This window comes from Pedobacter sp. Leaf194, assembly GCF_001423945.1.
In the GTDB taxonomy this organism is placed as follows: Bacteria; Bacteroidota; Bacteroidia; order Sphingobacteriales; family Sphingobacteriaceae; genus Pedobacter.
Genome location: NZ_LMPU01000009.1, coordinates 1 through 230,686, shown reverse-complemented (window position 1 = coordinate 230,686; position 230,686 = coordinate 1). Strand labels below are relative to the sequence as shown.

The 230,686-nt window shown below is 40.0% G+C and carries 173 protein-coding genes, 1 tRNA gene and 1 riboswitch (1 of these 175 cut by a window edge); of the genes, 100 read left to right on the top strand and 74 right to left on the bottom strand.

Translation table 11 applies throughout. The annotated features are described in order from the left end of the window. From ASG14_RS11160 to ASG14_RS11150, 3 genes are all read right to left on the bottom strand, one after another. Window positions 1-626, bottom strand: the 5' end (the start) of a protein-coding gene (locus tag ASG14_RS11160; protein ID WP_056871151.1) for a PAS domain-containing sensor histidine kinase. The gene continues 826 nt to the left of window position 1, outside the view; the window shows 626 of its 1,452 coding nt (coding positions 1-626); the start codon lies at window positions 624-626; its stop codon lies off the left edge, out of view. 19 nt (window positions 627-645) lie between these two features. Next, window positions 646-1,443 carry an alpha/beta fold hydrolase gene (locus tag ASG14_RS11155; RefSeq protein WP_056871150.1) on the bottom strand — a complete coding sequence of 266 codons (798 nt, stop codon included), beginning with the start codon at window positions 1,441-1,443 and terminating at the stop codon, window positions 646-648. A gap of 86 nt (window positions 1,444-1,529) precedes the next feature. Next, on the bottom strand, window positions 1,530-3,014 hold the full coding sequence (locus ASG14_RS11150) for an alpha-amylase (RefSeq protein WP_056871149.1): 1,485 nt from the start codon (window positions 3,012-3,014) through the stop codon (window positions 1,530-1,532). Between the two features lie 264 nt (window positions 3,015-3,278). Between ASG14_RS11150 and ASG14_RS11145 the strand changes: the two genes are divergently transcribed. Together ASG14_RS11145 and ASG14_RS11140 are read left to right on the top strand one after the other, a co-directional pair. Then, window positions 3,279-3,569 (top strand): DUF3817 domain-containing protein, encoded by a 291-nt coding sequence (locus ASG14_RS11145; RefSeq protein ID WP_056871148.1) that lies wholly within the window; start codon window positions 3,279-3,281, stop codon window positions 3,567-3,569. A gap of 88 nt (window positions 3,570-3,657) precedes the next feature. Then, a tRNA-Leu gene (locus tag ASG14_RS11140) sits at window positions 3,658-3,737 on the top strand. 578 nt (window positions 3,738-4,315) lie between these two features. Here the strand turns inward: ASG14_RS11140 and ASG14_RS11135 are convergent. Next, entirely contained in the window at window positions 4,316-6,583 is a 2,268-nt protein-coding gene (locus ASG14_RS11135) for a S41 family peptidase (RefSeq protein WP_157274904.1), read from the bottom strand. A gap of 259 nt (window positions 6,584-6,842) precedes the next feature. On the opposite strand from ASG14_RS11135, the gene nhaA reads away from it, so the two are divergent. Both nhaA and ASG14_RS11125 read left to right on the top strand, forming a co-directional pair. After that, the gene (gene nhaA / locus ASG14_RS11130; protein WP_082491524.1) at window positions 6,843-8,195 is read left to right on the top strand and encodes a Na+/H+ antiporter NhaA; all 1,353 of its coding nucleotides are present in this window, start codon (window positions 6,843-6,845) and stop codon (window positions 8,193-8,195) included. Beyond that, the gene (locus ASG14_RS11125; RefSeq protein WP_056871146.1) at window positions 8,182-9,513 is read left to right on the top strand and encodes a DUF389 domain-containing protein; all 1,332 of its coding nucleotides are present in this window, start codon (window positions 8,182-8,184) and stop codon (window positions 9,511-9,513) included. The genes nhaA and ASG14_RS11125 overlap by 14 nt, the downstream gene beginning before the upstream one ends. Before the next feature lie 108 nt (window positions 9,514-9,621). Here ASG14_RS11125 and ASG14_RS11120 read toward each other — a convergent pair whose 3' ends face one another. Continuing rightward, window positions 9,622-9,987, bottom strand: coding sequence for a helix-turn-helix transcriptional regulator (locus tag ASG14_RS11120; protein ID WP_056871145.1), 366 nt, complete (start codon window positions 9,985-9,987; stop codon window positions 9,622-9,624). 225 nt (window positions 9,988-10,212) lie between these two features. After that, window positions 10,213-10,794 carry a Crp/Fnr family transcriptional regulator gene (locus tag ASG14_RS11115; protein ID WP_056871144.1) on the bottom strand — a complete coding sequence of 194 codons (582 nt, stop codon included), beginning with the start codon at window positions 10,792-10,794 and terminating at the stop codon, window positions 10,213-10,215. A 232-nt stretch (window positions 10,795-11,026) separates the two neighbouring features. Between ASG14_RS11115 and ASG14_RS11110 the strand changes: the two genes are divergently transcribed. Beyond that, window positions 11,027-11,821: an SDR family NAD(P)-dependent oxidoreductase gene (locus tag ASG14_RS11110; protein ID WP_056871143.1), complete on the top strand. Its 795-nt coding sequence runs from the start codon at window positions 11,027-11,029 to the stop codon at window positions 11,819-11,821. A gap of 99 nt (window positions 11,822-11,920) precedes the next feature. On the opposite strand, the gene ASG14_RS11105 is transcribed toward ASG14_RS11110, so the two are convergent. From ASG14_RS11105 to ASG14_RS11090, 3 genes are all read right to left on the bottom strand, one after another. Continuing rightward, window positions 11,921-12,517, bottom strand: coding sequence for a dihydrofolate reductase family protein (locus ASG14_RS11105; protein WP_056871142.1), 597 nt, complete (start codon window positions 12,515-12,517; stop codon window positions 11,921-11,923). Window positions 12,518-12,701: 184 nt separating this feature from the next. Then, on the bottom strand, window positions 12,702-13,898 hold the full coding sequence (locus ASG14_RS11095; RefSeq protein WP_056871140.1) for a pyridoxal phosphate-dependent aminotransferase: 1,197 nt from the start codon (window positions 13,896-13,898) through the stop codon (window positions 12,702-12,704). A gap of 61 nt (window positions 13,899-13,959) precedes the next feature. After that, on the bottom strand, window positions 13,960-14,358 hold the full coding sequence (locus ASG14_RS11090) for a DUF1573 domain-containing protein (protein ID WP_056871139.1): 399 nt from the start codon (window positions 14,356-14,358) through the stop codon (window positions 13,960-13,962). 171 nt (window positions 14,359-14,529) lie between these two features. On the opposite strand from ASG14_RS11090, the gene ASG14_RS11085 reads away from it, so the two are divergent. Together ASG14_RS11085 and ASG14_RS11080 are read left to right on the top strand one after the other, a co-directional pair. Then, the gene (locus ASG14_RS11085; protein ID WP_056871138.1) at window positions 14,530-16,950 is read left to right on the top strand and encodes a thiamine pyrophosphate-dependent enzyme; all 2,421 of its coding nucleotides are present in this window, start codon (window positions 14,530-14,532) and stop codon (window positions 16,948-16,950) included. Window positions 16,951-17,261: 311 nt separating this feature from the next. Then, window positions 17,262-19,523, top strand: coding sequence for a tetratricopeptide repeat protein (locus ASG14_RS11080; RefSeq protein WP_056871137.1), 2,262 nt, complete (start codon window positions 17,262-17,264; stop codon window positions 19,521-19,523). Between the two features lies 1 nt (window position 19,524). Here ASG14_RS11080 and ASG14_RS11075 read toward each other — a convergent pair whose 3' ends face one another. The 9 genes from ASG14_RS11075 to ASG14_RS11035 all read right to left on the bottom strand — a co-directional run bounded on the left by ASG14_RS11075 (window position 19,525) and on the right by ASG14_RS11035 (window position 28,425). Next, the gene (locus ASG14_RS11075; RefSeq protein ID WP_056871136.1) at window positions 19,525-20,271 is read right to left on the bottom strand and encodes a LytTR family DNA-binding domain-containing protein; all 747 of its coding nucleotides are present in this window, start codon (window positions 20,269-20,271) and stop codon (window positions 19,525-19,527) included. A gap of 90 nt (window positions 20,272-20,361) precedes the next feature. Beyond that, on the bottom strand, window positions 20,362-20,970 hold the full coding sequence (locus tag ASG14_RS11070; protein WP_056871135.1) for a DUF1684 domain-containing protein: 609 nt from the start codon (window positions 20,968-20,970) through the stop codon (window positions 20,362-20,364). Between the two features lie 97 nt (window positions 20,971-21,067). Next, window positions 21,068-22,165 (bottom strand): chorismate synthase, encoded by a 1,098-nt coding sequence (gene aroC / locus ASG14_RS11065; RefSeq protein ID WP_056871134.1) that lies wholly within the window; start codon window positions 22,163-22,165, stop codon window positions 21,068-21,070. 67 nt (window positions 22,166-22,232) lie between these two features. Next, complete coding sequence (gene aroA, locus ASG14_RS11060; protein WP_056871133.1) at window positions 22,233-23,501, bottom strand: 3-phosphoshikimate 1-carboxyvinyltransferase; 1,269 nt, start codon at window positions 23,499-23,501, stop codon at window positions 22,233-22,235. A gap of 259 nt (window positions 23,502-23,760) precedes the next feature. Then, the gene (locus ASG14_RS11055) at window positions 23,761-24,900 is read right to left on the bottom strand and encodes a chorismate mutase (protein WP_056871132.1); all 1,140 of its coding nucleotides are present in this window, start codon (window positions 24,898-24,900) and stop codon (window positions 23,761-23,763) included. A gap of 101 nt (window positions 24,901-25,001) precedes the next feature. Further along, window positions 25,002-25,835, bottom strand: coding sequence for a prephenate dehydratase (locus tag ASG14_RS11050; RefSeq protein WP_056871131.1), 834 nt, complete (start codon window positions 25,833-25,835; stop codon window positions 25,002-25,004). Window positions 25,836-26,204: 369 nt separating this feature from the next. Then, a complete protein-coding gene (locus tag ASG14_RS11045) occupies window positions 26,205-27,158 on the bottom strand; it encodes a sterol desaturase family protein (protein ID WP_056871130.1) in 954 nt (317 codons plus the stop codon). 2 nt (window positions 27,159-27,160) lie between these two features. Then, window positions 27,161-28,219, bottom strand: a complete 1,059-nt coding sequence (gene aroB, locus ASG14_RS11040; RefSeq protein ID WP_056871129.1) for a 3-dehydroquinate synthase — start codon at window positions 28,217-28,219, stop codon at window positions 27,161-27,163. Then, the gene (locus ASG14_RS11035) at window positions 28,219-28,425 is read right to left on the bottom strand and encodes an RNA-binding S4 domain-containing protein (RefSeq protein WP_056871128.1); all 207 of its coding nucleotides are present in this window, start codon (window positions 28,423-28,425) and stop codon (window positions 28,219-28,221) included. The genes aroB and ASG14_RS11035 overlap by 1 nt, the downstream gene beginning before the upstream one ends. Window positions 28,426-28,517: 92 nt before the next feature. Between ASG14_RS11035 and ASG14_RS11030 the strand changes: the two genes are divergently transcribed. Continuing rightward, complete coding sequence (locus tag ASG14_RS11030) at window positions 28,518-29,705, top strand: proline dehydrogenase family protein (protein WP_056871127.1); 1,188 nt, start codon at window positions 28,518-28,520, stop codon at window positions 29,703-29,705. 510 nt (window positions 29,706-30,215) lie between these two features. Here ASG14_RS11030 and ASG14_RS11025 read toward each other — a convergent pair. From ASG14_RS11025 to ASG14_RS10995, 7 genes are all read right to left on the bottom strand, one after another. Then, window positions 30,216-30,536 carry a DUF962 domain-containing protein gene (locus tag ASG14_RS11025; RefSeq protein ID WP_056871126.1) on the bottom strand — a complete coding sequence of 107 codons (321 nt, stop codon included), beginning with the start codon at window positions 30,534-30,536 and terminating at the stop codon, window positions 30,216-30,218. Window positions 30,537-30,543: 7 nt separating this feature from the next. Further along, window positions 30,544-31,179 (bottom strand): HAD family phosphatase, encoded by a 636-nt coding sequence (locus ASG14_RS11020; protein ID WP_056871125.1) that lies wholly within the window; start codon window positions 31,177-31,179, stop codon window positions 30,544-30,546. Between the two features lie 129 nt (window positions 31,180-31,308). Beyond that, window positions 31,309-35,331 carry a hypothetical protein gene (locus ASG14_RS11015; RefSeq protein WP_056871124.1) on the bottom strand — a complete coding sequence of 1,341 codons (4,023 nt, stop codon included), beginning with the start codon at window positions 35,329-35,331 and terminating at the stop codon, window positions 31,309-31,311. 11 nt (window positions 35,332-35,342) lie between these two features. Beyond that, entirely contained in the window at window positions 35,343-36,653 is a 1,311-nt protein-coding gene (locus tag ASG14_RS11010; RefSeq protein ID WP_056871123.1) for a patatin-like phospholipase family protein, read from the bottom strand. Window positions 36,654-36,664: 11 nt separating this feature from the next. Then, the gene (locus tag ASG14_RS11005) at window positions 36,665-37,813 is read right to left on the bottom strand and encodes a hypothetical protein (RefSeq protein WP_056871122.1); all 1,149 of its coding nucleotides are present in this window, start codon (window positions 37,811-37,813) and stop codon (window positions 36,665-36,667) included. A 9-nt stretch (window positions 37,814-37,822) separates the two neighbouring features. Next, window positions 37,823-38,113, bottom strand: coding sequence for a hypothetical protein (locus ASG14_RS11000; protein ID WP_056871121.1), 291 nt, complete (start codon window positions 38,111-38,113; stop codon window positions 37,823-37,825). 2 nt (window positions 38,114-38,115) lie between these two features. After that, window positions 38,116-39,327 carry a hypothetical protein gene (locus ASG14_RS10995; RefSeq protein ID WP_056871120.1) on the bottom strand — a complete coding sequence of 404 codons (1,212 nt, stop codon included), beginning with the start codon at window positions 39,325-39,327 and terminating at the stop codon, window positions 38,116-38,118. 131 nt (window positions 39,328-39,458) lie between these two features. Between ASG14_RS10995 and ASG14_RS10990 the strand changes: the two genes are divergently transcribed. Then, window positions 39,459-40,223, top strand: coding sequence for a LuxR C-terminal-related transcriptional regulator (locus tag ASG14_RS10990; RefSeq protein ID WP_056871119.1), 765 nt, complete (start codon window positions 39,459-39,461; stop codon window positions 40,221-40,223). A 225-nt stretch (window positions 40,224-40,448) separates the two neighbouring features. Here ASG14_RS10990 and ASG14_RS10985 read toward each other — a convergent pair whose 3' ends face one another. After that, window positions 40,449-40,631, bottom strand: coding sequence for a hypothetical protein (locus ASG14_RS10985; RefSeq protein WP_056871118.1), 183 nt, complete (start codon window positions 40,629-40,631; stop codon window positions 40,449-40,451). A 185-nt stretch (window positions 40,632-40,816) separates the two neighbouring features. Between ASG14_RS10985 and ASG14_RS10980 the strand changes: the two genes are divergently transcribed. The 8 genes from ASG14_RS10980 (at window position 40,817) to ASG14_RS10945 (ending at window position 50,632) form a co-directional block, all read left to right on the top strand. Further along, a complete protein-coding gene (locus tag ASG14_RS10980; RefSeq protein ID WP_056871117.1) occupies window positions 40,817-42,064 on the top strand; it encodes an efflux RND transporter periplasmic adaptor subunit in 1,248 nt (415 codons plus the stop codon). Between the two features lie 4 nt (window positions 42,065-42,068). Then, window positions 42,069-43,526, top strand: a complete 1,458-nt coding sequence (locus ASG14_RS10975) for a TolC family protein (RefSeq protein ID WP_056871116.1) — start codon at window positions 42,069-42,071, stop codon at window positions 43,524-43,526. Between the two features lie 26 nt (window positions 43,527-43,552). Beyond that, complete coding sequence (locus ASG14_RS10970; RefSeq protein ID WP_056871115.1) at window positions 43,553-44,218, top strand: ABC transporter ATP-binding protein; 666 nt, start codon at window positions 43,553-43,555, stop codon at window positions 44,216-44,218. Between the two features lie 9 nt (window positions 44,219-44,227). Beyond that, a complete protein-coding gene (locus tag ASG14_RS10965) occupies window positions 44,228-45,463 on the top strand; it encodes an ABC transporter permease (protein ID WP_056871114.1) in 1,236 nt (411 codons plus the stop codon). A 21-nt stretch (window positions 45,464-45,484) separates the two neighbouring features. After that, window positions 45,485-46,666 carry an ABC transporter permease gene (locus tag ASG14_RS10960; protein WP_056871113.1) on the top strand — a complete coding sequence of 394 codons (1,182 nt, stop codon included), beginning with the start codon at window positions 45,485-45,487 and terminating at the stop codon, window positions 46,664-46,666. Window positions 46,667-46,684: 18 nt separating this feature from the next. Further along, the gene (locus tag ASG14_RS10955; protein WP_056871112.1) at window positions 46,685-48,058 is read left to right on the top strand and encodes a sigma-54 dependent transcriptional regulator; all 1,374 of its coding nucleotides are present in this window, start codon (window positions 46,685-46,687) and stop codon (window positions 48,056-48,058) included. Then, window positions 48,042-49,301 carry a PAS domain-containing sensor histidine kinase gene (locus ASG14_RS10950; RefSeq protein WP_056871111.1) on the top strand — a complete coding sequence of 420 codons (1,260 nt, stop codon included), beginning with the start codon at window positions 48,042-48,044 and terminating at the stop codon, window positions 49,299-49,301. The genes ASG14_RS10955 and ASG14_RS10950 overlap by 17 nt, the downstream gene beginning before the upstream one ends. A gap of 128 nt (window positions 49,302-49,429) precedes the next feature. Next, window positions 49,430-50,632, top strand: coding sequence for a GAF domain-containing sensor histidine kinase (locus ASG14_RS10945; RefSeq protein ID WP_235528570.1), 1,203 nt, complete (start codon window positions 49,430-49,432; stop codon window positions 50,630-50,632). A 287-nt stretch (window positions 50,633-50,919) separates the two neighbouring features. Here the strand turns inward: ASG14_RS10945 and ASG14_RS10940 are convergent, their stop codons facing one another. Next, on the bottom strand, window positions 50,920-52,191 hold the full coding sequence (locus tag ASG14_RS10940) for an Hsp70 family protein (protein ID WP_056871110.1): 1,272 nt from the start codon (window positions 52,189-52,191) through the stop codon (window positions 50,920-50,922). Window positions 52,192-52,242: 51 nt separating this feature from the next. Beyond that, the gene (locus ASG14_RS10935) at window positions 52,243-52,608 is read right to left on the bottom strand and encodes a hypothetical protein (protein ID WP_056871109.1); all 366 of its coding nucleotides are present in this window, start codon (window positions 52,606-52,608) and stop codon (window positions 52,243-52,245) included. Between the two features lie 325 nt (window positions 52,609-52,933). Here ASG14_RS10935 and ASG14_RS10930 point away from each other — a divergent pair, with 325 nt between their 5' ends. Further along, window positions 52,934-53,713 (top strand): helix-turn-helix domain-containing protein, encoded by a 780-nt coding sequence (locus tag ASG14_RS10930; protein ID WP_056871108.1) that lies wholly within the window; start codon window positions 52,934-52,936, stop codon window positions 53,711-53,713. Here the strand turns inward: ASG14_RS10930 and ASG14_RS10925 are convergent. Further along, a complete protein-coding gene (locus ASG14_RS10925; protein WP_056871107.1) occupies window positions 53,710-54,408 on the bottom strand; it encodes an NUDIX domain-containing protein in 699 nt (232 codons plus the stop codon). The two genes, ASG14_RS10930 and ASG14_RS10925, sit on opposite strands and share 4 nt — an antisense overlap. A 2-nt stretch (window positions 54,409-54,410) precedes the next feature. Continuing rightward, on the bottom strand, window positions 54,411-55,082 hold the full coding sequence (locus ASG14_RS10920) for an HAD family phosphatase (RefSeq protein WP_056871106.1): 672 nt from the start codon (window positions 55,080-55,082) through the stop codon (window positions 54,411-54,413). A gap of 119 nt (window positions 55,083-55,201) precedes the next feature. Between ASG14_RS10920 and ASG14_RS10915 the strand changes: the two genes are divergently transcribed. Then, window positions 55,202-56,353, top strand: coding sequence for an aldose epimerase family protein (locus ASG14_RS10915; protein ID WP_056871105.1), 1,152 nt, complete (start codon window positions 55,202-55,204; stop codon window positions 56,351-56,353). 4 nt (window positions 56,354-56,357) lie between these two features. Here ASG14_RS10915 and ASG14_RS10910 read toward each other — a convergent pair whose 3' ends face one another. From ASG14_RS10910 to ASG14_RS10895, 4 genes are read right to left on the bottom strand one after another with little or no spacing between them, the layout of a single operon-like run. Then, window positions 56,358-57,179: an amidohydrolase gene (locus tag ASG14_RS10910; protein ID WP_056871104.1), complete on the bottom strand. Its 822-nt coding sequence runs from the start codon at window positions 57,177-57,179 to the stop codon at window positions 56,358-56,360. A 5-nt stretch (window positions 57,180-57,184) separates the two neighbouring features. Next, a complete protein-coding gene (locus ASG14_RS10905) occupies window positions 57,185-57,517 on the bottom strand; it encodes an L-rhamnose mutarotase (protein WP_056871103.1) in 333 nt (110 codons plus the stop codon). A 2-nt stretch (window positions 57,518-57,519) separates the two neighbouring features. Further along, window positions 57,520-58,374, bottom strand: coding sequence for a fumarylacetoacetate hydrolase family protein (locus ASG14_RS10900; RefSeq protein ID WP_056871102.1), 855 nt, complete (start codon window positions 58,372-58,374; stop codon window positions 57,520-57,522). Window positions 58,375-58,400: 26 nt separating this feature from the next. Further along, a complete protein-coding gene (locus ASG14_RS10895) occupies window positions 58,401-59,165 on the bottom strand; it encodes an SDR family NAD(P)-dependent oxidoreductase (protein ID WP_056871101.1) in 765 nt (254 codons plus the stop codon). 335 nt (window positions 59,166-59,500) lie between these two features. Here ASG14_RS10895 and ASG14_RS10890 point away from each other — a divergent pair, with 335 nt between their 5' ends. The 7 genes from ASG14_RS10890 (at window position 59,501) to ASG14_RS10860 (ending at window position 74,373) form a co-directional block, all read left to right on the top strand. After that, window positions 59,501-62,254 carry a hypothetical protein gene (locus ASG14_RS10890; RefSeq protein WP_056871100.1) on the top strand — a complete coding sequence of 918 codons (2,754 nt, stop codon included), beginning with the start codon at window positions 59,501-59,503 and terminating at the stop codon, window positions 62,252-62,254. After that, the gene (locus tag ASG14_RS10885) at window positions 62,251-63,804 is read left to right on the top strand and encodes a glycosyl hydrolase family 65 protein (RefSeq protein ID WP_056871099.1); all 1,554 of its coding nucleotides are present in this window, start codon (window positions 62,251-62,253) and stop codon (window positions 63,802-63,804) included. The genes ASG14_RS10890 and ASG14_RS10885 overlap by 4 nt, the downstream gene beginning before the upstream one ends. A gap of 23 nt (window positions 63,805-63,827) precedes the next feature. After that, entirely contained in the window at window positions 63,828-65,414 is a 1,587-nt protein-coding gene (locus ASG14_RS10880; RefSeq protein ID WP_056871098.1) for a glycoside hydrolase family 28 protein, read from the top strand. Between the two features lie 18 nt (window positions 65,415-65,432). Continuing rightward, on the top strand, window positions 65,433-68,264 hold the full coding sequence (locus tag ASG14_RS10875; protein WP_056871097.1) for a glycoside hydrolase N-terminal domain-containing protein: 2,832 nt from the start codon (window positions 65,433-65,435) through the stop codon (window positions 68,262-68,264). Further along, window positions 68,261-71,743 carry a malectin domain-containing carbohydrate-binding protein gene (locus ASG14_RS10870; protein WP_056871096.1) on the top strand — a complete coding sequence of 1,161 codons (3,483 nt, stop codon included), beginning with the start codon at window positions 68,261-68,263 and terminating at the stop codon, window positions 71,741-71,743. The genes ASG14_RS10875 and ASG14_RS10870 overlap by 4 nt, the downstream gene beginning before the upstream one ends. A 98-nt stretch (window positions 71,744-71,841) precedes the next feature. After that, complete coding sequence (locus ASG14_RS10865) at window positions 71,842-73,410, top strand: sodium:solute symporter (protein ID WP_056871095.1); 1,569 nt, start codon at window positions 71,842-71,844, stop codon at window positions 73,408-73,410. Between the two features lie 30 nt (window positions 73,411-73,440). After that, entirely contained in the window at window positions 73,441-74,373 is a 933-nt protein-coding gene (locus ASG14_RS10860) for a dihydrodipicolinate synthase family protein (RefSeq protein ID WP_056871094.1), read from the top strand. A gap of 50 nt (window positions 74,374-74,423) precedes the next feature. Here the strand turns inward: ASG14_RS10860 and ASG14_RS10855 are convergent, their stop codons facing one another. Further along, on the bottom strand, window positions 74,424-75,293 hold the full coding sequence (locus ASG14_RS10855; protein ID WP_056871093.1) for an AraC family transcriptional regulator: 870 nt from the start codon (window positions 75,291-75,293) through the stop codon (window positions 74,424-74,426). A 223-nt stretch (window positions 75,294-75,516) separates the two neighbouring features. On the opposite strand from ASG14_RS10855, the gene ASG14_RS10850 reads away from it, so the two are divergent. The 10 genes from ASG14_RS10850 (at window position 75,517) to ASG14_RS10805 (ending at window position 94,735) form a co-directional block, all read left to right on the top strand. Continuing rightward, a complete protein-coding gene (locus ASG14_RS10850; RefSeq protein ID WP_056871092.1) occupies window positions 75,517-77,145 on the top strand; it encodes a fucose isomerase in 1,629 nt (542 codons plus the stop codon). 15 nt (window positions 77,146-77,160) lie between these two features. Then, on the top strand, window positions 77,161-77,832 hold the full coding sequence (locus ASG14_RS10845; protein WP_056871091.1) for a DUF3826 domain-containing protein: 672 nt from the start codon (window positions 77,161-77,163) through the stop codon (window positions 77,830-77,832). Window positions 77,833-78,255: 423 nt separating this feature from the next. Beyond that, window positions 78,256-81,534 (top strand): SusC/RagA family TonB-linked outer membrane protein, encoded by a 3,279-nt coding sequence (locus tag ASG14_RS10840; RefSeq protein ID WP_056871090.1) that lies wholly within the window; start codon window positions 78,256-78,258, stop codon window positions 81,532-81,534. 11 nt (window positions 81,535-81,545) lie between these two features. Next, on the top strand, window positions 81,546-83,390 hold the full coding sequence (locus ASG14_RS10835; protein WP_056871089.1) for a RagB/SusD family nutrient uptake outer membrane protein: 1,845 nt from the start codon (window positions 81,546-81,548) through the stop codon (window positions 83,388-83,390). A gap of 386 nt (window positions 83,391-83,776) precedes the next feature. Beyond that, a complete protein-coding gene (locus tag ASG14_RS10830; RefSeq protein ID WP_056871088.1) occupies window positions 83,777-85,432 on the top strand; it encodes a polysaccharide lyase family 1 protein in 1,656 nt (551 codons plus the stop codon). Between the two features lies 1 nt (window position 85,433). Next, a complete protein-coding gene (locus tag ASG14_RS10825) occupies window positions 85,434-87,074 on the top strand; it encodes a hypothetical protein (protein ID WP_056871087.1) in 1,641 nt (546 codons plus the stop codon). Window positions 87,075-87,161: 87 nt separating this feature from the next. Further along, window positions 87,162-90,314, top strand: a complete 3,153-nt coding sequence (locus ASG14_RS10820; RefSeq protein WP_056871086.1) for a DUF6298 domain-containing protein — start codon at window positions 87,162-87,164, stop codon at window positions 90,312-90,314. 1 nt (window position 90,315) lies between these two features. Beyond that, the gene (locus ASG14_RS10815; RefSeq protein ID WP_056871085.1) at window positions 90,316-91,716 is read left to right on the top strand and encodes a glycoside hydrolase family 140 protein; all 1,401 of its coding nucleotides are present in this window, start codon (window positions 90,316-90,318) and stop codon (window positions 91,714-91,716) included. A 54-nt stretch (window positions 91,717-91,770) separates the two neighbouring features. After that, a complete protein-coding gene (locus ASG14_RS10810) occupies window positions 91,771-92,697 on the top strand; it encodes a glycoside hydrolase family 43 protein (RefSeq protein WP_082491519.1) in 927 nt (308 codons plus the stop codon). 208 nt (window positions 92,698-92,905) lie between these two features. Next, on the top strand, window positions 92,906-94,735 hold the full coding sequence (locus tag ASG14_RS10805; RefSeq protein WP_056871750.1) for a six-hairpin glycosidase: 1,830 nt from the start codon (window positions 92,906-92,908) through the stop codon (window positions 94,733-94,735). A 36-nt stretch (window positions 94,736-94,771) separates the two neighbouring features. Here ASG14_RS10805 and ASG14_RS10800 read toward each other — a convergent pair whose 3' ends face one another. Continuing rightward, window positions 94,772-94,999: a hypothetical protein gene (locus ASG14_RS10800; RefSeq protein WP_056871083.1), complete on the bottom strand. Its 228-nt coding sequence runs from the start codon at window positions 94,997-94,999 to the stop codon at window positions 94,772-94,774. On the opposite strand from ASG14_RS10800, the gene ASG14_RS10795 reads away from it, so the two are divergent. From ASG14_RS10795 to ASG14_RS10745, 11 genes are all read left to right on the top strand, one after another. After that, window positions 94,998-96,335 carry a sialate O-acetylesterase gene (locus ASG14_RS10795; RefSeq protein ID WP_056871082.1) on the top strand — a complete coding sequence of 446 codons (1,338 nt, stop codon included), beginning with the start codon at window positions 94,998-95,000 and terminating at the stop codon, window positions 96,333-96,335. The genes ASG14_RS10800 and ASG14_RS10795 overlap by 2 nt on opposite strands. Further along, a complete protein-coding gene (locus ASG14_RS10790; protein WP_056871081.1) occupies window positions 96,335-99,109 on the top strand; it encodes a glycoside hydrolase family 2 in 2,775 nt (924 codons plus the stop codon). Before ASG14_RS10795 ends, ASG14_RS10790 begins: the two co-directional genes overlap by 1 nt. Before the next feature lie 203 nt (window positions 99,110-99,312). Next, window positions 99,313-102,054, top strand: a complete 2,742-nt coding sequence (locus ASG14_RS10785; RefSeq protein ID WP_056871080.1) for an alpha-L-rhamnosidase — start codon at window positions 99,313-99,315, stop codon at window positions 102,052-102,054. Window positions 102,055-102,208: 154 nt separating this feature from the next. Then, complete coding sequence (locus ASG14_RS10780; protein WP_235528569.1) at window positions 102,209-102,877, top strand: DUF3826 domain-containing protein; 669 nt, start codon at window positions 102,209-102,211, stop codon at window positions 102,875-102,877. 79 nt (window positions 102,878-102,956) lie between these two features. Beyond that, window positions 102,957-104,093: an exo-alpha-sialidase gene (locus tag ASG14_RS10775; RefSeq protein WP_056871078.1), complete on the top strand. Its 1,137-nt coding sequence runs from the start codon at window positions 102,957-102,959 to the stop codon at window positions 104,091-104,093. Next, window positions 104,090-105,676, top strand: a complete 1,587-nt coding sequence (locus ASG14_RS10770) for an acetylxylan esterase (RefSeq protein ID WP_235528568.1) — start codon at window positions 104,090-104,092, stop codon at window positions 105,674-105,676. Before ASG14_RS10775 ends, ASG14_RS10770 begins: the two co-directional genes overlap by 4 nt. Window positions 105,677-105,679: 3 nt before the next feature. Continuing rightward, window positions 105,680-106,606: a sugar phosphate isomerase/epimerase gene (locus tag ASG14_RS10765; RefSeq protein ID WP_056871077.1), complete on the top strand. Its 927-nt coding sequence runs from the start codon at window positions 105,680-105,682 to the stop codon at window positions 106,604-106,606. A 9-nt stretch (window positions 106,607-106,615) separates the two neighbouring features. Continuing rightward, window positions 106,616-109,210, top strand: coding sequence for an L-rhamnose mutarotase (locus tag ASG14_RS10760; protein WP_082491603.1), 2,595 nt, complete (start codon window positions 106,616-106,618; stop codon window positions 109,208-109,210). A gap of 128 nt (window positions 109,211-109,338) precedes the next feature. After that, on the top strand, window positions 109,339-110,424 hold the full coding sequence (locus ASG14_RS10755; RefSeq protein WP_056871076.1) for a Gfo/Idh/MocA family protein: 1,086 nt from the start codon (window positions 109,339-109,341) through the stop codon (window positions 110,422-110,424). A gap of 162 nt (window positions 110,425-110,586) precedes the next feature. After that, window positions 110,587-112,176, top strand: coding sequence for a sodium/solute symporter (locus ASG14_RS10750; RefSeq protein WP_056871075.1), 1,590 nt, complete (start codon window positions 110,587-110,589; stop codon window positions 112,174-112,176). A 93-nt stretch (window positions 112,177-112,269) separates the two neighbouring features. Then, window positions 112,270-114,435 carry a family 78 glycoside hydrolase catalytic domain gene (locus tag ASG14_RS10745; protein ID WP_056871074.1) on the top strand — a complete coding sequence of 722 codons (2,166 nt, stop codon included), beginning with the start codon at window positions 112,270-112,272 and terminating at the stop codon, window positions 114,433-114,435. Window positions 114,436-114,549: 114 nt separating this feature from the next. Here ASG14_RS10745 and ASG14_RS10740 read toward each other — a convergent pair whose 3' ends face one another. Then, window positions 114,550-115,323, bottom strand: a complete 774-nt coding sequence (locus tag ASG14_RS10740) for an IclR family transcriptional regulator (protein WP_056871073.1) — start codon at window positions 115,321-115,323, stop codon at window positions 114,550-114,552. Window positions 115,324-115,595: 272 nt separating this feature from the next. On the opposite strand from ASG14_RS10740, the gene ASG14_RS10735 reads away from it, so the two are divergent. From ASG14_RS10735 to ASG14_RS10655, 17 genes are all read left to right on the top strand, one after another. Beyond that, entirely contained in the window at window positions 115,596-118,361 is a 2,766-nt protein-coding gene (locus ASG14_RS10735; RefSeq protein ID WP_056871072.1) for a family 78 glycoside hydrolase catalytic domain, read from the top strand. Further along, window positions 118,348-119,454: a hypothetical protein gene (locus ASG14_RS10730; protein WP_056871071.1), complete on the top strand. Its 1,107-nt coding sequence runs from the start codon at window positions 118,348-118,350 to the stop codon at window positions 119,452-119,454. The genes ASG14_RS10735 and ASG14_RS10730 overlap by 14 nt, the downstream gene beginning before the upstream one ends. A gap of 40 nt (window positions 119,455-119,494) precedes the next feature. Continuing rightward, window positions 119,495-121,954, top strand: a complete 2,460-nt coding sequence (galB, locus tag ASG14_RS10725; RefSeq protein WP_082491601.1) for a beta-galactosidase GalB — start codon at window positions 119,495-119,497, stop codon at window positions 121,952-121,954. Then, window positions 121,951-125,394 (top strand): glycoside hydrolase family 2 TIM barrel-domain containing protein, encoded by a 3,444-nt coding sequence (locus tag ASG14_RS10720; RefSeq protein ID WP_235528567.1) that lies wholly within the window; start codon window positions 121,951-121,953, stop codon window positions 125,392-125,394. The genes galB and ASG14_RS10720 overlap by 4 nt, the downstream gene beginning before the upstream one ends. Before the next feature lie 56 nt (window positions 125,395-125,450). Next, window positions 125,451-126,611, top strand: coding sequence for an ABC transporter substrate-binding protein (locus ASG14_RS10715; RefSeq protein WP_082491517.1), 1,161 nt, complete (start codon window positions 125,451-125,453; stop codon window positions 126,609-126,611). After that, window positions 126,608-127,759: a CaiB/BaiF CoA-transferase family protein gene (locus ASG14_RS10710; protein ID WP_056871069.1), complete on the top strand. Its 1,152-nt coding sequence runs from the start codon at window positions 126,608-126,610 to the stop codon at window positions 127,757-127,759. The genes ASG14_RS10715 and ASG14_RS10710 overlap by 4 nt, the downstream gene beginning before the upstream one ends. 132 nt (window positions 127,760-127,891) lie before the next feature. After that, the gene (locus tag ASG14_RS10705) at window positions 127,892-129,055 is read left to right on the top strand and encodes a CaiB/BaiF CoA-transferase family protein (protein WP_056871745.1); all 1,164 of its coding nucleotides are present in this window, start codon (window positions 127,892-127,894) and stop codon (window positions 129,053-129,055) included. Next, window positions 129,048-130,286, top strand: coding sequence for an extracellular solute-binding protein (locus ASG14_RS10700; RefSeq protein ID WP_056871068.1), 1,239 nt, complete (start codon window positions 129,048-129,050; stop codon window positions 130,284-130,286). The genes ASG14_RS10705 and ASG14_RS10700 overlap by 8 nt, the downstream gene beginning before the upstream one ends. Then, entirely contained in the window at window positions 130,283-131,350 is a 1,068-nt protein-coding gene (locus ASG14_RS10695; protein ID WP_082491515.1) for a Gfo/Idh/MocA family protein, read from the top strand. The genes ASG14_RS10700 and ASG14_RS10695 overlap by 4 nt, the downstream gene beginning before the upstream one ends. A gap of 90 nt (window positions 131,351-131,440) precedes the next feature. Next, on the top strand, window positions 131,441-131,890 hold the full coding sequence (locus ASG14_RS10690; protein WP_056871067.1) for a MaoC/PaaZ C-terminal domain-containing protein: 450 nt from the start codon (window positions 131,441-131,443) through the stop codon (window positions 131,888-131,890). Between the two features lie 163 nt (window positions 131,891-132,053). Next, window positions 132,054-133,346, top strand: a complete 1,293-nt coding sequence (gene fucP / locus ASG14_RS10685) for an L-fucose:H+ symporter permease (protein WP_056871066.1) — start codon at window positions 132,054-132,056, stop codon at window positions 133,344-133,346. Window positions 133,347-133,439: 93 nt separating this feature from the next. After that, window positions 133,440-136,865, top strand: a complete 3,426-nt coding sequence (locus ASG14_RS10680; RefSeq protein ID WP_056871065.1) for a glycosyl hydrolase — start codon at window positions 133,440-133,442, stop codon at window positions 136,863-136,865. 50 nt (window positions 136,866-136,915) lie between these two features. Next, window positions 136,916-138,937 (top strand): glycoside hydrolase family 127 protein, encoded by a 2,022-nt coding sequence (locus tag ASG14_RS10675; RefSeq protein WP_056871743.1) that lies wholly within the window; start codon window positions 136,916-136,918, stop codon window positions 138,935-138,937. An 88-nt stretch (window positions 138,938-139,025) separates the two neighbouring features. After that, a complete protein-coding gene (locus ASG14_RS10670; protein WP_056871064.1) occupies window positions 139,026-140,453 on the top strand; it encodes a sialate O-acetylesterase in 1,428 nt (475 codons plus the stop codon). Window positions 140,454-140,460: 7 nt separating this feature from the next. Further along, window positions 140,461-142,848, top strand: coding sequence for a DUF5703 domain-containing protein (locus ASG14_RS10665; RefSeq protein ID WP_235528566.1), 2,388 nt, complete (start codon window positions 140,461-140,463; stop codon window positions 142,846-142,848). A 68-nt stretch (window positions 142,849-142,916) separates the two neighbouring features. Further along, window positions 142,917-143,705, top strand: coding sequence for an SDR family oxidoreductase (locus ASG14_RS10660; protein ID WP_056871063.1), 789 nt, complete (start codon window positions 142,917-142,919; stop codon window positions 143,703-143,705). Between the two features lie 124 nt (window positions 143,706-143,829). Next, window positions 143,830-144,852, top strand: coding sequence for a zinc-binding alcohol dehydrogenase family protein (locus tag ASG14_RS10655; RefSeq protein ID WP_056871062.1), 1,023 nt, complete (start codon window positions 143,830-143,832; stop codon window positions 144,850-144,852). A gap of 104 nt (window positions 144,853-144,956) precedes the next feature. Here ASG14_RS10655 and ASG14_RS10650 read toward each other — a convergent pair whose 3' ends face one another. From ASG14_RS10650 to ASG14_RS10630, 5 genes are all read right to left on the bottom strand, one after another. Continuing rightward, window positions 144,957-146,657, bottom strand: coding sequence for a sodium/solute symporter (locus ASG14_RS10650; RefSeq protein WP_056871061.1), 1,701 nt, complete (start codon window positions 146,655-146,657; stop codon window positions 144,957-144,959). Between the two features lie 20 nt (window positions 146,658-146,677). After that, window positions 146,678-148,168: an L-arabinose isomerase gene (gene araA / locus ASG14_RS10645; RefSeq protein ID WP_056871060.1), complete on the bottom strand. Its 1,491-nt coding sequence runs from the start codon at window positions 148,166-148,168 to the stop codon at window positions 146,678-146,680. 159 nt (window positions 148,169-148,327) lie between these two features. Continuing rightward, window positions 148,328-149,029, bottom strand: a complete 702-nt coding sequence (locus tag ASG14_RS10640; RefSeq protein WP_056871059.1) for an L-ribulose-5-phosphate 4-epimerase — start codon at window positions 149,027-149,029, stop codon at window positions 148,328-148,330. Next, window positions 149,026-150,726: a ribulokinase gene (locus ASG14_RS10635; protein ID WP_056871058.1), complete on the bottom strand. Its 1,701-nt coding sequence runs from the start codon at window positions 150,724-150,726 to the stop codon at window positions 149,026-149,028. The genes ASG14_RS10640 and ASG14_RS10635 overlap by 4 nt, the downstream gene beginning before the upstream one ends. 177 nt (window positions 150,727-150,903) lie before the next feature. Further along, window positions 150,904-151,935, bottom strand: a complete 1,032-nt coding sequence (locus ASG14_RS10630; protein ID WP_056871057.1) for a GntR family transcriptional regulator — start codon at window positions 151,933-151,935, stop codon at window positions 150,904-150,906. A gap of 116 nt (window positions 151,936-152,051) precedes the next feature. On the opposite strand from ASG14_RS10630, the gene rhaT reads away from it, so the two are divergent. From rhaT to ASG14_RS10605, 5 genes are all read left to right on the top strand, one after another. Continuing rightward, window positions 152,052-153,143 carry an L-rhamnose/proton symporter RhaT gene (gene rhaT / locus ASG14_RS10625; protein ID WP_056871056.1) on the top strand — a complete coding sequence of 364 codons (1,092 nt, stop codon included), beginning with the start codon at window positions 152,052-152,054 and terminating at the stop codon, window positions 153,141-153,143. Window positions 153,144-153,161: 18 nt separating this feature from the next. Continuing rightward, window positions 153,162-155,282, top strand: coding sequence for a bifunctional rhamnulose-1-phosphate aldolase/short-chain dehydrogenase (locus ASG14_RS10620; protein WP_056871055.1), 2,121 nt, complete (start codon window positions 153,162-153,164; stop codon window positions 155,280-155,282). A 147-nt stretch (window positions 155,283-155,429) separates the two neighbouring features. Continuing rightward, on the top strand, window positions 155,430-156,713 hold the full coding sequence (locus tag ASG14_RS10615) for a TIM barrel protein (protein ID WP_056871054.1): 1,284 nt from the start codon (window positions 155,430-155,432) through the stop codon (window positions 156,711-156,713). A 13-nt stretch (window positions 156,714-156,726) separates the two neighbouring features. Beyond that, on the top strand, window positions 156,727-158,112 hold the full coding sequence (locus tag ASG14_RS10610) for an FGGY-family carbohydrate kinase (protein WP_056871053.1): 1,386 nt from the start codon (window positions 156,727-156,729) through the stop codon (window positions 158,110-158,112). A gap of 11 nt (window positions 158,113-158,123) precedes the next feature. Next, window positions 158,124-159,269, top strand: a complete 1,146-nt coding sequence (locus ASG14_RS10605; RefSeq protein WP_056871052.1) for an alpha-hydroxy acid oxidase — start codon at window positions 158,124-158,126, stop codon at window positions 159,267-159,269. A 180-nt stretch (window positions 159,270-159,449) separates the two neighbouring features. Here the strand turns inward: ASG14_RS10605 and ASG14_RS10600 are convergent, their stop codons facing one another. Further along, the gene (locus ASG14_RS10600) at window positions 159,450-160,727 is read right to left on the bottom strand and encodes a peroxiredoxin (RefSeq protein WP_056871051.1); all 1,278 of its coding nucleotides are present in this window, start codon (window positions 160,725-160,727) and stop codon (window positions 159,450-159,452) included. Window positions 160,728-160,864: 137 nt separating this feature from the next. Continuing rightward, window positions 160,865-160,972, top strand: a riboswitch (SAM riboswitch). Between the two features lie 319 nt (window positions 160,973-161,291). Between ASG14_RS10600 and ASG14_RS10595 the strand changes: the two genes are divergently transcribed. Beyond that, the gene (locus tag ASG14_RS10595) at window positions 161,292-164,459 is read left to right on the top strand and encodes a SusC/RagA family TonB-linked outer membrane protein (RefSeq protein ID WP_056871050.1); all 3,168 of its coding nucleotides are present in this window, start codon (window positions 161,292-161,294) and stop codon (window positions 164,457-164,459) included. An 11-nt stretch (window positions 164,460-164,470) separates the two neighbouring features. Further along, window positions 164,471-165,904: a SusD/RagB family nutrient-binding outer membrane lipoprotein gene (locus ASG14_RS10590; RefSeq protein ID WP_056871049.1), complete on the top strand. Its 1,434-nt coding sequence runs from the start codon at window positions 164,471-164,473 to the stop codon at window positions 165,902-165,904. Between the two features lie 60 nt (window positions 165,905-165,964). On the opposite strand, the gene ASG14_RS10585 is transcribed toward ASG14_RS10590, so the two are convergent. The 4 genes from ASG14_RS10585 to ASG14_RS10575 form a co-directional block, all read right to left on the bottom strand. Next, a complete protein-coding gene (locus ASG14_RS10585; protein WP_056871048.1) occupies window positions 165,965-168,097 on the bottom strand; it encodes an AAA family ATPase in 2,133 nt (710 codons plus the stop codon). A 46-nt stretch (window positions 168,098-168,143) separates the two neighbouring features. Next, window positions 168,144-168,917, bottom strand: a complete 774-nt coding sequence (locus tag ASG14_RS10580; RefSeq protein WP_056871047.1) for an HAD-IIA family hydrolase — start codon at window positions 168,915-168,917, stop codon at window positions 168,144-168,146. Between the two features lie 106 nt (window positions 168,918-169,023). Further along, window positions 169,024-169,191, bottom strand: a complete 168-nt coding sequence (locus ASG14_RS20265) for a hypothetical protein (protein ID WP_157274903.1) — start codon at window positions 169,189-169,191, stop codon at window positions 169,024-169,026. A gap of 196 nt (window positions 169,192-169,387) precedes the next feature. Next, a complete protein-coding gene (locus tag ASG14_RS10575; RefSeq protein ID WP_056871046.1) occupies window positions 169,388-170,464 on the bottom strand; it encodes an acyl-CoA desaturase in 1,077 nt (358 codons plus the stop codon). A gap of 313 nt (window positions 170,465-170,777) precedes the next feature. Between ASG14_RS10575 and ASG14_RS10570 the strand changes: the two genes are divergently transcribed. The 3 genes from ASG14_RS10570 to ASG14_RS10560 are packed head-to-tail and all read left to right on the top strand — an operon-like array spanning window position 170,778 to window position 174,972. Beyond that, window positions 170,778-172,283 (top strand): ankyrin repeat domain-containing protein, encoded by a 1,506-nt coding sequence (locus tag ASG14_RS10570; RefSeq protein ID WP_056871045.1) that lies wholly within the window; start codon window positions 170,778-170,780, stop codon window positions 172,281-172,283. A gap of 1 nt (window position 172,284) precedes the next feature. After that, complete coding sequence (locus ASG14_RS10565; protein ID WP_056871044.1) at window positions 172,285-172,770, top strand: DUF2271 domain-containing protein; 486 nt, start codon at window positions 172,285-172,287, stop codon at window positions 172,768-172,770. A gap of 15 nt (window positions 172,771-172,785) precedes the next feature. Next, a complete protein-coding gene (locus ASG14_RS10560; protein ID WP_056871043.1) occupies window positions 172,786-174,972 on the top strand; it encodes a PepSY domain-containing protein in 2,187 nt (728 codons plus the stop codon). On the opposite strand, the gene ASG14_RS10555 is transcribed toward ASG14_RS10560, so the two are convergent. The 5 genes from ASG14_RS10555 to ASG14_RS10535 all read right to left on the bottom strand — a co-directional run bounded on the left by ASG14_RS10555 (window position 174,973) and on the right by ASG14_RS10535 (window position 180,736). After that, window positions 174,973-175,986, bottom strand: a complete 1,014-nt coding sequence (locus ASG14_RS10555) for an FAD:protein FMN transferase (protein ID WP_056871042.1) — start codon at window positions 175,984-175,986, stop codon at window positions 174,973-174,975. 65 nt (window positions 175,987-176,051) lie between these two features. Further along, the gene (locus ASG14_RS10550) at window positions 176,052-176,876 is read right to left on the bottom strand and encodes an MOSC domain-containing protein (RefSeq protein ID WP_056871041.1); all 825 of its coding nucleotides are present in this window, start codon (window positions 176,874-176,876) and stop codon (window positions 176,052-176,054) included. 95 nt (window positions 176,877-176,971) lie between these two features. After that, entirely contained in the window at window positions 176,972-179,209 is a 2,238-nt protein-coding gene (locus tag ASG14_RS10545; protein ID WP_056871040.1) for a xanthine dehydrogenase family protein molybdopterin-binding subunit, read from the bottom strand. A gap of 17 nt (window positions 179,210-179,226) precedes the next feature. Then, the gene (locus tag ASG14_RS10540; protein ID WP_056871039.1) at window positions 179,227-180,246 is read right to left on the bottom strand and encodes a xanthine dehydrogenase family protein subunit M; all 1,020 of its coding nucleotides are present in this window, start codon (window positions 180,244-180,246) and stop codon (window positions 179,227-179,229) included. After that, entirely contained in the window at window positions 180,233-180,736 is a 504-nt protein-coding gene (locus ASG14_RS10535) for a (2Fe-2S)-binding protein (protein WP_056871038.1), read from the bottom strand. Before ASG14_RS10535 ends, ASG14_RS10540 begins: the two co-directional genes overlap by 14 nt. A gap of 256 nt (window positions 180,737-180,992) precedes the next feature. Here ASG14_RS10535 and ASG14_RS10530 point away from each other — a divergent pair, with 256 nt between their 5' ends. Continuing rightward, window positions 180,993-181,262, top strand: a complete 270-nt coding sequence (locus tag ASG14_RS10530) for a hypothetical protein (protein ID WP_056871037.1) — start codon at window positions 180,993-180,995, stop codon at window positions 181,260-181,262. Between the two features lie 67 nt (window positions 181,263-181,329). Here ASG14_RS10530 and ASG14_RS10525 read toward each other — a convergent pair whose 3' ends face one another. Beyond that, window positions 181,330-182,175, bottom strand: a complete 846-nt coding sequence (locus tag ASG14_RS10525; RefSeq protein WP_056871036.1) for a cyanophycinase — start codon at window positions 182,173-182,175, stop codon at window positions 181,330-181,332. A 222-nt stretch (window positions 182,176-182,397) separates the two neighbouring features. On the opposite strand from ASG14_RS10525, the gene ASG14_RS10520 reads away from it, so the two are divergent. Next, on the top strand, window positions 182,398-182,775 hold the full coding sequence (locus ASG14_RS10520) for a response regulator (RefSeq protein WP_056871035.1): 378 nt from the start codon (window positions 182,398-182,400) through the stop codon (window positions 182,773-182,775). 22 nt (window positions 182,776-182,797) lie between these two features. On the opposite strand, the gene ASG14_RS10515 is transcribed toward ASG14_RS10520, so the two are convergent. The 3 genes from ASG14_RS10515 to ASG14_RS10505 all read right to left on the bottom strand — a co-directional run bounded on the left by ASG14_RS10515 (window position 182,798) and on the right by ASG14_RS10505 (window position 183,983). Beyond that, window positions 182,798-183,292 (bottom strand): DUF421 domain-containing protein, encoded by a 495-nt coding sequence (locus ASG14_RS10515; RefSeq protein ID WP_056871034.1) that lies wholly within the window; start codon window positions 183,290-183,292, stop codon window positions 182,798-182,800. A 224-nt stretch (window positions 183,293-183,516) separates the two neighbouring features. Next, complete coding sequence (locus ASG14_RS10510) at window positions 183,517-183,723, bottom strand: hypothetical protein (protein ID WP_056871033.1); 207 nt, start codon at window positions 183,721-183,723, stop codon at window positions 183,517-183,519. A gap of 50 nt (window positions 183,724-183,773) precedes the next feature. Next, complete coding sequence (locus ASG14_RS10505; RefSeq protein WP_056871032.1) at window positions 183,774-183,983, bottom strand: hypothetical protein; 210 nt, start codon at window positions 183,981-183,983, stop codon at window positions 183,774-183,776. 148 nt (window positions 183,984-184,131) lie between these two features. Here ASG14_RS10505 and ASG14_RS10500 point away from each other — a divergent pair, with 148 nt between their 5' ends. Both ASG14_RS10500 and ASG14_RS10495 read left to right on the top strand, forming a co-directional pair. Further along, a complete protein-coding gene (locus ASG14_RS10500) occupies window positions 184,132-184,338 on the top strand; it encodes a hypothetical protein (protein ID WP_056871031.1) in 207 nt (68 codons plus the stop codon). A gap of 112 nt (window positions 184,339-184,450) precedes the next feature. After that, the gene (locus tag ASG14_RS10495; protein ID WP_056871030.1) at window positions 184,451-184,705 is read left to right on the top strand and encodes a hypothetical protein; all 255 of its coding nucleotides are present in this window, start codon (window positions 184,451-184,453) and stop codon (window positions 184,703-184,705) included. Window positions 184,706-184,754: 49 nt separating this feature from the next. Here the strand turns inward: ASG14_RS10495 and ASG14_RS10490 are convergent, their stop codons facing one another. Then, window positions 184,755-185,183: a response regulator gene (locus ASG14_RS10490; protein ID WP_056871029.1), complete on the bottom strand. Its 429-nt coding sequence runs from the start codon at window positions 185,181-185,183 to the stop codon at window positions 184,755-184,757. 253 nt (window positions 185,184-185,436) lie between these two features. Here ASG14_RS10490 and glgX point away from each other — a divergent pair, with 253 nt between their 5' ends. The 3 genes from glgX to ASG14_RS10475 all read left to right on the top strand — a co-directional run bounded on the left by glgX (window position 185,437) and on the right by ASG14_RS10475 (window position 189,599). Beyond that, complete coding sequence (glgX, locus tag ASG14_RS10485) at window positions 185,437-187,551, top strand: glycogen debranching protein GlgX (RefSeq protein ID WP_056871028.1); 2,115 nt, start codon at window positions 185,437-185,439, stop codon at window positions 187,549-187,551. A 78-nt stretch (window positions 187,552-187,629) separates the two neighbouring features. Further along, entirely contained in the window at window positions 187,630-187,884 is a 255-nt protein-coding gene (locus tag ASG14_RS10480) for a hypothetical protein (RefSeq protein ID WP_056871027.1), read from the top strand. An 8-nt stretch (window positions 187,885-187,892) separates the two neighbouring features. Beyond that, a complete protein-coding gene (locus ASG14_RS10475) occupies window positions 187,893-189,599 on the top strand; it encodes an alpha-amylase family protein (RefSeq protein ID WP_082491513.1) in 1,707 nt (568 codons plus the stop codon). Between the two features lie 47 nt (window positions 189,600-189,646). On the opposite strand, the gene ASG14_RS20260 is transcribed toward ASG14_RS10475, so the two are convergent. Next, a complete protein-coding gene (locus ASG14_RS20260) occupies window positions 189,647-189,790 on the bottom strand; it encodes a hypothetical protein (protein ID WP_157274902.1) in 144 nt (47 codons plus the stop codon). Window positions 189,791-190,069: 279 nt separating this feature from the next. Between ASG14_RS20260 and ASG14_RS10470 the strand changes: the two genes are divergently transcribed. Together ASG14_RS10470 and ASG14_RS10465 are read left to right on the top strand one after the other, a co-directional pair. Next, on the top strand, window positions 190,070-192,070 hold the full coding sequence (locus ASG14_RS10470) for a PAS domain S-box protein (protein ID WP_056871026.1): 2,001 nt from the start codon (window positions 190,070-190,072) through the stop codon (window positions 192,068-192,070). A gap of 180 nt (window positions 192,071-192,250) precedes the next feature. Further along, window positions 192,251-193,138, top strand: a complete 888-nt coding sequence (locus ASG14_RS10465) for a beta-1,6-N-acetylglucosaminyltransferase (RefSeq protein ID WP_056871025.1) — start codon at window positions 192,251-192,253, stop codon at window positions 193,136-193,138. Between the two features lie 243 nt (window positions 193,139-193,381). On the opposite strand, the gene ASG14_RS10460 is transcribed toward ASG14_RS10465, so the two are convergent. Further along, window positions 193,382-193,663, bottom strand: a complete 282-nt coding sequence (locus tag ASG14_RS10460; RefSeq protein WP_056871024.1) for a hypothetical protein — start codon at window positions 193,661-193,663, stop codon at window positions 193,382-193,384. Window positions 193,664-194,091: 428 nt separating this feature from the next. Here ASG14_RS10460 and ASG14_RS10455 point away from each other — a divergent pair, with 428 nt between their 5' ends. The 3 genes from ASG14_RS10455 (at window position 194,092) to ASG14_RS10440 (ending at window position 198,048) form a co-directional block, all read left to right on the top strand. Continuing rightward, on the top strand, window positions 194,092-195,498 hold the full coding sequence (locus ASG14_RS10455) for a DASH family cryptochrome (RefSeq protein WP_056871023.1): 1,407 nt from the start codon (window positions 194,092-194,094) through the stop codon (window positions 195,496-195,498). A 321-nt stretch (window positions 195,499-195,819) separates the two neighbouring features. After that, a complete protein-coding gene (locus ASG14_RS10445; protein WP_056871021.1) occupies window positions 195,820-196,719 on the top strand; it encodes a hypothetical protein in 900 nt (299 codons plus the stop codon). Between the two features lie 210 nt (window positions 196,720-196,929). Beyond that, window positions 196,930-198,048 carry a Gfo/Idh/MocA family protein gene (locus ASG14_RS10440; protein WP_056871020.1) on the top strand — a complete coding sequence of 373 codons (1,119 nt, stop codon included), beginning with the start codon at window positions 196,930-196,932 and terminating at the stop codon, window positions 198,046-198,048. A 4-nt stretch (window positions 198,049-198,052) separates the two neighbouring features. On the opposite strand, the gene ASG14_RS10435 is transcribed toward ASG14_RS10440, so the two are convergent. Further along, window positions 198,053-199,378 (bottom strand): serine hydrolase, encoded by a 1,326-nt coding sequence (locus tag ASG14_RS10435; protein ID WP_056871019.1) that lies wholly within the window; start codon window positions 199,376-199,378, stop codon window positions 198,053-198,055. 464 nt (window positions 199,379-199,842) lie between these two features. Here ASG14_RS10435 and ASG14_RS10425 point away from each other — a divergent pair, with 464 nt between their 5' ends. Next, window positions 199,843-200,778 (top strand): glycosyltransferase family 2 protein, encoded by a 936-nt coding sequence (locus tag ASG14_RS10425; protein ID WP_162238729.1) that lies wholly within the window; start codon window positions 199,843-199,845, stop codon window positions 200,776-200,778. A gap of 135 nt (window positions 200,779-200,913) precedes the next feature. Here ASG14_RS10425 and ASG14_RS10420 read toward each other — a convergent pair whose 3' ends face one another. Continuing rightward, window positions 200,914-201,426, bottom strand: coding sequence for a hypothetical protein (locus ASG14_RS10420; RefSeq protein WP_056871016.1), 513 nt, complete (start codon window positions 201,424-201,426; stop codon window positions 200,914-200,916). 228 nt (window positions 201,427-201,654) lie between these two features. Here ASG14_RS10420 and ASG14_RS10415 point away from each other — a divergent pair, with 228 nt between their 5' ends. Next, window positions 201,655-202,950 (top strand): esterase-like activity of phytase family protein, encoded by a 1,296-nt coding sequence (locus ASG14_RS10415; RefSeq protein WP_056871015.1) that lies wholly within the window; start codon window positions 201,655-201,657, stop codon window positions 202,948-202,950. Window positions 202,951-203,168: 218 nt separating this feature from the next. Beyond that, window positions 203,169-204,467, top strand: a complete 1,299-nt coding sequence (locus ASG14_RS10410) for an Ig-like domain-containing protein (RefSeq protein WP_056871014.1) — start codon at window positions 203,169-203,171, stop codon at window positions 204,465-204,467. A gap of 39 nt (window positions 204,468-204,506) precedes the next feature. On the opposite strand, the gene ASG14_RS10405 is transcribed toward ASG14_RS10410, so the two are convergent. Then, window positions 204,507-205,046 carry a hypothetical protein gene (locus tag ASG14_RS10405; protein ID WP_056871013.1) on the bottom strand — a complete coding sequence of 180 codons (540 nt, stop codon included), beginning with the start codon at window positions 205,044-205,046 and terminating at the stop codon, window positions 204,507-204,509. Between the two features lie 388 nt (window positions 205,047-205,434). Between ASG14_RS10405 and ASG14_RS10400 the strand changes: the two genes are divergently transcribed. After that, a complete protein-coding gene (locus ASG14_RS10400) occupies window positions 205,435-205,836 on the top strand; it encodes a DUF1801 domain-containing protein (RefSeq protein WP_056871012.1) in 402 nt (133 codons plus the stop codon). A gap of 317 nt (window positions 205,837-206,153) precedes the next feature. Here the strand turns inward: ASG14_RS10400 and ASG14_RS10395 are convergent, their stop codons facing one another. From ASG14_RS10395 to ASG14_RS10385, 3 genes are all read right to left on the bottom strand, one after another. After that, window positions 206,154-206,621, bottom strand: coding sequence for a hypothetical protein (locus ASG14_RS10395; RefSeq protein ID WP_157274901.1), 468 nt, complete (start codon window positions 206,619-206,621; stop codon window positions 206,154-206,156). Window positions 206,622-206,833: 212 nt separating this feature from the next. Next, the gene (locus tag ASG14_RS10390) at window positions 206,834-207,295 is read right to left on the bottom strand and encodes a hypothetical protein (protein ID WP_056871010.1); all 462 of its coding nucleotides are present in this window, start codon (window positions 207,293-207,295) and stop codon (window positions 206,834-206,836) included. A 302-nt stretch (window positions 207,296-207,597) separates the two neighbouring features. Next, on the bottom strand, window positions 207,598-208,077 hold the full coding sequence (locus ASG14_RS10385; protein ID WP_056871009.1) for a DUF3885 domain-containing protein: 480 nt from the start codon (window positions 208,075-208,077) through the stop codon (window positions 207,598-207,600). 270 nt (window positions 208,078-208,347) lie between these two features. Between ASG14_RS10385 and ASG14_RS10380 the strand changes: the two genes are divergently transcribed. From ASG14_RS10380 to ASG14_RS10365, 4 genes are all read left to right on the top strand, one after another. Beyond that, complete coding sequence (locus ASG14_RS10380) at window positions 208,348-208,785, top strand: hypothetical protein (RefSeq protein ID WP_056871008.1); 438 nt, start codon at window positions 208,348-208,350, stop codon at window positions 208,783-208,785. 216 nt (window positions 208,786-209,001) lie between these two features. Continuing rightward, complete coding sequence (locus ASG14_RS10375) at window positions 209,002-210,054, top strand: serine hydrolase (RefSeq protein ID WP_162238728.1); 1,053 nt, start codon at window positions 209,002-209,004, stop codon at window positions 210,052-210,054. A gap of 125 nt (window positions 210,055-210,179) precedes the next feature. After that, window positions 210,180-210,938, top strand: coding sequence for a helix-turn-helix domain-containing protein (locus ASG14_RS10370; protein WP_056871006.1), 759 nt, complete (start codon window positions 210,180-210,182; stop codon window positions 210,936-210,938). A gap of 27 nt (window positions 210,939-210,965) precedes the next feature. Then, window positions 210,966-212,126: an NAD(P)/FAD-dependent oxidoreductase gene (locus tag ASG14_RS10365; RefSeq protein ID WP_056871005.1), complete on the top strand. Its 1,161-nt coding sequence runs from the start codon at window positions 210,966-210,968 to the stop codon at window positions 212,124-212,126. Between the two features lie 136 nt (window positions 212,127-212,262). Here the strand turns inward: ASG14_RS10365 and ASG14_RS10360 are convergent, their stop codons facing one another. Then, a complete protein-coding gene (locus tag ASG14_RS10360) occupies window positions 212,263-214,677 on the bottom strand; it encodes a TonB-dependent receptor (protein WP_056871004.1) in 2,415 nt (804 codons plus the stop codon). A 251-nt stretch (window positions 214,678-214,928) separates the two neighbouring features. Further along, window positions 214,929-215,234, bottom strand: coding sequence for a hypothetical protein (locus ASG14_RS10355; protein WP_157274900.1), 306 nt, complete (start codon window positions 215,232-215,234; stop codon window positions 214,929-214,931). Window positions 215,235-215,909: 675 nt separating this feature from the next. Between ASG14_RS10355 and ASG14_RS10350 the strand changes: the two genes are divergently transcribed. Further along, entirely contained in the window at window positions 215,910-216,518 is a 609-nt protein-coding gene (locus ASG14_RS10350; RefSeq protein WP_056871002.1) for a PAS domain-containing protein, read from the top strand. Between the two features lie 105 nt (window positions 216,519-216,623). Then, window positions 216,624-217,028 carry a response regulator gene (locus ASG14_RS10345; RefSeq protein ID WP_056871001.1) on the top strand — a complete coding sequence of 135 codons (405 nt, stop codon included), beginning with the start codon at window positions 216,624-216,626 and terminating at the stop codon, window positions 217,026-217,028. Between the two features lie 446 nt (window positions 217,029-217,474). On the opposite strand, the gene ASG14_RS10340 is transcribed toward ASG14_RS10345, so the two are convergent. Continuing rightward, window positions 217,475-218,353 carry an SDR family oxidoreductase gene (locus ASG14_RS10340; protein WP_056871000.1) on the bottom strand — a complete coding sequence of 293 codons (879 nt, stop codon included), beginning with the start codon at window positions 218,351-218,353 and terminating at the stop codon, window positions 217,475-217,477. Between the two features lie 111 nt (window positions 218,354-218,464). Between ASG14_RS10340 and ASG14_RS10335 the strand changes: the two genes are divergently transcribed. The 4 genes from ASG14_RS10335 to ASG14_RS10320 all read left to right on the top strand — a co-directional run bounded on the left by ASG14_RS10335 (window position 218,465) and on the right by ASG14_RS10320 (window position 221,454). Next, entirely contained in the window at window positions 218,465-218,842 is a 378-nt protein-coding gene (locus ASG14_RS10335; RefSeq protein ID WP_056870999.1) for a helix-turn-helix domain-containing protein, read from the top strand. Between the two features lie 371 nt (window positions 218,843-219,213). Then, window positions 219,214-219,621 (top strand): pentapeptide repeat-containing protein, encoded by a 408-nt coding sequence (locus tag ASG14_RS10330; protein ID WP_056870998.1) that lies wholly within the window; start codon window positions 219,214-219,216, stop codon window positions 219,619-219,621. Window positions 219,622-219,754: 133 nt separating this feature from the next. Next, entirely contained in the window at window positions 219,755-220,309 is a 555-nt protein-coding gene (locus ASG14_RS10325; protein WP_157274899.1) for a GNAT family N-acetyltransferase, read from the top strand. Between the two features lie 164 nt (window positions 220,310-220,473). Then, window positions 220,474-221,454: a glycerophosphodiester phosphodiesterase family protein gene (locus tag ASG14_RS10320; protein WP_056870996.1), complete on the top strand. Its 981-nt coding sequence runs from the start codon at window positions 220,474-220,476 to the stop codon at window positions 221,452-221,454. Between the two features lie 230 nt (window positions 221,455-221,684). On the opposite strand, the gene ASG14_RS10315 is transcribed toward ASG14_RS10320, so the two are convergent. The 6 genes from ASG14_RS10315 to ASG14_RS10285 all read right to left on the bottom strand — a co-directional run bounded on the left by ASG14_RS10315 (window position 221,685) and on the right by ASG14_RS10285 (window position 230,496). Continuing rightward, window positions 221,685-222,821 (bottom strand): esterase, encoded by a 1,137-nt coding sequence (locus tag ASG14_RS10315; RefSeq protein ID WP_056870995.1) that lies wholly within the window; start codon window positions 222,819-222,821, stop codon window positions 221,685-221,687. Window positions 222,822-222,832: 11 nt separating this feature from the next. Beyond that, window positions 222,833-225,991 (bottom strand): TonB-dependent receptor, encoded by a 3,159-nt coding sequence (locus tag ASG14_RS10310; RefSeq protein WP_056870994.1) that lies wholly within the window; start codon window positions 225,989-225,991, stop codon window positions 222,833-222,835. A 393-nt stretch (window positions 225,992-226,384) separates the two neighbouring features. After that, complete coding sequence (locus tag ASG14_RS10305; protein ID WP_056870993.1) at window positions 226,385-227,500, bottom strand: acyltransferase; 1,116 nt, start codon at window positions 227,498-227,500, stop codon at window positions 226,385-226,387. Window positions 227,501-228,407: 907 nt separating this feature from the next. Next, window positions 228,408-229,019, bottom strand: a complete 612-nt coding sequence (locus ASG14_RS10295) for a hypothetical protein (protein ID WP_157274898.1) — start codon at window positions 229,017-229,019, stop codon at window positions 228,408-228,410. Window positions 229,020-229,041: 22 nt separating this feature from the next. Beyond that, entirely contained in the window at window positions 229,042-229,746 is a 705-nt protein-coding gene (locus tag ASG14_RS10290) for an SOS response-associated peptidase (protein ID WP_056870990.1), read from the bottom strand. Between the two features lie 270 nt (window positions 229,747-230,016). Beyond that, complete coding sequence (locus ASG14_RS10285) at window positions 230,017-230,496, bottom strand: hypothetical protein (protein WP_056870989.1); 480 nt, start codon at window positions 230,494-230,496, stop codon at window positions 230,017-230,019. Window positions 230,497-230,686 lie beyond the last annotated feature (190 nt).

Here is a 230,686-nt window from a genome sequence, read left to right as displayed (position 1 = left end):
CTTTTTCTCCAACCGCCAAGCAGGCCGCGAAGTTCTTCCGGATGTACCTTTGCTAAAAAGAAAGAAGTTCTGGTTTCCTGTTTGCCACAATTAAAGTATTCGCAGAACCGGGCATTGAAATAATTAATGCGTCCGGTAGAATTTGCCGTCCAAATCATTTCATGTGCCAAATCTGCCATAAATTCCAGGCGTTTTTGTTCGCGTTCGGCAAAATTCTTCGCTTTTAGTAGTTCCTTTTCGTATAGTCTACGCTCGCTGCTATCGGTAATTGCAACATTAATGGCTTTTATTTTACCATTTTCCCCAATGATGGTATTTGCAGCCAATAGAATGGGTATCGAGCTGCCGTCGTTGCAAATAAGTTCATAGCTAAGTTCCTTTACACGCCCTTCCATACTTACCATCGGCAGGAAAAACATTTCAAAATGCATTTGTCCACCTTTTGGTAGCAGCATGGTAAATTTATTGCCAACCAGTTTTTCGTCTGATTTGAGCCAGGTAAGTAAAGTCCTGTTAACCTTTAAAATTTCGCCCTTTAGCGATAGTGAGCAATAACCACATGGCGCACTATGGTATAATTCGTCGGCATCAATGAGCGCTTCCAATGTATCTTTCGTTCCGCTCATGGCTTCGCTTTATTTGATTTTAATTAACGAACGCTTTAATGGCCTGAATTGTTTCTTCCGGCTCACTAATGTGTGGACAATGGCCTGTTGCATTTAAGAAAACAATCTGATTTTTTGGTGTGTGCTCGTTAATAAACTTGCCAACTGCATCGGGGGCGATAATATCTTCGGCGCATTGTAAAGTCAAACTTTCTACCGTGAGGTTGCCAAGGTCGGCACGGTTATCGGAGAAGAAAGTAACCTTTGCAAAATCTTTTGCTACATCAGGGTCAGTTGCGCAAAAACTTGACGTTAAAAATCCACCAAGTTCCGGCCTTTCTGCATTACCCATAATATTTGGTGCCATCATGCTTGACCAGCCGAGGTAGTTGCCTTCCATAAGTTCAAATAACTTCTCAAGGTCTTCCCGCTCAAACCCACCAACATAGTCACCTTCGTTCAAATACCTGGCCGAAGGCCCAACAAATACAAGCTTAGAAAAGTATTCGGGCGCTTTAATCGCCGCTAAAAGGCCAATCATACAACTTACGGAATGGCCTACAAAAATGACGTCTTTAAGATTTAAAGCTTCACAAATATCGAGTACATCCTGTACATAGCCATCAATAACGCCGTATTTGGTGGTGCTGTATTTGCTGATGTCCGATTTACCAGATCCGGTATAATCAAACAATACAACTTTAAAATCATCAGTAAAGGCATCGATCACAAATTGCCATGCAGTTTGATCGCAACCAAATCCATGAGCAAATAGTATTACTTGCTGTCCGTTTCCAATAATGTTGACGTTGTTTCGGGCGAGCGTAGGGTGTAACATGGGCATTAACTAATATTGGGTAAAGTTAATATAAATTCATTCTTTATCAAACCTATGGTTCCCGCCGGCCCTTCAAGTTCACTGCTCTAATCAGCCGTATATGCCGATATGCCACCACCCTGGCAATGGAAAGTACCCCAGCCTTCATCATTAATTACTACTGCCTCACTAACCGTACCCAGGCGGTCTCTAAAAGTTTTGCCAGCAAAGGCATGCCCCATAAACATATCTTTAAAACCCGCTTCGCCGTTTGACATGACAACAGCAATACCCGAGCCTGGTTTTTCCTCAGCGCCACTTACCGTCCAGCCAATACAATTAGGATGGTCGAAATAATCAGTTTGCTCGCCGTAAACGTTATTTTTCCTCAAGCCAAGCATAGTCTGTATTTCGGGTACAGGCTCAAGTGTAATTTCATGTTTTTCACCATCACTACCTTCATCACAATATTTTGCACCATATAAATCTGGGTAAAAAATACATGGATAGCCCGTAGATCTAAGCAGAATTAGTGCGTAGGCGAGGTGCCGGAACCAAAAATCTACAGTTTGTTCAAGCGACTGAAGCGGCTGGGTATCATGGTTCTCCACCAGTGTTACAGCAAGCTCTGGCCTCGCCTGCACAAGTGTTTCTTCGAAAATGGTCGAAAGGTTATAATCTGCACCTTGTTTAGATGCTGTGGAGAAATTTGCCTGGAGGCAGGCATCGAATAGCGACATCCGGCCTTCTGTGGCATCGATATACTGAAGCATGTCATTTACTTTTCCTGGAGCCCAATATTCGCCAACAGTAAAAAGCTCTTTGTTGGTAACCGAACGCATATGATCTAACCATTCGTTATAGAAACCAACCGGCATATGTTTAATCGCATCTAGCCGAAGGCCATCAAAGGCAACAGTTTCATGAAACCATTCGCCCCATTTTTTAAGCTCTTCTACTACTTGCGGATTGCGAAAGTCGATATCTGAGAGCATCAAATAATCATAATTTCCATTTTCAGTATCAAGAACTTCCTGCCAGCCTTCACCGTACTGATTTTGAATGCTAAAAATGGCCGTTTCACCGGTCGAATTATCAAAATCTACCCCGGTAAAACATTGAAAATCCCATTCGAATGCAGAATATTTTTTATTTCTTCCCGGGTGAGTAAATTTTGTAAAAGCTTCTATTTCATAAGGTTCTGAAATGAATTCATTGCGGTTATCAGGATTGACTTTTCTAACCATCACCGGTTCAGCTTCATCGCCGCCGCCAAGGTGGTTAAGTACAATATCCATGTAAACCTGTAAACCCGCCGCCTGCCCGGCTTTAACTGCACGTAGCAATTCCTCTTTTGTTCCGTATTTAGTGCCAACGCTGCCTTTTTGGTCAAACTCACCCAAGTCGTAATGGTCATAGATGTCGTACCCAGGTGAATTTTTACCATCCATGCCTTTATGCGCAGGAGGGAGCCAAAGGGTATCGATGCCAAAAGCTTTCAGTTCCTCAGCTTCCTTTTCCATCTTTTTCCACAAGCTTCCGTCTGCAGGGTAGTACCATTGAAAATACTGCAACATTGTAAAATTTTCCATTCTGTAATCTCGGATTTGATTGTTCAGCCATACAACTACATAAGCTAACATATTGTTTTGCTTTCTACCGCTTAGTTACTTTTCCCTGAAACTATGCCTTTAGCTTTCGCTGACCCATTAGAAATGGTTGTTGTTTGCTGCAGTTTATTTCCTGGTAGAACTGGGTTCAATCAATGTACATTCCGACACCAGATTGTAAAATCATTATTTAGTTTTTAATTGCCAGTGCGTATCCCTTATTTTCGAAGCAAAACAATCAGATACATGAGTTCTCTTTCTATTTTTCGCAAGGTTGCCGTGGCCGAAGGCGTTTCTTACCTGCTTTTATTATTTGTAGCCATGCCATTAAAATATTTTGTCGACATGCCGCTTGCGGTAAAATATACTGGCTGGGCGCACGGCCTTTTATTTGTTTTGTACGCCGCATGCCTGGTGTTGAGCTGGATGGAACAAAAGTGGAGTTTTGGAAAGGCTGTATTGATTTTTCTGGCTTCATTATTACCGTTTATGCCTTTTGTAGTCGATCGAAAACTGAAAGATGAGCGGCCGCTATAAATTGATATCCAAAGGCTTAAAATCTAATTTAAAATATTTTTGTGATTTAGCCTTTCGTTACATACATTTGCAACCCCGTCCAACACATGCCCGGATGGCGGAATTGGTAGACGCGCTGGTCTCAAACACCTGTGGGAAACCGTGCCGGTTCGACTCCGGCTCCGGGTACAGTAAAACAACTATAAGCCCTGTAAGTTAAACACTTACAGGGCTTTGTTTTTTAGCTCGACCACCGTTTTTCATGCATATTTATTAAATTCGATAAACTCAGTCATGAGTGCTTAAGATTGCTGTCCGCCAAGCGTTGAAGCAATTAATTCAGGTTAATAAGGACATTTGTGTCGATAACGCGAAATCAAAGAATTTTTAGGTAATGATGCAAGCTGGTTGCCGTTGATAATATCTGAGTGATTAGCGGTCGATGAAATTGCATTATACCAGGCTAATGGGAAAGATGGATTCTTTTCAAGAGACCTTGGTAATATGGCTAATTCGAATAAAAATATTTATTTCGACACCAGAATTTCATGATCAACAGAGCCAAGAATTTTATGCAGATTGCGATTCCGCTCTTAAGTTTTATGATTACAATTTTCGTAGTTGTAATGTCTGAAATTAGATTGGATAGAAAGAATATACAAATTAACGAATTGCTAATGCGTATTTCAAAAATTGAAAAAGCCAAAAGATAACAAAACATCACTAATTGCTGTAAACCAGTAAAAAAATCCACCAGCATTATATCATCAATGCTGTTGTTTCAAAAACTTAAGGGCTGCATCTAAAATTTCATCTTTACTTTGAATAATTCCCCGTATAGATGGCGCTACTTTGATAGTTGGCTGAATTCCCAAACGCTGTAGCTGACGACCGTCAGCGTGGCGTACTCCATGCCCTGAGAAGGAAACTTTTATATTTCCGGGAAGAATCAGGTTGGTTACATCCCCGTTTGCACCAGCTGTTGGCATCCCAATAAATGTAATGTCAGGCCTTGCAGCTTCAAAAAACAGTGCCGTGTGTTCTGCCTGGCTTTGGGCGGTTTCATCTATCAGCATAACTACACGTCCTTTATAAACCTCACCATGTTCGCGTTTTGGAATTCGCTGTGAAAAAGTAAAATTTGTTGCTCCGGAAAACTCCCCGTCGGAAATATTTTTCCCCTCAATCAAAGGATTATCAAACAGCGCAGCGATTGGCTGTACTTTGGTGCTGAGACGTGGTGCAATTTGCCAGGCTGTTCCATTAGGATAGCCCCGCATATCAAAGATAACAGCCGGCGTTTTCATTATCATTTTAAACATAGAATCGACCTGGTTTGGCTGTAACCTGTCAAGATCTACGTAAGCAAACCCGGAAGATAAAATTGAAATTACCGGTTTGGCTGCTCTGGAGAATTTAAAGTCGTTAAACCGCGGGTCGTTCGCGGCCACGTTCCTAACCGTTTCAACCTTTCGGATTTTTCCATCCAGGCCCTTTACCACAAATACAGCCTTCGAATCCTTTTCGCCTCTAAAAATTCCATAGCCATGCACCTGCCTCATCATAGATTGCGAAGTAGAGGCAGAGATGCGAACCGAAAAGTTTTCTAATATCTTATCAATGGGTATTCCGTCCACTTCCTTAACAACATCACCTGTTCGGAAACCAGATGATTTTTCTAACACCCCACGGATGTAGGTCTGATTTTCTGCATAGGCCTCTACAGTTGGGGTAAGAAAGATCTGGGGTGGATTCTTGAGTCGTGGTGGCGAAAAGAAACCGTGCGAATCGTGGATTTCAGCAACTAATTTGCCTGCGCTAAGGCGATAATCTGCGACATTCCGGTTTGCCTCAAACTGGGGAATATACTTTGTAAGCACGGTGTCCCAGTTGGTGCCGGTAAGTTGCTTGTACGGGAAGAAATAATTTATCACATTCCAAAACCTAAACAGTGCTAACAAGCGGTATTCCGAGTTGGGAAACTCCATTTCAGCATAGGTATTATCCTTTTGGGAAATTTGAGGCGTACTAGATGCGTTTAGCTTTTTTTCCGGTTTTCTAAATTTATCATCCGACAGAATCTTCATTGCCGCAGGCATTGCATTCCCTTTTTCAGCAAGTACATCAGGCATAAAACCTATAGCGCCGTCAGCAGAAACCATTTCGGCAGTTCTTAAACTAACCATCAGTCCTTCTCCAATTTCCAGCGTGTGCCCTTCAGTACCTAAATCATTGCTTTCTGATACAATAATGGCTTTACCGGCTGACTGTAAGCCGCAATAGAGCGGCGAAAGTGCTGAATATTTATCCATCAAAATGACCATCGGCAGCATTTTTGGCGCCCCGGCAAAATCTTTTCCGATACCCACAGGTGCATCGGTGGTAAAGCCCGAATAGTAGCCGCCGGAGGTCGACCCATCCTGAGGTGGATAGCCATTGTGCAAGCGGTATCGTATAGTACCCAAGGTGATTTTCGAATCCAGTATTTCTGAAATGATATTACGAGTGTTATAATCTATATCATACAAAATATTCTGGTCTGTATTTTCCCCTGTGCGGCTATCAATAAGAACAGATTTCGCCTGCTCATAAAGACTGAAAAATTTTTGATTAAAGTTCCTCAGATTTTCTTTGCTCTGAGCGGTGTATTTAGCGGCAGCAAGTACATTTAAATGAAGAATGCCGCTTTCGAGTTTCACAGGTTCAGGTTCCGAAGCTGATTTTCCATCATTTGATATTTTGGTCTTTACAAAAGAAAAGGTTTGATTATCCTTTAATTCCCCCAACATCAGGTTTATAGCTTCTGAATACTCCTCTGCGGTTCTCGCAGCATTTACTTTTGGGATCGCATTTATCAATGCCCTATCCCAATCGATACTTCGGTATGCGATATAAGGGTGTATGAATTTAACTTCACCCCAGATTTTGGCAAGGGTTGCGAGGCGCTGGATGCGCTTATCGGCCTGTGCCAAAAGAATGCTCGTGCTGCCAAGAGAAATTATAGCAGATAGCAATAAAAGTTTTACTAATTTCACGGTTAAAGATTTAAGAGCCAATAATATACGTATGCTAAGATACAAAATTACGAACCGGATTTTTAATTTTTACAAACTAAATCCATTTCCATACAGGTAACTAAGTTTTTATGATTTGCTGCCTTTTCGCAGGTTTTAAAAACAATTCTGGCAGCAATTTCTTTTATCCTTGGTATACAACTTTAATTGAAGCTATATATTTGAATTGTTAACTTGCCAAATCTCTAGGTCCAGTTAATGAAATTCTGAAACATTCAACATGATAAAAAATTTACCGAAAACACCAATAGAAAAAATTATTGCGCCGGTTAGTCGTTTTGTTCATTTGGAATATACCAGTGGAATTGTACTGCTAATTAGCGTGCTTGTAGCCATATTGTGGGCCAATTCTAGTTTAGGGGAATCTTATCATCATTTATGGGAAACGCCTTTCAAAATAGGTCTTGGTGAGCATTTGTTGGATAAGCCACTACACATCTGGATAAATGACGGACTCATGGCGCTGTTCTTCTTTGTAATTGGCCTTGAGCTTAAACGGGAATTTATGGAAGGGGAATTATCTACCGTTTCCAAGGCTCTTCTACCGATGACCGCCGCACTTGGCGGCATGCTCGTTCCGGCAGGAATCTACTTTTTAATAAACAGAGGAACGGGGGCGGAGCATGGATGGGGCATTCCAATGGCAACCGATATTGCCTTTGCACTTGCCCTGCTTTCTATGGCGGGCAAACACATTCCGGGAAGTATAAAAGTTTTCCTTTCTGCACTCGCCGTAGCCGACGACTTGGGAGCGGTGTTGGTTATTGCTTTTTTCTATACCGGCCAGGTAAACTTCATGGCGCTTGGCATTGCCGGGATTTTTTTGCTCATACTTATTATTGGAAACGCTATAGGCATTAGAAACAGCATATTTTACCTGATATTAGGGATTGGCGTGTGGATAGGCTTTCTGTTATCAGGTGTCCACGCTACACTTGCGGGGGTGCTGGTTGCATTTACCATTCCAGCCCGAACCCGCATTGATGAGCAGGTTTATTCGAAAGTTTTACGCAAACTTACAGATGATTTTGACCGGGAGATTCCCAGTAACAGCACACTTACAACGCCTGATCAGCACCGAACAATTCAGCAGGTTAAAAATTTAAGTCTCGCCGCCGAAACGCCCTTACAGAAGATTGAACATGCATTGCACCCGTATGTCGCTTTTTTAATTATGCCGCTATTTGCACTGGCGAACTCAGGTATTCTGATTGGGGCCGATTTTTTCTCGGCGGTATTAAATCCTGTTTCGATAGGGGTGGCAGCAGGCCTGGTTTTCGGAAAGTTTATCGGCATACTCCTCTTCTGTTTTTTAATGGTGAAATTAGGGATAGCCCGATTACCAGAATATAGTAACTGGACGCACATGACAGGCGTAGCATTGCTCGCGGGTATAGGCTTCACCATGTCGCTTTTTATAAGTGGATTGGCCTTTTCAAACCCGGAGTATGGTGAACAAGCCAAATACGGAATATTAATCGCTTCTGTTTTAGCGGGCGTGTTGGGAACAGTTGTGCTCCGGAGAACTCGGCAGCGTAAAACGAAATTTAACGAAAACGATGGAGGAGCATAAATCGGGGCTGGCAGCATACATCAGGCTTTTTTTTCAACGCAGATTTAACCTGCACCTCGATAAGGCAAATGAGGAGGAAGTAGTTGCTGCTATTAAAGCCAATACCATTTTTGTTGGGCCAAGCCTGTGGAAACTCATTTTTGCGATATTCATTGCCTCTATCGGTTTGAACGTAAATTCGACTGCGGTAATTATCGGGGCAATGCTTATCTCTCCACTTATGGGTCCAATCATTGGCATCGGTTTGGGTATTGGCACAAATGATTTAAGTTTGGTAAGGCAGGGTGGAAGAAACCTGCTGATTGCAGCTTTAATTAGTATTGCGACCTCTACGCTTTATTTTTATATTACGCCATTACACGATGCACAAAGTGAGCTGTTAGCCCGCACTACACCATCAATCTGGGATGTTTTTATTGCCTTTTTGGGCGGTCTGGCCGGCGCAATTGCCGTTACCCGAAAAGAGAAAACAAACGTAATTCCTGGGGTTGCCATCGCTACAGCACTTATGCCACCGCTTTGCACTGCTGGGTTTGGATTAGCCTCAGGAAATCTTCTTTTTTTTGCGGGTGCAATTTATCTTTTCTTCATCAACAGCCTTTTCATTTGCATCTCAACCTACCTTATCGTTCGATTTTTAAAGTTCAACAAAAAACATTTTGAAGACAGAACTACCGAAAAAAAGGTGTCGAGATACATCCTCATTACCGTGTTGATAACCATTTTGCCAAGCATTTACCTCGCCTATGGCATTGTGCAGAAAAGCATTTTTGAAAATAGCGCACAGCGTTTCGTTCGTGAGGAATTCGATTTTCGAAATACACAGGTCGTAAATAAAAGTTTCAAGTACTCCCGTAAATCCAGGGAAATTGATTTGCTGTTAATTGGCGCAGTGCTGCCCAAATCTAAAATGGATAGCATTCGGACTAACCTGACGCTTTACAAGCTGCAAGGCGTAAAGCTTACCATCAGGCAGGGATTAGATGCAGGCGCTAACGTAGATTTTTCCCAAATTAAGGCAAGTATAATGGAAGATGTCTTCAACAGGGATTCAATCAAAACGAAAAACATAAATGATATTGAAGAAACGTCTTCTGTGCCGGAAATTCGTGAAGAGGTGAAAAGCCTCTTTCCAACCATTAGGAGCTACAGCCTAACAAACGCAATTTTCACCAATACTGATACGCTTAAGGCAGATACAATACTCCAGTTTACGGCGATCTTAACTGCAGAAATGTCTGTTTCGGATCGATACAAACTCGAGAAATGGCTGAAGGCGAGGCTTAACTCAAATAGGCTTACAATGGCATTCCAATAGGTATATTTTGACTTTCAAAGTCACGTCAAAAAAAGGTCTGCGCTCTGTTTCTACCAGAAACAAGCCGAATTGAAAATAACTTTTGAAATGCCTGTTTGAATTTATCGCTTAACTAAACTGTCCTCTTTCCAATAAGGATATCGTATTTAGCTGAACCTTGTTCAGTCTTTCCTGAAGTTCTAAAGCTTTGGTTTTTTCGATGAGTAAAGCCTTTAATCGGTTAACCTCCGCTGCCAGCCGCTTTTTTTCATGTAGTTCGATTTTTGAGAACGCTTTGCCGCTTTCATAATAACTGAAGAAATTATAATCTAAGAATTCACTAATGCGCACTAACGTTATTATGTCAATCGTGGCGGTATTCAATAATTCCTGAACTTTTGTTTTACTGATTTCCAGCGCTGCGGCAATCTCCGAAACAGAAATATTTTTATGTTTCATTTCCTTCCAGATCATTAAACCTATGTTTACGCTCATTTTTTTCTTAAGATGATTAGTAATCAAAATTACGCAAAGGATTATGAAGGCTAACGTTTTTGTGGTAATGATAATTAGTCTAAATATCTTCTCGCAAGGAGGCTATTCAAAACAAACCTTTTGCAGTCGTGGTAGCAAAAATGTTTAAAATTAAGCTGTCGGCGTACTTTGATATCTCCCAGTTAAAGACTTATGTGTTAGAAAGTAGACATGTTCAGATTCACATCAACGGGTTTTTGCGTAATGATTTCTTACCCGGCTCAAAGTTTCCCGCGATACGCCCAGATAGGAGGCAATCATGTGCAACGGTACGCGATTAAAAATATCGGGATAGTTTTCAATAAACATGGCATATCTTTTTTCAACTGTGTCGCTGATGTTGCTCATAATTCTGTTCTGACTGGCATCGAAACTCCTGGCTTTAAGGTTGAAAATGAAGTCTTTAAAATTGGGAATATTCTGGAGCAGTTTTTCGAATTTGTCTTTTTTAATGATTAGCACATCACTATCCTCAAGTGCATCGATGTTGTTTTTTGAAGGGGTATCATTATTATAGCTTTCCTGATCGCTGAGCCACCAGTTTGCAACTGCGAATCGTAATATGTGTTCATTTCCGTCTTCGCCAATGCGGTAATTTCGCAGGCAACCCTTTGCAACAAAGCAATTGAATCCACAAACCTCACCTTCTTGTAAGAGGTATTGCCTCTTGCGTAATTTCCGGCTAACAACTACAGAAAATATTTCTTCCAGTTCCTCTTGGTTGAGAATTGTATTTTCCTTTAAATAAGAGGCGAAGATTTCTAACATAACTTTGTATTAAACAAAACTATTAAAAAAAACCGCAAATCAGGATGGTTTAAGCAGTTCTTGCCACTTTTTTCTTGTACCAATCATAGCATGCGCCGGCTTTAAGTAGCAAAAAATCTGTGACATTTATCACATAAAAATCGCGTCAAATGTCCTCGTAGAACGATGGTGATATACAGAACTTTGTTTACGTAGAAAACGTGAAAAATTAAACAATACAAAAATATCAATTATGGATCTTAAATTAAATGATAAAATTGCCCTTGTTACAGGGTCTACAACAGGGATAGGATTTGCGACCGCGAAGTCGCTGGCAACAGAAGGTGCAACGGTTATTGTAAACGGAAGAACACCTGAACGTGTAAATTCAGCGGTAGCCCAGATCATGGCAGAAACCGGTAACTCCAAAGTTTTTGGAATAGCAGCAGACCTGGCGCAGCCTGAGCAGATTGAAAAGCTTGTTCTGCAATTTCCCGATGTAAATATTCTTGTAAATAATGCGGGCGCTGCCCAGCCCAAAGCTTTCAAAGACATCTCAGACGAGGAGTGGTTAAGCATTTATGAAATGAATGTGATGAGTGGAGTCCGCTTGTCCCGTGCATATTTGGATAATATGCTAAAAGCAGACTGGGGACGGATAATCTTCATTTCAAGTGAATCGGCCATACAAATACCAGTCGAGATGATACAATATGGTGTTTCGAAAATTGCGCAAATTGGCCTGTCTCGTGGTTTGGCCGAAATGACGGTAGGCACGGCAGTTACGGTGAACACCATTTTACCCGGACCAACATCAACTGAGGCGATATCTGGTTTTATGAAGGCAACAGCCGAGCAACAGGGTTTAAGCGATGAAGAGATGGAGAAAGTATTTTTTACCAGTATGCGTGGTACATCAATACTTAAACGTTTTATCGAGCCTGCTGAAATCGCAAACCTCGTTACTTATGTTGCAAGTCCGCTTTCTTCAGCCACGAACGGTGCCACACTTCGTGCTGATGGTGGCGTAATAAAATCAGCAATCTAAACTGACCTCAATATTTTCAGGAAAATTGCTTAAAGCCTTGCATCGAAAATGCAAGGCTTTATTTTTTAATAATAAAAAGTAATTTTAATTGCACATCTTTTATGGAGGCCCGGCATTGCCAGTTTTAACATCGCCAATTTTTTTATAGTTTACCATGATAAGGCCTTTGGAAGTGACTTTACTTTCCACTATTTCAAAAGCAGCGGGAACTGCTTGGCCATCAAACAGCTTTTTCCCTTTACCCAAAATGATGGGATGTATGTTTAACCAAAACTCATCTACCAGCCCATGATGAAGCAAGAGTTGAACAAGTTTGCTACTGCCCCAAACATTAATATCTCCGCCTTGTGATGCTTTGATTTGTTTTATGCTTTCAATATCGTTTATAAATGCAACGTTCGACCATTCCGTGCTATTAACCGTGTTGGTAAAAACGTATTTAGTTACTTCATTTATCCCAAGCCAGTATTCTGCATGACTTGGCCAGTATTTCTCCCAGATTTCAAAAGTCTTGCGGCCAAGGAGCAATTCAGCTGGCTTCAATTGTTTCTGCATAAACTGGCCCGATTCTTCATCACCATAGGGAGCTACCCAACCACCAAGGGTGAAGTCATTATCAATGTCTTCTTCAGGGCTACCCGGACTTTGCATCACGCCATCCAGTGTAATAAAGGATAGAACGGTTATCTTTCTCATTTTTAGAATTTGAATAACTTGATTAATGATTAAAGTTGCGCCATTAAATTTAAACAGGCGAGGTGCATATGCGACATTTCACAAGGCAAAAGAAGACATGCAGTCAAAAAACGCATTGTTTTATGGATCAAAAAAAAGCCCTCAAAATTTCTTTTCTGAGGGCTTTGATTCGTGTTGTAATTTCTTAAATCCTTCCAGGATATTGCTGTAAGGCAACTTCCAAACAATCCATTGCGGTATTTAAATCATCAGTATTTAAAACATAAGCCATCCGTACTTCATTTTTGCCAGAGCCTGGCGTAGAATAAAATCCTGTTGCGGGTGCCATCATAACCGTTTGGTTATTGTAATCAAACTCTTCTAAAATCCACTGGCAAAACTTATCTGCATCGTCGATAGGGAATTTTGCCACTACATAGAATGCGCCTCCAGGGTTTGGACAAAAAACACCATCTATATTGTTTAACCGGCCAACTAAAGTGTCTCTTCGCAAAGTATATTCCGTGTTTACCTTTTCAAAATAACTGTCCGGCGTGTCAACAGCTGCAGCTCCCGCAATCTGCTCAACCATACCCGGGCTTAGCCTTGCCTGCGCAAATTTCAATCCTGATGCAATAACGTCCTTATTTTTTGTAATTAAACATCCTAAACGTGCGCCACATGCGCTATAACGTTTAGAAACTGTATCCATAATTACGACATTTTCATCAAGGCCGGCCAGGTGCATTGGCGATATAAACGCCCTGCCATCATAACAAAATTCACGATATGCCTCATCCGAAAACAAGAAAAGGTCGTACTTAATACATAGCGATTTGAGCGCTTCCAACTCTTCTTTGGAGTACAGATATCCGGTAGGATTATTAGGATTGCAAATAATTATCGCCTTTGTTTTTTCGGTAATCAGCTTCTCAAATTCCGCGATGGGTGGCAGTGCAAAACCGTTTTCTATATAAGATAAAATGGGCTTTACAATTACATTGCTCATGCATGCGAAGCCATTATAATTGGCGTAAAATGGTTCTGGAATGATAATTTCATCACCTTCATTAACACAGGTTTGCATTGCTATTGTAATGGCTTCAGATCCACCAACAGTTACCAGAATGTTTTCGGGAGCAATGTTGTAACCCAATTTGTTGTAATACTCAGTCAGTTTTTCGCGATAAGCCAAAGTACCTTCTGACGGCGTATAAGCCCAAACATTAAAATCGATGTTCTTAATCGCGTTTAACATTCCTTCTGGCGTTTCAATATCCGGCTGGCCGATATTTAAATGAAAAACCTTCTTACCGTCTTTTTTCGCTTTGTCTGCAAATGGTGTTAACTTTCTGATTGGCGATGCAGGCATCTGCAAGCCTTTTTGTGAAATCTTTGGCATGGCACAAAAATAAAAAAGTCCCGGTTAAAACCGGGACTTTTTAAAATTATCGTTTAAAAAATTACTTGGACGCTGCCGCAACAGTTTCACCTTTAATATAAAGTACTTTTACTGGTGTTTTAGCATTAGACGTTACCGTAACCGTTTTGGTAAAAGGTTGTGGTGCACCAGCAGCACTAAATGTTACAGAAATTGTACCTGTTTCACCTTTCTTTAATGGAACTGTTGTGTATTTTGGTGTTGTGCAGCCACAGCTTGCTTCTGCTTTTGTAATAATTAATGGCTCTTCGCCAACATTTGTGTATTTAAACTCATAAGTTACAGGCTTATTAACCGTAATTTTTCCAAAATCGTGGGTTTCTGCCTCAAATTTAAATTCAGCTGGTTTTGCAGCCGTTTGCGCATTTGCCATCAAACCGAAGCCAGCTACAAAGGCGATTAATACTAAGATCTTTTTCATGTTTATGTGTTGAAATCGTTTTTTTGTTTTAACTAAACAAATTTAATATTTATCTAACAAAACAAAAACTATTCCAAATATATTTTGCTGATCCATATATAATTTTACAGTAGAGGTTAAAGGCAAACTTTTAATTTTGTATATATTTGCTGCAACCAATATTTGATTACGATGCAGAATGGAAAACTGATTACCAATTCTATTGATGGTTCTGAACTAAGTTTTAACGACTTTAAATCCATCGTTAAAAATGATTATAAAATTGCTTTTGAGAGCAGGCAGGCCAGCATTCTAGGACGCAGAGAGGTGCTTACAGGAAAGGCAAAATTCGGCATATTCGGCGATGGAAAGGAAGTTCCTCAAATTGCTATGGCGAAAGCCTTTAAAAACGGCGATTGGCGTTCCGGCTATTATCGTGATCAAACTTTTGCATTTGCCGCAGGCATTTCTACCATAAAGGAATTTTTTGCACAATTATACGCTAATCCGAGTGAGAGCGCCGATCCATTCTCCGGTGGCAGGCAAATGAATTGTCACTTCGCTACAAAATCCATTAACGAAGATGGAAGCTGGAATGACTTAACACAAATTAAAAACGTTTCTTCTGATATCTCACCAACTGGTGGCCAAATGGCCCGTTTGGTTGGTTTGGCTTATGCATCGAAATTATTCAGAAATAATAAAGAACTCGATTATCTAAAACATTTTTCTGTAAATGGAAATGAAGTTGCCTTTGGTACCATTGGAAATGCTTCTACATCTGAAGGTGTTTTCTTCGAAGCAATAAACGCTGCGGGCGTGCTTCAAATTCCTATGGCGGTTTCCATTTGGGATGATGCGTATGGAATCTCTGTTCCGGCAAAATACCAGACAACAAAAGAAGATATTTCGGAGGTATTAAAAGGTTTCCAAAGGGATGAAAAAAACCTTGGATACGAAATTTATAAAGTTAAAGGTTGGGATTATCCTGCATTGTGTGAGGTTTACGAAAAAGCAATTAACGTTTGCCGAGAAGAACACGTACCGGTATTAATTCATGTTACCGAACTTACTCAACCCCAAGGGCATAGTACCTCGGGTTCCCATGAAAGATACAAATCGAAAGATAGACTGGCCTGGGAAGTGGAGCATGATTGCATTGCAAAAATGCGTGAGTGGATGCTTGAATCTGCAATTGTAACGGACGACGAGCTTGCCGAGCTTGAGAAAAACGCGAAGGTTTTTGTTCGAAATGCGCAGAAGGAAGCCTGGAACGAGTTTTTGGACAGCATGAAACCTGAGCAGAAAAGCGTTGTAGATTTTATTGCTGCAATGGCTCAGCATCAGCCTGAACTGGCCAAACTTTCTTCTCAACTTGCTTCAACAGCTGATGCTCAACGCAGGGAAATTTTCGTCGCTGCGAGAAAAGCAATCCGTTTATCGGCAGGGAAATCCACAGCAGAGCGAGATGCTCTTGTTGCCTGGTATAGAAATCAGGATGAAAAGAATTACAAACGCTACAATTCAAAATTACATACCGGTGGAAATGATGGTCCGGAGAAAACTGCCGTGGTACCTGCCATTTACGATGACCTTTCAAAAATGGTTGACGGACGTGAGGTTTTGAATGCCTGTTTTGACGAAAATTTTTCGCGAGACCAACGTTTGGTTGCTTTTGGCGAAGATTTAGGAAATATTGGCGATGTTAATCAGGGGTTTGCAGGTTTGCAAACTAAATATGGTGAATTAAGGGTTACAGATACCGGCATACGGGAGATGACCATTATGGGGCAGGGTATAGGCCTGGCCATGCGTGGCTTAAAACCAATTGCTGAAATCCAATACCTTGATTATTTAATATTTGCGCTAAATGTGTTAAGCGATGACCTGGCAACACTTTCTTACCGAACAAAAGGGATTCAGAAAGCACCGGTAATCGTAAGAACGAGAGGGCATCGTTTGGAAGGAATCTGGCATTCAGGTTCTCCGATAGGCATGCTTTTAGGTTCGTTAAGAGGTTTGCATTTATGTGTTCCGCGTAACATGACGCAAGCCGCGGGTATGTACAATACGCTTTTTAGAGCCGACGAACCCGCTGTTGTTATCGAATGTTTAAATGGCTATCGTTTAAAAGAAAAACTTCCAAATAATGTTGGCGAATTCACTATACCGCTTGGCCAGGCGGAAGTGCTGGAAGAAGGAACAGATATAACGGTTGTATCTTACGGTTCATCGTTGAGAATCGTGCAGGAAGCCGCAGAAGAACTCCTTTTGCTTGGAATATCAATAGAAATTATCGATCCACAAACACTTTTGCCTTTCGATAAGCAAAACGTTTGTGCATCATCCTTAAGGAAAACCAATAAACTGCTCATTGTTGACGAAGATGTACCAGGCGGCGCATCTGCCTATATTTTGCAGCAAATTTTAGAGCAACAAGAAGGCTATTTCCACCTTGATGGCAAGCCACAAACATTAACGGCAAAGGCCCACCGGCCACCGTTTGGGTCTGATGGAGATTATTTTAGTAAGCCCTCAGTTGATGATGTCGTTGAAGCGGTTTATCAGATGATGCACGATTCAAACCCCGCAAAATTTCCTGGTATATTTTAACCGGAACGATCGTCTTTATCAGCAGGTACCTCTTTTGTAGTAAATAAAAACAAAAGAGGTATGATCTGCTTTCAGGTTATGTAAAAAACGCTTTTCATTATCATAATCAAATAAAAAAGTTATATTACGCCCTGTTTAAGAAATCAATCAGTCCCGTTAATTTATTTGCCATTCTTCTCATTACCAGTGCTTACACGCTGATTTTTTTCAGTATGAATTTTTTATTCTCAGTTGTAGTCTAGCTAATGGTTTTCATGTGCTTCAATTATATCAAAATAAGGCGTTGTAGAAATCTAATTCTGCTGACTTTGATGTTTTTTGGAAACCTTTCTTTCGGCCAGAGTTCGCAGCAAATCAACAGACTGGATAGTTTATTAAAACTAAACCAAAATTATCCAAAACAGGATTCGGTTAGAATTTCACTTTATCTCGACATCATCCGGCAATATAGTCGAATGAATAATCCTGAGAAGGTAGAGGATTTTGCACTTAAAGGTATTCAGCTATCAAATAAATTAAATTCGAAAAATTTTGCCGGTTTAATTTACAACCGGCTTGGCTTATATTATCATGGCTTATCAAACTACCAGAAAGCCGAAGAAAATTATTTAAAATCGCTTAAAGAATATTTATCTGTAAATAATCAGACAAGGGCAGCGGGCATTTACATGAGTTTAGGCGCCATGTATGTTGCCATACCAGATTATGCTAAGGCACTGGAAATGAATCAAAAAGCGGTTGCGATTTATCAAAAAACAAACAGCGAGGCTAATTTATCGAGTTGCTACATTAACATTTCATCCATTTTTCAGGATTTGGGTCAGCATAAAAAAGCTTTGGAATATGCCAAAATAGCTTTGACTTTTTTTATTAAAAATAATGATGAAAGAGGCCAGGCTGTCGCTTATGAAGCAATTGGCTTGGCTTATTTCGCAGCAAGCCAGGGAGAGCTGCTTTCAATGGATATTTTACCCGAACAAAAACTTACTGTGGCCCTCGAAAATTTTAAGAAAGCATTAAAACTTGCAGAAAAAGATGAGGAGAATGATGATATCATTAGCTCAAACAGGGTTAATTTGGGTTGGGTTTATGAAAAACTAGGTCAGAAGGATTTGGCCTTCAAATCTTACCAGGGCTCGATAGAAGTTAGTAAAAAATCGAATTCTAAAAAGGATTATGCGCACAGCCTGAAAGCTTTAGGTGATTTTTACATGCACCAACGCGATTATGTGAATGCAGTAAAGCTACTTACCCAGGCATTAAATATTGCTCAGCAAAATAAATTATTAGATCTGGAAAGAGACACGAATTTAGCGTTGAGTGAAGCCTATGATAAGTTTAAAAAATACGACGAATCGCTGGCTTTTTATAAGCAATACGTTATCGTGAAAGAAGAAATATTTAATGCGGAAAAGGAGAAAGAGATAACCCGCCGGCAAATGCAGCTCGATTTCGGTATTAAAGAAAAAGATTATCAATTAAAGCAACAGTTTACAGACGCTGTTTTGCAACAACAGGTTTTATTAGCGAAGCAGCAACATCAAAAGTTAATTCTGCGACAGCAACAGCTCGATTTGAGTGACAAGGAGAAAATGCTTCAGCGTTTAAAATTTCTTCAGGAACAAAAAGATTTAGAAAACGAAAAACGGGCACAAAGTAATAGTTTTGAAAGGTCTGAGCTCTTATCGAAAAATGAGGCATTGATAAAAAACCGACAAATATCAGAACAAAATCAGCAGATTATGTATGATGGCAAAGTTAAAATATTCTTATCAGTGGCTTTTGCACTCGTTTTATTTACAGCCGGCTTGATATATTTCAACCAAAGAAAAACAACGCGACTAAACAAAATAATAAATAAGCAGAAGCGCGAGCTTGAGCAGTTAAGTAAGGTAAAAGACCGGATCTTTAGTGTTGTTAGTCATGATATGCGTACCCCGGTTAACTCCTTACTGTCTTTTATTCAGCTACTTGAGGAGGGAAATATTGAGCAGGATAAGTTGAATCGTTATGCTGCTCTACTTAAAAATAGTCTGGCTTACACTTCATCCATGATGGAAAATTTGCTCAATTGGGCAGCTAGCCAGATGCAGGGTTTTAATCCTTACCTGGAAACATTGAATGCCCGAAATTTAAGTGAAGAAATTGTTGATTCATTTAAAAGCACTGCAGAATTGAAGCGGATAGAAATCCAAAATAACATTTGCGAAGATGCGGAGTGTAAAGCGGACGCAAATATGCTCGGCCTTGTTGTGAGGAATTTGATTAGCAACGCGATAAAATTTACGCCCGAACACGGAAAGATAATGTTGGAATCAAAAATTGTGGGCGAAGAACTGCAGATTGAAATTTGCGATACGGGCATTGGTATGAGCGAGGAACAGGTAAGCCATTTCAATAAATCAGAATACCAGGGGGCTGGAGTGAGTACGCCGGGAACAAATCGCGAAAAAGGTACCGGGCTAGGCTTACTGTTATGCAGAACCTTTATGGGATTGATGGAGAGCAAAATAGCAGTTGACTCTGTAAAAAATAGCGGCAGTAAATTTACGCTCTGCCTTAAAAAAGCCTGATTTATTTTTTAAATCTCGATAAAGTTTTTTTGTCAATCACCTTGTCTAAAAGTTCCTGCCTGTTCATTGCGCTTATTGGCACGGTAAAGTTTTGCGTTAAATGAACTTCGTGAGATGTTATTGTTGAGATGTGGTTAACATTTATAATGTATTGTTTATGCACTCTCGCAAAAAAATCAGGTAGTTGCTTTTCCAGATTTTTTAGTCCAACGAGTATAACATGTTTTTCGTCGCTGGTGTAGATTTTAGAAAAATCGCCCATGCTCTCGATGTAAATAACATCTTTGTAATTTAATTTGGTGATGCCTTTAGTTTCTCTGAAAAAGAAATAATCATCGTTATTTTCAACCGATTTGGTGAGGTCATCACTTATTTGGGAAGCATTTTTTCTAAGCTCAAGATATTCTATCGCTTTGTTTGTCGCTTTCAACAGCCGTTCAAATGTGGCGGGTTTTACTACAAAATCGATGGCATCTAAATCAAAACTCTCTGCCGCATAATGGCTATGAGAGGTAATGAATATAAATAGGGGCTTGTTTTTTAGAGATTTATAAAGCTCCGTGCCTGATAGTTCAGGCATGTCTATGTCCGAGAAAACGATATTTAGATCTTGTTTGGATAGGATAGTTGCAGCTTCAATTCCGTTCTTACAAATGGCAACAATATTCAGATTCGGTATTTTTCTTAAATGCAATTCGATAGCGTCACGCTCTATTTCATTATCGTCAATTATCAAACAACTATACATAGCAAGGGTCAATTTAGATTTCTTAAACAAGCATTTTGTAACATTTGTTTTACCTAAATATAAGATTTTAATCCGCCAATGGAACAGAAATCACTTTTTATGTTTCTTTTCGCCCGTGTAATTCATTTCGCCGGCCTTAATTTCTAATTGCAAATCATTCTCTTCAGGCGGAACAGGGCAACGGTATCCATCGCTATAAGCACAATATGGGTTATATGCTTTGTTAAAGTCGATTTCGATTTTGTTGTTTGCAATTGCTTTCGAACTCAAATCTATATACCTACCGCCACCGTAGGTCTCTTTATTGTTTGTTTCGTCGGTAAACGGCAAAAACAGTAAATCCTTATACGCCGGGTTGCCAGCTAAGGCCATGCTCTTGTATAAAGTCATCGTAACCGTTTTTCCGTTTAAGCTGAAATTAATTTTCGCATATCTATAAAATTCCTTGCTTGTTCCGTCGTAGGTGGGCATTTTAAACACCTTTTGGTTTTTTAAAATTTCGACATCTGCCAAAATTCGAAAGGTACTGTCGGCATCGTAAAAATGAAGATCTTGTAAGTCATTTTCCTTCAAGGGAGCATAATTGTCCTTAACAAAATCCTGTTTGTAGCTTTCGCGATGCTTTGCAATTTGCTCGGAAAACGATTGAGCAAAAGTGTTTACACTTAGGAATATCAGCAGGATAGAGAGGATTTTCATGATTTGCTATCTTGATAAATGAACTTCCGTAATTATGAGGTGTGAAATAATTTATGTTGTAAAAATGAATTCATCGTGTCTAAAATGAGTTATTTCTTTAAACCACACTCACTTTATTTCTTAAAAACTGGTCTGCCAATACTAATGCAGCCATGGCTTCAACAATTACAACTGCTCTCGGTACTACGCAGGGGTCATGGCGACCTTTGCCTTTTATTTCTGACGCCTCACCAGCAGCATTTATAGTTTGCTGATTGTGCATAATAGTTGCAACCGGTTTAAACGCCACTTTGAATGTAATATCCATGCCGTTGGAAATTCCGCCTAATATGCCGCCGGCGTAATTGGTAGTTGTTTTGAAAACTTTTGAATCTGCTGCTTTTGGTTGAGGAATATCATTATGTTCCGATCCTCGTAATTCGCTCCCTGCGAAGCCTGAGCCATACTCAAAACCATGTACGGCATTAATGCTAAGCATCGCTTTGCCCAAATCAGCATGTAATTTATCGAAAACAGGTTCGCCCAATCCAGCCGGGCAACCCTTAACTATGCAGCCGATTTTACCACCTACGGTGTCACCCTCTTTTCTAACCGAATCGATAAATTCAATCATTTCATGTGCTGTTGCAGGGTCGGCGCAGCGAACAATATTTTCCTCTCTAATGGTTAATAAGGCCGATAAGTCGTTGCTTTCCAGGTTCGGCGCATCAATGTTACCAACGGAGGTAACGTGAGCGAAAATCTCTATGCCTTGTTGTTTCAGAAATAACTTGGCAATTGCACCTGCGGCTACCCTTGCAGCCGTTTCTCGTGCCGATGAACGCCCGCCACCCCGATGGTCGCGGATGCCATATTTTGCATCATAAACATAATCTGCATGGCTTGGCCGGTACACATCTACATTATGGCCATAATCTTTAGAACGTTGATCTTCATTAGGAATAAGCAAAGCGATTGGTGTCCCTGTGCTTTTTCCATCGAAAACACCCGACAAAATTTGAGCAGTGTCACTTTCTTTCCTTTGCGTGGTAATTTTCGATTGCCCTGGCTTGCGTTTATCCAGTTCTGATTGAATAAAATCTAAATCTATATCCAACTGCGCCGGACACCCGTCGATAATTACGCCAATGGCCACGCCATGAGATTCGCCAAATGTGGTGATGCGGAATAGATGACCAAATGAATTGCCTGCCATATTTAATTTATAAATGGTTGATTTTTTGAAGATAGACTGTGTTAACTCACAATCTAAATATCTAATGTTAAATAGTTTCTACGGAGAATCCTGCTTTTTTCAAATCTTCCCAAAAATAGGGATAAGATTTTTCTACGACCTGCATTTCTTCAATTTCTACCTCATTAATTAGTAATGCAAGTGGCGCAAAAGCCATAGCCATGCGGTGGTCTTCATAGGTGGCAACGGTAATTTTTTCAGGAAAATGCAGTTCGTCGGTATTTAAGGTATAAACCAAATTGTTTTCAGTTAAAGTAACCCCAATCTTTGCCAGTTCATTTTGCAAAGCCGCAATGCGGTCGGTTTCTTTAATTTTTAATGTTTCCAGGCCAGTAAACGACATGTTTTTGCCTAATGCGGCGGCTACAACGATAATTGTCTGTGCCAAATCAGGGCATGTTTTCAAGTCCAAAACCTGGTTCGTTTCTAATGCTAATCCTAAATTAGTGATTAAGACACCATTATCATTTTTAGCAGTAGCAATCCCGAAAATTTTCATGATTTTCTGAATTTGACTATCACCCTGCAAACTTTTTTCCTTCAAAGCAGGCAAACTAATTTCGGCCGAATCGGCCAACGCTGCAATGCTATACCAGTAAGACGCTGCACTCCAATCAGGCTCGACTGTTAAAGTTGCCGGTTGAAAGGGCTGTGGTTCTATTGTAATCGAATTTTCGATCCACGAATGTGCAATACCAACTTCTGCCAACATATCTAAAGTCATATCTACATACGGCTTTGAAGTAAGTTCTCCTTCAATTTCTAAAGTTAAACCTTGTGGCAAAACAGGTGCAATCATCAGCAATGCAGAAATATACTGGCTACTTATATCACCTTTTATTTTTACCTGAGCTGTTTTTTGATTTAATGGGCCGATAATATTTAACGGAGGAAATCCATCCTGCTCTGCATAGGAAATATCTGCACCGATGGTTTGCAAGGCTTGAGCCAAAATACCAATCGGGCGTTTTTTCATTCGCTCGGTGCCGGTTAACAGGAAATTCCCATTCTTTGCAGAAAGGTATGCAGAAAGAAAGCGCATGGCCGTTCCTGCCGGGCCAACATCTACCGTTTTTGATTCCTGAATCTCTACTTGCAGTTCTTCTTCAAGATTATTTAAAATAGCATTTAGCGTAACGGTATCAGCAGCGTTCGACAAATTTTTAACCTGTACCACCTTACTGCTTAATGCACTAATAATTAACGCTCTGTTGCACTCGCTTTTTGAGCCTGTTAACTGGATTTCCGTTTTAATATTCTTGGTTCCTTTAAAAGAAACTAAGGCATTTTTAGACATTTTATTCTGGTTTTATTCTTAATGAGTTGTTGCGGAGTCGCTGTCATGCAAAGCCTGTCGAAGTGCTACTAATAAGTCCTCCGACAAACTTTGAATGCGCATGCTTGAATGCAACACCATTATATTTAGTTCGTCATTTATAAACAACAATTTTAAAACGATTGCTTACTGTACCTTGCAACAACGTGGTATCTCATGTTTTGGTCTTCAGGTCAGGCTTTCGATTGCGCACCATTTAACCGCTTAGCCATTAGCTTCACTAAGCTTTTACTTCTGTATGTTGTTCAGCAGCAATGCCTTTTTCAACTTTGCCAGCGTTCATAATTTCAGTTTGTTTACGAATAGATTCGCCGTGCATCAATTCCAGGAATTTTTCGGTAAAGTTTAAATCTAGCTTCAATGCCTTGGCAAAAGCGTGACCTTTTTTAATGATGGCATCCCAACGGTTTACCTGTAAAATCGTTACCTGATTGTCGCGTTTAAACTCGCCGATTTTTTCAACAATTGCCATACGCTCACCTAATTTTTGAAGCAGAATGTCGTCAATTTTATCTATTGATTTACGTAAATCAGCTAGTTTATCAGCAAAAGCTTCATTCGGTGCCTCAGGTTCGCGAACAGTTAGGCGGTCTACCAGTTCAGATAAAGCAGCAGGCGTAACCTGTTGTTTAGCATCTGTCCACGCTACTGACGGATCAACGTGCGATTCGATCATCAATCCCTGCATGTCTAAATCCAACGCTTTTTGCGAAATGTATGGAATTAATTCACGGTTACCGCAAATGTGACTTGGGTCGTTAATTATTGGCAGTTCAGGGCATAATGTTTTCAATTGAATAGCAAGTTCCCACATTGGTTCGTTGCGGAAAGAGCTTTTCTCGAATGACGAGAAACCGCGGTGGATTGCACCAATTTTGGTGATTCCTGCACCGTTTATGCGTTCAATTGCACCAATCCACAATTGTAAATCGGGATTAACCGGGTTTTTTATTAGTACTGGAACATCATGTCCTTTCAAAGCATCGGCAATTTCCTGTACCGTGAATGGATTTACCGTAGAACGGGCACCAATCCAAAGAATATCAACGCCAGCAGCTAAAGCCTCTTCAACATGTTTCGCATTTGCAACCTCAACAGCTGTAGGTAAACCAGTTTCCGCTTTAGCACGTTTTAACCACTCTAAACCAATGCTTCCAATGCCTTCAAACTCTCCCGGACGAGTGCGGGGTTTCCAGATTCCAGCTCTTAGCACTGAGACTTTACCGGTTGCAGCCAACAAATGCGCTGTGGTTAGTAATTGTTCTTCAGTTTCTGCACTGCACGGTCCTGAGATAATTAATGGTTCGTTGTTTACGTTTAACCAGGTGTTTAAAGGTTGAATGTTTAAATTAAGTTTCATGATTTATGGCTTGTAATATATTTTAATTCGATTATTTAATTTTTTTGCCTTGATTGGCGATTTGTTAACTTAATGCTGTTGTATGCTAGTCGGTAATGAGTTTAAACTTTATCGTTTTTCTGGTACTCTCCAAGAATGTTGAAATTCGACGTGTACTTAAGTGCTTTTCTAACGGCTTTATCGTACTTCTCGGTGCTTGGCCATTCTAAATCAACGTAAAAATAGTATTCGTTTCTTTTTCCCAGCACCGGCATGGATTGTATTTTTGTTAAGCTTACATCCTGTTCGGCAAAAATGTTCAACACTGTTGCCAAAGAACCCGCTTTGTGGCCAACCTGAAAACAGATTGATGCTTTATTAATCTTTTTGCCCTCGTCTGTTTTGTCCTTTTTCAGGATGAGAAAACGGGTGTAGTTTTTTTTATTTGATTCTACCCTTCGCTCCAAAATATTTAATCCGTAAAGTTCTGCAGCCAGGCTATTTGCAATCGCCATTGTGTCTGTTAGTTTCTCTTCCTGAATACGTTTTGCACAGGCAGCGGTATCATTGCTTTCCACAATTTTAATATGGGGATAATCGTAAAAGAAATCTATACACTGGCGGATGGCGATAGGATGGGAGGTCACGATTTTGATGTCATCAAATTTTACGCCCGGTAAGGCCATCAAATGCAATTGAATTGGAAGGTAAACTTCGCCAACTACCGAGAAGCCGTAATCTCGGATTAAGGTGTAGTTAGGCAACAGGCTGCCGGCAATAGAGTTTTCGATAGCCATGACAACGAAGTCGGCCTCATTTTTCTCTAGTTTATCGCAGGTTTCTTTAAATGAGTTGCACTCTACAGTTTCGATGCTTTTACCAAAGAATTTGTAGGCCGCTTCCTCATGAAAAGATGCTTTGATGCCTTGAATCGCTACTCGTTTTGTCGTTTCCATTTTTGCGTAAAACAAAAAAGTCCCGGCTGTTTGCCGGGACTTTCTTATACATTTTAATATTGTTATCTATCATTTTGCATATTAGCCCCGGCTCTTACTAAAATAGTAAAAGTAACCAAAGTAATATGTGTTGAATAATTTCATTTTTGCTTTTGAATGAGCCAAATGTAATAACAAAATTTAATTTGTCAATACTAAAATTAAATTATTTTTAATAAAATTTAATTTTGTGCCTTTTAGGCCGTTTTAATAATGGGTATGAAATAAGGATTTGCCGATTGTTAAAGGCTGTCGATAATCTTTAGATTGTTTTTCAATTCCAAAATCCCCTTAAACAAAAACGGCCCATAAATACAGACCGTTTAAATGTTATCCTGTTGAACTCAGGGTTCGTGGCTTTTCAATAAAATCTTTAGCCTTATTAAGTTTTTCCATCGCTTCAGTTTCCTGGAGCTCCTGCTGCATTATTTTTGCAATTTTAGTACTGCCATCATGGCTCCATCCGGGCGGGTTGATGATGTATTTAACCTTATCCATAAAAGTTGGAGCCTTCTTAACATCGGCACGGAGCGAAATAAATTCATGAAAAATAATATTCACCGGGCCGGTATCTTTCGGTTGGGTTGTTAAGCCATATTTAATCTTGTCTTCCGGCAATTCTGCTTGAAAAGTACCAAACCATCTATCCCAGAGAATTAAAACCATGCCCATATTTTTATCCAGATAGCGTACATTACTGGCATGATGAACACGATGGTGCGATGGCGTTACGAAAATATATTCGTACCATTTTGGAAAATTAATTTTATACTGCGTATGCACAAGGTTGCCATAAATTTGTGTAACAAGGTATGCAAAAAGGATATCCATTGCTGTAAAACCCATAAATGCCAACGGCAAATAGAAAAATACACGATATAATGGTTCGAAAACGGTAGAGCGAAAACCTGTTGTTAAATTAAAGTGTTCGGATGAGTGATGCGTTACATGCATGGCCCAAAAGAAGCGCACGTAATGCCCAACAGTATGTAAAAACCAATAGAGAAAATCCTGAGCCAGAATTAACACCAGCCAGTAAATCCAGACATTGGCAATTTGGAATAAACGGAACTGGTAACAATATTCCAGCAAGAAAAATGTAGCAGTTTTCATGCCCAGATTAATAATAACGGCTGCTATCATTAAATAAATGTTGGTCCAGGTATCGCGTTTGGTATACAATTTTTTATCATGCGCATAGCTAAAATACATTTCAACCAATGTTAAAACGATTACGAAGCCAAACAAGCCGCCTACAGAAATATCACTTCCGGTAAATTTCATTTTTATAAACTGTTATAATAATCTAAACTGCGTAATATATCAACAGAGCTAACACGGCAGTTAAACGTGCATTTTCCTATATTTTCCAGCAGAGAAAACAGAATATTTCCGTCTTCATTCTTCTTATCGCTTTTCATTAACTCCAACAGCGCATCGAAGCTTTCCCTTTTAATCTCATATTTTGGATATATCGATATCAGGTAATCGCAAATATCTTTATGCTCGTCTTTTGTTAAACCGCAATACTTAACTGATATAGTTGCTTCACAAATAAAACCAATGGCAATTGCTTCGCCATGGGTTAGCGGTTTCTCATCATTTGCCAGCGCGTAACTTTCAATAGCGTGGCCAATGGTATGGCCAAAATTTAAAATTTTACGTAGATTTTTTTCGTGTGGATCTATGGTTACAACCTCATTTTTAATCTCCACAGAACGGAAAATATCTTCTGCCGAAGGCATTAAATAATGAGTGCTTTTTAACTTTTCGTAATAATCTTTGTCGTAAATTAAGCCGTGCTTAATCATTTCGGCAAAGCCTGAAAGAAGTTCGCGTTCGGGTAGGCTTTCCAGAAATCTGGTTTCGATAAAAACCATTTGGGGCAAGGTAAAAGTGCCAACCATATTCTTAACATTGTCTATATCGATGCCAGTTTTGCCACCTACAGAAGCATCTACCTGCGAAAGGAGCGTTGTAGGTACATTGATGAAATCTATGCCGCGTTTATATGTAGAGGCAATAAAGCCGCCCATATCTGTAATTACACCACCACCTAAATTTATCATTAAACTTTTTCGGTCGGCCTCAAAATCCAAAAGCGTTTTCCAGATGCCGATACAAAAATCGATGTTTTTATTTTCCTCACCGGCCGATGTTTCTATCAAATCAAAGTCAGCATAGTCATCCAACATAGATTGAAGAACTGGTAAGCAGATTTCGCTGGTGTGCTCATCAGCAAGGATGAAAACCTTGCTGTATTTATTGCTTTCTAAAAGGGATTTTAAGGCTTCTAAGTTGCTTTCGAAATAAAGCGAATGGCCTGCACTGGTTAAAGTCTGCATTATATTACTTCGATTTTATCTTGTTCAAACGTGATGATATCGCCCACTCTAACTTTATAGCGTTTGCGGAATTCAACTTCTCCGTTGCATTTAACGAGGCCATCCATTACAACAGCCTGCGCATCTCCACCAGTACCCACCAGCCCAGTGGCTTTTAACAATTGGATCAGCGGAATAAATTCGCCTTCTAATTTGAATTGTATCATTTTGCTGCAAAAATACGATTATTTAGAGGTTTTACGTTCGTAGAATGGATGGTTTTTATAATTTTGCATCCATCTGACTTATTAAACATCAAATGATTGATTCATTACCTGCTAAACAACCCAATTTCGATAACACCGAAGTTGCTTTTCGTCAAAAAACAAATGCTGAATTAAAAAAGGCGTTTTGGCTGTTTAAAATGATCGGCAGCAACTTTTTAACAAAGGTTGGTCCGCCGATAACGAATTTTTTTCTAAACATTGGCTTGCCAGTTCAAGGCGCTATTAAAGCCACTATCTTCCAGCAGTTTTGTGGTGGTGAAACCATTGCCGAGTGCGATAAGGCAATTGCACAACTTGCAAAAGGCGGTGTTGGAACCATTTTGGATTATTCGGTTGAAGGCGAGGAAGAGGAGATTGTATTTCATAACACTTGCCAGGAAATTATCCGCACCATACTTCGTGCTGACGGAGATTTGAACATACCCATTACCGTTTTTAAAATTACAGGGATTGGCCGTTTTGGGTTACTGGAACGGTTAGATGCGAAAAAAACGTTGAGTCCGGCAGAGCAGACGGAGTTTGAAAAGGTAAGGTTGCGTTGTGAGATGATATGCCGCACGGCGTTTGATAAAGGCGTTCCGGTAATGATTGATGCCGAAGAAACCTGGATTCAGGATACGATTGACGATTTGGCTTTGGATATGATGCGGAAGTTTAACAAAGAGCGCATTATCGTTTACAACACCTATCAAATGTATCGGCATGATAAACTGGCCGATATGAAAGCAGACCATTTAATTGCTAAAGCCGCCGGCTTTATTTTGGGGGTAAAAATGGTTCGTGGTGCTTACATGGAAAAGGAACGTAAACGTGCTGCCGAAATGGGCTATCCGTCGCCAATTCAGCCAGATAAAGCATCATCGGATCGGGATTATAACGAATCGCTGCGTTACTGTGTTGACCATATTGAGGAAATCGCGATCGTTTGCGGAACCCATAATGAAGATAGCAGCCGCTTGTTAACTTATCTTTTAGACGAGAAAAAAATACCTCACAATCATCCTCACGTGTATTTTGCGCAGCTTTTAGGGATGAGCGATAATTTAAGTTTTAACCTTGCAGATGCAGGCTATAATGTGGCAAAATATGTTCCCTATGGCCCGATTAAGGCGGTTATGCCCTATTTGTTCAGGCGAGCACAAGAAAACACATCAGTTGCCGGGCAAACCGGGAGAGAGCTTGGCTTAATTGAAAGGGAACTGAAACGAAGAAAGCTTTAACTTGCTTTTCGGGGTTGCTTGTTGTTTAATTGATTGAGTTTTTTGGAAATGAGCGCTCCATAACACTTCGGATCATACAGTCCCGCTTTACGCTAAATCGCCAGTGAAAAACTGGCGGATATCGCTGCAATCGGGTTTAAACACGCTGTTCGGTGCTAAAGTTGACATTGCAAATCCCGACTAGAGAAGTCTTTTATTAGGCTATCATACTGTATTTTCCGTGCCTCCTGTGTTTCTGTGGCAAAAATATATAAAACGGGCTTTGCAAATCCCCACTAACGAAGAACCGTAACCAAAGAAGGTTTGTTCAACCTATTGTGGAAGATGTTTCCGTGCCTTCTGTGTTTCTGTGGCAAAAATTTATAAAAGAGGGGCATAGCAAATTCCCACTCACGAAGCACCGTAACCAAAGAGGATTTGCTCAAAGTATTGTGGAAAATGTTTTCCGTGCCTTCTGTGTTTCTGTGGCAAAAATATATAAAAAGCATTACCCACAACACTACGGCAACATTACTTTCTTACCACAAAGGCTTGTTTCCCGGTTAGTAAATCGTAGAATAGAAGAAAATCGCTGGCAAGGCTATAACCAGGATATTGAAAAGTGGCAGGTTTATTTTTCTCAAAAAAGAAATGGCCAACCCAGGCAAAGCCATAACCTAAAACAGGCATCGCTAAGAAAAAACGCCAATCGTGAAATAAAAAGCCGGTAACAAAAGCCAGGGCAACCAAACCAGTTCCAATAAAGTGCAAAATTCTCGAAGTAGTGTTGGTGTGTTCGCTTAAATAAAAGGGGTAAAATTCCTGCAGCGATTTAAATTTTTTTTCTGCCATAATTTAATTATAAAATTCCATTTGCTTTTAACACAGTTTCAAGGTTTGCTGGCTTTTCAGTCATTAACAGCGTGTTAAGGCCAACTTTTTCAGCACCTGCAATATGCTGCGGACTATCATCAATAAATAAAGTTTCGGCAGGATTGAGGTTATTTTCCTTCAAAACCTGTTCAAAAATATTAGTGTTGGGTTTACGTAACTTCATTTGCTGAGAAAAATAGGCTTTCTCAAAATAGTCATCGTAGTTGTTAATTTTAAATGTTGTTTTCAGGTAATTAATAATCCAATCATAGTGAATTTCGTTATTGTTACTCAAAAGAAATGTGCGGTATTTTTCTTTAACCTTCAAGAGTAAATCATGGTTTTCCTGAATTGTTCCAATTAATAAGCTGTTCCACGCTTCATCAATCTCAGCGTCTGTAAGTTCAGGTTTTTTGGCCGCATCCCTAATCCCGGCTCTAAATTCGGCAGGCGAAATGGCTCCCGTTTCAAAATCATCAAACAGCTGATTATGTGCTTTGTGTGCAAAGAAATTTTCAATATTGGTAATGCCTAATTTTTTAAATGAATCCTGAGCTATTCTAAAATCAATATCGAAAATTACGTTGCCGTAATCGAAAATGATGTTTTTAATGTTTTGCATCTGCTATATTTTGAGGCAAATATCCTCAATAAATTGGTTTTTTTATATTTCTGCACAACAATAAAAAAGCTCATAGAAGGTTTTGCAAACGCTATTAGTTTTAAAGCTGCAAAAAGCTAGAAATCTGGTTTAGCTTTTTTCGGCTTTTTCTGCAGTAAACATGGAAAAAAACTTGAGTATTGCCGGCACGCCGACCGACAAAATGGTTAAATATTTAATTACAGTCGAATATGCTTCTTGCTGAGAGGTAAATAGGAAGGCTAAAATGGCGACGATCAAAATCATAAGTGGCGTTTTCAGGTTTTTCCAGTTACCATTATCTTTTATCTGGTTTCTGATTTTTATCGCTTCAGAATTGCCAATAGCTGTAAGTATAAAATTCCGGAAGCCTTTATTGAAAAGCCGAAGAACACCATCATCTTTGGTGATGATACCTTTGCTTATCAATAAAGTAAGGTTATAATCGTCGTACGGGTTTACAAGGCCATCTTCAGCTAAATCATAGAGTAAAAATTTCTCTTCTTTGGTTAAAGATTGCCATAAATACATGTAGAAATAATGCGATGTGATTTGCATTTTAAACGCCAGAGCATCTCCATCAATCTGCAACGATTCTTCTTCAGCCAGATTTTCCATTCTACTAACAACAGGTTTCTGCATTTTTTCCAAAAAATGTCCACTCTGTGTTTCCATCATAAGTATTTTTTTCCACAGAGGCGCATCAGCATCAACTTCTATCTGGCCGGTTTCTAATTTTTCTATAACAATTCTGAAATGCCCAAGCAGCACATGCCACCGTTCTAAATCGTGTTCGGGATGGCGGTTATCCTCTTCTCTAAACAGATCCTGCTGATTTAAAGAATCTAAAAAATTAACCGGATGCACCGTTGAAACGATTACAATTTTACTTTTATTTCGCTGCAACAAGGCTTCCATAAAATTGAGTTTCGCGGCATTTGTTGCTGGGTTTTTTATGTCGTACTCAAAATGGTTAACAATAACCAGCACATAATCTTTATTCAGTGCCAAATCTTGCATCTCCAGCCAATGTGGGTCACTTTTTGCTTCATCGACATTTTCAGGTATTAAAATCAAATCCGCAATAAAAACATTACTTTTTGCTGGGTTCGCTTCATCAAGAACGAGCACCACATCATCTTTCCCGGTTATTCTTTTCGCTTCGATGAGTTTTTTAAATTTCGATAGTTTTCCGGAGCCTGGCGAGCCAATTACGAAAAGTAGTGAGTTAAGCTCATTATTGGTTAACAGGAGCTCATCAATTTCCTGCCAACCTTTGGTAAGCGGAAGATTTAATGCAAAAAGCTTCCTGAAGATGCCATGAAGAACGACCCCGAAAGCCAGTAGTGCAGAAAAAAACAGCACCCAATAAATAATACCTAAATACCATTTGTCGCTGTTGTATGTTGTTGGGGCAATATATTGTATCCTCAAAGAGCTAAGCTGGATGTATTTCCCGTTAGGCAGTTTATGATAGCTTTCTGTTTTTCCAGGTTCGAAAAGCGGTGAAAAGAACATGAAATTTTCGGAACTATCTGGGTTGTTTTGGTCGATATCGGGTAATTGCTTGGTTGTGTAATTGGTAAGGTATTTAAACAAAGTTGCCGTATGTTTCTCCTCATTCGACACCTTTATTACAGGCATGTTCTTCGTTTCCTTAAAACTTCTAATCCAAACGCTGTCTATATAAACATCGTTAAATTTCATTTTCTTGTTAAGTGCGGGGTACTTATCAAGCAATTCTTTCGCAAATTGCAAATGGCGGTAACGCGTAGTCATCTTAAGTTCGTAATTATAAGATGCGGTAAAGAACAGCATTACGGGCAAACCACTTGTTATGATGAGCCTGGTGAAAATCATTAGCGAATAACTATTGCTGAAGTTCCAGTTTTTATTAAAGAATGACGAAAGGTGATTTCCCCACTTAAATGCCTGTTCAGAAACCTTAAGGAAAACCATAACGGTGAGTAATAAAATAGCCTCAAAAGCAAAAAACTTGATTGGCTCTATGGTAACTATGGCGGCCAGGTTTATCAGTACTATTACAATAATGAGCGCTATATTGGAATTCCTTTTGAGCTTAAACTTTTCTGTTGTTGTTTTAAAATAACTTTTTGAGTAGTTATAATTTAAAAATAAGGTTACCGAGGTTGACGAAATAAAAAGGATAAACAAAAATTGAAGAAAACTGGTGAACTGGTAAAAAATTATAAGCAGAACTATATTAATTAGATTATAAACGATTGCAAGATTGTATTGATGCGCAAAGTTTTTGTTCGGGCCAATCCATGAAATATCAAAATAATGTTTTTTAAAGAATGTTGTTTTCTGAGAGAAGCCAAAAACGACAAGAATTTGTAAAATGAGTAACAAAAAGAAGCCAAACAGCATCACGAAGCTAAAGCTGAATACATTTATATCTCTAATGTTTTTGTAATCCTTATCTTCGAGAACAATGATTTGAAAAGGTAAATTATCGATTGATTTTACGGTGGCGTAATATTCTTTGCCCAAATACTGAGTATAGAAAAATCCGTTCCCGTGGGTTAAAATGGCTGTTTTCAGTCTTTCTTTCTCTGAAAACTCATTTAACAAATTCTCATTTAAGTTTTTTGATGCATTTGAATGATACAATACTTTTCCATCGCTGTTTATAATTGCGAAGAGAAACCCCGAAGGAAGTATTGATTTGTTTAAGCACTTAAAGTTGAAAGACATTGCGGCCACCGGAGTGCCTTTATTAACTGAAGGTTTTGAAATAACGGAGGTAAACTGACCGGTTGTCCACGATATTACCTGATCTAAATAGTAAGGCTGTTTGTTTGGCGGTGGCAGAAAATATGCGCTTTTATTTTGAAGATTTGTAAAGTAACTGCGGTTTGCAAAGTTTCCGGGCGGCGCAATATTGGCTGCTGCCGACCAGTTATTAGTTTCGGAGCCGTTATTTTTGAGCCAAAAAACCTGATTGATGTTGATTCCTTTTGTGATCGAATCGATCTTATTGGCAAAGATTGTTGTTGAGTTTAATTCCCCGGAATCCCGGTATTTGTAGTTTATATTTTTATCACTAAAATTTATAAAGGCCGAAGCATTTTTGTTATTGGTTCTAATTTGATCTAATCTGGTTAATAGTTTGTAAGCTGCATTCGTTTCGCTTTTAAAGCCAGTTTCCAGTTGCTTTGCCAGGTTTATGCCAATTTTTCGGGACAGATTTTCTCCCGGTCGCAATAAAACGTTGTACTTAAAAAAGGCAAAGAAAAGTATCGACATAAGCAGCATTGAAACTGCAAAGGAGAACAAACCGTCAGTAACGGTAAGTCTGTCCTTATTCCCCATTTGGTACAACTTAATCCATGGTAATGCCAGTATGGTTGCTATTGCAAGTATTAATAAAAGTAATACTACGTTTTCCTGCAGCTTGCTTTTCTCATGTTGATAATTCTGGTCTTTCAGCAATCCTGTAATGGTCAAAACAGAATCGGCATTTAAACTCAGCTGTTGCGAAAAAAGTTTGTATTGTGTACCACTTAGTTCAATGTTTTTCACTTGTCCGCCGGCAAATGCACTCTTATCAGTTTTCAAAGAATCAGTGGTAATATTAGTTATCCCACTGGGAAAAGTTTGATAAACGATTTTACTCGATTTTAGCAGAATATATTCATTATAGATATCGCGTGGCAACAGCGGATCTATAAATTGACTGATGCTATATTTAAGACCAATTTGATTTCCGTTTTTTTTCAGATAAATGATCAGTTCCTTCTTATTGAGGTCGATATTACAGGTGCTGTCTCCAAGGTCGTTCCCAGCCGTTTTTTCTACAGCTTTAATGGGCAGTAAGGTAAAATTTTGCTGCGGATAATTTTTTATGTATTGCGCTAACCGTTTTTGATTGTATTGAGAGTCGTTTTTTTGCCACGTTATGAGTAAATTATTTAGTAAGGCTACTGAATTATCAATTTTAGCGTGGATATTTACTTCAACGTTTTGTAAACACCTGAAGCGCTGCTCTTCTAGATTTCTCTGGTTGTTTGGGATGTACAAGAAAAAATAAATCCCACCAAGCAGCAGAACAAAAAGTAGGGTAACCATAACCACACCCTGATTTCGGCTAAAAGTGAAAAGTTTCGACATCTGTTTTTTCTTTAAATCGGGTTGCAGCTTAGCCACCTGGCTTTGGCCTTTTGGTAAGTATCATCGCCAAGATGGATGCCATTACCATCGCCTCTTATTAATTGATTTGGAAGGCAAACCGTGTTCTGCGTTATAAATTTGCTGCAAAGCTGAGTAATAAGCGCAACTTCCTCATTTGCAACAGCATCCATATCTAAATCCATCAATTTAATGAAAAGCTCCTGGCCGTTCGGTTCACTTTTATAAACGTCGGGAGCTTCAAATACAAGGCTTTTTGGGTTTAGAACGGGCTTTATACAGGGGTTAATCCGCACTAAACATGCTTTATTTGTGAGTGCAGGATCTAAGATTGAATAAGCGATAAAAGTTGCAGAATCAGGTGGATCTCCGAGGATACTCGTCGACATTTTTTTTATGTCTGAAACAAAAGTTAAGTCGTAGTCTGTAAATGCCAGCTTATTATCTTCATTCCTATCAAAAATTGCTTTAATTTCTGTGTTAGATGAAGTCTGGTAGTCTGCAATCATCGCCTGCCCGCCAGTTCCGGTGCCGAGAGAGAGAATTTTGTAATCGCTCATCGGGATAGAATTGTTTGTTATGGCTTCAATCAGGCCAGCTAACACAGGATTGTTGAAGCCCGAAACTGCTCCATCCCACATTTTCGTTTTACGGATATCGTTTCCGTTCAGTTGGTTTATTGTAATTTCGGCAGGGGCATCGAAATAATTAACAGGAGCATTACTAGAGGAGTGGATGGCGTGCCCCAGGCTAACCTGATAGTATTTGCCACCACTAAAGATATCGGTTTTGCTGCTGGCATTTGAACGAAAAAAGGTAGCCCTTTGCCTAAAATAATCAAAGCCGACAATTATTAACTGCAATTCTGGTTTGCCGATAATTTTCGGCAGTTCGTTTAACGCTATCTCCAGCGTAGGCTTTGTGGTTTTGCCCTGGGTCATTAAGCTGTTATACGGCTTTAAAACGTTTTGCAAGCCCGACATTTTGCGCTCCATACTGTATTTTGGGCCGAGCACGTTTGTTAAACTGGCAATATTTCTCCAACGTAACTTTTCCCAAAAGGAAAGTTTAGAGAACACCTGCTTTCGCTTCGCCTCATCTTCAAAAACGGAGATAATCTCACTCAGTTTCATGTTATTACAAAGTGTGGCTAAAACAAGGCTGCCACCCGAATTTGCGATGGCGAGGTCGAATTTTTTTAATAGTTCATGCCCGTTCAAATCGCCATAGATATCCAGTAGAACCCTGGCCTGAATAACAGCCCAGGAGCCGCCACCATCTAAAGAAAGAATTTTATATGCCATAATCTTTTTGTTTAATTACTATTAATCCCTTTCAGATTTATTGATACGTTTAAGAAACCCAACAGGTTATTGTACTGTAAATCATATTTTATCGTTAATGGAAGCCAAAGTCCTTCGGTAATCCTGAATCTTAAATCTGCGTTTGCTAAAATCCGGTACTTATCTTCGTTGGGAAGTGCATTGCTTAGAATCCGGCTGTACTCGAGGTAAGGTTTAAATTCGATAGTACTTGCTTTTTTTACAATTAACAGGGGAAAATTGAAGCCGGCAGAAATACTGCTTACAAACCTCGAAATTCTTCTTTGCACAAGCGTGTCTGCGTAATAAACGCCAGCTCTGATATCCAGTTCTGGTTTTTTGCCTTTCAGGAGAATGGTTTCAATACCCGCCCGGTTAAATCGGCCGGTTTTAGCGGTAGATGCATTTCCGCTTACAGTCCACAGCCATTTTTTATCCAGTTCCTTGTAAAGCGAATCAGAAATCAGATCAATTTTCTTTAGAGAAGCAATGAGTGCGGAAGGGTATTTAAGGCCTTTAAAAAATGCATCAGGCAAGTAACTGAGCGTATAATTTGCCAGCAAAGAATCGATTCCTTGTTGCATTTGAGACAATAGCGCTGAACGTTTCTCGCGGGGTAAATTTTGATTTACAATCATTGTCGTGTAAGCTGCCGACTGTTTTTGTATCGTATCTAGCAAAGGGTATAATACCTTCCCGAGATAGCTCCCGGTAAAATTGGCAAGTTGATGGTCGCGTTGGTTTACGATTGCATAGGTGAAGCCGCTGGTAAAGCCTTTAAACTTTAAAGCGGTATCTAAATTGAGCTTCACATTAAACTGGAAATTGCGTGCAAAATTTTGCTTCCTTAAATTGTAATCATGGTTTAAAGATGAGTCTAGCTTTAACTTTATGGCAAAAAGCGTACTGTTGAAACCGAATGCCTTGTTCTGGCCTGTTAAATCTTTAGCCGCTAATTGGAAAAAACTATAAAAAACATCTTTATAATTTCCTGATTTTAAGTTTTCTGCAGACTTGATTAAATTACTTAATTTCTCTTTTTTCAAGCTGTAAACGGCCGTTTGCAAACTGTCTTTCACCGTTTGCGCAAACAAGTTCAAATTAAATAAGATTAGTAAGCCGAAAAGCAACGCCTTTTTCATAACATCAATTTAAACTTCGATAAAAAAAAGTACTGAAAATACAGGCGTTGAGCGGTTAAAACTCGATTGAGGTTCAGGCCCATCTATAAATTCGCCCGTTAAGGAAACATCAGTATTTCCATTTTCAGGATTTTTACCGCCAACCATAATCGAATATTTTCCCGGTTGCAGGTTTAATGGCTCTTCGAAAGATTCATCTCTGGTGAAGCGAAAATCATTTGTGCTGGCGAGGTTATCTACATAAATTTTAACCGGTAAAGGTGCAATGCCGCCATTAATTGTAACTTTAAGTGTAACCATATCTATCTGCTTTCTGATGGTTTTACGGTATTGTTTGCATTGGTATTTGTGCTTTGCGTTTGTTCTTTATTTGATGTTCTCAAGCTCATCAGTTTATTTAGCAAATCGAACCAGAATGGCGCACCCAAAGAGATCGCAATAGCGGTAATGAGGAAGCCCCAGAAATGCCTGCTGAAAATTCCAAAAAAGTAGTTCCATTTATCGTTAGTGCTAAAAAACACATAGTTTTTAAGTTGCGATTGTATTTTCTGGTTAACAGACAGGAGGGAAGCATCAATTTGTGGCCTGAATTTGCTTTGATTTCCAGTTTTTAGAACCTCAACCGAATCAGGTGGCCAGCTGCCGTAACCTAAAAGTGTTTTCGTTGATTCAATATCAGCCTCAATGGTGGCCTTAACCGACATTAAAGAATCGAGGTTTTGCTGGTATTCCCGGGCCTCGTTATCGGTTAATGATTGAGAAATGTCTTCCGGCTGTGGCGGATTAGATTTTAAAAATGAAGCAGTAAGCAATACCATTTGCTCCCTTGCATTTTTATCTTTCGAAAGTTTATGGGTAATTGAAATTGTATCTGCGTTAAATAGCCAGGCCATCATAAACCCGATGATGAGCAATACAATCCGAATTTTTCTTTTATACCATTCTGTTGCCTGCTCCATACTTCTGTCAAACCAGGCCTCGAGCTGCATTTTAAATTTAACAATATTATGCTCAGAATCTTCCCAAATGTTTAAAACATATTCTGCAGTTTCCCTGCCTAAAACCTTCTGGGCTTCATTTCTGAGGGTGGCATCAATATTATTTGCAAACAATGGCGCATTACCATTTAACATATAGAGCAGGGTTTTGGAAAAACTAACTGCCTTAAATGATGAGGGATATTTAAACAGACCGGAGCTGCCGAGGTATTTAATTTCGGGATTATTGTAAAACCTAGTGATGATTGTGTTTTTCGGATTTTTCATCAGCCTTAAAGAATCGGTTAATCTGGCGAGTTTTTCCAGCAGCCATTTCCCCAGAAAGTCGTACCATTTCCCTTTTAGATAAAACGCATCTTCATCCGTAAGCATTCTATTAACCGCTTCTTTTAGGTTTCTTGCCCGTAAGCCGAGTTTTGTAGCAACAATTTCAGCAATAACTGTAGCCAACAAACTATAAAGAAGGTAAATAAATACCAGCCCGATAACCACGTCAAAAGCTACGTTGTTAATCATTTTTTCGGAGATTAATTTAATCTGCAATATCAAAAATATTACTGTTGATAATAATCCCTCAAAAGAGTGATTTTCAGGTTATTAAGTGCTGAAAAATTTTACTAGTTTTACATGCCCTATAAACTACAGTTATGAATCTATTGAATATTCTCTCAACCGGCGAATTGTACCGACTTGCCGGCTATTCAACAAAATTACAGCAGTTTACACCCGTAGTTCCAAACCCGGTTTCCGAATCTTATAAATTTGCAGAAAGTGCTACAGGTTATCAGGCTGTTTTCAATTGGACCTTTATGCAATATCAATCGATAAGTCCATCGATAAAGAAAATATTAGGTTATGATGCTGCAATGTTTCTAAACCGCGGTTTAAATTTTGCGCTAAGTGTTGTCCATCCGGCCGATTTGGAACTTTTGCGGGAAATTCATAAAGCCATTTTTAATTTCTATTACAGCACCCCAGCCGAACAGCGTGGCAAATTAAGGTTTAGCTACAACATCAGGATGAGAACATATGATAACAACTATGTTACCATGCTAAGGCAAAGCAGTTTCGTGAGTTTTACAAACGATGGCAAACCTACTTTAGAATATATAAACTGCACTGATATAACTGGTTTTAAGTTTAACAACGCCATTAATTTAACCGTTCACAAACTTTCGCCCGGAGGAACCTACGTGCTTTGCCATGAAACGGAATTTTCGGAGCTTAGCCAAACGTTATCGAAACGGGAAAAGGAAGTTTTAGAGTTGGCAAAACAGGGCTTTACGAGCAAAGAAATTGCGGGGAAACTTTATTTATGCATCGAAACGGTTAAAAGTCACAGAAAGCATATCATAGCAAAAACAGGTGGCGGAAATATGGCTGCGGCAATAAACAAAATTGCCAGGTTGTAAACAATCGCAATTAAGAATATTTCAAGACCTACGCAAAAACTGGAATAATAATTGTTTTTGCGTAATCAATGTAATTCATAAGGTGTCTGCAATTACAGAATTATCTGAAAACCAGGCGCATACTGAACTATGGTGTTACATTACTTTGATTGCAAGAAATATATCATTACCACTAATGATAGATTTCAAGGCAATTTTGAGAGAGGGGTTTTTAACCCCTCTTTTTTATTTCTTTACGGTGATGGTTCGCCCCGTTACCAGATTGAATTCGTAAATTCTGTACAAACCATCGTCTGTAACGTTTATGCTTTCTACCAACCCGGTTTTGCTAAAAGTATCGGTAACCAGGTCGCCCTTTTTCACATCCTGTAACTCGTCGTTCGGGGTTTCACTGTTCAATCTTTTCATATTGTAAAGGTACTGTTCTGTTGAAGTAATTTCTAATTGATTTTCCTTTTCGAGTTAAACGTTCGATAACAAACAAAGCGTTCGATATCGGGCATTTTTCAAATTCTACTATTTTGTAAACTATTGATTATTAGTTCATTAATATTGGCATTCGCCTTGTAAAAGCTTGTTCAAAAAAAAGGTTAATGGACAAACTTATTGAGGAAGAAGTTTTATCAAAAAAGAGGAAGAAGGCATATGTTATAATCTTCATTGTTTTAGTTGTGATTGTAGCAGCTGTTTGGTTTGTACGGTTTTATTTTAAGCCTGCTTTAACCGCATCAGACATTACAACTGCAAAAGTTGAAACTGGAATAATTGAAAATACGATTAATGCAACCGGAGAAGTGCTGCCCGAATTCGAAGAGGTTTTAACGAGTCCTATAAATGCATCTGTAAAAAAAGTTTTAATGGATGCTGGAAATCAGGTTAAGGCTGGCCAATCGATTTTGATGCTCGATAAATCGCTTAGCCAAACCGATTATGGAAAACTGCAATTTCAGATGGAATCTAAAGAAAACGAAATTCGCAAACTAAGATTGGACCTGGAGAAAAGTTTTTTTGATATTAAATCGAATAACAGCATCAAACAGCTGCGAATCAGCAATCTCAAAGATGCCGTATCTGCCGCAAAGCGCTTACTAAAAGCCGGAGGTGGCACGAAAGAAGATGTTGAACGGGCCGAACTTGATTTAAAGGTTGCTGATTTGGAAAAACTTCAACTCGAAAATGAAATAAAAAGTAAACAACAAACCATGAAAATCGAAATCAGGGAAGCGCAAATTGCGCTTGCAATTCAAAAGAAAGACCTTGATGCTTTGAAGCGTAAACTCGATTTAGCCGATGTTATGGCCACCAGACCGGGCGTTATCACCTGGGTAAATAAAAACATTGGCGCCAGCGTACATGAGGGCGATGCTTTAGTTCGTATTGCAGATTTAAGCGGCTTTAAGGTTGCCGGAAGCATGTCTGATAATTTATTGGATAAAATTCATAACAACATGCCGGCAATTATCAGAATCGGCGAAATACAATTAAGGGGTTCTATCGTTAACATTTCGCCGGCGGTGGCTAATGCAATCGTTTCCTTCGATATTCAACTAAACCAAAAAGACAGCAAAGAGTTAAGGCCAAATCAGAAAGTCGATGTGTTTTTAGTAACCGATACCCGTAATGGGGTGCTCAGAGTTGCTAATGGACCGGCATTTAATGGTTCGAATTTACAGGAAGTTTTCGTATTAAAAAATGGTGTTGCAGAGCGGCGCACTGTTAAAACCGGATTAAGCAATTTCGATTATGTAGAAATTATAAGTGGGCTGAAAGCCGGCGACGAAATAATAACATCGGATATGGGCGATTATAAAAATTCGAAAAAAGTAACTATAAATAATTAAGGCGATGAAGACATTTTTATTTAGCGTTTTAATGATTTTGCATGGTTTAGCAACCTTTGCCCTGCCAAAAACCGACACTTTAAAACTAAGTTTGCCACAGGTTGTTGAAATGGCAAAGGCAAATTCTATTGCCGCAAAACAGGCACTAACCGTTAAGGAAACGAAATATTGGGAGTGGAGAACTTTTAAATCGAACTATCAACCGCAATTAGCGCTCGAAGGCGTTTTGCCCGGCTATACAAAAACTTATACCCAGGTTCAGCAGCCAAATGGAACAATCCTTTTTCAACCCGTACATTACGATAATTCTTCGCTTACGTTAAATTTTACCCAGAGTATTGCTGCAACCGGCGGAACAATTTATGGTACAACCCAACTGCAAAGATTCGATGATTTTGACCGGAATAATGTTCTTTATAACGGCATACCATACGGCATCGGTTACACACAGCCACTTTTGCAGTTTAACAGTCTGAAATGGGATAAAAAAATCGAGCCTTTAAAATACAATGAAAGCAAGCAAACCTTTATCGAAACTCAGGAGAAGATATCCATTACGGTAAGCGAATTTTTTTTCGATTTATTATTGGCGCAGGTAAATCTTGATATTGCCGATTTAAATTATGCCAATACTAAACGAATATTGTCCATTGCCGATACAAAATTTGAATTAGGCAAAATTTCTAAAAATGAAATTTTGCAGTTGCAACTGGAAGTGTTAAACGCTCAAAAAGCCGTGGGTACTGCTAAGCGTGATGTTGAAATTGCTACCTTAAACCTCCGCAGTTATACGGGCATGGAGGGCGATGACAGGATAAAGTTAAATATGCCTCAGGTGGTGGCCAAGATGACGGTTGCAACAGAGAAAGTGCTAACGGAAGCTTTTGAAAACCGTTCTGATGCAATTGGTTTTATTCGCCGGCTTGCCGAAGCCAAAAGAGATGTTGCCAAAGCAAGAGGTGAAAACGGTTTGAAGGCAACTTTGAAAGCCAATCTTGGCTATTCTAACGCTGGCTTAACGGCTTTTGATGTTTACCGCAACCCAAAAAACCAGCAATCAGTTGAGTTACAGTTATCAATTCCGGTTATGGATTGGGGGCGTTCCAAATCAAGAACTAAAACCGCGCAGGCGAATGAGCAATTTATAGCTTACGCTGTAGAACAGGATAAGCAAACCTTTAAGCAGCAAATAGTAACGCAGGTAACGCTTTTTAATATGATGAAAGAGCAAATTAAGCTAACGGATGCCGCTGAGAAAATTGCTGCCGAAAAATACAAAATCGCAAGTGAGCGTTATGTGCTGGGCAATTTAAGCATCACCGATTTAAGCATCGCCTTCCAGGAAAACGATACTGCGAAGCGAGATTATGTTTCTTCGCTTCGCGATTTTTGGGGCGCTTACTACCAGTTAAGGTACCTATCACTCTATGATTTCGAAAAAAACAGCAAAATAACTTATTAATAAATCTTAATCACTAATTATACAATATGATACGCTTACAAAATATTGAAAAAGTTTACCGAACAGATACGGTAGAAACGCTGGCGATAAATGGGATTAGTCTGGACATTGCCAAAGGTGAGTTTTTGTCGATAATGGGCCCGTCTGGTTGTGGCAAAAGCACGCTGCTCAACATCATGGGCTTGCTGGATGAGCCTTCAAAGGGAAATATAAAAATCGATAGTCAGGATATTAGCAGCTTTTCTGATGAGAAACTGGCAAAGTTCAGAAACCACAAACTCGGTTTTATATTTCAAAGTTATCATTTAATTAACGACTTGCAGGTTTTGGATAATGTTGAGTTACCTCTGTTGTACCGCACATCATCAGCAAAGGAGCGAAAAAGATTGGCAACCGAAGCCTTGGAAAAAGTTGGTTTAAGTAATCGTTTAAAGCACTTTCCTACACAACTTTCTGGCGGGCAAAGGCAACGGGTTGCCATTGCACGGGCAATTGTGGGCAATCCTCAAATTATTTTGGCTGATGAGCCTACCGGAAACCTGGATAGTGCGATGGGAAACGAGATTATGGAAATCCTTATCAATCTAAATAAAAATGAAGGCACAACAATCGTAATGGTTACGCACGATGAAAGTATGGCGCATAAAACACATCGGTTGGTCCGCCTTTTTGATGGTTCTCAAGTTCAATAAATTTCAGCTATGCTAAAAAATTACTTCAAAATCGCCTTGGCTGTGTTAAAACGAAGAAAGTTCTTCACTTTCATCAGCCTGTTTGGGATAAGCTTTACCTTAACAATATTAATGGTCGCAACGGCCTTTGTAGATAAAATTTTGAGCCCCGACTATCCCGATTACAAAAGAGATCGGTCACTTTACGTTGCCACGATGGAGTACAAAAATGAAAAACAGGGTTGGATGAACAGAAGTGACGTTTCCTATTATTTCTTCGAACATTATGTTTCAAAATTAAAAAATGTTGAAATGATGGGCATTTCATCGGGAGCGAAGGCCTCCAATGCTTACGTGAACAATAAAAAAATTGTGATAGAATATAAGTACACCAACGCCGATTACTGGAATGTACTCGAATACAAGTTTCTGGAAGGCAAGCCATTTTCGCAAAAAGACATCGATAATTCTGCTTTAGTTGCAGTCATTTCTGAGGAAATTAAGAAGGCTTACTTTGGTGATGAAGAAAATGTTATCGGGAAATATATCTCAGCAGATAATATTAATTACCGGGTAATTGGTGTGGTCGCAAATGTTTCCAAAACGCTGTATAATTTTAGTGGCGACATGTATTTGCCTTACACGCTGGCTAAAGAAATAAAAAATAACACCGACTTGATGGGGTCTTTCAACGCGGTTTTGCTGGCTAAAAATAAAGCCGATGTTCCGATGATGCAGAAGGAATACAATCAAATGATGAAGAAAGTTCCGGTACCTAAAGATTTCGATCACATTTATAGCAATGCAGATCCATTTTTTGCCAGTATGACCAGAAGAGTCTTTGGCGATGGAACAAATAATGGTTCAACAAGGGTGGTTTCGATATTGGGTTTACTTGTACTCTTGTTTTTGCTGCTGCCAACAATAAACCTGGTGAATATAAACATTACAAGAATTATGGAGCGGTCATCTGAAATTGGCGTAAGAAAGGCTTTTGGCGCATCGTCTAAAACACTTGTTTACCAATTTATGGTCGAAAATTTAATTCTTACTTTTTTAGGTGGCATTATAGGTGTAGTGCTTTCTGCCATTATAATTTACCTTATAAACGGCGCAAATTTAATCTCAAATATGCACCTCAGCATTAATTTCACAGTGCTTTTTTACAGCCTCATTGCTTGCTTGCTTTTCGGCATGGTTTCGGGCGTTTACCCTGCCTGGCGAATGTCTAAATTGAATGTAGTAAAGGCATTAAAATCTCAATAAATCATCTTAGAAGCAATTATCATGTACAAACATTTATTTAAATTAATATGGAATAAAAGGAAACAGAATTTTCTTTTCCTTTCCGAAATCCTGGTGTCTTTCCTGGTTATATTTGCTGTTTTTTCTTTTCTTACTTACTACTATCAAAACTATAGCAAACCACTTGGTTTCGATTATAAGAGGGTTTGGTCCATCAGTTACGATAACGGCGAACTGCCAAAAAACCGCGATTCGCTTGCAATTTTTTATGACAATCTATACAAATCGTTGCAAGCGATGCCTGAGGTAGAAGCAGTTACGTTTGCGAGTGCCAACTTCCCATACTCGAGTAGTAATATGAGTACCGGAGTGCATCAAAACGGAAAAAAGTTTGATTTCGTGAACAATTACGTTGTTGGCGAAGGTTATAAAAAAGTCTGGAACGTTTCTTTGCTTGAAGGCCGCTGGTTTTCGCCTGAAGATGCGGTAGGCACAAATCAAAAAATAATCATTAACGAAACCCTAAAAAAGTTAATGTTTGGGAACGAACCGGCAATTGGTAAGTTAGTAGGGGATTATGAGGATAAGAACAAAATGAAAGTGATTGGCGTGGTGCGGGATATTAAAACAAACGGTGATTTTTGGCCGGCCGGTAGTGCTATCTTTAGCCAGCTTGACACCGGCTATTTAGCAAATAACCATAACATTCTGATTAAGGTTGGGGAAAGCGCAAATGCAACTTTTGAAAGCAAGTTGTATAAATTTATGGCTACATCGCTAAATAATGCGGTAGAAATTCAGCACATTGATGAAATGCGTGATGCCAAGAATGAAATAACAATAATACCAATGGTTATTTTTATAATTATTGCAAGCTTCTTAATTATCAATGTAGCACTCGGACTGTTTGGCGTGTTATGGTACAATATAAATAAGCGCCGGGGCGAAATCGGCCTGCGCCGGGCTATTGGTGCAAGTGGAAGCGCTGTTTCTTATCAGCTTGTTATGGAGGCATTAATCCTGGCAACTTTGTCGCTCGTTGTAGGGTGTTTTTTCGCTGTTCAGTTTCCACTATTAAATGTTTTTAACGTTCCGGCAAGCGTTTATTTAATTTCAATTTTAATTTCCGTGCTGTTTATTTATTCACTTGTTTTTATCTGCTCGCTATATCCGGGCAAACAAGCTGCGGGCATTCATCCCGCCGTCGCATTGCATGAAGAATAACTTATCTTAACTTTGAATATGATTTTAATTGTTGATGATGATTTAGCGGTAAGAACATCACTCTCACTTCTTCTGCAAAGTAAGGAAAATCAGGTTGTTGTAGCAGATAATGCAATTCAGGCTTTTGAGGTTTTTGAAACACAAAGGCCTGAGCTTGTTATTTTGGATCTCAACTTCTCAATTGAGACATCTGGCAAAGAGGGTATGAGTTTGTTGAAAAAAATCAGGTCTGTAAATGCGACCGTGCCAATCATTTTAATAACAGGCTGGGCAAGTATCGAACTCGCTGTAGAAGGTATGAAACTTGGCGCCAACGATTTTATAAACAAACCCTGGAATAACGAATACGTTTTGCAGTCTGTTCAAACCTTACTTGAGCTAAACGATAAAAAGCCGCGTTCCCGTAACAGAAAGGAGCTTGATAAAAAGTATAACTTTAGGCAAATTATAGGTAACGATGAAACTTTGCTGGGTATTTTGGAAACAATAGGCCGTGTAGCTTCAACAAATGCGTCAGTTTTAATTACCGGCGAAAGTGGTACCGGTAAAGAGCTCATTGCCGAAGCTATCCACGAAAACAGCATTCGCTCGGCTAAACCGTTTGTTAAGGTCAACTTGGGTGGCATTTCCTCTTCGCTGTTTGAAAGTGAAATGTTTGGCCATGTTCGCGGGGCTTTTACCGATGCCCGTTTCGATAGGACAGGCCGTTTTGAAATGGCCAACAAAGGCACTATTTTTCTGGATGAAATTGGCGATCTGGAGGCCTCGAGTCAGGTAAAACTTTTACGTGTTTTGCAAGACAGAACCTACGAGGTTTTGGGCAGCAGCCGAACCAAAACTGTAGATACAAGAGTGGTTTGCGCCACGAATAAAAATCTGAATGATATGGTAAGTTCCGGTCTTTTCAGAGAAGATTTGCTGTATCGGATAAATTTAATAACAATTCATTTACCGGCTCTTCGCGAACGTTCGGCGGACATTCCGATGTTGGTGAATTTCTTTATCGGTAATATGAAGGAAATTTACAGCCGGCCGGAATTGTCGGTTTCGCAGTCAGCAATGCGTTGGTTGCAACAATTACCGTTGCCAGGCAATATTCGTCAGCTCAAAAATCTAGTGGAGCGCACTGTGTTAATCAGCAACAAAAATGAACTTGGGATTGAAGACTTCCAGTCGCAGTTGAACTTATCGCCATTAAAAAACCAAAAGGTGAAACTTCCGGGCGTTGGAACGATGACTTTAGATGAAATGGAAGCTGAAATGGTGAAACAAGCCATGAATTTTCACAAAAACAGAATTACTAAAGCTGCGGCATCACTCGGCATAACAAGAAACTCGCTTTATCGCCGTCTGGAAAAACATCAAATTCCATTTAATGAAACTGAAGACTAAGTATATTCTTTTTATCGTTATTTTACACTTAATTTGCCTGGTGATGAGCTATCTTATTTTCGAAAAGGATAAGCTTATATTTATGCTGGCAGAGGTTTTTATCATTATATCTGTCGTAATTTCGATAAGCCTTTACAGGCAACTGATAAGTCCGCTAACTTATTTAAAGCAAGGTATTTCGGCAATAAAGGATAAAGATTTTAATGTGAAATTTTTAGCAACCGGAAAACACGAGGTAGATGAATTGGTGGATGTTTACAACAAAATGATCGACGAGTTGAGATCCGAAAGAACGAAGCAGGAAGCGCAACATTTTTTTCTCGAAAAGCTTATTCAAACGTCACCAACAGGAATACTGATACTCGATTTCGATGGCCGGGTAAAACAAATTAATCCAAAGGCAAACGAAATTTTAAATGCCACACCCGATTTGTTGAGCAATCAAATTGAGCAAATGAAAACAGGAACGTCGAAAATGTTGCGTATCGACGGTTTGCATACTTACAAAATTCAAAAATCCAGATTCATCGATCGGGGTTTTGAGCGGATTTTTGTGATGCTGGAGGAAGTAACCGCTGAAATTTTTGCTGCGGAGAAAAGTGTTTATAGTAAAGTTATCAGAATGATGGCGCACGAAGTTAATAATACAGTTGGGCCCGTAAATTCAATAATAAACACCGCACTGGCTCAAAAGGAAATATGGGCAAAAAATAATACGGAAATGCTCAATAATGCCATGAAAGTTGCTGTTGAGCGCAATCAGAATTTAAATGTTTTTATGCGGAATTTTGCAGATTTAGTTAAGCTTCCGGAAGCGAACAGAAAGAAAATAAACCTTGTTGATTTATTAAAATCTGTAACCGAGTTGATGTACTTTTCGGCAAGTGAGAAGCAGGTAAGCTTCGAATTAGCGTTGCCTGCAGAGCCTTATTTCATTTTCGCTGATACCCAACAGCTGGAACAGGCGATTATAAACATCATAAAAAATTCAATTGAGGCGGTTGAAACTAATGGAATTATCAAAGTTGCGATTGACGAAAAAAAACGCAGGTTATCGATAAGTGACAATGGAAAAGGAATCTCCGAAGAAAACGCCGGCCAACTCTTTAGTCCGTTCTTTAGTACCAAGAAAGATGGCCAGGGAATTGGCCTAACGCTGGTAAGGGAAATTTTGTTGAATCATGGTTTCGATTTTTCTTTGAAAACCCATGGTAATTTAACTGTTTTTGCAATACAGTTCTAGTTTTACATTTTAAAGATTGAACAAGCCTGTTTTTACTTTCAATACAAAAAATATAACAATATCTTTACGGTTTGAAACCATATTAAAACTTCCCATTTAATATATTTGAACAAACTGAGGATTAAAACTTGAAAAAAAAATCATCTCCACTTACAATAGATCTTAAAGCCGATATAGAAGCTGTAAAAAATATATCTGCCGTTCCGAATATACTTCAGGTTATCTGTAAAACCACAGGAATGGGTTTTGCGGCGGTTGCCAGGGTAACTGACGAGAAATGGGTGGCCTGTGCGCTCCTCGATGAAATCGATTTCGGACTTAAAGCAGGAAGTGAACTCGAACTGGAAAGCACAATCTGTAACGAGATCCGGCACCACCATAAGCCGGTAATTATAGATGATGTTGCCAAAGATCCCAATTTTAGAAGCCATCATACACCATTAAAATATGGTTTTCAGAGTTATATTTCCATTCCAATTATGCTCAAAACGGGCGAATTTTTTGGTACCCTTTGTGCTATCGACCCAAAGCCGCATGTATTAAACTCTCCGGAGATTATAGCCATGTTTAATTTGTTCGCCGAACTAATTTCTTTTCATCTAGATGCGCTCGAACAGGTTGCTTCAAGTAATAAAAATTTGTCGGAAGAGCGCTTAATTGCTGAATTGAGGGAGCATTTTATTGCGATCTTGGGTCACGACTTAAGAAATCCTCTTAATGCAATATTAAATAGCTCGCAATTGTTAAAACGGTTAACTGCTGATGAGCGAATTTTAAAGATTTCAGATATCATTCAAAATTCTTCGGTAAGGATTAATGGCCTGATTGAGAATATGCTCGATTTCGCAAGCGGAAGACTGGGCGATGGAATTAAGCTTTATCGTGATGAAAATGAAGCTTTAGAGCCAATACTAAACGAGGTAATTTCCGAAATGGAGGCTAATTACCCCGAACGGGTTATCGACGTAAATTTCGATTTGCCACAAGCAGTAAATTGTGATGGCAAACGTATTGCACAACTGTTTTCTAATTTGCTCGGAAACGCTTTAAGTTATGGCGACCCGCAGGAAGCGGTGGTTGTGAAGGGGAATGCAACAGCCAATGAATTCAATTTGTCCATCACGAATAAAGGGCCTCAAATTTCGAGCGAAGCGATTCAAAATCTCTTCCAACCTTTCTCAAGGGGAGATGTGAAATCGAATAAAAAAGGACTTGGTTTAGGGCTTTTTATTTCTTCTGAGATTGCCAAAGCTCATGGAGGCAAAATTGATGTACATTCTGATGCTGTTGAAACGAGGTTTACACTACAAATTCCGCTAAAAAATTGCTAAAGCATTGCTTGATGAGGCCGTTGAGCAACTGAAATTAAAGCCTAATGACGGGTTAGCTTTTTTATTCCTATTCAGAATACGAAAATTTTTCTAAAGTCTGCGTAATGTCATTTATTACCTATATCTTACAGAATGGGCGATACACTTAATTTTGTACTTGGCGTTGTTTTCATCGCAGGTGGTTTTAGCGTTTTCTGTGTAATTTTTGGCGGCGGCAAGAAGGGCTGATTCTGGGTTATCTAAGTAATCGCTGATTTGTTTTTTGATTAAATTACTGCACGCAACTTTTATGGTTCTGCGAACAGATAGCCGCTGTAAGCCAGGCCGTTTGCTACGCTGTTAAAATTATCGCCGGAGTTTACCGGGATGTGTGGAAATTTGTTTTTAAACAAGTGCTTAATTGCCTTTACCATCGACGTCCCGCCAGTCATAAACAGGCAATCAATTTCGGTTGGATTGATGTTGTGGGTGAGTAAAAACTTGTCCAGGTAGTCATCAATTCGCTGAATATCTTTTGCAATTACACGATTATACTCATCAATTGAAATTTCTTCATCAATTTCAATCCCGAGCTTCGAGTATTTAAAATCACTTAAGTGGTTGCTCGAAAGTTCGATTTTTGTTTTTTCAATTGCCTGAAAAACAGAGTAACCCAAATTATGTTCAATCAAGGTAATCAGGTTTTTAAATTTTCTATCATTGCCAGAAAAGTAATAATAGTCATCAATGTCTTTCTGTATTTTCTGCCCGTTAAAAAAGTTCATTTTATCCCAGGAGCAAATGTTGGCGAAAAGTGATTTCGGAACATTGAGAATTTGGCCACGGGTAGCTTCATACTGCGTGTTTTTACCGAAATATGGTGTGCCTTTTTCCCACATAAAGGCCGAGTCCAAACTGTCTCCACCAATATAAATACCTCCGGAAGCAATCATATCGCTTTTTCTATCATTACTGCCCACTTTTGCCGGGTCTAATGTTAGAAAGGTAAAGTCTGTTGTTCCACCGCCTAAATCGGCAACCAGAACCTTTTCTTTCTTGGTGATAAGTTTTTCGTAAGCAAATGCCGCTCCAATCGGCTCAAACTGAAACCTGATATCGGTGAAGCCGGCGCTTTCGGCAGCTTTTTTTAAACGGGTTTGCGCAAGCGTATCTTTTTGGCTGTCGTCATCATCAAAAAAAACAGGTCGGCCAATTATCGCCTTCGTGCAATTAAAGCCGGTTATTTTGTCGGCTTTCTGCTTTAAATCTTTTAAAATTAAGGCTACTAAATCCGCTGCCGAGTAACGTTTGTTTTGTATCCTTGTTTCGGTAAAAGTTGTTCGAGAAAGGATTTGCTTAATCGACTTTATAAATCTTCCCCGCATGCCATCTTCCAAATATTCGCTAATGGCTTGCTCGCCAATAACATAATTATCAGCATTTGCTGATTTTGAAATATGGTTAAAGTATATTAGTGATGGGATGGAAATGGTTGAAACAATTTCCTTTTTCTCCTCATCAAAAATAGACAAAGCGGAGTTAGTAGTTCCAAAATCGATTCCATATAAGAATTTAGGCATTGCAGCTGTATTAGGTATTAATTGGGGCTGCGAAATTAGGAAAAAAAGAAATTAATCCATGCCTGCAGGAGCGACTGTTTTGCCGGTAATATCAAACAAAAGATCTCCGTTTAGCTGATTTATCCAAACGACCACACCTTTATATGGGGTTTTTCCAGTTAATTCTTTTGGCAACTGCGTAGAATAGCTGAAATCATAATCGCGAAAATTAGTTACATCCTTGGTGGTCGACATATAGAAATAACCCCCTTTTGTTGCCGCTTTAATATACCAGTTCAGCATGTCTGGCTCGTTATAATTAGTATGCTTAATCTTTGTCGAATAAACATCCATTTTAACAACATCAGGCTCAGGAATTTCTTTTTTGCATGACGTAATGCAAAGAAATAAAGTAATAATTGCTATACAATTTCTCATGGTAGCTAAGTAACATTTGCATTGCACAATGGTTTTAGATTTAGCATTTTTTTCTTAAAACCGTATTATTAATATTACAAATTTGCTTAAAAATATATTTGAATACGATTTTTATTCCCTGAAAGAGTTGAAATCTAATTGATTATAAACGTTACAGCAACGCAACCGAAATCTTTTGCATGCACTTGGTTGAGCGGAATTATTCGAACCCGTTGGTTTTGGGTTAGACTCGATATTTCGAAAGTTAGTGTAAATTGTCTATTTTGTGATGTAACAGCAGTAGGGTGTTATATTGTCTAACTAAAATAAGAGACTTTGATATAAAATGATACAACTGGAAGATATCAAGGGCAGGTTTAAAAGAGATAAGGCACTGAATGCAGACTTTCCGATTAGGGTATTGATTATAAAAGATGCCACCGGATTACTGTGTATGAACTCGGGAGATTATGTACTCTCGCCGGGTCGGGTGTTTTTCATTCCGGAAGAAGGCATAATTCGGCTTGAAGGAGAAATTATTTCAGCTTATTGGCTCAGTTTTAGTAGTTTATTGTATTCAGAATTTTTGTTGCAACATCGCGATGCACAGTCCCGAAACCTGTTCATGACTTTATCTTTTAAAGACTTAACGAAAATACAGGCGCAAAAAGCTTTTACCTTACTTGAACAGCTCAAAAGAGAAATTTTAGCTAAACGCGATGTTTCTTACCTTGCGCAATATTTATCGCTTGTGCTAGGCTTTTCGGCGGTTTTAAACGCCGAACTGATGGATTTAAACGTTGATGAACTGCAACAAGTGCTCCGCTTTAGGGCAATATTGGAGCAGTATTTTAAAACCGAAAGGGCTACCGAGTTTTATGCTGCGGGCATGGGCATGAGTTCGAGAAAACTTAATGCCTTCCTAAAAAAGGCGTTTTCAAAAAATCTTCCTGAACTTTTGTACGCCAGACTTATGCGGGAGGCCGAAGAATTGCTGATTCATACGGATTATTCCATGTCCATGATAGCAGAAATCCTCGGATTTGAGCAGGCAAACTCTTTTGTAAGCAATTTCAAAAAAGTAAAAGGAATTTCAGCGCTGGAATTTAGGAGAATTAATTATTAAAGCTTTGGCTTCGATATAAAACTTAGAAAAGATTGAAACTGGGCTTTATGCTTTTGCTTGTCTAATTTAAAGTAAAATGCACCTCTTCTCGAACTCGATTTGTCTTTTTCAGTCTGCTTAATTAACAAACCGCTGGCGGTAATTTTCCTGATAAAATTGCGGTTGTCAATCGGCGAATCATAAACCTGTTCATAAAGATTCTGAAGCTGTGGAATAGTAAATTTTTTCGGCAATAATTCAAATAAAATCGGATGTAGTGCCGCCTGGTATCGTATTTTGTCCATTGCAGCTTTAACCATAATGTTATGATCGAAGATTAGTTCGGGCACTTCTTTAAGCTTGAACCACTCTGCATGGTATTGGTCGTTTATTTGTTTGCTGTATTTATTTATGTCTATCAAAGCAAAATAAACAACCGAAATTGTCCGCTCTATCGGGTCTCTATCTGGCGAGCCATAAGCATGAAACTGTTCGAGGTAAACATCGTGCAAGCCCGTGAGTTCTAATAAAATTCGTTTGGCCGCACCGTCTAAATCTTCATCTTTTCCAATAAATCCGCCCATTAAACTCCATTTATCTTTAACAGGTTCAATAGCCCGTTTAATAACTAAAAGTTTAAGGTGTTCTCCATCATAACCAAATATAATACAGTCTACAGCCACAAGAACAGGGTTTTCATTTATGTATTTTGCCATTTTTATAAAAGCGTTTTCAAAATCGGATCGTTGAAGTTATCAATAAATTCCAAAATATTTGGGTATGCATCAAATTCGCCGACACCATGTGTGGTTTTTATTACGATGCACTTCATGCCTGCATTTAGCGCAGATTCAACACCTTTTGGCGCATCTTCAAAAACTAAACAGTCAGCAGGATTTACGTTTAATGCAGCTGCTGCTTTTAAGAAAGTTTCAGGGTCTGGCTTGCTTACCAGCACATCATCAGCACTAATAATTGCATTGAAATGGTTACGGATGTTTAAACCATCAAGTACAAAATCTATATTAAATCCTATTGCTGCAGAGCCTATTGCCATTGAAATGCCGCTTTCTTCGGCATTTTTCAAAAACCCGTCAAGTCCGTCTATTAAAGCAAGCTTAGGGAAATACGCCTCTTGATAGCGCTTTTCCTTATCTTTTGAGAGGCTGTTTATTTCCTCAGTCGTGAATCTGTTTTTTGCGAAAATGCGTTCTAAAACTTCATGGTTTTTACCATACATTTCTTTTTTAACAAACTCAAATGAATAATTTTCGCCAAGGTCTTCATTGATGATGGAATGCCAGGCCAACGTATGGTAGTCCATATCATTAATCATGGTTCCGTTTAAATCGAATATAAAGGCTTTGGGCTTAAAATCTAAAACTTGCATAGTAAAGTGCTAAAGTAGATTATATTTTTTGTTGTTAAAACGTTGAACAATATTAAATATAATCGTTATAATAACGTTAATTATTTTATTACTTTAGCCTTAACCAAATTATAATCTTTATGAAAAAGAATATTCTATCTGCAGTTTCCATTGCGACTTTATGCGTTTCAACTTTAATTTTTTCTTGTAATCCGAAGCCCGAAAAACAATCATCCAATGCAGCGAAAACAGATTCGACCAGTTATAGTGCTACCATTGATGGCAAAGCGGTTTCCCTGTACACGCTAAAAAACAAACAAGGCTCTTCAGTTTCTATTACAAATTATGGGGGAAGAATTGTTTCCCTTTTAGTGCCGGATAAGAATAATAAGTTAACCGATGTGGTATTGGGCTATGATAGTATTGTTTCGTACCGAAAAAAAGGCGAGCCGTTTTTTGGAGCGTTAATCGGGCGTTACGGAAACCGAATTGCAAAGGGAAAGTTTAGTTTGGAAGGAAAAGATTATCAGCTGCAGCTAAATGATGGCGTGAATACATTACACGGTGGAACGGATGGTTTTTTCTCAAAAGTTTGGGATGCTAAACAAACAGATACAACTAAACTGGAGTTAAAATATTCTTCAAAAGATGGTGAAGCAGGCTACCCCGGGAAATTGGATGTTACTGTAACCTACACATTAACAGATGATAACGAATTAAAAATAGACTATTCTGCAACAACTGATAAAACGACAATTGTGAATTTAACTAATCATGCTTACTTCAATTTAAATGGTGAAGGAAACCCAACGATTTTGGATCACGAGTTGTTTATAGATGCAAATGCTTACACTCCGGTTGATTCTACCTTGATTCCGACCGGCAAATTGCAGCAGGTAGCCGGCACCGCGTTTGATTTTAACAAGGCGAAAACGATTGGAAAAGATATTGAGCAGAAAGATGGGCAACTTGTTTTTGGCAAAGGATACGACCACAATTTTGCATTGAATAAACATGACTACAAGAAAGCGATAGCTATTGTAAAAAGTAACGTAACCGGTATTTCGATGGAGGTTTATACCACTGAGCCGGCCTTGCAGTTTTACAGCGGAAACTTTTTAACTGGTGCAGACAAAGACGGAAAAGGTGGTAAATCTTACCCTCACCGGTCTGCTTTTTGTTTGGAGACACAGCATTTTCCTGATGCCCCGAACCACCCAAATTTTGCCTCAACGGTGCTAAAACCTGGCGAAACCTATAAAACCAGCACTACTTACAAATTCTTGAAATAGTTTTTTATAAGCTGTAGAAGGAAGAAGCAGTATTCAGGAACAGGTTTTCGCGTTCCTGAATACTGAATTTAGAAGCATATTTTATCACTAAGTTGTACCAATCGGCATAAGGCCTGCTTAATAATACGACAGGCCAATCGCTTCCGTACATTACACGATTGGTTCCGAAATGTTCAAATATTACATCGAAACAATTAAAAATTTCTATTTCCTTCCAGTTTTTCCAATCTGCTTCTACCAGCAATGCAGAAAGTTTGCAATAAACATTTGGGTTTTGCGCTAAAAGCTTTATATGCTCACTCCAAACTTCTAAATCCTGACTTTTAACATCCGGTTTACCGCAATGATCTAAAACGTATGGTTGGTCAGCTACCTTATCAACAAGTTTAATTATGTCGGCAAGTTGATTATGGTAACACAACAGATCGTAAGTATAATTGTATTTTTTTAAGGTTTTTATTCCCCGGGCAAAATCGTCAGATAGGATAAAGTCTGAATTTTCAGCTTGTAAAACATGTCTCCAACCTTTAATTTTCTTAAAAGCTGACCAATATTGTAAACGTTCTTCTAAGTCTTTACTTTTTAAATCAACCCAGCCAACAATTCCTTTTATAATTTCATTCTTATCGGCTAGTGTTAACAGGAAATCATTTTCGGATTCAGACTGACTGGCTTGAACAGCCACGCAGCCGGTAATTTGCAGTTCGCGATAGGTTTCGGTTAAATTTTCGGGCTTAAAATCTTTCCTGATCACACTCATTTCTTCCGTAATCCAGGAATCTTTTACCGGGTCAAAGTTCCAAAAATGTACATGCGTATCTATCATACCTTTCAATCTAGCTTAAAAATATTTTCCATAAGCATCCATTTCTCGCCAAGCTTGGCTCCAGGTAATGCTTTTTGATAGGTCCACATTAGCTTTTCCCATTCCTGAACTTTTTCATTTTCCAGGTCCGACTTTGCTTTCGCCTCGAAAGAAAACGAACTGTCTACGTCCATTATCATAAATAAACGAGTACCGAATAGATAAATTTCCAACTCCTTTACGCCTGCCGAAGTAATGCTGTTTTTAATTTCCGGCCAAACGCTTCGGTGGTATTCTTTATAAGCCTGAATCAGTTCTTCATCATCAATTAAATCGAGCGTAAAGCAATGTCTTTCCATTTTTATTTTTCGCTGTAGGCTTTAACCACCTGTTTACTACTTCCTAAACCGTCAATGCCCAGTTCCACAACATCGCCTTCTTTTAAGTACCATGGCTCTGGCTTTTGTCCTAAACCAACGCCCGCAGGTGTGCCGGTAGTAATAACATCTCCAGGTAAAAGCGTCATAAACTGGCTGATGTAGGATATCATAAAAGGCACGTTAAAAATTAAGTTCGATGTATTGCCATCTTGCAAAGTTTTCCCATTAACGGTTAACCACAGCCGAAGGTTGTGCACATCATTAAGCTCATCGGGCGTTGCAATAAATGGCCCGATTGGCGCAAAAGTATCGCAGCTTTTTCCTTTAACCCATTGCCCGTTTCTTTCCAGCTGAAACTCACGCTCGCTATAATCGTTGTGTAAAACATAACCTGCAACATGTTGTAGCGCATTTTCTTCACTTACATAGCTCGCCTTTTTTCCGATTACGATGGCAAGTTCCACTTCCCAATCCGTTTTTGAACTGTTTTTTGGAATAATTAAATCATCATTTGGGCCAACTATCGCCGAAGTTGCTTTAAAAAACAAAATCGGTTCTGAAGGGATAGGCGCATTGGTTTCGGCAGCGTGGTCTTTGTAATTTAGGCCAACGCAAATTATTTTGGAGGGGCGTGCAAGCGCAGCACCCAAACGAACACTTTTATCTATTTCAGGCAAACTCGCTGTCTTAATCTCTGAAGCTAATTTTTCAAGCGCATCACCGGCAAAAAACTCTTCGTTATAATCTCCAACCAGCGATGAAACATCGTAGTATTTATCTTCTATGATTACACCTGGTTTTTCAAAACCTACTTCACCAAATCGTATTAATTTCATTTTAACTTATTTATTTTTTCCTTGTATTAGTTGTTTAAAGTAGTAAAACCGCCATCAATAGGGTAGTCGCAGCCTGTTATAAATGAAGCTTCATCGCTACACAGATACAGAGCGAGTGCGCCAACTTCTTCGGGTTTTGCCATTCTGCCTATTGGCTGAGTTTTAGAAAGCTTTTCAAACATTTCCGGAATGTTGTCAGGATAGTTTTTTTGGAGAAATCCATCAACAAAAGGGGTATGTACCCTGGCTGGCGATATGGAGTTACACCTGATGTTTTCACCGATATAGTCTTTTGCAACACTCATTGTCATCGCTTTCACGGCGCCTTTGGCAGCACTGTAAACAAAGCGATCTGGTAAACCAATTAACGATGCAATTGAAGCCATGTTAATGATAACGCCGCCACCTGATAACCGCAATTTCGGGATGGCCGCATACAGACAGTTATAAACACCTTTGACATTTACACGCATTACACGATCAAAATCTGATTCTTCCGTGGTGTCTGCCTTGCCAATATGCGCAATCCCAGCATTGTTAACCAGTATATCAATATTGCCAATTTTTTCAAAAACCTGTTTAACCGCATCATGGTCGGCCACATCACAGGCATAACTGATCGCTTTACCACCTAAACTTTCAATTTCCGTTAAAGTAGTTTCGGCCTGTTCGGCGCCTAATTCAATTACATGTACTTCGGCACCTTGCCTCGCAAGAATGGTTGCAATTGCTTTTCCAATCCCGCTTCCGCCTCCTGTAACTACTGCTCGTTTATTTTTTAGTGAAAACATATTCTATAATAATGGTTTAAATTAAATATTATTCTTAAACAATAGGAGTAAGCAGATAAATAAATGTGGCTAAATATATTCATTCAGCTGCTTATTCAAAGCTCCGGGTGCAAATAAAACGATTATTGGTTCCAAAAAACCTTAACTTTTCGGCGAATTCTGGCTGATGCTGCATCAACCCGAATTGGCTTATAACCGATTCTACCTTGCAGGAATTTTACAAAACCAATCTGCGATATTACTTATATTTGAATAATATTTTTATATTTAAATAATATTTTAACCAAATGTAGTCCTAAAACCTTTCAAAAAGGTTTGTCTTTAGCACCGATCGAATGAGAAACCATCTGATTTCAATCTTCTTTATTTTACTGTTTCCACTGGTATCTTTTGCAACAACAAGCCATATTGAAAAGGAAAAATCAATATTAGTTTCTGCTACCGGCAATTTGCGTGTTGGCTTTGGTGTAGAGAAGGTTTTAGCAGAATTAAAAAAAATTGGCTACCAAACTTCGTTAAAGAAAATCAATGCGAATTCGGCGCTTGCCACTAAAAAGGGTTCCATAATTATTGGTCAATTCCAGGATCGTGAAATTTCAAAAAGCATACCTGAAGCATTTAAAAAACGTATTCAAAGTGCCGGGAAGGAAGGTTTTCTAATTTCCTATGCGGATGATAAACTTTTTGTAATTGGTTTTGATGCATCGGGAACACTATATGGCTGCCTGGAGCTGGTAGAAAGAATTAGGGGAAACGGCAAAATCCCGGAGAAAATCGAATTGACTGATCACCCGGAAATGGTAATGCGGGGAACATGCATTGGGTTGCAAAAAACAGATTATCTGCCCGGTCATGATGTTTATGAATATCCCTATACACCCGAAAGTTTCCCTTGGCTATACGATAAGCAACTTTGGATAAAGTACCTGGATATGATGGTCGAGAACCGTTATAACTCACTTTATTTGTGGAATGGTCATCCTTTTTCATCACTTATTAAACTAAAAGAGTATCCTTACGCAGTTGAGGTCGATGATGCAACGTTTAAGAAAAACGAAGAAATCTTCAGGTTTTTAACTGCCGAGGCTGATAAAAGGGGGATTTGGGTGATCCAGATGTTTTATAACATCATCATTCCAAAACCATTTGCAGATAAACACGGACTTAAAACACAGGATCGCAACCGACCAATTATCCCAATCATTGCTGATTATACCCGGAAATCCATCGCCGCCTTTGTAGAAAAGTACCCGAATGTTGGCTTAATGGTAGCGCTGGGTGAAGCAATGGAAGGTGTAGGACAAGATGATATAGATTGGTTTACAAAAACGATAATTCCTGGTGTTAAAGATGGTTTAAAAGCCGCTGGCATCAAGAACGAACCGCCAATTGTTTTACGTGCGCACGATACGGATGCTCCTGCGGTGATGAAAGCTGCCTTACCGCTTTACAAAAACCTTTACACAGAAAATAAATTTAACGGTGAAGCACTAACCACTTACGCACCAAGGGGCGCATGGGCAGAGCTGAATAGAAAACTGGCTTCGATAGGAAGTGTAAATATTTCAAATGTCCACATTTTGGCCAATTTAGAGCCGTTTAGGTATGGTTCTGCAGATTTTATCCAGAAATCTGTGCAGGCGATGAACAAAATTTACGGTGCTAAAGGTCTGCACTTGTATCCGCAGGCCAGCTATTGGGATTGGCCTTACACGGCCGATAAAACAAAAACCAGGGAACTACAAATTGACCGCGACTGGATATGGTATAAGGAATGGGCTCGTTACTCCTGGAACAGCCAGCGTGATAGAACAGGAGAAATTACCTATTGGGGAAATGAACTTGCCAAAAAATACGGCACAAATCTTAGTGCTGGCAAATCAATCTTAAATGCATATGAAGAGTCGGGAGAGATTGCCCCAAAACTTTTGCGCAGGTACGGAATAACCGACGGAAACAGGCAAACCCTAACTTTGGGTATGCTGATGACCCAGTTAATCAATCCTTTTCGTTACGGTTTATTCACCTTGATGTATGAATCTGAAGCGCCTGAAGGAGAAATGATAATCGATTACGCCGAAAAAGAGTGGAAAAAACAAGGGCACATTGGCGAAACGCCCGTACAAATTGCAAGGGAAGTTGTATTGCATGGTAAAAATGCAGTGGCATCAATTAACGAAGCTACGGCATTTGTAAAAAAGGATACTGCCGAATTCAGGAGGCTGAAAAACGACATGTATTGTTATGATGCGCTGGCAAATTCTTACGCCGAAAAAGTGAAAGCTGCGCTTTGGGTTTTGAGATTTAAATATTCTAATGATGTTGCTGATTTGGAAAAAGCCTTGCCCTTTCTGGAAAACAGTTTAAAATATTATAGCACGCTTAGCAAGTTAACTGAAAACGAGTACCTGTACGCAAACAGCATGCAAACGAAACAGCGCAAAATCCCGATGCGTGGTGTAGATAAAACTTTCATCCATTGGAAAGAAATGATGCCGGTGTTTACCAGGGAGCTTAACCACTTTAAACATAGCATCGACTCTTTAAAGGCGGTGAAAACAACTTCCGTTTTAGCGATTGTCCCTTATAAAAATGCTGAGGTAAAATTGTTATCTCCAGCAATTGACACCTATTCTATTGGTAACAATGCGCAGGTTTTCGCAGATACGGCCGTGTATATTAAGGAAGTTGCGGCGCAGTTAGTTGGTTTAAAAGGACTAAAGTTTTCAAGAGAAAACCAGATAAAAAAAGGAACAGAAATTAAGTTTAGTACTAAAACGCCGGTAAAACTTCTGGTTGGTTATTTTAATCAGAAAGACAATAAAACATTGCTTCCACCACAGCTGGAAATAGATGCGAGTGCTAATAACTATGGTCAGTCGGAAATTAAAATTTCGAATGCAATGGTTGTAAATGGTTTTGCGCCTGTAAATGTGCACGCATACTCATTCGGCGCAGGCACCCATACTTTAACCTTAGGTAAAGGCGCTTGTTTGGTGTTAGGGTTTATTGATGATAAACAAGAATTGAGAATTTTTAATGCGGGATTGGATGGACGTGGGAAAGATATTGATTGGTTATTTGAATGATGGTGAATAAGAAAAATTTTATAGTCGCAGTTTGTTTATTTGTTGGTGCTGCAGCCTTCGCACAGCAAAAGCCGGTTCCGCTAAAAGCGAAATTAAAAACCTATGTTGATTATTTTAACTCGATAGATACCGAGGCTGTCAAAAATTTTATTCCAAATGTGCAGTCGTACGATTGGTTAGCGGAGAATGTTCCATTACTTGAATGCCCGGATGAGGTAATTGAAAAGAACTATTATTACCGGTGGTGGTCGTATCGTAAGCACCTGGTTAAAACGCCCGAAGGCTTCATCTTTACGGAGTTTATCGAACCCGTAAAACATGCGGGAAAATACAATTCGATTAGCTGCGCTTTAGGTCACCATATTTACGAAGGCCGATGGTTAAAAAATAACGAATACCTGAAAGAGTACATTAATTTTTGGCTCTACAAGGCCGATGTTGGGCAAACGAAACAACGTTTTCATCAGTTTAGCAGTTGGGTAGACGATGCTGTTTTAGCCAATTATATGGTAAAACCTGATGCTGGTTTCTTGCAAAATATTTTGCCGGCACTCGATGTAGATTATCAAAAATGGGAAAAGGAAAGGCAGCTTAAAAGTGGCTTGTTCTGGCAACACGATGTAAAGGATGGAATGGAGGAATCGATCAGCGGTTCGAGAAAAGATGAAAACAGGAGACCAACCATTAACAGTTATATGTATGGAAATGCTAAAGCCCTGGCTACTATAGCCGCTTTACTAAAAGAACAGGCTCTGCAGCTAAAGTATGAGCAAAAAGCCGCACGACTGAAAAAACTGGTTCAGGATAGTTTGTGGAATCCGTCTTCCTCGTTTTTTGAAACGAAACTAGCAAAAAAAGGCATAGCTAACGTTAGGGAAGCGATTGGTTTTACGCCCTGGGATTTTAACCTGCCGGATGATAAAAGCGTTTATGCTACAGCCTGGAATCAATTGCTTGATACCGCTGGATTTAATGCTCCATGGGGTTTAACTACTGCAGAACGCAGAAATCCGACTTTCAGGACCCGTGGAACAGGGCACAGCTGTGAATGGGATGGTGCATTGTGGCCTTTTGCCAGTTCGCAAACGCTTAAAGGTCTATCAAACCTCCTTGTAAATTATAAAAATCATGGAAAAATGACTGATGATGTTTTCTATGATGAATTGCATAAATATGCCTTATCACATCAGAAAAACGGCAAGCCTTACATTGGTGAATACCAGGATGAGAAAAATGGAGAATGGTTAAAGGGCGATAATCCAAGAAGTAGCTTTTATAATCATTCTACTTTCTGCGATTTGATTATTAGTGATTTAATTGGTCTCAAACCACGAATGGATAATGTTCTGGAAGTTTATCCACTCATCCCGCAGGGAAAATGGGATTGGTTTAAATTAGAAAATGTATCCTATCATGGCAAAATAATTACGCTTATCTGGGATAAAAATGGCAGCAAATACAACAACGGAAAAGGCTTCTTTATTTATGCCGACGGCGATGTGCTCTACAAAAGCAAAAACTTAAAGCCGGTTAAAATTAAATTGAGTTGAAAATTAGGTAAACAGAAGCTTACATGAAATATTCCATCGCATTTTTGAAGTCGCTTATTTTTATTTTAGCCATTATTTTGGCTTCGGAAACTCATGGCCAATCTTTTTACAACGTGTTAAAGTATGGTGCAAAAAACGATAGCAGCAAATTGGCTACAACTGCGATTAAAGACGCCATTAATGCCGCTTCGAAAGCTGGCGGTGGTACGGTTTATTTCCCTGCCGGAAAGTACTTAACAGGCTCTATCCATTTAAAAAGTAACATTACAATTTTTATTGATGCCGGTGCAGAACTTCATTTCAGCGATAATTTCGATGACTATTTGCCCATGGTTAAAAGTAGGTATGAAGGCGTTGATGTAACTTCATTTTCGCCGCTGTTTTACGCATATAAGGCTGAGAATATTTCGATAACCGGCCGCGGTTTAATTGATGGACATGGAAAAAAATGGTGGGATTTTGTTGAAGGTTATAAGGAAGGCCAGCTGCGTACTAAATGGCAAAAAACATTTGATGAGTTGAATAAAGACATTATTCTGCCTGACGATGCTAAGCAGATGAAACGTGGTTTTCTGCGCCCGCCGTTTATACAACCTATGTTCTGTAAAAATATAATTATTGATGGCATCACAATAAAAAACTCGCCATTCTGGACCATCAATCCTGAATTTTGCGAAAACGTAAAAATTCATGCCGTTACCATTAATAACCCGCATTCGCCAAATACCGATGGAATTAACCCCGAGTCGTGCAAAAATGTTCATATTTCAGATTGCCATATTAGCGTAGGCGATGACTGCATTACCATAAAATCAGGTAAAGATGCGCCAGGCCGGAAGATGGCTGTTCCGGCAGAAAATTACACGATAACGAATTGTACGATGTTATCCGGACATGGCGGCGTGGTTATTGGCAGCGAAATGTCTGGCGATGTTCGGAAGATTGCCATTTCCAATTGTGTTTTCGATGGGACTGATCGAGGAATCAGGATAAAAACTGCGAGGGGTAGAGGCGGTGTTGTTGAAGAAATTAGGGTTAGCAATATCATTATGAAAAATATTGGCCAGCAGGCAATTGTTTTAGATATGCAGTACGCTAAAACCAATCCCGAGCCGATTTCAGAGCGTACGCCAAAGTTTAAAAATATCCATTTCAGCAATATTACCGGGCAGGTTAATCAGGCTGCTTACTTAAACGGATTGGAAGAAATGCCTATAGAAAATGTAAGCTTCACGGATATTAACATGGATGCTAAAACAGGTTTCAACATTACTAATTCGAATAAAATTGAATTTCATAACGTTCAGGTTAATACCGAAATTGGTGCTGCAGTTGCGGCGACTAACGTAAAATATTTAACCATAGACAATGTTAAAACCTATTCGCCAGTCGCAAAAATGCCCGTTGTCGATTTAAAAAATGTTAGTGACGCTTTTATTTATAATGCCTTTCCGGTTGCCGGTACGGACACTTATTTGAGGCTTAGTGGAGATAGAACGAAAAACATTTCCATCGGCAACAACAATTTTAGGAATGCAAAAACCGGCGTTTTGAAAGAGAAAGACATGAATGACGCTGTTACGGTAATTTCTGGTGACAAAGGCCAGTAGAAGCTTAATTATGTCGGTATGATTATCAAAAACCTAAAATATTTAATTAAAAAAATAGCGATCTTAATTGGTATCGTTCTTACTTCGTTTTGCGCTTTTGCTCAAAACAATACAACACTATGGTATAAAAAAGCAGCCGAAAAATGGACAGACGCATTGCCTTTAGGAAATGGACGGATGGGGGCGATGGTTTTTGGCGGTGTAGAAAATGATCGAATTCAATTTAACGAGGAAACCCTTTGGACAGGGAAACCAAGAGCATACAATAAAAAAGGTGCCGCTGCCTACCTGCCTGAAATTAGAAGATTACTTTTTGAGGGGAAACAGAAAGAGGCAGAAGATTTAGCCCAGGCGCAGTTTATGGGCCTTCAAAGTGAAACAGGAGACCGGGCCAGCTGGGTCAAAAGCATGCATGCGGGCGCTGGAATGCAAGCAAACCCGGCATCTGAAAATTATGATGATAAAAGCTGGAACACGATTCAGGTTCCCTCTTATGAAGGCTGGGAACTGGTAGGCCTACCTAATGTTGATGGCGCTGTGTGGTTTAGAACCACTTTTAATATGCCCAAAGAATGGCTTGGAAAAGATTTGGTGCTCGACTTAAACCGAATACGCGACCAGGATTTTACCTACATCAACGGCGTACTTGTCGGAAATACCGATAACCTAGAGCCAAGGAAATATACTGTTCCCGCGAAATTGTTAAAAGTCGGTTCTAATACGATAGCTATCCAGGTTTTAAACTATTACGATAAAGGTGGGATAGCAGGTTTTAAAGATACCTCGAGGCATATTGGTGTTTATCCACAAGGTTCCGGCATCGAAAATGGTATTTCGTTGGTCAAAAAATGGCGCTATAAAATCCAGGATGAAAACCCGCCTGAAGTTCCGCAATACCAGGCAAGTTATCAACCGTTTGGAGATTTAAATTTGACTTTTAAGCACAACAAATCTAATGTATCAAATTACAAACGTTCGCTCGACTTAAAAACAGCAATTGCCACAACAACTTACACAACAAACGGAATAACTTTTAAACGAGAATACTTTGCTAGCGCACCGAATCAGGCTGTTGTAGTACATTTGACTGCAAACAAAAAGGGTGCTTTAAACCTTAATGCGTCCTTATCAAGCGCCCACCGAAAGGCTGAGGTTAAAACTATTGGTCGCAATGGTTTAGCACTTAAAGTTCAGGTTAAAAACGGAGCGCTAAAAGGCGAAAGCTGGTTAAAAGTTAATGTTAAGAAAGGTGCAGTAAAGATAATTAATAATAAAATTGTAATCAGTAACGCCGATGAAGTAACTTTTTACCTTACGGCAGCAACCAATTTTATTGATGCCAGAAATGTAACAGGAAATCCGGAAACTAAAAATTCGCTTCGCCAGTTACAGATAAGTAAAAGTAACTACGATTATATAAAAGCTGAACACGTTAAAGAGTACCAATCCTATTTTTATAAATTCAGTATCAGTTTTGGGTCGTCGGTAAACGAAACTTTGCCTACAGATGAAAGACTAGAGAAATTCTCGAACTCAACTGACCCTTCATTTGCTGGCTTGTACATGCAATACGGAAGGTATTTACTCATTTCAAGTTCCAGACCAGGAACACAGCCTGCTAATCTCCAGGGAATCTGGAATGATTTACTAACGCCGCCCTGGGGAAGTAAGTACACCACCAACATCAATCTTGAAATGAATTACTGGCCAACAGAAATACTAAACTTATCTGCTTTAAATAAGCCGCTGTTTCGAAAAATTGAAGGCTTGGCTCTTGCCGGGAAAGAAACTGCAAAGGCGTATTACAGTGCTAATGGCTGGGTTTTGCATCACAATACGGATATATGGAATGGAACTGCGCCAATTAACGCTTCCAATCATGGTATCTGGGTTTCCGGAGCAGGTTGGCTGAGTATGCATTTGTGGGAACATTATTTGTTTTCGCACGATAAAAAATTTTTAGAGAAAGAGGCATATCCCTTAATGAAAGCTGCGGCGCTTTTTTTCACAGATTTTCTGGTTAAAGACCCAAAAACGGGTTGGCTCATTAGCACGCCTTCCAATTCGCCAGAAAATGGCGGCCTGGTCGCCGGTCCAACAATGGATCATCAGATCATAAGAACACTTTTCAAGGCCTGCATAGAGGCGTCGAAAACTTTGGGTGATGATGAAAAATTCAGAAAACTGCTCGAAGAAAAAGTAGCACAAATTGCACCAAACCAGATCGGTAAATTTGGGCAATTGCAGGAATGGCTTGAGGATAAAGATGATAAGACAAATAAACACAGGCATGTTTCACATTTGTGGGGCGTATTTCCCGGCGATGATATTACCTGGAGTAAGGATAGAAAAACGATGGAAGCTGCAAGGCAGTCGTTAATTTACCGTGGCGATGATGCCACCGGATGGAGCCTTGCATGGAAAATTAATTTCTGGGCGAGGTTTAAAGATGGCAACCACGCCATGAAACTGGTGAGAATGTTACTGAAACCTGCTGGCGGTGGCGCTGGTTCATATGTAAATCTTTTTGATGCGCATCCGCCATTCCAAATTGATGGAAATTTTGGAGGTGCTGCCGGAATTGCCGAAATGCTGGTTCAAAGTCACGAAGGCTATCTTGATATCTTGCCAGCTTTGCCCGATGCGTTACCATTTGGAGCAGTTAAAGGCTTGCGAGCCAGAGGCGGCTTCGAGCTCGATTTTGCATGGGACAATGGCAAGCTAAATGCATTAACGATAAAATCGGATGCGGGCGGGCCTTGCGAGGTTAGGTATAAAAACCAGACCATTAGTTTCGATACTAAAGCTGGTGGCAGCTATAAACTTAACGGAGATTTGAGAAGGCTATGATAAGATTTTTCCTACTATTTTTTTTTCTGCTAACCATCCAGGTACATGCCCAGCGTCCTGTTAGAAAAGATATTTCGTTAAACTCCGGTTGGGAAACAATTGCTGATGAAAAAAATATTGGTGCCTATAATGGATTTGAAGCGCTTAGTTATAAAACAAGCAATTGGAAAGATGTAAATATCCCGCACAATTGGGATCAGTATGAGGGTTATCAAAGAAGACTTCATGGAAACAAGCACGGTTACGCCTGGTATCGTAAAATATTTAAAAGCAGCGAAACTAAAAAAGGCAAAAGATTTTTCCTGTATTTTGAAGGCGTTGGCTCTTACGCCACGGTTTGGCTCAATGGTAAAAATGTAGGCCATCACGCCGGAGGGCGCACAACATTCACGCTAGATGTAACCGCTGCAATCAGGTTAAATAACCAGGATAATGTTTTGGCAGTCAGGGCCGATCATCCGGCAAATATTCAGGATTTACCCTGGGTAGATGGTGGCTGTTCAACAGAAAGGGGTTTTTCTGAAGGTTCGCAACCCATGGGGATTTTTAGGTCCGTTCACCTTGTTGTAACTAATGAAGTAAGGATTCAGCCCTTTGGTGTGCACATTTGGAATGACGATAAAATTTCTGAAAAAGCCGCTACATTAAATATCGAAACCTCCATAAAAAACTATGGTTCAAAGCAAAAATCTGTTACCATTCTGAATCAGCTATTGGATAGCAATGGCAAAGTGGTAAAAATTGTAAAGCATACTAAAAACCTCGCCGCAGGCAGCGCAATTAACATTTCAGGGAGAACTGATGAAATTTTAAATCCCAAACTTTGGTCGTTAGCGTATCCATATCTTTATGTATTGAAAACGACATTGCTTGAAAATGGTAAAATAATCGATGAGGTTAATACGCCTTATGGCATACGTTGGATAAGTTGGCCAATAGGGAAAAATGCCAGTCAAAAAGTATTTCTGTTAAACGGCAAGCCCGTTTTTATAAACGGAATTGCCGAATATGAACACCTGCTTGGCCAAAGCCATGCCTTCGGCGATGAACAAATCCGTTCGAGGGTTATGCAGATAAAATCAGCTGGTTTCAACGCCTTTCGCGATGCCCACCAGCCCCATAATTTGTTGTATTCTGATTACTGGGATAAGCTCGGGATTTTATGTTGGACACAGATGGCAGCGCACATCTGGTACGACACTCCAGAGTTCAGAAAGAACTTTAAAGCCTTGCTTACAGATTGGGTTAAAGAACGTAGAAACAGTCCGGCGGTTGTTTTATGGGGTTTGGAGAATGAAAGCACACTGCCAGAAGATTTTGCCGCAGAATGTACTGAACTTATCAGAAAGTTAGATCCGACAGCATCTTCACAAAGAAAAGTAACTACTTGCAACGGTGGTAAAGGAACTGATTGGGATGTACCGCAAAACTGGACAGGTACTTATGGCGGGGACCCGCTTACCTATGGTGAAGATTTGAAGCGACAGGTTTTGGTTGGCGAATACGGCGCCTGGAGAACCATAGATTTACACAAATTAAATCCCGGCGAAAAGGGCTATACAGAAAACGTAATGACGGATTTGATGGAGAAAAAAGTTAGACTGGCAGATTCTGTTAAAGACGAAACTGCCGGGCATTTTTTCTGGTTATACAGCTCGCATGATAATCCTGGTCGCGTTCAAGGTGGGGAAGGCCTGCGGGATTTAGACAGAATTGGCCCGGTAAATTACAAGGGGATGTTTACCCCCTGGGAAGAACCGACCGACGTTTATTATATGTTCAGGGCGAATTATGCACCAAAACTAACTGAACCAATGGTTTACATTGTTTCGCAAACCTGGCCAAACCGATGGTCGGAGCCTGGCATAAAAGATAGTGTAGTTGTCTATTCAAATTGCGATGAGGTTGAGTTGTTTAATGATGTGAACAATGAATCGTTAGGAAGAAAAACCCGCGGAAAAATCGGAACACATTTTCAATGGAATAACGTTGCTTTGAACTATAATGTGCTTTATGCGGTTGGTTATGTTGATGGAAAACCAGTCGCTAAAAATTATATCGTTTTAAACAGTTTGCCCGAATCGCCTAATTTTTACAAGCTTATTGAGGATGCGAAAATTGCTAAACCAATAGAAAATTACAACTATTTGTACCGGTTAAATTGCGGCGGACCGGAACATAAAGATGAATTTGGTAGCGTTTGGTTAAAAGACCAGCAAATAACACCAAACAATAATTATGGCTCATCATCGTGGACTGCGGCCTTTCCGGGAATACCTGCTTTTTTTGCAAGTCAGAGGAGAACATTTTCTCCCGTAAAGGGAACTGCAGACTGGAAACTATTTCAAACCTTCAGGTACGGTAGAAACCAGCTCAGTTTTCATTTTGATGTTCCTCAGGATGGAGATTATTTAGTTGAGCTTTATTTCATTGAGCCCTGGCTTGGTATTGGTGGCGGAATTAATGCGGAAAAAATGCGCCTGTTTGATGTTGCAATCAATAATAAAACCGTGATTAAAGATTTAGACATTTGGAAAGAAACCGGAACCAATTCCCTCTTAAAAAAGACGGTTAAAGTTTTCGTTAAGGGTGGTAAGTTAGTCGTTTCTTTTCCACAGGTTAAAGCAGGGCAGGCACTTATTTCTGCTATTGCTGTTGCAAGTTTAAATAAAAACATAAACGTCAGCGCCAAGAATAGCGCTCTGGTTGCTGCGCCTCTAGCCAAGGAATTCGAGTTGAGCAGCTGGCTAGACATTGGCGACAAACAGTTTTCGGATAAAGTGATTGATATCACCAGCCTGCCGCCAAATCTTTTTGGCGCTGAATGGTTGAAACTATCAGAAGATCATAGCGGATTTAAATTTAAAATGAATCAAGATGCTGATGTTTTTATCGGTTCGAAAGACGGTGCGTTAAAGAATTTGGCCGGCTATGAAGATACTAAAACTAAGATAAGGAACAGCAAAGGGCAAAATTTTCAGGTTTATAGAAAGCGGTTTCCAAAAGGTGCAGAAGTGAACGTCGGTCGCGGGGTTGCAACGGTTGTGCTTGTGCCGCCCAGCAATTTAGAACCCGCTTATGATTTGAAAACCGTAACGAGTTATAAAGCTACCGATGCTCTTTTAAAAGGTACCGGCCTTCAAAAAGTCGATTTTCTTGGCAAACAAAGAGTTGTTTTTAAATCACCGGTTGATGGTGTTGTGGAATTTCCCATCGCGGTTGGTGTAGCTGATACGTACTCGCTCACCATTAAATACCACAACCCAAATGATAAGCCCTTGAAAGTAAAACTTGATTTTTTATCGGCTGACGGCGTAGTTATGAAAACCGAGCTTGCTGAATTTGTGCCTACAAAAGAAGGGAAGTGGAATTATTACAATACCAACACAGGGAGCATGATAAATGCCGGAAGCTACAAGCTAAGGGTTATTGCTACGGAAAATAAGGACTTATTTATTGATGCGCTTGATGTTCAATAAGATAAGATGATACAATATGTAGTCAAAATCTTATATTAATAGAAATAGTTAGAAATGGATATTTGTTTAAACCAAATTAGTAAACGAGCCAACTGATAATGAAGGGTCTACCTATTTTCGATCTTGCTATAATCTTCATTTATCTTGTCGGGATGATTTTGGTTGGGATTTATTTCTCACGAAAAAACAAAAACTCCGAGCAATTTACGAAAGCTTCCGGCCGTATCCCGGGATGGGCAATTGGTTTATCAATCTACGCAACGTTTTTAAGCAGCAATACATTTCTAGGTGTTCCGGGCAAAGCCTTTGGAGGTAATTGGAATGCCTTCGTATTTAGCATTTCTATGCCACTCGCCGCATGGATTGCATCAAAATATTTTGTGCCTTTTTACCGAAACACGGGTGAGATATCTGCGTACACGCATTTAGAAAACCGTTTCGGAGCCTGGGCAAGGGTTTATGCGGTTGTCTGCTTTCTGCTAACGCAGCTGGCGAGAATGGGGTCTATTTTCTTCGGTATCGCTTTAAGTTTACAGGCCTTAACTGGCTATTCAATGCAGGTGATTATGATTGTAATGGGAATTTGCATCATATTTTACACCGTTTTAGGTGGAATAGAAGCCGTAATATGGACGGAGGTTGTGCAGGCGGTGGTTAAAACATTTGGTGCGTTACTTATTCTATACCTCATCATTACAAATATGCCGGGCGGCTCATCGAAAATATTGGAAATCGGTCGTGCTCACGATAAATTTAGCCTCGGAAGTTTCAAGCTCGATTTTGTCGGTTCCTCATTTTGGGTTGTTCTGCTCTATGGTTTTTTTATTAACCTGAACAACTTCGGTATGGACCAAAATTATATCCAGCGTTACCATACTGCATCTTCAAGTAAAGCGGCATCAAAGTCGATTTGGTTATGCGTTTGGTTATACATTCCGGCTTCTTTACTATTTTTTGTTATAGGATCTTGCTTATATGCTTACTACGATGTTAATCCTGCTTTAGTGCAAAGCCTAAAACATCAGGTGGCGGTAGAAAGGTTACCAATTTCGGCTTCTGCGGCAGAGATTCTGAAGTTAGAAAGTGGTTTAAAACCAGCCGATTACGGCGACAAAATTATGCCTCATTTTATGGTAACAAAAATTCCGGCCGGATTGGTGGGTTTAATTGTTTCGGCCATTTTATCGGCGGCAATGAGTACAATAAGCTCTGGAATGAATGCATCGGCCACAGTTTTTTCAGTTGATATTTATAAGCGCTACATTAAACCTGGCATCAACGACAGGCAAAACCTTTCGCTTTTGCACATCGCAACCGTCGGTTTTGGCTTGCTGGGGATGATTGCTGGCATTGCCATGATTGGCGTTAAAAGCATTCTCGACGTTTGGTGGGAGCTATCAGGCATTTTCGCTGCGGGGATGTTAGGTCTGTTTCTTCTTGGAATCGTTAGTCGCAAAACTAAAAACCATGAAGCCATAATTGCCACGATGATTGGCATTGCAGTTATTATCTGGATGACGCTTTCATCACTGTTGCCACCGCAATATGAAGCATTTAGAAATCCACTGCATAAAAACATGATTATCGTCGTTGGCACGTTAACAATCTTTTTAACGGGCGTTTTGCTCACAAAAATTAAGAATAGAAAAGCAACCACCACCAGTTAAAATCAAAAAAAAACTTTCAATTCAGAAATAATGGAAAACTCACAAAAAGGGTTCATCCCGGTAATGCTAACACCTTTTCTCGATAACGGAAATATCGATTTCACAGCACTTACGCAGCTTACAGAGATTTATTTGCAGGCAGGCTCTTCAGGTTTATTTGCTAATTGTCTTTCAAGCGAAATGTTCGAATTAACAGATAGAGAACGAATTCAAGCCATTAAGCATGTTTTAAAAGTTGTTGATGGCGCCGTGCCGGTTGTTGCAACGGGCACTTTTGGCGGTGCAATTTCAAGGCAGGCAGATTTTGTAAAAGAAGTTAGTGATTTGGGTGTTGAAGCCGTAATTGCTATAACGGGTCTGCTAGCCGATGAAAATGATTCAGACGAGGTATTTGACGAAAACGTTTTTGATTTGCTCAACCAGACAGACAACATTCCCATAGGCTTTTATGAGTGTCCTGTACCTTATAAACGTGTATTGAAACCTCAGCAGTTAAGTAATTTTGTAGATACTGGCCGGGTGATTTATCACAAAGATACCTGCCTTGATTTAGCGCAGATTAAAGAAAAATTAGCGCTTACGCAAGGCCACAAATTTGGATTGTACGATGCTTATATCGTTCATGCAGTAGAATCTTTAGAAGCCGGTTCGGCGGGGTTATCCTGCATTCAGGGCAATTATTTCCCCGAATTAATTGTTTGGCTTTGCGATCATTACAACGATTCTTCCGTAGCAGAAGAAGTTAAGATTGTGCAACAGTTTTTAATTGACAATATGGACGTTATGCACAATGTTTATCCAATCGTATCAAAGTATTTCCTTCAAAAACGAGGATTGGACATATCCACATTTACAAGAAGAGCGGTCGGGAACTTTAGTCCGCGTGTAATGAAGGCGGTAGAAAAATTATTTGATGATTATACATCTTTGAGAAGCGAACTCAATATTCAGGTTTATATTTAATTTATTGGATTAAAGAACAACCGGCGCAGCCCCGAACATCGATTTAAATGCTAGTTTAAATACTTCCTTTTATAATCTAACGGAGTCATACCCGTCACCTTTTTAAAATGCCTGTAAAAGTTTGATACATTGTTAAATCCACAATCAAAACATATCATTTCGGTAGGCAATTTATTTTCAATCAAAAAACGGCATGCATGGCTCACCCTGATTTCAATTAGAAAATCATAATAAGTTTTCTTAGTCATCAGTTTAAAATACCTGCAAAAAGAGGTAACACTCAAATTGCTTAACGAAGCCACTTCATCAAGCGTTATGTCTTTTTTATAATTGCTTAACGTGTAGGTGCAAATTTTATTTATCCTTAAAGTTTCCGATTCGTTTGATTGATAGAAAGTGTTTTTGCTGGTTACAATTGTTTCATATTCATCCGTTTCTGCGAGGGTTTTTAAAATCGATAAAAGAATAATGATGCGGTCGAGATTAGTGGCGTCAATTGCAGCTTTCATCAAATCAATAAGCTTTTCTTTTGCAGCTCCCTTAATAATTAGTCCGCTTTTTGCCTTTTCGAACAATTTCGGTATCAGGTAAGCTTCAGGTAAATTAACCAAATATTTTCCAAGGCAATCCGGTAAAAAGTGTATCACTATGGCCTCGGTTTTCAAGTCGGGGTTTCCCTGAAAGTATTCATCTTTACAACGCCAGGTATGGGGCAGGTTTTCGCCAAGTAACACCATTTCATCGGGCACAAAATTGCTGATATTATCGCCAATAAAACGAACGCCTTCACCTTTTATAACGTAGTGCAGTTCTAACTCCGGGTGGTAATGCCAGATGTTTCCAAAATCAGGTTTTACATCATGACGGATGCTGAATGAACTTTGAAGCGTTACCGGGACTTTATGAAAATGAGGTTTCATGATTTAGGAATATTGGTTAGGGCTGGCTGATTAATGTTTGCACATCATAAGCTTAAAACATTAAAGTTAGCTTATGCTATGATAATATCCTATATTAATTTGATAAAAAGTTTCATTAAATACCAATTATGATTGTTGAGTTTTGTATAAAGCCCGCTGGGTATTAACCAAAATATAAACCGACATTTTATTTATATAAAAATAATTTGTTTATTAATGAATCATGGACCTCACTAAACAAGGCGAAATTTTATTGGTTTCCAGCGGAGATTTAAGACTTTCTGCAAACCAGAACTGCTGGCCTGCACAGGTTGAAATGGAAAGAAAATTAACTGCTGCAATTGAGAAGTTCGGTTGGACAGTTAAGCGTGCTCACGATTATATCCCCGAGAAAAAGCATGGTTTCATAGATTCGCAACGGATGGGAATGGATATTTTCCGAAATATAAATCCAAAACAACCCTTAATCGTTGCAGAAAGCGTTTGGCAATATTCTCATCATGTATTTGCAGGCTTAACAACACATTTGGGGCCAATATTGACTGTTGCAAACTGGAGCGGGCAATGGCCCGGCTTAGTTGGCACGCTAAACCTGAACGGTTGTTTAACAAAAGCAGATGTTAATTACAGCACACTTTGGAGCGAGAACTTTACCGATGAATTTTTTACCAGTGGTTTACAGGAATGGTTATCAAACGGAAAAATTAATCACAAAGAGAATCATATAACCAGTTTTAGTCAAACGAAAATCTCTCCGGCTGATGAAAAAACAGGAAGAACATTCGCGGCTGCTTTGAAAGAACGTAAAGTGATAATGGGCGTTTTTGATGAGGGCTGCATGGGGATGTACAATGCCATTATACCTGATGAATTGCTCCACAAAACTGGTTTTTTTAAAGAAAGGTTAAGTCAGTCGGCGCTTTATGCCGCAATGCTTGATGTTAATGACCAGGAAGCAGCAGCTGTTTTAGACTGGTTACTGGCAAAAGGCATGACTTTTAAGTGGGGAACAAATGAGGAAACTGACCTAACAAAAAGGCAAACCTTGTGGCAATGTAAAATGTACATTGCGGCCATGCGTATTGCCGACGATTTTAGCTGCGACACAATCGGAATCCAGTATCAGCAGGGCTTAAAGGATTTAACTGTTGCAAGCGATTTGGTAGAGGGCTTGTTAAATAACCAGGACCGACCGCCGGTATTCTCCAAAAGTGGCAAAGAACTCTATGCAAAACAAGCACTTCCACATTTTAACGAGGTTGATGAATGCGCCGGGCTGGATGCCTTGCTAACCTATAAGTTGTGGAAAGAATTAGGCATGAGTGGCGAAAATACCTTACATGATATTCGCTGGGGTGAGCATTATCTGGGTGAAGGCATAAACGATTTTGTGTGGCTTTTCTTAATCTCCGGAGCAGCACCTGCCGAACATTTCATCGGCGGATATGAAGGCGCCAGTAGTGAACGGCAGCCGCCAATGTATTTTCGCCTGGGCGGCGGAACCTTAAAAGGGATAAGTAAGCCTGGTTTCATCGTTTGGAGTCGCATTTACATTGCAAATAATGAGTTACAATGTGATTTAGGTGTTGGTGAAGTTGTTTCTTTGCCACCAGCAGAAACGGAAAGGCGTTGGAACAATACAACGCCGGAATGGCCAATAATGCATGCGGTTTTGAAAGGCGTTAGCAGAGATCAGCTAATGGCAAGGCACAAGGCGAATCATATACAGGTTGTTTATGCAAATAATGAAGCAACTGCACATCAAGCCTGTAGAATTAAGGCTGCTGCATTAAATGAACTGGGTTTAAAAGTTCATTTTTGTGGCGATGTGCAGCTTATCAATAACAATTAATTAAAATATAAAGTAATGAAGTTATCAATCCTGGTTTTGTTCTTAATGCTCTCAAATGTTGCCGGTAGTTTTGCACAAAATGCGTCATTTGATTATGAAAAGGCAAAATATTTAAAAACCATTACCGAGCGGGCAGCTAAAATTGCAGCAACCCTTACTTTAAACGATGCCGCTAAAACTGAAAAAGTAAGCAATATCATTCGCGATCAATACAGCAACCTCAACGACATCTACATTGCCCGCGATGCTAAGTATAAAGAAATCAAAGAGAAGAATAAAGATAATAAGGCCGTTAGAGATACGGCTATTGCTGAGCAAAATCGTAAAACAGAAGCACAGCTGGCTAAGCTGCATAAAAAATACATTGCCAGGCTTTCTTCAAACTTAACAGCTGAGCAGGTAGATCTGGTAAAAAACGGAATGACTTATAACGTATTACCAATTACTTACAAAGCTTACCAGGAAGAAATCTTAACATTAACAGAAGCGCAAAAGAAGCAAATTTTAGTTTGGTTAACGGAAGCAAGAGAACATGCGATAGATGCAGAATCATCAGATAAAAAGCATGCCTGGTTCGGTAAATACAAAGGCCGGATTAATAACTATTTGTCAGCCGCTGGTTACGATTTAAAAAAAGAAGGAATAGAGTGGGAGAAAAGACGCAAAGAAAAAGAACAAAAGAATTAATGATAATCTGAAAGAATTTTAACCGGAAAATTTTTTTAACATTTTTTATTTAAGAATATTTCATTTATATATGAATTAATTTCTATATTGTATTGAAATTAAAAATGTTACTTTAACGTTTATTATTTTTGGCTTTAGGCGCCTGTAATTAAACGGTTTTCAGGTTAACGTTTTTCCTTTTGATTGTAACTAAAAAAGTATTCTTATACTTTCTAACCAAATTATAAACTTAATAAAATTCAGTAGTGGGCTATCTTAATCAGAACTTCCGTATAAATTCTTGCGTGATTTTGGCTTTTGACGTTCATCATCAACATGCACCATTGTAACATATTTTCATCAACGCTATAACCAATTTTCAATCAGTGATAAAAAGGTAATTCTTCAAAGAGAAGGGAATTAAAAACTAACCAAATTATAAATATGAACTTAAAATTTTTACGCAAACTTTCTTTGTCCTTGCTGCTAACGCTGGTGGCGAGTACAATTCTATTTGCTCAGGATCGAAAGATTACAGGTAAAGTAGTCGATCAATCTGATGGAACAGGTATTCCGGGGGTAAATGTTAGCTTAAAAGGTGTGCCAAGTAATGTGAGTACAAACGCTGATGGCGTTTATACCATTCAGGTTAAATCTAATTCTGATGTGTTGGTGTTTTCGTACATCGGCTACGCCAGACAGCAGGTATCGGTGGGTAATCAGACAACTATAAATGTAAAGTTAGTTTCAGATATTAAAGATTTGGATGGCGATGCTGTTGTAATTGTTGGTTACGGTACGCAGAAAAAAACATCTTTAACGGGTGCCGTTTCTACCCCTGATTTAAAAAAGGTAGAAGACATTCCGGCGCTTAATATTACTTCAGCCTTACGCGGTACGGTAGTTGGTTTAAGTGTTTCTGGCGGCGCTCAACGTCCGGGTCAGGGTACAACGATTACAGTTCGTAACCCGGTTGCCTATGCAAAAGATGGCGGACAGGGAACAAACCCAATTTTTGTTATAGATGATATCATCAGAACTCAATCCGATTTCGACCAGCTGGACATAAACGAGGTAGAGAGTGTAGCAATTTTGAAAGATGCTGAAGCGGCAATTTTCGGTGTTCAAGGTGCAAACGGTGTTGTTATGGTTCGTACCAAAAAAGGAAGAATTGGTGCTCCAAAATTTACTTTAAGCACTTCACTTGGTGTATCAACTGCCACTACGATGCCTAAATTGATGAATTCATCGCAACTAGGTTCCTTTCTAAACGATTATACCCAGGCATCAGCTTATATTCAAACGGTTCCTGGCGTTCCAGTGCCAAATTACTACAATGCCGACGGTTATCTGGTTAACGGAACTACCGGCGTGGTTGCTACAACGAGAAATGCTAACTGGTATACTCCGGATGAGCTTGCGTATTTTGCCAATAACAGTCACAATTATTTTGACGATGCCTTTAAAGATGCTTATGTATGGCGTACTGCACTTAATATTAGCGGTGGTTCTGATAAAGTAACTTATTTTATCGGCGGCGATTATGTAAATCAAAATTCCAATTTCAAAGGCATTAACTCTTATAAATATGGTTTAAGGGCAACTGTTGAAGCTAAACCTGCTAAGGGTTTGGTAACTTCACTATCTCTAAATACTAATGTTGGTTATTCGCGTAGTTATTGGTACAAACTTACAAGTACATCAGAAAGTTTAGATAACGATGCCGCTTCACTGCAAAATGTGCAGCCATGGCAGGAATATTTTATAAATGGAAATCCGGTAGTAATCGGTGGCAGTAACACCGGTGGTAACGATAACATTAACTTTTTCCAGATTCAGAATTCTAATAACTACACAGGCGGAACAAGTACATCAACCAATATTTTAGGAAAAGTTACTTACGAAATTCCTGGTGTTAAAGGCTTAACGGCTACAGCTACTTTTAACAAGAATTTAAATAGTGCCAATAACAAGCAGTTTGGTACAACATTCGTTTATTATAAATACGCAGGTTTAGGTGCAAACAATCACATTCCTGGAGGTGCGCTTTTGGGAACTTTTAATGTTCTTAACGGAGATAAGGTTCGTTTAAACCCAACCTTTGCCGATTCTTACCAATTTGATGGAGGATTAAACTATCAGCGTACCTTTGGTAAACATAACATTTCGGCAATTGCCCTATTCGAACAACGCGAGCAATATAGTGAAGGCGTTGCTGCAGAAAGTACAGGTGTAGTGGTTGGTGCATTACCTTCCCAAACATTTACAACGGGTGTGAGCAGTTCAACGCAGACTGGGCAGTTAGGACTTGCAGGTTTCCAGGCCTTTATTTCACGTGTTAACTATGATTACGATGGTAAATATTTAGCGCAGCTGGTTTTCCGTGCTGATGGTAGCTCCAGATTTGCTCCCGGAAACAACTGGGGATATTTTCCTGCGGCTTCAGCTGGATGGGTGTTATCGAAAGAATCATTCATCGCTGATAACTTTAAATGGATAGACCAGTTAAAAGTTCGTGTTTCGGTTGGTTTATCGGGTGTAGATAATACAAAAGCCTACCAATATCAGGCAAACTATAATTTAGGTACCGGAAGCGGTGGCGGTGCCGTATTTGGCGAAGGCGATAGAAGTATTGCAATTAAACCGAATCTGGCCATTCCTAATGCAGATGTTAGATGGAACAAGGAACTTAAAACCGACTACGGTGTAGATATGGCTTTCCTCAAAAATCGTCTGTCTGTTTCTGCAGATTACTTTTATAACTATGGAAGAAACATTTTAACTGCATTAAATTCATCTGTTCCTGCAACAATTGGTGCTACTACGCCAACTGAAAACTTTAATAATGTAAATACGTTTGGTTACGAATTTTCACTTGCGTGGAGAGATAACATTGGTAAAGACATAACCTATAGTTTTAGTCCTTTTTATTCGTGGATGGACAATAAAGCATTAAAAGTTGATCAATCTGCAAGCATTGTTGGTACAATACAAGATGTTACCGGTCGTTCTACCGATTTGGGTGTTTTCGGTTACAAATCTTTAGGCCTTATCAGAACACAAGCAGATGCTGATGCAATTATAGCACAACGTGCTGCAGCAGCCGGCGGTGCAGCTAATGTTAAAATATTAGGCCAGCCGCTTCAGCCGGGAATGATAAACTACGAAGACGTAAATGGCGATGGGGTTATTTCAACAGATTTAAAAGATCAGTCGTATGTTAAAGCACGACAAAATAACCACAACAGCCTGGGCTTAAACTTTAGTGTTGGTTACAAAGGTTTAAACTTAAATGTAATTATGGGCATGTCGTGGGGCGGTTGGACATCGATTGATGGCCTTAAACCTGCTAATCAATCAAGTTCATCAACAGGCGCATCAATTTATGATAACAGAGCGGTTTACTGGGTTGATCACTGGACTCCAACAAACACAACTGCTGCATATCCAAATCCATTTTTTAGGACCAATTTCGAAGCAAATTCTGATTTCTGGTTGGTTAGCGCAACAAGTTTCAACGTGAGCAGCTTAAATTTGAGCTATTCAATCCCAACAAGATTTGCGAACAAAATTGGCATGTCGAGCGCAAGAGTTTATGCGGTTGCAACTAATCCAATTCAGTTTATAAACCCTTTTCCTGATGGTTACAGAGATTTAGCAACTTCATTATACAGCTATCCAACACTCAAAACCTGGTCGTTCGGTATTAACGTAGGCTTTTAATATTTATCAACATGAAAAAAATATTCACCATATCAGCAGCTTGTTTAGTAGTTTTAGGACTAAGCAACTGTAAAAAAGTTCTTGAACAGCAAGACATAAGTACTTTTACTGCAGATCAGGTTTTTAACGATTCAACAACTGCAAAATTAAATGTAGATTATTTGTATAGTCAAAATCAGCCGGGCTGGTTTGGCACAACTGGAGGTTCAATACACTCAGCCGGCACCTATAATTTAACCGAAGAAAGTCAGGGAAGTAATGTGTTCGTTTTGGGTACGGCAACAATCGAAAGCGTAACCGATATCGGCACAACAAACACAACGTCTAACGCCTACGGTAAAATACGCACAATTAACACTTTTATTAGAGACATAAATGCCGGTACATTAGACATTGCCGTAAAAAGAAGGTTTGCAGCACAGGCTTATTTTTGGAGAGCTTACCGTTATTTCGAGCTGGCAAAATTATATGGAGGCGTTCCCTTAATTTTAGTTCCGCTTGATGCCGTTGGTGAGGATGCAAAAAAAGCAGCCTTGGTTCCACGGAGTAAAACAAGCGAAGTTTTTGCCCAGATTAAGCGGGATCTAGATTCTTGCGTTAAATATCTTCCGGGCAGATGGCCAAAAGCGGCAGATTATGGTAGAATTACATCTGGTGCTGCGGCGGCTTTTAAGGGTCGTGTGTTGTTAACCTATGCAAGTCCGGAATTTAACCCTAATAACGATGTTGCCAGATGGCAAGATGCTTACGATGCAAACAAAACTGCAGTAACGCTTTTATCAGCGAATGGCTACGGACTTTATTCTAAGTGGGATTATACCATGTGGACTCTTGACGGAGCAAATGAAGGTGGAATTCCAAAAAATCCTGAGGCTGTTTTAGTTACAGAATACAATACAGCAACTGCTGATGCTGCGGCAAATAGCAATACTTATGACAATGGCGCCAGACCAAGGTCGGTATCAGGTGGCGGATCTTACACACCGAGTTACGAAATGAGTTTAGCTTTTCCGATGGCTGATGGTAAGCCGGCTACAGGTACAGGAGCCTCAACAAAATATCCTTATGCTTTAACAACTTTCTATAAAAACAGAGACCCACGCTTTTATCAAACTGTTGCCTACAATGGCGGTACGTGGGGCAGCGTTCTCGGTTCGTCGCGTTTGTGGACTTACTTTTACTTCACTAATTCTGCGGGAACAACCAATAAATCTACAGAATCTACAGCAAGCAATACTGGTTTCTATCTACGTAAAGGTGTTGATGAAACCCGGGTTTCGCCGACAACTTTTGTAGGTACCGATTGGATTGAGATTCGCTATGCTGAAGTTTTATTAAATTTAGCAGAATGTGCTGCAGAGATTAATAAAACCGGACAGGCTGATGAAGGTTACGCGAACTTAATCGCGATTAGAAAAAGAGCAGGTTTAGAAGCAGGAACTGATGGTTTGTATGGCTTAGCTGCAGGGATGAGCAAAACCGACTTAGTTAGCGCAATTATGAGAGAAAGACAGATTGAACTTGCTTTTGAGGGTAAAAGGTTCTTCGACTTAAGAAGAAGAAAATTACTTGAATCGACACTGAATGGTACAAGGAGAAATGCACTTGTTGTACAGCTTAAAAACACAAGTACATCAACTGATTACATTGCTTTAACAAGAGAAGCTTCTGCAGCAACGTCTTTAGATGCACTTTACGCTTCGAGTTTTACGGTAAGTTTGAAACAACTTGATACACAAAACATAAACTTTCAGGCAGGAAACTATTTTTATGGTATCCCTACGGCAGCAATTAGCAACAATATTAATTTGCAACAAACGAATACCTGGGGTGGGCCATTCGATCCGCTACAATAAGGTTAACGCAGGTTGATACTTAAATATCGCTGCGCTCATTTATATATTTGGTTTAAAGGAAGCAATTTATTGCTTCCTTTTTTTATTTAAGAATGTTACATTTATATATGAATTTTATTTCTATCTTGTAACGTGGCTGAAGTAATTGGTTTACATACTTGTTAATATTTTTGCGGGTTGGTAATATCCTACAAAACGTGGCGAAAATTATACAGGAAACAGCTATAATTTGATTGCAAATTTGAAATAAATATACTTTCTAACCAAAATTTATAAACGAAGATATCAATAAGAATGAGCCTTGACTTTTAGGATTTTGATTCATCACTTTCAAAACCTCAACCAATGCTTCATCTCTTTTGTTTCTTAAAGCGAGCGAAACACAAATGAAAAGAAAATTTTTAAATCTGTTGGTTTCAACAGCATTAATGCTCTCCGCACATTCTTCTTTTGCCCAATATCCAAATATTCCGGCTGATGTAAAAAAATCGTCAGATTCTATGATGAAGGAAGCTTATCATCAATCGGATATTGCCTGGGAAAAAGCCAAGCCCATTATCGCCAGAGAAGCAGCAGAAGGTAAACCTTATATTCCATGGGCCGGGCGGCCAAATGATTTACCACAATCAGAATTATTAGCATTTCCGGGTGCTGAGGGCGGCGGTGCTTACAGCTTTGGCGGTCACGGTGGAAGAGTTATTGTTGTAAAAAACTTAAACGACAGCGGTCCGGGTTCGTTACGCGATGCTTGCGAGCAGGGTGGGGCCAGGATAGTCGTTTTCAACGTTGCAGGGATTATCAAACTAAAAACGCCGTTAATTATTCGTGCACCTTACATTACTATTGCCGGGCAGACAGCGCCAGGGGATGGCGTTTGCGTTGCAGGTGAATCTGTTTGGTTAAACACGCACGATGTGATTGTTCGTTTTATGCGGTTTAGAAGAGGTGAAACTTTCGTAGGCCGCCGCGACGATGCCATTGGCGGGAACCCGGTTGGAAACATTATGATTGACCATGTTTCGGCAAGCTGGGGCCTGGATGAAAACATGTCGATGTATCGCCACATGTATAACGACAGCACCGGTAAAACGGAAGAGAAATTAGGTACGGTTAACATTACCATTCAAAATTCAATTTTTGCTGAAGCCTTAGATTACTGGAACCATGCTTTTGGCTCTACCTTAGGTGGAGAAAACTGCGCTTTCGTTCGTAACCTTTGGGCAGATAATGGTGCCCGGAACCCATCGATTGGCTGGAACGGAATTTTCAACTTCGCCAATAACGTAGTATTTAACTGGAATAACCGTTCTACCGATGGTGGCGATTATACAGCGCAATATAACATCATAAACAATTTCTATAAACCAGGGCCTGTTACCGATTTAAAAGATGCAATTTCTTATCGCATCTTAAAGCCTGAATCTGGTCGAAGTAAATTGCCTTATGTGGTTTTTGGCAGAGCCTATGTTAATGGAAACATTATTGATGGCAATGAAAAAGTAACAAGAAATAACTGGGATGGTGGCGTTCAGGTAGAAGATAAAAAGGGAAATTTAATGTCTTTCGAACAGGCATCGCCATATTTTGCCGCAATGAAAGCGAAAAAACCTTTTCCAATGCCAAAATTAACCATAATTCCGACGCTTGCTGCTAAAGATTATGTGTTGGCTAATGCGGGTGCTACTTTGCCGAAAAGAGATCCGGTTGATACCCGGGTGATTAAACAGGTAATAACCGGGAAAATCGAGGTGCATCCTGATGCAAAACCATCCGCTTTTCAATTTGAGCATCGAAGATTGCCGGGCGATTCATATAAACTAGGCATCATTACTGAAGTTTCGCAGGTTGGCGGCTATCCGGTTTATAAGGGAACACCCTACAAAGATGCCGACGATGATGGCATGCCTGATGCTTACGAATTAAAGAACGGGTTGAACCCGAAAGATGCATCTGATGCGATGAAGATTACCAAAAGTGGTTACTCAAACATCGAGGTTTACCTAAATAGCGTAGTTCCGGTTTCAATAGTAAAGCCCAACTGAGATGAATAAATATGCTTACCTGGCAATTTTAGCAGCTGTAGTTGGTATTGCCGATTCTGCTTTTGGCCAATATCCGGTAATTCCGGAGGCGATGGAAAAGAAAGCCGATTCTCTTTTAAAAAGTATCGAGGAGAAATCTGAACTTCAGTTTTTAAAGGTGAAGCCGATAGTTGATGAAGAAGCAAAACACGGCAAACCTTACATTCCATGGGCGGCAAAACCGGGTGATTTACCACAATCAAAAATGGTTGCCTTTCCGGGTGCCGAGGGTGGTGGTGCCTACTCTTTTGGCGGCCGCGGCGGTAAAGTCTTTGTTGTAACCAGTCTGGAAGATGCTGGTAAGGGAACACTCCGTGAGGCTTGTGAACAAGGTGGAGCACGTATTATTGTTTTCAACGTTTCGGGGATCATCAAACTAAAAACGCCGCTGATTATTCGTGCGCCTTATGTTACCATTGCTGGGCAGAGTGCCCCGGGCGATGGCATTTGTGTCGCCGGCGAATCGGTTTGGATTAACACACACGATGTTGTGATTAGATACATGCGCTTCCGTCGTGGCGCAACCGATGTAACTCGTCGCGATGATGCAATTGGCGGCAATCCGGTAGGAAATATCATCATCGACCACGTTTCCGCAAGTTGGGGATTAGACGAAAATATGTCGATTTATCGCCACGTTTACGACCCGAAAGATGGTTCAAAACCCGAAAAATTGCCAACCGTGAATGTAACCATTCAAAATTCAATTTTTTCTGAGGCATTAGATACTTACAACCACGCATTTGGAAGCACTATCGGGGGGCTAAATTCAACTTTTATGCGGAATCTTTGGGCTTCGAATATCTCCCGCAATCCTTCTGTAGGGATGTATGGAGATTTCGGCTTTGCCAATAACGTAATTTTTAACTGGTGGAACAGGAGTGCCGATGGCGGTGACAATGCCTCGTTTTACAGTTTTATTAATAATTATTACAAGCCAGGGCCAGTTACACCAGCTGGAGCGCCGATTTCTTACCGCATTCTTAAACCAGAATCTGGTAGAGACAAAAGGTTTACCAACGAATTTGGGAAAGCTTATGTAACGGGAAACGTTGTCGAAGGTAATGAGAAAGTAACGCAAAATAATTGGGATGGTGGCGTCCAGCCAGAGAGCAAACGCAACCTGCAAAAGTTGTTAGATTCTATCCGCACGGATAAACCGCTGCCAATGGCAAAGATTTCCATTATCGATACAAAAAAAGCATACGAATATGTTTTAGCCAATGCAGGTGCATCGTTGCCGGTTCGCGATGCAGTTGATCAACGTATTGTAAAACAGGTTGCTACCGGTAAAATTGAGCATGTTGAAGATGGAAAACTGCCTGCAAAGCAAAGCTATGTAAAGCGCCGGTTACCGGCAGATTCTTACAAACAGGGAATTATCTCCGATATTGAGCAGGTTGGCGGTTATCCTGAATATAAAGGCAAACCTTACTTAGATAGTGATAATGACGGTATTCCTGATGCGTGGGAAGCTAAAAATGGATTAAATCCGAAGGATGCAAAAGATTCAGGCAAAATTTCAAAATCCGGTTATTCTAATATCGAAGTTTATTTGAATAGCTTAGTAGATGTGAATAAAGTTAGGCCTTTGGGAAACTAACGAAACGCTTACTAATAAGCCGCTTTTAATCATTGAAATAATAAGCTGTTGAGGTACTTTCGCGCCTCAGCGTGATAATAAAGTAAAATGCCAAAAACTAACCACATATTAAGATTTAAAGTATTGCCAGTATTTGGTTTGCTTTTTTTGGCGATAAGCTTTTCTTTTGCGCAAAAAACCAAGCCTGTTGAGCCACCAAAGCCTATTTTTAAGGGCAAAGATGGCAAAATGGCTTATACCGCAGATGAGCTGGGAAACCGGATTCCTGATTTTTCTTATGCAGGTTACATGGCTGGTGAAAAAGCTATTCCAAATGTGGCAATTAAGGTTGTTGTGCCGGTTTCGAAAGGCGATGCTACTTTAAGGATACAATCTGCAATAAATTACGTTTCGAAATTAGCGGCTGGTAAAGATGGATTCCGCGGAGCTGTATTACTCGAAAAAGGCACTTACGAAATAGCGGGGACATTAAAATTAAGTACATCCGGAGTTATACTTCGTGGAAGTGGTTTCGGCGAAAACGGCACAAGACTTTTTGCCACGGGGCTGGATAGAATCGGCGTAATCAGAATTCTGGGTAAAAACAATAAAGTTGAAGAAAAGCCGGTAGCCATCACAGATAATTACGTGCCGGTTAACTCCAACAAAGTAACGCTGAATAATAGCAGTGGCTTCAAAGTGGGCGATAGAATCACCATTAACCGGCCATCAACTAAAGAGTGGATTGAAACTTTGAAAACAGTTGAATTCGGAGGTGGCGAGAGCGCTTTAGGATGGAAGCCGGGCACGAGAGATATCCACTGGGATAGAAAAATTCTTGCAATAAATGGCTCAACAATAACTTTTGATGCGCCAATAACAACAGCTTTGGATTCAAAACTCGGTGGCGCAACGGTAGCTAAATATCTATGGGAGGGAAGAATAGCCCAATCTGGCGTAGAAAATTTAAAGCTTGAGTCTGATTTCCATAAGGACAATGTTAAAGATGAATATCACCGCTGGACAGCCATTTGTTTGGAGAATGTGGAAGACGCCTGGGTTCGTCAGGTTGTTTTTGAACATTTTGCTGGCTCGGCTGTAAATGTTCTTGAAACCGCGAAAAGAATTACGGTTGAAGATTGTAAATCACTTGCACCGGTATCAGAAATTGGTGGCGAGCGTCGCTATACATTTTTAACCACTGGCCAGCAAACGCTTTTCCAAAGATTATATTCTGAATATGCTTACCATGATTTTGCGGTTGGTTTCTGTGCGCCCGGGCCAAATGTTTTTCTTCAATGCCAGTCTTATTTACCATTTAGCTTCAGTGGTACCATTGATAGCTGGGCATCGGGCGTTCTGTTTGATATCGTTAATGTCGACGGGCAGGCTTTAAGTTTCCTTAATCGCGGGCAGGATGGACAAGGTGCAGGCTGGAGCGCTGCAAATAGTGTTTTCTGGCAGTGTAGTGCCGCCAGGGTTGATAACTTTTCGCCGCCGACAGCACAAAATTGGGCCTTTGGTACCTGGGCTCAGTTTGCCGGGAACGGGTATTGGGACATGTCCAACGAGCAAATTCAACCCAGAAGTTTATATTATGCGCAGTTGAAAGACAGACTGGGTAATCAAATAGATTCAAGGGCTTTTGTGCTACCGGTTGAAACCGAAGCATCGAGTAGTCCGCCGGTAGATGTTGCACTTAAACTAACTAAACTGGCTTACAAGCCTGCATTGACGGTTTCTGAATATATCGATTCGTCTGCAGAAAGGAACAAAATCCCAACGGAGGCGAGCCAGGTAAAAAGTATTGATAAAATCGGTATCGATCGCATCAATGAACCAACGCTTGCACCGGCCATGGCCATTAAAGGTGGTTGGTTGGTTCGTGGCGGCCAGCTTGTTGTGGGCAACCGGCAGGAAGTTCCGTGGTGGAATGGAAGTTCCCGTCCTTACGGTTTAAAAAACACTAAATTTCATGTCACGCGTTTTGTTCCTGGCCGGGAAGGTAATGGCTTAACAGATGATTTGGAAGCGATTACCGATTCGATGAAAAATGGTTCGGTAAAGGTTTTAGACCATAATTATGGCCTTTGGTACGATAGAAGAAGAGATGATCATGAGCGTATCCGGCGTATGGACGGCGAGGTTTGGGCTCCTTTTTACGAATTACCGTACGCTCGCAGCGGCCAGGATAAAGCCTGGGACGGTTTAAGCAAATATGACATTACAAAGTACAACCTCTGGTATTGGAACAGGTTAAAAACTTTTGCTAATCTCGCCGACCAAAAAGGGTTAGTTTTAATCCACGAGAATTATTTTCAGCACAACATTATCGAAGCAGGAGCACACTATGCAGATTTTCCATGGCGCACTGCAAACAACATTAACAATACAGGTTTTCCCGAACCTGTGCCTTATGCAGGTGATAAGCGGATTTTCATGGCCGAGCAATATTATGATGTAACCAACGAGCATCGCAGCGCATTACATAGAGCTTACATTAGGCAATGCCTGGAGAATTTTGACGGAAATACCGGCGTTATACAATTAATTGGAGCCGAATTTACTGGTCCGCTGCATTTCGTGCAATTCTGGATTGATACAATTAAAGACTGGGAAAAGGAAACAGGCAAACACCCGATCATTGGCCTGAGTGTTACAAAAGATGTTCAGGATGCAATTTTGGCCGACCCGAATCGTGCCGGCGTGGTCGATTTGATTGACATTAGATATTGGCATTACCAGGCCGACGGAACAGCCTATGCTCCTCAGGGCGGATTAAATTTGGCACCAAGACAGCATGCCCGCTTATTGAAACCTAAGAAAACATCTTTCGATGAGGTTTATCACGCAGTTTCCGAATATAAAAATAGGTTTCCGGCGAAAGCAGTGATTTACTCCGCAGATAGCTTCGACAGTTTTGGCTGGGCAATTTTGATGGCAGGTGGTTCGCTTTCAAATGTTGATGAACTTGATGCATCAGTTTTAACGCTCGCATCGACCATGCAACCCTTTCTTCCGGCTGGTAAAACTGCTAAACAATATGGGTTGGAAAATCCCGGGAAGGCTTATATTTTATACAATTCATCTAATACTGCCATCAACGTCGATTTAGGTAAATCGGCCGCTAAATTCAGCGTTAAGGTTTTAGATGCTAAGACCGGAAAAGCCATCAAAGAAGAAAAAATAAATGGTGGAGCTATTGTTAAATTTAATAAGCTAACATCTGGCGATGAAGTCGTACTCATAAATAAAATTTAACATGAACATTAAATCTCAACTATTCTTTCTCCTTTTCATTTCGCTTATCGTCATCAGCTGTAAGAAAAAGGCTCATTTTGGAGACAAAAGCCTTTTGGTTTCGGGAAATGGAAGATATTTAACAACCGGCGATGGCAATCCGTTTTTCTGGCTGGGCGATACTGGCTGGTTGCTTTTTGGAAGGTTGAGCAGGGAAGAGGCAAATACCTATCTCGATGACCGTAAACAGAAAGGTTTCAATGTAATTCAGGTGATGCTTCTGCATGAGGTGCCATCGAGAAATGTTTATCTTGATTCTTCAGTTGTTCATGCTGATGTTTCAAAACCGATGATTACGCCGGGCAATAATCCGAAAGATTCTTTAGCTTACGATTATTGGGATCATGTAGATTATATTGTTGATAAGGCCGCTGAAAAAGGTCTTTACATGGCAATGGTGCCGGTTTGGGGCACAAATGTTAAAGAAAAGAAAGTTAACAAAACCCAGGCAAAAGCTTATGCCGAATTTTTAGCAAAGCGATATAAAGATAAATGGAATATTATCTGGTTAAATGGTGGCGATATAAAAGGAAGTGAAGGTATGGACGTTTGGAACACGATTGGTGAAACTTTAAGAGCGAACGACCCTAATCACCTCATCACTTTTCACCCGAGGGGAAGAACAGCTTCTTCGCAATGGTTTCAAAAAGCAGCCTGGTGCGATTTTGATATGGTTCAATCTGGTCACCGGCGCTACGACCAGGACACTTCTAAAAATGAGAAACTGCATTATGGCGAAGACAACTGGAAATATATTGAGGCCGACTACCAGTTAAAACCTACTAAGCCAACAATTGATGGCGAACCATCTTATGAGGATATTCCGCAAGGCTTACATGATACAATTGAGCCCAGGTGGACAGCCGCTGATGTGAGAAGATACGGTTACTGGTCGGTTTTTGCAGGTGCATTCGGTTATACGTATGGACACAATTCGGTGATGCAGATGTACAAAAAGACTGATTTGAAACCAGCTTACGGTCCGAAAGACCAATGGATTACAGCAATAAATGCACCCGGCGCCAGGCAAATGAAATACATTAAAGATTTGATGTTGTCTCGCTCATATTTCGACCGCGTGCCTGACCAGACGTTGGTTTCTGGAAAAAACGGCGAAAAGTACGAGCGCATTCTGGCAACGCGTGGCGAAGAGTTTGCCATGCTCTACAGTTATACAGGGCGAAATTTTAGTGTTCAAATGGGTAAAATAGATGGCGATGATGTTAAAGCATCCTGGTTCGACCCACGTACCGGAAAAATAACGCCAATTGGCGAGTTTGAAAATAAGGGGATCAAAGAATTTAATCCACCGGGAACGCCTGCAAATGGCAACGACTGGGTTTTGATATTAGATAAAATATAAAATACTTAAACCGCCGGCACAAGGCGGGTCATAAAGCAATCTCTCTATCAATAGATGTTTAAAGCAAACTTTATATCGTCATTTCGGTTAGCCATTTTTGGCATGGCTCTGTGTGGATTAACTTCTTGCGCTAAACAAGCTTATTTATTTACCTCTTTCCATGAACCTGCAACTGAAGGACTACGGTTTTTATACAGCTACGATGCTTACCATTGGACGGATTTGAATAAAACGTTTTTGAAACCTGAAATTGGCACCCAGAAAGTCTTACGCGACCCTTCAATTGTTCAAGGACCCGATGGAACTTTTCATTTAGTTTGGACCTGCAGCTGGAAAGGCGATAGAGGTTTCGGTTATGCAAGTTCGAAGGATTTAATTAACTGGACGACTCAGAAATTTCTTCCCGTTATGGAAACCGAACCCAAAACTGTAAATGTTTGGGCACCTGAGATTTTTTATGATGACGAAAAGCACGAATATGTGATCATTTGGGCATCAACCGTGCCTTTTCGCTTTGCAAAAGGAATTGAAGATGAAGACAATAACCATAGAATGTACAGCATCACCACGAAAGATTTTGTAACCTTTTCTTCACCAAAGTTATTTTTTGACCCTGGTTTTAGTGTTATAGATGCCGTAATTGTGAAAAGAGCTGCGAAAGATTATATACTGGTATTGAAGGATAACACCCGCCCAAACCGAAATTTAAAAGTGGCTTTCTCGAAAGAGGTTTTAGGGCCTTATGAAAATGTTTCAGAAACTTTTAGTCCGAAGTTAACCGAAGGCCCAACAGTTGTAAAAGTTAACAACGACTGGCTTATTTATTTCGATGCTTACGGACAAAAGATTTATTCGGCTTACAAAACATCAGATTTTAAGACATTCAACGATGTAACGGCAGAAGTTTCTGTGCCACAAGGACATAAACATGGTACCATTATAAAAGTAAAAAGAAAAGTGATTGAGAGATTGAAGAACTAAACCTCATTGCGAGGCACGGAGCAATCTCTTTAAGCCGGATTATATAGAACGAAGAGGGGGTGCTAAGGCTTAGTTGCAAGGTAATTAATAGAATAGAAAAGAAGTGTCGTCATTTCGAGGTAAGAAGCAATCTTAAAGCGAAAGAAAGGAAACCCTTATTTGTAGGACTGCTTCGTACCTCGCAATGACGAAATGCATAAGAATAAAAATGAAAACATTTAAAATACTTGCTTTAACACTACTAACGTTTGCAATTACAAAATTGCATGCGCAAGATACGGTGCGTTACACGGGTAAAACGTTGGTTAATGCAGATTATCATCACGGGCAACTTTCGCCGGTAATGGGCGTTCACAGCATTCAAACGTTTAGGGCAAACAGGGAGCATCCGGAGCTGGCAGAAAATTTTGGCTGGACATACAACCACGCTCCGATGTTAGCCTACTGGAATGGTAAATTTTACATAGAATATCTAAGCGACAAGGTTGGTGAAAGTATTCCGCCGGGACAAACATTAGTTCAATCCTCAAAAGATGGTTATAGCTGGACTAAGCCTGATGTTGTTTTTCCGGTCTATAGAATTCCTGATGGGACAACCAAAGAGGGCAGAACAGATGTTGCCAAAGATTTAGATGCCGTAATGCATCAAAGAATGGGCTTTTACGTGTCCAGCAAAAATGTTTTCCTGGTTTTAGGCTTTTATGCCATCAGTTTTGATGCAAAAGACGACCCGAACGATGGTCATGGTATTGGAAGAGCGGTTCGCGAAATTCAGGCTGATGGAAAGTACGGCCCAATCTATTTTATTCATTACAATCCAGGCTACACAGAAAAGAACACCAGATATCCTTACTTCACTAAAAGCAAAAACGCAAACTTTATTCAGGCTTGTAACGAATTGCTTTCCAATAAGTTAATGACACAGCAATGGAATGAGGAAGCTGACAGAAAGGACCCTCTGATTACCTTGCAGAAGCAATACAAAGCGTTTAGTTATTATCATTTACCCGATGGAAGAGTTGTTGGCTTGTGGAAAAATGCGCTAACGGCTATCAGTACCGACAATGGAAAAAGCTGGCCAGAAAGTGCAGTTCGTGCTCCGGGTTTTGTAAATAGTAATGCAAAAATCTGGGGACAAAAAACAAGTGACGGGAGATTTGCAACAGTTTACAATCCTTCAGAATACAGGTGGCCACTGGCAATATCGACAAGCAAAAATGGCTTGGACTACACAAATTTGCTGCTGATTAATGGAGAAATTACACCAATGCGCTATGGCGGAAATTACAAATCTTATGGTCCGCAATATGTCCGGGGCATTGAAGAAGGAAATGGAAAACCTTCCGATGGTAAATTATGGGTAACTTATAGCATGAACAAAGAAGATATCTGGGTTTCTTCGGTTCCGGTGCCTGTTACCGACATCGCGACACAGCATGTAAATGATGACTTTGAAAAATTGGCAAAGGGCAAAGCGTTAGCAATGTGGAACATTTATAGTCCGCTTTGGGCGCCGGTAAGTGTCGAAAATGGTGCGCTGATTTTAAAAGACAAAGATCCATTCGATTTTGCCAAAGCGGAAAGACTATTTCCTGCCTCGAAAAAAGTAATCACATCATTTTCGGTTAGCCCAAAACAAAATGACTTTGGTTTGCTCGAAATTGAGCTGCAGGATGCAAAAGGAATGGCAACCGTACGTTTAACTTTTGATACCACCGGAACTTTAAGCGCAAAAGCGGGCGCCCGCTACAAAAATTTTATGAAATATGAAGCCGGAAAAATTTACAACGTTAAACTGAAATTAGATGCGCACACCCGCTTTTACACAGTTAGCGTAAATGGGAAAGATGTACTAACCAGCTTAGCGTTTCAGCCGGTGGCTGATGTTTCCCGAATCGTTTTTCGCACTGGCGATGTTCGCCGCTTTCCTGATGTTGATACTGCTGCAGACCAAACCTACGACCTAAAAAACGCAGGAGAATACGAGAAAAAAGAGGCGGTATATTCCATTAAATATTTAAGAACGGAGGGATTTTAGGATGATTGATTTTTCTGGAAAAATATATTTTTCAACTCACAAAGCTGCAATTTCTTCCGCCGTTGAGCAATCTTCAACGCTATTTAAAAACATTTCTGGCTTTCCTAGTACCGACATGGAAGAAGCGGAAAATAAGTCGTCATTTTGCATAAGTTCGGTGCCTTCGCCAAACACAGGCAAAGCTCTTTTGCTGGCGTTATTTTTACTGGTTTCATTTTCTGTAAATGCTAAAATACTTTTGCCCCAAATCTTATCTTCCAACATGGTTTTGCAAAGTGAAAAACCAATTAATATCTGGGGTTTTGCATCTCCTGATGAAAAAGTAAAAGTGGAGTTTGCCGGTCAGACAAAACAAACAGAAGCTGATAAAGATGGAAACTGGTCGGTTGTTCTAAATCCACTAAAAATATCGGCGAAACCGCAGTCGATGACAATTTCAGGCACCAATAAAATCAAATTAGACAATATTTTGGTGGGCGAAGTTTGGTTATGTTCAGGTCAATCCAACATGGAATATCAAATGCGTAAACTTGCGAAAATTCCTAAGCCGAAAAATGAACAATTAGGTTTTCCCGCGGATGAGGTGGAGCAAGCAAACAATAGCCAGATTAGAATTTTTCTGGTGAACCGAAAGCAATTGGCAAAGCCAGATTCTCTTCATAAAAGTTGGGCTGTTGCCGAAGATTCAGCGCTGCGGGCCTTTTCCGCTGTTGGTTATTTCTTCGGAAAAGAACTTCAAAAAAGATTAGGTGTCCCAGTTGGAATCATTTCTTCTTCCGTTTCCGGAAGCGCAATTGAGCCTTGGATTGCTCAGGAAGCTTTCAACCAGGAAGAATATTTTAATAACCAAAAAGTAAGTAACGACCCAGGTAAGTTTTATGGGCCCATGATTGAACCGCTTTCAAAATTCAAAGTCCGGGGTTTTTTGTGGTACCAGGGTGAAACCAACTGCTTTTTGAATGAAACGCTTAGCTACGCCTATAAACTTAAAACCTTGATAAACCTTTGGCGAAAAGCCTGGGGCGAACAGCAATTGCCTTTCTACTATGTTCAAATTGCGCCTTACGATTACAGTAAGCAAAAAAGCGATAAAGTTGTACTTACACCAGATACCGAACCCAGTTTTTGGGAAGCGCAACAGCAGGTTCTACGCATACCATTTACCGGCATGGTTTCAACATCAGATTTAAATGACAACGGCGCAGACTTGCACCCAACTTACAAATGGGAAGTAGGCAGAAGGTTAGCTTTGATGGCCCTTGGGAAAACTTATCAGCAAAAGATAAATTTTTCGGGCCCGATTTACAAAGCAGTTTCTTATAAAAACGGTAAAGCGCTGCTCGAATTCGATAACCTGAACTCAGCTAAGTCGTCTTCATTAACGGGTTTTACGATTGCCGGTCACGATGGCAAATTTGTAAATGCAGAGGCTTTTGTACAGAATGATAGGGTTATCGTTTATTCAAAGGAAATTTCTGCCCCTGCTGCCGTGCGTTATAACTGGACAGAAAGCCCCGCAGGAAACTTCTACAGCAATGGCCTGCCTGCGCTACCTTTCAGAACTGATAATCCCCTAACCGATAAGTTTAAAGTGAACTAATGAAAGCCAGATTGATACTTCTTTTTTGTTCGATAATGATGTTTGGCGCTGCAAAGGCACAGCTTACGGAAAAAATGTACCTGTCAGGAACTGGAAATGACAACACCATTAATTGGGATTTTTTCTGCACAGCGGGCGCAAATTCAGGTAAATGGACAACCATTCCGGTACCATCAAACTGGGAATTGCAGGGCTTTGGAAAGTACAATTATGGTTTTAACAAAGAAGAAAATAAAGGTAAAGAACATGGGCTTTACAGGTTCAGGTTCGTGGTTCCGGCAAATTGGAAAGACAAGAAAATAAATATTGTTTTCGAGGGTTCGATGACGGATACTGAAGTTAAAATAAACGGAAAATCGGCGGGTGCAATTCACCAGGGTTCGTTTTACGTTTTTAAATACGATATTTCTAAAATCGTAAAAACGGGCAGCGATAATTTGCTCGAAGTTACGGTTTCAAAGCATTCTGCCAATCAATCGGTTAATGAAGCAGAGCGCAAAGCTGATTTCTGGATTTTTGGAGGCATTTTCAGGCCGGTTTATTTAGAAGCCGAGCCCCAAACGCATATTAAAAGGGTTCAGATTGATGCCAAAGCCGACGGTAGTTTTAATGCGCAATTGGTTTTTACCGGTGATGCTGATAAGGTGGAGGTTGAACTGTTTACAAAAGATGAAAAACGATTTGGAAACAAGTTTACAACCTCAATCAAAAAAGGTTCGCAAAAAATAATGTTGAACCATCAATTTTCGGGTCCTAAACTATGGTCGTCAGAATTTCCGAATCTTTATGCCGCAACTTTTACCTTAATAAAAAACGGTAAGGAAATTCATCGGCTTACAAAGAAAATTGGGTTTAGAACAATTGAGGTTAAGGAACGCGACGGGGTTTATGTTAATGGCGTAAAAATAAAATTCAAAGGCGTAAACCGACACTCTTTTTATCCTTCATCAGGCAGAACAACCAGTAAAAAAATCAGCATTGCCGATGTTGAACTTATGAAAGAAATGAACATGAATGCCGTTCGTATGTCGCACTATCCGCCTGACGGGCACTTTTTAAATGTCTGCGATTCGCTCGGTTTATATGTTATGGACGAGTTGGCGGGCTGGCACGGAACCTACGATACGCCAACAGGTACAAAATTGATGAAGGAGATGATGTTGAATGATGAGAACCATCCATCAATTATTTTCTGGGCAAACGGAAATGAAGGTGGACACAATCGTGAACTCGACCACCTTTTTGTTGAAGAAGACATTCAGAAACGGCCGGTTATTCATCCCTGGGAAGTTTTTAATGGTTTTGAAACCACGCACTATCGCGAATATAATTATGGGATTGGTAATTACGACCATGGTCACAACATTTTAATGCCGACCGAATTTTTGCATGGCATGTGGGATGGTGGTCATGGTGCGGGCATAGAAGATTATTGGAATGCAATGTGGAATAACCCGCTTTCTGCAGGTGGTTTCTTGTGGGATTTTGCCGACCAGGCGGTGGTTCGTACTGATAAAAACGGCGAACTTGATACCGATGGAAACCATGGTCCTGATGGCATAGTTGGCCCATACCATGAGAAGGAAGGCAGTTTCTTCACGATTAAGGAAGTTTGGAGTCCTGTTTTTGTAGAGCATCGCGAAATGACTGCAGGGTTTGACGGATCCTTTTTGCTGGAAAACCGTTACGCCTTTACAAACGTCAATCAATGCTCTTTCGAATGGAAACTAAAAAAGCTCGGGGCGCAAAGAGATGGTGAATTTAAGGCCGGGAAGGCAAGTGCACCAAATATTAAGCCGTTCGAAAAGGGGAAATTACAAATCACTCTTCCTGCCGACTGGCGAACTTTTGACGCATTTTACCTCACCATAAAAGATGTTTATGGCAAAGAATTATTTACCTGGAGTTTTCCAATTACTTTGCCTGCTACCGATGCACAGAAAATTCTATCAACCACGGGGAGTTCAAAAGTGGTTTTAAACGAAGACGCTCAAAGTTTCAGGGTTTCTGCAAATGGAATTGGTTTAACCTTTAATAAAACAACCGGTTTACTGCAACAAGCCAAAAATGCCAGTGGCATAATTCCGTTTACAAACGGGCCCATTTTGCAGGAAGGTGTTAATAATTTCAAAAATTTTAGCGCTAAGATGGATGGCGAAAATCTGGTTATAGCGTCCAAATTTGATAAGAAAGAAAGCTGGAACACGTTAACCTGGACTGTTTATCCCTCGGGCTGGCTGAAAATGGAAGTTCGGTATTTTCCATCAGAATACTTTACCACTTTCGTGGGATTGAATTTCTCCTACCCCGAAAAGGATATCAAAAGTGTTAACTACAAAGGCAACGGCCCATATCGCGTTTGGAAAAATAGAATGAAAGGCACAGAATTCGGGATTTGGAAAAAGGATTACAACGACTCCGCTACCGGCGAACCTGCATGGCAATATCCCGAGTTTAAAGGCTATTACGCTAACATGTACTGGTGTGAGTTTACGGGTAAAAATCAATCGTTCAAAGTAGTAGCGGACAGGGAGGATGTTTTTATGCGGTTGTTTACGCCCAGGAAATCAAAAGATACAGAGTATGATAACATCAGCCCAACCTTCCCTAACGGCGATATTTCTTTCATGAATGCAATTTCAGCAATTGGAACTAAAACGCAGAAACCAGAAACAACCGGCCCGATGGGTATGAAAAATATTTATTACGATTTTGATAAAGACCCGAGCAGGGCATTAAACATGACTTTGTATTTTGATTTTTCAAAGAAATAAAACTGCAAATGATAATGGGAGAGCGGTAAATATTTATACGATGAAGAAGAATACTTCAATCAAATCACTCAGAAATTTATGAGTGGGTAGGCAAAGGAAGTAAGTTAAATTAATAGTTGCCCCCGGGAAGTCAGCGACAATAATTGAAAGATAAAAAAGAAAAAAAAGTGTTTGACTTAACCTGTTAATCACTGCGAAACGAAATGAACATAAAAATCTACATATTGATAATCAGCATTTGGCTGCTAACATTTACCAAGTTGGCGGCGCAGGTTTCCTTGCAAAATACCACCTGCGAAATGCTTGAAAATCCTTTAGGAATTGATGTTCAAAAGCCGCGTTTTGGCTGGCAAATTAGCTCAGGCGAACGCAATGTTATGCAAACGGCCTATCAGGTATTGGTTTCATCATCTGCTGAAAAGCTAAATGCTGGCGAAGCCGATTTGTGGGACTCTAAAAAGGTAAGTTCTGCAGAATCTATTTATGTTAATTACGATGGCAAAGCGCTTAAGAGTAGATTGAAGGCTTATTGGAAAGTTAAAGTATGGACAACTGCCGGCGAGAGCGAGTGGTGTAAAGCAAACTATTTTTCGATGGGTTTACTGTATTATAAAGATTGGCCTAAGGGTTGGATTGGGTTCGACAGGGCTTTCCCGTGGGATAACATCAAAACCGATTCCCGGCTTTCGGCACGTTATTTCAGAAAGGAATTTCAAACTACGAAAACGGTTAAATCCGCTACAGCATCCATTATCGGCTTAGGTTTATATGAGCTTTTTATCAACGGTAAAAAAGTGGGGGAGGATGTATTGTCGCCATCGCCAACGGATTTCACAAAAAATGTAAAGTACAATACCTATGATGTTACCAGCTACATCCAAAATGGGAAAAATGCGATTGGTACAATTTTAGGTAATGGCCGGTTTTTCGCCATGCGCCAAAATGAAAAGCCTTATAAAATTAAAACCTTTGGTTTTCCAAAAATGCTGCTGAACGTAAACATTGTTTACACGGATGGAACAAGCACCAACATTGATACAGATGATAGTTGGAAGGGCACAACCGACGGACCAATCAGAGCCAACAATGAATATGATGGCGAAGAATATGATGCAAATAAAGAATTTACTGATTGGAATAAAAGTGGATTTGATGACAGCAAATGGACAAAGGCCCAATTTGTTCAGGAACCTACAGGTGTAATAGAGGCTCAAATGAACGAAAATATGCGGGTGATGAAAACTTTGAAACCAGTCTCGGTTAGCAAGCTGTCAGGCGGCAGATACATCCTGGATATGGGTCAGAATATGGTAGGCTGGTTGCAAATTAAAGTGAGGGGTTTAAAAGGGAAGCAAATTAAGATGCGCTTTGCCGAATCGTTGCAACCCAATGGCGAACTTTTTACCGCCAACCTTCGTAATGCAAAATGTACAGATTTGTACACCTTGAAGGGTGGTGAGACTGAAACGTGGGAGCCTACTTTTGCATACCGTGGCTTTAGATATGTGGAACTTTCCGGCTACGCTTACCAGCCATCACTAAATGATTTTGTTGGAAAAATGATTTATGATAATGTTAAAACCGTCGGAACGTTTGAAACATCGGATGCATTAACCAATCAGATTTTCAAAAATGCGTGGTGGGGAATTGCCGGGAGTTATAAAGGCATCCCGGTCGATTGTCCGCAACGTAACGAGCGCATGCCATGGCTGGGTGACAGAGGTGCGGTTGCTTATGGCGAAAGTTTCGTTTTTGACAATGGCAGGTTCTACACCAAGTGGCTGCAAGACATCAGAAATTCGCAGAAAGAAGATGGTGCCATCCCCGATGTTGCGCCAGCTTTCTGGCGATATTACAGCGACAATATGACCTGGCCCGGCGCCATGCTTTTGGTAACGGAAATGGTTTACAAGCAAACCGGCGATATTAATGCCGTTCGGGATAATTATCCGACGATGAAAAAGTGGTTAGCTTACATGCAAGACCGCTATATGAAAGATTATATTTTAACCAAAGATAGCTATGGCGATTGGTGCATGCCACCCCTAACAATTGAAATTGGAAGAGGAAAAAGTGCCGATAAAAAGTATCCTTCAGAATTAATTTCAACGGCTTATTATTATCATTTTACCCGGTTGATGATGCAGTTTGGCAATGCAATTGGTAATGTGGAGGATGTTAAAAGCTATGAGTTGCTGGGTGAAAAAATCAAAGATGCTTTCAACCAAAAATATTATAACGACGAAAAAGCTTATTATGCCTCCAATGCATTAACAGACAATATTATTCCGCTCTATTTTGGTTTGGTTCCAAAGGAAAAAGTTGAAAAAGTTTTTAAGAACATTACTTATACGGTCGAGGTAACAAACGGGGGCCATCTAAGTAATGGACTGGTAGGTATCCAATGGTTAATGCGTTGCTTAAACGATTACGGCAGGCCTGATTTGGCCTATACCATCGCCACAAAAAAATCTTACCCAAGTTGGGGCTATATGGTTGAAAACGGTGCCACCACAATTTGGGAATTATGGAATGGAAACACTGCCGACCCAAAAATGAATTCGCAAAATCACGTCATGATGCTTGGCGATTTGCTAATCTGGTATTACGAAAATCTGGCCGGAATAAAGTCCGAACATGGTGCCTTTAAACAAATTATAATGAAGCCTGAGATGATAAACGGTTTAAATTCAGTAAATGCCAGCTACAATTCGGTTTATGGTTTAGTCAAAAGCGCCTACAGTAAAACTGGAAAATCGTTTAACTGGAAGGTCACGATTCCGCCAAATACAAGGGCTTTAGCTTACGTTCCCGCACATAACAAAAATGAGATTTCAGAGAAACTAAAATCAATTAAGGACATAAAATTTATAAAAATGGAAGATAACAGGGCGATTTTTGAGCTTGGTTCGGGAGATTACTCGTTCATTGTGGAAGGAAAGTAGTTTGAAAACGTTTGTTATTGCAATGGACGCAAAACCAAACTGAACAATCTTTTTAAACTGTTTAAAAGATTGCCGGCTTCAATCTGAAAAAGAACATAATTATCCTCCCCGAAACGAAGCAAATTAAAATTTAGCAAACGATAATTAAAATACAATGATGAAAATATTTTTAAAGCCACTGATGCTTCTCTTTTTAATGCTAACCACAGTAAATGTGTTCAGCCAGACTAAGGATGTTGGAGTTTCTGAAGAGATTCGAAATAAGGCAAAAGAATGGGTTTCTGCATTAAATCTGACAGATGCGGCGAAGAAAGCAGCGGTGGAAAATAGTATTGCGGTTCACTTAACCGCTGTAAGGGATTGGCATAACAGTCATCCGGCATCTACAGTTCCTGATGGAATAAATCCCGTTACGGGTAGCAAACTAAATGATTTGGATAAGCAAATCATTGCCGATTCTGCCATTCCCTCAAATGTTCACGCAGCTTTGATGGATGCCTTGAAACAGAATTTATCTCCGGAGCAGGTTGAAATAATTTTAGATAAATACACCATTGGTAAAGTTGAGTTTACGATGAAAGGTTATAAATCAATCGTTCCTGATTTAACTGCTGATGAAGAAATGAAGATTTTAGGCTTTTTAAAAATTGCCAGGGAGCAAGCAATCGATTTTAAAAACATGAAACAGATTTCGGCTATTTTCGAGATTTACAAAACTAAATCAGAACAAATGTTGAATAACAATGGCCGCAATTGGAGAGCGCTTTATAGTGCGTACACTAAAAAAATTAAAGAAGAAAAAGCAGCTAAGCAGAAACAGTAGCCTTTTTTGGTTATTTGGAGCGACTAAAACTGGGAAATTTTTGAAGCGGATTTATTAGACAGTTCATTAATAAGATATTATGTTAAAATTAAAAATATACATCACATCTATCGTTGTGTTTGCATTTGCCATCAACGCAAATGCGCAGGTAGAAAAGTGGCAAAATGGTGTTGTAACGCAGGAGTTCTTGTATGATAAGGCGCCTTTCCCATCCTGTCATTCTGCAACAATTGCGGAAACGCCCACGGGTTTAGTGGCGTCTTTTTTTGGAGGCACAAAAGAACGCAATCCTGATGTAGAAATTTACATTAGTCGCCTTGTAAATGGCAAATGGTTAGCCCCGGTTTCAGTAGCAGACGGAATTCAGCCAGCTGGCAAAAGATTACCGACATGGAATCCTGTGCTTTATCAGATTCCGGGTGGAGACTTATTGCTTTTCTACAAAATTGGCCCTAAACCATCTGAATGGTGGGGCATGATGAAAACCTCAAAGGATGGCGGAATAAGCTGGTCTGAGGCTACAAAACTACCCGACGGCTATATCGGTCCGGTTAAAAATAAACCTGTTTTACTTAGTAATGGAAATCTGTTTGCGCCTTCAAGTAAAGAAGGCGACGGTTGGAAAATTCATTTTGAGGTTACAAAAGATAACGGTAAAACATGGCGCATGGTTGGGCCGCTCCCAGAAAACGGCATTAAGGCCATTCAGCCAAGCATTTTGCAGCATGGAAATGGAAAGCTTCAAATTTTAGCCAGAACAGCGAACAGAGCAGTTGTAGAATCATGGTCTGAAGATAATGGTGAAACCTGGTCGGCTTTAACTAAAACGTCATTGCCAAACAATAACTCCGGCACCGATGCCGTAACCCTGAAAGATGGACGACATGTTTTGGTTTACAACCACGTATTGCCACCAGGCGATTTAGCCAAAGGTGCGAGAACACCTTTAAACGTTTCTGTTTCGAAAGATGGAAAAAACTGGTATGCAGCACTAATATTAGAAGACGCTCCGATTAGTCAATATTCTTATCCGGCCGTAATCCAAACTGCTGATGGAATGCTTCATTTCATTTATACGTGGCGAAGGGAAAAAATTAAACACGTGGTTGTAGATCCCTCCAAGCTAAAATTGAAGAAAATAAAAAATGGCGTTTGGCCGCAGTTAAAAGGTTATAAAGCGCCTGTAATCACCGAAACAAAAAGCGAAGAGCCATGAGATTAGATACGTTTTCATTGATTAAGATGGTCGTTTCGACTGTAACGGATAAATTATTTGAAATGGTTTCAAAGGTTTTTTCGCTGCCGCTTCAAAAAGCTGCAACACCTAAAAATCTTGTGCTCAGACATCTTTTTTCGACATCATCCTACACTCTTTTGGACGCTGCACTGCGAAGAAATTCTAGAAAGTTTACTTTGCTGATAGTTTTACTCGCTTTTTTCACAAATCTCGTAGCGCAAACCCAAAACACTGATAACCTCTACAAAAAATCGCTTGTTGATGTGCTGAAAGATATTCAAACCCGTTTCAAAATTCAGATTAAGTATTCAGATCCTCAGGTAAAAGATAAATGGGTAAACTACGCCGACTGGCGTTTTCGTGCAGATGTTGATGAAACGCTTGCCAACGTACTTGCTCCTTTGGATATGAAAGTAAACAAAGAAAAACCCGGCGTTTACAAGCTAAAAGAGTACGAATATTACCGATGGGAAGTTGAGGATGGATGGGCTTATCTGGACAACTTAGCAACAAAATACCACGATAAAGCCAGCTGGGAGAAGCGCAAAGCCGCAATTAAACCTGAACTGTACAAAGCGCTAATGTTATCGCCTTTGCCTGCTAAAGTAACTTCAAAACCAATTATTACGGCGAAAAGAATTTTTGATGGTTATTCCGTCGAAAATATAGCTTTAGAAATTTTGCCTGGCGTTTGGATAAACGGTTCACTATACAAACCATTGAATGTAAAAGGCAAAATCCCACTTGTTTTAAGTCCAGACGGGCATTGGGAAAAGCAACGTTACCGGCCCGATTGTCAGATCCGTTGTGCAACAATTGCAAGAATGGGTGCAATGGCGTTCAGCTATGATTTATTTGCTTGGGGCGAATCGATGCTACAGTTTAAATATGAAGACCATCGCCGGAGTTTAGCGCAAACGGTTCAAACCCTTGGCGGAATCAGGATTTTGGATTATTTCTCCGCGTTGAAGGAAACAGATACAAGCAGGATTGGAATCAGTGGCGGTTCTGGCGCAGGAAGCCATTCGATTTTAATGACTGCCATAGACGATAGAATAAAACTCAGTGCGCCGGTTGTTGCCATGTCATCATACTTTTATGGCGGCTGCCCCTGCGAAAGCGGGATGCCGATTCACCAATGCGGCGGCGGAACAGATAACGTCGAATTAGCAGCCATGGCTGCACCACGGCCACAATTATTGGTTTCGGACGGAGGCGATTGGACTGCACACACGCCTGAACATGATTTTCCTTATCTCCAGAAAATGTATGGTTTTTATGGCCTTGCCAACAAGGTAGAAAACGTACATCTACCAGAAGAGAAACACGATTTTGGCATTAATAAACGAATTGCATTGTACGATTTTTTAATTAAAAACTTTAAGCTGAATGGAAATGCGGTTAAGAATAAATCAGGAAAATATGACGAAAGTAAAGTGACCATAGAACGGGAAAGCGCAATGTATGTTTTTGGTGAAAAAGGAGAAAGGTTGCCAAAAAATGCAGTGATGGGCTTTGAAAATTTGGAAAAGCTATTTCCATCAATGTCAAAAAAGTTATAGCCAATGGAGTACAAGAGAAGAACTTTTCTAGCCAATATCGCTTTGCTTTCGGGAGCGCTTCTATTTCCCAATCAACTGCTTTTGGCAGCTGAAAAAAGAAATAGATATAAGGTCGCTGTAATCGATTTGATGATTTTGAAGCGCCAGAAAATCAGCGCTTTGCCTTTAGCACGTGAACTTGGCGCTGATGGTATCGAGATTGATATGGGCGGTTTAGGGGATAGAATAACCTTTGATAATAAACTTGCCGACCCTGAAATTAGGCGTGAATACCTTAACAAGGCAAAAGCGTTGAATTTGGAAATTTGCTCCCTTGCTATGACCGGTTTTTATGCACAATCTTTTGCTATACGCCCAACTTATAAAAAGATTGTTCAGGATTGTTTGGACACTGCAGAAGCGATGAATGTTAAGGTTGTCTTTCTTCCGCTGGGTGTTCAGGGAGATTTAGTGCAAAATCCACAGCTTCGGGAACCAATAATTGAGCGGTTAAAAGTGGCTGGGAAGATGGCATCAAGAGCCGGTGTTGTTATTGGTATCGAAACTTCTTTAGATGCCGCCGGCGAATTACAATTGTTGAAAGATGTTGGATCCGGCGCTGTTAAAAGCTATTTTAACTTTTCTAACGCCATTAAAAATGGCAGAGACTTACATCAGGAACTCAGGATTTTAGGCCGAAAAAATATTATCCAGATTCACGCAACGAATGAAGATGGAGTTTGGTTGCAAAACGACCCTAAAATTGATTTAAATAAAGTTAAAGAAACACTCGATGCAATGAACTGGAAAGGCTGGCTGGTTGTAGAAAGAAGCAGAGATGCACAGCAACCCACCAACGTGAAATATAATTTTGGGGCTAATACAAACTATCTTAAGTCTGTTTTTCAAGTCGATAATCCCTCATCTGGTAACGCCAGGCAATCGTATTAAATTATGGGAATGGCGATAGCGAATAATTTGCAAAGCGAAAACAGCGTGAACAAGCTGTTGACTTCTTCGGTGTCATCACGACTAAAGTCGGGAGAATTGAGGCGTTTTATAATTCTTATCGTTCTTCTGTTACTCAGTTGTTTAGCTCTTAAAGCAAACGCAGTAGATATTTACGTTGCTGCAAATGGCTCTGATAAAAATTCGGGAACCAAAGAACAGCCATTGGCAACATTACATCTGGCTATCAGAAAAGCAAGGGAGTTAAGGCGTTTAAACGATCCTTCGATAAAAGATGGCGTTAACATCGTCATAAATGAAGGCATTTATAAACTCCACGAGCCCATCGTGCTCCGTGCTGAAGACTCGGGAACGAAAGCGCATCCAACAGAGATTATTGCTAATGGTAAGGTCGTTTTAAGCGGTGGTACAAAAGTTGGCGGCTGGAAAAAATTTAATGGAATTCTTAAAAACCTTCCTGCAGCGGCTAAAGGCAAAATATGGGTGGCAAACATTCCGAACTTTGGTGGAAATGACTTACAATTCCGCCAACTTTGGGTGAACGGAATTAAAGCTTCGCGTGCAAAAAACTATAATGGTGATGCAATGGGAAGGATTTTATCCTGGAATAAGGAAAAGCAAACCTGTATAATTCCAGTTGGCAAGGGTTTCAATTTTAAGGATATTCAAGGTATGGAGATGCTCATTCACCAGTGGTGGGCAATTGCGAACCTCCGTGTTCAATCGGTCAAAGTGACTGGTAACAAAGCCGAACTTTCTTTTATGCAGCCCGAAAGCAGAATTCAATCTGAACACCCCTGGCCAGCGCCCTGGATTTCTGAGAAAACAGGTAATTCTGCCTTTTATTTATCCAATGCTATTCAGTTTTTAGATGAGCCCGGCGAATGGTACGCTGATTTCAACAGCCATAAGCTTTATTACTGGCCGAAAGCATCAGAAAATATGTTAAACGCTGATGTCGTTGTTCCTGCCCTTGAAACGTTGTTGAAAATTGAAGGAACAGCTGATAATCCCGTATCGTTCATTAACGTTAAAGGCATTTCCTTTGCGTATGCTACGTGGCTGCGGCCGTCGAAAGAAGGTCACGTGCCACATCAGGCAGGTATGTTTATGCTCGATGCATACAAGCTTCAAAAACCAGGCACACCAGATAAACCGACCCTGGAAAATCAGGCGTGGGTTGGCCGTCCGGCTTCGGCTGTTGAGGTTACTTATGCGAGCAACACGTCTTTCCAGTCTTGCCGCTTTGTTCACCTTGCATCAACAGGTTTGGATTATAAAAAAGGCACTTCCAATAGTTTAATCCGTGGAAATTTGTTTAAAGATATTGGTGGCTCCGCAATTTTAATTGGCACTTTTTCTGATGAGGCGACCGAAGTTCACCTCCCTTACAACCCTTCGGATAAGCGGGAAGTATCGACTGGCGATGGTATTGAAAACAATTTGATTACCGACGTTACGAATGAGGATTGGGGCGCAGTTGGTATTGGCGCTGGCTATGTTCGGGGCATAAAAATTGTGCATAACGAAATCAATGACGTTTCCTATTCAGGAATCAGCATGGGTTGGGGCTGGACTAAAAGCCAAAACGCAATGAAGGATAATACCATTTCCGCCAATAAAATTCATCATTACGGAAAACATATGTACGATGTTGCAGGAATTTACACGTTATCTGCCCAACCTGATTCGTACATCACCGAAAATGTGATTGATAGCATTTATAAAGCGCCGTTTGCACATCTTCCCGACCATTGGTTTTACCTGTATACCGATGAAGGGTCTTCGTATTTTACGATAAAAAACAATTGGACGCCGACAGAGAAATACCTTCAAAACGCCAACGGACCAGATAATTTGTGGATGCAAAACGGTTCGGCAGTGGCCCAGACTGTAAAACAGAATGCAGGTTTGGAGCCAGCTTTTCAATATCTTTTGAGGGAAAAATCGACCTATTCAAATCGAAGCATTAACCAGGCTGAAGACAAGCCGGTGGTGTTTGAATTAATTTTTAAAAATGATGATTTACCATCAAATAGGGCTTTAGAGGGCTTTGCAAAAGAAAATAACTTGCACTTCAGTTCTATTTACAAGTGGAATAATCGTTTGGTTATTTACACTTCTAGCTTAAAAGTAGAAAGTTTACAACAGACTTTGAAGCGGCTAAACGCTGTTCAAATTAAGCTATATGATAATTTGTTTTATGATTTCAACCGAGAAAAAAACTGTGGCGACAAGCCGGTTCCCGAGTGGGATAATATCATTTTATCTGCCAATTTGGTAGATGATGAAAAGATGCAGAGTGAATATTTGAGTTACCATAAAACGCAGTTCGAAAAATGGCCAGAGGTTTCTAAAGGATTTTGTAAAGCAGAATTTCAGCGTTTGACAATTTTTAAAAAAGATAGGCAGCTCATGCTAGTCATTAGCATCCCAAAAGGGAAAAAACTAGATGATTTAAACAACAAAACGACTTTGAATAATCCTAAAGTAGACGAATGGAATTCGATAATGAAAAAATATCAGCAGGGAATTGAAGGCACGAAACCCGGTGAGGTTTGGGTGTTTTTTAAACCTGTTGAATGAACTTACTAGATAGCTATAGAGAGGCCAAAAGAAAATTAAGAAGTGCAATGCGGCAAGATTTCATTATGCAGTTGTAAGGACAGTAACAATTACTACAAAATATAATAACGCTTAGAAAAAATATTACCATGTTAAGATTAGGGATTTTAGGTTTAGGAGAGGGCAGAAGTACAATTTCTGCATCCTTAGGAAGCAAAAAGTTTAAGCTCATCCAAATTTGCGACGCCAATAAAAAGCTTTGCGAAGCACGTGCCCTGGAGTTCGATTTCGAAAACTGGACGACAAACTACGAGGATATGTTAACCAGCGACAAAATCGATATGATAGCGATTTACACGCCAGATCATTTGCATTTCGAACATATTAAGTTGGCTCTTCAGCATGGAAAGCATGTTGTTTGCACTAAACCTTTTATCGATGATTTAGCACATGCGAACGAGTTACTGGAATTGGCAAAAAAATCCAGAAAGAAAATTTTTGTAGGCCAGAGTTCAAGATTTTTTGAGCCTGCTATGCGGCAGAAAAAGGATTTTGATAAAGGCTTAATTGGCGATCTAATTACGATTGAAAGCCATTACCATGCAGACCACCGTTGGTTTTTGGAGAAAGGCTGGTCGTTAAAAGAATCATTTAAGTGGCTTTATGGTGGTTTGAGCCATCCTGTGGATTTCATCCGCTGGTATATGCCCGATATTGAAGAAGTAATGGGCTACGGCATGTTAAGCAGCAATGGTTTAAAGGCAGGGATAAAAAATGTAGATACCATGCACTTTATTTTCAAAGCAAAAGATGGCCGTATAGCCAGGGTGAGCGGCGCTTATACGGGTCCTACACAACCCGCAAGCAGAGACAGTGGTATGAGTTGCATTCTTCGCGGCACAGAGGGTGCCAGCCAGGCCGATTACCACGAACTGAGGTATTCAGTTACTACGAAAACGGGCGAGGAAAAAATTATTACCTGGGGAGATTCTACTTTAAAGCATTATTTCCGTTTTGAAGGACAAAGTCATCATGCCGGAGAATATCAGAACTATCTGGATTATTTCGCAGACAGCATTAACAACAAATTTACCGCTTACCCGGATTTAAAGGAAGGCATTGGTACAGTTGCACTATTGCAGGCTATGGATAAATCGATGGAAATTGGTTTGCCTGTAAAGATTGATGATATTTTGAAAGCCAATAACATTACGCGGGAATCTATCGGATTATAGTTTTTGTGATAACCCCTTAACGCACGGCAACACGAAAGTTGGCGCTATGTGCGAGCAATGGGAACCATAAAAAGAGTAAAATAAATTTTAAGCGGGCAATCGCAATCTTTTATCGTCAAAAGGAAATCCTGCCACACCACGAAATACTAACCAAATAAATCAATGGGAAACATTGTAGAACGTTTAACAAATTTAGATTACTTCATCGTTGTAGCTTACCTCGTAATTTTGATGGTAATTGGCTACCGGGCCAGTTTCTCAAAGCGCAACACAGACGGTGAAACCTTGTTTCTCGCGAATAAATCACTAAACTGGTCGAGTATAGGTTTTAATATGTGGGGCACCAATGTTGGGCCTTCTATGTTGCTTGCGTTTGCGAGTATTGGTTACACCACGGGCATTGTTGCCGTAAATTTCGATTGGTACGCATTTATTTTCCTGTTCTTGCTGGCGATTGTGTTCGCACCAAAATACCTGGCCGCGAAGGTGAGTACCATGCCCGAATTTATGGGCAACCGCTACGGCGATTCAACTCAAAATATTTTGGCGTGGTATGCTTTGGTAAAAATTTTAATCTCCTGGTTATCATTGGGACTGTTTGCCGGAGGGTTTTTGGTTCGCCAGATTTTAGGAATACCGATGTGGCAATCCGTAACCGTTCTGGTCGCATTTGCAGGCTTGTTTACATTTTTCGGGGGCTTAAAGGCCATCGCGAAGGTCAACGTTTTCCAGATGATTTTGCTCATTGCGGTTTCCCTCTCATTAATGCTATTGGGTTTAAATAAAGTTGGTGGCATCTCTGCCCTTTATGCAAAAACACCGCACCGCTTTTGGAACTTGATTCAACCTGCAAGCGACCCGAAATACCCATGGTATGCCATTTTATTAGGTTATCCTGTTGCGGCTGTTGCCTTTTTCTGCACCGATCAATCCATGGTTCAATCCGTTTTGGGGGCTAAAAATTTAAAGCAGGGGCAGTTGGGCGTCAGTTTTATAGGCTGGTTGAAAATTCTTTCATTACCGCTGTTTATTGGTACCGGAATTTTATGTTACGTTTTGTTTCCGGGTCTAAAAGACCCCAATGAAGCCTATATGACGATGGTTACAAATTTGTTTCCGCCGGGAATGAACGGTTTAGTCATCGTCGTTTTAATTGCTGTTCTAGTCGGAACAATAGGTTCATCTTTAAATTCCCTGAGCACCGTTTTTACGATGGATATTTACGTGAAGAAAATCAATCCGCAGGCAGGTAGTAAAGAAATAATCAAGGTTGGGAGATGGGCGGTTGTTGCCGGCTGTATTTTTGCAGTAGTTGTGGTACTGGCAATCGATAACATTAAAGGCCTAAATTTATTTGATGTCTTTCAATCTGTTTTAGGCTTCATTGCACCACCACTTTCTGTCGTATTCTTACTCACTGTTTTTTGGAAAAGAACTACAAGGAAAGCAGTCAATTTTACGCTTTCAATTGGTTCAATCATAAGTTTAGGTACCGGTGTAACCTATTTGTGGATTTTGCCGTCAGATAAGTACCTGTTCTGGCCACACTATTTAATGCTTTCGTTCTTCATTTTCGCAGGTTTGCTCATCATCGCAATGCTCATTTCTTTGTTAGATAAAAGTCCAAGCATTTACACGATTAACGAAGAACATCAATCCAATATTGAAAAACCAGACAAGAACGTGTGGATTTCCTGGATAGTGCTTGCTGTAGTTATGCTTGCATTATATATTTTCTTTAACGGACATTAACAAAAATACACCACCTAGAAATGAAAAGGTGGCTGCAGAATTTAATCCTGTTTTTTGCTGCTTCCATTTCTGCTCAAGGTTAAATAAATCGATATGAAAAATCTTAAAAAAGCTCTTTTACCCTTCCTTTTAGGCTGCATAATGCTCCCATGTTTTGCTCAGAAAGCATCATGGATTTGGTATCCCGGTGATTTCGATATTTATATGAGCAATGTTATGCAAAACCGGAGAACGGAGCGGGGTTCTTTCTTTCCGGTTTTCTGGAAAATGGATAGCCACTATGTTCTTGTCGATTTTCATAAAGAGTTTAACCTGACGCAAGCCGAAGAGGTAAAGCTCTTTGTAGAAGGAACTTACAACGTAAAAATCGACGGGCAGGCAATTTCAGGGTTTCCAAAAAGCGTACAGGTTCCTGCCGGAAAACATAAGCTGAGCCTCAAAGTTTACAATCACGCACACGTTCCGGCGATATTTGTTCAGGGAAAAAGCATCGTTTCAGACGAAACGTGGTTAACGACTTTTGAAGACAAGGAATGGATAGATGCCAGCGGTAAAACTTCTGATAAATCCGGAACAACCTTCGTTTCTGCCGGTTCGTGGAATCTAAGCGACCCAACTAAATTGCCTTCGCAGTTTAAACTTCCTGTTGTTGCGCAATCTGCAATAAGCAAGGAAAAAGCCGGCAATGGTTACGTTGCAGATTTTGGCAAAGAAACTTTCGGTTTCGTGAAAGTTCACGGTTTAAAAGGCAATGGAAGGCTAAGCTTGTACTATGGAGAATCGAAAGAAGAGGCTTTATCAACAGATAAATGTGAAACTTTGGACTACCTTGATGTAGATTTAGCTGAAAAAAAGGACTCGGTTATGCCGCTATCGAAGGCATTTCGTTATGTAAACTTCCAACCTGGAAATGGCATTTCTGCAGATTCTATTTCAATGCTTTACGAATATGCGCCAGTTACAGAACGCGGAAGTTTTAAGTCATCAGATGCCGAGCTCAACAGAATATACGATGTTTCCAAATACACCTTCCACTTAAACACGCGGGAATTTTTTATTGATGGCATTAAACGCGACCGTTGGGTTTGGAGCGGCGATGCTTATCAAAGTTATTTAATGAATTACTATTCGTTTTTTGATGCGGCAACAGTAAAACGAACGTTGCTCGCACAACGTGGAAAAGACCCGGTTACAGCACACATCAATACCATTATGGATTATTCATTTTATTGGTTTTTAGGTATTTATGATTACTACAAGTTTACCGGCGATAAAAAATTTGTGCAGGATATCTATCCAAGAATGCAATCGCTTATGACCTACATCGACGGACGAAGGAATAAAAATGGCTTATTGGAGTGGATGCCCGGCGATTGGATTTTTATCGATTGGGCTGATAAACTGAGCAAAGATGGAGAAGTAAGTTTTGAGCAGTTGCTTTACGCCAGAAGTTTAGAAACGATGGCTCTTTGTGCCAGCCTCGCAAATGATGCTCAAGGTGCCGTTAAATATAATGAGCGTGCTAAAGAATCGAAAAATAAGATTTTCGAAAGCTATTGGAATCAGCGTAAAAGTGCATTGGTGCACAGTAGAATAGATGATAAGCAAACTGAAAATGTTACCCGTTATGCGAATATGTTTGGGATTTTTTTCGATTATTTTACGCCTGAGCAAAAATTGGCGGTAAAGAAGAATGTGCTGTTGAACAATCAAATAGCCAAAATTACCACACCTTACATGCGTTTTTACGAGTTGGAGGCCTTATGCGTTATGGGCGAACAAGCTTATGTGCTTAGCGAAATGAAAAACTATTGGGGCGGGATGTTGAAGCTTGGCGCTACCTCTTTTTGGGAAGAATACAACCCGGATAAGAAAGGAACCGAACATTTAGCCATGTATGGCCGGCCGTTTGGAAAAAGCCTTTGCCATGCCTGGGGCGCCAGTCCAATTTATCTGCTCGGAAAATATTATTTGGGTGTTGAACCGAGTTCGCCGGGTTATGAAACCTATACCATTACACCAAATTTGGGTGGTTTAGCCTGGATGGAAGGTAAAGTTCCTACTCCAAATGGCGAGATTTCCATTTATTGCAGCAAAAAAGAAATTAAAGTTTATTCCCCATCCGGAACGGGAAAATTGAGAATTGCAAGCAAAACGAAACCTGTGGTAAGAGGGACAGATGTTAAAGAAATTTCGAAAGGTGTTTACGAAGTTACGATTGAGAAAGGAAGAGATTATAGCGTGGCATATTTGGAATAAATGACTGCCTCACGTCATTGCGAGGTACGAAGCAATCCGAAAGCGATCGCTATTTCGTCAAACCTAAAGTTTTAAGACTGGCTTCATGCCTCGCAAAGACGACATTAAAAACTTTTACACCCCAATCCTCTGCTCAATCTTTTTCACGCATTTATTAGCTTCGGCTAAAATAACATCATTTTCAATGGCTTTATCAGCATTTAAAGCATTCAACATCGAAATGGTTAAACAAGCGATAATTCCATTATTGCCACCAATCCCTATTGGAACAGAGATGTCGGTAACGCCGGAAACGGAATCACTATTCTTAACGTATGCGCCCGATTTTTCTATTTCTTCCAGAGAAGCCAGAAAATCTTCCTGCTGGGTTTTTTGGTATTTTTTAAAAATGTTATTGTTCTTCAACGTCACATTACGCTCGGCTTCAGGCATGTAAGCCAGTAAAACCTTTCCTGACGCCGTTAGCGGCAACGGAAATAGGTTCCCTTCTTCGATAGATAACGCAATTGGCCCCGGACTTTTCGCATGTATAATTACCATAACCTGATTCATATACAAAATGCTCAAATGGCAAGATTGCCTGATGGTATTAGCCAACTCTTCCAACGGGAACTGGGCGGCTTTACGCAACTCATCCATTGGCGAGTGCCTGTGCGACAGGTAAAAAAGCTTTAACGAAAGCCGGTATTTCCCAGATACCTCATCACGCAAAATGTAACCACGACTCTCCAAACTCATTAACATGCGATAAATTTCGTTTGGCGTTTTCTCAATGCCAAGGGCGATTTCCGTTTGAGACAAAGGAATTGATTGTGCTGATAAATATTCCAATATATCAAGCCCTTTATCCAGGGCAGGCGCTTGATATTTCGATTCCTTTTCGTTCATACAGGTTTAAAATTTGGTCGCGGCGTATTTTTTACAATCTCAAACATACAAAATGCTTTCCGATTTACAATTCATAAAGCCGTATGTGAATCTAATGTATTAAATGTTTTCATATTTAAAAAAAATATTTATATTTGAATTAACGGCGAAAGCTGATGCTGAGTTTAATTTTAAGCTTAATGGAAAGGATAAACACAAATCCTTCTAATGCTTTTATCGTTGATAACCAATTATAAATCTAAATAAAACATCTTACAGATGTAGATTATTTAATGAGCAAAGTTTTAACCTTTTTCTGGCTGTTCTTATTCAGTTCTTCGCTTTTTGCGCAGGATATTGAGGTTGCTCGTTTAAGTTGCGGCTATCGTTCCAATCCAATTGGCATAGATTTTATTTCGCCTGTTTTAGGTTGGAAAATGCAGTCATCAAACCACAATGTGATGCAAGTTGCCTACCGCGTTTTAGTTTCAAGTAGTGCAGAAAATCTAAAAAAAAACATTGGTGATGCCTGGGATTCGAAAAAAGTAAATTCCGACCAATCTATCCAAATAAAATATAAAGGAATCAGACTTATATCAACGAAAACTTACTATTGGAAAGTTCGGGTATGGGACAATTCTGGTCATGAATCGGCCTGGAGTAAAACTGGTTTCTGGCAAATGGGTTTGCTCAACCCGGCAGATTGGAAAGGCGCAGAATGGATTGCTTACGAGAAGCTCGCAGATTCAAACGTTAATGTTTTGCCTGTTGATGGTAAAAAAGATAAAATTCTAGGAAGCAATACCTTACCGGTTTTTCGTAAAGTTTTTTCTGTTCATAAACAGATCAAAAATGCTACCGCATTTATATCTGGTTTGGGTCATTTTGAAATGAGTTTAAACGGCGAAAAGGTTGGCAATGATTTTCTGGCTCCAGGCTGGACAAAATACGACAAAGAAGCCCTTTACGTTGCTTACAATATAACTTCGCAGCTAAAAAGAAACAAAAATACTGTTGGAGTGATGCTTGGGAATGGTTTCTATTACATTCCGCCGGTTAAAGAAAGGTACAGAAAGTTGAAAGTGGCTTACGGTTATCCGAAAATGATTTGTCGAATTTTAATCGAGTATGCAGACGGAACATCGGAAAATGTTGTAAGCAATCAAACCTGGAAAACTGCCCCATCACCAGTTACATTTTCGAGTATTTATGGTGGCGAAGATTACAACGCTAACTTAGAACAAAAAGGTTGGAATACGAGCACTTTTGATGATAGTCGATGGAAGGTTGCTTTGCTTGTTGGTGGACCAAAACTTAGTGCACAAAAGGAAGAGCCTTTAAAGGTTTTCGATAAATTTTCTCCACGAAATATTACGGCTACGAGCAGTAATGAGTGGGTTTACGATATGGGCCAAAATGCCTCTGCAATTATTGAGCTGAGGGTTCGTGGTAAAAGGGGTGACACGGTGCGGATTACACCGGCTGAGTTATTGAATGCAGATGGTTCCGTAACTCAAAAGAACATTGGCGGGCCATCTTATTTTACTTACGTTTTAAAAGGAGATGGTTTAGAAACCTGGCGATCGAGTTTTTTCTATACCGGCTTTCGTTATCTGCAAGTTAAAGGTGCTGTTCCGGCAGGAAAAGAAAATTTAAAAAATAAGGCGGTTGTTGAAGGTTTAAACGCTTTGCACGTTCGAAATGCTGCTGCTCAGGTGGGCAAATTCGAGTCGTCTAACCAGTTATTCAATCAAACTTTTAACCTGATAAACTGGTCTGTAAAAAGCAATATGGTCAGCGTTTTTACCGATTGTCCGCATCGCGAAAAACTGGGCTGGTTAGAGCAGTTGCATTTAATGGGCAACTCGGTTGGCTATAATTACGATGCTGCGCCATTGTTTAAAAAGGCATTGCAAGACATGAAAAATTCGCAATTGCCAAATGGTTTAATCCCGGAAATTGCACCAGAGTATGTGAAATTTGAGTGGGGCGGAGATATGTTTCGCGATTCGCCCGAATGGGGAAGTAGTGGGATTTTATTGCCTTGGTACTTGTATCAATGGTATGGCGATAAGCAAGTCATAGTAGACTATTATCCAATGATGCAGCGCTACGTAACTTATCTGGCCACGAAAGCTAACAACCACATTTTAAGTCAGGGTTTGGGCGATTGGTACGATTTAGGGCCTAAACCACCGGGTGTTTCGCAATTAACGCCAATGGGTGTAACTGGAACGGCAATTTATTACTACGATTTAAAAATATTGGAAAAAATGGCTACGCTTTTGGCTAAAAAAGCAGATGCGTTAAATTATTCAAAGTTAGCTGCTGAAGTTAGAAAATCTTTCAACAGACAATTCTTCAATGTAAGCACCAAACAATATGCAACAGGTTCGCAGGCGGCAAATGCCATGGCTGTTTATATGGGTCTGGTAGCGGAGAAAGATAAAAATGAAGTCATCGATAATCTGGTAAAGGACATCAGAGATAGAAAAAATAGTTTAACGGCTGGCGATATTGGTTATCGCTATGTTCTTCGGGTTTTGGAAGATGCAGGAAAATCAGATGTCATTTTTGATATGAACAATCGTTCGGATGTGCCTGGATACGGGATGCAGATTGCTAAAGGTGCCACTGCTTTAACGGAATCGTGGGCGGCTTTGTCAACAGTTTCAAATAACCATTTTATGCTCGGGCATTTGATGGAATGGTTGTATAGCGCTATCGGTGGCATCCGTCAGGCAGAAAATTCGATAGCCTTTAAACACATTAAAATTGAGCCCGAAGTAGTTGGTAATTTAACCTCAGCAAATGTGAGTTTCGATTCGCCGTATGGCAAAATTTCTACCGCATGGCACAAAACCGAAAAAGAATTTACAATTGAAGTCATAATTCCTGTTAACACCATGGCAGATATTTATTTTCCCGGGAAAAACAAACAGACGATAATTGATGAGGCAAATCCAAAGATGGGTGGGTTGAAATTCGAAAATGGTAAGGCAAAAATCACGGTAGGTTCTGGTTATTACAAATTTAAATGTACAGATGAAGAACTTTAAAATCGCTTTATTTCTTATCTGTTGCGCCTTTAAAGTAAGTGCGCAAAATGCCAATCCTGTACCTGCAGAAAAAATGGAGCAGATTTATCAGGAGGTAAAAACCCCTTATAAATACGGTTTGGTTATGGTTCCGCAAGATAAAGACCATAAAATGGACTGCCCGACGATTTTTAAAAAAGGCAAGTTCTGGTACATGACCTACCTGATTTTCAGCGGGAGAGGTTATGAAACCTGGCTGGCGAAAAGCAAGGATTTACTGACATGGCAAAATCAGGGGAAATTGTTGTCGTTCGGCAATTCGGGTGTGTGGGATGATAACCAAAAAGCAGGTTACAATGCGCTGTTGGATATTAAATGGGGTGGAAATTATGGCGTAAATCGCTTTGATGATAAATATTGGATGTCTTATTTTGGGGGCAAAGAAAAAGGTTACGAGGTAGAACCGCTTTCCATTGGAATGGCTTACGCTACAAAACATCCTGCTGTTCTGCAAGCCTGGAGTCGGTTAGACAAACCAGTTTTAACTTCAGCAGATGTTGATGTTCGATGGTGGGAGAATAGAAATAAGCTTTTTAAAAGCACTGTAATTGAAGATAAAAAGAGGCTAACCGGGCATCGGTTTGTGATGTATTACAATGCCGTTGGCGATTCGCTGGCGAACAATAAAAAAACGCGGTGGTATGAGCGGATTGGCATGGCCGTTTCTGATGATATGGTTCACTGGCAGCGTTTCAACGAAAATCCTGTTGTGCACCATCCTGTAGGCATTACTGGCGACGCAGTTATTCAACAAATGGGAGATTATTATGTCATGTTTTACTTCGGCGCTTTTTGGCAGGATAGAAAAGGAGCCTTTAATCGCTTTGCAGTATCTACAGACCTAACAAACTGGACGGATTGGACTGGTAATAACTTAATAGAATCATCAGAAAAATATGATGAATTATATGCACATAAGTCTTTTGTGTTAAAGTACAAAGGCGTAGTCTATCATTTTTATTGTGCCGTTAACAAGCAAGACCAACGAGGAATTGCTTTGGCAACATCGAAAGATTTAGGGAAAAGTACAGTGAAATTTATTAGCGGGAATTAGGATGAAAATGCTGAGCAATTTTAAGATTTTATTTTGTTTGATGGTGACCTTCTCCATAGCCGGTAATTGCGAAGGGCGAGGCATTTTGAATGCAGGCAAAAGTTCAACAACGCTCGGTAAAGTTGCTTCACGTCCTGCGATTGTCTCTTTACCAACAAAAACTTCCGGCTCCCGTACAAGGATCAGCTTTAATAAAAATTGGAAATTCTACCCTGGAGATGAGCCTGGCGCAAAAGCTACGGCATACAACGACTTAAATTGGCGAAAGTTAACGCTACCGCACGATTGGAGTATTGAAGGCAAGTTCGATGAAAAGAACCCGGCAAAGCCTGAAGGTGGCGGTTTGCCAACCGGAATTGGATGGTACAGAAAAGAGTTTGCAGCGCCTGCTGATTTTCAGAACAGACTAATTACCATCGAATTTGATGGCGTTTACAAAAACAGCGAAGTTTGGATAAATGGAAAATATCTGGGCAAGCGTCCGTATGGTTATTCTTCTTTTTCTTACGAGATAAGCAAATTTCTAAAAGCGGGAAAGAATTACATTGCGGTAAAAGTCGATAATTCTGCGCAACCAGATTCCCGCTGGTATTCTGGCTCTGGAATTTACCGGAATGTTTGGCTTACCTCTACGGCAAAACTTGCAGTTGCAAATTGGGGAAGCTTTGTAACTGCCAGTAGTACAGGTAAGGTTGAAGTACAAATTCAACTTCAAAACAAAAGCTTTAAAAAACAAACTGCGGTAATTATAAATTCGATTTACGCCGCAGATGGAAAACTGGTAAGTAAAAGCAATTCAGAAACCGTTGAAATTGATACTTCAGGAATTACTAAAGAAGCAAAGTTAGACATCAAAAACCCGGTTCTCTGGTCTGTGGAGCAGCCTTATCAATATAAATTGGTTAGCCAAATTCTTCAAAACGGAAAACTGGTCGATGCTTACGAAACCAAATTCGGAATTCGGTCATTCAATTTTGATGCTGAAAAAGGATTTTCGCTTAATGGCAAAGCAATGAAAATTTTAGGTGTTTGTTTGCACCACGATTTGGGTGCGCTGGGTGCAGCCGTAAACACGAGGGCGATAGAAAGGCAACTCGAAATTATGAAACGAATGGGTGTAAATGCAGTCCGGACGGCTCACAACCCACCAGCGCCAGAGCTTTTAGATTTATGTGATAAAATGGGCCTGCTTGTAATGGATGAAGCCTTTGATATGTGGTTGAAGAAAAAAACCAAAAACGATTACCATTTAAACTTTAAAGAATGGCACAGCAAAGATTTGGAAGACATGGTAAAACGCGACCGCAATCATCCCTCAATCATTCTTTGGAGCATAGGTAACGAAATTCGCGAACAATTTGATAGCACTGGTATAGCCATTACGAAAGAGTTGGTGGCTATCGTGAAAAAACTGGATAAAACGCGGCCGGTTATTTCCGCACTAACTGAAACCGATGCGAAGAAAAACTACATTTTTCAGGCAGATGCTTTGGATATTTATGGTTTAAATTATAACCACAAACTTTATAAAGACTTTCCTAAAAATTATCCCGGCGTTAAATTTCTAGCAACTGAAACTACTTCTGCCTTAGCAACGAGAGGCTTTTACGATATGGCGGATTCCATTCGTCGGTGGCCAAAAGATGGCAAAACAAAATTTACCGAAGGAAACAAAGAATGGTCTGCATCTTCTTACGATAACGTTTCGGCATATTGGGGTTCCACACATGAAGAAACCTGGAAAGCCGCGAAAAAATATGACCACGTGTCAGGTTTATTTGTTTGGACCGGTTTCGACTATCTGGGAGAGCCTTTGCCTTATCCCTGGCCGGCCCGAAGCTCATATTTCGGTATTGTAGATTTAGCGGGTTTTCCGAAGGATTCTTATTATATGTACCAAAGTGAATGGAGCACAAAACCTGTTCTTCATCTATTACCACATTGGAATTGGGAAGCTGGAAAATCGGTAGAGGTTTGGGCATATTACAATAATGCTGATGAAGTTGAACTTTACCTTAATGGAAAATCACTAGGTAAAAAATCGAAAGAAAATGATGATCTGCACGTGCTTTGGAATGTAAAATATGAGCCAGGTACGCTTAAAGCCGTTTCCAGAAAAAATGGGAAAGAAGTCCTCGTCCGAGAAGTTAAAACCGCAGGCGCTCCGGCCAAAATTGAACTCATCGCCGATAGAAAAAACATCAAAGCAGATGGCAAGGATTTATCTTTTATAACTGTCCGGATTTTAGATTTGCACGGAAATGTTGTTCCAAATGCCGATAACCTCGTTAACTTCAAGGTTGCTGGAAATGGCTTCATTGCTGGCGTCGATAATGGCTTTCAGGCGAGTCTTGAGCCATTTAAAGCCAATTATCGTAAAGCATTTCACGGTTTGTGTCTGGCGATTATTCAATCAACTGAAAAGACGGGAACAATTGAACTGACAGCAACTTCTGCTGGGCTTTCCTCCTCATCAATTACAATTTATACGGGCAAATGATGGAGGGAGCAATGCAAAATAATTATCGTTTGATTTTAAAGGATTCTCCTATGGGACTAGGTAATGTCTGCAGAAAAATTTTCGTAAAATTTGAAAAGCACTTACCATCAATCGTTAAAGCCTGTGGTATTCACTTCAATATTCTTACCGGTTGGTTAGGGTTCGCTGTGTTGATTTTTCTATCCTTGGAAACCTCGGCTCAGCTGGTTGATAAAACACCAACAGCGGTGCAAAAGGCACCGCAGATTTACAGTAAAGAACCTTGGGAAGACCAACTTGTAAGCGGTATAAACCGCGATGCCTCGCGTGCTACTGCGTATTCCTTTGCTAATATTGAAGATGCAAAAAATGGCGATCGTGATAAATCTACGCGAATGATTTCGCTAAACGGCGATTGGGACTTTTCTTTTGCACTTAAACCAGGCGATGCGCCGAAAGACTTTTATAAATCTCGCGTAAGCGGCTGGAAAAAAATTGAGGTACCTTCCAATTGGGAGATGAAAGGTTACGATAAACCGATTTACAAAAGTGCCGTTTATCCCTTTCGTCCCGTAAATCCGCCCAATCCTCCTATGGATTATAATGGCGTTGGAAGTTATCAGCGAACTTTTGCCATACCCGATAACTGGAAAAACATGAACATTACCTTACACTTTGGTGGGGTAAGTTCTGGTTACAAAGTTTGGCTTAACGGTCAGTTTTTAGGTTATGCCGAAGATAGTTTTCTTTCTTCTGAGTTCAACATCACCCCATATTTACAATCCGGAGAAAATATTTTATCCGTTCAGGTTATGCGCTGGACAGATGGAAGTTTTCTGGAAGACCAGGATCACTGGCGATTAAGTGGCATCCACCGGGAAGTAATGCTTTTGGCCGAACCTAAGTTAAGAATTGCCGATTTCTTTGTTCAAACTAAATTAGACAAAGATTATAAAGATGCAACCTTAAGCATTCGCCCGAGAATTGAAAACCTGACTGGCAAAGAAGCTAAAGGTTACATCGTTAGGGCTTCACTTTTCGATAAAAATGGCCTTGCAGTTTTAGATAAGCCGATGGAAAGAAGTGCTGAAAGCATTGTTAATGAAATCTGGCCTCGTTTGGATAACGTAAAGTTTGGTTTGCTCGAAAGCAAGATTAAAAATCCGGCGAAATGGAGCGACGAAATACCGAATCTTTACACGCTAACCATTTGCCTGGAAGATAGTTTAGGTAAAATACTCGAAATTAAGCGTTGTAAGGTTGGCTTCAGGAGTATTGAATTTTCTAAAGCGAATGGCAAGTTATTAATTAACGGAAAAGAAACCTATTTGTACGGAATCAATCGTCCTGACCATCATCCAACTAAAGGCAAGGCTTTAAGTCGTGAAGATATTTTAGAAGACGTTCAAACAATTAAGCGGTTCAATTTCAATTGTATTCGCACCAGCCATTACCCAATGGATCCATATTTGTACGATTTGTGCGACGAATACGGAATTTTTGTTATTGATGAAGCGAACCTTGAAACGCATGGTTTGGGTGGCAAATTAAGTAACGACCCAACCTGGACTTCAGCTTATCTGGAACGAAGCACCAGAATGGTGATGAGGGATAAAAATCATCCGAGCATTATTATCTGGAGTTTAGGAAATGAATCTGGTAGCGGACCAAACCACGCCGCAATGTCTGCCTGGATTCATGACTTCGACCTAACCAGACCGGTTCATTATGAGCCTGCAATGGGTAATCCACGTTTAGATGGATACATAGACTCCTCAAATCCAAATTATCTAAAGCCTAACGATCACTCACATCGCCTGCAAAATCCGCAAGACCAACCTTACGTAGATATTGTAAGCAGGATGTATCCAGGCATTTATACGCCTAAAATGCTTGCAGAACAAAAAAACGGCGATAACCGGCCGATTTTCTTTGTGGAATATGCACATGCAATGGGTAATTCGGTAGGCAATATGAAAGATTTTTGGGACGTTTTCCGTTCCACCCCTCGCATTATTGGTGGCGCAATCTGGGAATTTAAAGATCAGGGCATATTACAAACTGACAGTTTAGGGAGGCAGTTCTATGCATATGGAGGCGATTTCGGCGAAAAGTATTTTGATAATTTTACAATAAAAGGTGTTGTAAATTCTGATGGTAAACCCAAGGGAGCGATGTTTGAATGCAAACGTGTTTATCAGGGCGCACAAACGGAGTTGGCTGATAATTCAAAAAAAATCTTAAAGATTTCGAATCGCCATGCGGTTAAAAATTTAAATGCATATACCGCCACGCTGTTTGTTCGCAAAGATGGCGCCTTGTTAAGTCAGAAGGTTTTACCTGCAATTAATCTGGCAGCAGGAAAAGATACGTTATTAAATATAGCCGGTTATTTGCCTAAAATGGAGGCAGGTTCAGAGTACTTAGCTGATATCCATTTCACTTTACGTAACGATGAGCTTTGGGCGAAAAAAGGTTTTGAAGTTGCGTCTAATCAATTTGCCTTAACCGGCTTAGCCCAGTCTAAAAGCAGCGAGAAAATCACAGCACCAAACTATTCGAGCAATGCTGAGTTTGATGTGTTTTCAGGTCAAAATTTCCGGATAGAAATCAGCAAAAAGAATGGTGCATTAGCATCATATAAATGGAAGGGTGAGGAGCAGTTACTTGCGCCTTTATTGCCACACTTTACCCGCCCGCTAACGGATAATGATAAGCGTGGATGGAAATCGAACAAAAAACTAAAGCAGTGGTATCAAAACGACTTAAAATTTTTATCAGCTTCTGCAGGCAAATTTAGCGGAAGTGATGGCACTGGTTTTAAACTGGTAAGCGAGTACAGCTTAATCAACGATAGTGCAAGGGTAAAAGTGACTTATAAAATTTCTTCAAACGGAACCATTAAAGTTGATTATGCTCTGACGGTTAAACCCGGTTTGCCGAACATCCCAAAAGTAGGTATGCAAATGGGTATCCTACGTAAGTACGACAACATTTCGTGGTATGGCAAAGGCCCGATGGAAAATTATATCGATAAAAATTACGGTGCCGACGCAGCAATTTACAACGAATCGATTGCAAGTTTTATGGAACATTATGCTGTTCCTCAGGAAAACGGAAATCGTACAGATATACGTTGGATGTATTTCTCAAACCCGGTAAAAAACGAAGGTTTAGTGTTCATAGCAGATAGTTTGCTAAGCATGAGCGCCAGTCCTTACACCGATGAAAATGTTCAGGCGGCGAAACACACAAACAAGTTAAATGATGCAAGCTATTTAATTGTGAACGTGGATTTAATACAAATGGGCGTTGGTGGAAACGACAGTTGGAGTGATGTTGCAGCACCATTACCGCAGTACCAGATTCCATCAAAAAATTATAATTATAGCTTTTATCTAAAGCCTTTTGTCGGCAAGATGCAAGATCTAAGTAAAAAAGTAAAACAGATGAAATTTTAGTCACTGAATAATTTCATTTGAAAGAACGAAACAAAAAATTAAAATCAAGAAATTAAGTGGAGAATATAATCAATTTACGGGGTATAACATGGAACCACAGTCGCGGGCTTTTGCCCATGGTGGCAACGGCACAGCGATTTTCTGAGTTGTACCCAAATGTTAACATCACCTGGGAGAAGAGAAGTTTGCAGCAATTTGCCGATTTTTCTATTCAGGAATTGGCAGAGCAGTTCGACCTGCTTGTTATAGATCATCCCTGGGCGGGATTCGCGGCGAAAACGAAATCTATTGTGCCTCTGGATTTTTATTTACCCAGTGATTATCTGGCAGACCAGGAGCGCCATTCAGTTGGTCATTCGTACGAAAGCTATTTCTACGATGAACACTTATGGGCACTGCCGATAGATGCGGCAACACCTGTAGCATCTTCCAGACCGGATTTGCTGCAGGAAAAAGGCCTGGCGCTGCCTAAATCATTTGAAGATTTATTGGACATTGCAAACCAAGGCCTGGTTGCTTTTGCAGGAATTCCAATCGATGTTTTAATGAATTTTTATACCATTTGTTGTTCACTCGGCGAAGATCCCTGTCAAAGCGATGATGAAGTTGTATCGAAGGAAACAGGCATCAGGGCACTGCAAATGTACCGCGAACTGGCTTCGAAAATTGATAGAGCCAATTTCAACCGAAACCCAATTCAGGTTTACGAAGCCATGACTTTAACCGATGAGATTGCATATTGTCCTTTCGCTTATGGGTATTCCAATTACTCCAGAAATGGCTATGCACGTAAAGCATTGCATTTTCACGATATGATTTCCATAGATGGACAAACCAATTTAAGAAGCACACTCGGCGGAACCGGCTTAGCCATTTCTTCCAAATGTGAGGAACTTGACGTTGCGGCTAAGTATGTTGAATTTGTTTGTGCTCCTGCTTGTCAATCAACATTGTTTTTCGAAAATGGCGGTCAGCCGGCGCATTTAACCGCATGGAAAAATGAGGAGGTGAACAGACAAAGCCAAAACTATTTTTTAAATACTTTACCTGCATTACAACGGGCATTCCTTCGTCCGCGTTATCATGGTTCAATGTATTTTCAGGATCACGCCGGCGATGTTGTTCGTAATTATTTAATGGATGGCTGCAACGAAAGCAAAGTATTGTCAAGCATGAACGAGTTATATCAAAAATCCAAAACGCTAGTTTTATCATGAACAAACCGCTAGAGGGGCTTTTAGTTTTAGAGTTCTGCCAGTTTCTGGCCGGACCATCAGCTGGTTTAAAACTGGCAGATTTAGGTGCTCGGGTAATTAAAATTGAGCGCCCAAAAATTGGCGATGCTTGTCGCCAGTTATCCATCAAGAATCTTTTTATTGACGAAGATAGTTTGCTTTTTCATACCATTAACCGCAACAAGGAAAGTTACGCTGCGGATTTGAAAAACCCTGACGATTTAGACAGGCTAAAGAAGTTAATCAGCAAAGCTGATGTTATGACGCATAATTTTCGGCCGGGTGTGATGGAAAAAATCGGCTTGGATTATGAAAACGTTAAGAATATCAATCCAAAAATCGTTTACGGTGTAGTTACTGGTTATGGAAATGAAGGGCCTTGGAAGAACAAGCCTGGCCAGGATTTATTAGTTCAGGCTGTTTCAGGATTAACATTCTTATCAGGTGTAGATGTCGACGGACCAGTGCCATTTGGCCTTTCTGTGTCTGATATTATGTGCGGCAACCATTTGGTACAGGGCATTTTGGCTGCGCTAATTAAAAAAGCAAAGACCAAAAAAAGCGTTCTGGTGGAAGTTAGCTTGCTGGAATCGGTTTTGGATGTTCAATTTGAGGTCATTACGACATATTTAAATGATGGCGGAAAACTCCCCGACAGAAGTGGTGCAAAGGGCAGTGCGCATGCATATTTAAGTGCACCCTATGGCATGTACGAAACGAGCGACGGGCATATCGCGTTGGCGATGGGAAATCTGCCGAATATTTGCTCCATTATAAATTGCGATATTTCTGATCTTTATGTTGAGGCCGGTTCTGCCTTTGAAAATAGAGACAAACTGATAGTACGTTTGGCAGAAACTTTTAAGAAAGATAATACTAAAAGTTGGGTTAGTTTGCTGGAGGATGAGGGCATTTGGTGTACTGAAGTGTTAAATTACCAAACGGCAACTGCTTTAAGTACCTACAAAGCATTAGCTATAGAGCAAAAACTGGCTTTAGATAATAATCTGCAAATAAAGACTACCGTTAGTCCAATTCGTTTGGATAACGAAAAACTTTTTGCACCAAAAGCGGCTCCAAAACTTGGCTTTAATACAGCAGATATTAGTAATGAATTTGAATTAAATTAGAAATAATCGTTAGTTCGACTGAAGCGAAGCGAAACAGAACAATTTCTGAACCACTTGAAAATCTTCTTTTCGATGGTTGTGATGACTGCCGCTTCAGATTTAAACGACGATTTGTATCAAAATAAAAAATATATGAGACCGCTTGAAGATTATTTAGTTGTCGATTTCAGTCAGTTTCTTTCGGGGCCTTCGGCAAGTTTGCGCCTGGCCGATATGGGTGCACGTGTAATAAAAATTGAACGTTTAGGGGTTGGAGATATTTGCCGTACACTTTACACTTCAAATTTGATTATGAACGGTGAATCATCGGTTTTTCATGCCATAAACAGAAACAAGGAGAGTTTTGAAGTTGATTTAAAGAATAATGAAGGCTGTGAAATGGTTCGGGAGCTGCTTAAAAAAGCCGATGTGATGATACACAATTTCCGACCGGGCGTAATGGAGCGTTTAGGCTTCGATTACCCTTCGGTAAGCGCTTTGAACCCAACCATTATTTATGGCGAAATATCGGGCTATGGAACCGAAACAGAATGGAAAAATAAGCCTGGGCAGGATTTACTTTTACAGGCAGCAACCGGTCTCACATCCTTAACTGGAAATGCCGATAGCGGCCCGGTTGCAATGGGTTTATCTATTGTTGATATGCTTGCCGGCGCCCACCTTGCACAGGGAGTTTTGGCCTGTTTGTACCGCAAAGCGATTAAAAATGAGGGCGGTTTTGTACAAGTTAGCATGATGGAATCGGCCTACGATTTCCAGTTTGAAACCATTACCACCTTTTTGAACGACGGCGGTTGTTTGCCCGAACGTTCAGAAAAAAACAATGCAAACGCATATTTGGGCGCACCTTACGGTATTTATCAAACAGAAAACGGATATTTAGCGCTGGCGATGGGTTCTATTCCTCAACTAGGTGCGCTTTTAGGTTGCGAGAAACTGGAAGATTACGTTGAAATTAGCGAGGCCTTTGATAAACGGAACGAAATTAAAGCGATTCTGGCCGAACACCTGCTGCACTCATCAACGGAAAAATGGCTTTCAATTTTGGAACCGGCAGACATTTGGTGTGCTGATGTACTAAACTGGAATGCGCTTATGGAGCATGACGGATTTAAGATTTTGCAAATGATACAGGAGGTTGAAATGATTGATGGCTATAAATATGAGACAACAAGATGCCCGATTCGAATTGATGGTGAGTTATTAATTTCGCCAAAAGGTTCGCCAAAACTGGGGCAGGATAACGAAAAGATCATTAAAGAGTTTATTACACAGAATACAATTGCAAATGCCTAACCAAACAGAAACTTTCACAATCGCCGTTCGCAAATTTGCCCCTTTCGAATCCGCAATGCGGAAAACATGGGACAAATATTGCGCATTTTCGGGCTGCAGTTTGAAGCTGGAACTGGTTGTGATGGATTTGCATGAGCTTTACAACCGAACCATAGCCGAAAAAGGCTTAGCGAACGGCGACTTTGACATTGCCCACATCAGTACCGACTGGGTTTTAGAAGGTTATTCTAATCAGGATTTCGAGGTATTAAATCCTTACATTAACAGAAACAGACCGGCAGATTTTCCTTCGGGATGGAGTAAATCGCTACTGGGACTGCAACGTTTCGGATGGGAGGTTGTCGGCTTGCCTTTTCACGATGGTCCTGAATGCTTTATTTACCGGAAAGATTTATTTGAGGACGAAACCGAGCAAGCTAACTTTTTAACTCAATTTGGCAAAGCGTTAGAAGTGCCAAAAACCTGGGAAGATTTTCATCAGGTTGCGCAGTTTTTTCATCGCCCAGAAGATAATTTATATGGTAGTATTTTCGCCTGCTATCCTGATGGGCACAACACTGTTTTTGATTTTTGTTTGCAATTGTGGAGCCGGGGCGGTACTTTGGTAGATGATAATGGATTCATTAAAATTGATAGCCAGGCTGCGGTAAACGGCCTGGATTTCTACCGCAAAATCGTTAACGATAAAACTGCAGTTCATCCCAAATCTTCTCAATTTGAATCTGTTGCGGCTGGTATCGCCTTTTCCCAGGGCGAGGCAGCAATGATGATAAACTGGTTTGGCTTTGCGGCAATGTGCGAAGTAGATGAGGCATCTAAAGTAAAAGGTAAAATTGATGTAGCATTACTGCCTGCTGATACCGGCAAAAGTTCTGCTTCCTTAAATGTCTACTGGCTTTACACCATCGCAAAAGGAAGTAAAAATAAAACGCTGGCTTACGATTTTCTCCGCTTTGCCCTGGCAGAAGAACAAGATAAGCAACTCACGCTGGAAGGGGGCATCGGCTGCAGATTATCTACATGGAAAGACCCTGAAATAAATAGAATAATCCCATTTTACCATAAATTAGAGGAATTGCACGAAGTTGCCTACACGCTTCCCCAAAAAGAAAAGTGGAATGAAATTGCCGCCATAATTGACCAAATGGTTTTGCAGGCGATAAATACGGATAAGTCTTCTAAAGAGCTTATCCAGTTGGCGCAGAACGAAATAAACAGTATTGACAAATGAGTATCGACATAAAATATAAACCTGAGTTGCCGCTCACCAAACAACCCATCATCATCATTGGCGCAGGTGGAATTGTTGCTGATGCACATTTGCCTGCCTATAAAATTGCAGGTTTTGAGGTTCATGGCATTGTAAACAGAACCAAAGAGCGGGCGCAAAAACTTGCAGATGCTTTCGGTATTAAAAACGTTTATAACTCTGTCGCAGAAGCAGTTAAGCGTGCGCCCGAGAATGCAGTTTACGATCTAACCATCATGCCAGAGCAATATATAAGCACACTGCAACAATTGCCTAATGGAAGCGCGGTTTTAATTCAAAAGCCCATGGGTGATGACTTTGCACAGGCAAATGAAATTCTGGAGCTGTGCAGAAAGAAAAACTTGAAGGCGGCGGTAAACTTTCAATTGCGTTTCGCTCCATTCGTAAGTGCTGCGAAATATTTGATTGATAAGGGTTTAATTGGTGAATTGTACGATATGGAAGTACGGGTAACGATAAAAACGCCCTGGGAAATTTTTCCGCACGTAATTGTTCACCCTCGATTGGAAATTCAATACCATAGTATTCATTACGTCGATTTAATCCGGTCTTTTTTAGGAAATCCTCAAAGTGTTTTGGCAAAAACGCTAAAACATCCCGCCAAAAAATTATCTTCATCTCGTACTACCATTTTACTGGATTATGGGGATACCTTACATGCGGTGATTAACACAAACCATGATCATGATTTTGGTGCAAAGCACCAGGAAAGCTACATAAAATGGGAAGGAACAACCGGTGCAATTGTGGCTAAAATTGGCTTGTTGATGGATTATCCACATGGCGTGGCCGACGTTTTCGAATATTGTATTCTGGATGAAGGAAAAGCTCCGGAATGGCAAACGGTTAAATTAGAAGGCTCTTGGTTTCCAGAGGCATTTATTGGTACCATGGCGAACCTAATGCGGTATAATGAAGGATCGGCAACTGTTTTGCACACCAGTGTTGAAGACGTGATTCAAACAATGGCCGTTGTGGAAGGCGCATACAAATCGAGCGATATCGGAGGGATAAAAATAGAATAAGAAGTGATTGAACCGCCGGCTGATGTCAGTTTTTTGACAGAATAATCCATGATTTCAATCGCGGTAAAAAAATTAAAATAAAGTATTAGAATGTATTTTAAATCAACATTTTTTGAAGATTACCAGCTCCAGGATAAACGTGTAACTTTAGGTCGCACGATAACTGAAACAGACTTTGTGGTACACGCCGGCCATACCGGTGATTTTTTTCCGCATCACATGGATGCAGAGTGGTGTGCAACACAGCCTTTTAAACAAAGAATCGCTCATGGAACAATGATTTTTAGCATTGGGATTGGCTTAACGGCATCTGAAATTAACCCGGAAGCAATGAGTAAAGGCTACGATAAACTGCGTTTTGTTAAGCCTGTTTTTATCGGTGATACCATCCATTCGGAAGTAACAATCTCTGAAAAAGCAGATGGCAAAAAACCAGAATACGGCACTGTAACAGAGCATGTGGAAATTATAAACCAAAACGGCGCAGTAGTTTTGGTTTGCGATCACCTCTTGGTTGTAAAGAGAAAGACAGTGATTTAAGAATTGTTAAACAACTACTCATCACCAATAAACCAGTGAACCAATGAACAAATGAACCAATGACCAATGAACAAATGAACGGTGAACCAGTGAACAAATGAACCAATGAACAGATGAGCTACTAACGATTGACCCAATAAACTAACCTTAAAAACCAAATATAATGAACCACAACACACAGCCAGAAATCGTAACCGAGGGCGACCCCTCATCAGGAAAGAAATATTTACTACCATTCATCCTGGTGGTTAGTTTATTTTTTCTGTGGGGTATGGCGCACAACCTTGACTCAATACTGATTCCGCATTTAAAAAAAGCATGTAATTTGAACAACAGACAATCGACTTTGATTGATACATCGGTTTTCTTTGCCTACTTTTTAATGGCAATACCTGCCGGCATGATTTTAAAAAAATGGGGCTACAAGGCAACCATGATTTCCGGTTTACTGGCATTTGCTTTTGGTGCTTTCTTATTCGTTCCAGCGGCAAATAATTTATCTTATATCACGTTTTTAATTGCATTATTTATAATTGGCTGCGGTTTAACCATGCTCGAAACTTCGGCAAATCCGTACGCAGCAGTTCTCGGCGACCCAGCAAAGGCAACGAGCAGATTAAATTTAGCTGCCTCATTTAATGGCCTGGCTGCAATGGTTGCGCCACTTATTGGCGGTCTGTTTATCCTTTCTGGCAAGTCGCACACTAAAGATGAATTGGCGGCAATGACCGAAATTAACAGAAATAACTACTTTCTCGAAGAAGCCGCATCGGTTAAAACGCCATACATCACACTTGGAATTGTGCTCCTGGTAATCGCAGTGATATTTTACTTTATCCATCTGCCCGAAATAAAAACAAAAAGCATTGATGGAGAAGCCAAGGGCAGCTTTTTTGGCGCTTTGCGCCATAAGCATTTACGATGGGCGGTTGTAGCACAGTTTTTTTACGTGGGCGCACAAGTTTGTGTCACAAGTTTCTTCATCAGAATGGCACAGCAAGGCGGCGGTTTCGATGAAAAGACAGCTGCATCATACCTGGTGGTTTATGGCTTTTTGTTTACCGCAGGGCGTTTTGCAGGTACAGCACTCTTACAGTTTATATCATCAAATAAATTGCTTGCGATTTACGCGATAATATCCATTATCTTGTGTTTAGTCGCCATTTTAGGCCAAGGTTCTTACGTTGTATATGCCCTGGGTGCAATCGGGTTTTTTATGTCGATTATGTTTCCAACTATTTTTGCGTTGGGAATTGATGGTATTGGAGACGATACAAAGCCGGGCTCTTCGTGGCTAATAATGTCGATTGTCGGTGGCGCAATTTTACCATTTGGCATGGGAACTTTAATCGATATGTATGGCGATAACATACAAATCGGCTATAGCATTCCACTGGTATGTTTCATAATCGTTCTGTTTTTTGGCCTTAAAGGTTACAAAATTGCTCATAAATAAATGTAAAGCTTTTTGTAAGAGTTCCAGAAATCACTAAAAAAACTACTCCTCAGATTTACCAAGCGTCCATTCAAATGCGCAAAGACTAAAATAATGATATTAAAGTATTGCAAAGTCTTCTTGTTTTTTCTGCTTTTTGCAATCTGCTTTAAGCTTAATGCGCAACAAAATGAAAATGCCAGGCCCTGGGTATTCTGGTATTGGGTAAAAGGAGCGGTATCCAAGCCTGGCATTACCGCCGATTTGGAGGCGATGAAGGCCAACGGAATTGCAGGCGCTTATTTAATGAGTATCCAGGGCCCGGATAAAACGCCTGTTTACAATCCTCCAGCAGTTCAGCTTACGCCCGAGTGGTGGAAGCTTGTGGAGTTTGCCATGGGCGAAGCAAAACGTTTGGATTTGAAGTTAGGCATGCACGTAAGCGATGGCTTTGCCTTAGCCGGCGGACCATGGATTACGCCCGATTTGTCCATGCAAAAGCTGGTGTGGTCAAAACTTGTGGTAAACGGTTCGGCAACAAAAATCATGCTGCCAAAACCTGAAAATAATGTAAACTATTATAAAGATATCGCAGTTTATGCCTACCCATCGCCAGTTGGCGAAAACATCTCAACACGAACAATCATCCCTAAAATTACGGCAAGTAACGGTGCTGATGCAGGTGGCTTAATTCTGCCAGAAAATAAGAAAAACTTCAGCTCAAACGAGCCTTGCAACATCCAATATGAATTTGAAAAGCCTTTTACTTGCAGAACAATAAAGGTAAAAGTTAGTGGCAACAATTATCAGGCGCAGCGTTTGTTAATAGAAATAAGTGATGATGGAAAAGTTTTTCGCCAGGTGGGGAGACTGGAACCGCCACGCCACGGCTGGCAAGATACCGATGAGGATGTTACCCATTCAATTAAGCCGGTTACAGCAAAGTTTTTCAGGTTTGTTTATGATAAAAAAGGTTCCGAACCAGGCGCCGAAGATTTAGATGCTGCAAAGTGGAAACCTGCCTTAAAGTTACTTAACCTTGAGCTAAGTTCGGCTGCTTCGATTAACCAGTTTGAGGGAAAAAATGGCTCCGTCTGGAGAATAAGTAAGCGAGCTACCGACGCCGAAATTGCAGAAGGGATTTGTGTTCCATTAAAAAATATTATCAATTTAACAGATAAATTAAACAGCGATGGAAGCTTAAACTGGAAGGCTCCAAAATGCGCATGGACAATTTTGAGGATAGGCCACACCTCAACAGGGCATACTAATGCAACTGCGGGCGGCGGAATGGGTTTGGAGTGCGATAAATTTAATCCGGCAGCTGTTAAATTGCAATTTGATAGTTGGTATGGAGAAGCAATAAAACACGGCGGGGCCGATATTGCCGGGAAAGTGCTAAGTGTTTTCCATGTAGATAGCTGGGAATGCGGTAGCCAAAATTGGTCGCCACTTTTTAAAGCAGCATTTTTAAAGCGAAGAGGTTATGATTTAACACCTTATTTGCCAATAATGACTGGTTTGCCGGTAGAAAACACCACAACATCTGAAAACTTTCTTTATGATGTTAGAAAAACGATTTCTGAGCTGGTTGTAGATCAGTTTTATAGCACTTTAGCAAAATTAGCGAAGGAGCAGGGTGTAACTTTTACTGCAGAAAGCATTGCCCCAACGATGTTAAGTGATGGCCTAATGCATTATAAGGCGGTAGATGTACCAATGGGAGAATTTTGGCTGAATAGCCCAACGCATGATAAGCCCAACGATATGTTAGATGCGATATCGGGTGCTCATATCTACGGCAAAAATATTGTTCAGGCAGAGGCTTTTACCACAGTGCGTATGGACTGGAATGAAAGTCCGGCAAGCATGAAAACCTTACAGGATAGGAATTACGCCCTCGGAGTGAACAAACTGAGCTACCACGTTTTTACGCATAACCCCTGGATGGATAGAAAACCGGGTATGACTTTAGATGGTGTAGGCTTATATTTTCAGCGAGACCAAACCTGGTGGAAGCCTGCAAAAGCATGGATAGACTACGCAGAGCGCACGCAAAGTTTACTGCAAACGGGACAGCCGGTTGTTGATATTGCAGTTTTTACGGGTGAGGAATTGCCACGCCGTTCGGTTTTACCAGACAGATTAGTCGAGACTTTGCCGGGTATTTTCGGCTCAGACGTAGTAGAGGCAGAAAAGAAACGCCTGGCAAATGTTGGTGAACCACTAAGGCAGTTGCCCGCAGGCGTAACGCATTCTGCAAACATGGCCGACCCTGAAAATTGGGTTAATCCTTTACGTGGTTATGCCTACGATAGCTTTAATCCAGATGTTTTGCGAACAGCGACGGTTAAAAACGGCGAAGTGGTTTTCGAAAGCGGGGCGAAATACAAACTTCTGGTTATCCCGGGGGTGATGAAAATGAACCCAAATTACAAGTACATAAGTTATGAAACCGTAAAAAAAATTGCTGATTTGATAAAAGCCGGCGCAAAGGTTCTGGTTTCGGATAAACCTTTGTATCAAAACGGCTTAAAACAGGTAGCCAAAACCGAATTTGATAAGACGTTAAATGAAATCTGGGGTGGAAAATTTTCTCAATACTATGATGTTAATGCCGTTTTTGTGAAAAAACTGGGCTTAGGAAATGTTGTAAAAGGTCCTTTTGCTGATGAGGACTTTTCATCGTTAAATCTTCCAAAAGACATATCAGTTACTGAAAAAGACAACAGCTACGCCAAAAACATAGCGTTTAACCATCGCCAAACATCAACAAAAGAAATTTACTTTATAGCTAATCAGTTAAACAAAGAGCGGGAATTAACATGTGCTTTTCGGGTGAGTGGAAAAATACCCGTTTTATATGATGCAGTACTTAACCAAACAATTCCGCTTAAAAACTGGGCAATTACCAACACGTCCGGTTTGCCAGGTAAGAATATAGAAAGTACAGTGCTTAACCTGAAGTTAGCGCCAAATCAATCCCTTTTCGTGATTTTTGAAGCGCCCACAAAACAAACTGAATTAAACCAAGGACTAAACTGGTCGAGTTTTAAAACAATTCAGGATATTTCTAAATCATGGAAAGCGCAGTTCGATACTGCTTTTGCCGGACCAGTAAACCCGGTAATATTCAACGAACTAACAGACTGGACAAAGCATGCCGACAGTTCCGTAAAATACTATTCGGGCACTGCAGTATATTCGAAAAAATTCAGCTTCGCTGGAAACTCAGGTGCAAAAATCTGGGTCTACCTGGGTGCCTTCTCAAGCATCGCCAAAGTGAAAATTAATGGTGTAGAATGCGGCACGGTTTGGACTGCACCACATCGTTTGGATATTAGCAAAGCAATTAAAGTTGGGGAGAATACAGTTGAAATCGAAGTTACAAATACCTGGGCAAACCGCCTTATCGGCGATAGTAAATTGCCCGAAAACAAGCGCTTCACTAAAACGACGGCACCTTTTCGCCTGAAAGGAAAACCATTAAATCCTGCGGGGTTATTGGGGCCGGTGCTGATTCAAACAGAAGAGAAATAAGACAAATGGCGGCACTAAACAAAGGCAGGGAAAATTACATAACAAGCAATATGATTAACAAATTTGTATTCATCATACTTTTAGCTTTATCGTTTTTAAAGGGAAATGCCCAAGATAAGGCCCTGGTTTACAATTCAAATTCGCCTTACGCCAAGTTGCACAGCATAAATATGGCTGATGTTACCTGGACTAAAGGTTTTTGGGCCGATAGGTTTAAGGTTGCCACAGAAACCATGGTGCCGAATATGTGGGCAATTTACAACGATCCTAAAATTAGTCACGCCTTTAAAAACTTTGAAATTGCTGCGGGCTTAGATACCGGCTCGCATTCGGGGCCTTCTTTCCATGATGGCGATTACTATAAAACGCTGGAGGCGATGGCAAGTTTGTACGCATCGACTAAAAACCCTAAACTCAACGAAATGATGGATAAGGCGATAGTCGTAATTGGAAAATCGCAGCGTGAAGATGGATACATCTATACTAAAGCCATGATTGAACAGCGTAGAACGGGTTCTAAAAATCAATTTCAGGATAGGTTGAGTTTCGAATCGTATAACATTGGCCATTTAATGACGGCAGGTTGCATCCATTATCGCGCTACAGGGAAAACGACCTTGCTCAACATCGCTAAAAAGGCGACCGATTATCTTTACAATTTTTATAAATCTGCATCACCCACTTTGGCCAGAAATGCAATTTGCCCATCGCACTACATGGGTGTTGTAGAAATGTATCGCACCACGAAAGATCCTCGCTATTTAGAACTTGCTAAACATTTAATCGCCATTAAGGGTAAAATTGAGGATGGAACGGATGATAACCAGGATAGAATTCCGTTTTTGAAACAAACCAAAGCCATGGGGCATGCGGTACGGGCAAATTACCTTTACGCCGGTGTGGCCGATTTATATGCCGAAACTGGAAAAGACTCATTACTGGCAACCTTAAATTTGATGTGGGATGATGTAAATCAGCACAAGATGTACATTACAGGTGGCTGCGGTTCGTTGTATGATGGAACCTCGCCAGATGGTACATCTTATAATCCAGCCGATGTGCAGAAAATTCATCAGGCTTTTGGCAGAGCCTACCAGTTGCCAAATTTTACTGCACATAATGAAACCTGCGCAAACATTGGTAACGTGCTCTGGAACTGGAGAATGCTGCAGATTACAGGCGATGCAAAATACGCAGATGTAATGGAGCTGGCGCTGCACAATAGCGTGTTATCGGGCATAAGTTTAGATGGAAAAAACTTCTTGTACACAAATCCATTGGCTCAATCTGATGATTTACCCTTTAAACAAAGGTGGTCTAAAGATAGGGTGCCGTATATTGCCCTGTCTAATTGTTGTCCGCCAAATGTGGTTAGAACAATTGCCGAAGTGAGTGACTATGCTTATAGTGTTTCGGATAGGGGCTTGTGGTTTAATCTTTATGGCGGCAATAATCTGAATACCAGCTTAGCCGACGGAACAAAGCTGGCCTTATCTCAGGAAACCAACTACCCATGGGATGGGAAAATTAAAATTAGCTTGAAAGAAACGGTCGCTAAAAATTATTCTTTATTTCTGAGAATTCCATCGTGGACACATGATGCAAAACTTACCATTAATGGAAAAGCCGAAAATTTTAAACTAGTTTCGGGTACTTATGCAGAAATAAACCGGATTTGGAAAAAGGGCGATGTGGTGGAATTAAACCTTCCCATGGAGCCGACTTTAATAGAGGCAAATCCTTTGGTTGAAGAAAACCGGAATCAGGTTGCAGTAAAACGCGGACCGATTGTTTATTGCCTGGAATCTACCGATTTACCTGGCAAAAATATCTTCAATGCCTTTGTGCCTGCAAATACAGAATTTGTGGCGAAGCCGGTAAACATCAGCGGTGCTGAAATGATGAGCCTTGTGGGCAATGCCAAAATTGTAGAGCCAAATAGTTGGAAAAGTGTATTGTATCGACCAATTGACGTTAAAAATACAGAAACAGAGATAAGATTGGTTCCCTATTTTGCATGGGGAAACCGGGGACACTCGGAAATGTCGGTTTGGTTGCCCGTAAGCAGGTAATGTTTAGGTAAACCATACGGAATTACAAAGTGCAACTTTTAGTCGAATAGTGGAAAGCAAAACAGTTTAGCTGTTAAATTAGAGCAATATGAAACTAAAAATCACGATACTTTTAAACCTTACTTTTAGCATCATCACGTCGGCAATGGTTAAACCGGCATCTATTTTTACCGACCATATGGTTTTACAACAACAAAGCAAGGTGGCCATTTGGGGTTGGGCCAAAGCCTTAACCAAAGTAAAAATAAATACTTCGTGGAATAATGAAAACTATTCGGTTACGGCCGATAATGATGGAAAGTGGAAAGTAAAAGTTGCCACGCCAATAGCGGGCGGACCTTATCAAATCGAATTTAGCGACGGCGAAAAGCTGGTTTTAACAGATATTTTGATTGGCGAGGTCTGGTTTTGTAGCGGGCAATCGAACATGGAGATGCCGATGAAAGGATTTAAAAGTCAGCCCGTTATCGGATCTAATGAAAGGATTTTGAAATCAGGAAATAAAAATATCAGGCTTTACACGGTGCCTCGTTCTTCAGTAACAGAACGGCAGGAGGACAGCAAGCCATCACCATGGAAATTGGCAAATCCAGAAACAGTTTCCAATTTCAGCGCAACTGCATATTTTTTCGGTTCATTACTGAATGAAATGTTAAATGTTCCGATAGGTTTAATAAACGATAGTTATGGTGGTTCTACCATCGAAGCCTGGATGTCGCTAGAAGAATTGAAGGCATTTCCTGATGTTAAGCTACCTTTAAAGGGCGACACCATCAAAGAAGTAAGCAGAACGCCCACAACCCTTTACAACGGAATGCTGTACCCTGTTATTGGTTACGGGATAAAAGGTGTTATCTGGTATCAGGGCGAATCTAACTACGAGCGGCCAGGCCAGTACGAAAATTTATTTCCGGCAATGGTTTCTTCCTGGCGTAAAAACTGGGAAACGGGAGAATTTCCTTTTTACTATGCACAGATTGCACCTTACAATTATGCGCAGTTGCCGCCCAAGCAGGCAGGTGAAAAGTATAATTCCGCTTTTTTGAGAGATGCACAACGAAAGTCGCTTGCAAAAATCCCCAATTCTGGGATGGCAGTTTTAATGGATATTGGCGAAGAAAAATCAATCCATCCGGCCAATAAAAAACAGGGTGGAGAAAGATTAGCGTACATGGCTTTAGCTCAAACCTATGGTTTAAAGGGTTTTGGTGCGTTTAGTCCGACTTACGAGTCGCTAATGATTGATAAAGATAAAGCTGTAATTAAGTTTCAGAATGTGCCGAATGGTTTAACTGCCTTTGGTAAAGATTTAACGCTTTTTGAAATGGCCGGAGCAGACAAGAAATTTTATCCTGCGAAAGCAGTAGTAACAGGCAGTAGTGTAACCGTTACGGCTGCGCAAGTGAAAAATCCTGTTGCAGTACGCTACGCATTTAGAGATTTTGTAACTGGAGATTTGTTTGGTAATGATGGATTGCCTGTTTCTTCATTTAGAACAGATGATTGGGATTATTAAAATGAGCATGATTTTGACGGGAAAGATATCATACCCAAAATTAACGTTGGCTGGAAACTTAAATCCTCATCGTGTATCCGCAAAAATATTGTGGCTTTTTTTGAGCATGCGTAAAGTTGCACGCCATGGAACACTTGTTGTTGGATTTTTGTCGTTGTTTTCAAGTTCACAAGCCCAGGAAAGCCTGGTCTGGACTTCTCAAAGTAAAAATTCAGCAGAGTCGATGCCAGTAGGTGGGGGCGATGTTGGGTTAAACCTTTGGGTAGAAAAAGGAGAGGTTTATTTGTATTTGGCTCGAAGTGGAACGTTTGATGAAAATAATACGCTGCTTAAGCTTGGCCGGGTTAAACTCAAATTCAGTCCGAACCCGTTTGAAGGAAAAAACTTCAAACAGGAATTAATTGTAAAAGATGGCTACGCCACGATTTCTGCTACCAATGGCAATTTAAACGGACAAATAAAAGTTTGGGTTGATGTTTTTAAACCGGTGATTTACGTAGATGTGAAATCGAATCGGCCCGTTATTACCGAAGCAATTTATGAAAGCTGGCGCTTTGAAGATAAGGTTACCAAAGGAAAGGAAAATAATCAAAACTCCTATAAATGGGCTCCGCAAGGTGTTGTGAAAACTTCAAAGGATGAAATAGCATTTGATAGTGACGCGGTGCAGTTCTACCATCAAAACAAAAGCGAAACAGTTTTCGACGTGGCAGTAAAGCAGCAAGGTTTGGAAAACAGGAAATCAGAATTATACAACCCACTAAAAGATTTGATTTTTGGTGGCCTCATGCAAGGCGAAAACATGATTGCGGCTGGTAATTATGCAGGGAAATATCTTAGTACGCCCTTTAAGGCCTGGGTATTGAGAAGCAGGAAACCAAGCAAGTCAGCCCACATAACGGTTAAACTAAGTACTTCAAAAACAACATCAATTCAGGAATGGGCACAAAGCTTAAATGCAGTAGCAGTTAAAGCCGACCAAAAGCCAAGCATTAAATGGTGGAATAACTATTGGTCGAAAAGTTTTATTTATATCACTTCGAAAGATTCGGCTGCCAACCAATCTTCTAAAAATTATTATTTATTTCGGTACATGTTAGGTTGCAATGCATTTGGTAAATATCCAACCAAATTTAATGGCGGCCTGTTTACGTTCGATCCTGAGCTGACCGATTCAACCTTAAAATATACACCTGATTTCAGAAACTGGGGTGGCGGAACACACACGGCGCAAAACCAACGACTGGTGTATTGGCCAATGCTTAAAAGTGGCGATTTTGAGCTGATGAAACCTCAGTTTGATTTCTATTTAAATCTGTTGAAGAATGCAGAAATTCGGACAGAAGAAGCCTGGGGGCACAAAGGAGCAAGTTTTACAGAACAACTTGAAAATTTTGGGCTGCCAAATCCTGCCGAGTATGGCTGGAAACGCCCTGTTGGTTTTGATAAGGGTATGGAATACAATGCCTGGTTAGAATACCAATGGGATACCGTACTGGAATTTTGTATGATGATTTTCGAAACAGAACGTTATGACGATGCAAACATCGAAAGATATTTACCGATGATTGAGAGTGCGTTGACTTTTTTCAAAGAGCATTATACTTATCTGGCCAAAGAACGTGGCGCCAAGGCTTTAAACGCTGATGGTCATTTGGTTCTTTACCCGGGTTCCGGAGCCGAAACCTACAAAATGGCCTACAATTCGACATCTACCATCGCGGCCTTAAAAACTGTTTTGGACCGGCTGGTTGCACATCCCGGACTATCGGCAAAACAACAAGCAGATTGGGGCGAAATGCTTAAAACCATTCCACCCATCAGTTTCAGAACGTTTAATGGCCACGCCACAATTGCACCAGCAAAACTGTTTGAGCGTATCAACAATACCGAAACTCCGCAATTGTACCCGGTTTACCCTTGGGGGATTTTCGGAATCGGAAAACCTGATTTGGAAACGGCAATAAATACGTTCAGATATGATACAGACGCTTTGAAATTCCGAAGTTACATTGGCTGGAAACAGGATAATATTTTTGCGGCAAGGTTAGGCTTAACAGAAGAGGCTGCGAAGTTAACCACTGCTAAACTAAAAGATTCCGGCAGAAGATTTCCTGCATTTTGGGGCCCTGGTTTCGACTGGGCACCTGACCATAATTGGGGCGGGTCGGGTATGATTGGGTTGCAGGAAATGCTGATGCAAACGGATGGGAAAAAGATTTATCTGTTTCCGGCCTGGCCCAAAGATTGGGATGTTCATTTTAAGCTTTTTGCACCTTATAAAACCATGATTGAAGGCACTTTAAAAAATGGAAAATTGGTATATTTGAATGTACTGCCACTATCAAGAAGAGCAGACATCATTAATAAAATGATTGAAGGAAAGAATGATTGAAATCGAAGATAATTGTGAACAGAAATAATATTCACAATTTGGTTTCAATATTTTATAAATAAGAAAATATGGACTTACAGTTAAAAGAGAAGGTAATCATCATCACCGGCGCAGCCAAAGGTATAGGCAGAAGCATTGCAGAAGTTTTTGCAAGGGAGCATGCAGTTGCGGTTATAGTTGGCAGAAAGGCAGAAGATAACGAAAAAGTGGTTGCAGCAATTGAGCAAAACGGTGGGAAAGCTGCCCAGTTTGTAGCCGAGCTTTCAAACCCTGCGGATTGCGAGAAAGTTGTAGCTGAAATTGTTGCAAAATTTGGCCGGATTAATGGGCTGGTAAATAACGCGGGTGTTAATGATGGTGTAGGCTTAGAGAGCGGGAATTATGAAGATTTCATGGCCTCCCTTCATAAAAACGTAGTTCATTATTATTTAATGGCTCATCATGCTTTGCCCGAACTGATTAAAAGCAAAGGCGCAATCGTTAACATAACCTCAAAAACAGCAGAAACCGGGCAGGGCAACACATCCGCTTATGCTGCCGCAAATGGCGGGCGAAATGCCTTAACACGTGAATGGGCGGTTGAATTGCTGAAATACGGAATTCGTGTAAATGCCGTGGTGGTTGCCGAGTGCTGGACGCCGGCTTATGAAACCTGGATTGAAACTTTACCTGATGCACAAGCCAAGCTTGACGAGATTACGGCGAAAATCCCCTTAGAAAACAGAATGACAACCGCGGAAGAAATTGCTAACATGACGGCCTTTTTGATGTCTGGCAAGTCAAGCCATACCACGGGGCAAATTATACACGTTGATGGTGGTTACGTGCATTTGGACCGGGCTTTAGCAAACGCCTAGAAAATATCAGCATATTCTAAAGTGAGTGAATGATGGAGCTAATTTTTTTAAATTGAACACCACCATTCACTCTTTCAAAACTCTCTCATTCAAAAATTAATCATTCAAATTCACTCAATACCTGATGAAAACCCTTACTTGCACAACACCAGGTACTTTCGAATATTCGGAAACAGAAAAGCCCGAATTAAAAAAGGACCATTCAATCATAAAAATTAAAAGAATTGGCATCTGTGGCACCGATTTGCATGCCTTCGAGGGTACGCAACCCTTTTTCAATTATCCACGTGTTTTAGGTCACGAATTATCAGGCGAACTGATCGAAGCAGATGGCGCTGAAGGTTTTGCGATAGGAGAGGCAGTCACTTTTATTCCTTATTTTAATTGTGGAGAATGTATTGCCTGCCGCATGAACAAACCAAATTGCTGCGTTAAAATGCAGGTTTGTGGCGTACACGTAGATGGTGGCATGCGTGAATATTTGCAGGTTCCATCCAGAACGCTTTTACATGGAGCAGGATTGACTTATGATGAATTGGCTCTTGTAGAACCTCTGGCAATTGGCGCACATGGTGTGCGCAGAGCTGATGTTCAGCCCGGTGAATTCGTTTTAGTTATCGGCGCCGGGCCAATTGGTTTAGGTACCATGGAATTCGCCAGGATTGCGGGCGCAAATGTTATTGCCTTAGATATTAATGCAGACCGACTGGCTTTTTGTAAGGACAGGTTGAAAGTTTCGCATGTAGTAAATGCACTCGATACTGATGTTGTTCAACAATTGAGCGACATTACCAATGGCGATATGCCGACAGTTGTGATTGACGCCACAGGAAATCAGAAAGCAATTAATAATGCCATTAATTATATGGCTCATGGGGCCAGGTTCGTTTTAATCGGCTTGCAAAAGGGAGATCTAATCTTTAATCATCCCGAATTTCATAAAAGAGAATCTACTTTGATGAGCAGCAGAAACGCGACAATTGAGGACTTTTCCCACGTAATTAAATCGATGAAAGCAGGTTTGGTAAATCCAACAAACTACATTACCCATAAGGTAAAGTTTGATGCGGTTAAAGATGAGTTTCAAAGCTGGTTAGACCCGAAAAATGGCGTTATTAAAGCGATGGTAACAATGGACAACGAATAGCGGCAACGGCTTTAAGCGCTTTAAGAAATTTTTCGATTTCACATATTACAAAAAAGGGCAATTATCACTCCAGATAATTGCCCTTTTGTTTTATGATAAGTTATTTACCAGAATTTTACGTAAATAAGGGTAATTAAAAGCAAGGTTACTACAATAAGTACCAGTGTAGATGGCGCAACTTTAAACATCGATTTATCTAATTCGAATGCTTTAGGGTTTACTTTCGGCCCTAACAAGCTTAATCCAACCATCACTATCATGGTAAATAAAAAGGATAATCCCATGCAAATCAAGAATGGAATTTCATAAACACCATCTTTGTTGAGGTAAGCAGTGTATAAGAAATTTTCATGTCCGAACCAGGTTGGGGCGTAATTATTAAAAACCACTGAAAGCAAAAACCCGGTTACCAAGCCTGCAATTGCTGCAGTGCCTGTGGTGCGTTTCCAAAACATACCTAAAAGGAACATGGCAAAAACCCCCGGACTAATAAAGCCGGTGTATTTCTGTATAAAAGTGAAACCACCTTCGCCTCCAATTCCTAATAAATCATCCCAAGTTAAAACCACCGACATTACGATTGCAACTACGATACTTAATCTTCCAACAACAACTAATTTCTTCTCATTTGCATCTTTGTTGATGTATTTTTTATAAATATCCAAAGTCCATATGGTCGAAATACTATTTGCCTTACCAGCTAAAGACGCTACAATGGCTGCCGTTAAAGCGGCTAGCGATAAGCCTTTTAATCCGTTAGGTAAAAAAGTTAAAACGGCAGAGTATGCATTGTCTGCAATAACTTTTCCGTTTGGAGCCATCTCGTGCTGCAAAGCACCGTTTCTATGCAAAACATAAGCTGCAATTCCAGGCAACATTACAATTATCGGCATACCTAATTTTAAAAATCCTGCAAATAATATTCCTGTTCTTGCGGTTTTTAAATCGGCACCCAGCGCTCTTTGTGTAATGTACTGGTTGCATCCCCAATAATTTAAGTTCACAATCCATTGGCCGGCAAAGTACATTGCAATGCCCGGTAAAGCAAGGTACTTATTAACATATTCCTGAGATGAATTCGCATCAGGCTTTGCCAAAATCATTTTAAAATGGTCTGGCGAATCTTTCATCAACATTTTGAAACCGGCAATTGCATCTTTTCCAAGGCCAAAATGGTCACTCACCATGGTTAGCGCTATGTAAGTGGTAACCAAACCGCCGGCTATAAGTACAATAACCTGAATAACATCAGTAAAACCGATTACTTTCATGCCGCCAAGGGTAATGATTAATGAAAAGGCTGCCAACCCGATAACGATGTATTTGAAGTACATCGGGTCTATCATACTGCTAATGGCGATTGAACCCAGGTATAAAATTGAAGTCAGGTTGACAAAAATGTATAAAAACAACCAGAATATGGCCATTATTAAACTTACCGTTTCATTGTACCTCGTTTGTAAAAACTGAGGCATGGTAAAGATTTTGTTTTTGAGGTAAACCGGAATAAACCAGACTGCTACAATAATCAGCGCAATAGCAGCTACCCACTCATATGCGGCAACGGCCATACCAACCTGAAAACCCTGACCACTCATACCGATAAACTGTTCAGCAGAAATGTTTGATGCAATAAGCGAGGCGCCAATTGCCCACCAGGTTAGAGAACCCTCGGCAAGAAAGAAGTCGTGACTTCCTGATGTAGCTTTATTTTTCTTGCTGCTGTAAATCCAATACCCGTATGCGGAAATCAGAATAAAGTAGAAGATAAAAACGGTGTAATCGACCGTCGAAAATCTGTTCATAATTTGGTTTTATTTGGTTTTTATTTGTAAAACATTTCGTTCCACTGAAGCTCGTTTCTGAACTGGTTTATTTTAGTTTCAGCGCCGATGTTAATATACTCGATACCGGCAATATTTGCAAAATCCGCAAGGTGTTCAGTTGTTAAATTTTGGCTGTAGGCAGTATGGTGGGCGCCACCTGCGTAAATCCATGCTGCACATCCTGTTTTCATGTCTGGTAAAGGTTTCCAAAGTACTCTTGCAACAGGTAAATGTGGTAAATCGTGTTCAGCCTCAACTGCTTTAACTTCATTAACCAATAAGCGAAAACGATTTCCCATATCAATTAAAGATGCATTTAAGGCATCGCCGCCGGCAACATTAAACACTAACCGTGCAGGGTCTTCTTTGCCACCAATACCTAATGGATGAACTTCTAAACTCGCTTTGCCACTCGCAAGTGAAGCGTCAACCTCAAGCATGTGTGAGCCTAAAACCATAGCATTTGCCGGGTCGAAATGATAGGTATAATCTTCCATGAAGGCATTTCCGCCAGCTAATCCCGAACCCATAACTTTGCATGCCCGCACTAAAGCCGCAGTTTTCCAGTCACCTTCCCCAGCGAAACAGTAACCATCGGCCATTAACCGTTGCGCCGCAATTCCAGGTAGCTGAATCATGCCGTGCAAGTCTTCAAACGTGTCTGAGAAACCTTTGAAGTTGCCATCTTCCAAAAATTTTCTTAAACCTAATTCAATTTTTGCAGCCTCATAAACCGAAGCATGTCTGGCACCGCCGGCTTTTAAATCATCAGCAATTTGATAGGTTTCTTCATATTCCTTCAATAAATTCTGGATTGCATTTTCATCAACAGCATTGATAACTGCTACTAAATCTCCTATTCCATAGGTATTAACCGAGAAACCGAATTTCATTTCCGCTTCCACTTTATCACCATCAGTTACCGCAACATAACGCATATTATCGCCAAAACGAACAAATTTAGCGCCTTGCCAGTCGTGCCAGCCTGCAGCAGCACGGCACCAGGTATCAATTTGGGTCGCAACTTCTTCATCCTCCCAGTGGCCAACAACCACTTTTCTGTCTTTACGCATCCTGGTAACCATAAAACCAAATTCTCTGTCGCCATGTGCGCTTTGGTTTAAGTTCATAAAATCCATGTCAATCGAATCCCATGGAATATCACGGTTAAATTGTGTGTGTAAATGCAATAACGGTTTTTGCAAAACATTTAAACCTCTAATCCACATTTTAGCAGGCGAGAAAGTATGCATCCATGTTACAATACCAATACAGTTTTCGCTTGTGTTAGCGCTTTGTAGGGTTTCAAAAATTTCATCTGTATTTTTAACAATCGGCTTAAAAACAACTGAAACGGATATTTTTGAATTGTCATTTAGCGATTTTGCTACTTTTTCGGCGTGGATTGCCACTTGTTTTAAGGTTTCTTCTCCGTACAAATCCTGCGTTCCTGTGATGAACCAAACCTCTAGTTTTTTTAAATCAATCATTTTATTGTGGTTAGAAATTAACTTTAATTTTTATTTATTTGAAAAGCAGTTTCAGGTTTCCATCGGTTACGAAAGTCCTGCTTTTCGTTTTATTTGGCTAATGAAAAATTAGCCTTCATGCACACTTCAATCAGGTTTAATTAACCTAAGGCCTGCATACTATTTTTGGCCGTAATAGGCATCGGCACCATGTTTACGCTCGTAATGTCTTTTTATCAGCGAGTCTTTTAGTCTCGGTGCGTTGGCATTAATTTGTTCGGTTAATATTGCCATTTGGGCAACTGCTTCTAAAACTGCGCTGTTGTAAACGGCTTTTTCGGCGGTTTTTCCCCAGGTAAAAGGGGCGTGGTTGCCAACCAAAATCATTTCTACTTCTTTGTGGCTTAAACCCAAACTTTCAAAATGATTCATAATCTGGAAACCTGTTTCATACTCATAATTTCCTTTAATCATTGCATCATCCATCGGCGGGGCGCATGGAATGTCTACCGTTAAATGGTCGCCATGTGTGGTTCCAAAAATTGGAATTGCCCTTTGCGCCTGCGCCCAGGCGGTACCGTAAGTAGAATGTGTGTGTACAATGCCCCCAATATCTTCCCAATGTTTGTACAGAACAGCATGCGTTTTTGTGTCAGAAGATGGGCGCAAATCACCTTCAACGGTATTGCCTTCAAAATCAACAATAACCATTTTTTCCGGCGACAGATTTTCGTAGGGTACGCCACTTGGTTTTATCGCAAAAACACCTTTTTCTCTATCGGCAGCGCTAACATTTCCGAAGGTAAAAAGAACCAGGCCAAGCTTCGGTAATTGCATGTTTGCCACGTAAGCCTGCTCCTTTATATCTTGATAGTTGCTCATGATATGTATGGTTTAACGTCTTTTTTATTGTACTTTTCGATGTATCTACCCAAGCCTAAATATTGCTGATAATGCTGACGGTAGATCTTTCTGTTTTTAGTTTCCGGCTGGTATTCCTTCTCAAATCCGGTTCCCATTGCATGCATCGCACTTTCAATATCAGGATAGATACCGGCCGCAACTGCTGCGAACATTGCTGCGCCTAACGCACATGTATGTTCGAAGCGGTGTATACGAATCGGCATTTCCAAAACATCAGCCATCATTTGCATAATATATGCCGACTTTTTAGCCACACCACCAATACCAATAATTCCTTTAACCGGTACGCCTTGTTCTTTAAATCTATCTACAATACTTTTTGCGCCGAAACAGGTTGCTGCAGCTAAGGCCCTGAAAAATCTTGGTGCATCTGTACCCAAACTCAGGCCGGTTATTGCACCTTTTAATTCCTGGTTTGCATCTGGTGTTCTTCTGCCGTTCAACCAATCCAAGGCTAGTTCAGGATAATCATCTACAGGTAATTCGGCAGCTTGCTTACTTAAATTTGCTATAATTTTGTGCTCGAGTTCTTCTTTTAAAGCCTGTGCCGTTTCAGCATCAATTAAAGTTGATTCTGACAACAAATTATTAATCGGCCAGCTTATTAAATTTTTAAACCAGGCATAAACGTCTCCAAACGCAGATTGTCCGGCTTCTAAACCAGCCATACCTGGAATAACTGAACCGTTAACCTGTCCGCAGATTCCGCTTACTAGTTTGCCCTCCATATCTTTATTTGGCGCCACGAGGATGTCGCAGGTACTTGTACCCATTACTTTACTCAGGTAATAGGGTTCAATTTGTCCGCCAACGGCGCCCATATGTGCATCGAATGCGCCAACGCCAATTACAACATCAGTACTTAAACCTAACTTTCCGGCCCATTCGGCACTCAAATTTCCGGCAGAAACATCAGAGGTGTAGGTATCTTTAAAAAGTTTTTCCCGGTAACCCTTCAACAGGGGATCCAGACTTGCAAAAAATTCTTCAGGAGGCAGACCATCAAATTCTTCGGCCCAAAGTGCTTTATGGCCGGCAGCGCAACGGCTGCGTTTCATTTCTTTTACATCGTTTTTTCCACTCAACAAAAAAGGAATCCAATCGCAATGCTCAACCCACGAAACAGTATCTTTTCTAACCTGTGTATCAACCCGTAAAATGTGCAGCAGTTTAGCCCAGAACCATTCCGACGAATATATCCCGCCCAAATATTTTAAATAGTTAACTGGAAATTTTGTAGCGTGACTGTTAATTTCGGCGGCTTCTTTTACAGAGGTGTGGTCTTTCCAAAGCACGAACATTGCATTTGGGTTTTCCGCAAATTCTGGTTTTAATGCCAAAGGTGTGCCGCTTGCATCAACTGCAACCGGACTAGAACCCGTTGTATCGATGGAGATTCCTTTTACAAACGAGGTAACAGATTCGCCACCTGCTTTTGCAATACATTCTTTAATTGTATGGGTTAATCCTTCGATATAATCTAAAGGATGCTGTCTGAATTGATTGAGGGATGGTTTGCAATAAAGGCTTTTTTGCCATCTTGGATAAAGGAAAACAGAAGAGGAGATTTCTTTTCCGTTCTCGGTATCAACCAAAACGGAACGGACAGAATCTGTCCCGTAATCCACGCCGATTACATAGTTTGCTGTGCTCATAACAATAAATAAATGTCTAATTAACGTTTATTTATTTACAATTAAAAATTTTATCGTGTTTTCGACGGTTATAAATTTCAACATTTTATAGTTCAACTTACAGCAAGGTTAAATCCCAGCTCTGAAATTTCGATTTAGATGTTGTTTATTGGACTCGATTTGCGGATTTCGGGAAATTTATAACGATTTGCGTAGATTCAAATAGAAAGGAACATGAATTTTTTCGCGGATATTATTCAAAATACAATTTGCAGTTTCTGTGCCAAGCATTGCAAAATCGGTCGATATTGTGGTAATGCCATTTAAAATGATTCGCTTTAATGGCGTTTCATTATAAGAAATCACACCCACGTCTTTCCCAACAACTATTCCCTGTGCCAGTAAACGTTCAATTAATGTTACTAAATCATCTTCCATTAAACTGATGTAAACCTCGCCTTTGCTTATTTCTTCAACAAGTATATTATCTACAACCTTATTATTGAAAGCATATTGCTGGCAAAATTTGTTGAAACCATCTAAAATTTCTTTTGGAAAGTAGCTGTTCTTCGGGAAAATAATTTTAAGGGTGTTGTATTTAGAAAGCGGCTTTAAAGCCTGTTCAAGTGCGTTGTAAATGTCTTGCGAGAAGTTCTCATAAACAGCTGAGTATTGGCCGGTAAGGCCGGGCAGCAGTTTGTCCAGAATTACAAGCTGCTCTCTTGGAATTTCGTTAATTAAATCGGCTGCTTTTTCATCGCCTTCGTTAAAATGCGGAATGATTACATAGTGCGTGTAACCATCTTTTTTGGCCTGGAGTAAATTTTTGAAAAGCGAAAAATCATTATTATAAACATAAAGATCTATCGCTGCTTGTTCGCCAATTGCCTTCGTAAAAGCATCGTAAATAATTTTTTTGTGTGTACTAAGTTTGTTAAACAAGAGGCAGATTTTAAGCTTCCTGGAAAAATCAGTACTAATTACAAAATAGCCTTTACCAGGTATGGATTCGATAACCCCTAATTTTCTCAAGCGCCGGTAACCCTTTTCTGCAGTATCCCTGGAAATTTCCAATACGAAACTTAATTCGTTTATAGAGGGAAGCATGCCTCCGTTTTCAATCTTTCCGGTTTCAATAGCGTACAAAATCGTGTTTACCAGCTGCTTGTATTTTGGCGTAGCAGAATATTCATCGATAATGATATGGCTTATTAAATCTTCAGATTTCAAAATTCTTAGTTTATTTTTTCAAATATAGTAAAAGGCATTTCGTAATAGCATGACAGTACATAACAGTTAAGATTATTTCAATTTATACATTCGAAAACCAAATATAAAACCATAGTATGCAAGCGATTTTAGGGGTAATCTTTCATTTTATCGGCGGCTTTGCTTCCGGAAGTTTTTACATTCCTTTTAAGAAAGTTAAGGGCTGGGCCTGGGAAAGCTATTGGATTGTTGGCGGCATTTTCTCTTGGTTAATTGTTCCTCCACTGGCCGCATTCCTAACAATTCCAAATTTTACAGCTATTATTTCGAGTACCAGTGGAAGTATTTTAATGCTCACTTATTTCTTTGGTATTTTGTGGGGTATCGGCGGGTTAACTTATGGTTTGGGCGTTCGCTACCTTGGCGTTTCATTAGGGAGCAGCATTATTTTAGGCCTCTGCATGGTACTTGGCTCTATCTTGCCATCTATTTATTTTGATTTTTTTCCTCAGGCGGGCAAAGACACTTTCAGCATGTTCATCGAAACAGGCTGGGGTAGAATGGTTTTGCTGGGGCTATTAGTTTGCGTTATAGGCATTGTGATTTGTGGTAAGGCGGGAATGATGAAAGAAAGAGAGCTGAAAGGCAGTGTTACCGACCCTCATGGTATGGAGGTAAAAACTGAGTTTAAATTTGGTTTGGGCTTATTTGTAGGTATCGTATCAGGCGTTCTAAGTGCTTGTTTCAATTTCGGTATCGAAGCAGGAAAACCAATGGCAGATGCTGCAAACGCAATATGGAAGGCTGCGAATCCCTCGGAAACAGGAAACTTTCTTTTCCAGAATAATGTAACCTACGTAGTTGTTCTTTGGGGTGGCTTAACCACAAATTTTATCTGGTGTATGGTTTTAAATGCCCGGAACAAAACTTTTGGCGATTACACCAAATCGACCACACCCTTGCTTAAAAACTACATTTTTTCGGCACTCGCCGGCACAACCTGGTTTTTGCAGTTCTTTTTTTACGGTATGGGCGAAAGCAAAATGGGCAATGGTGCCAGTTCGTGGATACTGCATATGGCTTTTATAATTCTTATCGCAAATGTTTGGGGACTGGTTTTGAAAGAGTGGAAAGGGGTATCAAAGAAAACGCTCACTACCGTTTTGGTCGGTATTTTAACCATCATCGTATCGGTATTAATTGTTGGCTACGGTAATTCAATAAAATAAAATTAAACATTAGTATAGATGTCTGTTAAAGAAACAAATTATAAGTACGTAAGCTACTTATGGGATGAAGAAGAGGCTGCAAAGTTAGCCGGAGATGAAGTTGCATTATTAATTTACCGCTCAAATTTGCTTGGCGCAGATTTGCGTTTAACCAATTATGGTGGTGGTAATACATCGTGTAAGTTGATGGAAAACGACCCGCTAACTGGTTCAGAAACTGAGGTAATGTGGGTGAAAGGTTCTGGTGGCGATTTGGGAACATTGAAAAAAAGTGGTCTTGCAGCCCTTTACGTGGATAGATTACGGAGCTTGAAAAATATTTACCGCGGATTGGCCTACGAAGATGAAATGGTTGAACTTTTTAATCACTGCATTTTTGATTTAAGTTCCAAAGCACCGTCAATTGATACGCCACTACATGGATTTTTGCCTTTTGCACATATCGATCACCTGCATCCTGATGCAGCGATAGCTATTGCAGCCGCAAAGGATGGTAAAAGAATAACCGAAGAACTTTTCGGCGGAACGATTGGTTGGGTCGATTGGAAAAAGCCGGGCTTCGAATTGGGTTTAACCCTGAAAAAATGCCTCGATGAAAATCCCGGTATCCGCGGAATAATGCTTGGTTCTCACGGTTTGTTCACCTGGGGAAATACTGCCTACGAAAGTTACATCAATACATTAGAAGTTATCGAAATCTGCTCGGATTATCTTGCGCAGAACTACGGAAAAAAGGGACCGGTTTTTGGCGGACAAAGCATTGAAAGCGCTGACGCTGCAAAGCGGAGCATGCAAGCTGCAACCCTGGCGCCGGTGCTTCGTGGTCTATGTTCTTCAAAACAGCACATGATTGGTCATTTTACTGATGATGTACGGGTTTTGGAGTTCATCAACTCAAACGATTTGAATCGTTTAGCGCCAATGGGTACAAGTTGTCCTGACCATTTTTTGCGTACTAAAATAAGTCCGCTGGTTTTGAATTTAGCAGCAGATGCGGATTTGTCGGATACGCAAACCCTGAAAGAAACTTTGACGCCTGCTTTTGAAGCTTACCGGACAATGTATACCGATTACTACGAAACTTGCAAACACGCTAACAGTCCTGCAATACGTGATACCAATCCGGTTGTAATTCTATATCCTGGTATCGGTATGTTTACCTTTTCTAAAGATAAACAAACGGCCAGAGTTGCTGCAGAATTCTACATTAATGCAATTAACGTTATGAAAGGTGCAGAGGCAATTTCTGAGTATACATCGTTACCGCATCAGGAAGCATTTAACATAGAATATTGGTTGTTAGAGGAAGCAAAACTTCAGCGCATGCCTAAACCAAAGCCATTAACAGGAAAAATCGCATTAATTACAGGTAGCGCAGGTGGAATTGGTAAAGCAATTGCCAAAAAATTTGTTGCCGAAGGTGGCGTTGTCATTTTGAATGATATGAATGCAGAACGTTTAGACGCTGCCGCACAGGAATTCGATGCTCAATTTGGCAAAGACTCTTACAGCACCGTAGTGTTGAATGTAAGCAGTCAGGATGATATTAATGCTGCTTTTGATGATGCTGCTTTGGCTTTTGGAGGTATTGATATTGTAGTTAACAACGCAGGTTTATCAATTTCGAAAACAATTGGCGACCATACCGAACAAGATTGGGATTTGTTGTATGATGTTTTGGTTAAGGGTCAGTTCTTTATAACGCAGGCTGCAACAAGTACAATGCAAAAGCAAGGTATTGGCGGCGATATCATTAATATTGTAAGTAAAAATGCGCTGGTAAGCGGGCCAAATAACGCAGGTTATGGCAGTGCAAAAGCAGCGCAGCTGCATCTAAGCAGATTAAATGCTGCAGAATTAGGCGCAGATAATATCCGTGTTAATGTGGTAAACCCGGATGCTGTAATTAGCGATAGCAACATTTGGGCTGGTGGCTGGGCCGAAGGTCGTGCTAAAGCATACGGTGTTACGGTTGCCGAGTTACCGGCCTATTATGCAAAACGAACGCTATTAAATCAAATTATTCTGCCTGATGATATAGCCAACGCATGTTTTGCCTTTGTTGGTGGCTTGCTGCAAAAATCTACCGGCAATGTTTTAAACGTTGATGGCGGCGTAGCCATGGCATTTGTACGTTAATTAAGATAGTTTTAGTAAGTTGTTTCGCGAAGGCCCGTAGCTCATTGCGGGCCGAAATAACTTTAAAGCTGAGTGTCTTTTTCACGAAAAAAATATATATTACCTAACCTCAGCCTGTTTTTACAGGCTGCTAAACCAAATACATTCATGAATATCGAGCAGCATCAAATAGAGCAACATAACGACGCCCATCTAACTTCTCATCAGCGTAAGCTTAGTTTTTTGAAAGAAGAATGGTCTCACGTTGATTTAGAAAATGTTATTCAAAAACTTGTCGATTTTCAGATTGCCATCCCAAGTTGGGCTTTGGGCACCGGAGGAACCCGCTTTGGTCGTTTTGCAATAACCGGCGGTGAGCCCAGAACCATTGAAGAAAAAATTGAAGATGTTGGATTGCTTCACGCCTTAAATGGCGCAAGTGGCGCAATCTCCTTACACATTCCCTGGGATATTCCGCAAAATGCGGAGTCTCTGAAAAAACTGGCATCAGGCTACGGCCTAAAATTCGATGCCATGAACTCTAATACTTTTCAAGACCAGTCGGGAAGCCCACACAGTTACAAATTCGGTTCACTACAGAACGTAAATAGAGAAATAAGAAGGCAAGCCATAGAGCACAATATTGAAGTAATTAAACAGGGCGTTGCTTTAGGTTCTGATGCATTAACGGTTTGGCTCGCTGATGGTTCCTGCTTCCCAGGTCAACTCAATTTTCGTAAGGCTTTTGAAAACACCTTGGAAAGTTTGCAGGAAATTTATTCGGCATTGCCAGAAGATTGGAAAATGTTTGTAGAATATAAGGCTTTCGAACCAAATTTTTATTCAACCACTGTGGGCGATTGGGGGCAATCGCTCCTCTACGCATCTAAACTTGGAAAAAAGGCCTCCACTTTGGTAGATTTAGGTCACCACTTACCAAATGCAAACATTGAACAAATCGTGGCGTTGCTTTTAATGGAAGGCAAGCTTGGTGGTTTCCACTTCAACGATTCTAAATATGGAGATGATGACCTAACGGCAGGAAGCATTAAACCTTATCAACTTTTCTTGATTTTTAATGAATTGGTTGAAGGCATGGACGCGAAAGGAATGAACCATGCGAAAGATTTGGGCTGGATGATAGACGCTTCACACAATGTTAAAGACCCATTGGAAGATTTACTGCAATCTGTAGAAGCGATTATGATTGCTTATGCCCAGGCATTGTTGGTTGATAGAAAAGCACTAAATGCTGCGCAGGAGAATAATGATGTTGCCAAAGCTCAGGAAATTTTACAGAATACATTTCGTAGCGATTTGCGGGCATTGGTTGCCGAGGCAAGGTTAAGAGCGAATGCCGCTTTATCGCCGATTAATTTATATCGCGAGCTTGATGTTCGCCACAATTTGGTTAAAGCCCGTGGCTTGGATACAGTTGCAACTGGTTTATAATTAGGGAGGAAAAATGCCAAAAGCCGTAGCCGCGATATTTGATGTAGGAAAAACAAACAAAAAACTGTTTCTGATCGATGAAAATTATAACATCGTGTATGAGCGTTCGGCTCGTTTCGTTGAAACTAAAGATGAAGATGGCGAAGCTTGCGAAAATCTTGAAAGTCTCCGGTCGTCTGTTTTCGACTCTTTAAATCAGGTTATGCAGTTGAAGGAATATGAGGTAAAAGCCATAAGTTTTTCAACCTACGGCGCCAGTTTCGTTTATCTTGATGAAGATGGCATGCCTTTAACACCACTTTACAACTATCTAAAAGCTTATCCTGAAGATTTAAAAACCGAATTTTATTCCAAATATGGAGGCGAAGCGAAGATTTCGTTAGAAACTGCTTCTCCGATTTTAGGCAGTTTAAATTCGGGAATGCAATTGTATCGGCTGAAGAAAGAAAAACCCGAAATTTTTGGGAAGGTTAAGTTTGCTTTGCACTTGCCGCAATATTTAAGCTTTCTCATCACCGGAAAAGCAGTAGCAGATATCACCAGTATTGGTTGCCATACCCAGCTTTGGGATTTTGGCAAAAACGAGTATCACAAATGGGTTGAGGATGAAGGATTGACAGCAAAATTTGGAATTTATACGCCTGCTGATGCGGTAATGGATGCGAAATATGCGGACCGCGATTTTCAGGTTGGAGTTGGTTTGCACGATAGTTCGGCAGCTTTGATACCATATCTGGCAAATTTTTCCGTCCCGTTTATTTTGCTCTCTACCGGAACCTGGTGCATAAGTTTAAACCCCTTCAATCAGGAAGTTTTAACTGAAAAAGAACTGAAACAGGATTGCCTTTGTTACATGCATTTTAAAGGAAAAGCGGTAAAAGCATCGAGAATTTTTGCCGGTTATGAACACGAAATACAATTAAAACGCATCGCCGAACACTTTGACCGAGCTGCTTATTTGTTTAAACATTTGCAGTTTAATCCGGGGATGATATTGCGGCTGGCAAACAAAATCCCTGAAAATCAAACTCCGCAGACAGAATTTTCAGAGCAATCGGCTTTTGTAGAAAGAGATCTCAATACATTTCAAACAGCCGAGGAAGCTTATCATCAGTTGATTTTCGATTTGGTGAAGCAGCAGATATATTCTCTGAAACTTGTTCTTAATCACGGCGTTAAAAGAATTTTTGTGGATGGTGGTTTTGGTAAAAATGCAATTTATATGCACCTTCTGGCCACGTCAATTCCTGATATCGAGGTTTATGCTTCTTCGGTTTCTCAGGCAACAGCAATCGGAACGGCCTTATCTATTCACGATTCCTGGAATAAAAACCCGCCCCCAAGCGATATTATTCAATTAAAATATTATTCTGCGATACAACGCAGTATGCAATTCTAAAATAAACACAAATGAGCTGGAAATATAATGCTAATTATCCATCGATTGATGATTTGAGAAACAAAGCTAAATCTAAAATCCCAAGATTTGCTTTCGAATACCTCGATGGCGGTTGCAACGAGGATGTTAACTTATTTCGCAATACGGATGACATCAGGGCTTTGGAATTACTGCCATTTTACATCAGAGACTTTAAAGAAACCTCTTTAAAGACTAACCTTTTCGGGCATACTTACGATGCGCCATTCGGTATTGCGCCGGTTGGTTTGCAAGGACTAATTTGGCCTAATGCACCAGAAATTTTAGCAAAAGCTGCTTTTGAACACAACATTCCATTCATCTTAAGCACGGTTAGCACTTCCTCTATCGAGCGCATTATGGAAATTACACAAGGAAATGCCTGGTACCAGTTGTATCATCCTGCAGAAAGTGTAATTAAAGACGATATTATTGATAGGGCAGAAGCCTCGGGTTGTAAGGTACTTGTTATTCTTTGCGATGTTCCAAGTTTTGGTTTTCGGCCCCGCGACATCAGGAACGGATTGGCTATGCCGCCGAAAATGTCGCTTAGAAATATGCTGCAAATCTGTGGCCGACCTGAGTGGGCGTTACGAACGCTCTTTCACGGACAACCCGCGTTCGAAACAATGAAGCCATACATGCCAAAAGGTTTGAACATGAAACAGCTAGGGCTTTATATGAACAAAACTTTTTCGGGCAGGTTAAATGCAGAAAGAATTTCTACAATTCGAGATAAATGGAAAGGTAAATTAGTTTTAAAAGGGGTTGCCACAGAGGAAGATGCGCAGATGGCTGTACAGCTAGGATTAGATGGAATTATTGTTTCCAATCATGGAGGTAGACAACTCGATGCTGGTCAATCGGCGATTAAACCACTTACACAGATAGCACCTAAATTTAGAGATAAATTAACAGTAATGATGGATAGCGGAATTCGTTCTGGTCCGGATGTTGCCCGAACGATTGCAGCAGGTGCCGATTTTACGTTTCTTGGCCGTACCTTTATGTACGGCGTTGGCGCTTTAGGAAACGATGGTGGCAGCCACACCATTGGCATTTTAAAAACGCAACTGAAGCAGGTAATGGACCAGGTTGGCTGTGAAAAAATCGAGGATTTACATCATCATCTTGCCTAAAATTTAAATTAGATTAAACTTGAACCGTCATTTTTCGACCAAGCCGAGACATCATTAAAATGACGAGGCATGGCTTGCAAAGAAACGTTTGACGGTTAATTTCACGAGGATATTTTTAAGTTATAAATACAAAGCAAAGGCATTTCAAATTGAAATGCCTTTGCTTTGTGAACACTATTTTTATTTTGCCAACAGGCTATTTATTTCCTCGTTAAACTCTTTAACAAACTCATCGTAATATTTTCCAGTTGCTGGTCCGTTATAACCGGTATGTATTTGCGCAACATTTCCGGCTTTATCAATAATAATTGTTGTAGGGAACGATAAGAAAGAATTCAGAGCCGGTAATGATTCTGCCACGGCCTGCTTATCGGCCTTGCCAGCAATAACCTGATCATACTCGATGCCAAACCTATTTCTGAAATTGGTAAGTGCCTTTTTTACATAGTCCGCATCAGTCTGTCTTTCATAGTGTAAAGCAATTACCTCAACGCCACGCTTCTTATTTTCTTTATACCATGGTGCAATAAAACCAGCTTCGTCGATACAATTCGGGCACCAGCTGCCTGTAATGGTTAGTACAACAACCTTGTTTTTGTATTTCTCGTCTTTTAAGGAAATTTTCTTTCCATTCACATCTGGCAAAGAAAAATCGAGCGTTTTATAACCATCTTTTAGGTAGGTAAGTGTGTAAGCATCCGGAAGCGCTGCATCCTTATTTTTGATTCCTGTAAAAGGCTGTGAACCTCTCAAACCTAAAATCTCGCCGTTTAGCGTTCCGTTTTGATTAAATGTTCCCTTGTAATAAGAAGGCGAGGAGCCAATAAAACTTGATAACTGAAAATCATTTCCTTCTACAACACCTTCCAGATAGCGAGAATCGCCGGTTATTCTTAAAAATGTTCCGGTTAGCTTATTTCCAGTTTGTTTAAACAGACCAACGGTTTTTTCTTCTTTTCCATCCGGAGATTTAAAAACAACGTCGTAACTGCCAGAAAAATCTGCTGCTGCGGGCTTTCCATTTGTATCGAAACGGTAGTTTTTCTTTTCTACAAAAACCGGTGTAGCCCGGGCAGAACCGTTTTGTTTTCTCAAAATTCCACTCAGCTTGTTGTTTTCTATACCTAAAGCAAGCTCATTATCAAACTGATCCAACTTAACAAAAATTGAATCTCCGTTCTCTATTACCGTTCCGCCTTCAAAACGCTCTTCGGCATTGCGGAAAAACATTTTTTTCACACCAGCTTGCTCCGTAATTTCAAAATTGAAAGGTATTTCTAAACCTTCTTTTATTTTAAACACGCCCCGCCAGTTACCTTCTGCGGCAAAGGCTGCTGGTTGTTTACTATTTTTTCTATTGGTTTTTGTTTCGCTCGATGCCAAACTTGTTTGAGCATACACGGCTGAGAAATTTACTGTGGCAATTGCTAAAGCAATATATAATATCTTTTTTTTCATTTGGGGTAACTTAATCTACTAAATCGGTCGACAAATATACCCATGTATTTTTCAAAGAAAAAATATTTATAAAAAAATCTATAAAAACTATAGAGTAAATATAATTAGTTATATCTTTGCCGAAGTTATTTTAAAATTACTTATCAAGAAAGGTGGAGGGAATGGCCCTTTGAAGCCTTAGCAACCGTCTGGTAAAATAGAAATGGTGCTAATTCCATCCGGCAATTTAGCCGGGTAGTTAAGTCAGTATAATGCTTTTTCTACGATTTATGTGGAGCGATCTGATTTACGAAGTGCTTTCTTTCGAGAAGCTTTTTTGATAAGTTGTTTTCACAAAAAATCAATCACATGGAAAAAACAAACGAAAAAAATCTTAACCATTCACGTTATTTTATGCACTGCCGGTTTTTCCGAATGTGTATGCCTGTAAATATTTAAGTGTTTTCAGGCTTCTAAGAGGCATCCAAATCTTATGTTTTCAACATTTAAAAAAGGAGGTTTTAACCACCGTGGAATTGCTTTGCCCAATTTTTACTCTTTTTAATCAATCATTAATTAACTTTTATGTTTAAAAAATTTAAACTCCCTATTACAATACTGCTGCTCTTTTTATCACAAAGGCTTCTGGCTCAAAATTCAAATGTAACCGGAACCGTTAGGTCGGCCGATGGTGGAAGTATTCCTGGTGTATCTGTTTTGGTTAAAGAAACCAAGGCTGTAGTTGCTACTGATGCGAAGGGAAATTTCTCCATCAGCGCAGCCGATAAAAATACTTTAGTTTTCTCCTACATTGGCTTCCAAACCCAAGAGGTACAGGTAAATAAGAATGCTGGTCAACTCTCCATAACACTTCAAGCCAGTGAGAATGCACTTGATGAAGTTGTGGTAACTGCGCTTGGTATTTCCAGGCAAAAAAAATCATTAGGTTATGCCGTTCAGGAATTGAAAGGCCAGGATTTAGCAGAAGCAAAAGAATCAAATTTAGTTAACGCCCTCGCAGGAAAAGTTGCTGGTGTGCGGGTAACAAACAGTCAGGGCGATATGGGTTCCTCAAGAGTAGTCATTCGTGGTGAAACTTCAATTTCGGGGAATAACCAGCCACTGTTCGTTGTTGATGGTGTTCCGGTTGATAATTCCCAGCTAAATTCAGGCGGTGCCAGAGATTATGCAAATGCGATTTCGGATATAAACGCCGACAACATCGAGTCGATAAGTGTGTTAAAAGGACCTAATGCTGCAGCACTTTATGGCTCAAGGGCCGCTGCAGGTGTTATCTTGATAAAGACCAAAACCGGAAAATCGAAAAAGGGAATTGGAATTACACTTAACTCAAACGCTGTAATTGAAACAATTGCAACGTTGCCAAATTATCAAAATGCATTTGGCCAGGGATCCGAAGGTAAGTTTAGCTATGTTGATGGAAAGGGGGGAGGCGTAAATGACGGCGTTGACGAAAGTTGGGGGCCAAAACTTAACGGACAGTTAATTCCCCAGTTTTTTTCTAAAGGCGTTGCAGTGCCATTCGAGGCGCATCCTGATAACGTTAGAGATTTTTTTGAAACCGGATATGCACTAAATAATGGCATCGCGATAGCTGATGCTTCCGAAAAATTCGATTATCGCCTTTCGTATAATAACCTTAAACAGGTTGGTGTAATTCCAAATTCCGGTCAGGGGAAAAACAACTTCTCATTAAATACGACCTTAAAGTTAACACCAAAATTAAGTATTACGGCAAATGCCAATTACAGCAAACTTTCTGCCGATAACCTTCCGGGAACCGGTGGCTCCAGATCTACGAGTACTATGTTGCAGTTTACCTGGTTTGGCCGGCAGGTAGACATCAATCAACTAAAAAATTACCTTGATGAAAATGGTAATACTTTTAACTGGAACAATAGTTACTACAGCAATCCGTATTGGGTTGCATATGAAAATACGGTTTCGCAAGCTAGAAACCGATTAATTGGGAGTCTTGGTTTAAACTATAAAATTATCGACGGACTGGAATTTAATTTTCGTTCAGGTACCGATTATTATAACGACAGGCGCAAAATTAGAGTTGCTTATGGTACAAACGGAACGCCATTTGGTTCCTATACAGAAAATGGTTTCACCGTAAACGAGAACAATACGGATGCCACATTAAATTTAAACAAGCAGTTAAATTCTGATTTTTCTTTGGAAGGCTTGCTGGGAAGTAACATTCGCTCGCGATACATAGAGCAAAACGACCAGAGCGCACCAAGATTGGCTGTTGCTGGTTTGTATTCGCTCAGCAACTCCCGCGATCCCTTAATCTCGTCGAATAATTATAGCAAACTAAAGTCATATAGCGCTTACGCCTCAGCACAGGTTGGATTTAGAAACTACCTTTTCGCAAACATAACCGCCCGTAACGATTGGTCGTCTACATTGGCCGCTCAAAACCGTTCTTACTTTTATCCTTCTTTTAACGGAAGTCTGGTGCTTACGGAGGCTTTCGATATTAAGGGCGCATTTTTAGATTATGCGAAAATTCGCGGTGGCTGGTCTAAGGTTGGTAAAGATGCCGACCCTTACCGCTCGGTAAATACCTACGTTTTTGGCGCACCGTTTGGTTCAAGTCCTCAACTTACAACTTCTGCGACAGATTTAAATCCAGACCTCAAACCCGAAACAACAACCTCAACCGAACTCGGCGCCGAAGCTGTGTTTTTCAAGAAAAGAGTACGATTAGATTTGAGTTTATATAACACAAATAGCTATGACCAGATTTTAAGTGTTGATGTTAGTCCTGCAACCGGGTTCCGTTCTAAACTTTTAAATGCAGGTAAAATTAACAACAAAGGGATTGAGGTTCAGTTGGGGCTAACACCCGTTAAAAAGCAATTTACATGGGATATCGATGTAAATTATGCCGCAAACCGGAGTAAAGTTGTTGAGTTGGATGCAGCCGGATTGTTACAGAATTATGTAATTGCCTCTAACTCGGCACAGGTTATCGCGGCTGTTGGCCAACCCTATGGAACACTTTATGGAAACGCTTTTTTAAGAGATGCGAATGGAAATATCGTTGTAAATGCAACCGGAGCACCACAAACCGATCCAACCAAAAGGGTTTTGGGAAAATATACGCCCGACTGGATTGGTGGGATTTACAATACTTTTAGCTACAAGGCTTTCAGCTTAGGTGTTTTGGTTGATGCCAGTTTTGGAGGGTCAATTTACAACGGAACATATGCTACCGGAACATATACGGGCGTTTTGGCCTCTACCTTGCCGGGAAGGGCCGCAGAATATGGTGGCATTTCCTACTATTACCCTGGCAATGTTAAAGCAAACGGAACCGTTCGGGTTACGGGAACTGCGCCGGCGGGCGTAACCGTTTACGACGACGGGATTATTTTTGATGGCGTGAGCGCTGATGGTAAGAAAAATGAAAAAATACTGCCTGCACAACAGTATTATAAATCGTTTAGAACGATAGATGAAGCGAATATTTTCGATGCATCTTATGTAAAACTTCGTGAGGTAAAACTGAGTTACAACCTGCCAACAAAATGGTTAAAGCCTTTAAATCTGCAAGGCGTTTCGGTATCACTTGTCGGCCGAAACCTTTGGATTATCCATAAAAATGTTGAGGATATAGACCCTGAAGTAGCGTTTAACACAGGTAATGGCCAAGGCTTGGAAAGCCTTTCTAACCCAACCACACGCAGTTACGGACTTAACCTAAACATTAAATTTTAACTCTTAAGAAAATGAAAAACTATAAAATTTATATATTGGCGATTTTCGCTTTTGCCATTTCATCTTGTAGTAAGGAGTTGGACGAAGTGAACATCAACCCAAATGCAACTGAAAATGCCCAGCCCGATTATCTCTTAACTGGCGCAATAAAAAATACCGCAGATGCTTACTGGAGCACGGCAAATACCATGAATTCGAGCCTGCTGTTTGTTCAGCATTGGTCTAAAATTCAATATACGGAAGAAGATCGCTTTATATTTTCAAACAGCAGTTTTACTTCCCTCTGGTCTACCGGTTACTCGCAAAGCATTACTGCTTTTAACAAAATAATCGAGTTGGGCGATGCACAGGCAAACCCTAATTATAAAGGTGTTGCGCTTGTTTTGCGTTCGTGGGTGTTTTTGTTATTAACAGATGCTTACGGGGATGTACCATACTCGCAAGCCGGAAAAATAAGCCAGTTTATAACGCCCGCATATGATAAGCAAAAAGATGTGTACTTCGGTTTGCTGGACGATTTAAAAAACGCAAAAAATGTTTTAGATCCTGCAGGAAAAGCTGTTGGCGGCGATGTTATCTACAATGGAAATATCACCAGGTGGAAAAAATTTGCTAACTCATTACGACTTCGCATTGCGTTGAGGATTGCCGACAAGGAGCCCGCAAAAGCAAAATCGGTTTTAGATGAAATTAAGGCAGACGGGGATTTGTTTATCAGTGATAATACAGACAACGCACAATTGAATTATTTAACTTCACCACAACAAAATCCAGTTAGTGCCTTGTTTGAAACCAGAGATGATTATCGCATAAGTAAAACAATTGTAGATAAATTATTTGCACTTAGCGATCCAAGGCTTCCCGTTTATGCGAGTAAAACTCAAACGGCCACGCCCGAAGACTATGTCGGCGTGCCGAATGGCTTAACAAACTCCGAAGCAAGTATCTTAGGTTTCGCGAAGACATCAAAACCTGGAGCATACTTCTTAACCCCACAAGCGCCTGCTGTAATTTTTAGCTATTCGGAATTACTTTTTGATAGGGCAGAGGCAGCGGCAAGAGGATTTACAACAGAAAACCCGGAAGATTTGTATCAGCAAGCCATCAAAGCATCATTAAAACAATATAATATTTCTGATGTGGCCGCGGCAGCTTATACTTCGCAACCGTCGGTGCAATATGATGCTGCTAACTATAAAAAATCTATTGGCGAACAGAAGTGGATAGCGCTTTTTGGTCAGGGTTTAGAAGCATGGGCTGAGCGCCGTCGGTTAGATTACCCGCAGTTAAACGCCTCTGCAAATACAGTGTTAAACGGACAAATCCCAGTAAGGTTTATTTATCCAGGTACCGAACAATCTTTAAACGGTACGAGTTATAAAAATGCTGTTGCCAGTCAGGGTGCAGATTTATTAACAACAAAGCTGTGGTTTGATGCTTTCTAAAACATATTGATTTCCTAATAATTACAAACCTTTGAGCATTGTGTTCAAAGGTTTTTTGTTTTAAAAAAGCTCGCTCGTTCCAAGGTAACCATTAACTGATTTTAGAATTTCGCTGCCAATTTCAACTGCATTTCCAATACCAACGCCTTTTATTGCAGCAAGCTGATCGGTTGTTTTAGGTAATTTCGCTGCGATTAATAAAATGGCCTGTTCAGAAAGAACGTTGTGTTCGGGAACATTTCTCTGCTCGCTAATGGTTTTTCTTATCTTTAGCAGGTTGTTAAACAACTGCAAATTTGCGATTTCTTTGGGTTCGATAACGATTTTTGGTTTTCGTCCGGTTTGAACAGGCTCATATCTGCTGCCCGCTTTATGGTAGGCTTTTGTAAATTCAGAGGTGTCAAAATCTTCCCATCGCAACTTAAATAAAGTTAATTTCAGGGATAAATCATTTATCAAAACACTAATTCTGCTTAGTATTTTTTCCGCCTTTTCATCAATATAAATATTAAGCTCATTAAATTTATCTGCCTCTGTCAATGTCAGTTCCAGCCTCGGAATAAAATAGTTTGAAGCCTTGATTAATCTCCCCATAAATTCAGCTTCATCTTTTACCGCTCTCAGTTTTGACAGGTTAGCAAACTCTTTTTTAATAAATTTCCCGGCAACATTAATTATTTCACCTTCGATCACTGATTCCAAACTGCGAATGATTTCTTGAAAAGCAGCATTCCCTGGGTTGTTTCCAAAGCTTGATTTTTTTAACGCCAACCAGTTTTTCTCGATTGCAGTAAAATCAAGCAAATCATGAATCAAAGTCCACTCATAATTCTTTATCGCGTTTTCCAGTGCTAATGCATCTGGCTTGGAAATAACGGCCGCTCTGGTAAATTTAATTACCCGCTCATCAGTAATTACATTATTTAGGATGATGGGCGATTTTAAAATCAAGCCTTCCAAACTTCGGCAACGGCTCAATGCTACGTAAGCCTGCCCATGCGTAAATGACGAGCTAACATCAACAATCGCCTTATCGAAAGTTAAACCCTGGCTTTTATGAACAGTTATTGCCCAGGCCAGCTTAAAAGGATATTGTGAAAAAGAACCAGTATTTACCTCCTGAATTTTATTGTCGGCGGGGTTTAAGTTGTATTTAATGTTTTGCCATTCTTCACGTTCAACATTTAGCGGGCTATTTTCATCGTTAAATTTCACCTTAATGCCATCGGTTGTTATCTCGGTAATTAGCGCTGATTTGCCATTGTAGTAAAGTTTTTTCCCAGACGAATCATTCTTAACAAACATAACTCTGGCGCCAACTTTTAACTCCAGAACTTCATCCACCGGGTAAGCATCTTTCGGAAATTCGCCAGTAATTTTAGCGCTAAACTGATGGAGTTCGGCATCCAGCTTCTCTAAATATTGCTGATTAATCCCTGTAACCAACTTATTATGAGTAGTTAGCGTAATGTATTCCTCGGTTTTAATATGTTCCAAACTTACTTCATAGCGCTTGTTCAGCTCCTTTAATAAGTTTTCAGGGAGATTATTTTCTCTGATTCCGTTTAAAATTTCGAGAAAAGTCGGGTCCGATTGTCTGTAGACTTTATCGAGCTGAAATGTTGTAAGCCTGTTTGCCTGGATAACATGACTATCGAAGAAGTAAGGACTGGTGTAATGGGCTTTTAAAATATGCCAGGCATCGTGTGCAACTGGAGATAGTTGATATAAATCGCCAATCATCAATACTTGTACGCCACCAAAAGGCAGTTGCGATGATTTGACATTTCTTAGTGCCATATCAATAAAATCCAGCACATCGGCCCTAACCATACTAATCTCATCGATAATTAATAATTCAAGGCATTTAAGCAATTTTATTTTTTCTGAAGCATATTTTATCGGCTCTGCAGAATTGTTCGGGATAATTGGGCCAAATGGAATCTGAAAAAAAGAGTGTAGCGTTACGCCGCCCGCATTTATCGCGGCCACAGCTGTTGGCGCAACCACGGCGTAGTTTTTTGTTGTTGTTTCTTTTATGTGTTTGAGTAATGTTGTTTTACCAGTTCCAGCTTTCCCGGTAAGAAAAATTGATTGGTTGGTAGATTTTAAGAAATCGAGAATGAGCTGATGTTCGTGGGCCAATTTGTATTTTTTAGAATAGGATAAACCTTTTAGTGGATTACCCGCCAAAAATACAATGATTTTTGAAATGATACTAAAAATGTTAGTATCTTCTTTACCACCAGCTTAATGGAAATTCAATTTCATCTACTGAGCTTGCAATTAAATCGGGCTTAAATGCGTAATGGCTCAGTCTGTCCTTTGTCGAGATGCCGGAGAGCACTAAAATAGTTTTGTATCCCATTTGCACGCCACCCTGAATATCAGTTTCCATGGTATCGCCAATTACAGTGGTTTCAGATGTTTCCAAACCTAAAAACTTGCGGGCAGAGCGCATCATCACCGGGCTTGGTTTTCCAGTTACAAATGCTCTTCTACCGGTCGCCTCTTCAATCATCGCCGTCGTGGCGGCAATGCCGAGATTGTTCCATCCCGGTTTTTTAGGGGAAGGGTCGCGGTTGGTTGTGATAAATTTTGCACCTGCTAAAATCATATCTACCGCACGTTGAACCATTTCCAGTGTGAAATTTCGGCCTTCGCCAAGCACTACAAACTCGGGGTCGGTGTTTACAAGTGTTATTCCGTTTTCGTGCAGGCTACTAAGCAAGCCGCCTTCTCCTAATACGTAAGCCGTGCCACCCGGACTCTGGTCGCTCAGAAATTTCCCGGTAGCCATAGCGCTCGTGTAAACGTGCTTGTCTTCAACTTTTATACCTAAACTCTTTAACTTTCGCCGAACTTCCAGGCTTGTCCGCTGACTGTTATTCGTCATAAACGCAAAAGGAATATCGTTTTTTAAAAGATTATTGATGAATTTATCTGCCCCGAAAATTAATTCCTCCCCACTATAAATTACCCCATCCATGTCAATTAAAAGTCCCTGTTTCATAAAAAAAAGCTAAATAACGGTAAACCCAAATATAAGATTTAAATAATCGTTATTTGTACATTTAATAATAGGAAAGGATAAGTTGTCTTCTTTTGGGAAAGAAGAATTAGTCGCTGTATTTTCTTTTAACGGCGTAAGATTGGTACCACAAATAAAATACCCAAACTAAAATTACAGTGCTGTAAATTAATTCAGGTTCATAATAATCTGAACCTATAAGTATTATAACTGTAGAAATCAAAACCGTCAGGAAGAGATAGAAAAAATTCTTCATAACTTACTGATTTAGTGGTTTCTGTATACCGTAAATATACCATTAATCAGTCAGTGATGCAAATAACTGCGTGTTTTCGTGAAAATTTTACCTTTTTCTAAAGTAATCTATGTTTTTTTTCAATAATGATAACTTATTACATCATTGTATGATTATTATGATAAAATACGTGTGAGTAGTTCTCGTGTTTTAGAGACTAACTTCTGCCCATCTTTTTAAGCATATGGAAATGCGAACGTAATGCCAGTGAGAACGTTCTGTTTTCATTATAAGCAATTCCATATTCTAATGCAGTCGTTTTAACAATTTTTGAAATCCAGCCATAATGAATATGGCAGATTTTAGGAAAAAGATGGTGTTCAATTTGCCTGTTTAATCCTCCAAGAAAAAATGCGGCGAACTTGCAATCTGTCGCAAAATTAGCAGTGGTACTCATTTGATGCTCGGCCCATGCTTCCTGCATATTTCCATTTACGTCTGGTATAGGGAAGTCGGTACCTTCCACTACGTGAGCGAGTTGAAAAACAAGCCCCATTGTGAAGCCCTGCGCAAGATGTAAAATTATGAAGCCGATAATAACCTGAATCCAGGTAAGGTCGGTAACCAAAATAGGCAACGCCACAAACACAAAGTAGTAAAGTGCTTTATAAAAGAAAAGATTGAAATACTCCACGGTCGGGTGCTTGCTAACGTGTGCCCCAACTGAAGCTTGAAAAAACTTTTTGTAATCTTTTCTAAGTACCCAAGATAAGGATGCGATACCGTAAAGTGGGAAAGCATACCATTGTTGATAGCGGTGAAATCCTTTCAACTCATCCGATTCGGATATTCTAATTAAGCCTGGAGCAACCTCTATGTCTTCATCGTGCCCCGCGATGTTGGTGTAAGTGTGGTGGACCACGTTATGCGTGATATTCCAAACGTATGGGTTTGCACCGAGGAAATTGAAAATAAAGCTCAACGATCTATTAACCTTTTTCGATTTAGAAAAAGAACCATGTATTGCATCGTGACATACGTTAAAGCCGACAAAAGCTGCGGTCATGCCCAATAAAATAGTTAAAACAACGAGCCAGATTAAACTGAGGGGTGTTAAAAGAATAATAAGATAAAGGGAAAGGTAGGCTACAAGAAAAACAGCTGTTTTTACCCACATGCTTAAATTTGCATTAGGCGAAATCTTGTTTTCTTTTAAATGATTGCCTACTCTTTTTCGTAGTTCAGAATAAAACGGACCCGCTGCTGCGCAGGGAAATTTTGCTTTTAATTTCATTGAAATATCGGGTTAAACAAATTTGTTTCACCACTATTTCATTTAAGCAGCTATGTAACTCATTATTTGAAGGGAAGTCCCTGCAGTTTGTACGCTGCTAATATAGGTACGAAAAATGCCGTTTATTGGATTGACACAATATTTATTTTTATGTGGAGATAGATATTGGTAACCCAAATCCTAAACGAAATTTTCGAAGCTGAAAAATTCTTCAAAAATAATTCGACATTAGTTCTTATTTAGACTAATTCTTGTTAATTTTGGAAACTCGACAAATCCGGGGAATAAACATTCTCATTACAAAAACAGAAAAATGAAAAAAATCTTGTTATCAATAGCGCTCTTATGCTCGGTTTCTGTGTATGCTCAAAAAAACGTTCTGCTTGAATCTTCATTTTGGCAAACTAAACCAACAGTAGAGGCGGTAAAAGCCGAGGTTGAAAAAGGTGCAAATCCTGCTCAGTTTAATCAATCTAGTTTCGACCCTGTGGTTATGGCCATAAATGCCGATGCGCCAAATGAAACGATAAAATATTTATTAACCCAACCAGGAAATAATATAGATAAGCCTACACATGACGGCCGTATTTATTTGCATTGGGCTGCTTATCGGGGAAATGACGAGATAACGGGTTATTTGATTTCTAAAGGTTCTGCTTTAAATTTTGTAGATAGCCATGGCGCTACGCCACTGAGTTTTGCGGCATCTGCCGGCCAACAGAATACAAAAATATACGACTTATTCGCAGCGAAAGGTGCGAACCTAAAGGCTGAAAAAAATGGCGCTGGCGCCAATTTATTGTTGTTAGGAATTGGTAATGATAAGGATTTGAAACTCACAGAATATTTTGTTTCCAAGGGTTTGGATTTAAAAAGCACCGACGCTGAAGGCCACAATGCTTTTGGCTACGCCGCAAGAGCCGGCAATGTTGATGTATTAAAAGCGCTAATTGCAAAGGGCGTTCCTGTTGATAATGGAGCCATTTTGATGGCCAGTGAAGGTTCTCGCAGGGGTGCAGCGCCAATTGAAGTTTTTGAATACCTCGAAAGCTTAAAAATAAAGCCGACTACGCTAGCAAAAGATGGAAAGAATGTTCTGCATGCGCTTGTTAGAAGGGCGGGCCAAAATGCCTTAATTGAACATTTTATTGCTGCCGGAGTTGATGTAAATCAAGCTGATGCAGAAGGCAATACCGTGTTGATGAATGCTGCGATGTCTAACAGAGATACCACCGCCTTAGCAATAATATTACCTAAAGTAAAAAATATAAATCAGGCGAACGCCAAAGGTATAACAGCACTCGCAATGGCTGTTAACAGTAATTCTGCTGCTATTGTCAACCTACTTATCGCAAAAGGTGCTAATCTTAAGGCAGTAGATAAGGAAGGAAATAATCTGGCTTATTATCTGATTCAGGGTTATAGTCCTGAAACTGGTCGTCCCGCCCCCGCTGGCATGCCATCCCGGGCTCAGGATTTTGCGCAGAAGCTAGCGCTTTTACAAGCAAAGGGCTTCAACATTACAACACCACAACAAAACGGAAACACTTTATACCACCTGGCTGTAGCTAAAGGAGATCTTGCACTTGTAAAGCGTTTGCAGGATTTGTCAATCGATGTGAATGCTAAAAATAAGGAGGGGATAACGCCTCTGCATAAAGCAGCAATGATCTCTAAAGATGATTCAATGCTAAAATATTTGCTATCAATTGGGGCTAAAAAAGACCCGAAAACTAGTTTTGATGAAAGTGCCTTCGACCTTGCAAGTGAAAATGAATCACTTAAAAAAGACAATGTATCACTCAGTTTCTTAAAATAATATGACTAATTTCTTAAAAATTTCTTTGCTTGTATTAGCAATAGCATTTATAAAACCGAATCAGGCTGGTGCTCAAACGGCAAAGTATAAATGCATGATTCAAATGACGAATTACATGGGTGAAGGTGCATATATCGTAATTTCTTTAATCGATTCAAAAGGCCAATACGAAAAAACGCTTTATGTTTTAGGTTCTGATAAAAAGTGGTACAACAGTTTGAAAGAGTGGCATAAATTCAACTCCAAAAAACGAGCAAACATTAGTGCAATAACCGGCGCTTCGTTAACCGGCGGAGACAGAGGTGTTTCAGTCATCGATATTGATAAGTCGAAAATTAATGCCGGCTATAAGCTTCGTTTTGAAAGTGCTGTGGAAGACCACAAATACAATGTGAAAGATCTTGAAATTCCGCTGACAACTGAAGCGCTGGCGGCAAAAACTGACGGTACAGGCTATATTAGATACGTTCGTTTTAGCCCTAATTAATTTTTATTTAGGCTAATGACAAATCATTTTTGGAGGTACAGCCATCTTGCTCTGGCTGTATCTTCTTTTCTTTTTCTATTGCTTGCCTGCCTTACAGGCGCAATTTTATCTGCGGAACCAGTTGTAAATCAACTAAAACCATTTGCAGCGAAGAATCTCAATGAGGTTAATCTGGCTCAGACGCTTCCAGTTTTCCGAGAAAATTATCCCGGTATCACAAAAATTTCTGTTGAAAGCAATCGCTTTGTTTTGATAGAAGGAACGGATAAGGAAGGCAAAAATGTTAAAGCATATGTTGAGCCATCAACAGGAAAGATTATTGGTAAGCCAACCAGGAAGAGTGAGTTTTTCCAATGGGTAACCAGTTTACATAGGTCTCTTTTTTTGCATGAGCTTGGCCGGATTTTTATCGGCTTAACGGCGTTTTTACTCATCCTGATTGCGGCTTCAGGCATAATGCTCACCATAAAGCGCCAGCGCGGAATACGACGTTTTTTTGCAAAAATACCGAATGATGGTTCTTCGCAATATTACCACACTGTTTTTGGACGCCTGTCTTTATTATTTATTCTTTTAATAGCACTCAGCGGAACCTACTTATCCTTAACTACATTAGGTGTTATCAAACAGGTAAAAACAAACGTGGAGGTAGATTTTGACACCATTAAGCCCGGTAAACAAGTACCAATTAAGGATGTAGCGCTTTTCAGGGATACCAAATTATCCGATGTAGACAAAGTGGAATTTCCGTTTTCTGACGATGTTGAAGATTATTACACCTTAACTTTAAAAGATAGGGAACTTGCCGTAAATCAGGTTACTGGAGTCGTAATCGCAGAGCAGAAATACGCGTTTTCCGTATTGGCAAACAATATGAGTATGGATATTCACACCGGGCGGGCGAGTATTATTTGGGCCGTTATTTTAGGGATTGCGTCTCTTAGTATTGTGTTTTTTATTTATTCGGGCGTCGCGATAACTTTGAAACGGATAACGAGCAGGAGTGGTAACAGATTTTCCAAGGGAGAGAGTTCGCACATTTTGTTAGTAGGTTCCGAGAATGGAACAACAGATAAATATGCCTCTGCTGTTTTGAAACATTTGTTCAAGGCCGGGATAAAAGCTTACATAGCATCGATGAACGAGTACGACCTTTACCCAAAGGCAGAACATTTATTAATTTTTACATCTACTTACGGATTGGGCGAGCCACCGGCAAATGCGACGAATTTTTTTAAATTGATTGATGAGCGGGCGCAGGAGAGACCAATCAACTTTTCGGTACTTGGCTTTGGCTCCAAATCATACCCTGATTTTTGCAAGTTTGCTTTCGATGTTCATAATAAACTTTCTACAAAAAGCTGGTCCACGCCCTTGATAGACATTCATACCGTTAACGACCGGTCTCCCGGCGATTTAACATTGTGGCAGGAATCATGGTCGCAAAAAGCTGATATTTCTTTCGAAAATTTTGCAGCAGCGGGAAAGGAAAAGATGAAAAAGCTGAAATCTTTTACGGTAAAATCAACTGCGAAATATGACGATACTTTTCTTCTTGAGATTCAGAGCAGCGGCAAACTGAAGGCAAAATCAGGCGATTTACTTGCCATTTATCCTGCAAATGATCATCGTGAAAGACTTTACTCCATTGGTGTAATTGACAAAAATGTAACCTTAAGCATTAAGCTTCATGAAAATGGCCTCGGTTCCGGATTTCTTCACTCACTGGCAGAAAATGATAAGCTTAATGCCAGAATTGTGCGGAACTGGCATTTCCATTTTCCGGCTCAGGCGCCTGCCGTGCTTATGATTTCTAATGGAACCGGGATAGCACCTTTTCTGGGTATGATTGATGAAAATGTAAATAAAATTTCCTGCCATTTGTATTGCGGCTTCAAAAATACATCTTCTTCAAAACCATTTGCGAAATTCCTCGATCAGAAGCTGAGCGAATCGAAGTTACAAAAGCTGGATATTGCATATTCCAGATTTGGGGTTAAACAATACGTTAGCGATTTAATTGCACTTGACGCAGCGCTAATTGCGGAAAAATTAATCGATTCGTGTGTGATAATGATTTGCGGCTCGCTTTCAATGCAGAAAGATGTATTGTCGGTTCTGGCCACTATTTGCTCAGAAAAAACGCCTCATCCGCTGTCGTTTTATCAATCCAGAAATCAGATTTTGATGGATTGCTATTAACTACTTTACCTGTTTGGGCAACTTAATTTTTGAAAGCGCCAATTTGTTTTTTGAAACCAGAAACTCGCCTTTGTCAGTAATCATCAAGTAACTGTAAGCAGGGAAATTTCCGATCAGTTTTTTTCCATTTACAGGCCCCAAAACCATTATTGAGGTGCTTAAACCGTTTGCAACTTCTGCACTCGGTCCCATAATGGTAACACTTATTAATCCTGTGGCGGGGTAACCGGTAGCCGGATTAATAATGTGCGCATAGCGCTTACCGTTAAATTCTACAAACTTTCTGTAACTTCCTGAGGTTACGATTGCATTCTGTTTCATGGCTACAACGGCAAAAATGGTGTCTTCTTTCATCGGATTAGTAATTCCAATTTCCCAATTTTTACCATTTGGATTTTTCCCCCAAGTACTCATATCGCCAGAGGCATTAACAATTCCCGCTTTAATCCCCTTCGAAAGCATCAGTTCCCTGCATCTGTCGGCCGCATAACCTTCTCCTAAAGCTCCAAAGCCAATCTTCATTCCTGGCAATTTTAAAAACACAGTAGAGTTTGCTGTATCTATAAGTATGTTTTTATAGCCAACTTTCGCAACCGATTTTTTGATGGTTTCTGCCGATGGCATTTCTTTCATGGAGCCGTCAAACTTCCAGATTTTATCCATCGCAGCAAAGCTGATGTCGAATGCGCCGTTCGTGATTTTGGAAAGCGCAATAGCCCGTTGGGTTAGCATGAGCAGTTCTTTATCAACCTTTACCGGCTTAATACCTGCATGGTCATTTATCATTGATACCTGAGAATTTGGTTTCCAGTCAGAAATCAGGCTTTCAATTCTTGAAATTTCAGCAATTACAGTATCGATGTTTTGTTCGGCACTTTCCCTGCTATCTGCAACAATGCTGATGTCAAACCGCCCACCCATTAAAATCGTAGTTCTTTTTCTTAGCACCTGCGCCTGTGTACTTAGCGTGAAAAAGACTATAATATAAAAGAAAATGTATTTATTGTAAGCCATTTGGCATGTTTTAATAGATTAGATATTATCCAGGCAGGATTGTGATGTTGATTGATTTTTGCGCTTTATCCAGCCTGGCGTTTCGACGATTTTAACTTCAGTTCCATACCGACTTTAATCTCGCCTGTTCCATGGTGGATAAGATTTTGTCCGAACATGACTTTATTATTTTGCAACCGGTATTTTGAAAGGGTTTTTAGTGGTTCCTGACCTTTAACTGCAGTTTGTTGATCTACTGTTATCAAAACACACCTGGCGCAAGGTTTTACTGCAGAGAACGTAACCTGGCCAATTTCAAAATCTTCAAAACTGTCTTCAACGTGTGCTTTGCCTCCTTTAAATACCAGATTAGGGCGAAATCTGTCCATTAGAACTGGTTTTTCCAACTTTGAATTTAAATAATCCAGGGACTGTTCACCAATTAATAGACAAGGATAGCCGTCTGCAAAGCTTACTATTTCAGCATTTTTTGCATAGCTGGGGTCAACTTTTCTTTTAGCCTGCTCCGGCATATAAACAAGTCTGAGCGGCATCTCCATATAGTTTGAAAACCATTCGCTAACATTCTTATCCACTTCAATACCTTCCGTTAAGTCATCCCAAATCGTGACCGGAATAACCTGTCCGTTAGGTTGATCAGCAGCGAAAGAGATGCTGTTTTCGGGCGCTGTTTTGTTGAATACAATAATTTCTTCGCCACGAATATCGACCTGCAAGAGCGCTAACGATGGATATTTTCTTTGGGTGATAAACATGCCTTGTTCATCAATTAATAACCATCTTCTATCGTACCTGAGTCCTTTTTCTTCGATAACTGACGCTTCTAGATTTATTCCACCCAGCGATTTAATCGGGTAAATATAAATGGCCGAAAGGTAAAATTGATTCATGCTCTAAAGATAGCAAACAACGTAAAAACATTTGCTGCTATTTTTAAAGTTTTGGCTGCAATCTTACAGCAACCCGTCAACTTTTACATTACAGGTCAAATCAGTTCATCAAAATGTACAGGCAATTTATAGATGCGTTTTCCGGTGGCATGGAAAATTGCGTTAGAAATCGCTGCAGGCATGCTAACCAGTCCAATTTCACCGACGCCTTTAGTACCGAGTTCGTTAATTAGATCATCTTTTTCATCTACAAAGATTACATCAAATTGCCCAATGTCTGCATGTACCGGAAGGTGGTATTCGCCCAAATTTGAATTCATGTACTTGCCCAGGTTTGCATCCATAATTGTTTCCTCATGGAGGGCTTTACTTAGTCCCCAAACCATAGAACCTAAAATCTGGCTTCTGGCGGTTTTTGGATTAATGATTTTGCCAGCTGCAACGGCCGTAACGGCTCGTGTTACAGTTACAACGCCTAAATCTTTATCAACCTCAACTTCAACAAAGCAAGCGCTGTGGCACGCCAAACTGTATTTTTTAAGCCTTAAAAAATGCGGTTTGCCCATATTTGTAGTTTTAACGGGCATATTTTTGTTAAATGCGATTATTTCCTTTAGGCTAACCGACTTACCCGGGTCATTTTTAAGAAAAATTGAGCCGCCACTAAAAATAACTTCATCATCAGCAATTCCTTTAAATGGCGAACCAGCCATTTGGGCCGCTTTTTTTAGTAATTTTTTCCGCAGTGCTTTTGCTGCAACAACAATTGCAACCCCGGTGGATGATGTAATTGACGATCCGCCCTGAAACATAGAGAATGGCTTTTTGCTGTCGCCATACCGGAAATCTACATTTTCAATTGCAAGTCCAAGTTCATCCGCTGCAATCTGGGTCATTACAGTAAGCGTTCCGGTACCGATATCTGTGGTCGCATTGTTTAAAACAAGTTTTCCATCTGCAGTTATCATGGCTTCCACACGCGAGGGGAACTGCAAAGAATCCCAAATACCTGTAGCCATACCGTAACCAACTAGTTTATTGCCCCGAACCATGCTTCGCGGTTCTGGAGAACGTTTTTCCCAGCCAAATTTTTCAGCAGCCTCAAGATAGCATTCCCGTAGTGCCTTGCTTGTAAATGGCTTTTTGTTAGATGGGTCTATATCGGAATAATTTATCAGCCGCAAATCCAACGGATCGATTTTTAGCTGATAAGCAAGTTCATCCATAGTACATTCAATTGCATGCAGCGCAGTACTTCCGCCCGGCGCCCGCATATCAATCGGCGTATAAACATCCAAAGGGATAACATTTTGTTCGAATAAGGTATTTGGAGCAGGGTAGAGGCGGTGGCTCCAGGATGCTGTTGGCTCGGTGTAGTCTTCAAAATTTGATGTTTCTGCAAAAACTTTATGACTAAGGCCGGTTAATTTGCCATTTATATCTGACGCGAATCGAAGGTTCTGTATTGCTGGCGGCCTGTGACTAAAAGCAAACATCTGCTTCCTTTCCAAAACAACCCTCACATTTCTTTTTAGCAGGAGAGAGGCCATCACGCAAAGGAAAAGCTGATATTGAGGTCGTAATCCGGAGCCAAACGCACCACCAACAAATGGTGCTATAACCCTTACATTTTTATATTTGAGGCCAAAAGCATCCGCGATAAACAATTGGTTGTTAATTGTTCCCTGCGTTTTGTCGTAAATTGTTAGTTTACCATCGCCTTCATAAATTGTTGTCGTGGCAAATAATTCTATCGGGTTATGGTGTTCGGTTCCATGCTTGTATTCCGTCGTTACTTTAGCACTTGCATTACCAAAAGCAGTTTCGAAATTGCCTGTAGGAGGCGGGGGAGGCGGTTTTAGTAAGGTCGCAATTCCTTTCTTCGCTGGCCTTGCTTTATCGATGTTTTCATTGATACAGGTTTGGAACCCCTGCTCTTCAAACTCGAACACAATTTGTGTTGATGCATACCTGGCGGTTTCAAAAGTTTCGGCAACGATAAGGGCAATGGGCTGCCCGTTATACAAAATGTTTTCGTCATGCAATGGTTTAAACACGGTTCCCGGCGGTGCGTCCATGTCGGCAAACTGCAAGTCAAACCAGGCTAATTTGGTTCGGTTCTCATGCGATAACACCTCTACAACGCCAGGTATAGCCATAACTTTTGAGGTATCTATTTTTAATATCTTTCCCTTGGTTATTGGACTGCTTACCACATATCCATACAGTAGATCTGCAACTTTATACTCCGCAGCATACTTTGCCGTACCGGTTACCTTCAGTTTTCCTTCTAACCGGTTTATAGATTTGCCTACTATTTTTTCTGCTTCCATTTCCTGTTTTTTTTAGTTTAAGCAGATGGCTGTGCTCCAGGCTCTTGCGAATCAGGATTTAGTGCCATTATACAGTTTCGCTGTATCGCTTTTTTAGCAAGTTTAATCTTAAAGTCGTTGTTTCCGAATCCTTTGGCGCCCTCCAGAATAAGGTCTGCCGCCTTTCCAAAGTTTTCCGTAGTTGCTTCTTTTCCCTTAAGAAAATTTTCTGCGGCAACGCTTCGCCATGGTTTGTGTGCAACGCCACCCAGTGCAATTCTGGCATCCACAATTGTATCACCATCGAGTTGCAAGGCTGTTGCTACTGAAACTAAGGCAAAGGCATAAGAATGTCTGTCGCGAAGCTTTAAGTAGGAATAATGAGTTGCAAAGTTATTGTCGGGTAAATCAATCGATGTAATCAGTTCATCGGGCTTTAAAGTATTGTCCAAATCAGGCCGGTCGCCAGGAAGCCGATGGAAATCTGCAAACGCGATTGCCCGCGTTCCTGCAGGTCCGGCGACGTTTACAACCGCATCCAGCGCAGCCAGTGCAACACACATATCAGATGGAAATACAGCGATGCAATGTTCACTCGTTCCTAAAATCGCATGGATTCTGTTGTGACCATCCTTTGCCGGACAGCCAGAGCCTGGAATTCTCTTGTTACATGGCACCTCTGCATCATAAAAATAATAGCATCGGGTTCGCTGTAAAAGGTTGCCGCCATTTGATGCCATATTTCTTATTTGCGGAGATGCACCCGCAAGTATGGCTTTGGAAAGAAGTGGATATCGATTTTCGACTTCGGGATGATATGCCGTGTCTGCGTTTTTAACTGAAGCCCCAAGTCTAAGCGCCCCGTTTGGCAGCGTTTGAATTTGAAGTAACTCATCGAGATGATTTACATCTACAAGTTCATCGGGATTGGTAATGTTATACTTCCACAAATCTACAAGATTTGTGCCACCGGCAAGAAATTTGGTGTTTTCGCGACCGGCAACCAAATTGATTGATTCCGCCACGTTTTGAGCTTTTTTATACTCAAAGTTGTTCATAACTGCCTCCGTCTTTTACCTGCATAATTGCATCAATAATTCCAATGTTTGCACCGCAGCGACAAAGGTTTCCGCTCATCAACTCCTGCACTTCTGCTCTGGAATTCGCTTTTCCTTCTTGTAGCATGCCGATTGCACTACAAATTTGCCCTGGGGTACAGTAGCCGCATTGAAATGCATCGTGGTCTATAAAGGCTTGCTGTATCGGGTGCAATTCCACTTCAGCGATACCCTCTATACTGGTAATTTCCGAGCCATTTTTCATTACAGCCAGCGTCAGGCAGCTTAAAATCCGCTTACCATCGCATAGAACCGTACAGGCTCCGCACTGGCCATGGTCGCAACCTTTTTTTGTGCCTGTTAAATCCAAATGGTCGCGAAGAAGGTCTAAAAGGCTTACCCAAGGCAATATGCTGAGATTCTCTTTCCTGCCATTTATGGTTAAAGTGACCTCCTTTTTGCCAACTGATTTTTGTTGTGGCTGTTGCATCTGTGCTGGTTTAAAATGATTTGTTGGTTAAATGCTTATGTGCTAACATTAAACCAGGCATATAAGTTTGTCTAATCATGAAAAACCCTGACATCCACCGAAATTTAGGCTTTAACAATCTAATTTTATTTCTTTTAGCGGTGTTTGCCTCCGGCAGCAATGTCATTTCAATAGTCGGCTTGGACAAAAGCTTTTGCTGGTTTCGAGAAACTTAAATTCGTTTTATGTGTTTCACTTTTAAGAAAAATCAACAGAGATGACAAATCAAGAAGATAAAAATCAAAACCTGGGCGATAAAGAAGCAGAAAATTCTGCCGATCGTTCAAATATGCCAGACAATCAGGTTCCACGCCACCGCAGTAATGATAACAGCGAAATGAATAAAGTTAAAAGTGAAGCGGGGTTTTTAAGTCGCGAGGTTGGCGAAGGCGATTTTGGTTCTGAAGAAGCACGGGCAGATCCAGAAAAAGGCAATCCAGGACATGCAGGTAACATGCCAAATTCTGTTCAGAGCGACGACGAGTAATTATACTTTTCACCAAGTTCCGCTAGCTTTCGGTAGCGGAACTAAATAGTTTGAGCCTTTTTAGCCTTTAAATATGCGGAGGGTTTCTGCAGGGAATTACAAATTCTTCACCATCCGAAAGAACAGAAACATTCAGGTTCCTGATGGTAATTTTTTTATCGGCATTGTAATTAACAATGTTGCTTCCATAACTGTTCTCGCCATCGATTACAAGTACAACGCCAGAGCCGATAATTCTGGCGTTTAAACCTTCAGTTATCAAAACGGCCGTATCTTCTTCTATCCCAATGCCTATTGAAGCTGGGTTGGTAGCGATAACCTGAGCCATTCTAACAAATCTGCCCCGATGAACAAAATGGGTATCAATACAAACGTCTTTTAAAAATTCAAAACCAGTCGTAATCTTAACCGCGGCAGCAATCATTTCCCGTTGTCCGCTCCCTTCGAAAATCATTGGTGTAGACATGGCCATGGCCCCGGCGCTTGTACCGCCAATTACGAGCTGGTTGTGGATATACCTTTCTTTTATCGCTGTTATAAAGGCTGTGCCGCCGTATGTAGCTGTCAGTTTTAACTGGTCTCCACCAGAAAAAAAAATGGCATCGGCTGCATCAATCCTTTGCAAAAGTTCAGCATCATCGGCCGGCCGCGAGTCGTGGTGAATTTGATTAACGCTCTTTGCCCCAAGGTCTGTAAAGCAGCGGGCGTATGTAGAAAAAGTACCCTCAACGTCTTCCATTCCTGCCGTGGTTATCACTTCGATAACCGGCGATTTTTTACAAACAGAAATGAATTCACCTAACACCGTTTTGTTTGTATCCACTTCCTCCTGTATTTCCGATTTATTTTCGGCACCACCAATAATGAATAATTTTCCGCTAGGTACAGGGCAATCGTTTTTTTTCGTTTTCATGCAGTTTTGGCTAGTTCTAAATGAAAAACCCTGATAAATCGAAACTTGTTTTGCGTTTGTGTAAAGGATTATTTTTTTGCTACTGACGTTGGTTTGTATTCAAAAATTTACGCTCTGCCCTGCGTATAAATACTAATTCGAAAAGAGAACTACCTTATTATGCTTGTAATGCAATTTAGGGTAGATGTTTTCCTTTAAATTTAACAGCAACAGAATAGGGCCATGCAAAAAATCCTTCTTCAAGAAACCGATCCATCAATTTTGGATGTTTTAACAATTGCGCTACAAACAGAAAACTTTGATGTGCATGGGAGATTATTTTACGATGATTTACTGGCCGCGATCCGGGAATTTCGTCCGCAGGTTGTCTTACTGGATTATCGGTTAAACGGTACGGATTCTGCTGATGCTTGCAGGCTTATTAAAACGGCGTTTCCTTGGTTGCCGGTGCTGGCTTTGAGCTGTAACGCCCGGATAAACTTCGAGTACAAAGAAAAAGGTTTCGATGACTACATTAAAAAGCCCTTCGACCTCAGCGTGCTTTATAAGATTGTAAGGAAATACATTGAGAAAGAAATTGGTTTTCAGCAATATTTTTAGGGTGCCGACAGTTGATTGCGGGTTAACTATCAGTATGTTTTTTCACAATGCTAATCTCACCGTTCCGTTCCATATAAATTTTCTTAACCTGGTCGGTACTTTCTGTTAGAAGATTTTTTCTGATTGCGTGCATAATTTCCTCTTCGCCTATTAAGGCCCGTTTCATATTCGTGTGGATAAATTTTCCATGCTCGAACAGTGTAATTTTCTGTCCTTCGGCAAAATCACCAAACTTTGGATAGATCCTCATCAGCCTTCCTACGCCCCTGTGTAGAGAAACAATTGCGACACTTGCAACGATTACATGTAAAAATGGGGAGGCGCCCACCACACCGCGACTTAAAATTGCTCCCAGTAATATCACGATTATGTTATCCATAGGACCGTGAAGTCCAAATGAGCGCCTTCCCGAAATTCGTATTAAAGTATATGCGATTATAAATGCCAACACGGCTCGCAAAGTCATCTGTAAAATGGTTAGGTCCTTAACTAAACCGATTAAGTTCTGTAAATTCATTTTAATCTTTCCTAAAAAAATGCTCTTTGTTTGCTTTTTGCAGGAGCGTTAATTTCTGCCGGAAATTTAAAAATGATTCAGCTCAACCTTCCTCCGGATAGCTGATGCCAGGTATCAAATCCGGCAAATAATGCTCGTTACAGGAAGCAACAAAAAGACCTTGACCTAAGCAAAGGATACAACACCAAGCTTCAAAATACTAAAACAGGTAAGAACCTTCTAAATTAGTCACCTTTTTTTGGTCCGGGATAAGCGGCTGGCGATGTCCCGACTTCTGCATCCTCTTTTACCGGGTTTTCTTTCGCATTTTGCTGCATTTTCTTTAGTTGATCATCATTTCCCGCACCTTCAATAATATTTTCTGAAGGTGGTCTAACTGGTGTTTTCGACTCACCACCTGGCAGTTTTTCTGCTTGTTCATCTTGGTTCATAATATTTTTTTTTAAGGTTAACAGCCTAAATTGAGCGACTAATGTGCATGTCAATTTTGTTTTTCGGGTGGCGTTCCCATAACGGTGCTATCTGTTGTGGTGCCTATCTTGCTCTTCGCTGTGCCATCACCCCCAAAAGAATCCAAGTTTGTTGTGTCTTTCCTGGAAGAATCTTTATCCGCTTTCTGCCCACTTTCTGACGAGCATGAATATAGGCTTGTGAATGCGAAGGCAAACAGTATAAAAATCATCTTTTTCATAATCGTTGAGTTTGTTAACCTAAAAAACATTTCTATTTTAAGAAAGGTTTAAAATTTTGAAGCAGAAACTGCTGGCGGCTCACGATTCGATTATTAAGAATTTATAAACTTTTGGCATTTAGGCTGTGTTTTCAAAAGAAAACGAGATATGAAAAAGTTAGCAATCTGCCTTTGTGCACTTGGAATGGTTTTTACAATGGCTTGTGTAAACGACCCTGAAAAGCACACCGAATCAGAAGTGAACCCGGAGCTTAGTGATACCGTAAAAACAAAACGAGATAATACGGATGTGTCTCCGAGTAGTGATACAACATCGAAAACTAATGATTCGGTTAATACAAATACGCCGAAATAGCGGCAAGTCTCCGAATTAAACTCAATTAACTTTACAAACGGTTCTGATATTTTCGATAAGTATCACCGTTTGTTGCATAACCATGCACGGAAAAAAAGTATAAAATAGAAGTATGAAATTGAACGAACCTGTACTTAAGATATTGCGGAAGAAATATGAACCGGAAGCCCGTACTGAACTGAAATTTGCCAGGTATGATTTGGCGGTGAAAGCAGATTCGGAAGGCAACGCTATTTTATTGTTTATGGGTGTAAAAGATGAAAATGGAAAGATACGGGGCAAGCGGTATGCACGACGACTCGTTGTTGATAAGGATGGCCACGTACTAAAAGATCATTGGGAACACAAAGGTAAAGCTACACCTTAGCTTTCTGCGGGCCAATTTGTAGCTGGGCATCGACGGAACATTTTTTCCGCTACTTTGATGATTTTCCTTTAACTAAGGTTTTTATTTTCGGTAGCAAGCCACTATTAATTACAGGGGTATCCAGCATTGATTTAACGATATACAGTAAATCTTTTACATTGAAGGGTTTCTCTAAAACGGCATTACAGCCGTATTCTTTCATTGGCGAGATGATTTTGGCATAAGCCGACATAATTATAATTGGTGTATGTTCAAAAACATCTATTACACGTATTGCTCCGCATAGTTCGCCGCCATTCCAATCAGGCAACATGTAATCTACCAGAAATAAATCTGGCTTAAACTGCTCCATCCTGGCAAATATATTCTCGGTTTCGTACAATCCAAGGCATTCATAGCCGTTGCTCTTTAGTACATCTTGAATGGTTTCCAGCAAAACAAGGTCGTCTTCTACTACAATAATTCTTTTCCGATTCATGTATTTGGCTTTGGTTTCACTAAAAACAGCTTAAGGTATCAATTTGTTTAAAGATAAAGAAGTGATGGTTGAGGTAGAAAACCTGCCTGATTTTCAGACTGTAAATTCTCGGTTCGGCTTCGGTTTTTTACGCTTAAAAACGTAAAAATACGTTTTAAGGTGTGTTTTTACCTGAACTCTTCACTGCAGAAAACCTTGTGTACTGGCCTTATGTTTTCTTTGCTCACGATAAAACATAAACGATACTAGCCAGATGCAGACTTACATTCAACTGCCCGGGCGCCCTTATCCACTGGGCGCAACATGGGATGGAACCGGAACAAATTTTTCAGTTTTTGCGAAAAATGCTCAAGGTGTAAATCTTTGCCTCTTCGATGATTTTGGAAATGAAGTTTATGTTGTAGAACTGCTCGAACGCGAACATGATATTTTTCATACTTATCTCGAAGGAATTAACCCCGGACAAAAATACGGCTATCGGGTTAATGGTCCTTATGAACCCGAAAATGGCGCACGGTTCAATCCTAATAAATTGCTGATTGATCCTTATGCAAAAGCCATCTCTGGAGCGCTAATCTGGAATGAAGCAGTATTTGGTTATTCGCTAAACGCCGAGGAGGAAGATTTGACTTTTTCAGAGGCAGATAGCGCTCCGTTTATGCCCAAATCGGTAGTGATAGATACCGCTTTTAATTGGGAGAAAGATAAGTTTTTAGATATTCCTTACCATGAAACGGTAATTTACGAACTTCATGTAAAAGGCTTCAGTAAGTTAAATCCGCTAATTCCGGAACCGCTTAGAGGAACATATGCTGGTATCGCCCATCCGGCAAGTTTGGCGTACCTCAAAGCTTTAGGAATCACCGCAGTTGAACTCATGCCGATACATCAGTTTATTTCTGATGGACACCTGATTGACCGTGGACTGGATAATTATTGGGGCTACAATACCATCGGTTTTTTCGCTCCTGATGCTAGATACTCAGCGAGCGGCACTAACGGCGAGCAGGTAAACGAATTTAAGGAAATGGTTAAAGCCTTGCATGGTCATGGTATAGAGGTTATACTGGATGTTGTATACAACCATACCGCCGAAGGCAATCAAAAAGGGCCCACTCTATCGTTTAAGGGAATTGATAATCAAACTTATTATCGTTTGGAAGACAGTAACATGCGTTATTATACGGATTACACCGGAACCGGTAATTCGCTAAATACGAGAATGCCAAATGTGCTTCGTTTTATCATGGATAGTCTGCGGTATTGGGTAGAAGAAATGCATGTAGACGGATTTCGTTTCGATCTCGCATCTACGCTTGCCCGAGGTTTACATGATGTGGACAGGTTAAGTGCTTTTTTCGATATTATCCATCAGGATCCTAGTATTTCGCAGGTAAAATTAATTGCTGAACCCTGGGATTTGGGCGAGGGTGGTTATCAGGTTGGTAAGTTTCCTCCGGGATGGGCAGAATGGAACGGTAAATACCGCGATTTGATGCGGAGATTTTGGAAAGGCGAAAAACATACACTTGGAGAATTTGCGCAACGTTTTTTGGGTAGTCCTGATTTATACATGAAAGATTACCGCAGGCCAACGGCCAGCATTAATTTTATAACTGCCCATGATGGTTTTACGCTTCACGATTTGGTGAGCTACAATGAAAGACACAACCTGGCAAATGGGGAAGATAATAATGATGGCGAATCAGAAAATCATTCATGGAATTGTGGTGTAGAGGGTGAAACAGCTGATGAAGGAATTAAAAGTCTGCGTTTAAAACAGAAGAAGAACCTGTTGATGACCCTATTGCTTTCGCAGGGGATTCCGATGCTTGTTGCAGGCGATGAACTGGGAAAAACTCAACAGGGCAATAATAATGCTTACTGCCAGGATAACGAAATTTCATGGATTAACTGGGAAACCGCCGACAAATCGCTTATCGAATTTACCGCAGGGCTTATTGCTTTACGGAAAAATCACCCGAGCCTGAGCAGGAAAGAATGGATTGTTGGCGATAAAATTGATGAGGATGGATTGCTGGATATTGGCTGGTTTAAGTCTGATGGCGAAGAAATGACGCCAGAGGATTGGACCTCGGACGATGACTCCTGTCTCGGGATTTTTCTTCATGGTGCTGGCATACAGGGAAAAACTGCAGAAGGCGCAGACATTATGGATAGCCACTTCTTTATCATTGTAAATCCGGGCCATCAGCGTTTCAGCTTCAAATTGCCGAATAATTTATACCCTGCCAAGTGGGTAATTATTATGCAAAGTTCAACAGCAGTGCCGGCTTCAAATATTGTATTGGCGGGCGAAGAATTTATGGTTGAAGAAAGAAGCGCCGTAGTTTTTCGTGCAGATTAAACACCTCGATTAACATTTTATAAACTTTCTAAAAATTGAAGGGTTTTTTAAGAGGGATAATCGGAGAACATTATAATCTTGGAAATTATGAAAATGCATTTTTTAACTTTACTGTTTTCAGCATTAACATTCGGTGCTTTTGGCCAGGTGCCAACCGGTACCAACCAACGCACTACGAGTGATACTTTGCTCAAGAAAAGTGTGCCAAAAGCAAATAAGTATAGTGAAAAAGCAAATAAATGGCCAAAACCTGATAGCTTAAAGGCTAAGAAAGTCAAACCTAAAGCGATAAAAAAGTATCCAAAGAAAAAAGTTGACTCAGCAACTAACTAAGTTCTGCTATGCCACAATCGAAACTTAAAAGCTGGATAAGGCCCCTCATTTTCTATTTTACTACAGCTTTAACCGTTAGCTTAAACGCTTGCAAACAAGATGATACTAAAGAACCCGTCGAAATTGTTCCGAAGTGGTACAGCAACAGCATCATTTACAATCTTGATGTAGACAGTTACCAGGATAGCAACGCAGATGGCACGGGTGATTTCAATGGTTTAATTTCCAGGCTGCCATACCTAGCTTCCCTCGGCGTCGACGTAATCTGGCTTTCTCCCTTTCAGCCATCGCCAGACATGGATGACGGTTATGATGTTAGTGATTATTACAGCATTGATAAGCGATTTGGCTCTATGGCAGATTTTGAACGTTTTATGGCGGCTGCAAAATCTCACAAAATTAAAATTGTGATGGACATGGTGTTGAACCATACCTCCATAGAGCATCCCTGGTTTAAAGCTTCCCGCTCTGATAGTACCGGTAAATTCCGCTCAAGGTATAGCTGGAGTTCAAAAAAACCGAAAGATTTTGATAAGGGAATGGCTTTTGAAGGGGTGCAAACTGAAACGTGGACCTATGATGAAATTGCTAAAAAATATTATTTCCACCGCTTTTACAATTTTCAGCCCGACTTAAACTACCAAAATAAGGAAGTGCAGCGGGAGGCCGTTAAAATACTACAGTTTTGGAGTGCAAAGGGCATTAAGGGTTTTCGGCTTGATGCTGTACCCTTTATAATTGACGTGCCAGAATCCGGCGCTGAAAATCCTCAGCACATGTTCGGTGTGCTCGATTTGTTGGTTAATGCCGTAAAATCAATCGACCCAGATGCCTTGTTACTTGGAGAAGCAAATGTAGAACCGACAGAAAACGAAGACTATTTCGGGGCGAAAGGACAGCGTTTATCAATGATGTTTAATTTTTACGCAAATCAGTATCTTTTTTATGCACTGGCGGATGAAAATCCTGCGCATTTTGTGAAGGCATTAATGGATACCAAAGAAAAGCCCGCTGATTCTCAATGGGCATTCTTCCTAAGGAATCACGACGAAATAGATCTTGGCAGGCTTAACAAAATGCAGCGCAACAAGGTGTACAGCAAATTCGGTCCGGAGAATAATATGCAACTTTACAATAGGGGCATAAGGCGTAGGCTTGCACCCATGCTCAGTAACGCTGCAAAGTTGAAAATGGCCTATAGCTTGCTATATTCCCTTCCGGGTACACCGGTAATACGTTCTGGTGAGGAAATCGGGATGGGAGATGACTTAACTTTACCTGAGCGCCTTTCGGTTAGGACACCGATGCAATGGAACACTTCGCTAAACGCTGGTTTCAGTACTTCGAAACACACTTTCAGGCCGGTAATTTCAATGGGTAATTACAGCTATAACACTATCAACGTGGAAACAGAAGAAGGTGAAAAGTCTTCACTGTTAAACCACATTAAGAAGCTGATTTCAATTAGAAAAAAATGCCCGGAGATTGGAACTGCAAACTGGCAGATTCTCGATTGCCGGAACAACGCAATATTGGCTATTTCTTACCAAAATGGACTTATAGCTATACACAACTTTACGGCAAAAAAACAACAATTCGCCTTGAATCTTCAAAAGCAGGCAATTAATTTATTAAGCCCAACTAACTCAACCTTAAACACAGAGCATCTAAATTTAGAGCCTTATGGTTCCTTATGGCTTAAATTGAAAGAGTAATCAGGTCTTCTTAATTTTAACAGGAATTGCGGAATGTGCAAATACTGTTATTTAATATCTTCCGGGTCCAGTTCATTTCCTTCCTCATCAACCCGTTGGTTTTCATCCCAATTTGACTGGTCATCGCCTTGAATATTTTCGTTGTCGCCCTGAACTTGCTGTTCTTCTTTTTTCTCTTTTGGATCTGTCATGATTTTTTGGATTAAATTTCTTTGAAAACAAAGTTTTACGCATCCCGGTTTTAAAAATCGTCTTATAGATACAGGCCAAAAGCAACCATCTGTGTTTTTTTCCGTAAGTATTTCTTTAGGGTATGATTAAGCGCTTCTCGGTTAGGTTTGATTATTTCTTCTAACGGGATTAAAAGAATTTTGCCAGCTGATTAAAAGCGATGCCGGTCTTGAATTACAACGAATTTCAAACAAAGTAATGAGTTTTCCGTTTCAGAAAATAGTATTCAAAATTCGCCTATGGATAAGTTTACACATAACATGAATTCACCTGATGCATTTGAACATCGTTTTAAGGCGTTGTCAACTGCTATATCTGGCGTCGTCTACAGTTTCAATCCCGATTGGAGCATCATGTACGAGCTGGATGGCCGTGGATTTTTGTCCGATGTAACTGAACCAACTGCGGATTGGAAAAAACGAAATGTATACCGTGAGGACATCGAAAAAGTTGACAACGCAATCGCCGAAGCCATAAAGAATAAATGCGTTCTAGAGCTTGAGCACAGGGTTCTAAAGGCCGACCGAACTGTTGGCTGGACATTCTCCAGAGCTGTACCCATATTAAATGATAAGGGTGAAATAAAAGAGTGGTTCGGTGTTGCTTCAGACATTACCGAAAGAAAGCTGGCCGAACAGTCTCTCAAAAAGTCGAGAGAAATTCTCGAACAACAAAAGCGAACTTATGAAACCATAATTTCCGGCACGCCCGATTTAATGTATGTTTTCGATTTGAATTACCGTTTCACTTATGCAAATCAGGCGCTTTTACAAATGTGGGGCAAAACCTGGGATGAGGCCGTTGGGAAAGGACTTCTCGAAAACGGCTACGAACCATGGCATGCAGAAATGCATCAGCAGGAAATTGACACGATAAAAACCACCGGAAAATCTATTCGTGGAGAAGTGGCTTTCCCGCACGCAACCTTAGGACGAAGATTGTACGATTATATTTTGAATCCTGTTTTTGATGAGGGGGGTAAAGTAATTGCCGTTTCCGGAACGACAAGAGACGTTACAGAACGCGACCAATGGGAGCAAAAACTGAAACAAAGTGCGGAACGTTTACAGGCCATAAACGAAGAGTTTGCTGCAGTAAATGAGGAGTTGAGTGCGTCAAATGAAGAGATTCTCGCGGTTAATGAAGACCTCGCTAAAGCAAACGCCAATTTAATCTCCGCTCAACAAACCATCGAAGAAGGGAAGTTGGCGCTTCGCCAGGCAATAGAAGCAGCAAATTTCGGTACCTGGTATATTCATCCCAAAACATTGCAATTTGTTACAGATTCCAGGTTGAAAGAACTTTTTGGCTACCTGCCGGATGATAACCTGACTCTAGAAAAAGCTTTGGCCCAAATTACTGATGAATACAGGGATTTGATTGCTGGAAAATTAGAGCATGCTATCTATAGCTTAGGAGATTTCGACGTTACCTATCCTGTTATTGGGCTGCACGACAATAAATTGCGGTGGTTGCGGGCCATTGGTAACCGCATTGCGGAACCGAATGGAGAGGCTTCAGGATTTACCGGTGTAATTATGGACATTACCGACCAAAAGATGGAGGAAATCAGGAAAAACGATTTTATGGGCATGGTGAGTCATGAACTTAAAACACCCTTAACGTCTCTTTCAGCGTACCTGCAACTTTTGGAAATACGGGCAAAAGAAAATCCTGATGATGTAAGTCAAAGAGCCATCTCGAAATCTGTACAGCAAACAAAGCGCATGACAGATATGATTAACGGGTTTCTTGATTTCTCACGACTTGAATCGGCTAAAATAATCATCGAAACGACGCCCTTTGATGTCGCTGAGCTTATAGAAGAGGTAAAGGAGGAAACGAAAATGCTTTATACAACGCATAAATTTATCTTCGCTTCGGTTAAAAGTCAGTTTGTTAGCGCAGACAGGTTAAAGATTGGCCAGGTTTTAGCAAATCTGATAGGAAATGCGGTAAAATATTCCAAACCTGGTTCCCTTATCCAGGTATCTTGTGTCGCCCTCCCAAATGAAGTAAAATTTAGTGTTTGGGATGAAGGTATTGGCATAAAAGCTGATGACCTAAGCAAAATCTTTGAACGGTTTTATAGGGTTGAAAACAATAATCTTATTTCAGGCTTTGGAATAGGTCTGTATGTCTCTTCTGAAATTATCAAAATGCACAAAGGCGCAATCTGGGCTGAAAGTGAAGTAGGAAAAGGCTCTGTTTTTAGTTTTAATTTACCAATCGGCAACTAATTCAAAAGGCGAGCCATTAATTTCCGGCATCCAATCTCCCTTGGGTAATGAATTAGTCGTGAATTTTTTAAACTTTTTACAATTGGGCTATGTTCTCGAAACAACCCGGTCATTTACTAAGCTTATTTTTAGGATTTGGGCCTAATCGTCTGTAACTAATTCCTAAAAACGTCTGCTTATATGCAAAAAGCCTATATAATAATGGCCCATAAGCTTCCGGCTCAGCTTTGTCGGTTAATCGAAAGGCTAAACGATAATTTTTCCTATTTTTTTATTCATCTTGATAAAAAAGCCGATTCAAATGCTTTCAAATGCCTTGATAAGTTTGGCGAAAAGGTTGTATACATCGAACGTTTCGACTCGATATGGGGAAAAACCGGAATTATTAAACCACTTTTAGCCGGCTTTCATGCAATTAAAACTTCTCAATTGCCGTTCGATAGAATCTGTTTACTGAGCGGTCAGGATTACCCTATTAAAAGTAATGAAGCAATTGATCACTTTTTCCAGCATTCCAATTATTCTGTTTTCATAGATTTTTTTGCTATTCCAAATTACCAAAAATGGCCCGGGAGCGACCGTGGTGGCCTTTACCGAGTAGATAAGTATTACTTTGGAGATAAGTGGTACGAGCTTTTCTGCTCCAGAACAGTCAATTTTTTAGCCTCCGGAATACCATGGCTGCGGAGGAAAATTCCTTTGGGAATGAAACCCTTTACAGGTTCAACCTGGTTTATTTTAGATATGTATTTTCTGGACTATATTTTAAACTTCGTTAAAAACCATCCGGAGTATTTAGAATTCCACAAAAATACTTTCGTTGCTGATGAGTTATTTGTACACATGCTAATCGGCAATGCAACTGATAAAAAATTGTTGAATAGCGTAGAAAATGTCGAGAAACATTTCATCATTTGGGAAAGTAACCAGGTTGCCCACCCAAAAGCAATCACGAAATCCGATTTTGAAGCGATTTTAAATACGGATGCATTATTTGCAAGGAAATTTGATGAAAAACTTGATGATGAAATTTTAAACCTCATTGATGAGCGTATCCTTCAGAAATGAAACCGCAAAAGCACTCGATTTTAGCATGGTACAGCATCAAAGGACAAATTTGGTTCCCTTTGATGCTGAAGGGAAAGTTATGAATAAATCCGCAAAAAAAAAAGCTTAAGTCGACCGCAAAAATCTTTACCAAATACTAAAAAATAATTTGGTAAAGATTTTCTGTGCCCTGAATTTGTAGGTTTGTAGAAATAATCAAGTTCACCGGTTAATCGATATTCAACCCAATTTATCACTCGGCTTTTAATCTTCGTGGTATTTCAAATTGCCTTCTTCAACATAAAGGGATGTTTGTTTTTTGGTTAGCGTATTGTAAACAGTATATTTTTCGCCACTTTCTTCAATTAAGGAAATCAGGTTTTTGCGAATGGCTTTCATCCGGTTTTTGTACCTCAGCCGCTTTTCCTCAAGCTCTGAAATTTCAGTTTCTGTAATAGAAGCATCAATGTCGTTATCTATTTCATGTGCCTTTTCAAGCAGTCGTATGTAGTTGTCAAATTGTTCTTGAATGTGCTCAGTCGTCATGGGTTTAAAACGTTTTTTATTTATCGTTGGTTTTCAAAAAATGTTACATCTATCAATTCGAAATTAAATCTATTTTACGGCGATTTCAGCCAAAATGCAAATTTTTTTTGCTTTCTGCATCTCATTCCGGTCCTGTCACTTACATGATTTAGCAGTTCACTCTTCACTATAAATGGAGCAAAGAAAGTAAATGTTGAGGCCTTTCTTATTAGTTTTTTAATATTTAAAGACTTTACTCCTAATTCCAAACCTGAACTGATAGGTTAAAAAAAACCATTTCCCCGGGGTACTGTTAGAGGTATAACAGTAGTTTAATTTAGCAGAGCCGTCAGGTTTCAATCTTCGCAAACGGATTGGAAGATTATAACTGATTTTTGACTGAATTCTTCCTCCGCAGTAATATTATTTATAAAGAAAAGCTTCAATATATGGCAAAACGTGGACTGGTTTGGTTCAAGAATGATTTAAGATTACATGATAATGAAGCCTTAGTTACTGCTAATTTGGATTGCGATGAATTGTTTTTTTGTTACTGTATTGAAAAGAACGATTTTAAAGCTGAAGTATATGGTTTTAAAAGGTATGATGTTGTCAGGTTTAAATTCATCGAGCAATGTGTGTTGGATTTAAGAAATAGCCTCGAAGCCCTCGGCGGCCACCTCATCATTGGTAGCGTTTCTGCCAGCCAAACCATTTCCACGTTGATAAACAAATATGGCATAACCGATGTATATGCCGAGGAGGAGTATGCCAGTTATGAACTAAATCTTGTCGACGAGGTTGTAAAGGCGTTGCCAAATATTAAATTTCATTTTTTTTGGGGAAATACACTTTACCATAAAGATGACATACCCTTCGAAATCGCAAAAATTCCACTTACCAGTAAAGCCTACAGAATCCCTGCGGCAAAGGAATCTGCGCCCAGAGATATCTTTCAACTGCCGACCGTTTTTAAGTGTGCGAAAAAAATAAAAAGTGATTCTTTTCCACCTTACAAGACGTATGGCTATAAAAAACAAGCGTATGAACTTGCAGCGCCACTGGTTCAGGGTGGCGAAACTGCAGCTTTAAAGAGGCTGGAGTATTATACTTTTGGCGCCGAATTGCTAACCGGCTACAGGTGGAGCAGAAATAAGTCGGATGGTTTAGATTATAGTTCCAAATTTTCTCCATATCTGGCTTTGGGCTGTATTTCGCCTAGATTGATATACCAGAAAGTACAGGAATATGAATCAAAAGTTAAGAAAAACCAAAGCACCTGGTGGCTAATATTTGAAATGGTTTGGAGAGATTACTTTACGTTTAAGGCAATGCGCTTCGGAAATGCAATATTTCGAACTAAAGGCTATAAAAATAAAACGATTGCGTGGGAAAATGACCCCGTAAAATTTAAAAAGTGGTGTGCAGGCGAAACAGGCATTCCTTTCATAGATGCGCACATGCGCCAGCTTAACCAGACAGGGTTTATGAGCAACCGCGGCCGGGTAAATTGTGCAAGTTATTTTGTTCACGATCTTAAGATCGACTGGACATGGGGCGCAGCTTATTTCGAGTCGAAATTAATTGATTACGATGTGAGTTCTAACTGGATGAACTGGCATATGCAGGCATTCGAAATTTGGTATACAAATCCTGTTCACCAGTCTAATAAATACAATGCGCAAAATTTTATTCGCAAATGGGTAACCGAGCTTTCAGACAGGAATGATATTGAGGTTTTGGTGCCATGGGATTTTGACATAGATGGATACAGCAAGCCGATTGAAATTTACAAGAAGTGGAGCAGGGCTATTAATTTAATTCATGCTAAGAAAGCTAAAAAAGTTTCAGAATAATGCCTGGCAATTAATTATTTGAAGATAAAGTTGTTGTAATTGGGAAAGTTCGGAAGCATTTCTATGGGCCAAAATCAAATAAACCAACAGGCTCAAGCGTTTATCAGTTCTTAACTTTATTTTGTTTTTTTCATCCCATAAATTGAACTGGAATAATTTTACCTCAGTGACTAATAATAAAATGTCATGGTAGTCCAAATAACCCTCCACTCGAATTTAAAGGCATAATTAACGGTGATTTTCGCATTTTTAAGAAATTGATTTGATTGTTCCGAAAAGGATGTTCAATTTCGCAGTCGAACATCAAACCCTTAATCCGCAATGATCACAGCCCGACACACCGCATTTCTTGCCGCCAGATTACTGGTTTTCGTTTTTTTATTATCGAGTATGAGCAATGGGGCATTTGCGCAGGCTACCGCAGTTAAGGTTGTGCCCGCTGAGCTTAGCGAACTATCCGGACTCTTCATCGCAAAAGAAAACCTGATTTTTGCACATAACGATAGTGGCGATACCTCTCGTTTTTTTGCCATTGATGCCAAAGGCAATTTATTGTCGACTTTATATTTTAAGGGCGATGCTTCGAAAAAACATTTCGGCGTGGTAGATTGTGAGGACATGGCCGGCGGACCAGGCCCTGTAAAAAATAAAAATTACATCTATCTTGGCGACATTGGGGACAATAGCAACAATCGCCCTTATGTTACCGCATATCGTTTCGCCGAGCCGGGCAAGCTGTCTACAAAAATGCAGGTAGAAGGTGAAAAAGTTTTCCTCAAATATCCAAATGGCCCTCAAGATGCGGAAACCTTAATGATCGATCCGGTTTCGAAAGAACTTATCATCATATCAAAAAGACAGGACACGGTTGCGATATATTCAGCTTCGCTTTTTTTCAAGAATGGAGATACCGTAACCATGAAAAAGGAGGGAAGCCTTTTCCTGCCAGGCAAGGGTTTGGCAAAATACGTCGTAGCCGGTGATATATCTCGCGATGGGCGACAAATTTTATTGAAAACTTACTTAAATGTTTATTACTGGGTGCGGGAAGGGAAGGAATCCATTGCTCAGGCACTTAAACGAAAACCAACAAGGCTTCCTTACACTTTAGAACCACAGGGTGAGTCCATTGGGTTTACGCCAGACGGAAAGGCCTACTATTGCATCAGCGAGGGGAAAAACGCAGTCATTTACCGGTACAATACGCCGAAACTTCCTTAACAAATTTAAAACAGGCGCTTTGCCCTTTAACTCTCTGCCCTTTGGGCTGAACTAAGTCTTTTACCTTTAGCAACATGCTAAAATTTTTTAGGGCGAAAACTTAATTTGCCGCTTCACTGTTATCTTTATACAAACCAATAGTTTAGGTAATCTAAATGCCTATTATGCACGTGGTTTGTTAAGCTTCATTTTTAATAGCAGCGGATAATTATGGATACCAGGCGAGACTTTCTGCAAAAATTGGGCGCATCGATAATTCTGATGCAGCTGAACTCCTTAAAAACATTTGGTCAATCTTTAAATCCGGTTCCGCACTACGATGATGGCAAGGTACTCCGGGTGGCTATTATGGGCTTGGGAGGTTATGCTACACGTGTTGCGGAAGCTATGAAAGCCTGCACCAGAGCAAAACTGGTTGGTGTAATTAGTGGTACGCCTTCGAAAATCGAATCATGGCAGACTAAATATGAAATTCCCACAAGCAACTGCTATAATTACGAAAACTTCGATGCGGTACGAAATAACCCAAACATTGATGCGATTTACGTAATCACACCAAATGCTTTGCACCACGATCAGGTTATCCGGGTGGCGAAAGCCGGAAAGCATGTGATTTGCGAAAAACCTATGGCGCTGAACGCAAAAGAGGGGCAGGAGATGATTGATGCCTGTCGCAAAGCGAATGTGAAACTCCTTGTAGGTTACAGGCTGCATTTCGAGCCAAGAACGCTGGAAGTGATTCGGATGAGAAATGCTGGCGACTTTGGTAAAATTAAATTTTTTCAGGGGCAATGTGGCTTCGTGGCTGGCGATCCGAACCAGTGGCGGTTAAACAAGGCGCTTGCCGGCGGCGGAGCATTGATGGATATTGGGATTTATGCCATCAACGGCGCAAGATATATGGTAGGCGAAGAACCGATTTGGGTTTCTGCACAGGAGACCAAAACCGACCCGATAAAATTTAAGGAAGGTGTGGATGAAACCATACAATTTCAGCTGGGTTTTCCAGGAGGTGCTGTAGCCTCTTGCCTGTCTAGCTATAACATTAATCACCTGGATAGATTTTTCCTGAGTGGTGATAAAGGATTTGCTGAAATGCAGCCCTCTACCGGCTATGGGCCCATTAAAGGCAGAACGCATTTGGGCGAAATTTCTCAACCAATCATTACGCAGCAAACTGTTCAAATGGACCAAATGGCGGCCATTTTATTGGAAGATAGTAAGCCAGTAGTGCCTATAGATGGTGCGGAAGGATTGAGAGATCTTAAAATTATAGACGCCATTTATCAGGCTGTAAAAACGGGCAAAAAGGTGTTATTAAACCACTAACATTCTATCGGATAATTACATATCGATAATTTTTACCACCCTGAACAAGGGTCATTTCATGCTTTATACGGTCAAATTTCAGCAGAACATCAAACTGGTCCTGTTTAAAATCATTTCTGGTTACGGCATCCAGGGAAAAAGCAGGTTGGCCAATGGCCTGAGCAACTAAGGTGGTTCCAGACTTTGTAATCAGGATTTTTAAAGGCATTTCTTCACTTTGATAGTTGCCAAGCAATTCATCCAAATCGTTTTCTTTTAGTTGCAGGGGTATTTGGTAAGGATGACCGTAATAAGCTTGTAGCAGGGTAATTAGTACATTATTTAATGGATAATTCATCCCATTCGTGGTGATAATGAAGCTCACGTCATCATCAGGGTTAACGTACATTGCACTGTAACTGCCGTAAGTACCGCCATTGTGACCCAAAAGAATTTTTTTATAAAACGGTGCACTTAGCAGCCCCATTCCCATGGTATTTTTACCAGTAAAAGTCTTCATCAAATGGTAACTCTGTGTGCTAACCAACTTTCCATGAACAAGTGCATCAATAAATATTGACAAATCTTGAGGGGTAGAGAGGATGTCACCTACGCCAATAGTATTTGGAAAATAGATGTCTTCAACCGGAATCCAGGAAACATTAAAGACGTAAGGGCTGGCTTCCAACGGCTGGCTACTATTTTTGGTTGATGATATGGTACTTTTAAGTCCAATTTTATCGATTATTCGCTTTTGCAAGGCTGCCTGATAACTTTTGCCGGTTACTTTCTCTATAATATAACCAAGTAATAAAAAGCCGCCATTGGAATATTGCTGTTTCGTTCCTGGCTCGAAATGTGGTTTAACCCTAGCAATTTTATCAAGTAATTCTGCTTTAGTATGTGGCGCCTTAATCCATTCCATATTTTCATTCACATGATCCGAAAGGCCGCTGGTGTGACTGAGAAGCTGCGCTATAGTGATTCGGTCTGCATTAGGCATCTCAGGAAAAAACATAGAGAGCTTACTATCTAATGAGATTTTTTTTTCCTCAATCAGTTGAAATATCATCACTGCTGTGAACGTCTTTGAAATTGAACCAATTCGATATTGGGTTTGCAGTGTTGCCGACACCGGCTTATCAGCAGCAATCTGGCTATAACCAACAACTTTCTGGTAGATGGGCTTCCCACCCTTAGCAATCAGGACACTACCCATAACCTGGTTGTTAGCAGAAACTGCGTTGAAAAAGCTATCCAGTTTTGCTTTATTTAGGTTTTGAGCCTCGCTGTAATAAGCAATGAGGGTCAGCAAAAAGGCAATAATAAGAGAGATTCTTTGATAGTTCATAGTGTAGATGATGGTCTCACAAGATAAACTTTTAGACGAACATCATTTGTACGATAACTTATCCAATTGGAAAATTAAGAATTTAAGTTATTCAAAAACTATCGTAAAATTCTGTCAGTCAACGTTATAAATGGTATATTCTCTTGCTAAACGCTTAGCTGCATACCATTGAAAACCAACTCGCTTTGTCAACAATGCGGGTTCTACGCATGTATTTTGGGTATAAGTCACCTAAACTCAGTCAGCCGAAAAAGCGTATTAGAAAAAATGAAACACAAGTTAATCAACAAGATTTCACCGGTAAGCCAGCTGATAAGATTGTCGGTTGGTCAGTTCATAAGGTTTATGGTTGTAATCATTGGAAACTTCAACTTCGCAGCAAAAGCGCTCGCTAGATTCATTAAGACGCCATCAAAAATCAATTTTTACAATTATCAATTTCCCAATATCAAAGCATGAAAAACATGAAAGTCATCGCCGTCATTGTTACTTTTAACCGCTTAAATCTTCTTAAAAAATGTATTGGCCAAATAGAAAAGCAAACCAGGAAAGCTGATTTAGTCATCGTGATCAACAACGGATCAACAGATGGTACGGCATCCTGGCTAAATAATCAGGGAATTCTCGCCTATCATCAGCAGAATGAAGGCGGTGCAGGCGGATTTTCTTCCGGAATTTCAAAAGCATATCACCACGGTGCAGATTGGATTTGGATGATGGACGATGACACCATTCCAGAAGAACATGCGTTAGAAATGCTGCTCGCTGCTTTGGTGAATCTGCAAAGCAACCAACAACATGTTGGATTCCTTTCAAGTAAGATTCTGTGGACTGACAACAACATACACGAGATGAACAGGACTTATCGTTTAATGGATAAGAAAAAGATTGCGAGGTTATCTTTAACACAGCAACATCAGCTTCCACTCATACAGTTTGGCACATTTGTTTCCATGTTGCTTTCGGCAAGAGCCGTTGAACGTGTTGGCTTACCAATTAAAGAATTTTTCATCTGGAATGATGATGTAGAGTATTCAAAGCGAATTATTAAAAATGGCCTGGCAGGCTTAGCTGTAGAACACAGCATAGCGATACACGAAACGCCCATCAATCATTTAAGCAGTGTTTTCAAAGATACGCACGAGCATATTTGGAAATATGAATATGGCCTAAGAAACGAACTGTTTACAAAACGGATGCATAACGGCGAACTTCAGTTTTGGGTTACCTGGATACATAGAATGTTTATTATGCCATTTCGTATTGTCATTAATCGGAAAACACATCGCTGGCCATTTATAAAAACCATCTGGAATACCAGTTTAAAGGCAGTAAATTTTAAGCCTACCATCGAATGGGTTAAAAAAGAGGATGATAGAATAGCGCTCGAAAAACTTTGAAACTACGCTCTGCACTAAATTGAGATCATCGACATGTAATTCCTTAGTTTTCGAAGCCATTTTGGGAATGCCGTCTGAATAATGTTAACAGGCAATTTCAATGCAGTAATTCGCAAACGATGACATCTTCTCGTGCTAATTCGCGGGCAGATAATATTGCTTAAGGTGGATGGTTTGAGCTCCAGCAGAAACGCCGCCTGCCTGCAGAACAAGATCGGCTTGAACGAGCCACCGCTCCGGCAAGCCATCTTTCGCTGCAATTCTTCGCCCTATTATTTTCCCGTCGACAGGCAACATTACACTTGAGTAACAGGTGGGGCAATTGTTTTGATATTTTACTCGCCCTGCCAGCATATCTTCTTTGGTTAAGGTAAAGCTGTTCCCAATCATCGGTGCCATCATGTAGAGCGAAAAAGCGGCGTAATCAATGCTCGTATGGGCCCAGAAAACCCGGTATTGACCGGTTGTTAAATTCAATTTTATACCATCCATACCCGCATTATCAGCATATAAAAAACTGCAGTTTGTAGTTAACGAACATGCAGTTAAATCGGTTTCGGTAGGCAGATTTTCTTCAGCCGGATCTTGTTTTCTACAGCCACCAAAAAGCATAATAATAACAGTTAAAAATAGCAGGGCGTTTCTCATAGTTTGTTTTTTATTCCTTATACGGCACGAATAAAAATAACGCTACGAATAAGTGATTAAGAAATTGTTAAGTTTTCGATAACTCAGAAGAAAGGAAAATGTCTTTTCGAGGTTGCATCATCTCCTAAGGTGAATTGCCAGGCATCAGGCGGTTAGATTAGTTATTCCGCCATTAACGCAGTGTTAATATTTAGTTGCGTGATTTGTAGAACTGACAAATAAATTAAAATGAAGAAAGAAATTACAATACTTGCGCTTGCATTTAGTATGGGTATGGTTGGATGTAAGAAAAATTCAAACAGCCCTTCACAGGAAATTGCATATCCCGATGTAGCTGAAGCATCAGACCCTGCTGTTTTATTCACGACATCAAATGGCGTTAAGGTTTACAATGGCGGCTTCGGTTCTGCAGTAGCTTCTGACCCGAACGATCCGACGATATTTTACATGCTAACTGATAGAGGCTCTAACGTAGCCGGGCAGCTTGCCAATTCGATTATTATTGGAAAACCAGACTTTACCCCGCAAATTGGCAAATTTAGATTAAAGGATGGTAAGTTGGTTTTGGAACAAACGATAATGCTCAAAAATGCTGCTGGTGACAGGTTGAACGGTATCCCGAATCCGGTGGGCATGGGTGCATCAGGGGAAACGGCTTACGATTTAAACGGACAGGCGATTCCGCCAAGCGCCGACGGCATCGATTCTGAAGGTTTGGTGAGGGCTTCCGACGGCAGTTTTTGGATTAGTGATGAATACGGTCCTCATATAGTCCATTTCGACGCAAGCGGAAAAACAATTGAGCGGATTAATCCTTTCGGTAGTGGAACTGGTGGCAGAAAAATACCGGCTGTTTTTGCCAATAGAAGGCCAAACCGTGGCATGGAAGGCCTTGCGATAACCCCTGATGGGAAAACGCTTGTTGGCATGATGCAGTCGCCGATGTATAATCCATCAAAAGCAGCTGTAGCGAGTTCGATGGTATTGAGGATTCTAACTTTTGATATTGCTACAGGAGCAACTAAACAATATGCTTACCTAATGGATAACACCACATTAACAGGAGTAAGCGATATTGTCGCCGTTAATGCCACAACTTTTTTAACCATTGAGCGGGACGGACTATTTGGGGGTGATATAACCAACCCGGCGGCATTTAAAAAGGTATTTAAAATAGACATCAGTACAGCGACTGATATTTCTGATGTGGCAAATGGCTCCACAGGGAAGTTGTATGGCGGTAAAACCGTGGAAGAACTGAATAATGTTGCCGGCTTAACAGCTGCAGGCATTGCTCCGGTTACAAAAACATTAGTGCTGGATTTATTAAAGGATTTGCCATCAGTTTATCCTCATGACAAGGCTGAAGGGCTGGTCCTGCTGCCAGGAAATATTCTGGTAATTTCTAACGACGACGATTTCGGTGTTGTAGACAATGGAGCAAGTGGCTTTGCACAAAAAATTCTCCCTTTAACTAAATCGGTAGACCGAAACCGTCTTTACTTTGTTAAGATAAAACTGTAGAGGAGGCCCTACAGGGAAAAAGAATTTTTTTTTAAGCACCTGATTAGATTTAAGAACAGTTTTTCCTATGAAAAAATTAAGTAGAGTCTAATCCTGTTTAAAAACAACCATGCATGCAAAGGAATCTCGCTAACGTTTTTCGCTGTAGCGGGAATCTTTTTTTCATTCATTAATTTCAAAAGCATGCAACTAATGGTCGATAAACTTGTCCTTTAGTCATGAGGACACTGATTTTTTTTATTTTTATTTTCACTTTTAATGTTGGTTCAGCGCAAACCCAATCAAATAATGTAATTACTACTGATATTGAAAATTTCTGGAATGCTTATGATCAAATAAAATCCACTAAAGACAGTGTTAAGAAATTTGAAATTCTTAATTCGGTTTTCATTTCAAGGGGAACGCCCGGCCTCAAAGCACTAATGGCTGCGAGATCATATACCGATAAATCCTTCATTGATGCTATCGAAAAATACCCGATGTACTGGAAGTCGATACGGAGGGACATGTTTAAAGCTAAAAATTATTCTGCCGAAATTGCTGATAATATAGGAAAGTTAAAAATCATATATCCCGCTTTAAAGCCTGCGAAAATCTATTTTACAGTTGGTGCTTTCAGGTCTGGCGGTACTACCTTAGATAGCCTTGTTCTAATTGGAAGTGAAATTGCAATGGCGGATAAGAATGCCTATACGAAAGAATTCGAAGCAACAAATCCAAGTCTGGCAAGCTACTTAAAAACAAGGCCAATAAACTCGCTGGTTTTCACAAATGTCCACGAGTATGTACATACGCAGCAGAAAACGACTATAGCCCAGAACCTTTTAGGACAATGTGTTTTGGAAGGCGTTGCTGAGTTTATTGCTGAGCAGGCAACAGGAAAACCTTCTAATCTTCCAGCCCTGGCTTACGGTAATGCAAACAAAAAGCATGTTGCAGAAATATTCGCTTCACAAATGCTTAATACATCAAGTGGTTTCTGGCTTTATAGTAATGCAGATAACGAGTTCAAAATTAGAGATTTAGGCTACTATGTTGGCTATGCGATTTGTAAAGGAAATTACAATAACGCTTCTGACAAGATGAAGTCGATAAAAGAAATGATTGAATTAGATTATAACAATCGGGATAGTCTGCTATTTTTTGCAGAACGATCCGGTTATTTTGAGGAGTCTGTAACTGAATTAGCTAAAAAATATGAGATAAGTAGGCCAATGGTAACCGGAATCGCTCAGCTCAAGGGTACAAAATTGAACGTATCTACAAAAATATTAACGATAAACTTTTCCGAAGCCATGGATACAAGATTTCGAAACTTTGAATTAGGTCCACTGGGAGCAGAGGGTGTTTTAAAAATTAAGAAAATGCTTGGGTTTTCTGATGATGGGCGAACGTTAAGTTTTGAGGTTGATTTAGATAAAAACAAGCATTATCAATTAATTGTAGGTGATGGATTCCGTAATTTGAAAGGCATCTCCTTAAAACCTTATCTAATTGATTTCACAACGGAAATTTGACAATGCCAATCTATTGTCCGTGTCATTTAATTCGTGTGTTCAACTATCAGCCAAATTCTTAAGTGCTTCCTTGTATAGCATTTCATCTCCCTTATTCATCACGCTAAGCAGGTTCGCCTTTTCAGCGAGGTACACCCTGGCAAAACCTTTATCGTGTTGAACAATCGATTTAGTGTTGTCAATAAGGTCGCAGTATTTAACCGATTGGCTATTTCTGTTTATTTTCGACAAGCGTTCCACCTCCATTGCTTTTCGCTGCTTTCTGTTGAAGTTTGGATAATCGGCGGATATGAACTTATCCGTAAGATCCCATGTTCCCTGAAGGATAAAGTCTATCTCGTTTGGGCTGTAGCCATATTCCTGTAAGGCGGTGCGGAGTTCAGCGTCGGTGCAAGCCGTATCCTCAAATAAATCATGGCATAGGCCAATTTCATAACCTAAAATTAATTGATGTGCTTCGGCGCATTCAGCAACGGCCACTAAATGAACGGTATATGGCTCACCGGTATACTTTCTTTTCTGCTCGCCGTGTTGCACTGTTACAAAGTTCAATAATTTTTCCTGGCGTTTCGTTCTCATATCTTAATTAAACAGCTTTCGTTAATTTTAAGTTCTCGTGTTATAAAACAATCTTTCATTTTCACCTGTTTGATTATTATGGCATTTAAAACAGCAATTATAGTAGGCGTAACGATTGGCCTTATCTCCTTTTTTGGAATACGAAAAATTATTAACGATCAACAGGTACCGGCAAGTGTGTAATTTGCCTTAGTTGAAACTGACATCATTTGTTTGCTCATTTTAAAAACAGATCCAGTTAAGCAACTCGGCAAAATGTATAAGGATTAATAACTCCAAAAACGCTTTAATAAGCCGGTTATTGAATTATCTTTAGCTCAGCAAGACAAAATCCCAAAACTTACACAACAACATTTGTTTATGTTCCACACATACCTAAATATTAATCATGTCGGAAGAAATTCAGCTAAATCATGAAGTGACAGCTGTTTTGGATGGCCTGAACCATCCGTTTAGAAATGAAATTGAACAACTGAGGATTTACATTTTATCCGCAAACACAGGTTTGGGAGAAAATTTAAAATGGAATGGTCCAAATTATTCCTTTGATAACGAAGACAGAATTACGATGAGAATTCAGCCTCCCAAAAAAGAAGTACGACTTGTTTTTCACAGAGGAGCAAAAAAGCAGCCACAACCGAAACAAAAATTAATTTCAAATAAAAGCGAAATGTTGGTTTGGAAAGACAATAGCCGGGCAGTTATAACTTTTAAAGGTTTACCGGAGATCGAAAAGGGGCAACAAATGCTGGCAGACATCGTGAATGAATGGTTAGAAGCGTCGAGATAAATCCATATTAAGGTCAACTAAACAAACATCTGCTACGAGCTCCGTTGCAATCTTTAACCAATCAATTTTAGCCCTTTGTTTTCGATTTAAAGGGGGAGAGGCAGAAAAATTAGGACCACAACATTTCTAAGGTTTTAGCACGAAACTATTCCTTATCTCGTCGATTCGCTCTAAATCATATAATAATCGAAATACCTGAAACTTACATGTAGCCCGATTACCATAACGTTGATTAATCAGTATACCTGCAGAGGATAAAATGTAGACAGGAAAGAACTAAAGATAATGGGTAGTTATTATCTTCTTCCTTTCGTTATTCAGTGTTCCTCAATCCAGAAATCAGCGGCCATGCCCTTGTTGTCCAATTTAATTACTAAGAAAATAGGGTCGATCATTGACCAACCGACAGGATATAGCATCAATGTGTCGGGCTGGGCGTTTAAGCGTATAAAGGCGTCAATTCTGTCAGTACCTCGATCATTATTTTTTTGTTTTAAGTTTTCTTTGTTAGAAAAAGATAGTGAATCTGGAATTTCCATCCCCTTCGGAAGTCTATTTTCTATGCCTTCTTTATATGGTTTGCCTAATAAAGCCAATACTGAATCCCTGGTAATACCGGTTTTCAAGCGATTTTCCAAAAGGTCCTTTGTCATGTGAGCTCGTGGGTTTTTGGTATCATTTACATCACTGCTTTTCAGCCAGATTTCTTTGTCGAATTTCCTCTCCGCGTTGCAGGATAGCATCATACATAGGAAAAAGATAAGGACGTAATTCAGGTTGGTCATTTTTCGGTTCAGCGATTTTGTTTTACATTATTACACGCACGGCTCCAAGACTTACGATGTTGGCGGCTGGAAATAATTTCTTATGCAATATAACAGGTTAAAGATAATTTCCCGCCAATTTGTGAAAATTTGTCATGTAACCACTCGCTATTGCACAATCCAATTTATTGGTGTATGAGGCAATCCAATCGTTTTTTCGATCGAACGATTTGTTAAATAAGATATAACACTCTCCTTATATCGTTATCGTCGTCATTGAAGACCTGAAAATAGTAAAAACTCCCTTTCAAGATTTTGTCATCGGCGAAATCTTGTAATTTCGTGCCCTTTTTTCTCGTTTCGTGAAGCCCTTTCCAGTCATTTCTAAAAACGTATAAAGAGGGTGGTGTGTCATCGAGATTTTTATCCAGGGCACTCAAACGTTTGAAAATATGATCGATTTTCTTTTTTTTGGATTTCAAGTGGAATACTAATTCTACGGTAAAAGGCAAATCAAGCTCTTCGATAATGGCCCTTGCGTGAATATAACACGCTACGCCGCCGCTAAACCAAGCAGCTCGATGTGAAAAATCTCTACTGATTTCGTCAATATGCAAGTCGTTAAATCGCTGCCAGGATCCATCATTGATTACATTTAGAAGCCAGGTTCTAATGGTCGCCTTTATGCCTTTCATAATAGATATTCATTCAATAAGTGAGACAAGATACATGAAAATAAGCCTTTCTTTAGTTTGTCATTGTCGTGCTGATATTTATCCCACATACCTGTTATAACTTGATTTTATCGGTTAAAAAAAACGTTCGTTTTTACACAAAGCGTAAATTTCGAATTATTTGCGTAGTAAAATCTATCTTTTTTATGATTTAAAATTCATTTGTAGATAGCTTCCGTTTCGATGAATATGGATTGATGTTTAGTTTCGGCTTAGATGCAATAGTCGTAAGGAACAATCTCGAAATCGACTGAAATTTATGGCTAACTTCCGACCTGTAGGCGCTGCGTGATTTCAGGTCTGTTTAATTCTAAGATGAGATTTGTAAGTTTTTTATAGTATTTTCCTAATAACTCAGCGTTGGGCGAAATTAGGTCGCATCCCCGATCATCATACATTAATGTCACTGTTTGTTTCGTCAAATTGAGAACATAAACTTCACCCTCTATAAATGGTCGCCTATTAAAATCCATGTTGGCAATCCCTAAGTAAATGGCATTGAAGTTGATGTATGCTGCTCTATCACCAATGATGACTTGACAAGATCTGTCGCCTTTACGATTTGGCCACTCGTTGTAAATGCTGGTTTTGTTCCTCTTGAATTGCATGCTAGCCGAACTGGCTTCGAACTGTTTCAATAAATAGCTGTACTTTCTAATCTTGCGCCGCTTAAAAACATAAATTTGGTGGAGTATCAAAATTTCATCATCGCTATTAATTGTCACATCATGTATTTCTCCCATGTTGTTTAACAAGATAAAATTTTTCCTCCTTTTAAAAGCACCCTCCGATCTGCCGAAGTACGCCCTCCTTCATTTTTATTTGGATAAACGGTGATCATGTATGAGCACAGGTCAGATTCTAACTGAAGCATCTAATGAATGCAACTAGCGCTTTTTTAATGCAATTAAGAAATACTACACACTAAGGAATGTGATGAAACTACAAGCCACGCAATTTGAATTGAACGAAATGAACGAGCGTTTGCTTAAAGATGGTTCGTAATTTCGAATATGGTCCACGCGTTTTGCAATAACAAATCTATACGCGTTCTCACATTTATCTTACTAGCATCTGCTTTCTTAACCCAGGCATTTGCTCAGAATCTTGTTGGCTGTGGCAAGCAAGGTGGCACAATGATTTATTATCAGCGAAATGGTAATGGTAGTGGATTGAATTTCCTGCTACCACGTTATGATGCCCCATTTTCTACATTTACGGCTAATACCGCAATCTGCCCGAGGTTTACAACTGTTTCAATTTACTCACCAGCCACTGCATGCTGTATCGGTGGCACTGATTGCACAAACAACATCCTCTACAATTTTACAAACATACCTTGCCCATTGGATGATTATGCGCCGATATTAGTTCTGTCCGTTGGTGCAATCGGCTTATTTGCAGTTAGAAGAAATGGCAAAAGAATTGTGCTGCGGGTGTGTAAGCAGTAAGGTGTCGTCTCCAATAGCTGAATAGGAATCCATCGCCCGGATTGCGCTTCTAAACTACAAAGCTTGATTGTAAATCTCCGTGAAGTAATAGGCCTTTTTAAAAATAATCAATCTAATGAAAATTTTAAATCCTCTCAAAGACATAACTGTTGATTTTTAAAGGTTCAAATGTAACAAATGAATTTCGATGCTGTCTCAAATAGAAAATTAAAGTTCATGAGCAAACATGATTGCACTATCAAATTCGTTTTTCTATTAGCCATTTTAACAGGAACACGGACCTTCGCACAGAATGATAAAGCGAAGATAATAGACGAATTTTTGGTTAAAGCAAATGAATCAGGCGTTTTCAACGGGAATATATTAGTTGCAGATTGTGGAAAAGTAATAGTTAGAAAGGCAATAGGCTATGCAGACGCATCAAAAGAAAATCTGCTCAACGTACATCATCGCTTTCATATTGGCTCAATAGCAAAAGAATTTGATGCCGTAGGGATTATGATGCTTCAGGAACAAGGTAAGCTAAGTATAAAAGATAACTTGTCTAAGTTTTTTCCACAGTTACTACCTTGGGCGAAAAAAATAAGTGTGAAGAACTTATTGCAGTACACCAGCGGCTTGCCTGATATAAAATATCGGACGGTTCATAGTGATGATGATAACTGGAAAGATTTGCAATCCCTTGAAAAATTAGAATTCGAGCCCGGAAGCAGCTATGCTTATAACAATAACAACACGTTTTTACGCAGGCAAATAATCGAAAAAGTAACAGGTCTTTCTTTTAAGCATTTTGTTCAAGAGAATATGCTCAAAGTCGCGGGTATCAGTAATGGTATAGTCGACCCGAATGAAGGCGATTCAATGGTGGCGAAATCATTTAATGATGATTTTAAACAGGATGGCCTGGAAGTGCCGATTTCTGGGTGGACTTGCTTAAATATCGATGATTTTTATAAATGGTCTCAATGCATCAATAACTTTTGCCTGATTAGCCCCGCATCTACAAAAGAGATTATTACGCCAGTTTCTGCTGACAAGCAATCTGGCTTAGGCGGGGGTAATATGGAAGATAATAAGGTTGTAACACATACACACGATGGTACTGCTTTACATTACCAGGCATTAGTAATAGCTGACAATACTAAAGAAAGGACAATCGTTATCCTCTCTAATCAAAGGCAAGGTAATCTTTATGACATTGCGGCTGCCATTCAATCAATTTTGGATAATAAGCCCTATAAACTATTGTCAAAACCTGGCTCTAAATAATTTTATTATATTCATCTGTTCTCCCGTCGCCGTTCGTAGCTGAATATATTTTTACCCGCTAACTGCACTTCAGCGTGTAGCTGAGTAGAATCTAGAACTGTTCCATTTTCAATCAAACCCTAAATATGGTTAATGGCATCTATTATAAACAAATCAAGCCAGATGATGATCTTTCGGACTTCGTGGAAAGTTTTTGGGTGCTCCAGAATGATTCAGACAATGATAAGGAAACGGTCGGGCTACCGGATGGCCGGATAGATCTGTTTTTTATACTGTCAGGCAACGAGTCTTTCAAAGTTGTACTGCTTGGTTTAGGTACGCAATATCATGAAAGCGGGTTCATACCTGCCAAAAGTTTGAGATTTGCGGTAAGTTTTAGGCCGCTTGCCGTTGAATATATCTTTCGTGAAACCATTTCAGCTATTGTTGATGATGGAAAAATATTAGCTAACGGTTTTTGGGATATCAATCTTCAAGATCTTAAAACTTTTGAAAGCTTTTGTGGGTTGGCATCACAAAAAATAAGATCCCGCATCCCAACAGAAATCGACCCTCGCAAAAAGAAATTGTTTGACCTCATCTACAAAATGCACGGCTCTGTTACCGTAAAAGAACTTTCTGAAAACGTTGGTTGGAGCAGTAGACAGATGAACCGATATTTTAATCAGCAATTTGGTATTTCTTTAAAATCATTTTGCAACATAATCCGCTTTCGGGCTTCATTGGATCATATTGCACAAGGAAAACTTTTCCCGGAGCTTAATTTTGCAGATCAAACCCATTTTATCAAAGAAATAAAAAAGTTTTCTGGCGTTGTGCCCAAAGTACTTTTTAAAAATCAAAACGACCGATTTATACTATTATCTTCCTTTAAGACAGCATAGTTTTGCATATTCAAACAGATAAAGAATATGCAAATCAATAATAAGAAAATCGCAATTATCGGTGGCGGCCCGGGTGGTTTAACGTTGGCCAGGCTGTTACAGCTTAAAGGCGCCGATGTGAAAGTATATGAAAGAGACATCAATAAAGATGCACGTGTACAAGGCGCACCACTCGATATGCATGAGGCGTCGGGAATGGCAGCTTTAATTAAAGCTGATTTGTTAACCGAGTTCGAAAATAATTTCATGCCGGGGGCAGACAAAACTTTAATCTTAAACCATCAGGCGGAAATCTTTTTCAGTGATCATGAAAAGAATATCGAAAAAGATTTCGGCGATGCGAACTTTCGTCCTGAAATTGACCGCGGCGCTTTGAGAAAAATATTATTAGAGTCTTTGCAGCCGGAAACTATCGTTTGGAACAGTCATTTTACTGCTATGACACAGTATAAGGAAGGCTGGATGCTACATTTTAAAAATGGACTGTCTGTTTATTCAGATGTCGTTATCGGTTCTGATGGCGCAAATTCTAAAATCAGACCTTACATAACAGATGTTAAGCCTTTTTACTCTGGAGTAACCATGTTGGAAGGTAATATTTATGACGCTAAAAAAGCGGTTCCGCAATTCGATTCACTAATTAACGGTGGTAAAATCATGGCTTTCGGAAAGGGGAAAAACATTTTAATGGGGCAGAAAGCAGGTGGTGAGCTCGGATTTTACATAAGTTTTAAAGCCGATGAAATGTGGTCAAAAGATCGCAACATTAACTTCTCAGATCGCACAGCGGTTCTGGACTGGTTTAAAAACGAATATTCTGACTGGAGTGATATTTGGCATACATTGCTTGAGCATGCAGCGATTCCATTTATTCCGCGGCCAATTTACTGTGCACCTTTAAACCAAACCTGGCAAAGTCTTCCAAACCTCACCATCATTGGCGATGCCGCTCATGTAATGCCACCATTTGCAGGAGAAGGTGCAAATATGGCAATGCTCGATGCGCTTGAACTATCTGAATGTCTGACTTCTTATGAGTACGGTTCCTTGAAAGAGGCTATCTTAGCTTATGAAATAAAGATGCGACAAAGAGCGGCAAATGCAGCCGGGGTTTCGCTTGAAAATGGTGAGAAAATGCACTCAGAGAATTCATTGAAGACAATGCTGGAATTTTTCAACCGCCAGTAAAATGTTGTTGTATTAAAATTATTATTGGTGAAAAATGAAATGATATCTTCTTTTTCGAGTTTTTAACTTCTGGGAATTTGTTATTCACTGGATGATATCCATGAATTTTATTTTAAACACACAATTCTCCTATTAATTATTGAATGTTTAAAAAAAATGCCTTTCGGCCAAAACTTCCTTTATTATCAATCCCTTCAATCACTACCTTATAAATACCAGGTGTACCGGCGGTAAAGAAGTTGAAAGTTGCTTTCCCATTCTTGTCTGTTTTAACTATAGGATTCCAATAAATAGTGCTTCCTAAATCTAGAAAGTTTTGGCTATAATTCTGTTTGTCATAATCTGGCATATAAAACTCCCTCTCAACGGCAAAACCTTTATTTTTCACAACTATTGAATTTCCTGATGGTATTGCTACGGCATTTCTCCCTCGTTTGGTTGTAACGTGCATAACGCCAGCGCTTGCCTCCATGCCATAAACAATTGTGTACCCAGGTGACAGTAGGAGCTCGACCCCTTCAACGTCGTCTTGGCTGATATATTTTAATACATCATCTTGGTCCTGATTTATTGGAACACCATCTAGTAATACGTATAAGGATTTTCCGGTTCTATTGCTGTTAACTTTGCCATTGCTTCCTACTGTAACGCCGCCCATTCGTCCAACAGCACTTAGAAAACTTGTATATTGTTCCATAAAAGTAGCATCATATGCATAATTTGCTACGCCAGTCAGATTTTTAGAATTTTTAATCTTTTTAACTGACGCTCCTTTAATTTCAACGGTTTTGAGATTTATTTCGTTGGATTTTACCAGAGATTTTTGCCGGGCTTTAAACTGTGCTTTCGTCGCCTTTAGATATGCTGTTATATCGCTCTCCTGTATAGGATAGACTTTGTCGGTTTTAACGGTCGGGTTGCGGTCAATAGTGATATTAATATTTTCGCCACCTTTAATGGCTTTTGTCTTCAGCATTAACGAAACAGTTTCAGGAAAATTTAGCCTATCAAAGACAAAACGCCCTTGCCCGTCTGCGATGGTATCCAGCATTAGATTAAAGTCTTGGGTTGCTGAAAAAAGCATTACTTTCGCCTTTGGTACCGCTTTACCGCCGAGGGTTGAAGCTATTCCCGAGATTTCAATACCCTGTTCGGGCAGCAATTTGAGTTCAGGGTAGCGTTTCTCGATGATGTCAGTCCATTTAAACCTTCGCCAGCCTTGGGTAAGCATTAAATTATCAAGTTGTTTTCTCTTTTCAAGACTGTGTGAACTAAAATAGTAATTCGGTTTTTCGATATATCCCTTTAAGTCAGAGGTTAGGAGAAGATTTGAAAGAACTGTCGGTTGGTCATCTTCGTCAGATGGTACTTTACCGAGATCCGTAACAGAAACTGAAAAATTGCCTTCAGCAGGTCTTCCCTCAAAGTCACTGGCTTGCAATGCTAAGACTGCCTTTTTTTTGACGAGCAGTGTCTCAGTCAGTTGTTTAAGCTCAAGCCTAAGTTGGTCATTGTTATTTACAAAATATAGACACTCGGCAACAGGTATATTCGAGGCATCAAAAAGAGTAAACTGAACAATGCCAGTGGGGAAGGTAGACTCTGAGATTTTTACGGTGATGGTGTTTTTGTTACTATCAATTCCGAAAGATGTATATACTCTTCCACCGGATTGTGCAATGACATACATCCTCCCTTTCTTAGCGACATTGCTATTCACCGTAACTAACACCTCATTTTCTACCCCGTTGACCGAAATCACGTGCCCTTCCTTGAGGGCTTCCGGCACGACAAATGTTGTAATGCTTCCGTCAGGCATCTCTACCTCCGCTTTGTAGTGCTCACCACTTTCGGGAGTAAAAGCTGTAACTCCAATGCCGGCATGCTGTGTTTTGAATCCTATAACTTCTCTCCCTGTTAGTGTTACAATTTTTCCGGAAATTGATGTTCCAAGGCCGTTATAAAGCACAGCCTTTATTCCAACTTTGCTCCGTAAGCCGTTTACAAAATTCCCACCCTCTGGAAAAAATAGTACTTCCAGTTTGTTTTTTTCAATGATCTCCTTTTTTTGCTCTTCTATCTGCGCTGCATCACCAATAATCACGGTCTTTTCAAACATGAAATCATGATCATAGTTAAGCATATATTTCGTGTATGCCCGTAAGCTGTAACGGCCTGCTTTCAGAGAATCTTTTAATAAAATGCTGCCATGTCCTACACCTCCATTGAGTTCAAAAACGGAAGAATTTTTAACTTCATTATTTTCATCAACAAGGTCTACATGTAATACCTTGCTTATACCCGAAAGCTTATTATTTGCAGCGATGACGACGTATGCTTTTAACCAAATATCTTCACCAAGGGCATAAAAAGGTTTATCGGTATGAATGTGGACTTTTTCTTGAGGAAAGTTTTGGGTATGTGCTTCCAGTTGATTGATAACATCTTGCCAAGGGACTTCCTTAATAAAAGTGACACCAAGTAACGCGGAACAAACCGTTGCAAACAAATACACAAAAATTTTCACTCTGATAAAAGCAAATCGGGGCATAGATGATTACTTAAAAATAGGGCGCTCAAGATGTGACCAGTATTCTTAATTAAATTGTTAAAACAAATAATATCAATATTACGCATTCTAATTAAATGGAGACAATCCGTTTCAACCGAACAACGTTAAAAAAAAAATTGACCAATAAGCTCAAACTTTCGCTAAGAGCATCACTAAAAATATCGATTTATTAGCTATAATGGTTGGCCAACATTGTTTTGCTAATTAAAACTGGGTTTAGTATTTAGGTTTCATTCTATATTGATGGTTTCCGGGCCAGATATTAGTTTCACTGAGCATGCACACTTTCCTCCTGAAACAGTCATACTCACTCTAACAATCTTTCCTGTTCCTGATGTAATCATAACCTGAACCGGATCTCCGGATTCAGCAAAGTCAGTAGGTGCGCTAAATAACCTGTAACTGAATATTTTTCCAAATCCGATATTCATGTGATTTTGCAGATCTTTGTAAGTTTTCCCTGTTCTGAAATTAACTGCCTCAATTTTAACAGCTTCTATTCCTTGATTATTGCTGTCAACGGTATTTATTGTCACACTTCTCGTTTCGGTTGGGCAACGAACTATTCCGCAACCTGTATTGATAGGAGTTTTGTTGCAAGAAAAACAGAATATCGATAAAAAAGATAGTTTGATTGCAATATACTTCATTCTGGGTCTTCTAAGTTATCTACCACAATTTACAAATAAATTATTATATCCGCTGGAACGTCAAAGGTGCAATTTTAGTAGATTTCTTTATCTGTTAGTAGCAATTTTAAATGTTTAAAAGTAAACTTCATCATTTATTCTATAAACAAATTCAAATAGGATGTCCGGGATTCATAATTGCTGTAAATCTAGCTGAAAGAATAGGCTTAAAACCCGGATACTCATTATGATTTTTTAATTCTTCGCTTTTTAGACAATAACCTAAAGGGAAACCGCAGGAAAAAAAATTTGATGATTCGGCCAGGTTCCTAATTGTAATAATCAAAGGCTTCGCTTAGATGCACACGCGTAGTGAAATCGGGAGCATTACTTAGCCACTAAATTTCAACGCGTTCTGGCGTTTTGTACTTATAAATTTGCTACGTAATCAATTGGTAAGCAGGGCAACAACTCGGCCGCTGCATTTGCCATTTTGTTTAATCGGACTCATTTGTTATTTTTCCAATCAATAATGCCACACACATCGATGGCTCCTAAAAACATAAGTTATCTCAATCTCTCATGGAACACTTTGCCGAAACCAGAAAATTACTGGAAAAATCTAACTACTTCTATATCATAAGCGCCGGAATGGACGGAAATTACGCTTACGTCAATCAGCATTACGCGGAGCAATTTGCCTTTGTAAACGAAACGCTTGTCGGCCAGCCATACCACGTTACCATGCATCCCGATGATAGGAAAACCTGTGAGGACGTATCCCTAAAATGCTTTCAGAATCCCGGAAGTCTTTTTCCAGCAACAATAAGAAAGCACGACGGGAAGGGTGGTTATCTGTATACCCAGTGGGAGTACAGAGCGATGTTTGATGAAATGGGCGCTCCGGCGGGAATTTTCTGTCTGGGCTATAACATTACACAGTTCGTAGCGGATAGGATACGCCTGGACGGGGCTTTGGACGAAATCGAAAAAAAATCAGTGCTGTTGAGCAGGATATCCTTCAAACAGTCACATCTGGTCAGAGCGCCACTAACCAATATACTCGCTTTGACTGCTATATTGGAAAAACAAACCGAAGACAAGGAACTGCTAAATCTGTGCAGGATGATTCTGGATAGCGCAGAAAGCCTGGATCTCGCCATTCGGGACATCGTAGGAAGCATGCGGTAGTTTCGGTCAGGTTCATGATCTTCGAAAGGGTAAAAAACATTTTGTAGGGCAGCAAACCAATCTTGTTTTATAGTGTTAACCATTCGAACGCCTTGCTAAAAAAATATGCGCTACAAAATCATGATCGTCGATGATGATCACATTGCCCTTTTTCTTCACCAGACCGTCATCTCTGATTTTGGTGTTAAAAATGATCCTGAATCTTTCAGCAGTGCACTCCAGCTGCTGGATCGTCTCGAAACTGATCGTGAAATGGATACAGAGTATCTCATCATGCTCGACATCAATATGCCCGTTAAAAACGGCTGGTCACTTCTTGAAGATCTCACCGCGCATCCACTGTTTTCAAAAATGCATGTTGTCATGGTAAGTTCTTCTGTCGAGCCCAGCGACCAGCAAAGGGCATTCTCCTACAAAATTGTGAGCGATTTTATTATCAAGCCTTTAAATGAAGATCAGTTGACGAGGATAAAAAATATTAAAAATCTGGAACCATTTTTTACCAATTAGCAAGTGAACTGCCTGGTTCATTAAGGAATAAAATTTTTCATTGAAATTATCCATGAAAAGTTTGCAATCGATAGCATACTTAAACTAATTTCAAGCTTGTATTTTTTGGAATGATGGCCGCTTTTGACCCAAATGGTTCGACAAAATTGTAGAATAAAAGATTAGGTAATAGGGCAAGGTTCCTAAATGTAATAACCAAACACTTTGGTTAAATGCACCCGCGACACGCGTGCGCCAGCGGGGGCAAAGAAAAAGCCATCCAAAAGACAAGTCGACATTACAAAAATTCACTATAGAGGAAACTTACAAAATGTATCGGTTCAGTTTAGAAGCTTGTACGAACTGTGCTTATTGTTGTTGTGGGCAAATTCAAACTTGGTATAGCTTGTTATTAGAGAAACAAATCCTGGTAAGCAACATCCATATTTCGGTGCTACGCAATAATGTTATCCATAGGTCTGATTGATAAATTGAATCATGGATGTTGGTTTTCTCTCTAAAAACGTTTGTAAGGTATTATCTTCCAGGTCCATCGTTCCTTGCGCTACTGCAGTCCCCCACATTGTAAACATTCCAATGTATAAGTCAGGGATACCCAGCTTCCTCAATAACATTTCGAATTCATTAAGGGTTGGTGAGTGATATTTTACTCCTTTTGCAAGCTGAATCGACAGTGCATCCGCTATATCATCAAATGTAACCGCCTCTGTATTTGTAAGCTGATAAACCTTGTTCTCATGGGATTCGGTTAATAACACATGAGCTGCTGCTTCAGCTAATTCTTCACGAAGCACGAAGCTGGCCTTTCCTGCCTGAGCTGGGAACATAATGGTTCCTGTTTCAGCTACTTTATCCCCTACAAATATTGGGATCATCTCTAAATAAATTCCGTTCTGAAGTATAGTATAATTAATACCACTCGCTTTTAAAGCTTCTTCCGTTTGGACATGAGAATTTTGAAATGCAGCTATAGCAGAATCTTCAAAATGTGGTTTTCTGATAAAAGAGGTATAAATAATTTGCTTAACCTGTGCCTCTTTTGCAGCGTTTATTACATTTAGATGCTGGCTAGTCCTGTTTCCAAATGCTTCCTTATCATTACTTGAAACCAGCAAAAGCTTATCTACACCTTTAAAGGCACTTATCAGCGACTCGTGATCATTATAATCGCCGGCTTTCAATGTGATTCCCGTATCTGCAAGGCGTTTCGCTTTTTTTACGTCTCTAACTAATGCAGAAATTGTAGAAGGTTCTGCACCTTTTTTTAATAAATGGTCAATGGTTTTAGAGCCAAACTGACCTGTTGCACCTGTAACTATAATCATCTTAAATTTTTTTTAATACCGCACAAATATAGAGAAGTCACTATTTTAAATATACTTGCTAATCTAAAATAACTACTATACTTTTGTATACTAAGACTTGCAGTTATTGATATGGAAACGTTCACAGATTTGATAGACAGGGATAAGGTTCAACAATGCCCCAAGCACTACGTGCTGGCACTGACTGATACTTTAAACGTAATTAACGGCAAATGGAAGCTCCCTATTATCGCTTCTTTACTGCACGGAAGAGTTCGCTTTAAAGATTTACTGGAAAATATCGAAAAGATTACGCCTCGCATGTTATCTAAAGAGTTGAAAGAATTAGAAATAAACGGATTTGTGAAGCGACAAGTGTATGACCAGACGCCTGTCCTGATAGAATATCTATTAACAGATTCTGGTAAGCACATTACTAAAGTGATTGATGCAATGATAGATTGGGGTATGATACACCGGGCGGAATCAATAAAGAGTAGGTGGCAATGATATAACTAAATAACGGGCACACAAACTTTAACGAGGCCGGTTTTCAAAAACTTAATCATTCCTTCCTTTAATGGAATTGGCTATGTTTCTTTATTAAAAAATATTAATCACAATTCCCTCTCAACCTTAATTGATGCCAGAAACACACAGATAAAAAAAATATTATTGCGTGCGGGAAAGTTACCTTCGTTTTCGATACTCAACATTGCTCAGAACCTTCAGAAAGCTAAAAATTTAATTTTTATTAGACCTTATAAAAATTACATACAATTCTGGTACCTGTCTTCTGTCCAGTTCAACACCTCTATTTGTCCTGACCAGCCGTTTGTTATCTGCTCATCTATTGGCAAGTTTGTACAAACAAATTCACTATGGAAACAATCAAAATTACTGGCGCTGAGAAACCAGTGGTTGCAGCGGAATCGATACTGCAACATTCATCATTTACGAAGGTTTGCCTAAATCACACGGTGTTTAATGATGTAGCAATGGCATTCGTGCAAATAAAAAATGCCGACCTAAGTAATATGGAGATAGACGGTGCACAGTTGGGGGGTGCATACATTCATAATGTCGGCATGCCGCCAGAAGGCCATCCGGCGTATGACCCTCAGTCCGAACATGCCCCATTAAAATTTGAGTGTTGCGACCTTGTGGGTACTGTCTTCACCGATTGTAAACTTAACCAGGTCAGTATCTTTGACTGTGATTTACAGGGAATGACGATTGACGGAATTTTAGTTACTGAAATGTTAAAGCGATTTAAGGATGATTTGTAATTTAGAATTGATGCGAGCCTGCCCAATGGGCAAAAATTTTATCTGAAATTAGCCTCCGCGTAGAGGTGCCGGATACAAAAGCCGCACTTGTTCTGTTCATAGCGTTGGTTAAATTCGATTTTTGCCAAAAAATGTGGTTAATTTATATTTCACACTCGTTAAAGTTAACATGATAGACATCAACTTCCAGCCTTTCCCGAAACTCATCACTGAAAGGCTTTATCTTCGGCAGCTAAAGGTTAGTGATGCGAACGAAATTTTTTTGCTTCGCAGCAATGATAGCGTGAACGCATTCATCAACCGGCAAAAAGCGGCCTCGGTTGTTGAAGCTGATGCATTCATAACCAGAATTAGCACTATGCAAGCCAATAATGAAGCTATTATGTGGGCAATTGTGCGGAAAGGCTTCGACCAGTTAATTGGAACGATAGGTATATGGAATTTCGAAATCGAGAACGCTCAGGCAGAGATTGGCTTTGAAATGTTGCCACAGCACCAGGGCAATGGCCTGATGTTCGAAGCTTTAACATCCACGATAAATTTCGCCTTTAAAAATCTGTTGCTAGACAGAATCGTTGCTAACGCCAGACAAGATAATCAGAGGTCGATCAAATTATTGGAAAAATGTAGCTTTATTAAAAGCGATGAAAGAGACGGCGAGTACATATCCTATAAATTATTAAGATAGCCTTTACAGTCGAATGAGCATAGATAGCCATTTCGGAGGGCATTTAGCGTAAAGCTTTTTTGAAGGATAATGCAATTTGATGTAGTCATTAAATTTAATATTCACCTAACATGCTTGTCCACTGCTCTGCTCTATTTTTACGCACTTAAAATATAGAACAGTTTATGAAAAAAAACTTAGCAATTGTATGCTTTTTATTATCGGGCACTGCTTTTTCGCAACAGAAGCTAGACGTTCAGGCCCATCGTGGCGGTATGGCGTTATTGCCGGAAAACACAATTCCAGCGATGTTAAATGCGGTGAAATTAGGCGCTAAAACTTTGGAGCTGGATGTAGTTATCTCTGCCGATGGAAAGGTGGTCGTGTCTCACGACGCCTATATGTCAGCTGCGTTCATGAGTAAACCCAACGGTACTGAAATTGTTAAAGACGAAGAAAAAGGGTTAAGCCTGTTTCAGATGCCATACGATAGCATCAGCCGCTATAGTTTGGGAATTAAGCAACATCCTATGTTCCCTAATCAACAAAGGTTAAAAACACATAAGCCTTTATTAAGTGATTTAATCGACAGCGTGGAAAACTATGTGAAAAAGGCTAATCTTAAACCGGTTTATTACAACATAGAAACCAAATGTTCTCCGGCGGGCGATGGAAAATATAATCCCACTCCTGAGGTATTTGTGAAAACAATGATGGATGTAATTAATGCAAAAGGAATCAAAAGCCGGGTCATCATACAGTCTTTTGATGTGAGAACGCTTAAAATTCTTCATCAGAACGAGCCGCAGGTTAAATTATCACTTTTGGTTCAGGGTAAAATGAATCTAACCGAGGATCAGCTTAAAAAGTATGGATTTTCGGCCAAAGAAGTTGATGACTATTTTAAGCAGATGAATACAAAAAAAGGAGGGCTCGAGGAAGACCTTAAAAACTTAGGATTCGTACCTGATATTTATAGTCCGTATTACAGTGGCGTAGATCTGGAAATGGTTAAGAAAGTACATGAGAAAAACATGCTGATTTTGCCATGGACTGTAGATAAAGAAGAGGATATGATTGCTTTAGAGAAAATTGGCGTAGATGGCATCATCACGAACAGCCCGGATCTTTTAATACGTTTAATGGGCAGCTACCAGAATAAATAACCTGTCTTTCCTCGTAAAAAAAAAGCACCTGATTTTCGTCAGGTGCTTTTCTTATTGGTAAGGTTTGGAGATGTTAATCTTTGATAGATTAGAAAAAAGTGGTAGGCATTGGATAAATACAACAGATATGTTTGGCACTTTTTCTTGCGAAATAACTGGCTAAAAAGTCTTTCACGCTCTTTAGCCAGGTATTTTCTTGTCCTCCAAAAACGATGTCAAAATCTCAGCCTCTAGTCTTTGAAAATGAGTTGACTAAAATCTGTCAAATAACGGCGCCAAACGTTGTAAGAGTGTACACCTTCAGTTTCCTGGTAGAAAAATTTAATGTTTTTAGATTCAAGCCAGGCTTTGTACTTTCTGTTCGATTCAATTAGAAAATCATCTTTTCCAATAGCTATCCAGATCAGCTTTAAATCTTTATTGATTGATGCGTCGAGTTTTGGAAAAGCCTTTTCATAGTCGGGATCCAGTAAAATAACCGCTGCACTGAAACCGGCAACATAGCTAAATAACTCTGGATGGTTGAGGCCAACATCTAAAGATTGCCCTCCACCCATAGATAGGCCGGCAACGGCCCTGTATTTTTTGGTCTTGCCAACATTGTAAATACTTTCTATCCTCGGAATAACTTCTTTGATAAAGGATGAAACGAAGAGTTCCTCATTTTTCTTCAAAGCGGCCTTCCCGTAAGGTCCGGCGCCAGGTTCAAGCATTTCCGGGGCACCGTAGCCCAGCGTGTTTACAATAATCATTTCCTTGGCCTTTCCCTGCGAAATCAAGTTATCTAAAATAACATTTTCGCGGCCAGCAGTTGTCCAGGCGCTGGTTTCATCTGTAATGCCGTGGAAAAGGTATAATACAGGATAAGGTTCTTTTCTGTTAGGATTATAGCCGGGTGGAGTGTAAACCCTAAAGTCTCTCTCATCGCCAACAATATCCGATTTATAAAAATGCTGCGAAAGAATACCATGAGGTACCTGATTCACTTCCCAACTCAGGGTTTTAGGTCCTGGAACATAGGCCAGACTTTGCCCTAAAGCCCGCTTAAACAAGGGTTTAATCATGGGGTTGTTCGGGTCGGGCAGAACATTTCCGTCTACAGCAAAAGTATACCTGTAAATATCCGGACTAAATTGTTCAGTAAAGCTCCATATTCCGGCAGTGTCCTTTTGCATAGGTCTTACTTTTGCATCATCCATAATGAGCATAACCTTCCTGGCATTTGGAGCCAGAAACCTAAACGTTACCTTTCCCGTTCCACTTACTTCCGGTGATTTGATAAGTTTTGGCGCAGGATTTTTAGCAATCTGTGCACCGGCAAAGCCGATACACATGATGCATAACATTGTAATTATAATTTTTTTCATCTTCTGTAAAATTAAAAGCCGTAACGAAGGCCAACCTGAACCTGATATGGGTTGCCTGATGGCACTATGATTCCGGCATTTGGGTTAACAACATAGTTGTAAGTGTTGGTGGCTGCATTAAATCCTGTGATAGAATATATTGCCTGTGTGCCAAGGATTTCACTAACACCCCATTTTTTGTTCAGCAAATTGCCGAGGTTAAAGACGTCTCCGGAAAGTTCTAAATACTGTTTACCTGATATCTTGAATTTTTTTGCGACACGAATATCCCACTGGCCGTTAAAACTGTTTATCCCGCCATTTCTTTCAGCCACCTGATCGATACTTTTGGTAACATAATCTTTAAAGCTCTGGCTCACTAAAGGATTATCGAGAATGGTTTGGATACCTGTTCTAACCGCAGCAGGAACGCTCGCCTGGTTAGGGTTGAAAACGAAAGCCAAATCATTTGTTGCTACAAAATCACCGTTTACATTGCCTGAAACAATCATCGAATACCTCGAGCCACCGAAGCCTGAGTAACGGATACCCACACTTACACCATAAAACGTGGGCAAGGTACCGTAAACAACCACTTTGTTTTTGAACTGGTTGTCTGATGCCGATAATCTGCTGATGTCTCTAGGATCATCTTTCACCGGCAGCGCTAATGTAGCGCTGTTGGCTACGTTGCCATTATAGGAAGTGTTATCCTTAGTTTCGTTTCTGGTGTAACTGAACGAAATTTCACCATCTTTGAAATATTTATATGTACCATCGAATACGAAAGCGAACTGGTTTACTTTCCCGTCACTGTTTAGGGCAAGCACCCTGCCAACATTTGTAGTTTTTCTACCTAATGTCCAGTTTGAAACGCCCTGAGCGGTAATAGAGCTCGCCGGAACGTAAACACCGCGGTTGCCTTCATTGGCTAACCTGAAAAACGGCTGGTCGACCATGTTTGCGTCTGTATACATGTAATTGTTGCGGGCAAAACTTGCGTAGGCACTAACGCCCAACCTCAGTTTACTATTGATAATCCTGTTGTAAGAAAAATTCGCCTTGTACAAAACAGGTATTCTGGTGTCCTCTCTGTTTAGGTTAATGGTTGTCAGTTTTTGAATAGACGGGTTGTTAAATAATTCCTTTCCTGGTGCAGTAGAGGGGTCTGCCCGGTATCCCGGAAAATTTGGGACCGGAACATTCGCCCCACGAAGGTCAACTGAGGCCATTCTTGTGCCGTCAAAAACCATATTATTGATCATGGTATAGTTCAGAATGTCAGAACCAAAAATTCCACCACCCAATCTTACTATATCTTTTTGTCTGCTGCCAATATCCCAGGTAAACTGAACTCGTGGCTGCAACTGAAATGTGTTTAAAGAGTGGTCGGTTTTTAACCCAAGATCATTAAATACCACCCGGTTAAAGTTAGGCTTATTCAGATAGTTGGTGTAGTCGGCACGGATACCAGCCATCATATCCAGACCCGGGGCAAGCGTTGTCTGCATTTGGGCATAAAGGGCTGTATTGATATAATTCTGCCTTACGTTTTCATCATCTACCAAAGGTATTTCCCTTGCATAGTTATAAGGTGTATTATTCCTAAAAGCATCCATACCTAAATAATAGAACCTTCCATTTAACTCGCTGCCATACCTCGAGTACAGGTGTGTGTACATCAAATCTGCACCAAAGGTGAAATTGATTTTATCAGTATTAAAATATAGGTTATTTGTTGCCTGCACTACATTGCTAAAAAAATATTCTGGTGCATAACGCTGCCCGCCAAGCTGAATGGTTGTTAGCACATTTTTTCCATCAACAACTGAAGGTAATTGCTGAACGATTGCACGGGGAATATTTGTTTCCGGTAATTGCTCGCCTGCAAGGCTTTCAAAAGATGAAGTTAAATATTGAACCTTTGCCTCATTCGTTAATCGCGGATTGATAACGGTTCTTAAAGTGGCCAGCGTGCTATTGCTTCTGGTTCTGTTTGTTCCATATACCTCGTAAAGATTAATCGCTGAATTGTCGCCGATGTTCTGGTTATTGCGATCAAATATGAAATTATTAGTAAGGGTAAGCAGGTTTTTAGTGTTTAGCTGCCAGTCGAACCTGGCAAATACAGCCTCGGTTCTTTCCCTTTTATCAAACGATCCAAATTGCGGAGTGTTGGCTACGCCATATTTATTTCGTGCAATACTTAAAAAGTCATTTAAAGTTGCCTGAGTTACGCTAAGGCGTTTCTCATCATCTATGGATTGAATATCGGCAATTTGTAATGGTCTTGCATCTCTCTGGTGATCATAAGCGACAAAGAAATGCGCTTTATCTTTTACAATGGCACCACCGAGACTAAAACCATACTGGTATGTTGAGAAATCATTGTTACGCTTGTTTCCTCTGATGTCATAAGGCGAGGACAACCAATCGGCTCTGGCAAAAGTGAAGGCACTTCCGGATAGTTCGTTGGTTCCTGATTTAGTAGCCGTTGTTATGGCACCACCGCCACTTCTGCCGTAGGTGACATCATATTGGTTGGTAACGACTTTAAATTCTCTTACCGCTTCAATGGAAATTGAATATGGAGCGCCAGGTGTTGCCGTACCTCCGAAAGTCGGGTTTTTTGCAGTCATGCCATCGATAGAATAATTCGTTGATGTTGCCAGTTGACCCGAAATACTTCCACCTCTGCTTAGCGGAGAAAGGTCGATTAAGGAGGTGAAGTTTCTCCCGTTAACAGGAAGCTTGGCAATGTTTCTGGCGCTTATGGATGTGGATGCACCCAGGGTTGGGATTGATGATTTAAGTCCTGAAGAAGTAATTTGGACAGTTTGTAATGCCGTTGAAGTAGATTCTATTTGAATATTGATTTTTTGCGCATCGCCTAGGTTTAGCATAAAACCTGTTTTTTTCTGGGTTCCGAAACCCGTAAAACTTACATTTATGGAGTAGGGTCCGCCGAGCGGCAGCTGATTAAAGGTATATTCACCTTTTGAATTTGAAGCTGTTGAAGTACTAAATCCGGTTGCTTCATTCCGTATGGAGATTGATGCTCCTGGAACCGGCTTGCCCGATTCTTCTGTGATTACGCCATTAATTGAGGCCTGCGAGCCCTGGGCAGATGCCAGGCTCGGAAAAACGCAGCCTATGAAAATTGATAGCAGCGTGTAATAGAAAATTTTCATATGAATAATTAGTTATATCCGGCGAAAATACAAGCATCGTGTTAAGGGGATATTTAAAGTTTATTATCAAAAAACCTTAAAATACGCTTGCAAATGCAGATTTGATAACCAAATCTTAAAACTGGAATGTCGATGATTTAACTTTCAAGAAAAATGTTTCTTAATTATTAAACCGTCGCAAAGCTTTGGAGTAATTGAAAAATGCCATGCGAAATGAGGTTTTTTGTTTAAGATCGGTGCATCCCACAAAAACCCTTTTGAGTTCACCTGCTGCAAAGGAATAAATAGATTGATTTTTACAACTTATTCGTTAAATCATTGCAGTTCAGATTGATATGCTCAAGAAACGACCATTGATTTATAGGCTTTAACATGGGCAGATGGCAGCTTAAATTAAGCTAGTTTTTTCCTTAACCATTTACGCAAAGGCTCGTCATACCATTTTAATGATACATAGGCCAAAATAATACTGCCTGTTAAAATGCCTAATGCGTAAGGCAAAGCCGCTCCAATCGTTATCCCTTTATTATTGCTGATCCACGCAACGTAAAAATACACCAGGGGGTAATGTACCATGTATAATGGATAAGAAATGTCACCTAGAAATTTGCATAGCCTGTTTTCTTTTGTAGATTGCATTACGCCACTTGCCCCGAAATAGACGATCAGCGGAAAAATAATAATAATGCAGATAGAGTCGTAAATCCCGTTCAACCATAAATGCTCAGCACCGCCAAGCCGCGGCATGTAAAGCACGATGGCGACCAAAAGGCTGCACCATAAGAAGGCATTCTTAATTTGAGTCGGCCTGGCAACCCGCGACAGTAAGAGGCCGGCAAAGAAAGGGTACATGGTTCGGGTAAATCCAATGCGTACCTGCTCAAAATTTAGCGTCCACCCACCACTAACATCGCCGTTGGTGACTGCTAAATGTACAAGTGCAATAGCAGCAATAGCCACCAGGATACTCAATGCCAACGTAGAAAATTTCCTAATCCATACTGCATATAAAATGTTCGCGATGTATTCGAAGAATAATGACCAACCCACGCTGTTAAGTGGGTGCATCTCCTGCCAGCCACGAATATCAAGCGACAGCGGTACCGGCAGAATTGTATAACCGATCAGCATCACTAACAACATCTTCCAAACGGGAACGGCATGAATCATGGGCCATATGGTAGAATCTGTAAAATAAAATCCAATAGCTCCAAGGGTCATTCCCAACACAACCATCGGCTGAAGACGTTCGATACGGCGTTTAAAAAATGTACCCACCGTTGTTTTCTGCCAGCGATCATCGTAGGCATAACCAATCACAAAGCCTGATAACAGGAAGAAAAAATCGACAGCCAGATAACCGTGATTTACTAATTTATCTAAATTACCTGTTGAGAATGGTTCGGCCAGGTGAAATGTTACAACAATGATGGCAGCAACACCCCGAAGACCATCTAGTATTGGATAGTGTGGCTTACTTGCTAACCTATTTGTTGATTCAGACTTCATGAACGGATGTAAAAATCGCAATTTGTTAAAAAAAAGCTAATAATTCAATTATCTAACTGAATATTAATTTTTAATTGGCAACGCTTCAAATAGTCCATTCGGTGGCGCATTATCATTATTTCGCGGTCGATAAAAATTGACTTAAAGTGTGGGATTGCCCTTTAATTATAGAGCTGGTATTTTTTGGAATGATGGCCGCCTTTAAGGCGAAATGTTTCGACAAAATTGTAGGATAAAAGATTAGGTAATAGGGCAGGCTTCGTAATTGTATTAATCATAAGCTTTGCTTGAATGTACATGCGGTACGCGTGCTCCAGCAGAAAATGTCAACGTAATTCAGTATTTAAAAAATCATGATTATAATTGATATTAAGGAAAAATCAATTTAGCCTTAACATCCGTATCCCTGAATAACAAATCTCTTTTTATTATTTTTTGGTCAACCAACATTTTGCTTTTAGACAAAGTTAAATTTTGCACGCTTGAAGGCAACTTTGATTGCAATTGTGTATTTTCATTTGAATCTCTGAAAAGTAAATCTCCAGTTTGAAAAGTATTGTTCCTGCCCAGATGGAGTTTGTAGGCCTCCTTTACATCAACTATTAAAGTGTCAGAATGAGATAGGCTTTTGTTCCCTATTCTTAAATTAGAAATTTTGGAGTTGCTAACAATTTGCGATTTTGCAGATAAGGAAAAGACAATTAGAAAGCAGTACAGAAGAGATTTCATATTGTGAATTATTAAATGATTAAGCTGTTATTTTTCAACTATTGAAGGTACAGAAAAATGTAGATGCCAGCAAGTCCTAACCTTATTAAGGTAGTTATATTAACAATGTCATTTATTGAAATGGCTTCAATCTAGCTATAACTTAACAGAAACGTTTTGCTCTATTTTTTTAGCCTTTTTAATATGATTTGTTTCCTGACGGGGGGAGCCCTTCCTTCCTATAGTGTGGGATATAATGTCTTCCTAGTATCTTAAACCTCATTACTTCAATTTCTTCTGGTATTACTCGTCTGATTCTTAACGAATAGCTAGACGAGTCTTTATGCTGGATTTCTTTCAAAAAATTGATAAAGTCAGTGCTGATGGTATCATTAAAAGAAGCAACATTTATAGTTTTAATTTTCTCCGAACTCTTTTGAAGGATAACATTCTCTTCAAAAAACTTTGGCTCCAGGCCCTTAGGTATTTTCAATAAGCCATTAGGCTTTAAACAAGCTGAGTTATCCTCCTCGCCATCAAACACGCCAGCAACTTCTTTAGGTTCCTGAAAAGAATAAAAATAGACGTTATCATTTGAGTCAATGATAAAGTTGTCCCTGCCAAACTTTACTTTAGTTGGTAATAAAACAACGCCATCAGATCTGGTATGGAGCGCTTTATCTATACTATCTTCTTTAGAAATGATGTAATCAAGCTTAGAATCATCTCTACATGACGGAAAAACCGCTCCATACATAAGTATTAGAAAGAGCGGTTTTAATAAATAATGCCTTATTGGCTTTAGTGACATTAATTTAGCTTTAAATAGCTGCTTACGCTTCAATTGCCTTCATGGCTTCGGGCTTGTTTCCAATTTTAATTAAATCCCGGTCAACCCGATAAGCGGCCATATTCGAGTCATCGCAGGGCTGCATTAAATGAATAACTTCCTCTTTTGATGTGGACGGATTCAGCCAGGTGTTTATCTGTTCATTCGAAATAATAACGGGCTGTCTGAATTTTGTGTTGTGAATGTCTGCCATTAGTTCGTTTGCCGGCGCAGTTATAATTGCAAATGATTTGTGCCATTCCAAATTTTCAGGATTTTGATAAAAAGCGTAAATGCAGGCCAGGTTAAAATACGGATGTTCTTTTGGATGAATGAAGTAGGGCAATTTATCTTTTTCAACTTCTTTATATTCATAAAAACCTTCTACCGGCAGTATACAGCGTTTAGTCATGATGCTTCCTTTAAACGAAGCGAGGTCGAACACCGTTTCAGATTTGGCATTCAGTGAATTATTTGATAGCTTAACCATATCTGCCAGTGGTTTTTTCCAGTTGGCCATCAAACCCCAGGTCATCCGTTCCATTTGCCGCACACCGTCTTTAGCCGTTATTGTAACCAGGTTTGGATGGGCGAAACCGTTGGCATGGTAGTAAATGTGATCTTCTAAATCGGCGTCATTAATGATTGGTGCTGCATAAAAATCTGCATACTCGTAAGCTTTAGATGTTTGGGTTGCTCTGTAACACATAAACTAATTTATTAATTAATTTCGATATCGGATTGCTGAAATTGATTTGATGGAAAATGCTGTTTTTTTTTATCAAGGCAGGATTTAAATTTGTGAAATATGTTAGGGTTGGCTTTGCTTGAATGTGCACGCGACACGCGTGCTCAAGCGGGGGTGGTATTTATGTCAAAGTTTGCCCAAATAATTTTTCTGTCTAGCATAGTGAAACGAAGAAAGTGATTGTACCGTGAGGTTACATTGAAGGCTGGCTCCAATACTAACCACCATGCTCTATTGTCCTCTTTTAAGTTTACAGCAGTCAAGAAATACATTTTTTCTATTTCGTTTCTTGTCAATATTTATGTCAAAGTTTGCCCAAATAATTTTTCTGTCTAGCATAGTGAAACGAAGAAAGTGATTGTACCGTGAGGTTACATTGAAGGCTGGCTCCAATACTAACCACCATGTTCTATTGTCCTCTTTTAAGTTTACAGCAGTCAAGAAATACATTTTTTCTATTTCGTTTCTTGTCACTTCAGATTCCGTRTTTTTATACGATTTGTAGGCAAGATCGTAAAGGTCAGTAACAATACGCTCATAGTCTGCAGCCAATTTTTTAACCAATTCTAGCTTGTCGTCCAGGTTTTGGGCAACGTTGTTGACAGAAATACTGAGTTCGACTTTATTGTTCGGGCAAATATTATCCACAAGTCCAAACCACTCTTTGTTTCTCTCATTAAATTTAATATTTCCAAAAGGTTCTATCGTCATTGTAGTCGTCTTTCAACATGCTGCCTGATTCTAAATATACGCAACTTATTTTTTAACGCTTCGTTTTTTGAGACGAAAGATATAATTGCAAATCCCTCAACCTATCAAAAATCCACCCTTTTTTGATAATGTCTGCGAATGTTTCAAATCGAAGTTAATGCATTGGTTTCAAATCGAAGTTAATGCATTG

Coding starts and splice junctions, on each gene's coding strand:
- ASG14_RS11070 (WP_056871135.1), bottom strand. CDS start 20,970: ATGAAAATCCTCTCTATCCTGCTGATATTCCTAAGTGTAAACACTTTT.
- ASG14_RS10530 (WP_056871037.1), top strand. CDS start 180,993: ATGACAAATCAAGAAGATAAAAATCAAAACCTGGGCGATAAAGAAGCA.
- ASG14_RS10635 (WP_056871058.1), bottom strand. CDS start 150,726: ATGAGCACAGCAAACTATGTAATCGGCGTGGATTACGGGACAGATTCT.
- ASG14_RS10440 (WP_056871020.1), top strand. CDS start 196,930: ATGGATACCAGGCGAGACTTTCTGCAAAAATTGGGCGCATCGATAATT.
- ASG14_RS10595 (WP_056871050.1), top strand. CDS start 161,292: ATGTTTAAAAAATTTAAACTCCCTATTACAATACTGCTGCTCTTTTTA.
- ASG14_RS10960 (WP_056871113.1), top strand. CDS start 45,485: ATGTACAAACATTTATTTAAATTAATATGGAATAAAAGGAAACAGAAT.
- araA (WP_056871060.1), bottom strand. CDS start 148,168: ATGATTGATTTAAAAAAACTAGAGGTTTGGTTCATCACAGGAACGCAG.
- ASG14_RS10690 (WP_056871067.1), top strand. CDS start 131,441: ATGTATTTTAAATCAACATTTTTTGAAGATTACCAGCTCCAGGATAAA.
- ASG14_RS10555 (WP_056871042.1), bottom strand. CDS start 175,986: ATGGCTTACAATAAATACATTTTCTTTTATATTATAGTCTTTTTCACG.
- ASG14_RS10580 (WP_056871047.1), bottom strand. CDS start 168,917: ATGAAACAGGGACTTTTAATTGACATGGATGGGGTAATTTATAGTGGG.
- ASG14_RS11050 (WP_056871131.1), bottom strand. CDS start 25,835: ATGGAAACGACAAAACGAGTAGCGATTCAAGGCATCAAAGCATCTTTT.
- ASG14_RS10955 (WP_056871112.1), top strand. CDS start 46,685: ATGATTTTAATTGTTGATGATGATTTAGCGGTAAGAACATCACTCTCA.
- ASG14_RS10605 (WP_056871052.1), top strand. CDS start 158,124: ATGAGCTGGAAATATAATGCTAATTATCCATCGATTGATGATTTGAGA.
- ASG14_RS10320 (WP_056870996.1), top strand. CDS start 220,474: ATGAAAAAAAACTTAGCAATTGTATGCTTTTTATTATCGGGCACTGCT.
- ASG14_RS10615 (WP_056871054.1), top strand. CDS start 155,430: ATGAATATCGAGCAGCATCAAATAGAGCAACATAACGACGCCCATCTA.
- ASG14_RS10990 (WP_056871119.1), top strand. CDS start 39,459: ATGAATCTATTGAATATTCTCTCAACCGGCGAATTGTACCGACTTGCC.
- ASG14_RS11110 (WP_056871143.1), top strand. CDS start 11,027: ATGGATCTTAAATTAAATGATAAAATTGCCCTTGTTACAGGGTCTACA.
- ASG14_RS10935 (WP_056871109.1), bottom strand. CDS start 52,608: ATGAGAAATTGTATAGCAATTATTACTTTATTTCTTTGCATTACGTCA.
- ASG14_RS10290 (WP_056870990.1), bottom strand. CDS start 229,746: ATGTGTTACAGAGCAACCCAAACATCTAAAGCTTACGAGTATGCAGAT.
- ASG14_RS10765 (WP_056871077.1), top strand. CDS start 105,680: ATGGAGTACAAGAGAAGAACTTTTCTAGCCAATATCGCTTTGCTTTCG.
- ASG14_RS10445 (WP_056871021.1), top strand. CDS start 195,820: ATGATCACAGCCCGACACACCGCATTTCTTGCCGCCAGATTACTGGTT.
- ASG14_RS10335 (WP_056870999.1), top strand. CDS start 218,465: ATGGAAACGTTCACAGATTTGATAGACAGGGATAAGGTTCAACAATGC.
- ASG14_RS10910 (WP_056871104.1), bottom strand. CDS start 57,179: ATGATAGATACGCATGTACATTTTTGGAACTTTGACCCGGTAAAAGAT.
- ASG14_RS10535 (WP_056871038.1), bottom strand. CDS start 180,736: ATGCAACAGCCACAACAAAAATCAGTTGGCAAAAAGGAGGTCACTTTA.
- ASG14_RS10510 (WP_056871033.1), bottom strand. CDS start 183,723: ATGAACCAAGATGAACAAGCAGAAAAACTGCCAGGTGGTGAGTCGAAA.
- aroC (WP_056871134.1), bottom strand. CDS start 22,165: ATGGCAGGCAATTCATTTGGTCATCTATTCCGCATCACCACATTTGGC.
- ASG14_RS11045 (WP_056871130.1), bottom strand. CDS start 27,158: ATGAAATTTACCGGAAGTGATATTTCTGTAGGCGGCTTGTTTGGCTTC.
- ASG14_RS10705 (WP_056871745.1), top strand. CDS start 127,892: ATGAGACCGCTTGAAGATTATTTAGTTGTCGATTTCAGTCAGTTTCTT.
- ASG14_RS10540 (WP_056871039.1), bottom strand. CDS start 180,246: ATGAACAACTTTGAGTATAAAAAAGCTCAAAACGTGGCGGAATCAATC.
- ASG14_RS10830 (WP_056871088.1), top strand. CDS start 83,777: ATGAAAAGAAAATTTTTAAATCTGTTGGTTTCAACAGCATTAATGCTC.
- ASG14_RS10505 (WP_056871032.1), bottom strand. CDS start 183,983: ATGAAAAAGATGATTTTTATACTGTTTGCCTTCGCATTCACAAGCCTA.
- ASG14_RS10305 (WP_056870993.1), bottom strand. CDS start 227,500: ATGAAGTCTGAATCAACAAATAGGTTAGCAAGTAAGCCACACTATCCA.
- ASG14_RS10500 (WP_056871031.1), top strand. CDS start 184,132: ATGAAAAAGTTAGCAATCTGCCTTTGTGCACTTGGAATGGTTTTTACA.
- ASG14_RS10780 (WP_235528569.1), top strand. CDS start 102,209: ATGATGAAAATATTTTTAAAGCCACTGATGCTTCTCTTTTTAATGCTA.
- ASG14_RS10975 (WP_056871116.1), top strand. CDS start 42,069: ATGAAGACATTTTTATTTAGCGTTTTAATGATTTTGCATGGTTTAGCA.
- ASG14_RS10920 (WP_056871106.1), bottom strand. CDS start 55,082: ATGCAAGTTTTAGATTTTAAGCCCAAAGCCTTTATATTCGATTTAAAC.
- ASG14_RS10875 (WP_056871097.1), top strand. CDS start 65,433: ATGATTATCAAAAACCTAAAATATTTAATTAAAAAAATAGCGATCTTA.
- ASG14_RS10400 (WP_056871012.1), top strand. CDS start 205,435: ATGTCGGAAGAAATTCAGCTAAATCATGAAGTGACAGCTGTTTTGGAT.
- ASG14_RS10435 (WP_056871019.1), bottom strand. CDS start 199,378: ATGAACTATCAAAGAATCTCTCTTATTATTGCCTTTTTGCTGACCCTC.
- ASG14_RS10795 (WP_056871082.1), top strand. CDS start 94,998: ATGGTTTTGCAAAGTGAAAAACCAATTAATATCTGGGGTTTTGCATCT.
- ASG14_RS10490 (WP_056871029.1), bottom strand. CDS start 185,183: ATGAATCGGAAAAGAATTATTGTAGTAGAAGACGACCTTGTTTTGCTG.
- ASG14_RS10550 (WP_056871041.1), bottom strand. CDS start 176,876: ATGAATCAATTTTACCTTTCGGCCATTTATATTTACCCGATTAAATCG.
- ASG14_RS10360 (WP_056871004.1), bottom strand. CDS start 214,677: ATGCCCCGATTTGCTTTTATCAGAGTGAAAATTTTTGTGTATTTGTTT.
- ASG14_RS10425 (WP_162238729.1), top strand. CDS start 199,843: ATGAAAGTCATCGCCGTCATTGTTACTTTTAACCGCTTAAATCTTCTT.
- ASG14_RS11085 (WP_056871138.1), top strand. CDS start 14,530: ATGCAGAATGGAAAACTGATTACCAATTCTATTGATGGTTCTGAACTA.
- ASG14_RS10390 (WP_056871010.1), bottom strand. CDS start 207,295: ATGAAAGGCATAAAGGCGACCATTAGAACCTGGCTTCTAAATGTAATC.
- ASG14_RS10310 (WP_056870994.1), bottom strand. CDS start 225,991: ATGAAAATTTTCTATTACACGCTGCTATCAATTTTCATAGGCTGCGTT.
- ASG14_RS11150 (WP_056871149.1), bottom strand. CDS start 3,014: ATGGAAAATTTTACAATGTTGCAGTATTTTCAATGGTACTACCCTGCA.
- ASG14_RS11080 (WP_056871137.1), top strand. CDS start 17,262: ATGTTTTTTGGAAACCTTTCTTTCGGCCAGAGTTCGCAGCAAATCAAC.
- ASG14_RS10750 (WP_056871075.1), top strand. CDS start 110,587: ATGGGAAACATTGTAGAACGTTTAACAAATTTAGATTACTTCATCGTT.
- ASG14_RS10370 (WP_056871006.1), top strand. CDS start 210,180: ATGGTTAATGGCATCTATTATAAACAAATCAAGCCAGATGATGATCTT.
- ASG14_RS10525 (WP_056871036.1), bottom strand. CDS start 182,175: ATGAAAACGAAAAAAAACGATTGCCCTGTACCTAGCGGAAAATTATTC.
- ASG14_RS10665 (WP_235528566.1), top strand. CDS start 140,461: ATGATTTTGACGGGAAAGATATCATACCCAAAATTAACGTTGGCTGGA.
- ASG14_RS10790 (WP_056871081.1), top strand. CDS start 96,335: ATGAAAGCCAGATTGATACTTCTTTTTTGTTCGATAATGATGTTTGGC.
- ASG14_RS10565 (WP_056871044.1), top strand. CDS start 172,285: ATGACTAATTTCTTAAAAATTTCTTTGCTTGTATTAGCAATAGCATTT.
- ASG14_RS10415 (WP_056871015.1), top strand. CDS start 201,655: ATGAAGAAAGAAATTACAATACTTGCGCTTGCATTTAGTATGGGTATG.
- ASG14_RS10365 (WP_056871005.1), top strand. CDS start 210,966: ATGCAAATCAATAATAAGAAAATCGCAATTATCGGTGGCGGCCCGGGT.
- ASG14_RS10670 (WP_056871064.1), top strand. CDS start 139,026: ATGAAACTAAAAATCACGATACTTTTAAACCTTACTTTTAGCATCATC.
- ASG14_RS10410 (WP_056871014.1), top strand. CDS start 203,169: ATGAGGACACTGATTTTTTTTATTTTTATTTTCACTTTTAATGTTGGT.
- ASG14_RS10755 (WP_056871076.1), top strand. CDS start 109,339: ATGTTAAGATTAGGGATTTTAGGTTTAGGAGAGGGCAGAAGTACAATT.
- galB (WP_082491601.1), top strand. CDS start 119,495: ATGGTGACCTTCTCCATAGCCGGTAATTGCGAAGGGCGAGGCATTTTG.
- ASG14_RS10745 (WP_056871074.1), top strand. CDS start 112,270: ATGAAAAATCTTAAAAAAGCTCTTTTACCCTTCCTTTTAGGCTGCATA.
- ASG14_RS10405 (WP_056871013.1), bottom strand. CDS start 205,046: ATGAGAACGAAACGCCAGGAAAAATTATTGAACTTTGTAACAGTGCAA.
- ASG14_RS10760 (WP_082491603.1), top strand. CDS start 106,616: ATGGCGATAGCGAATAATTTGCAAAGCGAAAACAGCGTGAACAAGCTG.
- ASG14_RS10570 (WP_056871045.1), top strand. CDS start 170,778: ATGAAAAAAATCTTGTTATCAATAGCGCTCTTATGCTCGGTTTCTGTG.
- ASG14_RS10465 (WP_056871025.1), top strand. CDS start 192,251: ATGCAAAAAGCCTATATAATAATGGCCCATAAGCTTCCGGCTCAGCTT.
- ASG14_RS10740 (WP_056871073.1), bottom strand. CDS start 115,323: ATGAACGAAAAGGAATCGAAATATCAAGCGCCTGCCCTGGATAAAGGG.
- ASG14_RS10345 (WP_056871001.1), top strand. CDS start 216,624: ATGCGCTACAAAATCATGATCGTCGATGATGATCACATTGCCCTTTTT.
- ASG14_RS10855 (WP_056871093.1), bottom strand. CDS start 75,293: ATGAAACCTCATTTTCATAAAGTCCCGGTAACGCTTCAAAGTTCATTC.
- ASG14_RS10375 (WP_162238728.1), top strand. CDS start 209,002: ATGAGCAAACATGATTGCACTATCAAATTCGTTTTTCTATTAGCCATT.
- ASG14_RS10340 (WP_056871000.1), bottom strand. CDS start 218,353: ATGATTATAGTTACAGGTGCAACAGGTCAGTTTGGCTCTAAAACCATT.
- ASG14_RS10985 (WP_056871118.1), bottom strand. CDS start 40,631: ATGAAAAGATTGAACAGTGAAACCCCGAACGACGAGTTACAGGATGTG.
- ASG14_RS10930 (WP_056871108.1), top strand. CDS start 52,934: ATGATACAACTGGAAGATATCAAGGGCAGGTTTAAAAGAGATAAGGCA.
- ASG14_RS10610 (WP_056871053.1), top strand. CDS start 156,727: ATGCCAAAAGCCGTAGCCGCGATATTTGATGTAGGAAAAACAAACAAA.
- ASG14_RS10805 (WP_056871750.1), top strand. CDS start 92,906: ATGAAAACATTTAAAATACTTGCTTTAACACTACTAACGTTTGCAATT.
- ASG14_RS10495 (WP_056871030.1), top strand. CDS start 184,451: ATGAAATTGAACGAACCTGTACTTAAGATATTGCGGAAGAAATATGAA.
- ASG14_RS10835 (WP_056871089.1), top strand. CDS start 81,546: ATGAAAAAAATATTCACCATATCAGCAGCTTGTTTAGTAGTTTTAGGA.
- ASG14_RS10475 (WP_082491513.1), top strand. CDS start 187,893: ATGCCACAATCGAAACTTAAAAGCTGGATAAGGCCCCTCATTTTCTAT.
- ASG14_RS10820 (WP_056871086.1), top strand. CDS start 87,162: ATGCCAAAAACTAACCACATATTAAGATTTAAAGTATTGCCAGTATTT.
- ASG14_RS10940 (WP_056871110.1), bottom strand. CDS start 52,191: ATGCCTAAATTCTTATATGGAATCGATTTTGGAACTACTAACTCCGCT.
- ASG14_RS11125 (WP_056871146.1), top strand. CDS start 8,182: ATGGAGGAGCATAAATCGGGGCTGGCAGCATACATCAGGCTTTTTTTT.
- ASG14_RS10575 (WP_056871046.1), bottom strand. CDS start 170,464: ATGAAATTAAAAGCAAAATTTCCCTGCGCAGCAGCGGGTCCGTTTTAT.
- ASG14_RS10515 (WP_056871034.1), bottom strand. CDS start 183,292: ATGAATTTACAGAACTTAATCGGTTTAGTTAAGGACCTAACCATTTTA.
- nhaA (WP_082491524.1), top strand. CDS start 6,843: ATGATAAAAAATTTACCGAAAACACCAATAGAAAAAATTATTGCGCCG.
- ASG14_RS11115 (WP_056871144.1), bottom strand. CDS start 10,794: ATGTTAGAAATCTTCGCCTCTTATTTAAAGGAAAATACAATTCTCAAC.
- ASG14_RS10420 (WP_056871016.1), bottom strand. CDS start 201,426: ATGAGAAACGCCCTGCTATTTTTAACTGTTATTATTATGCTTTTTGGT.
- ASG14_RS10460 (WP_056871024.1), bottom strand. CDS start 193,663: ATGACGACTGAGCACATTCAAGAACAATTTGACAACTACATACGACTG.
- ASG14_RS10775 (WP_056871078.1), top strand. CDS start 102,957: ATGTTAAAATTAAAAATATACATCACATCTATCGTTGTGTTTGCATTT.
- ASG14_RS10900 (WP_056871102.1), bottom strand. CDS start 58,374: ATGAAATTAATACGATTTGGTGAAGTAGGTTTTGAAAAACCAGGTGTA.
- ASG14_RS10315 (WP_056870995.1), bottom strand. CDS start 222,821: ATGAAAAAAATTATAATTACAATGTTATGCATCATGTGTATCGGCTTT.
- ASG14_RS10785 (WP_056871080.1), top strand. CDS start 99,313: ATGAACATAAAAATCTACATATTGATAATCAGCATTTGGCTGCTAACA.
- ASG14_RS10660 (WP_056871063.1), top strand. CDS start 142,917: ATGGACTTACAGTTAAAAGAGAAGGTAATCATCATCACCGGCGCAGCC.
- ASG14_RS11000 (WP_056871121.1), bottom strand. CDS start 38,113: ATGGTTACACTTAAAGTTACAATTAATGGCGGCATTGCACCTTTACCG.
- ASG14_RS10770 (WP_235528568.1), top strand. CDS start 104,090: ATGAGATTAGATACGTTTTCATTGATTAAGATGGTCGTTTCGACTGTA.
- ASG14_RS10720 (WP_235528567.1), top strand. CDS start 121,951: ATGATGGAGGGAGCAATGCAAAATAATTATCGTTTGATTTTAAAGGAT.
- ASG14_RS11145 (WP_056871148.1), top strand. CDS start 3,279: ATGAGTTCTCTTTCTATTTTTCGCAAGGTTGCCGTGGCCGAAGGCGTT.
- ASG14_RS10860 (WP_056871094.1), top strand. CDS start 73,441: ATGGAAAACTCACAAAAAGGGTTCATCCCGGTAATGCTAACACCTTTT.
- ASG14_RS10710 (WP_056871069.1), top strand. CDS start 126,608: ATGAACAAACCGCTAGAGGGGCTTTTAGTTTTAGAGTTCTGCCAGTTT.
- ASG14_RS11015 (WP_056871124.1), bottom strand. CDS start 35,331: ATGTCGAAACTTTTCACTTTTAGCCGAAATCAGGGTGTGGTTATGGTT.
- ASG14_RS10700 (WP_056871068.1), top strand. CDS start 129,048: ATGCCTAACCAAACAGAAACTTTCACAATCGCCGTTCGCAAATTTGCC.
- aroB (WP_056871129.1), bottom strand. CDS start 28,219: ATGCAGACTTTAACCAGTGCAGGCCATTCGCTTTATTTCGAAAGCAAC.
- ASG14_RS20260 (WP_157274902.1), bottom strand. CDS start 189,790: ATGACAGATCCAAAAGAGAAAAAAGAAGAACAGCAAGTTCAGGGCGAC.
- ASG14_RS11020 (WP_056871125.1), bottom strand. CDS start 31,179: ATGCAAAACATTAAAAACATCATTTTCGATTACGGCAACGTAATTTTC.
- ASG14_RS10695 (WP_082491515.1), top strand. CDS start 130,283: ATGAGTATCGACATAAAATATAAACCTGAGTTGCCGCTCACCAAACAA.
- aroA (WP_056871133.1), bottom strand. CDS start 23,501: ATGTCTAAAAATGCCTTAGTTTCTTTTAAAGGAACCAAGAATATTAAA.
- ASG14_RS11030 (WP_056871127.1), top strand. CDS start 28,518: ATGATTGATTCATTACCTGCTAAACAACCCAATTTCGATAACACCGAA.
- ASG14_RS10650 (WP_056871061.1), bottom strand. CDS start 146,657: ATGAACAGATTTTCGACGGTCGATTACACCGTTTTTATCTTCTACTTT.
- ASG14_RS10925 (WP_056871107.1), bottom strand. CDS start 54,408: ATGGCAAAATACATAAATGAAAACCCTGTTCTTGTGGCTGTAGACTGT.
- ASG14_RS10965 (WP_056871114.1), top strand. CDS start 44,228: ATGCTAAAAAATTACTTCAAAATCGCCTTGGCTGTGTTAAAACGAAGA.
- ASG14_RS10865 (WP_056871095.1), top strand. CDS start 71,842: ATGAAGGGTCTACCTATTTTCGATCTTGCTATAATCTTCATTTATCTT.
- fucP (WP_056871066.1), top strand. CDS start 132,054: ATGAACCACAACACACAGCCAGAAATCGTAACCGAGGGCGACCCCTCA.
- ASG14_RS10600 (WP_056871051.1), bottom strand. CDS start 160,727: ATGAAAAAAAAGATATTATATATTGCTTTAGCAATTGCCACAGTAAAT.
- ASG14_RS10330 (WP_056870998.1), top strand. CDS start 219,214: ATGGAAACAATCAAAATTACTGGCGCTGAGAAACCAGTGGTTGCAGCG.
- ASG14_RS10895 (WP_056871101.1), bottom strand. CDS start 59,165: ATGTTTTCACTAAAAAATAAACGAGCAGTAGTTACAGGAGGCGGAAGC.
- rhaT (WP_056871056.1), top strand. CDS start 152,052: ATGCAAGCGATTTTAGGGGTAATCTTTCATTTTATCGGCGGCTTTGCT.
- ASG14_RS11035 (WP_056871128.1), bottom strand. CDS start 28,425: ATGATACAATTCAAATTAGAAGGCGAATTTATTCCGCTGATCCAATTG.
- ASG14_RS10560 (WP_056871043.1), top strand. CDS start 172,786: ATGACAAATCATTTTTGGAGGTACAGCCATCTTGCTCTGGCTGTATCT.
- ASG14_RS10890 (WP_056871100.1), top strand. CDS start 59,501: ATGAGAAACCATCTGATTTCAATCTTCTTTATTTTACTGTTTCCACTG.
- ASG14_RS10810 (WP_082491519.1), top strand. CDS start 91,771: ATGTTTAAAGCAAACTTTATATCGTCATTTCGGTTAGCCATTTTTGGC.
- ASG14_RS11120 (WP_056871145.1), bottom strand. CDS start 9,987: ATGAGCGTAAACATAGGTTTAATGATCTGGAAGGAAATGAAACATAAA.
- ASG14_RS10850 (WP_056871092.1), top strand. CDS start 75,517: ATGGACCTCACTAAACAAGGCGAAATTTTATTGGTTTCCAGCGGAGAT.
- ASG14_RS11155 (WP_056871150.1), bottom strand. CDS start 1,443: ATGTTACACCCTACGCTCGCCCGAAACAACGTCAACATTATTGGAAAC.
- ASG14_RS10380 (WP_056871008.1), top strand. CDS start 208,348: ATGGTCCACGCGTTTTGCAATAACAAATCTATACGCGTTCTCACATTT.
- ASG14_RS10395 (WP_157274901.1), bottom strand. CDS start 206,621: ATGACCAACCTGAATTACGTCCTTATCTTTTTCCTATGTATGATGCTA.
- ASG14_RS11095 (WP_056871140.1), bottom strand. CDS start 13,898: ATGCCAAAGATTTCACAAAAAGGCTTGCAGATGCCTGCATCGCCAATC.
- ASG14_RS10880 (WP_056871098.1), top strand. CDS start 63,828: ATGAAATATTCCATCGCATTTTTGAAGTCGCTTATTTTTATTTTAGCC.
- ASG14_RS10815 (WP_056871085.1), top strand. CDS start 90,316: ATGAACATTAAATCTCAACTATTCTTTCTCCTTTTCATTTCGCTTATC.
- ASG14_RS11025 (WP_056871126.1), bottom strand. CDS start 30,536: ATGGCAGAAAAAAAATTTAAATCGCTGCAGGAATTTTACCCCTTTTAT.
- ASG14_RS10800 (WP_056871083.1), bottom strand. CDS start 94,999: ATGTTGGAAGATAAGATTTGGGGCAAAAGTATTTTAGCATTTACAGAA.
- ASG14_RS10980 (WP_056871117.1), top strand. CDS start 40,817: ATGGACAAACTTATTGAGGAAGAAGTTTTATCAAAAAAGAGGAAGAAG.
- ASG14_RS10915 (WP_056871105.1), top strand. CDS start 55,202: ATGAAAAAGAATATTCTATCTGCAGTTTCCATTGCGACTTTATGCGTT.
- ASG14_RS11055 (WP_056871132.1), bottom strand. CDS start 24,900: ATGAAACTTAATTTAAACATTCAACCTTTAAACACCTGGTTAAACGTA.
- ASG14_RS11075 (WP_056871136.1), bottom strand. CDS start 20,271: ATGTATAGTTGTTTGATAATTGACGATAATGAAATAGAGCGTGACGCT.
- ASG14_RS10905 (WP_056871103.1), bottom strand. CDS start 57,517: ATGGAAAGACATTGCTTTACGCTCGATTTAATTGATGATGAAGAACTG.
- ASG14_RS20265 (WP_157274903.1), bottom strand. CDS start 169,191: ATGAAGAATTTTTTCTATCTCTTCCTGACGGTTTTGATTTCTACAGTT.
- ASG14_RS10295 (WP_157274898.1), bottom strand. CDS start 229,019: ATGTCACTAAAGCCAATAAGGCATTATTTATTAAAACCGCTCTTTCTA.
- ASG14_RS10385 (WP_056871009.1), bottom strand. CDS start 208,077: ATGGGAGAAATACATGATGTGACAATTAATAGCGATGATGAAATTTTG.
- ASG14_RS10620 (WP_056871055.1), top strand. CDS start 153,162: ATGTCTGTTAAAGAAACAAATTATAAGTACGTAAGCTACTTATGGGAT.
- ASG14_RS11010 (WP_056871123.1), bottom strand. CDS start 36,653: ATGGCATATAAAATTCTTTCTTTAGATGGTGGCGGCTCCTGGGCTGTT.
- ASG14_RS10730 (WP_056871071.1), top strand. CDS start 118,348: ATGAAGAACTTTAAAATCGCTTTATTTCTTATCTGTTGCGCCTTTAAA.
- ASG14_RS10970 (WP_056871115.1), top strand. CDS start 43,553: ATGATACGCTTACAAAATATTGAAAAAGTTTACCGAACAGATACGGTA.
- ASG14_RS11005 (WP_056871122.1), bottom strand. CDS start 37,813: ATGAAAAAGGCGTTGCTTTTCGGCTTACTAATCTTATTTAATTTGAAC.
- ASG14_RS10455 (WP_056871023.1), top strand. CDS start 194,092: ATGGCAAAACGTGGACTGGTTTGGTTCAAGAATGATTTAAGATTACAT.
- ASG14_RS10680 (WP_056871065.1), top strand. CDS start 133,440: ATGATATTAAAGTATTGCAAAGTCTTCTTGTTTTTTCTGCTTTTTGCA.
- ASG14_RS10545 (WP_056871040.1), bottom strand. CDS start 179,209: ATGGAAGCAGAAAAAATAGTAGGCAAATCTATAAACCGGTTAGAAGGA.
- ASG14_RS10885 (WP_056871099.1), top strand. CDS start 62,251: ATGATGGTGAATAAGAAAAATTTTATAGTCGCAGTTTGTTTATTTGTT.
- ASG14_RS10470 (WP_056871026.1), top strand. CDS start 190,070: ATGGATAAGTTTACACATAACATGAATTCACCTGATGCATTTGAACAT.
- ASG14_RS10870 (WP_056871096.1), top strand. CDS start 68,261: ATGATAAGATTTTTCCTACTATTTTTTTTTCTGCTAACCATCCAGGTA.
- ASG14_RS10640 (WP_056871059.1), bottom strand. CDS start 149,029: ATGAGCAACTATCAAGATATAAAGGAGCAGGCTTACGTGGCAAACATG.
- ASG14_RS10845 (WP_056871091.1), top strand. CDS start 77,161: ATGAAGTTATCAATCCTGGTTTTGTTCTTAATGCTCTCAAATGTTGCC.
- ASG14_RS11105 (WP_056871142.1), bottom strand. CDS start 12,517: ATGAGAAAGATAACCGTTCTATCCTTTATTACACTGGATGGCGTGATG.
- ASG14_RS10950 (WP_056871111.1), top strand. CDS start 48,042: ATGAAACTGAAGACTAAGTATATTCTTTTTATCGTTATTTTACACTTA.
- ASG14_RS10675 (WP_056871743.1), top strand. CDS start 136,916: ATGATTAACAAATTTGTATTCATCATACTTTTAGCTTTATCGTTTTTA.
- ASG14_RS10825 (WP_056871087.1), top strand. CDS start 85,434: ATGAATAAATATGCTTACCTGGCAATTTTAGCAGCTGTAGTTGGTATT.
- ASG14_RS10655 (WP_056871062.1), top strand. CDS start 143,830: ATGAAAACCCTTACTTGCACAACACCAGGTACTTTCGAATATTCGGAA.
- ASG14_RS10590 (WP_056871049.1), top strand. CDS start 164,471: ATGAAAAACTATAAAATTTATATATTGGCGATTTTCGCTTTTGCCATT.
- ASG14_RS10520 (WP_056871035.1), top strand. CDS start 182,398: ATGCAAAAAATCCTTCTTCAAGAAACCGATCCATCAATTTTGGATGTT.
- ASG14_RS10735 (WP_056871072.1), top strand. CDS start 115,596: ATGAGCAAAGTTTTAACCTTTTTCTGGCTGTTCTTATTCAGTTCTTCG.
- ASG14_RS10840 (WP_056871090.1), top strand. CDS start 78,256: ATGAACTTAAAATTTTTACGCAAACTTTCTTTGTCCTTGCTGCTAACG.
- glgX (WP_056871028.1), top strand. CDS start 185,437: ATGCAGACTTACATTCAACTGCCCGGGCGCCCTTATCCACTGGGCGCA.
- ASG14_RS11090 (WP_056871139.1), bottom strand. CDS start 14,358: ATGAAAAAGATCTTAGTATTAATCGCCTTTGTAGCTGGCTTCGGTTTG.
- ASG14_RS10350 (WP_056871002.1), top strand. CDS start 215,910: ATGGAACACTTTGCCGAAACCAGAAAATTACTGGAAAAATCTAACTAC.
- ASG14_RS10995 (WP_056871120.1), bottom strand. CDS start 39,327: ATGATTAACAACGTAGCTTTTGACGTGGTTATCGGGCTGGTATTTATT.